The sequence below is a fragment of the Lysobacter fragariae genome, from assembly GCF_054779775.1.
The window spans coordinates 56433-284365 of the sequence record NZ_BAAGXP010000001.1; the positions used below are offsets into that span (position 1 = coordinate 56433).

Genomic DNA, 227933 nt, shown 5'->3' on the forward strand with positions numbered 1-227933 from the left:
GCCGCGGGATTACCCCGTCATCCGTTGCTGACCGCCAGTCGGCGGGTTGAAAACCCGCCCTACACGATCCCCTCTGCCGGCAGCGCCCGCAGGTTGTAGGTGTTGGCCATCGCCATGCCGTAGGCACCGGCGTCCGCGATCAGCAGCACATCGCCTTCGCCAGTGGCGACTGGCAACAGGCGATTGCGACCGAGCACGTCGCCGCTCTCACAGATCGGGCCCACCACGTCGAACGCGGTATTTTCCGCGTCCTCCAGCCGGCTCAGGTTGTGGATGCCGTGGTAGGCCTCGTACATCGCCGGACGCACCAGCGCGTTCATGCCCGCGTCGCAACCGATGCGGCGCACGCCGTCCTTCTCCACGACCTGGGTGACGCCCAACAGCAGCACGCCCGCTTCCGCGACCAGATAGCGACCGGGCTCGATCACCAGTCCGTAGCGCGGATACGCCGCCTTGATCTCTTCGAGGCCGTCGCGCCATCCCGCCAGGTCGAAATCCTGCGCGTCCGGCGTGTACGGAATCGGCAGGCCGCCACCAATATCAATCGTCTCGATCGTGCCGACGTTGTCGGCCAGCCCCGCGAGTTCGGCGTACACGCCGCGCCAGTGGCGTGGATCATCGATGCCGCTGCCCAGGTGCGCGTGCAGACCGCTGATACGGATGCCGAGCTTGCGCGCTTCGGCGAGGAAGGCGTCGAAGCGTGCGATCGGCAGGCCGAACTTCGCCGCCACGCCGCCCGTCTTCACCTTCTCGTGGTGGCCTTCGCCGTGACCGAGGTCGAGGCGCAGCCAGAGCGTGCGATTGCGGAACACCTCCGGCCAACGCTGCAACGCCTCGACGTTGTCCAGCGTCACCGTCACGTCGCGTGCGAATGCCGCTTCGTACTCGCGGCGCGGCGCGAAGCTGGGCGTGAACAGCACGCGCTGCGGCGCCAGGTTCGGCACGGTGGCGAAGACGTGGTCGAGTTCGGCCAGCGACACGCATTCCAGCCCGAAACCCTCGCTGACCAGCGTGCGCAGGATGTCCGCCTGGGGATTGGCCTTGATCGCATAGAAGCAGCGATCGATCGCGTCGACCGAAAGCAGTCCGCGCGCACGTTCGCGTACGGTTGCCAGGTCGTACACGTAACGCGGCGTGCCCGCCTGCGCGTGTTGCAGCAGCGTGCCGCGCGCGCCCGCCCACCATGCCGGCGTGCGCGCGACCTTGCCGTGCGCGATCTCGCGCCAGCTCGGGCCGAACACACTGGCATCCAGCACCGGCATCGCGCCACCGCGGATCAGCTCCGCGTGCAGCTGCGGCAGCATGCCGTCGGCGTCGGCTTCGTCGATGACGAAGGTGAGGTTGAGGTCGTTGGACGACTGCGAGATCAGGTGCACGCGCTCGCGACCGAACGTCGCCCACACGTCCGACAGCTTGTGCAGCAGCGAACGCATGCCGCGACCGACCAGCGTGATCGCCGCGCATGGCGCGATCACTTTCACCCGGCAGACCTCGGCGAGATCCGCGCTGAGCGCTTCCAGCACGTTGGAGTTCACCAGGTTCTCGCTCGGATCCAGCGACACGGTGACGTTGGTTTCCGACGAGCCGATCAGGTCGACCGAGAGGCCGTGACGCTTGAAGCGTTCGAACACGTCGGCAAGGAAGCCGACCTGCTGCCACATGCCGATGCTTTCCATCGACACCAGCACGATGCCGTTGCGGCGGCTGATCGCCTTCACGCCCGGCACGGTCGCCGCGCTGGCGTCGATGCGCGTGCCCGGCAGGTCGAAGCGTTCGGTGTCGAGGATCATCATCGGCACGCCCGCCTCACGGCACGGGCCGATCGAACGCGGGTGCAGTACCTTGGCGCCGGTGGTCGCGATTTCCTGCGCTTCGGCGTAATCCAGTCGCGTCAACAGGCGTGCATCGGGGACGTCGCGCGGATTGGTGGTGAACATGCCCGGCACGTCGGTCCAGATCTCCACGCGCTGCGCCTTCAGCAACGCACCGAAATACGCGGCGGACGTGTCGGAACCACCGCGACCGAGGATCGCCGTGCCGCCGTCGCCATGACGCGCGATGAAGCCCTGCGTGAGCAGCATCGGTGCGGCCTGCTGCGAAAAGCGTTCGATGAACCCCGCGTTGCTGTCATGCCGGCAGTTCACCGACAGACGCTGCGCCCACGCACTGGCGTTGGGAAGCGAGACGGCATCGAGCCATTGGCGCGCGTCGCACCAGCCGAAGTCGTGACCCTGCGTGCGCAGGTACGCTGCGCCGAGCGTCGACGAGAGCAGCTCGCCCTGCGCCAGCACTTCGGCTTGCCAGTCGAGCGCGCGCGTGGCGGCACGGGCATCGGTACCCAGCGCCTGCAGCGTCGACAGTCGCTCGCCCAGCACGGCGTCCGCGTCGAGATCGAGTTCAGCGCAGAAAGCACGATGCCGCTCGACCAGCGCCGCGATGCGGCCGGCGACATCGTCGCCATTGCTGATCGCCTGCAGCTCGTTGGTCACGCCCGACAACGCCGAGACGACTACCAGCACGCGCACGCCGTCTTCGGTCATGCGTTTGGAAGCCAGGCGCCCGATGGTGTCCCAACGATTCCGGCGCGACACCGAAGTGCCACCGAACTTGAGTACGATCCAACGTGCCGCTTGCCTGACCACTCGTGCCCTCTCAGGTTTTTGCCGTGAAACCGGCAATGGGAACATGCGCTGTGCCCGGTTCGCGAATAACCGATGCGCATGAGGCAGCGATTCTACCCGGCATGCCCTACCGGGATGCACTGGCGGTATGCCGTGCCGGGCCGTCCGGATGCCATGCCAGCCAGCCGTGCGCCCGGCCTTGGCAACTGCATCGTCCGACGCTCCCGGCGGCCGTGGCCGGTAGCCGGTGGCCGAGTCGCCAGCCACGGCTTCGAACCCCGCCGGATGCCAATGGCGAGGCAGGAATCGACGGCCGCGTGCAATGCGCCATCCACAGCCCCGTGGATTGGTAAGCTGCGCGCCCCCGTCGAACCCCACCACGATGAAGCGACGCTACCTGCAACTGGACGTATTTGCCGGCCACCCGGGTGATGGAAACCCGCTGGCCGTGGTGCTGGATGCCCAAGGTCTGGACGACACCGCGATGCAGGCCATCGCGAAGTGGACGCGGCTGCCGGAGACCACCTTCGTGTTCCCGCCCACCCAACCGGGCGCGAGCTACCGCATCCGCATGTTCAGTCCGCGCCGCGAGGTGCCCTTCGCCGGGCATCCCAGCGTCGGCACCGCGCATGCGGTGATGGAAGCCGGCCTGGCGACCCCGCGCGACGGCTTGCTGATGCAGGAAGGCATTGCCGGCGTGCTGCCGCTGCGCGTGGTCGGCGAGGGTCGCACCCGCACGATCGCCGTGCGCACGCCACGCGCGAAGGTGCTGGAAACCACGACGCCGCAGGATCCGCGCCTCGTCGAAGCCTTGCGCGGCCTGACCCTGGGCTCGCAGTCGCTGGCATTGATGGACGGTGGCCGTCGCTGGTGGCTGGCGGAAATCGCCGACGAAGCCAGCCTGCGCGCCGCGCAACCGAACTGGGACGCCATCGCGGCGCTGGCCCAGGAAACCGAGAGCATGGGCCTGTTCGCCTATGCCCGCAGCACGGACCCGGTCTACTACTACGCCGTGCGCGCCTTCGTCGGCGCTCCGGCCCGGTTCGAGGACGCCGCGTCCGGCGCCGCCAACGCGACCCTCGCCGCGTGGCTGGCATCCCGCAATGCGCTGCCCAGCGCCGATGGCCGTTATCGCATCAGCCAGGGACGCGAAGTCGGCCACGACGCGATCATCGACCTGCACGTGGATGCCGACGGCGAAGTCTGGTCCGGTGGTCGTGTCTGCGACGTGGTGACCGGCGAAATCGATTGGACCTCCTGAAGGAAGATCCGGGCAATCGCCGTCATCCCCGCGAATGCGGGGATCCAGCGGCTTCCAATCATTGAGAGCAAAGGCGCTGCATTCCCGCTTTCCAGGGAATGACGAGCCAAAGCCGGCTTGTTCAGTCCCTCCCCCAAAAGCGTGCAAATTGCGGCGCACTCGCGCGACGTACAGCCCGAATGCGACCCCGCAGCATTTCATCGCCGCCGCGCCTCCTGCAGATCGATCGCGGACCGATGCCTTGTGCCTTTGCGGCCGCCTGCAAATCCCCGCTACGCTCGCGATGACGGCATGGGGTGGGCAGCGCACGCAGGCACGCCGACGACCTGCCACGACGACCCCCCGCCGCAACCATCGGAGCGCGACATGACCGAGTTGGCCAACAAAGTCATCTGGATCACCGGCGCCTCCAGCGGCATAGGCGAGGCGCTGGCCCTGCTCGCAGCAAAACGCGGCGCGAAGCTGGTGATCTCCTCGCGCCGCGAAACCGAGCTGGAACGCGTGCGCCAGGCCTGCCCGCGCCCGGACGACGTCGCCGTGCTCCCGGTGGACCTGTCGCAACTGGCCGACGCCGAAGCGCTGGCCGCACAGGCCGCCGCGTTCTTCGGCCCCATCGACGTGCTGGTCAACAACGCCGGCATCTCGCAGCGCACGGCGATGCTCGACACCGGCATGCCGGCGTACCGGCAGTTGTTCGAGATCGACCTGTTCGCGCCGATCGCACTCACCAAGGCACTGGCGCCGGAATGGGTGGCGCGTGGCGACGGGCATGCGGTGGTGGTGAGTTCCGTCTTCGGCCACATCGCGCTGCCGCGCCGCACCGGTTACGCGGCAGCCAAGCACGCGCTGCACGGGTTCTTCGACTGCGCGCGGATCGAACTGGGTCAGCAAGGCGTGAAATTCACCCTCGCCTGCCCGGGCTTCGTGCGCACCAACATCTCGAAGAACGCACTCGGCCCCGGCGGCACGCCCTACGGCCGGTCGGACCACGACATCGACGCCGGCATGGATCCGCTGGTATGCGCGGAGAAGATCTGGCGTGCCGTGGAGGCCGACCGCTACCAGGTCACCATCGCCGGCATCGAACGTGTCGCGGTGTGGTTCAAGCGCTACCTGCCGCTGCGCTGGTACACGGCGTTGGCGCGCCGCTTGAAGATCAAGTGATGCGCGCGGATGGCGTAGGCAAGGCGTGTAATCCGTCCACCGCGCACCAGAACGCAGAAGGGGCCCGAAGGCCCCTCCTCGACAACCTGGACTGACGTTTACTCGGCCCGCACATCCACCCGGACGCGGATACGGTCGCCGGGGTGGTAATTAGTGCGGGTGGTGTACTGCTGGCCGGCGTATTCGTAGGTGACGTCGTAGGCGTTCACGTCGCGATCGCTGGAGTAGCGGTTGTTGGAGTAGCGGTCGCCGTAGCGGCCATTGACGGGTTCGGGATCGCACACGGTCACCGTGCCGACACGACCACGTTCGCGCTGTGACTGGTCGTAGATCTGGCGACCGGCCATGCCACCCACCATCGAACCGATCGCGGATGTGGCGTAGCGCGCACTACCGCCGCCGACCTGGCTGCCGATCGCGGCACCGACGATGCCACCGAGGACCGTCGCCACCGTCGCACCGGCCTGGGTGCCACCGGTGTTGCGGCGGTTGCCGTACTGGTCGTAGTAGCCGTCGTTGCTGCCGTAACCGCGGTCATAGTTGCCGCCGTTGTAGCTACCGCGGTAGCTGCCGCTGTAACCATCGCCGTAGTAGCCGTTGTTGCCGTAGCTGCCAGTACCACCGGCGCCCACGTAGGTCTGCTGCTGGCGACAGTTCTGGCCGCTGGTGGCGTAACCGGAGCCGGATGCGTAGCGCGAGTCGAACACCGGGTCGACGCGAATCACCCGCGCGTAGTCGTAGCGGGCACCATCCTGGTCATAGCCCGACTGCTGGTAGGACGAGTCGGAACGGTAACCCTGGGCGCTGGCGAGGCCGGTGGTCGCGGCGAGGCATACAGCCAGGGAGGAGACGAACAGGCGCTTCATGTGGGTGCTCCGGACGCCGGGATGGCGTGCGCGGATCGTGGGTCCGCTGCGGTCAACGTCGGCTGAATCGAACCGGGTCAACCGGCCAGGCGCCGCGCCCGTTCACCCCGCCGACAGCCACGCCGCAACCTGGGCAGCCACCGCCGGGCCCGAGCGCCCCAGCAGCGGACCGACGTGGCTGGGCGAAGGCGCTTCCAGCAGGCTCGCCTGCCACTCCGCCGCCAGCGCCCGTGTGAGCGCAGGCGGCACGTCCTCGTCCTGCGTCGACACGACGCACAGCACCGGGCACGCAGGTCGCGGCATCGCCAGTCCGCGATGCGCTTCCCGCAGCGCGGGGCCGGACTCATCGCGCCAGTGGCGGAACGCGAGCATCGCGGTGGCGTCGTCGGCATCGGGCAGGGCGCGACGGGTCGATTCGAGGCGGGCGTCCATCCACCAGCGCACGACATCAGGCCACTCGCGGGCGGGAAGCTGGTTCGCCCAGGGCGCAGGCGGCAGCGGATTGACCAGCACCAGCGCATCGGCGAGGTCCGCGCAGCCCATCGCGACCAGACCGCCCAGACTCGCACCGACCAGCGCCCGCGGCCGCGGCAGCCGCTGGATCGCCGCGCGCACCTGGTCGATGTAGTCGTGCAGCTGCGTCCCCGCCAATCCTGCAGGGGCTGGCTGCAGGTCCGGCGCAATGGCATCGATCCCGTGCCCGGCCAGGACCCCGCGCCAGGCGTTCCACTCCCAGCCACCGCCGCCCGCGCCGTGGATCAGCAAGGCATGCCGGACGGGGCCGCTCATCGGGATGGGCTCACGCCCGTTGTTCGAGCCGTAGGGGGCGTCGGAAGTCGCCCCCGCGGTGGCCGCGGATCTCTACCGAAGTCGCGAGCAGCCGCACTCAACCCTGCAACGTTGCCGTCAGCGTCACCGGGACCGCCAATGCACGCGAGATCACGCAACCGGCCTTGGCTGCCTGCGCGATCTGCTCGAACTGCTCGGCGCTGATGCCCGGCACCTTCGCGTTGACGATCAGGTGCACGCCGGTGATCGTCGGGCCAGGATCCATGCCCGGCTCCATGGTGGCTTCGGCACGGGTGTCGATCCGGTCCGGCGTGAAGCCCGACTTGCCCAGCACCGCCGACAGCGCCATCGAAAAACAGCCCGCGTGCGACGCCGCCAGCAGTTCCTCGGGATTGGTGCCCTTCTCATCCCCGAAGCGGGTCTTGAACGAATAGTTCTGCTCGGCGAACAGACCGCTCTGCGGCGTGCTCATGCTGCCCTTGCCGGCTTGCAGGTCGCCCTGCCATACCGCGTCTGCGTAGCGCTTGAAGGCCATGTCGATGCTCCTTGAAAAGGGCCGATAGCCTAGCGCCTTGGTTGTTAGGTTTGTGCACCGGACACGCCACATGACGACCACGTCTTCAATGCGTGGCTGTGGCTGTGGCTGTGGCTCTTGTCTTCCTCGCCCCCCCGCCGCTCCGCTACGGGGCCCGAAAAGAGGCACAGTCAAGAGCAAAAGCCGAAACACCTTGACCCGCCCCAGAATCCGCGGGAAGGTTTCCTTCCCGGCGACCCGCCGGTACCCGCCATGACAGCCCTCGCCGAGCGCCAGCTCGGAAGGCAGCGCTTCCGACGCGGACAGCCATGACGGCCTTTCTATTGGGCGAACCGCCCTACCCAACCATGGGAGAAACGGCCTCATGTCCTACTCGACCCCTGACATCCGCAACGTGGCCTTGGCAGGCCACCCCGCCGCCGGCAAGACCACGCTCTTCGAAGCCCTGCTGCAGGCCGGCGGCGCGATCCAGACAGCAGGCAGCGTCGAACGCGGCAGCACTGTCTCCGACTTCGACCCGATCGAAAAGCAGCGCGGCCATTCCCTCGACGTCGGCATCGCCTCCATCGACCACGGCGCGCCCGGCCAGCCCAGCATCCACGTCAACCTGATCGACACCCCCGGCTATCCCGACTTCCGCGGACCCGCGCTCTCGGCGCTGGCGGCGGTGGAAACCGTCGCGATAGTCGTCGATGCCGACAGCGGCATCGAATACGGCACGCGCCGGATGATGGAGTACGCCAAGGCGCGCAACCTTTGCCGCGTGCTGGTGGTGAACAAGATCGACCACGCCGATGCCAACAGCGCGCGCGTCCTGGACGACCTGCGCGACACCTTCGGCAGCGAATGCCTGCCGCTCAACCTGCCCGCCGACGGCGGCAAGGCGGTGATCGACTGCTTCGGCAACACGACCGGCGGCAGTGACCTGGGCACCGTGGCCGACTGGCACCAGAAGATCATCGACCAGGTGGTCGAGATCAACGAAACGGTGATGGAGCATTACCTCGACCTGGGCGAAGGCGGCCTGTCGGGGCAGGAACTGCACGACGCCTTCGAGCAATGCCTGCGCGAAGGCCACCTCGTGCCGGTGCTGTTCTGCTCCGCTCGCAGCGGCGTCGGCGTGAAGGAACTGCTGGACGTCGCCGAGAAGCTCTTCCCCAACCCGACCGAAGCCAACCCGCCGCCGTTCCACAAACTCAACGGCCACGGCATCGAACCTGTCGAAGCGGCACCCGATCCGTCGAAACACGTCATCGCCGACGTCTTCAAGGTCGTCAACGATCCCTTCGTCGGCAAGCTCGGCATCTTCCGCGTCTACCAGGGCACGGTGAAGAAGGACACGCAGCTGTTCGTCGACGACGGCAAGAAGCCGTTCAAGGTCGGCCACCTGTTCAAGGTGAAGGGCAAGGACCACGTCGAGATCGACCAGGCCATCCCCGGCGACATCGCGGCGGTGGCGAAGGTGGAGGAACTGCACTTCGACGCCGTGCTGCACGACAGCCACGACGAGGACCAGATCCACCTGGCGCCGCTCGATTTCCCCAAGCCGATGTTCGGCCTGGCGGTGGAGGCCGCGCACAAGGGCCAGGAACAGAAACTCTCGACCGCGCTGCACAAGCTCGCCGAAGAGGATCCGTGCTTCACCGTCGAACACGAGACCGAAACCAACGAAACCGTGATCCGCGGCCTCTCCGACCTGCACCTGCGCGTCAACCTGGAGCGGCTGAAAGACAAGCACGGCGTGGAAGTGAAGTCGCGCCCGCCGCGCATCGCCTACCGGGAAACCATCAGCGGCAAGGCTGAAGGTCACCATCGCCACAAGAAGCAGACCGGCGGCGCGGGCCAGTTCGGCGAAGTGTTCCTGCGCGTTGAACCCTTGCCGCGCGGCGGCGGGTTCGAATTCGTCGACGAGGTGAAGGGCGGCACGATCCCCGGCCAGTTCCTGCCGGCGGTGGAGAAAGGCGTGCGCCAGGTGCTGCATCACGGCGCGATCGCCGGCTACCCGATGCAGGACGTGCGCGTGATTGTCTACGACGGCAAGCACCACAGCGTGGACAGCAAGGAAGTCGCCTTCGTCGCCGCGGGCAAGAAGGCGTTCCTCGATGCGATCACCAAGGCACGGCCGCAGGTGCTGGAACCCATCGTCGAGCTGGAAGTGAATGCACCCGAACAGCACATGGGCGACATCAGCGGTGGCCTGGCCAGCAAGCGCGCGCGCATCAGCGGAACGGACTCGGCGCGCGGCAACGAGATAGTGGTGCGCGCCCAGGTGCCACTGTCGGAACTGGAAGGCTATGCGGCGGAGCTGAAATCGGTCACGGCCGGGCGCGGGCGCTATTCGCTGGACTTCAGCCACTACGAGCCGGTCCCGACACCGGTGCAGCAGAAGCTGATCGAGTCGTACAAGCCGCGAGTGGAAGAAGACTGAACAGCCATCAACGCGTCATTCCCGGGTCATGCCCGAGAGTGACGCGTTTTGCGCTTTGCTGGCCGTTGGCGGACGAACGGCAAGGGCGAATTCCGGGTTGTGACTTCAATCGCGGAAACGAAGCGTTTTCAGGCGTTTCATCCCTCCTGCAACAGGGGGATGACCATGAACGCTGGCAGACCGACCCGGATCACGAACCGGGGGGAACGATTGGCCCGGACCATGCTTGGCTTCGCATTGCTTGCAGCCGTCGCCTGGGCCTTGATGAACAACTCGCCGTCGCATTCGCTGCTGGGCGGGCTGCTGGGCTGACGCATCGCAGCGCGCGGTGTCAAACGCGCCGGACCGAAGCCTGCGGCATTGAGCGCGCGGCAGTAACAGCCACGCGACGTCTTTTTACCGCCCATCCAGCCCACGTTGCGGGCCGCGCCCCGTGCAACCTGATGAAAGCCCCATCCGGGTGCTTCCTCATCGCATTCGCCGGTGCGCTGCTCGGCAGCGCAGTCGCGCTAGGACTGTACGAACACTTCGTCGCGGCGCCGCGTCACGCGGGAATCGTCGCTGTCCTCGCCGCCACGGCGGCACCACAGCCCGCAGCTGCGCAGGTGGACCTCGACCGCGCCCGCAGCCAGGCCCAGCAGATCGCCAGCGAACTGGACGCGTCCGTCGAGCGCAGTGTGCGCAGCAGCCGCGACGCGCTTGACCAGCAGGCGCAGGACCAGGACAAGCGCCGCATCGCGGCCGAGGCCGCCAGCAGCGCCGCCATGTATCGCACCGCGATCACCGAGTACTACATGACCATGGGGAAGTGGCCTGTCTCGAATGCAGGGGCCGGGCTGCCTGCGGCAGCCGCAAGCCAGGGCCGGTACGTGCAGTCGATCGACGTCGGGGGCGAAGGGCGCGTCATCGTCCTGCTCAAGCCGCCGTTCGCCGCCGGCAGCCGGCTGAGCTTCACCCCGTCCGCACGGGAAGATGGACAGGTGCAATGGGACTGCCGCGCCGAAGGCGACCCGGACCTGCCGCGCTATCTGTCCGCCTGCAGGTAGGTCCGGACCATGCATCTGTTCGACACCCCGACCCTGCTCGCCTACCTCGCCACCGCCGCGGTGCTGGTGGTCATTCCCGGCCCCGGCACGGCGTGGATCGTGGCGCAGTCCGCCGCCGGTGGAACCGCGCGCGGCTTGCGTGCCGGCCTGGGACTGGAGACGGCAACGCTGATCCATGCGCTGGCCGCCGGGCTGGGCCTGTCCGCGGTGCTGGCGACCTCGGCGCTGGCCTTCGATGTCCTCAAGTTCGCCGGCGCCGCCTATCTGGTCTGGCTCGGCATCAAGGCATGGCGCAGTTCGCCGTCGGCTCCCGCCAGCGACAAGGGCGACCTGCTGGAAGCCAACATTGTCGATGGCAAGCTTGTCGAAGCCGACCTTTTCGAAACCAACCTGGTTGAAATCCCCGGCGACGTCCCCGGCAAGCCCGACCCGCAGCTGCGCGGCGTGTACTGGCGATCGGTGGCCACCGGCGTGCTCAACCCGAAGGTGGCGTTGTTCTTCCTCGCGTTCCTGCCGCAATTCGTCCACCCCGAGCGCGGGCTGGTGTGGCTGCAGTTCCTGGTGCTGGGCGCGCTGCTGTCGATGATCGGTTTCAGCAACAGCGCGGTGCTGAGCGTCGCGGTCGGGCACTTCGGCCGCCGCATGGGCGGCAACGCGCGGTTCGCGGCATGGCGCCAGCGGGTGCTGGGCACGTTCTTCATCGGCCTGGGCCTGCGCCTGGCGTTGCAGCAGCGCAGCTGAGCCCGCTGCGCGCGCGGAAGTCGGCCACTACGGACCGCCGCCTTCCGGCTTGGCGGGTTCATCCGGTTCGCCGCGTCGCCCAAGGGCGCGCTAGGATCGGCGCGTCGCCAGCCCCCACCTGCCGACTACCGTTCGTTCGAACCTGTCCGCAAACCAATCGGGGGACCCATGGACAAGCGTTTCTGGATTTCAGGCGTGGTGATGACCATCGCCACGATGCTGCTCGGCTTCGTCGTGCACGGCCTGCTGCTGGCCAACGACTACAACGCGCTGGTGGGGACGGTGATGCGTTCCCAGGAAGAAGCCAACGGCCTGATGCAGTGGATGATGATCGCCGACGTCTGCATCGGCTTCGCGATGACGTGGATCTATCGCCAGGGCATCACCGGCGGTCGTTCGACGCTGGCGCAGGGCGTGCGTTTCGGCATCGCGGTGGCGTTCCTCACCGTGATTCCGCAGTTCCTCATCTACTACGTCGTTTCGGCGATGCCGGCCGCGCTGGTGCACAAGCAGCTGATCTTCGACAGCCTGCGCATGGTGGTGCTGGGCGTGCTGGTCGCCTATCTGAACCCGCGTGCCTAAAACCCGCGCGCCTGACCTGACGCACCTGAAGTAAGGCGCACCTGGAACGATGCGCCTGGCGCACCGCATCCGGCACGCACCCGCGGCCGGATGCGGTTCATCCGTCGGGGGTATGGTGCAACCCAGTCCCCACAAGGCCCCCGCCATGAACCTGCGCCCGCGCCGCCATGTCCTGCAGATCGTCCTCCTGTGCATCGCAGCCGCCGCCGGTCTCGCGCTGGCCGGCTGCTCCACCCTCAACGCGGTGACCGCGTTGCTGGGCAACCAGGTGAATTTCACCCAACCGCAGCTGCAGCATTCGCTGGACCGCAATTTCCCCAAGCACTACGACAAGCTCGGCGGGCTGGTGTCGATGACACTGCTCAACCCGCGCCTGTCGATCCCGGAAGGCTCCAGCCGCCTGCGCCTGGACTTCGACCTGGGCATCGGCGCGCTCGGTGCCGACAGCAGCCAGCCCAGCGGCCATTTCGCCCTCACCAGCGCGCTGCGTTTTGATCCGGCCACCCACGGCCTGCACCTGCAAGACCCGACCATCGAGGACGTCGCCATGCCCGCCCTGGGCGGCGTGATGAACGGCACTACCCGCGGCCTGCTCAACAACTGGCTGCGCGAGTACGCGCGCGAGGAGCCGGTCTACCGCTTCGACAACAACCTGCTGGACAAGCTGGGCGCGCGCCGCATCGGCCGGACGGAAATCGAAGGTGGGCAAGTGGTGGTCCACCTGGGCGACAATTGAAGCCCCCAAGGGGTCACTGCATTTGCCTGTCATCCCGAGCGTAGCGAGGGATCAGCTGTTTCGCCGAAAAAACAGGTCCCTCGCTACGCTCGGGACGACATCCGACTTGTCCAGACCCGGCCTGCATGGTTCGGACCGATTGGTCCAGGCCGATTGGTCCAGGCCGATTTGGATCAGGCCGCTTTGAAATCAGGCCGGTCTGATCAAGCCGATCTGATTCAGGTGGAGTGATCCGTTTCGATTGATTCGCCTGATCTGGGATGTGTGATCTGCGATGTGTGTCCGCGTTGCCTGATCCGGTCCGTCTACCCTCCCACTCCGACTCCTGCTGCCAGAACCCGTCATGCGCTCCGTTGCAACGCTCCTTCTCCTGCTGACCCTCACTGCCTGCGGAAAGGATGCCGCCAACACCTCCGGCGCCACCGGCGACGCCGCCGACCAGCTGCCCGCGCCGGAGAAAACGCGCGCCGGCGTGACCGGCATGCCCAACCGCCCCGGCCCAGGCCACATCGGCGCGCCGGAACCGCAGGCAACGCAGGTGGCGGTGGATGGAAACGGCAATCCGCTGCCGCCCGACGGCGCTGCCGTCGATGGCACGACGCCCGGCCCCGACGTTACGCCGATCGCCCTGCCCGAACCCTCGACCGACGACGCCATCGTCGTCGTGCGCGACTACTACGCGGCCATCAACGCCGGCGATTTCGGTCGTGCCCAGTCGCAATGGGCCGATGGTGGCCGCGCCAGCCGGCAGTCGCCGGAACAGTTCGCGGGCGGATTCGCCGACACCACCGGCGTGTCGCTGGAAGTGATGGCGCCCGGCGATGTCGAGGGCGCCGCGGGTTCGCGCTACATCGAAGTTCCCGTCGCCATCACCGCCACGCGTCGCGACGGCAGCCAGCATCGCTTTGCCGGCACCTATGTCCTGCGCCGCTCCGTCGTCGACGGTGCCAGCGACGAACAACGCGCGTGGCGGATCAGTTCCGCACGCATCCACCCGGTGGTCGACACGGCCGCAAGCCCCGTGCAACCGCCGCAATGAGGTTCCTTTGCAGCAGTCGCGCGCTGGTGTTCGCCGTCGCCTGCGCGTGCGCCGCAAGCGCGTGCGCACCGGCACCGGAAGGAACAGCGACGGCTCCGGTGACGTCGACCCCGGCCGCGCCCGCTGCGCCGCCGGCACAGGGTTCGCAGCAGCCGGCACCTGTGCCTGCCACGCCGACGCCCGAACCCGCGCAAATCACCTGGACGCTGCCCGGCGACTTCGTGCGGAAAACGTCAAGGACGGCGAAGTCCCGGGCGCCGAAGGCGAAACCTTCCACGGGGTCATCCTGTTCCCCGACGACAGCACCCGCCGCGCCTACCTGTATTTCCAGGACGCGGAAAAACTCCGCGGCCTGTCGCTGGTGCGCGTATTCGAACGCGACTCGCGCTGGCAGCTGGACAACGGCATCGCCATGGGCATGACGCTGGCGGAACTGGTCCGTCGCAACGGCAAACCCATCCAGTTCACCGGACTGGGCTGGGATTACGGCGGCACCGTCATGGACCTGCACGGCGGCACGCTCGCCCCGCCCGCGGATGTCGCGATCCATCGCAACTGGCGGCTGGGAAGCGTTGAAGGCGAGTATCCCGCCCACGCCTATCCAATCGGCGATGCCACGTTCTCCAGCGACGATCCGAAGTACCCGCAGCAGGGCCGCCTGGTCGTCGTGGACGAGCTGTCGGTGTCGTTCCCCGGCGAAGACGATCTGTAGCCGCGCGCCGACGATGACCGACGCCCCGCCGCCCACTCCGTCCATTCCGCGCATCGTGCTCGACACGAACGTGTGCCTGGACCTTTTCGTCTTCGCCGATCCACGCGTCGCCACGCTGCACGCGGCCCTGCGTGAACGCCGTATCGAAGCCGTCACTGACGCCGCCTGCCGCGGGGAATGGCAGCGCGTGCTCGCCTATCCGCAATGGAAGCTGGACGACGACGCCCAGTCGGACCGGCTGGCGCGCTTCGACGCGCTGGTCGTGCTGTTGGGCGATGGTGGTGGTGAGGTCGGCAACGTCCTTGACACAACCGGTTCGACACCGGCCGACGCATCGGCGCCGCCGGCAAGCGACGTGCTGCCGCGTTGCCGCGATCCCGACGACCAGAAATTCCTCGAACTCGCCTTGCGCACTGGCGCGAATTGGCTGCTCAGCCGTGACCACCACCTGCTGTCGATGAACCGACGCTTGCAGCGCTCAGGTTTGTTCCCGGTGCTGACGCCGCAGCAATGGGAGCACTGGGAAGCGGCGCGCAATGCGCCTGCACCCGCAACAGCAGATCCCTCACTTCATTCGGGATGACAGCAATACGCAGTGGCTCGCTATCGCGCAGCCACCCGAGCCTTCCGGCATGCATTGCATCCCACCGCTGTAGTGCCGACTTCTGCTCGGCACACTCTGCCTACTCGAGTAGCGGCGCCAAGCAGAGCTCGGCACGACTGGGGCGTATCCGGTAGTCGGCCTACAGCTCGAACCGGTACGACAGCTTCACCAGCAACTGCTCGCTGTCGCGCAGGTCGAACGCATCCTGGAACTGGTCGCGCGCGCGATAGCCGCCCATCACGCCTTCCTCGAAGAACGAACCGCCGCGCACGTAGGCGACATACAGGTACGACAGCGGCGCCAGTTCGTAGCGGTAGCGCACCTGGAAGCCCAGGTTGCGCAGGCCGACATCCGCGATCGCCTCGTTCGATGCCAGCGGTTCGCCGGAGTCGGCGACGCGCCACGCCTTCCGCGCCTTCCCGTCCAGGCCGATCGCTTCCAACCGCACGCGCAGTTCCTGCCTGTCGTTGACCAGCCATACGGTGCCGGCATTGAGCAGCAGCATGTCCTCGTCATAGCTGCCGACCAGGTTGTCGCCGCGCCACAGCAGCCAGTCGGGATTGTGCTCGTAGTACCAACCGGTGAAGAAGCTCAGCCGGTCGTTGACGTGGAAAGTCGGCTCGAAATTGAGCTGGTACGCAACCTTGCCCGGCGTGTCCAGACCCTCCGAGGCCAGGCGCACGTTGCCGTAAAGACTCCAGTGGCCGTCGCCCTGCCGCGGGCGGTTCCGCTCGTAGAAAGCGAAGTACTTCGCCGGCATGTTGACGATGCCGTTGCCGCGCAGGATCAGGTCGTCGTGGCCAGCGGTCCACGTCGCGAGCTCCATGAAATCATTGCCGCCATCGCGCAACTGGCCACTTCTGTTTATCGCTGCGGCATCGGCGATGTGCACGCCGTTGTCATTGACCCGGCGCGACACCGCCCAGTGCCAGTCGGTCGCGCTGTATTGCGAGGTCTCGGGCAGGTTGGTGAAGCGTTTGCCCAAGTCATAGCGGCCGTAGTTGTAGTTGTTGCGCTCCAGGTACCCGAAGTCATTGAGCTGCAGGTCGCCGCCCAGGTGCAGCAGGTACAGCTGCTGGCGCCAGCCGTCGCCCATGTCCCAGTCGATGCGCGTCTGCACGCCGGTATCGCGCGTGGAACTGCCGCCCTGGTCGACATCGGATCCGACGATGGCCGTGCGGATCGACCACTGCGGATTGGGCGTCCAGCGATGGTCGACTTCGTACACGTTGGCCACGCGGTCCAGGAACGGCCGCTCCACCCGCGTCACCATCGCACCGATGCCCTGCTTGTCGCCGTCGTGGGTGGCGCGCACGGCGTAGAAATCGCGACCGACCTCGTCGGCTTCGGTCGCCGCGAACACGCCGTAATTCAGCGCACCGACGCTGCCGTTGACCTTCACCGCCGCGGTGACATCACCGGAACCGTTGTGGTCGTCCGTCGGTGCGCCCACGCGCCGGGTGTAGATCAGCTTGTTGCTGGAATTGAGCGAACCGAACGGGACGTCGAAATAGCTCTGGTTCTCGGTGAAGAACGGCCGCTTGTCGCTGAAGAAGGTTTCCGTCGCGCTGAAGTTGACCACCAGCTGGTCGCTCTCGACCTGGCCGAAATCCGGATTGAGCGTGGCGCTGAGCTGGAAGCGGCCATTGGGTTTCCAGAAGATGTCCGCGCCGCCGTCGAAGTCCGACTTGTGCGCGACGTTGTCGAACACCATCGACGCGTACGGCGTGATCGCCAGCAACGACTGGCTGTACGCCGGAACTTCCACCTTGTTGAACGCGCTCAGGTAGCGCGATTCCTGGTAGCTCACCGCGGGCCACGAGGCACGCTCGCCGGTGGCGCCGATCACGCGGTCCAGCTGGATGCCGAGCGTACGCGTGCCATTGGCGACGTCGCGCATGGTCGCGACGTGCCAGGGGATCAGCATTTCCGCCGACCAGCCGGCGTCGTCTTCGGTCACCGCGTGGCGCCAGTTGCCATCCCAGTCGGTGCTGAACTGGTTCTCGCTGGTGATGGTGCCGTCCTGGATGCTGTCGGACAGCAGCACGGTGAAGTTGTAGCCGATGCGGCCGTCGCCATCGAAGTCGACGTACAGGTTGACCCGGTCGACCTGCGCGCTCTGGTCGCGCTGCAGCTTCTGCCGCGTGCGGGGATATTGCGGCCCCTGCAGGTTGCGGAAGCCTATGGCCAGGCCTTCTTCAGTGGCCAGGATCCAGGCCTCGGTCGGCTGCGGCGCGGCGGCGCGCGACAGCGGCTGGGTCAGCAGGAAGTCGGTGACGTGCTGCGCGCCCTGCCATTCAGCGGGATCGATGCGCCCATCGACGGTGACGGCAGCGAAGGCGGAAGGCGCGGCAAGCGCGGCCAGGATGGCAGTAGTCAGTGTTGCGCGCATGCAGGGCCCGTCTGCAGGAATGGTCGTCGCCCGCATTCACGGGCGCCGCGTGCGACACCCGCACGAAGTGGCGGCAGCGTATTGCCGAACGCGGCATTTACCGAATGGCGGAAGTCATGCCAACCAATTGCCTATGTCGTGCATCGGGGCAGGCAGCGGCCTTCGGTTCAAGGCGTTGCGCCGGGCAGGCGTGCCCTGATTCATCCGCGGCGCCTCGGGAACACCAAGGTGTCAGGGGTTGCAGGGGCTTCGCGACGACATGCGTTTGTCGGCGCGAGGCGGGACATCTGCGACGTAATGCGGCCGGCACCCGCTCACCCTGAGCGTAGCGCCGCAGGCGCGAAGTCGAAGGGCGACGTGCACGGGGACCGACCGGCTCCGGGACATCCTTCGACTCCGCTTCGCCAGGCTCAGGATGAGCGGTGTGGGTTGGCGCCCTTCGAATTGAACGGGCGGGAATACTCAGTACGTCGCCAGGGGACGGGTGAGCCACCCGTGATTACGTGCGTGGCGTACAGCTCAGCCCACGCCGGCTTCCTTCGCCTTGCGTGCTTCCTTCACCTTCAACTTCTTGAGCTTTTCCTGCTTCTTTTTCTTCTTCTCGGACTTCGGCTGGAGCATCGTGCCGGTGCAGCCCGGCGAGCCACAGCGGCATTCCCAGACCTTCTTCAGCGCCGCGGTGTGCTTCTCTTCCAGGCGGATGCCGTAGTTGTAGGACAGCTCCTCGCCCGCGGCGATGGCGCGAATGGCCTCGATGAAGACCTTGTCCTTGCGGCGGTCGTCGCCGTCGTCCTCTTCCAGCACCGCCTCGCAATTGGGCATGCAGCTGTGGTTGATCCAGCGTGCCGCGTTGCCGTTGTGGTTGGCGTCGATCACGTACTCGTCGTTGAGCGTGAACAGGAAGGTGTGGCCCGAATCCACGTCGCCGGTGTCGCCCGCGTCCACTTCCGCATGGGTGCGGCGCTGGCCCTTGTACTCGATCAGCCGCTCGCCTTTCTTGATCGGCGCGATGGCAAACATGCCATTGCCGTGGATGGCGGAGCGACGGGTGGCGATCTTGCTGGGCATCTGCGTTTCCGGAATCGACAAAGGACCATTGTCGCCCGAAGCCCGCTGGAGCCGCCATGTCGGTGTCCGGTTGCCGCGCGGCACCCCGTAGTCACACACCACTACCCCGCGACGGACGAAGCCCCATGACCGCACCCCGCACGACGCTCCCCCTGCTCCTGCTCACCCTGGGCGCCTGTCAGCAGGCAGGCAATCCCCCGGCCCTCGCCGCGTCGGCGGCGGCTCCCGACCCGGCAATGAGTGGAAGCGGGGAAGCGGCCGACCTGATGGCTCAAGGCGAGTACCTGGTCCGGATCGGCGGATGCAACGACTGCCACACCCCCGGTTATGCCCAGGCCGCAGGCAACATTCCCAAAGAGCAATGGCTGGCAGGCAACCCGCTTGGCTGGAACGGCCCTTGGGGCACGACCTATGCCACCAATCTGCGGAACCGTGTGCAGGGCATGGACGAAGCGGCCTGGCTCAAGTTCAGCGGTGAACTGCACGCCCGTCCGCCGATGCCGGATTTCACGCTGCGGGCGATGAAGGAACGGGATCGCGTGGCGATCTACCGGTTCATCCGCTCGCTGGGCCCGGCCGACGGGGAAGCCCCCGCCTACCTGCCTCCTGGCCAGACCCCGCCATCCCCCTATGTCCAGTGGGTCCTGCCCTCCCCGCCTGCGAGCCAGCCGCCACCGGCTAGCAAGGGCTGATTTACCCGATTCATCGACCCGGACTTGGCCCGGGGACGCTCAATCCGTACAATTCCGGTACGGATTAAGAGCCACACCATGCTTCGCGTCGCCAAGCTCACCGATTACGCCACGGTCGTGATGACCGTCCTCGCCGCCCGCCACGCCAGTGCGCCGGACGCGGTGCTGAGTGCCTCGGAACTGGCCGAACGCGCGGGGCTGGAAACGCCAACCGTCGCCAAGGTGCTCAAGCCGCTGGCGCAGGCCGGACTGGTCGCCGCCGCCCGAGGCGCCAATGGCGGCTACCGGCTGGCGCGTGCGGCGGAGGCGATCGGGCTCATCGAGATCGTGGAAGCGCTCGAAGGCCCGCTGGGCATGACCGAATGCAGCGTCCACGCCGGCAATTGCGGTATCGAGCAGTCCTGCGGCGTGCGCGCCAACTGGAACCGCATCAACGATGTGGTGATCGACGCCCTGCGCGCCATCACCCTGGCCCAGATGCTGGCACCGCCGCCGCCGAAACCCACCACACCCACGGCGAAGCGCATCGACTTGCGCCTCGCCAACGCATGAGCAGTACAGGCAGCCCCATGGCCACCGAAATCACCGACACCGTAGAGACGAATCGCGAGATCCGCGAGCAGCTCGGCCGCAAGTACGAGGCCGGCTTCGTCACCGACATCGAATCCGAATCGCTGCCGCCCGGCCTGGATGAAGATGTCGTCCGCGCCATTTCCGCGCGCAAGAACGAGCCCGAGTGGATGACCGACTGGCGCCTGGCCGCCTACCGCCACTGGCTGACCATGACCGCGCCGCACTGGGCGAAGCTCGACATCGCGCCGATCGATTTCCAGGCCATCAGCTACTACTCCGCGCCGAAGGGCCCCAAGTACGCCTCGCTCGACGAGGTACCCAAGGAACTGCTCGACACCTACGAGAAGCTCGGCGTGCCGCTGCACGAGCGGGCGAAACTGGCTGGCGTCGCCGTGGATGCGGTGTTCGACTCGGTTTCCGTCGGCACCACCTTCCGCAAGGAACTGGCCGAGAAAGGCGTGATCTTCTGCTCGATGTCGGAAGCCATCCGCGAATACCCGGACCTGGTGAAGCAGTACCTCGGCAGCGTCGTCCCCACGCACGACAACTACTTCGCCGCGCTCAATTCGGCGGTGTTCTCCGACGGCTCCTTCGTCTTCATTCCGAAGGGCGTGCGCTGCCCGATGGAACTGAGCACCTACTTCCGCATCAACGCCAGCGAGACCGGCCAGTTCGAACGCACGCTGATCGTGTGCGAGGAAAAGGCCTACGTCTCGTACCTGGAAGGCTGCACCGCGCCGATGCGCGACGAGAACCAGCTGCACGCGGCGGTCGTCGAACTGGTCGCGCTGGAAGACGCGCAGATCAAGTACTCGACCGTGCAGAACTGGTATCCGGGCGACGAGAACGGTGTCGGCGGCATCTACAACTTCGTGACCAAGCGCGGCGAATGCCGCGGTGCGCGCAGCAAGATCAGCTGGACGCAGGTGGAGACCGGTTCGGCGATCACCTGGAAATATCCGTCCTGCGTGCTGCTGGGCGACGACTCGACCGGCGAGTTCTATTCGGTGGCGCTCACCCACCATCGCCAGCAGGCCGACACCGGCACCAAGATGATCCACATCGGCAAGCGCACCAAGTCGAAGATCGTCAGCAAGGGCATCAGCGCCGGTCGCGGCCAGAATTCCTACCGCGGTCTGGTCCGCGTGGAGAAGAACGCCGAAGGCGCGCGCAACCACACCCAATGCGATTCGCTGCTGATCGGCAAGAAGTGCGGCGCGCACACCTTCCCGTACATCGAGGTGAAACACCCCAGCGCAACCGTCGAGCATGAAGCGACGACCTCGAAGATCAGCGACGACCAGCTTTTCTACTGCCGCTCGCGCGGGATCAGCGAGGAAGACGCGGTGTCGATGATCGTCGACGGTTTCTGCAAGAGCGTGTTCCGCGAACTGCCGATGGAGTTCGCGGTGGAAGCCAAGAAGCTGCTGGAAGTCTCGCTGGAAGGCGCGGTGGGTTGATTTTTTCCTGTCATCCCGAGCGTAGCGAGGGATCTGATTCACGAACGAAAGACGAAGGCAGGTTCCTCACCTGCGGTTCGGAACGACAACGAGATTGAACATGCTGAAGATCGAAAACCTCCACGTCCGCGTCGCAGGCAAGGACATCCTCAAGGGCCTCTCGCTCGAAGTGCAGCCGGGCCAGGTGCACGCGATCATGGGCCCCAACGGCGCGGGCAAGTCCACGCTGGGCAATGTCATCGCGGGACGCGAGGGTTACGAAGTCGTCGAAGGCTCCGTGCACTTCGAAGGCCGCGACCTGCTGGCGCTGGAGCCGGAAGAACGCGCCGCCGCCGGTGTGTTCCTCGCCTTCCAGTACCCGGTCGAGATCCCGGGCGTGAACAACACCTACTTCCTGCGCGCCGCGCTCAACGCACAGCGCAAGGCGCGTGGCGAAGGCGAACTGGACTCGATGCAGTTCCTGAAGAAGGTGCGCGAGAAACTGGCGGTGCTGCACCTCAAGGACGACCTGCTGCAGCGTGCCGTCAACGAGGGTTTCAGCGGTGGCGAGAAGAAGCGCAACGAGATCTTCCAGCTCGCGCTGCTTGAACCCAAGCTCGCCATCCTCGATGAAACCGACAGCGGCCTGGACATCGACGCACTGAAGAACGTCGCCGAAGGCGTGAACGCATTGCGATCGCCTGACCGCGCCTTCCTCGTCGTCACCCACTACCAGCGCCTGCTCGATTACATCAAGCCGGACGTCGTGCACGTGCTGGCCGATGGACGCATCGTCGAGAGCGGCGGGCCGGAACTGGCGCTGCAGCTGGAAGCGCATGGCTATGCGTGGCTGAAGGATCGCATTGCGCCGGAGGCATCGGCGTGATGGTCGCTGTTGCCCTTGCTCGTCCTTCCCGCGAAGGCGGAAGCGCCTTTCAACGGCGCCAGCCGGTCAACCCAGCGACGTTGCCTTCTCCGGTGATCGGGCAACAACGGCGCTGGATCCCCGCCTTCGCGGGGATGACAGCTTTAGTTCCCGGACATCGCGGGGACCGCCCATGAGCGCCCTGCTCGACTCCTTCGCCTCCGCCTTTGACGCGCTGCCGAACCGCGATGCCGCGGGGCTTGGCGACGCGCGTCGCGACGCGCTGGCAGCCGCCCTGCGCGACGGCCTGCCCGGCACGCGCAGCGAACGCTGGAAATACACGCCGCTGCGGGCATTCGAACGCCGGACGTTCGGCACCGTTGTCGCGGAACCCGTCGTATTCGACGCCGCGCTGCTTACCGACATCCCGGCGCCGCGACTTGTGTTCGTCAACGGTCGCTTCGATGGGGCGCACAGCGACACCACCGGATTGCCCGCTGGCATTGCGCTGCAGCCGCTGTCGCAACTGCTGGCGCATGGCAGCGAGCGCGAGGTCAATTTCCTCGCCCGCCGCTTCGACCGTGCCGACGAGGTGTTCGCGCGACTGAATGCCGCACTGGCGGACGAGGGCGTGGTGTTGCGCGCGGAAGAAGGCGCGCGTTCGACACTGCCGATCCACCTGGTTTTTGTCGGCGCTTCCGCGGGAAGCGACATCGCCGCCCATGCACGCCATCTCATCGAACTGCGCGCTGACGCCGAGCTGACGGTGGTCGAACACCATCTTGCCGGCAGCGCGCACACCCACCTCGCCAACAGCCTCGCCCATGTGCACCTGGCTGCGCGTGCGCGCCTCACGCACGTCCGCGTGCAGGACGAATCCACCGGCGCGTCGCTGATCAACCGCACTGACGCCGTGCTGGCGCGGGATGCGCACTATCGCCGCCTCGACCTTGAACTTGGCGGCGCACTCTCGCGCCACGAACTCAACGTCGCATTGCAGGGCGAGAACGCGCAGGTATTCGCCAATGGGGTGCTGCTCGCCGATGGCAAGCGCCATCTCGACACGCGCCTGGGCATCGACCATGTCGCCCGCGACACGCGCTGCGACCTGCTATGGCGCGGACTCGGCGCCGGGCGCTCCAAGGCCGCATTCCACGGCGGCATCACCATCCGCGAAGGCGCCGATGGCAGCGCCGCGGAGTTGTCGAACAAGAACCTGCTGCTGTCAGTGGGCGCCGAAATGGACACCCAGCCGGTACTGGAGATCCACGCGGACGAAGTGCAGGCGGCACATGGCGCGGCCGTCGGCCAGCTGGATGCCACGTCGATGTTCTACTTGCGCAGCCGCGGCATTCCCGAAGCACAGGCACGGGCGTTGCTGACTGCAGCGTTCTGTCGCGAAACGCTAAACGTCGTCGAAGACGCGTCGCTGCGCGATTCGCTGGCGATCCGGCTTGATGCGGCGCTCGCACGACTGGAGCCGGCATGAATATCTCATCCCATCCCGGTCTTACTGCGCTCGCTGGGGACGCGATCGACTGGAGCCGCGTCCGCGCCGACTTTCCGCTGCTTACCCGCGAAGTCAACGGCAAGCCACTGGTCTATCTGGATTCGGCCAACACCGGACAGAAGCCGGCCAGCGTGATCGAGGCCGTGGACGACTTCTACCGTCGCCATAACGCCAACGTCAGCCGCGCCGTACACACGCTCGGCACCGAAGCGACCGACGCTTACGAAGGCGCGCGACGCAAGCTGGCCTCGTTCTTCAACGTGCGCGCCGACGAACTGGTGCTGTGCAGCGGCACGACGTTCGCGCTGAACCTCGTTGCGTACTCGTGGGCGCTGCCGCGCCTGCAGCCGGGCGACGCGATCGTACTCACGCGCATGGAGCACCACGCCAACATCGTGCCGTGGCAGCTCGTGGCGCAGCGCACTGGTGCGACGATCAAGGTCGCGGAGATCAACGCGGCTGGCGAACTCGACCTGGATGCGCTGTACGCACTGCTTACGCCGGAAGTGAAGATCCTCTCGCTCACGCACGTCTCCAACGTGCTGGGCACGGTGAATCCGGTGCGCGAGATCTGTCGCGAAGCCCGCAAGCGCGGCATCGTCACCGCCATCGACGGCTCACAGGCCGCGCCGCATCGCGCGGTCGACATCGCCGCGATCGGTTGCGACTTCTACGCCTTCACCGGCCACAAGATGTGCGGCCCGACCGGTACTGGCGCACTGTGGGCACGCCGCGAACACCTGGCCGCGATGCCGCCGTTCATCGGTGGCGGCGAGATGATCAAGGAAGTGCGCTTCGAGGGCACGGTCTACAACGACGCGCCACACAAATTCGAAGCGGGTACGCCCAACATCGCCGGCTTCGTCGGCCTGGGTGCTGCGGTCGATTACCTGTCGGCGCTCGGCATGGCGAACACCGACGAACGCGAGCAGCAACTGCTGCGACACGCGACCGAGGAGCTGGACAAGGTCGACGGGCTGCGTATCTTCGGCCGCGCGCGCGAGAAGGCGGCCGTCATCAGCTTCCTGGTCGAAGGCGCGCACGCGCACGACCTCGCCACGCTGCTGGACCTGGAGGGCGTCGCGATCCGTTCTGGCCACCACTGCGCGCATCCGCTGATGCACCACTTCGGTGTTCCGGCGACGTGCCGGGCGTCCTTCGCGTTCTACAACACGCACGAGGAAGTCGACGCCTTCGTCGCCGCATTGCGCAAAGTGCGCAGGCTGCTGGCGTAGGCGGATCCGTGCGGGCCCGGTATAAGATTTGCGGCATCGCGTGGATGGACCCTGAGGACGCATGAGCACCGATCATCCGAATTCCGAGGGTTCCGATCATTCCGAAACCGAAGTGGTTTCGCTGCTGCGGGAAATCCGCAACAACCAGCGCGCCGCGCTGGAGCTACAGCGCGAGCACATGGGGATGTACCAGAAGCAACTTGAACGCATCGAACGCATCAACGACCGCGCCGAGTCCATCCAGCGCCGGGCCGGCACCGCACTGCGGCTGATCCTGATGCTGGCGATCCCGGCCGTGCTGGTGCTGCTGGCACTCATGCTCTGGCCCTATTTCTCACGACTCCTCGGATAAGCATGGACATCCAGTTCCGCCCCGCCACTCATTCCGACATCCCTGCCCTGGTGCCGCTGGTGGAAGCCGCCTATCGCGGCGAAGGCGAGCACAAGGGCTGGACCACCGAGGCGGACATCCTCGGCGGACGCCGCACCGATGCCGACGAAGTGCGCGGCTGCATCGACAGCGCCGGCAGCGTGCTGCTGGTCTGCGAACGCGCGGCCGCGGACGGCTCGCTCGAACTGCTGGGTTGCGGGCACGTGGCGGTGGAGGACGGCGCTGGCTACTTCGGCATGTTCTCGGTGCGTCCGGAACTGCAGGGTGCGGGCATCGGCAAGGCCCTGCTCGGCGAAGCCGAACGCATCGTGCGCGACGAGTGGCACCTGCCCACGATGCGCATGACCGTGATCGACGTGCGCCAGGAGCTGATCGATTTCTACGAGCGTCGTGGCTATCGCCGCACCGGCACCAAGATTCCGTATGGCAAGGAAATGTTCGGCCTGCCCAAGCGCCAGGATCTGCAGTTCGAACTACTGGAAAAGACCCTCTGATCGGCGGCGTCTTCCCAGAGTCTCTTCAAACTCTGCCAAACGACATCGGGACCTGACCATGGGCGACTGGGTTTTCGTCTGCGCCTCTTCGCAGCTGCTTCCGGGTGAATCCACCGTCGCGTGGGACGGCGACACCCCCATCCTGGTCGTGAACTACGACGGCGATTTCTATGCGCTGGAGGACAAGTGCTCGCACGAGGACTTCGAGTTGTCCGCCGGCCAGTTCGATGGCGAGGAAGCCACGATCGAATGCGCGCTGCACGGCGCGAAGTTCGACGTGCGCGATGGGCGTCCGCTGTGCGCACCGGCCTATGAGCCGGTGGCGCGATTCCCGGTGAAGGTGGACGACGTCGGCGTCTGGACCCGCGACGATCGCGAATGAGCGACTTCGGCAAACGAGAATCGTTTGCATTTGAGAATTGTTCTCACTAAACTGTCTGCGCCGCGGCATCGCCGCAACGACATCCACGAGAACCATGATCAACAGGAAGCTTCCGGCGCTCGCCCCGCTGGCCGCCGCGCTCGTACTTGCACTTTCTGCCCCTGCCGCAGCCCGCGCCGACGAGATGGCCGCCACCGGCAGCTCGAACGCGACAGACCTCGACGCCGTCGAAGTGATCGGCAAGGTCGACTACGGCTACGTGCAGAAGCGCTCGACCAGCGCCACCAAGACGGACACCGACCTGCAGGACGTCCCCCAATCCGTCACCGTCATCACGAGCGATCTGATCAAGGACCAGGCCATGCAGAACCTGGCCGACATCGTGCGCTACGTGCCCGGCGCGGCAATGGCGCAGGGCGAAGGCAACCGCGACACGCCCGTGCTGCGCGGCAGTGCTTCGACTGCCGACATGTTCATCGACGGCATGCGCGACGATACCCAGTACTTCCGCGACCTCTACAACATCGAACGCGTCGAAGCGCTGAAGGGCCCGAACGCGATGATCTTCGGCCGCGGCGGCGCAGGTGGCGTACTCAACCGCGTGAGCAAGCAGGCCGACTGGAATACCGTGCGCGAACTGAGCCTGCAGGTGGGCTCCTGGAACAAGCGCCGCATCGCTGGCGATTTCGGCCAATCGATCAACGACGGCGCCGCATTCCGCGTTACCGGCATGTTCGAGGACTCGGAAAGCTACCGCGACGGATACCAGGCGCAGCGCTGGGGCATCAATCCAACGTTCGCGTTTACCGCGGGCGACAGCACCACCATCACCCTCGGCTACGAGCACTTCGAAGACGAGCGCGTCGCCGATCGCGGCGTGCCCTCCTCGCCCGTCGCGTTCAACGGCCGTCGCCTTCCCGTGGAAACCGATCCGTCGACGTTCTTCGGCGACCCCGCACGCAGCCCGACCTGGGCCGATGTCGACGCACTCAGCGGACTGGTCGAGCACGACTTCGGCAACGGCCTGGCGTTGCGCAACCGCACCCGCATTGCCGATTACGACAAGTTCTACCAGAACCTGTATGCGGGCGGCCCGATCTCTTTCGACACCTGGGGTGCACCGGCGGCCGAGATCCGCGCCTACAACAATGCGACCCAGCGTACGAACGCGTTCAACCAGACCGATTTCGTCTGGTCGATCGACGGCAGCATCAAGCAGACGCTGCTGTTCGGTGCCGAGCTGGGTCGACAGGAAACCGACAATTTCCGCATGACCGCATATTTCGGTTCCCCTGGCTCAACTGCCACCTCGGTATTCGTTCCGTTCGCGAACCCCCGCTACACCGGCCCGGTGGAATTCCGCCAGAGCGCTACCGACGCCGATAACCATACGACCACCACGATCGCAGCGCTGTACGTGCAGGACCAGATTGAATTCTCGCCGCAATGGCAGGCGATCCTTGGCCTGCGCTATGACCACTTCGACGTGGACTTCCGTAACGACCGCAACGGCACGACCATCGCAGCCACGGACAACCTCGTCTCCCCACGCGTCGGCCTGGTCTACAAACCGATCGATCCACTGTCGCTGTACGCCAGCTACAGCATGACCCACCTGCCGCGATCGGGCGACCAGATGAGTTCGCTCACGCCCACCAACCGCGCTTTCGATCCCGAGCAGTTCCGCAACTACGAGATCGGCGCCAAGTGGGAAGTTGCAGCTGGGCTGGCCCTTACCGCAGCCACGTACCGGCTTGACCGCACCAATTTCGCCGTTGCCAATCCGGCATTCCAAAGCGACCCGACCCAGCCCTCGATGATCCTCGTCGATGGACAGCGCATCGAGGGTGTCGAGATCGGCATCGCTGGCAACATCACCGAAGCATGGACCGTGATGGGCGGCTATGCATGGCAGGACGGCGAAATCCTGGCCGGACCGGACGAAGGCAAGCGCCCGGCACAACTGCCGGAACAGACCGCTTCGCTCTGGAACCGCTACGACTTCAATGAAACCTGGGGCGTCGGCCTCGGTGCGATCCATCGCGGCGCCATGTTTGCGTCCACCAGCAACGCAGTGGTCGTGAAGAGCTACACCCGCTATGACGCCGCGGTCTTCCTTGACCTGGGCGACAAAGTCGGCCTGCAGCTCAACCTCGAGAACATCTTCGGGAAGAAATACTTCGTGTCGGCGAACAACGACAACAACATCACTCCGGGTTCGCCGCGCGCGGCCTACCTGAGCGTGAATTTCAAGTTCTGAACGTCCCGCAGCAGCACAGGCAACGAGTCCGCACACATGCGGGCTCGTTGTCGTTTGAGGAAGCCCCGCAATGATTGAACACAACGCGAACACCAGCCGTACCCGCAGCAACGCCACCTACCGCTGGGTGCGCCAGCTGCACCTGTGGATCGGCGCATGGGGCGCGCTGGCGGCGATCATCTACGGCTTCACCGGGCTGGTGATGAACAACCGCTTCGGCGACAACGCATGGCCGCAGGGCGAAACCACCGACGCCGGTCGGGTGACGCTGCAGGTTCCGGTGGATGCGCGCGCGACCCCGGAGCAGTTGTCGCTGTGGCTGCGCCAGACCCAATCGCTGGATGCGCAGGTCATCAAGAAAGGCGGCAGGGATTCGAAGGCGCCGATGAAGTGGAACTTCAGCGGCGGCACCGCGAGCGATTCCTGGACGGTCGAATACACGCCGGGCAAGGAGTCGGCCGAGGTCAAGCGCTCCTCGCATTCCTTCCTCGCCGCGATCACCCGCCTGCACAAGGGCAGCGGTGGCGGCTGGCTGTGGAACCTGCTCGCCGACAGCTTCGCCCTGGGCATGCTGCTGCTGGGACTGTCCGGCATCTGGATGTGGGCCCGTGGGCGCACGCCACGACAGATGATCGCGAGCATCCTGGGGTTGTCGGCGCTGGTGCTGGCAGCGGTGCTGATTCCCGCGCTGGCCTGATTGGCATCGGTTGCAGCCAGGCGCTGCGCTACGCCTGCGCCCCGGCCATGTGCGCTACAGCATGAGCACTACAGGCTGCACGGATCACCCAGCGTTTCATTGAGCTCAATTGCAGCCTTCACCAGCGCCTTGGTGCGCACGGTGCTCACCTTGTCGCCGTCCAGCAGCGTGATGGTCGCCATCTCGTACTTGCCGCCGGGCTTGAGGCGCTCGTCCAGCTCGCGCAGCCTCCTGCCGCGCCAGAAACCAAAAAGCACCCGGTGTTCTTCAGCCCGGATGACCAGGACCGGGCCGTTGTGGAGATAGACCAGGTTTCCCCATTTGATCCGCTCTTCCAGCCCGCCAGCGGAAAGCGTCGCCTTGCGCAGCGCTTCGACGAGCGTCCGACGCCAGCCAGTGAGCGCCTGCACGTACGCGTCGGGTGATTCAGCAGGAGCCGACTTCTTCATGGGTGAAGGCCGGCGAGACGGCCCTCAGCCGCCCTGCCCGCCCTGTGCTGTTTCGAGATTGGCTACACGGACCAGCAGCAGCTCTCCACCACCTTCTATGACATGCCGGAGCTTCTCGTCGCCAGCCTGGAAGATCGCGGTGTCACCGGCGTGCAGTGCCGGCAATCCGGAGTCATCGGCAAATCGTGCGTGGCCAGCCAGCAGGTGCACCGCCCAGGTCGAACCGGGTTCCACGAAGATCACCATCGGCCCCACCAGCGGGCGATGCCAAAGGTCCGCATGGATGCGATCCCGACGCCACATCAGGTTGAAGTCGTGGGTGGGGCCGTCGACCAGCTCGCCAGTGACCCCGCGCTCGCCGGCAAAGCGGAGCTTGTCGTGCGGCGGCAGCAGCTCATGCACCTCGCCGTCATCGAAGCGAAGTCGCATCCCGCTGCCGGACAGCAGCACCAGTACGCGATCGACGCCGGGAAACGCGGAGAAGGCGGAATCGCGCTCGACCTCCGCGATGGATAGTCGCCAGTCCCAGTCATCGCCATCGGGCAGGCGGATGATCTCGCGGGTCCAGCCTTGCTGGTTGCGCCAGCGTTCGCGGCGATATTCGTTGGCGGGGATGATCCAGGAGTGACTGGTGCTCATGGCGCGAGTGTAGCGAGCCTCGATGCCATGGTGTCAGCTACGGGCACGCGGCGAGGCCGTTGTGTGGGAAGCCACAGCCGCGATGACCCATCCAGAACGCGGCGGCCATGCCGAGCATCCATGCCTCGACCAGCTGTGCTCCTGCCAGTCATGCTCCGATCCGCCCCGAAAAAACCGTCGCCCGGCCGCGACCTCCGCGCAACCGGGCGAACACACTTCGCAATCCTTTGCCAAAGTGGCCCCTGCCTCCGTGCACTCCCCGGAGGCGCCGGCAGTTCAGCGCTTGCCGGACGGGCGGGGAGCAACCGCCACGGTCTTGCGAGCGGGTGCGGGCGCGACACCACCGGCTACGACAATCCGGTCGCGATTCTTCTCGATCGTCTTCAGGCCGATGCCCTTGACCATTGCGAGCTGCTCGGGGCTCTTGAAGGCGCCGTTGGCCTTGCGGTAGGCGACGATGGCATCCGCCTTGGCCGGCCCCACGTTGAGCAGGACGCGATCGATGGTGGCGGCGTCGGCGGTGTTGATGTTGACCTTGTCGGCGGCAAACACGCTGCCCGCGAGCAGCAGCGAGGACAGGACCAGGGACTGCAGCACGGCGGCGAACTTGTTCATGGCATTGCTCCTTGAGATGGATGAAGCCGGTGGCTTCGTTGGACTTCCGTTCCGGCGGTGCGTCCGTCGGTGTGCACAGTCTGCTGACCCGGCCGGAGCGGGCGTATCGGCGGGTGCGCCGTCGCGGCGTAGGCCGGCACCCCGCCCGGGGCTAGGAAAAATCCGACCTGCGCTAGACTTCCTGTTTTAAGCCTTCCCGCTCCGGGAGGGCCGCCAGTCAGGAACCGGGATGGACAGTCGCAAGATCGAGCAGTTCGTGGGCGCCAAGTGGGATGCGGAGATCGTTCCGCAGCTTGTCGAATACATCCGCATCCCCAACAAGTCGCCGATGTTCGACGCCGACTGGGTCAAGAACGGATACATGGACGCGGCCGTCGCACTGATGGAGTCGTGGGCGCGCGCGCAGGACGTCCCGGGCATGGTGCTGGAAGTGGTTCGGCTGGAAGGCCGCACGCCGCTGATCTTCATCGAGATCCCCGCCGCCAATGGCGGCAGCGACGACGATTGCGTGATCCTCTACGGTCACCTCGACAAGCAGCCCGAGATGACCGGCTGGGACGAGGACCTCGGCCCATGGAAGCCGGTGATCAAGGGCGACCGCCTCTACGGCCGCGGCGGCGCTGACGACGGTTACGCGATCTTCGGTTCGCTCACCGCGATCATGGCCCTGCAGCAACAGGGCGTCCCGCATTCGCGCTGCGTCGTGCTGATCGAAGCCTGCGAGGAATCGGGCAGCTACGACCTGCCCGCCTACGTCGACCATCTCGCCGACCGCATCGGCAAGCCGTCGCTGGTGGTGTGCCTGGATTCGGGCTGCGGCAACTACGAGCAGCTGTGGTGCACGACGTCGCTGCGCGGCCTGGCCGGCGGCAACTTCACCGTGAAGGTACTGGAAGAAGGCGTGCACTCCGGCGATGCGTCCGGCATCGTGCCGTCGAGCTTCCGCCTGATCCGCCAGCTGCTGTCCCGCCTGGAAGATGAGAAGACCGGCCGCATCCTCGTCGAAGGCCTGCATGTCGAAGTCCCCGCCGAGCGCCTCGCGCAAGCACAGGAAGCCGCGCGCGTGCTGGACACGGCCGTGTTCGACAAGTTCCCCTTCCTGCCCGGCATGACGCCGATGTTCGACAAGGATGGCGCGGACGACCTGAAGGAACTCGTGCTCAACCGCACCTGGCGTCCCGCACTGTCGGTGACCGGTGTCGAGGGCATGCCGCCGCTTTCGTCGGCCGGCAACGTGCTGCGCCCGTACACGTCGGTAAAGCTGTCCCTGCGCCTGCCGCCGACGCTCGACGGCAAGCAGGCCGGCGAGCTGCTCAAGGAAGTGCTGCTGCGCGATCCGCCCAACGGCGCCAAGGTCACGCTGGAACTCGAGAAGGCCAGCACCGGCTGGAACGCGCCGGCGATGTCGTCGTGGCTGGAAAAGGCGATCGATGCGTCGAGCCGTGAGTTCTTCGGCCAGCCTGCGATGTACATGGGCGAAGGTGGCACGATTCCCTTCATGGGCATGCTCGGCGAGAAGTTCCCCGGTGCGCAGTTCATGATCACCGGCGTGCTGGGTCCGCACTCCAATGCGCACGGTCCGAACGAATTCCTGCACATCCCGATGGGCAAGCGCGTCACCTCCTGCGTCTCGCACGTGCTGGCCGCGCACCACAGCGCAAGCCAGCGAGGCGAAACGCGTGGCGTGGCGGCGGTGGCCGGCGGCGAACACCACGGCGACCACGGCTGCTGCTGACCGGTATACGACGTCGCGAAGGCCCGGCTCATGCCGGGCTTTTCGCTTTCTGGGCCCGTGCGCCAGTGATGCCGCTCGAACCAACCGGTCTGGCATGCGAAGCATCAAGGCCGTTCATGCCTTCGTTCCCTTCGCTGCACCGCAACGTGGCGAACCGGGCGCCGCTGCTAGGATGCCTTCGCCCCACCCAAACCAGCCAGGAGTTCACTCAATGTTCGACGGCATTATTGGTTACATCATCGGCGGCGCCGTGATCGGCATTCTTGCCCGTTTCTTCAAGCCCGGCGCCGACCCCCTGGGCTGGATCCTGACCATCCTCCTCGGCATTGCCGGTGCCTACGTCGGCAGCCAGCTCGCCGGGATGCTGGGGCTCGCCGGCAGCAGGATGATGGTCTGGGCCTGCGCCATAGTCGCTGCGATCGTCCTGCTGTTCGTCTACGAGGCCATCCGCAAGAAAACCGCGAAGTAGCGTTGAGCAGACACACATGCGCGCCATGACGACTTCATGGCCGAAATGACACCCCGGCTTGCCCGGGGTGTTCTTTTTGCGGACGAGCAGCTCACATCGTCGGGGCTGCCCGGGTCCTTGCGGCGCGGGAGCAGGCGGGAAGCGCAGTGCCTCCCGCCGCCCCAACGCTTCCCAGGGTGACTGGAAGTAAACAGGACGGCCCCGTCCCCCGCGGAAATGAGCGCAGGTAATGAACGCATAACCAGCCACCCTTTCCCCCGTTTCCCGCGCATCCCTAGCCTGCGGAGTACCGAAAACTCCGAGCGTCCCGATGTCCGCGATTCCCGCCCCTGCCCTCGACGGCGCTGCCTTCCAGGGCTTGTCCGCACCGCCGTCCCTGCTGACGCAGGAACAGGCCGGGCTGCTGGACCGGCTGACCGGCAGCCTGGACGGCTCGGGCCTGTGGTGGCTGTCGGGCTATGCGGCTGGACTGGCTCGCGCGCAGGTGCTGCCTTCGCAACGCCCTGTCGCCGTTCCCGCGGCCGAGGTGCAGGCGGCGCCGCAACTGACCATCGTCTACGGCAGCCAGACCGGCAACGCGAAGCGGCTCGCGGAAAAACTGGCGCAGCAGGTCGAAGCCGCCGGCATCGGCGCGCGCCTGCTCCGCGCGGACGCCTACCAGACCCGCGACCTGAAGAACGAGCGCCACCTCGCCATCGTCATCAGCACGCAGGGTGATGGTGATCCGCCGGACGATGCCCGCGGTTTCGTCGAATTCCTGCTGGGCAAGCGCGCGCCCAAGCTGCCGGGGCTACATTTCGCCGTCCTCGGGCTGGGTGACTCGAGCTACCCGCAGTTCTGCGCCATCGGCCGCAGGCTCGATGAGCGCCTGGTGGAGCTCGGCGCAACGCGGTGGCTCCCGCGCGGCGACGCCGACCTCGACATCGACAGCGTGGCCACGCCGTGGCTCGCCGATGCCGTTTCCATCGCGAAGGAATCGCTGAAGCCGCAGGCGCCGCTCGCCACGGTTACGCCGCTGCGCCCGCTCGCCGTCGCGACCAGCGCCTACACCCGCGACAACCCGTTCCACGCCGAAGTGCTGGTCAACCAGCGCATCACCGGCCGCGACAGCGCGAAAGACGTCCGTCACTTCGAGATTTCGCTGGAAGGCTCCGGGCTGAACTACGAAGCCGGCGATGCGCTCGGGGTATGGCCGGTGAATCCGCCGCAGCTGGTGGACGCCGTGCTCGCCGCATTGGAACTGGACGGCGATGCGCACGTGATCCACGCCGACAAGTCGTTGCCGCTGCGCGAATGGCTGTCCACCCAGCGCGAACTCACGCGTCTGTCGCGACCGTTCGTTGCCAGTCACGCCGCGCATGCGCGCAGCGAGTCGCTGGACGCCGCGCTGGCACCGGAAAACAGGGACGCCCTCGCTCAGCTGCTGGCGCAGAACCAGGTGATCGACCTGCTTCGCAGCCATCCGGCCGCCTGGACCGGCGAGGAACTGGTGGCCGCATTGCGTCCGCTGGTGCCGCGACTGTATTCCATCGCGTCGAGCCCGAAGGCCGTCGGCGAGGAAGTACACCTCACTGTCGCGCATGTCGAATACGACGTCGACGACGCATCCGGCGACGGTCGTCGCTGGGGCACCGCTTCGGATTTCCTCGCCCGCGCTGTCGAAGGCGCGAAGGTGCGGGTATTCATCGAACACAACGAGCGCTTCCGCCTGCCACGCGACGGATCGCGCGACGTGATCCTGATCGGACCCGGCACCGGTGTCGCGCCGTTCCGCGGGTTCGTGCAGGAGCGTGCAGCCACGCAGGCGACCGGCCGCAACTGGCTGTTCTTCGGCAATCCGCATTCGCGCAGCGACTTCCTCTACCAGGTGGAATGGCAGGACGCGCTCAAGCGGAGCGAACTGCATCGACTCGACCTCGCCTTCTCGCGCGACCAGGCCAGCAAGGTCTACGTGCAGCACCTGCTGCGTGAACGCGGCCGCGACCTGCTTTCCTGGCTTGACGCCGGCGCCCACGTCTACGTCTGTGGCGCCATCGCGATGGGCAAGGACGTGCACGCGGCGCTGATCGACGTGATCGCCGAACACGGCGGCAAGTCGACTGAAGAGGCCGGCGATTACCTCAACGACCTGCAATCGCAGGGCCGTTATGCAAGAGACGTTTACTGATGAGCACGCATTCCGTCGAGGACATCAAGCAAGCCAGCGGCCGCCTGCGCGGCACGCTGCTGGAGTCGCTCGCCAACCCGATCACCGGCGCACTGGCCGACGACGACCAGACGCTGATCAAGTACCACGGCAGCTACCAACAGGACGATCGCGACATCCGCGAGGAGCGCCGGCAGCAGAAGCTCGAACCGGCACACAGCTTCATGATCCGCACCCGCACGCCGGGCGGCGTGGTGTCACCGGAGCAGTGGTTGAAGCTGGACCGAATCGCGACCACCTACGCCGAGCGCGGCCTGCGCATCACCACGCGCCAGGCCTTCCAGTTCCACGGCGTGATCAAGCGCGAGCTGAAGGCCACGATGCAGGCGATCAATGCCGCGTTGATCGACACGCTCGCCGCGTGCGGCGACGTCAACCGCAATATCGCCGTGGCCGCAAATCCGCACCAATCGGCCGCACACGCCACCGTCCACGCGCAGGCCGCGGCACTGTCCACGCACCTGCTGCCCAACACCCGCGCCTACTACGAAATCTGGCTGGACGAGGAGCGCGTCGCCGGCAGTGGCGAGGAAGAGGAAGCGATCTACGGCGCGACCTACCTGCCGCGCAAGTTCAAGATCGGCTTCGCGATTCCGCCGTACAACGACGTCGACGTGTTCGCGCAGGATCTGGGCTTCATTGCCATTCTGGAAGGCGGCGAGCTGTTTGGCTACAACGTCACCGTCGGCGGTGGCATGGGCGCGACCCACGGCGACGCGGAGACCTACCCGCGCCTGGCCGACGTGATCGGTTTCGTCACGCCCGACCAGGTGATCCCTGTCGCCGAAGCCGTGATCACCACCCAGCGCGATTGGGGCAACCGCGTCGTGCGCAAGCGCGCGCGCCTGAAGTACACCATCGATGATCGCGGCCTGGACGTGTTCAAGCAGGAAGTCGAGCGTCGCGCCGGATTCACCCTGGCTGCTGCCAGACACTTCGACTTCGTCCACAACGGCGACCGTTTCGGCTGGGTCAAAAGCGACGACGGCGGCGAAAACGATCTGTGGCACCTGACGCTGCGCATCGTCGCCGGACGCATCTGGGATCGCGAGCAGCCGCACCTCACCGGTCTTCGCGAAATCGCGAAGGCGTTGCTGCAGATCGGCGGCGACGCGACCCGCGCACCCGAGTTCCGGATGACGCCAAACCAGAACCTGGTGATCGCCAATGTTCCGGCCGAGCAGCGTTGGCATGTGGACGCTCTGGTGAATGCGCACGGCCTCGGCGTCCACAACGTCGCAACGCCGGTGCATCTGAACGCGATCGCCTGCGTTGCACTGCCGACCTGCGGACTGGCGATGGCCGAAGCCGAGCGCTACCTGCCGGACTTCCTCACCCGCGTGGAATCGCTGCTGGAAAAGCACGGCCTGCGCGACGCGCCGATCAACATCCGCCTCAGTGGCTGCCCCAACGGTTGCTCGCGCCCGTACCTGGGCGAAATCGCGCTCGTCGGCAAGGCCCCGGGTCGCTACAACCTGATGCTGGGCGCATCGCACAAGGGCGAGCGGCTGAACACGCTGTACCGCGAGAACATCGACGAAGCGGAAATCCTCGTGTCGCTCGATCCGCTTTTCGCCGCGTGGGCCGCACAGCGCAACGAGAACGAATTCTTTGGCGACTTCCTGGTACGTACGGGCGTCGTCGTCAGCAAAACACTGAACCTGGAGCTGGTCGCATGAGCCCGCCCGATCCCATCACTGCCGCCGAAGCGCCGCGCGCGCTGGCTGAACTCAACCGCTGGCTGGGCAGCCTCACCGCCGAAGAGCGCGTGGCCTGGGGCTTGGCGAACCTGGCTGGCGGGCACGCGCTGTCGTCGAGCTTCGGCGCACAGGCGGCCGTGTCGCTGCACATGGTGACGCGACAGCAGCCGGACATCCCGGTGATCCTGGTCGACACCGGCTACCTGTTCCCGGAGACGTATCGCTTCGTCGACGAACTGACAGAGCGCCTGTCGCTCAACCTCAAGGTGTATCGCCCGCAGATCGGCACTGCCTGGATGGAAGCGCGCCTGGGCCGGTTGTGGGAACAGGGCACGGATGGCCTTGCCCGCTACAACCGGCTGAGCAAGGTCGAACCGATGCAGCGCGCGCTGCGCGAACTGGGTGCGTGCACCTGGATCTCCGGCATCCGCCGTTCGCAATCAAGCAGCCGCGCCAGCACCGACTTCCTGCAGCTGCACGACGGCCGCTGGAAACTGCACCCGCTCGCCGACTGGAACGACCGCGACATCTGGAACTACCTGCAGAAGCACGACCTCCCCTACCACCCACTGTGGCACGAAGGTTATGTCTCCATCGGCGACGTGCACACGACGCGCCGGCTCGAAGCCGGCATGAGCGAAGAGGAAACGCGGTTCTTCGGCCTCAAGCGCGAGTGCGGACTGCATGAGTCGTGGGACGAACTGCCCGGAAAAGCCGCCTGAGGATTCTCGCTGCGACCAGCATCGCCTTTCGCCTTCTCGGGGATGAAGGCAAGCACTTCGGGTTTAGAAGCGCCCTTCTACCGCCAGCCAGAACCGCAGTGGCTGGCTGTTGTTGTTGCCTTGATGGGGCCCCGTGGCGCAGCGGCGGGCGGTCCGGATCAGACCCGCAGGGCGTGCGGCATGGATGCCGCACGTTTTTCGACACGACAGGGATGTCGTGTCGAAAAATCCCGGACCGTCCGCGAACCCGGAGCGCAGCGTAGGGTGCGAAGCCCCGGGGTGCCCTTCTCTTTGGTTACTTTTGACCGAAGGGAATCCAGTCGGACTCTTGGGCAAGCAAGAGAAAGTGACCCGCCAAAGGCGGAAGCCTTTGCCTCGCATTCAGTGCTTCACATCGGAACGATCTGCCTAGTTATGAAGCACACTTCCAGTGGCGAACCAGGAAGCTCCTGGCCACTTCGTTACCGCTGGACAAAACCCGCAAAAAATCATCCCCGCCGAAGCGGGGATGAGTTCAACGCAGCTGCTGCACTACCTCAAACCGTAATCGCCTGACTCAACTCCACCCAACTCGGCGCCTTCGGCCAATCCGCGATCTGGTTCCCCGCCAACACCCGCTGCAGGTCACGCTGATCGATCTGCGGCGCAAGCGCGGAAATCAGGTCAATGGTGTAGTCACGCAACACGCGCTCGCGCGGCAGCACTGCCCAGGCGATGCACTCGGGAATCGCCTCGGGCGCCTGCAGCGCCACCAGGTCGCGATCCTCAGTCGCGCTGACGGCCATTTCCGCCAGCAACCCGACGCCCAGCCCGGCACGCACATAGGTCTTGATCAGATCGGCATCGCGCGCCGTCATCGCGATCTGCGGCTGCAGGTCAGCGGCCGTGAACGCCCGGCGCAACGACGAATCCGGACGCACCGAAGATTCGTAACTCACCAGCGGATGCGAAGCCAGCTGACCCAGCGTCGGCGCCGTGCCTTTCCTCGCCAGTGGGTGGTCACGCTGCACCAGCACGACGCGCTTCCAGCGGAACAGCGGTACCGCGATACCACCCGTCGGGGCATCGCCCGCGGTGGAAATCAGCGCGAAGTCGGCTTCGCCGCGTGCCAGCAGGTCGAGCACCTCGCCTTCCGAACTCGGATGCAGGTGCACGCTGATGCGCGGGAACGTCTGCTTCACCTGCGAGATCGCCGGCGGCAACACGAAGCGCGCCTGCGTGTGCGTGGTCGCGATCACCAGGCGACCGTGGCCGTCGCGGCGTTCGTTGGCGGCAAAGGAACGGATGTTGCTGGCTTCGGCCAGCAGGCGGCGCGTGTGCGCGAGCACCTGGGTACCGGCGGGCGTGATGCTGTCGAGGCTGCGACCCTTGCGCGAGAAAAGCAGGAAGCCCAGTTCGTCCTCAAGCTGCTTGAGCTGCTTGGACAGGCCCGGCTGCGTGGCGTGCACGCGCTCGGCGGCGAGGGTGATGTTGAAGCCGGAATCGGCGATGGCGGCGAAATAGCGGAGCTGTGTGAGTGTCATGGCGGCGGGGGCAAGGATGAGGGTGGTTGCGCGGCGGGACGGGAGGCGGCAGTCGGCATGGCAAAAGTTTTCACGTGGTGACACCAGGTAATAAGGCGGGTGGATTTCATTTAGCTATCTCTTTATGCGGATGAACGGATGGACCATAACCGGGTCAGGGGCGGGCTGTCCAGTGGGAGTCATGCCCACAAGGCATATGACCACAGCCGGCCCTCATTTCCGTGGCCTGCGTCGCAACGCTAGGTTGCCTGGACCGCCTCCACGCCCGTCCCGCAGGTTTTCCCGATGGCCCCGCCTCCGCCCTCCTCCCTGTTCCCCCTCTTCGCCAGCCTCCAGGGCCGGCGGGTGGTGGTTGTCGGCGGGGGGACGGTCGCCAGGCGCAAGGTTGCCCCGCTGCTGGCCGCTGGCGCCCGCGTGCGGGTCGGCGCGCTTGATCTCGACGCTGAACTCGCCCAACTGGCCGCCGAAGGCCGCATCGACCACGTCGCCGGCCGCTTCGCCCCGGAATGGCTCGACGACGCCTGGCTCGTCGTGGCCGCCACCGACGACCCGGCGGTCAACCAGGCGGTCGCCGCGGCCGCCGAGTCCCGCCGGATCTGGGCGAACGTGGTCGACGACGCCGAACTCTCCAGCGTCCATCTGCCCGCCCGGGTCGAGCGCGGCCCGGTGCAGGTCGCCATATCCAGCGGCGGCGGCGCACCGATGCTGGCCCGGCACCTGCGCGAGACGCTGGAAACCCAGCTCGACGAATCCCTCGGGCCGCTGGCCCAGCTGCTCACCCGCTTCCGCAGCCGCATCCGCCGGCGCGTCGACGACCTGCCCGCGCGACGCCGCTTCTTCGAGCAGCTCCTCGCCGGCCCGATCCCCGGCCTGCTGCGCCGGGGCGACATCGCCGCCGCGGAACGCGCACTGTCCGCGTCGCTCGCCGCCGCGAAGCCCGCCCTGCGCGGTCGCGTCGCCCTGGTCGGCGCCGGCCCCGGCGATCCCGGCCTGCTCACCCTGCGTGCGCTGCGCCTGCTCAACGAAGCCGACGTCATCCTCCACGACCGCCTCGTCAGCCTGGACGTACTCGGACTCGCGCGCCGCGACGCGCACCGCATCGAAGTCGGCAAGCAGGTCGGTGGCGACCACCACGCCACGCAGGAGCGCATCCACGCCCTGATGGTCGAACACGCCCGCGCCGGCAAGCGCGTGGTGCGGCTCAAGGGCGGCGATCCCTTCGTCTTCGGTCGCGGCGGCGAGGAACTGCAGGTCCTGCGCGAACACGACGTCGATTTCGAAGTCGTCCCCGGCATCACCGCCGCGATCGCCTGCGGCGCCTACGCCGGCATCCCGCTGACCCATCGCGACCACGCGCAATCGGTGCGCTTCGTCACCGCGCATACCAAGGATGAAGGCGACACGACCGACTGGGCCGCACTGGCGCAGGACCGGCAGACGCTCGCCTTCTACATGGGCGTGTCCGGCCTTGAACGCATCCGTGATCGCCTCATCGCCCATGGCCGTGCGCCCACCACGCCCTTCGCGATCATCGAGAACGGCACCCGGCCCGAACAGCGCGTGGTCCTGGGCACACTGGCCGATCTGCCCGAGCTTGCGCGTTCGCATGACGTGGGTGCACCGGCGTTGCTGGTGGTCGGCGAAGTCGCCGCGCTGGCCACCCAGCTGCACTGGTTCGGTAGCGAACCCTTAACGGGCGCACGGGCACGATGCGAATTCGCGCACGCGGCCTGAATGCCGTTGCCGTCATCCCCGCGAAGGCGGGGATCCATGGACCTGGTTCGTGATCGAGGCGAACGTCCCTGGATTCCCGCCTTCGCGGGAATGACCGGCAACCGATGTCCCCGGCTCCCTCATTTCCCAGCACACGGATTCCCCCATGACCATCTACAACAGCATCCTCGACACCATCGGCTCCACGCCCGTCGTCAAACTGCACCGCCTCGCGCCCAAACACGTGACGCTCTACGCGAAGAACGAGGCATTCAATCCCGGCGGTTCGGTGAAGGATCGCCTTGCATTGGCCATCGTGCTCGACGCCGAACAGAAAGGCGTGCTGAAGCCCGGCCAGACGATCGTGGAAGCGACCTCCGGCAACACCGGCGTCGCGCTGGCGATGGTCGCCGCCGCGCGCGGTTATCCCTTCGTCGCGGTGATGTCGGATTCATTCTCCATCGAACGCCGCAAACTCATGCGCGCGTACGGTGCCAAGGTCATCCTCTCGCCCGCCGCCGAGCGCGGCAGCGGCATGGTGCGCAGGGCCAAGGAACTGTCGGAGAAGCACGGCTGGTTCCTCGCGCGACAGTTCGAGAACGAAGCCAACCCCGCCTACCACCGCAACACCACCGGCCCGGAAATCCTGCGTGATTTCGCCGGCCAGCGGCTGGACTACTTCGTCAGCGGCTGGGGCACCGGCGGCACGATCACCGGCGCGGGCGAAGTGCTCAAGCTCGCGCGTCCCGGCCTCAAGGTGATTGCCAGCGAGCCCGCGGGTGCCGCGCTGCTCTCCGGCAAGGAATGGGCGCCGCACAAGATCCAGGGCTGGACGCCAGACTTCCTGCCCGCCGTGCTCAGCCGCACGATCGCCGACGAGATCCTGCCGATCGACGAAGTCGTCGCCCGCGACACCGCGCGCGACCTGGCGACGAAGGAAGGCATCTTCGTCGGCATCTCCGCCGGCGCGACCGTCGCCGCGGCGCTGCAGGTGGCGCGCGATGCGCCGGAAGGTTCGGTGCTGCTGGCGATGCTGCCCGACACCGGCGAGCGTTACCTGTCGACGTTCCTGTTCGAGGGCGTCAACGAGGGATCCGACGACGAGTGGCTCGCATCGCTGGAAGAAAAAGCCACCGCCTGACGTAGGGCGGGTTGACCGCCGTTGAAAGCCAGCCCGCCTTCACCGGCATCCGGAACGCTGGATAAGACTTCTCATCGGACCCTGCGGCGGGTTGGCTTCCAACAGCGAAGACGGTCAACGCGACCTCGGCGAGATCCCCCTGTCAGCTCAACGCAACCCGAGGTCCGGACCGTGAAAGCCGGCGTGAAGTACATCGTAGGCAAGCAGATTTCCGCCGTCGTCGTGGCGGCGAACGATCGCGACCCCAGAACCCAGTTGTTTCTCGTGTTCTCGGACGGCACGTACTTTGAAATCTGGGGCAACACATTCACGGGTGCGGGCGCCCTTGATCGCGGGGGCACGCCGGAGGTCCTTCAATACGTCACGACCTGCGGGGGCAGAGTCACCGCAACCTACCCCGAGCCCGGACTGACGCAACACTAGACCCAGGGATGGGGCGCGGGCGACGCAGCGGTTACTCTTCACGCCTGCCCGTTGCACTTGCGCCCCGATGACCGACACCGACCCCACCCTCCGCGAAACCGCCCGCCTCGCCTGGGCCCGCGCCGCCACCGGCGACGCCACGCTTGAACTCCACCGCGCCTCGATGGACGCCGGTTTCCGCAGCTACTGGCGCGGCATGACCGCCGGCGGCTCGCGGATCGTCATGGACTCGCCGCCGGACAAGGAAGACGTGAAGCCGTGGCTGCGCGTGCGCGCGCAGCTCGAAGCCGGCGGCGTGCGCGTCCCGCACGTGCTTGCGCAGGACGTCGAGGAAGGCTTCCTGCTGCTGGAAGACCTGGGCGCCGACACCTACCTGCACGTCATCGGCGAGCACAACGCCGATGCACTGTTCGACGCCGCCATCGACCAGCTGCTGAAGATCCAGGCCGTGCCGTGCCCGCCGGATTTCCCCGCCTACGACGAAGCGCTGCTGTCACGCGAGCTGCGGCTGTTCGACGACTGGTACCTGGGCCACCACCTGGGCCTGTCGCTGGATTGCGGCGACGTGGAAAAGCTCGAACTGGTGTATCGCCGCCTGATCGACACCGCGTTGGCGCAGCCGCGGGTCTTCGTGCATCGCGACTTCATGCCGCGCAACCTGATGCCCGCCGCCGACGGCCCGGCCGTGCTGGATTTCCAGGACGCGGTGCTCGGCCCCATTGCCTACGACGCGCTCAGCCTGTTCAAGGACGCCTTCCTCAGCTGGCCGGAAGCCCGCGTGGACGGCTGGCTCAACCGCTACCACGAGCGCGCGAAGGCCGCCGGCCTGCCGGTACCCGACCTCGCCCGCTTCCGTCGCGACGCCGACTGGATCGGCGTGCAACGCCACCTCAAGGTGATCGGCATCTTCGCGCGGCTGTGGCATCGCGACGGCAAGGCCAAGTACCTGGCCGACGTGCCGCGCTTCTTCGCCTATCTCGACGAAGTGCTGCCGCGCTACACCGAGTTCGCACCGCTGGTCGACATCATCGAAGAACGCGTCAAACCCGCGCTGGCCGAACAGGCCCGCGCGCACGAAGGCCTCGGCGGTTGAGCCGCGCCCGATGAAAGCGCTGATTTTTGCTGCTGGCCTGGGCGAACGCATGCGGCCGCTGACCAACCACACCGCCAAGCCGTTGTTGGTTGCCGGCGGCAAACCGCTGATCGCCTGGCACCTGGAAAAACTCGCCGCGATGGGCGTGCGTGATGTCGTCATCAACACCAGCTGGCTCGCCGAGCAGTTCCCGGCCACGCTGGGCGACGGCGAACGCTGGGGCCTGCGCCTGCACTATTCCTTTGAGGGCGCGACGCCGCTGGAGACCGGTGGCGGCATGTGGAACGCGCTGCCGCTGCTTTCGAACGAAGGCGCGAGCGGTGAAGTCGACGACACCTTCATCGCCGTCAACGGCGACATCTGGACCGACTACGACTTCGCCCGGCTGCCGCGCACGATCGACGGCGACGCGCACCTGGTGCTGGTCGACAACCCGCCGCAGCACCCCAACGGCGATTTCGCGCTGGGCGATGACGGACGCATCCATGGCGATGGCGCATCGCGCCTGACGTTCTCCGGCATCGGCCTCTATCGCGCATCGCTGTTCGCCCACTGGCGCGACGTGATCGGCGGCGCTCCCGGCGTCGAAGAAAACCCGCCGCGCTTCAAGCTCGCCCCGCTGCTGCGCCACGCGATGGCGAATGCACGCGTGACGGGCGAACACCACGCCGGTCGCTGGACCGACGTAGGCACGCCGGAACGCCTGGCGCGGCTGGACGGCGAGCTGACCTGACCACAATCCCATCGAAACAAGGACTGTTCGTGAAAACACTCGCCCTGCTCTTCTGCATCCTGTGGCCGTTTTCCGTCACGGCCCATGCCACAGCGTCCGACACGGATACACCACGCGTACAGATCAAAGCCGTGATCGAGGACTTCCGCACCGCGATCATCGACCACGACAGCGCGCGCTTCACCCGCTTGTTCCTGCATGAAACACCGATCTGGCAGCGTGTGCTGGGCGACGAAGGCCTCAAGCGCCTCCGGGCGAAGAACCCGGCAGCGACCAAGGTCGCGATCGATCCGGAAAAGACCTATCGCTCCTTCATCGAAGGCATCGTTGCCGACTCGCGACGGACCGAGGAAACGTTCGGGAACATCCGCATCGACACCGACGGCGACATCGCATCGGTCTATTTCGACTACAGCTTCAATGCCGATGGCCGCATGACCAACTACGGCAAGGAAGCCTGGCACCTGGTCAACACAGGCGACGGCTGGAAGATCGTCTCGGTGATCTGGTCGGTCAATCCCGTGTTCCCGAAGACGACGCCATGACTGCAGCATCCACAAGGGGTTCCGCATGCGCGCTTGCGCCGAAGGACAAGCGGCGCCAGCTCAAGGGCGTGGGCGACGACCTGGTCGGGCACTACGGAAAGCGGCGTTACTACACGATCCAGGAAGTGAAGGACGCCAACCGGCGCCAGGGCATCAGCCTCGACTTTGGCTGCTGGTCGCACTCGGCGTTCAATTCGCACGGCGACTTCGACGCCTACCACGCCTCGATCGGCGAGGCCTGCGACTACGTCGCGATGAAGACAGAAATGCTGTCGTCGATCAGCCAGTCGAACGAAACCTCGTGGCTGGATTTCGACTTCGACCTTTCGTGGCTCGAGTTCCCGGATATCGACTGGTCGATCTTCGATTTCCTCGACTGAGTCCGGCGTGTGCCTGGGCATCCCAAGCATCGGAAGCATTTTCAGGACGCTTTCCGTCCGATCGAAACGACCCCAGACCAGAGAAGTCGTTGCCGTTGCCGTTGCCGTGCATTTGCACTGGCTTGAGCGGGGCCCCGTAGCGCAGCGGCGGTCGGTTCGGACAAGACCCGCAGGGCGCGCGGCAGGACGCCGCGCGTTTTTCTACAGGACAGGGATGTCCTGTAGAAAAATCCCGAACCGGCCGCGGACCCGGAGCAAAGCTCCGGGCGCGGAGCTCCGGGGTGCCCTTCTCTTTGGTTACTTTCTCTTGGGCAAGCAAGAGAAAGTGACCCGCCAAGGGCGGAAGCCTTTGTTGTTGCTCCGGTGTTGTTGCTCCGGTGTTGCTGCGTCGCGCTAGACGCCAATCACCTTGCGCAGAAACGGCACCGTAACCCGCCTCTGCTCAGCCAACGACGCACGATCAAGCCGATCCAGCAACGCCGCCAGGCTGCCCAGGTCCCGACCGACGCGCTTGAGCAACCAGTCCAGCGCCGCGTCTTCCACCACCAACCCGCGACGATGCGCCCGCTGCTGCAGCACTTCACGACGCCCCTCATCATCCAACGCCGCCAGCGTGATCCGCGTGCACTGTCCCAGGCGCGATCGCAGGTCGGGCAGCGACAGCGGCAACACGGCAGGAATGTCACGCGCGGCGTAAACCAGCGCGACACCCGCGGCGCGCGCGCGATTGTGTGCGTCGAACAGCGCCACCTCGTCATCGCGGTTGCCGGCGATGACATCCAGCCCGTCGAGCGCGATCACATCGTTGCCTTCCAGCGCCTGCAGCGCGTCGTGAAGGCGACCCGCGGCGGCGATGAGCGGCAGGTAGGCGGCGCGACGACCGGCCGCATCGGCAGCGGCGCAGGTCGCCAGCAGCAGGTGGGTCTTGCCGACACCGGACATGCCGGCGATGTACAGCGCGTCGGGCTTCGCGGTCGGCGACGCCGCCTGCGTTGCCAGCGCGCGCAGTTGTTCCACCGCACCCACCGGAGCACCCACGAAGGTATCCAGCCGCTGGTCCGCGGGATAGCGCAAAGCAAGCGGCAACTGCGCCATGCCTTGCTGCGCGGTGTCTTTCGACGCGCCATCGTGCGGCGTGCGGTCGTGCGGTGTCTTGCCCTGTTGCGTCATGCCTGGTGGGTCCTGCTCACCCCTGCTCGCGCTCCACGGCCGCGGGCGGGACGCTTTCGCTCAGCGACGTGTCGATCAGGATCAGCGGCACGTGGTCGCCGGCATAGAGCTTGCTGTTGGTGTATCGCGCTTCGGCGTAGCGCAGCAGCACGTTGGCCACGGCCGCGACCGGCAGCGCCAGCAGCATGCCGAGGAAGCCGAACAGCTGCCCACCCGCCAGCACCGCGAAGATCACCGCCGCCGGATGCAATCCGATGCGATCGCCGACCAGCTTCGGCGTGAGGATGTAGCTCTCGATCACCTGGCCCACGGTGAACACCACCGCGACGCCGGCGATGTGCTGCCAGTCGCCGTACTGCACCAGTGCGGCGATGCTGCCCAGCACCACCACCGAGGCCGGCCCCAGGTACGGAACGAAGGTCAGCAGCCCGCCTACCAGGCCGATCAGGATCCCCAGGTCGAGTCCGATCGCCCACAAGCCGATGCCGTACAGCACGCCGAGGCTCACCATCACCAGGAACTGCCCGCGCAGGAACGCACCAAGCACTTCGCCGGATTCGCGCGCCAGCTTGCTCACGGTGTCCAGGTGATCGCGCGGCACCAGCGCCGCGACGCGGGCGACGAGCAGGTCCCAGTCGCGCAGGAAGAAGAACGTCAGTACCGGCATCAGGGCGATGTTCGCGACCAGGCCCAGCAGCGCGAAACCCGAACGCGAGAGGTAGCCCAGCAGCGTCGTCGCCACGCCACCGGCGCGCTCCCAGTTGCTGCGGACCAGTTCGACCAGGCGGTCGAAATCCAGGTAGGAGGTGATCTCCAGGTGCGTGCGCTTTTCCAGCCACGGGATCGCGACCTGGATGGCCCAGTCGCGATAACTGGGCATCGAATCGATCAGCGTCGCGACCTGGTGCTCGACCAGCGGCACCAGGATCACCAGCACGATCACCAGCACCGACACCATCGCCCCGAACACCAGCGACACCGCGGTATGGCGTGCGCGGCCCATGCGTTGCAGCTTGTCCACGATGGGATCGCCGAGCCAGCCCAGCAGCGCGGCGATCACGAACGGCGTCAGGATCGGCGCGAGCAGCCACAGCAGCCACAGCACGCCCATGGCCACCGCCGCCCATTGCAGGCGGCGCAGGAACCGGGCGATTTCTTCCTGGGAAACGTTCGACTCCATCAGCGCAGCCGGTAGACCGGGGCGTCGCCCTCGTCCGCGGCCAGCACGCCGTCGCGGTCGGCCATGCGGCGGAAGCCGGACAGGCCACTAACCAGTTCGAGCGTGAACGTCACGCCTTCGGGTGTCGCGCGGTTGGGGGTGATGCGGCGCACGATCGACAGCTTGTCGAGGTAGCCGGCCAGGCGCATGTAGTCGTCGCTGCTGTCGACGCCGGTGAAGGTGACGGCGTAGCTGCCGGCCGGACCGACGCCGGTGCCGCGTCGGGCATAGCGCTTGGTCAGGGCGTCGGCCGCGCCATCCGCGCCGGTGGCGATGATGCGGCGGGCATCCGGATCGGTGGTGCTCCAGGTCGACAGCACCTTGCCGCCATCGACGAAGCTCCAGTCGGCCTTCCAGCCGGTGCCGCTGCGGTAGACCTTGCCGATCAGCTGCATCGGCGGCGAGTAGCGCTGCGAGGCGCGAGCCACGGCGGCGGCGTCGCCGCGCCAGATCGCGCCGACCACCGCCTGCTCGGCGGCGTTGCCCGAGGGCAGGCCCAGCGCGTAGCCGCGCTCCTTGGCGCGATTGAGCGCGGTGCGCGCGGCGTTGGCCTTGTCCAGGCCGACCAGGCGCGGCCCCGAGCCGTCGTCGATGCCCAGCCACAACACCGGCTTGGGCCGCGGCATCGGCCAGACCGGCAGGCCGAGGGTCGCGATCAGCTCATCCACGGCGTCCTGGTCGAAACGGACGATCAGCGTGGTGTTGAAGGTGGGCGCGCCGGTCGAGCTGAGCCCCTCGTCCTGGCGGTAGTCGTAGCCCTTCACGAAATCCTTGGCGTGGCGCAGTTCCTCGCCCACGCCCGGCTGCCCGGCCACGCTGCGGTTGCCCGACAGCCGGCCCAGCACCTGCGACAGCCCGCGCGCGAAGCCGGCATTGCGCTCGGCCTCGCCCTGGCTGTTCACGACGACCTCGGTCTCGTAGGGCCCCTGTGCGCCGGCGCGATCGCCTTCGACACGCTGAGCGGCGGCGGGGAAACCCACCAGCAGCGCCGCAGCGAGCCAGAACCCTCGGAATGCACGAATCATTGCTGTCCCTGGTCGAGAAATACCCGGGAATGGTGCCGCAGGGAGGGTGACACGTCCATTCACGGCGGAGGGTGCGGTGCGCCGTCCCGGAATTGAGCCGGAGTATTGGCGGGGCGTGGGGTTTGGCGACGGTGCGTCGTTGGGACGATGGTGCGTCGATGGGGCGATGGCGGGTCAAGAATTCGTAGGGCGCAATAAGCGCAGCGCATTGCGCCAAAACGAAGAGCCAAGCCCCCGTTCAGACCAAAGCATGCCCCCCCGAACGCACCATCGCATTTTGAACGCTCGACGGGCGGATCCCGGCGCAATGCCCTTCGGTTGCGCCCGAAGGAAGGGATTGCGCCGAGGTCTACGCGATAACGCCCCGTTATCTACAGATCATGCGTCACCAAACCGCCGATTCAATGCGACCCGCCCACTCCAAAGGCAGATCGCCGCTACCCACATAGCGGTGAAACGTTGAGTACGGCCAATCCGCCACCCGCGACACCAGTCCATGCTTGAGAGGATTGATATGGACATAGTCCAGGTGACGCTGGAAATCGGCCTCGTCACGAATGAGATGCTCCCAGTACCGCCGCTGCCATATCCCCCGTTCGCCTCGCCTGAGCCGGACCGCCGAGCGCCGTTCCGATTTCGGTAAAGCCTTGGAGAACCCCATCTTGATCAATCGCCAGCGCGTTGCGAAATCCGCATCGCCCGGCGGCAGCTCGATGAGGCAATGCAGATGATCGGGCAACACGACCCAGCCATGCACGAAAAACGGATGCCGACGTCGAACTCTCGTCACCACGTCCCGGAGGACGTCGACATGCCGCGTCAGCAGATCATTCCCGCGACGCTGCAACAGCGTCACCGTGAAAAAGTAAGTGCCGCCAGCTCGCCAGGCGCGTCGATAGTCGGGCATACCGCCATCGTGCCCATCCCACCCCGGTCCCCGCAGTCAGCCAACACCCCAGCCACGCGTAGGAATTTGGTAGGGCGCAATAAGCGCAGCGCATTGCGCCAAAACGAAGCGAGGGAGCCGAAGCTCCCCCGATCCAGCCGAAGCATGTCGCTTCGGCGTGTGTTGCCGCGTTTGAGGTGACTCGACTCCGGGTGATCCGGCGCAATGCCCTTCGGTTATTGCGCCCTACGAGGTCTGCAACAGCGTCACCGTGAAAAAGTAAGTGCCGCCAGCTCGCCAGGCGCGTCGATAGTCAGGCATACCGCCATCGTGCCCATCCCACCCCGTCCCCGCAGTCAGCCAACACCCCAGCCACGCGTAGGAATTTGGTAGGGCGCAATAAGCGCAGCGCATTGCGCCGAAACGAAGCGAGGGAGCCGAAGCTCCCCCGATCCAGCCGAAGCATGTCGCTTCGGGTGTGTTGCCGTGTTTGAGGTGACTCGACTCCGGGTGATCCGGCGCAATGCCCTTCGGTTATTGCGCCCTACGAGGTCTGTCATTGCCGCGCTGTACGACGTGTTGTGCCACGCCGGCCATGTCCAACCTCGCCATCCTTGGCATTCGACTTCCCCATCCGCTCAGTGATGGAGATATTGGATATCCGACTTGCAATCAGCAGTCCGGCATTTCCGCATCAAGGAGTCAGAGAGTTCTTAAAAGGTACTCTGACCCCTGTTTTGTGGAGAGTTCTTAAAAGGTACTCTGACCCCTGTTTTGTGGACCCCTGTTTTGTGGACCCCTGTTTTGTGGACCCCGTTTTGGCCGGTAGGTGTAGCTGGTGATGCCGGTGTCCGGGCTGGTGAGCTGTAGCAGGTCGCCCAGGCCGTTGTAGGTGTACCTGGTGCTCAGGTTTTTCGGGTCGACGACCTCGGTCAGGTTGTCGCGCGCGTCGTACTTGAACTGGGTGGTGACGTTCAGGCCGCCGACGTTCTGGATGGTCTGCATCAACCGGTTGAGCGGGTCGTAGCTGTTGTCCGTCACCCGGCTGAGCGCATCGGTGACGGTGTCGGTGTTGCCCGCCGCATCAAAGGCGTAGGTGAGCCGCCAAATCGATCGCATGGGGTTTGTGATCCCGATTCCCGGCGTAGGGCGGGTCTTGACCCGCCGTCGTTTGCCCCGCCACCCGATTTCGCTCCCCATTGGGCAGCTTCCGCTGGCCGGGTGGCGGGTCGAGACCCACCCTACGCTCTGAGCCAACGTCCCTTCCAGATGAATCCTCAAGGCCTCTCTCACGGGGCGCGCACCCAGCCGACAACCTTCCCGCGCACTGGGTACCCAGCCGGTCAACGCGACTTTGCGATCCGCGGGACAAATAGCCCCCCCGCCTTGCGTGTATTCAGGGGCCGCAGGACCCCGAGCCCTTCCCGGAACCCTCGCAGTCGTTTCCGAAACGACTGCGAGGGTCAAAACAACGACTGCCAGGGTTTCGGAACCGACTGCGAGCGTCCCGGAATCGACTGCAGTCATTCCAGAAACGACCGCGAGGTATGCCCCGATACCTCACGAGGGTTTCGGAAACGACTGCGAGGGTCGGAAAGGCGACTGCGAGGGTCTCGGAATCGACTGCGCGGGGTTCGGAAAGGGACCCCGACAGGTAGATCGGTCGAAAGCAGCCGCAATAGGGCGGGCCCGGCCGCTACCGGTTACCCCGCCACTGACATCGGCTTGGCCTGCCGTCATGGCTTGGCGGCGGCCATCGGGCGAATCCAGCAACCCCAACGGCGGGCCTAGGCCCGCCCTACGGTAAAATCGCCGCCTTCCCGCAGCTCGGCCTCCCTTGTGACCAACCCCACCCCGCCTGCCCTTACCCCGATGACCTACCGTGACGCTGGCGTCGATATCGACGCGGGCAATGAGGTCGTCGAACGCATCAAGCCCGCGATCAAGCGCACCCTGCGCCCCGAAGTCCTCGGCGGCGGCATCGGCGGCTTCGGCGGCCTGTTCGACCTGACCGGCAAGTACAAGGAGCCGGTGATGGTCTCCGGCACGGACGGCGTGGGCACCAAGCTGATCCTCGCCAAGCAGTTGGGCCGCCACGACACCATCGGCCAGGACCTGGTCGCGATGTGCGTCAACGATGTGCTGGTGCAGGGCGCCGAGCCGCTGTTCTTCCTCGACTACTTCGCCACCGGCAAGCTTGATGTGGCTACCACCGTGGACGTGGTCGGCGGGATTGCGAAGGGCTGCGAGATCGCCGGCTGCGCGCTGATCGGCGGCGAGACCGCGGAAATGCCCGACATGTACCCGCCGGGCGAGTACGACCTGGCCGGCTTCACCGTCGGCGCGGTCGAGAAGGCCCGCCTGATCGATGGCAGCAAGGTGCGCGAAGGCGACGTGCTGATCGGCATCGCATCGAGCGGCCCGCATTCCAATGGCTATTCGCTGATCCGCAAGATCCTGGCGCGCGCCGGCAACCCACTCGACCTCGACATCGGCGGCGTGAAGCTGGCCGATGCGCTGATGGAGCCCACCCGCATCTACGTGAAGCCGGTGCTGGAACTGCTCGCCAGGCACGACATCCATGCGATGGCCCACGTCACCGGCGGCGCGCTGGTGGAGAAGATCATCCGCGTCGTGCCCAAGCCGCTGGGCCTGGACATCGACACCTCGTCGTGGCCGCTGCCGCCGGTGTTCGCGTGGCTGCAGCGCGAAGGCAACGTGCCGCGTGAGGAGATGTGGCGCACGTTCAACTGCGGCATCGGTTTCGTGCTGATGGTCGCCCCCAACGATGTCGCCGCGATCAATGCGGACCTCGACCGCCTCGGACTGGCGCATTGGCAGATCGGCCAGGTGACGGCTGGCGGTGGCGACGAACGCCTGCGCATCCGTTGAGGTTTGTCGTCCCGAGCATCGCGAGGGACCTGCTGTCGCACAAACCAACAGCAGATCCCTCACTCCGTTCGGGATGACAGTGCGGAATTCCATCGCAGCAAAGCCCTCACTCCGTTCGGGATGACAGTCCTGAATTCCAATCGCAGATCCCGATGACTACAGCCCTCCACGCGTCCGTCAAACCATGCTGATGCGCCTGGCTGTCCTCGCCTCTGGTCGCGGCAGCAACCTGCTGGCCATCCTCGATGCCATCGCGGACGGCCGGCTGGACGCGGACGTCGTCGGCGTCTTCTCCGACAAACCCGACGCGATGGCGCTGGACCATGCGCGTCGCGCGGGCATTCCCGCGCAGGCATTAACGCCCAAGGGCTTCGCCTCGCGCGCCGACTACGATGAACACCTGTTCAGCCTGGTCGATGCGGTTCAGCCCGATCTCATCGTCTGTGCCGGATATATGCGCCTCATCAGCGACGCGACCGTCGCCGCGCGCACCGGACGCATGATCAACATCCACCCTTCCCTGCTGCCCGCTTTCAAGGGGCTGCGAACCCACCAGCAGGCGCTCGATGCGGGCGCCACGACCCACGGGGCCAGCGTGCATTTCGTCACGGCGGAGCTCGATGGTGGACCGGTGATCGCGCAGGTGCGCGTGCCGGTGGAGACGGATGACGATGCACAGTCGCTCGGTGCGCGGGTGCTGGCGCGCGAGCATCCGTTGATGCTCGCGACGTTGCAGCTGCTGGCGACGCGGCGGGTGCAGCTGGGTGCGGATGGCCGGGTCAATTGCGACGGCCATGCGCTGGCAACACCGCTCGTGCTGGATGACGACAACCGACTCCATGGAATGAATGCATGAAATTGCAGCTTCAGATCAGCCCGGTTCAAATCGGCCCGCTTCAGATCACTGCCTTCCGCTTCAATGCCGCCCTGGCCTGCGCCGTCGCGCTGGCTGGCATGGCTGCGCCGGCGCTTGCCGCGGGTGCGCCAGCTGCTGATGCACCCGCCGCCGATGCGACCACGGTCGCGGCGCCGGCGGAGAAGCGCGGCCTTGAGCCTTTCATCGCCCAGTACCAGGTGTTCAAGGGCGGTGACGTGCTCGGCGACGCCACCATGCAGGTGGTGAAGAACGACGCCAGCCGCTGGCGCGTGGACCTCAACATCCACGGCACCAAGGGCCTGGTCGGCCTGGCGGGGATCAACGCCGAGCAGAGCACGGTGTTCGACATCGCCAACGGCTGGTATCGCCCGCTGGCGCAGAGCACGCTGCGCAAGAGCGTTTTCACGCGCAAGCAGACCGTCGGTGTCTACGATTGGCGCGCCAACCAGGCCCGCTGGACCGGCGACGTGAAGGAAAGCCATCGCGCGCCCGTTCCGCTGCAGTACGGCGACCAGAGCGGCCTGCTGATCAACCTGGCGGTAATGCGCGACGCGCAGCCCGGCGCGGCGCTGCAGTACCGCTTCGTCGACGACGGCCGCGTGCGCGACCACCGCTACACCGTGGCGGCGGAAACCGAGAACGTCACCGTTGCCGGGCTGAACTACAGTGCGATGCGCGTCACCCGCGCGCAGAGCGGCAACGAGGAAACCGTGATCTGGGTGGCCGACGGCGTGCCCACGCCGATCCGCATGCTCCAGCGTGAGAACGGCGAAGATACCTACGACCTGCGTCTGGTCGAGTACAAGGGAGTCAAGTAAGCGATGAAGCCTGCCCTAGTGAAGCCCGCTCCAGTGAAGCCCGCCCTGATGAAGTCCCTGCCCTTGCGAAGCCTGTCCGTGCGCGGGCTTGTCGCCACCGCGACGCTCGCCATCGCCGGCATCGCCTCGGCATCGGCCGGCGAGGTCAAGCCGTTCACGGCCGAGTACCAGGCCAGCTACATGGGCATGCAGGCGATCGGTCGCATGACCCTGGCCGCTGCCGGCGCCAACCGCTGGCGCTACAGCCTGGACATCGGCGGCTCGATGGCCAACCTCAACCAGACGACGGTGTTCGAGGATCGCGCGGGCCAGTGGCGCCCGCTGTCCAACAGCGACTCCTCCGCCGTGCTGATCAAGCACAAGCAGAAGAACGCCGTGTACGACTGGGGCAAGGGCGTGGCCAGCTGGACCGGCGACGTGAAGCCCGAGCGCGCCGGCCCGGTGAAGCTGCAGGCCGGCGACCTGGACGCGATGCTGGTCACCCTCTCCCTCGCGCGCGACGTCGCTGATGGCAAGGCGCTCAGCTACCACATGGTCGACGATGGCCGCGCCAAGCAGCTCAACTACGCCGTGGTCGGCCACGAGGCGATCACGGTGGGCGGCAAGTCGCGCCAGGCCACCAAGGTGGTGCGCACCGACGGCAACAAGGAGGAAGTGCTGTGGCTGGTGGATGACCTGCCCGTGCCGGCGCGGATCCTGCGCCGCAAGGACGGCGCCGACGAGATGGACCTGCGGTTGAAGTCGATGCGCTGAGCGACGACCTGGCAATACAAAAAAGCCCCGCGATGCGGGGCTTTTTCGTTATCGGCACAACGTTGCCGCGTCAGCTGATGCGGCGGATCCTCGCGCCCAGTCCCGACAGCTTCTCCTCGATGTTCTCGTAGCCGCGATCGAGGTGGTAAATGCGGTCGATCGTCGTTTCGCCCTCGGCGACGAGGCCCGCCAGGATCAGCGACGCCGACGCACGCAGGTCGGTCGCCATCACCGGCGCGCCGCTGAGCTTGGGCACGCCGCGCACCACGGCGGTGTGGCCGTCGACGCGGATGTCGGCGCCCAGTCGCAGCAGTTCGTTGACGTGCATGAAGCGGTTTTCGAAGATCGTCTCGTTGATCACGCCGACGCCTTCGGCGACGCAGTTCATCGCCATGAACTGCGCCTGCATGTCGGTCGGGAACGCCGGGTGCGGCGCGGTGGTGAGGTTCACCGCTTTCGGGCGACGCCCGCGCATGTCGAGGGTGATGCGGTCGCCGTCGACGGTGATCTCGGCGCCGGCTTCGGTGAGCTTGTCGAGCACCGCGTCGAGCGTGTCCGGACGGGTCTTGCGCGCGGTCACGCGGCCGCCGGTCATCGCGGCGGCGACCAGGAAGGTGCCGGTTTCGATGCGGTCGGCCACGACAGCGTGCTTGCCGCCGTGCAGGCGTTCGACGCCCTCCACCACGATCCGGCCGGTGCCCGCACCTTCGATCTTCGCGCCCATCGATTTCAGGCATTCGGCCAGGTCGACGATCTCAGGCTCCATCGCGGCGTTTTCCAGCACGCTGGTGCCTTGGGCCAGGGTCGCCGCCATCAGCACGTTCTCGGTCGCGCCGACGCTGACCATCTCGAACACGTGGCGCGCGCCCTTCAGCCGCTTCGCGCTGGCCTTGATGAAACCGTGGTCGACGCTGATGTCCGCACCCAGCGCCTGCAGGCCCTTGATGTGCAGGTCGACCGGACGCGAGCCGATCGCGCAGCCGCCGGGCAGCGACACTTCGGCATCGCCGTACTTGGCCAGCAGCGGGCCGAGCACCAGCACCGACGCACGCATGGTCTTGACCAGCTCGTAGGGCGCGACGTGGCTGTTGACGCTGCGCGGGTCGACGATGACGCCGCTCTCGCTGCCCTTGCCGATCGTGCCCTGGTCGATGGTGATGCCCGCGCCGAGCCCTGCAAGCAGCTTGGCCGTGGTCACCACGTCGTGCAGGTGCGGGACGTTGCTGATCTCGACCGGTTCGTCGGCCAGCAGGGTGGCGCACAGGATCGGCAGCACCGCGTTCTTGGCGCCGGAGATCTGGACTTCACCATTGAGCGGCTGGCCGCCTTCGACAACGATCTTTTGCATGGGTTTTCCCGGGGTGAACCATCCGTGGAGTACGTAGGGCGGGTCTCGACCCGCCATTTGGCCGCATGAGCCATCTGTCAGCAGTGGCCAAATGAACCATTTGGCCGAGTGAAGGATTTGCCGGCGTTAACAAAGCGCGGCGGGTCGAGACCCGCCCTACGCTTCCTCAGGAGTGACGGTCTTCAGCGCCAGCGCGTGGATCTCGCCGCCCATGCGGTCGCCCAGCGTGGCGTACACCAGCCGGTGGCGGGCCAGCGGCAGCTTGCCGCGGAAGGCTTCGGCCACGACGGTGGCTTCGAAATGCACGCCGTCGTCCCCGCGCACGTCCGCGCGAGCGCCCGGAAGGCCCTGTTCGATCAGTTGGCGGATGGTGTCGGCGTTCAAGTCGGTCTGTTCCGGAGGTGCGACGGCACCGTGCGGGCATCGCACGGCACTTTGCGCATAAAATGAATGGATTAGCCTAACGGAAAGGCCCCCGGCCTTAAATGGCAACCTCCGAAATGGCGACTTCGCCCCAGCCCCACCCTTTCGACGCCACCGCCCTGGCCGACAGCGGCCGCCGCGTGTTCGCCATCGAGGCCCAGGCCCTGGCCGCCGTGGCCGCGCGCCTGGACGGCGAGTTCTCCGCTGCCTGCCGGCTGATGCTGGAGGCCCGCGGCCGCGTGGTCTGCACCGGGATGGGCAAGTCCGGCCACATCGCGCGCAAGATCGCCGCGACGCTGGCCTCGACCGGCACCCCGGCCTTCTACGTCCACCCCGGCGAAGCCGCCCACGGCGACCTGGGCATGATCACCGACGCCGACGTCGTCCTGGCCCTGTCCTACTCGGGCGAAAGCGACGAGATCCTGCTGCTGCTGCCCGTGCTCAAGCGCCAGGGCAACAAGCTGATCACGATGACCGGCCGGCCCGGCTCCTCGATGGCGCGCGAGGCCGACGTCCACCTCGACGTCAGCGTGCCCGCCGAAGCCTGCCCGCTGGCGCTGGCCCCGACCTCCAGCACCACCGCCTCGCTGGCGATGGGCGATGCGCTGGCGGTGGCACTGCTGGACGCGCGCGGCTTCACCGCCGACGACTTCGCCCGTTCGCACCCGGCCGGTGCGCTCGGCCGGCGCCTGCTGCTGCACATCGCCGACGTCATGCACGCCGGCGACGACGTTCCCCGCGTGGGCGCGGACGCCACGGTCAGCGAAGCGCTGGTCGAGATGAGCCGCAAGCGGCTGGGAATGACCGCGATCGTCGACGGCGACGGCAAGCTGCTGGGCCTGTACACCGACGGCGACCTACGCCGCACGCTGGACGACGACCGCTTCGACCTGCGCGCCACCCGCATCGTCGAAGTAATGACGCGCACGCCCAAGACGATCGGTGCAGACGCCCTGGCGGTGGAGGCGGCGCAACTGATGGAAGCGCACAAGATCGGCGGATTGCTGGTCGTCGACAACGAGCACCGCGTGGTCGGCGCACTGAACATTCATGACCTGTTGCGGGCAAGAGTGGTCTAACGACACACCCTGTAGCGCTGGGCTCGCCCGGCACGCGTTCCCAACCGATGCGACGTGCCGAACAGCTCGTCGCTACAAACAAGACCCACATGCCCTACAGCCACCTCAACGACTACCCCGCCGACATCCGCGAACGCGCCCGCCGCATCAAGCTGGCGTGCTTCGATGTCGACGGCACGCTGACCGACGGCCGGCTGTACTTCGACAGCAATGGCGGGGAGATCAAGGCGTTCCACGTGCATGACGGCCAGGGCCTGGTGCTGCTGCGCAAGTCGGGCATCCATGTCGCCTTCGTCACCGCGCGCGCCAGCGCGATCGCCGAGCAGCGCGCGGGCGAACTCGGGCTGGAAGCGCATGTCGGCGTCAAGGACAAGCTCGCCTGCGTGCACGCGATCGCGACGCGGCTGGGCATCGGCCTGGACGAAGTCGCCTTCATGGGCGACGACCTGCCCGACCTGCGCGTGATGCTGCAGGTCGGCCTGTCGGTCGCCCCTACTAGCGCGCACCCGTGGGTACGCGAGCGCGTGCAGTGGCGCACGGCCGCGCACGCGGGGCACGGCGCGGCGCGCGAATTCTGCGATCTGCTGCTGGCAGCGCAGGGCCACGCCGAGGCACTGCTCGCGCAGATCACCGCAGTGGAAGGCGAACGCATCGAGGGCAAGGCATGAGCTGGCGTGGACTGGTCACGATCCTGCTGATGGTCGGCGCGGTCATCAGCGCCTGGTCGGTGTGGAAGGAGAACCGCAAGGAAGCCGTCGCCACGACCACGTCCGCGCGATCGGATTACGTACTGGTGGATTTCGAGCTGGTCTCGCTCAATCCGCAGGGCAAGGAATCTTTCACCCTGCGCGCACCGCACCTGGCCCGCGATCCGTCGAAGAAGACAATCGATGTTGCGACGCCGCTGTTCCTGATTCCGCCCGGCGCCGACAACAGCGATGCCTGGCAGGTCCGCTCCAAGTCGGCCTGGGTCAGCGAGGGAGGCGATGAAGTGCGCCTGCGCGGCAACGTCAAGGGCGTCAGCGAAGGCGCCGGCGTGCCCACCACGCTGGAGACGCAGGAGCTGAATGTTTTCCCCGAAGCCAAGCGCGCGGCCTCCCCGACCAAGGTCGTGATCACCCGACCCGGCTCTATACTGAGCGGCCGCGGCCTCAAGCTCAGCCTGGCCACGAAGAAATACTCGTTCAATTCCGAGGTCCACCACGTCTATGTCCCGAACCGCTAAGCGCACTGTCGCCAGCACTGCTGCCGTCATCGCCGCCGTGTCCCTGCTGGCCTGTGCAGGCGCGTGGGCCCGGTCCTCGGACCGTGGCCAGCAGATGGCCATCGACGCCGGCGCCACCGACGGCACGCTCGACGACCGCCAGCCGACCGTGCTGTCGCAGGGCGTGACGATCGACCAGGGTTCGCTGCATATCGAATCGGCCAGCGCCACCGTCAGCACCCGCGGTGGCGACCCGGTCCGCGCCGTTCTGACCGGCAGCCCGGTCAAGCTCAAGCAGCTGCTCGACGACGGCACGCCGATGAGCGCCACCGCGAGCCGCGTCGACTACGACCTCGTCAACGAGATCGTGATCTTCACCGGCGCGGTCAACATCGTGCAGCCGCGCGGTTCTTCGTCGGGCGAACGCTTCACCTACAACATGAAGACTGGCCAGGTCAGCGGTGGTGGCGACGGTGGTCGCGTCAAGATCCTGATCAACCCGCGCAACAAGGCGGCCGCACCTGCGAAGCCTGCCGCTACAAAGCCTGCTCCTGCCAAACCCACGCCGACCAAAAAGCCGGGAGCGAACTGATGCTGGTCGCCAAGGGCCTGCGCAAGGCCTACCGCTCGCGCGAAGTGGTCCGCGACTTCGCATTGACGCTCGACGCCGGTGAAGTCGTCGGATTGCTCGGCCCCAACGGTGCCGGCAAGACGACGTGCTTCTACATGATCGTCGGTCTGGTGCCGGCCGATCATGGCCAGATCGTCCTCGATGGCAAGGACATCACCGCCGAGCCGATGTACGCCCGCGCCAAGTACGGCGTGGGTTACCTGCCGCAGGAACCTTCGGTGTTCCGCAAGCTCAGCGTCGCCGACAACATCCGGTTGGTGCTCGAGCTGCGCAGCGACCTCAGTCGCGCGCAGGCCGAACGCGAACTGGCCAGCCTGATGGAAGAACTCCAGATCAGCCACGTCGCCGACCAGATCGGCGCGAGCCTGTCCGGCGGTGAACGCCGCCGCGTCGAAATCGCCCGCGCGCTGGCCGCCAAGCCGCGCCTGATGCTGCTGGACGAACCCTTCGCCGGCGTCGACCCGATTTCCGTCGGCGAGATCCAGCGCATCGTGCGCCATCTCAAGAACCGCGGCATCGGTGTGCTCATCACCGACCACAACGTGCGCGAGACGCTGGGCATCTGCGACCGCGCCTACATCCTCAACGAAGGTGCCGTGCTGGCACAGGGCGCACCCGACGCACTGCTGGCCAACCCGGATGTGCGTCGCGTCTACCTGGGCGACACATTCCGCCTGTGACATCGGTCCCGGAACCTGTCCGGGGCAAAAAATCCAGCATCGACGCACCGTGCAACGCGGTGCATGATGGCCGTGCCCTACCGGCCGTCGGTACCCCCGGACCACGTTCGAAACACTCATGAAGCCCCGCCTCCAGGCCTCGCTAGGACAGCAGCTGGTGATGACGCCGCAGTTGCGTCAGGCCATACGCCTGCTGCAGCTGTCCGCGGCCGAACTCGAAACCGAGATCGCTGAAGCGGTCGAGAGCAATCCGTTGCTGGACTGGACCGAAACCGGCGGCGCCGGCGATGGCCAAGACACGCCCGCTACGGGTGAACCGGTGGCCGAACCGTCGTTCGAGACCCTGCCCCCCGGCGAGACCGAGGCTGACTGGGGCCCTGGCGATGGCGAAGCCTGGTACGAACGCACCGGCCCTGCCGACATGGACGAGGACGTCCCCGGCGCCGACCAGGTCGCCGAAGACGAGACCCTGCACGACCACCTCCTGTGGCAGCTGCACCTCAGCCCGTTGTCGCCGCGCGATCGCATCATCGGCGTCACCCTGATCGAGGCCATCGAAGACGACGGTTACCTGCGCGAATCGCTGGAAAGCATCGCCGACACGCTCGGCCCGCAGGTCACCGCCGGCGTCGACGAGATCCTGACCGTGCTCCACCAGGTGCAGCGCTTTGATCCGGTCGGCACCGGTGCGCGCACGCTGGGCGAATGCCTGCGCCTGCAACTGGCGACGCTGCCCGACGACACCCCCGGCAAGGCCCTGGCGCACACGCTGGCGAACGGACCGCTGGAGCGCCTGCCACGCGTGGGTGCGGCGGGCCTTGCGGCGGAGATGAAGCTCGATGCCTGTGAGGTCGAAGTCGCCGTGCAGCTACTGCGTTCGCTCGACCCCAAACCCGGCCTGCAGGTGGGCGCGATCACCAATGACACCTACGTCGCGCCGGACGTGGTGATCTGGCGCCAGCACGGCCTCTGGCGCGTGGCGCTGGCCGACAGCATGCGTCCGCGCATCAGCATCCATCGCGGCTACGAAGGCATGATCCGCCATGCCAGCACCTCCGATGCCAACTACCTGCGCGGGCACCTGCAGGAGGCGCGCTGGCTGCTCAAGAGCCTGGAAGCCCGCGGCGAGACCCTGCTCAAGGTGATGCGTTGCCTGTTGCACCAGCAGGCGGCGTTCCTGGAGTTCGGCGACAGCGCGCTGCGCCCGCTGACCCTGCGCGAAGTCGCCGCGGAAATCGGCCTGCACGAATCCACTGTCTCGCGCGCCGTTTCGCGCAAGTACGCGCGTACACCGCGGGGCACCGTGCCGTTGCGCTCGTTCTTCGCGTCGGGGATCGATACCGGCGCCGGCGGCGAAGCCTCCAGCACCGCCATCCAGGCAATGATCCGCCAGCTGATCGACGCCGAAAATCCACGCAAACCGCTCTCCGACGCGCGCCTGGCCGAGTCCCTCAAGGCCACCGGCGTCCCCGTCGCCCGCCGCACCGTCGCAAAGTACCGCGAGGCGATGAGCATTCCGTCCTCACAGGACCGCATGCGGATATAGGGCGGGTCTCGACCCGCCATCAAGACACGCTGTGACGCGTCCCGCCGCGCCGCCGTGTTTGCCCATCGCGCGCAGTCCGTTACGCCCGCGAAAACGGGAGCAGGCGGGTCAAGACCCGCCCTACGCTGTCATATTGCAGGCCTGCGCCACCCGACGAACGGCACCGCCCCGCCAACGGTTGCGATCCATCGCCTCCGCCGCCTGCAACGCAACGGGATCGACTTCCGCCGGCCACGGTCCGACCGCCGATCCGTGCAGGCTGGCCGTTGCGCGGAAATGGCGACTTTTTCACCGCCTTGCTGGCCGGAAACGCAATTTTGCGTATCGTCCATTCAGTCGCCCATCCGCGCATTGCCACCCACAAAAAATAGGCGTTGAATGGGGTCACCCGTAACCAGTGATGTCAGGAGGTCAACGATGCGCATCGAAACCCACGGCCAGCAGATCGAAGTTACGGGCGCGCTGCGCGATTACGTCGAAAGCAAGCTGGCGCGACTCAAGCGCCATTTCGACCAGCCCTTCGATGTGCGCACCCAGCTGAGCCTGGACAAACCCGATCACAAGGCCGAGGCGACCATCACCATCTCCGGCCGCGTCCTCCACGCAGACGCCGCCGCCATCGACATGTACGCAGCGATCGACCTGCTCGCCGACAAGCTCGACCGCCTGCTGATGAAGCACAAGGAAAAGATCGTCGACCACCATCGCGGCGAGAGCCTCGCCCGTAGCGGCGAAGTCGGCTGAGGGCACCGCCCTCGCAAACCATGCCAGCACCAACGCCGCTCCGCAGCGCCCGTTTCCCGTCACCGGTATCCTTGGCAATCCGGTCACGACACGGGGCAGGCGGGGCGGCGGCATGAACCTGAGCATCAGCGCGGCACAACTGTTCGAACAACAACGCGAAAAGCTCGACCTGCGCTGGCTCGCGGGCGAGAAGGTCGGCACCCGGCGCATCCTGGAAGCCGTCGACACCGTGGCCCGGCGACCGTCGCTGGCGGGCTACCTCAACATCATCTATCCCAACAAGGTGCAGATCCTGGGCACCGAGGAACTGGCGTGGCTGGACGCGCTGGATCCGCGCCAGCGCTGGGACACCATCGTCAAGCTGATCGACTACCGCCCGCTGGCGCTGGTGATCAGCAAGGGCCAGTCCTGCCCCGACGACCTGCGCCGCCTCGCCGAGGAAAGCGAAACGCCGTTGTGGAGCTCGCCGCGCCGCGGCCATGAACTGCTGAACCACCTCCAGTACCACCTCGCGCGCAAGCTGGCGCCGCGGATCACGCTGCACGGCGTGTTCATGGAGATCTATTCGATCGGCGTGCTGATCACCGGCGAGTCCGGCGCCGGCAAGAGCGAACTGGCGCTGGAACTGGTCACGCGCGGCCATCGCCTGGTCGCCGACGATGCGCCGGAGTTCACCCAGATCGCGCCCGACGTGCTCGATGGCGCCTGCCCGGACCTGCTGCAGGACCTGCTGGAAGTGCGCGGACTGGGCGTACTGAACGTGCGCCAGATGTTCGGCGACACGTCGGTGAAGAAGAACAAGTACCTGCGGCTGATCGTGCACCTGACCAAGCCGGCGCTGGAACCACAGCCGGCCGGCATGGAGCGGTTGACCGGCGACCTGGGTTCGCGCCGCGTGCTGGACCTGGACGTACCGATGATCACCCTGCCCGTCATGCCCGGCCGCAACCTCGCGGTGCTGACCGAAGCCGCGGCGCGCACGCACATCCTGCGCGCGAAGGGCGTGGACCCGGCGGCGGCATTCATGGCGCGGCACAGCCATTTTCTCGAACGCGCCGAATAGCACGCCAACCCGCACCGCGCGACCAACGGACGATCGTCACGTGAACCATCCGGACACTCCCATCCTCGTGATCGTCAGCGGCATGTCCGGTTCGGGCAAGTCGGTGGCGCTGAACACCTTCGAAGACCTCGGCTACTACTGCGTCGACAACCTGCCGGCGCAACTGCTGCCCGGGTTCGTGCAGAGCGTGGCCGATGGCGACAGTCCTCCCGAGCGCCTGGCCGTCGGCATCGATGTGCGCGGCCGCAGCGACCTGTCAAACCTGCCGCAATGGCTGTCGGCGGTGGGCGCGCTGGGCCTGGATCCCAAGCTCCTGTACTTCGAGAGCAGCGAGGAAGTCCTGCTGCGTCGTTACGCCGACACGCGCCGCCGCCATCCGCTCAGCCACCTGGGACTGGTGCTGGCCGATGCGATCGCGCTGGAACGCCAGGCGTTGAAATCGCTGCGCCAGATCGCCGACGTCGTCATCGACACCAGCGCGATGAACGTGCACCAGCTGCGCCGGCAGGTCATCACCGATTTCGCCGCGGGCCTGGATTCGGCGCCGACGCTGCTGTTCGAATCGTTCGCGTACCGCAAGGGCGTGCCGGCGGATGCGGACTTCGTGCTCGACGCACGCGTGCTGCCCAATCCGCACTGGAACCCGGAACTTCGCCCGCTTTCCGGCCGCGACGCCGGCGTGCGTGAATTCCTGGACGCCCAGCCCGAAGTCGCCCAGTACGTGGAGCAGATCAGCCAGTTCCTCGACACCTGGCTGCCACGGCTGCGTTCGGACACCCGCAGCTACGTGACGGTCGCCTTCGGTTGCACCGGCGGACGGCATCGCTCGGTGTACCTCGCCGAGCGCCTGGCGCAGCACGCGCGGCAACAAGGCTGGGACGAAGTCGCGGTGCATCATCGCGAGCTGGACTGAGAGGCGGCCAGCCGCACCGCGCTTCGCGAACGCTTGAACTGCCGCCGGAACGCTGGCGGCTGAAGCCGCCAGCGAGGCGCGTATCGCGCCGTCGATCGCACAACCCGATCGCACATGCCCGCCCCTGCTTCCTGACCGTAACCCGGCTCTGTTAAGTTGCAAGGCATGACTGTCGGCGTCCTGCTCATCACCCACGAAGGCATCGGCACGGCCCTGCTGGCCGTGGCGACGCGGCTGCTGCGCAACCTGCCCCTGCCGACCGCGGTGCTGGAAGTTCCCTTCGACGGCGACCCCGATGCCCTGTTGCCGCAGGCCAGTGCCGCGCTGCGCAAGGTCGACCGTGGCGAGGGCGTGCTGGTGCTCACCGACCTGTACGGCGCCACGCCCAGCAACCTTGCGGCGAAAGTCGCGCGGCTGGGCACGCCGGTGCATCGGGTGTCCGCGCTCAGCCTGCCGATGCTGCTGCGGGTGATGAACTACCCCGAGCAGGACCTGGACGAGCTGCCTGCCGTCGCGGCGGCGGGCGCGCGCAATGGCGTGATCGTGGACGAAGCCTGAGGACTACCGGAAGAACGACGATGATCGAACGCGACCTCACCGTCACCAACCGCCTGGGCCTGCATGCGCGCGCCACCGCCAAGCTGGTGCAACTGCTGTCCGCCTATCGCAGCACCACGACGCTGACCGCGCGCGGCCGCGAAGTGAATGCCAAGAGCATCATGGGCGTGATGCTGCTCGCCGCCGGCCAGGGCAGCCAGGTGAAGCTGCGCGTGGAAGGCGAGGACGAAGCCGCCACCGCCGATGCGGTGTGTGCATTGTTCGAACGCCGCTTCGACGAGGACGCATGAGGAACGAGTTCCTCGGCCATGGCGCCTCGCGCGGCAGTGCGCTGGGGCGCGCCCGCGTTCGTTTGCCGCACCAGCTCGACGTCGCCGAGGAACACGTCAAGGAAAGCGAGGTCGAAGCCGAACGCGCCCGCCTGCAGCGCGCGATCGACACCGTCCGCGTTGAGATGCACGCACTGCGCCAGCGCCTGCACGGCGCGCTCGCGCAGGAAATCGGCGAGTTCCTCGACCTGCATGCGCTGCTGCTCGACGACCCGGAACTGCTGCACGGCCTGGACACCCTGATCCGCACCGGCCGCTACACCGCCGACTACGCCCTGCGCCTGCAGCGCGACCGCATCGCCGCGGTGTTCGCCGGCATGGACGATCCCTACCTGCGCAGCCGCATCGACGACATCGACCAGGTCGTCGGGCGCATCCACGCCGCACTGCACAGCCGCGACAACGGCACCGAAGGCGTCGCCGGCGAGATCCTCATCACCGACAACGTCGCCCCGGCGGAACTGGTGCAACTGCAGGCGCAGGGCGTCGTCGCCATCGTCACTGCCGGCGGCAGCATGCTGTCGCACAGCGCGATCCTCGCCCGCAGCCTGCACCTGCCGCTGGTGGTAGGCGTACCGAGCGCGCTGCAGAAGATCAACGACGGCGACGCGCTGATCGTCGATGGCGGCAGCGGTCGCGTGGTGATGGAACCCGGCCCCGCCGACCTGCGCGCGCATCGCACGCGCGAACGCGAGTACATCCGCGAGCGCAAGGAACTCCACCGCCTGCGCCGTGAACCCACGCGCACCGTCGACGGCATCGACATAAACCTGTACGCCAATGCCGAATCGCGCGAGGACGTCGCCGAGGCGCATGCGCTGGGCGCGACCGGCGTCGGCCTGTACCGCACCGAGTTCCTGTTCCTGCAACGCATGGAGCTGCCCGACGAGGAAGAACAGTTCCGCGCCTACCGCGACGTCGTCCTGGGCATGAGCGGGCGGCCGGTGACGATCCGCACGCTCGACCTGGGCGCGGACAAGGCCGACCGCACCGGCCTGGCCCTGCGCGACGAACCCAATCCCGCGCTGGGCCTGCGTGGCGTGCGCCTGTCGCTCGCGCGCGGGCACCTGCTGGAAACGCAGTTGCGCGCCCTGCTGCGCGCGTCGGGCTACGGTCCGCTGCGGATACTGGTGCCGATGGTCACCTCGCGCGAGGAAATCCGCGAAGTCCGCTCGCAGCTCAAGCGCGTTGCCCACGACCTGCGCGCGCAGGGCCACGAGATCGCCGATCAGGTGCCTCTGGGCGCGATGATCGAAGTCCCCGCCGCCGCGATCGCACTGCCCGGCTTCATCGGCAGCGTGGACTTCCTGTCGATCGGCACCAACGACCTGGTGCAGTACCTGCTGGCCGCCGACCGCAACAACGAGGCACTCGGCGATCTCTACACGCCGCTGCACCCGGCCGTGCTGCGGCTCCTGCGCGACGTGATCCGCCTGGCCCAGCGGCGCGGCAAGCCCATCGCCGTGTGCGGCGAAATGGCCGGCGACCCGCTGTACGCACCATTGCTGCTCGCACTGGGACTGACCGAGTTCAGCCTGCATCCCAACACCCTGCTGGAGCTGCGCCGCGTCATCCGCGAATGCAACCTCGCGCAGCTCCACAAGCGGCTGCCCGCGCTGCTGCGCGCACGCGACCGCGCTGGCATCGAAGCCTGGATCAAGGCATAGCCGCGCCTTTGGCGGGAACCGCAACGCGACCGGGCTCATCGCGGGGGATCTACAACAGAGAGCCACGACACAGCGCCACGACAGGACCGGTACGGGGTGGGCATCCGCGCCAGCGCAGGCGATAATGTCGGCACCGACGACCCGCTCTAACCAGCCGCTCTGACCAACCAGCCCAGACCAGCATCCGTCGCGCCCTCGTGGCCCGACTCGCCATTGGAAGTACCGCATGGCCGAAGCCGTCCGCCACGACAAGACCGCGCGTCAGCTGCGCCTGCTCTCGGACGCGCTCGATTCCGGTCGCCTCGGCCCCGTGCGCCGGCTGGTCAACACGCTCTCCCCCGCCGAGATCGGCAACCTCCTCGAATCCCTGCCGCCCGCCAAGCGCACGGTGGTGTGGGGCCTGGTCGACGCCGAGGACGACGGCGAGGTGCTGGTCCACGTCGGCGACGATGTCCGCGAAAGCCTGCTGGCGGAGATGGACCCGGACGAAATCGTCGCGGCGGTCGAGGACCTCGACATCGACGACCTTGCCGATCTCGTCGAAGACCTGCCCGACACCGTCATCGACGAAATCCTCAAGTCGATGGATCGCGAGAACCGCGAGCGCCTCGAACAGGTGCTGTCCTACGACGAGGACACCGCCGGCCGCCTGATGAACCCCGACGTGGTGACGGTGCGTACCGACACCACCGTCGACGTCGTGCTGCGCTACCTGCGCCTGCGCGGCGAGCTGCCCGAACACACCGACCACCTGTACGTCGTCAGCCGTCGCCACCAGTACCTCGGCCGCATCGCGCTGCAGGCGTTGCTGACGCATGAGCCCAGTACGCCGATCAACCAGCTGATCGACGACGAACAGCCAGCCATCGACGTGGACGAATCCGCGGACGAAGTCGCGCGCCAGTTCTCCGACCATGACTGGATTTCCGCGCCGGTCGTCGACGACAACAACATCCTGCTCGGCCGCATCACCATCGATGACGTCGTCGACATCATCCGTGGCCAGGCCGAACACCAGGCCCTGGGCGCGGCGGGCCTGAACGAGGACGAGGACCTGTTCTCGCCGGTCAAGCGAGCGACCCGACGCCGCATGCTTTGGCTCACCATCAACCTCGGCACTGCCTTCCTTGCTGCTTCCGTGGTGAGTGCATTCCAAGGAACCATTGCCCATATCGTGGCTCTGGCGGTACTCATGCCAATTGTTGCCGGCATGGGTGGCAACGCCGGAACTCAGGTCCTTGCGCTGGTAGTGCGAGGTCTCGCGCTTGGCCAAGTCGGCACTGCCAACGTCCGTGTGCTGATCTGGAAGGAGGTCCGCGTAGCCCTGCTCAATGGCCTGTCGCTGGGATTGATGCTTGGCGTAACGGTCTGGGCCTGGTTTGGCGAATGGCCGCTTGCGTTGGTGATCGCCAGCGCGTTGACCATCAACCTGCTGCTCGCTGCGCTTGCAGGGGTTCTTGTGCCAATGACACTAAAGCGCATGGGCTTCGATCCCGCATTGGCCGGCGGCGTGATCCTCACCACGGTAACCGACACAATGGGTTTCCTGTCGTTCCTGGGTCTAGCCACGTTGATCCTGCTGCGCTGATACCCAGAGATCGTCGGAAGCACAGGGGAAAATACGCGGATGCAGTGCGTGAGGCTCGTCGCGCGCCGGGATCCATGTCCTGAGGGCTGAGCCCAAAAGCTGAAACCTCGTCGCGCTTGCCAACTAGGGGCATGACCACCCTGTTCCGCGCCTCGTTTTCATCTACTACGACATTGACATCATATCAATCGAAAAATCCGCAAGCACTGTCGTGCTTGCGGTCAAACGAGAAGATCTCAGTTTCCGGCTGGGTAGCAATGCCCGGCGCAACAAAGATAGCTTGCCCCCTTTATCTTGGTGTAATAACACGCAATTGCATCGGAACCCGCTTCGATTCGATGCTTTCCTGCGTGGGGTGTATTCGCTGACGTTGCAGTCGCTCCCAATAGGGCGAGAACCAGGGCGATACCAGCAACTTTCACTTTATAGAATCCTTCTATTTTGCTTCCAATGTGGACACGGCACCATGGGAGTTCCATCGTGCTGTCGAAATTCTATTGAAACTGCCCGGCTGCGCCTAGAGTCGAGCGAACGGTCTCTAGGCAGGAGTAACAGGCCCGCAGGACTCTCATGGCCGTGCGAGCCATCAATCCAGCAGCGAATCAATCGGCATCGGCCGTCCGTAGTGGTACCCCTGCGCCCAGTCCACGCCCAGTTCGCGCAGGGCTTCGGCGGTCATCGCGTCCTCGACGAACTCGGCAACGGTCGCGGCCCCGAACGCCCGTGCCGCGCGGACGGATGCCTCGACCAGCGCGTAGTCGTGCGCCGAATGCACCATCCGACTGACGAAACTGCCGTCGATCTTCACCACCGTGGCCGGCAGCTGCTTCAACCGTTCGAATGACTGGTAGCCCACGCCGAAATCGTCCAGCGCGATGCCGCAACCGCGTTCGCGCAACTGCATCAGCAGTCGCATCGAATCGGGAATGTGGGTGATCGCCGCGGTTTCGGTGATCTCGATGCACAGCATCCGCAGCGGGATGGCGAAGTTGTCGAGGGCCGCCAGCAGCTTCTGCGCGAACTCGCGCGACGCCAGCGACTGGCCCGCGACGTTCACGCTGATCCGGCAGCGTTTTGGCAGGCGCTCGCGATGGGCTGCCAGCCAGCGGTCGAGTTCGCTGATCACGGCCAGGTCGAGTTCGGCCATGCGCCTGTCGGCTTGCAGTTCGGCGATGAATTCGCCCGGATACAGCAGCAGTCCGCGGTCGTCGCGCAGCCTGCACAGCACTTCGCCGGCGAGCAGCTCACCTTCCACTTGCGCTGCCAGCGGCACGACGTGCTGGAAATGCAGTTCGATGCGGCCCGCGCGGATCAGCGACAGCACGGTCGAAGACAGCTGCAACGCGCCTTGGTGCGAAGGCGCGCTGCCCATGTCCGCGTGCATCGTCTGCGGATCGTGCTGGCGCAGTTCGCCGCGCTGCTGCGCGTCGTAAGCGGCATTGGCGGCATGGCGCAGGCGCGCATCCAGCCTGTCGCTGCCGGTCTCCGGACCCGTGATGCCCAGATAGGGAAGTACGCGCACGCGCTGCCCGCTCCAGCTGAATTCAAAGGCGTGCAGTCGCGCCAACACGGCGTCCCATTGCCGATCGAGGTTTCGGCCCGCGTCCCCTTCCAGAGTCAGCGCGAGGCGCCCGGTACCGGCGTGGTACGCGTGCGCCAGGCCATGCAGCTGTCGCGCCACCGCCCGCATGAGCTTGGCTTCCGCACGCAGGCCCAGTGCCGCGGTCAGGCGCTCGGTGCGATCCAGCAGCAGGAAACCCAGCGACGGCAATGGTGTTTCCGCGCGCTTGCGCAAGGCTGCCAGGTTGGGCAGCCCGGTCAGGGGTTCGAGCAGGCTGTCGCGCTCGTGCTGTGCAGCGGCGGCATCGCGCTCACGGCTGTGCAGGAACAGCACCACCACCAGCGCCTCCAGCATCAGGCACTCGGCGGCGATGCGGAACATGTCCGCCACGTCGGGCAAGCGCGTGGAGCCGCTGACGTGGTGCGCCAGCGCGGTGGCGAACAGCAGCTGCACGGCCACCAGCAGCGGCATGCTGTGGCGCGGATCCAGGTACAGCACCGCCAGCACCAATGCGACTGCCAGCAGCAGGCGATAGTCGAGCAGGGCCGACAGCCAGGCATCCACGTCCAACCCCACCCACCCCAGCGCCCACACCAGTACCGTCGGCAGCAGCACGCCGACGACGATGAGTCGCCAGGGCACCGGCGTGCGCCAGGCCGGGACGCGCAGCCGCGAGGCATGCCCGGCCAGGATTACCGTCGGCAAGGTCAGGATGGTGATGCCGAAGAACTTGGCGAAGAACACCTGCAACTGCAGGTTGCCCATGCTGGACGATGTCTCCAGGAGCAGCTCGGTGAGGGTGTTCAGCAGCATCCACACCGTGGGCAGCAACACCGCGCCAAAGGCAAGGAATCGCCCCAGGTCGGCCGCCCGGAACGGTTGCGCCAGCGCATTGCGCGGCCAACCCATGCGATGGGTGGTCCAACGCATCACCGGATAGACGCACAGGTACAGCAGCGGACCTTCCAGCGCCTGCGGCCAGGCCAGCCTTCCCCCGAGCCAGGTCTTCCCGCACCACATCATCATGAGGGCGATGAAGCACCCGCGCAGCGCCCAGGGGTCGCGGGCGAGCATCGCGACCGCGAGCAGCAGGCCTACGTGCAGGTGCGCGAGCGAGGCATTGGCGGTGACGCCGAAAAAGCTCGCCCGATAGGGAATATCGATCCAGAACAGGCACGCGCAAGCCGCCGCCAGCAGTGCGTTGCGCTCCCACCGATGCCTGTTGCCGCCCAACCAGTCCATGCGTTCCGCCTGCTCCCTACGGCGGGCGGGTCTCTCCACCGCCTGTCGCCACAGGGTGCGTGACCAGGCTTCGCTCGGCAAGCCTCGTGGTGGGGACTGCGGGCCGCGGGCGGATTCGTTCCTGGTTCGTCAGCGGCCCAGCAGCATCTCGAGCACAGCCGTGCGCGCGGCAACACCATTGGACACCTGGCGCAGGATCAGCGACTGCGGGCCGTCGGCCACGTCATCGGTGATCTCGACACCACGGTTCATCGGTCCCGGATGCATCACCACCGCATCGGTGGCGGCGCGGCGCAGGCGCGCGGCGGTCAGCCCGTAGTCGCGGTGATAGTCCTCGAGGGAGGAGATCAATCCGTCTTCCATGCGCTCACGCTGGATGCGCAGCATCATCACGGCGTCCACGCCATCGAGTGCGGCGTCGAAGTCCTGGGTGACGTTGCAGCCAGACAACGTGCCGTCATCGGGCAGCAGCGACGCCGGTCCGCACACGCGGATTTCAATCGACCTGCCCTCGCCCGCACCGAGCGTGCGCAACGCCTGCAGGTCCGAGCGTGCGACGCGGGAGTGCTTCACGTCGCCGACGATCAGCACCTTCAGCTTCGAGAAATCGCGACCCTTCGCCTGGCGCAGCGTCAGCATGTCGAGCAGGCCCTGCGTTGGGTGCGAGCTGCGACCGTCGCCCGCATTGATCAGGGCAACGCCGGGCTTGGCCGCGGCAGCCAGCGCCGCCACCGCGCCGTCGGCCTTGTGGCGCACGATGAAGCCGCGCACGCCCATCGCCTCGATGTTGCGGAAGGTGTCCAGGTCGGTTTCACCCTTCGTCGTCGAAGACGTCGAAGCATCGAAGCCCAGCACGTCCGCACCCAGGCGCTGCGCGGCCAGCTGGAAGCTCAGGCGGGTGCGCGTGGACGGTTCGAAGAACAGCGTGCACACACCGACACCGGCCAGCGCGCCGCGCGCGTCGGCGCCTTCGGCGAATTGCTGGGCGCGATCGAGCAGCGCTTCCAGTTGCACGCGAGGCAGGTTGTCCAGTGTGAGCAGGTGCTTGATGCGATCGGTCATTCCGGGCGGCTCGGTGGTGTCGGTCGTTCCCTCCGCTACGGAAGGGTGCGCTTTTGGTGAATGCTTGTGGTGCGGATGCTTGTGACGCGAATGCTCGTGATGCGCTGCTTGGAAGCGCGATGAAGTCAGCTGACCGGCGTTGCGTCATCGGGCGCAGCCAGCCATCGCTCGACAATGACCGCCGCCGCGACGGCATCCAGCGCTTCGGCATCGCGCCGTCGCTTGCGGCCCTCGGCGCGGTCGCTGGCAAAACGCTGTGCGGCTTCTATCGAACTCTGGCGTTCGTCCACCAGTACGACCGGCAGCTTGTAGCGCGTGGCCAGCTCGCGTGCGAACGCATGCGCACGCACTCGCGCCGGTTGGTCGCCGCCTTCCAGCGTCATCGGATCGCCAACGATCATGCCGTCCGGCCGCCATTCCTTCTGCAGGCGGTCGATCGACGTCCAGTCCGGACCGTGGCCATGCACGTCGATCACGGCCAGCGCGCGTGCACTGGAACCGAACGCACTGCCCACGGCCACGCCGATCCGGCGTGCACCGACGTCGAAGCCGAGCACGGTGCCGTCGCGTCGGATGCTCATGCGTGCCCGGCGTAGTCGGCGAGGTGCGCGAAGTCCACCCCGATGCGACCTGCGGCGGCGGTCCAGCGCGATTCCAGCGGCAGGTCGAACAGCAACTCGGCGTCGGCCGGTGCGGTCAGCCAGTCGTTCTCGGTCAGCTCCTGCTCCAGCTGGCCCGAACCCCAGCCGGCGCAACCCAACGCGACGATCACGTTCTGCGGGCCTTCGCCGCGCGCCATGTCTTCCAGGATGTCGCGCGAGGTGGTGAGGAACAGCGACTCGGTGATCGCGAGCGTGGAATCCCAGCGCGGGCCACCATCGTGCAGGACGAAGCCGCGTTCCGGATGCACCGGTCCGCCGGCCAGCACCGGCTGCGCGCGCATCACGTCGCTACCGCCTTCCACACCCATCTGCCCCAGCACTTCGCCAAGCGTGTACTCGGACGGGCGGTTCACCACGATCCCCATCGCGCCATCGTCGTCGTGCTGGCAGATCAGCGCGACGCTGCGCGAGAAATTGGTTTCCGCCAGCGCCGGCAACGCGATCAGCAGCTGGTTGGTCAGGGGTACGGGCATCACGGACATGGGCAGCATTCTAGCGCGCAAGGCACTTCCCGCCAGATTGGGCCTGTTAACGCTGGTGACACATGTCGCGCCGGGCCTGAGGGCGTGCGGAGCAAGGAAGAGCGAGGGAGCGTATGTCGATACGCGACCGAGCGATGACGCCGCGCCGCGCGTCCTCAGGCCCAGCCCTACGGGTTGCGACATGTGTCACCAGCGTTAACAGGCCCAGGGCCTGGGCGTAGGATTGCGGCTTCGCCCCGGAAAAAGCGCCTTCGCCATGTCCGCACCCTCGCTCCGCGCCCTCTCCCTCGCCTGCCTGGCCGCACTTGCGCTGGGTGCCTGCAAGCCGACGTCCCAGCCGGCAGACACGCAGGCGAATGCGCAGGCCCCCAAGGCCGAACCCACCTACGCCGAACTCCACGCCGGCGACTACGCCGTGGTGCCGCTGAAGGCGGACCTGTCGCGCTTCGACGACAACACGCGCCACATGATCGCCAAGCTCGTGCAGGCCGCGGACATCATGAACGAGCTCGCCTGGAAGCAGAGCTGGGACGGCGACCGCGCCGCGCTGCTCGCCCAGGCACCGGACGACGCCACGCGCCAGCTGGTGGACATCAACTTCGGCCCGTGGGATCGCCTCAACGAGGACACCCCGTTCATCAAGGGCATCAAGCCGCGCCCGCCGGGCGGACCGTTCTATCCGGTCGACATGACCAAGGAAGAGTTCGAAGCGGCCGACTTGGCCGACAAGAAATCCAACTACACCCTGCTGCGCCGCGACGACGCCGGCAAGCTGACCGTCGTCCCCTACCACGTCGCCTACAAGGCTGAACTGGAACGCACCGCTGCGCTGCTGCGAGATGCCGCAACACTGAGCGGCGACAAGAGCTTCGCCGACTACCTCAAGATGCGCGCCGACGCGTTGCTCAGCGATGACTTCCGCCCCAGCGACATGGCATGGATGTCGATGAAGTCCAATCCGGTCGACATCGTGATCGGCCCGATCGAAACCTACGAGGACCAGCTGTTCGGCTACAAGGCCGCGTACGAAGGACTGGTACTGGTGAAGGATGTCGAGTGGAGCGGCAAGCTCGCCCGCTTCGCCGCATTCCTGCCGGAATTGCAGAAAGGCCTGCCGGTGGAGGCGAAGTACAAGGCGGAAACGCCGGGCTCCGACGCCGACCTCAACGCGTACGAAGCGGTGTACTACGCCGGCGACGCGAATGTCGGCGCCAAGACCATCGCCATCAACCTGCCCAACGACGAGGAAGTCCAGCTCGCCAAGGGCACGCGTCGCCTGCAGCTGGAAAACGTGATGCAGGCGAAGTTCGACGCCATCCTGATGCCGATCGCGAAGCAGCTGATCGCGCAGGACCAGCTGAAGAACGTGACCTTCGATGCGTTCTTCGAGGACACGATGTTCCATGAGGTCGCGCATGGCCTGGGCATCAAGAAGACGCTTGATGGCAAGGGCACGGTGGACGAGGCGCTGAAGGAATACTCGTCCAGCTTCGAGGAAGGCAAGGCCGACATCCTCGGCCTGTACATGATCGACGCGCTCAGCCAGAAGGGCGAACTGGACAAGACGAAGATCATGGACAGCTACGTGACGTTCCTCGCGGGCATCCTGCGCTCGGTACGTTTCGGCGCTTCCGATGCGCATGGCAAGGCCAACATGCTGCGCTTCAACTACTTCGCCGATGCCGGTGCATTCTCGCGCGATGCCGACGGCCGCTACCGCGTGGACTTCGACAAGATGCGCGCGGCGATGAATTCGCTCAGCGCCAAGCTGCTCACCGTCCAGGGCGACGGCGACTATGCGCAGGCCAAGCAGCTCACCGACACGATGGGCGTGATCAAGCCGGAGCTCGCCGCCGACCTGGCGAAGCTGAAGGACGCGAAGATTCCCGTCGACATCCGCTTCGAGCAGGGACTGGACGTGCTGGGGTTGTCGCAGTACGCAGCGCCGGCAGCGAAGTAAACCAACGGCCGGGGCCGGCGGCAAAGCGCATGGCCCCGGCTCCCGGCTGGATCAGATCTTCGGCGTGATCCGCAGATCCGAGCGTGGACGCGGCGCGTCGGGAGTGACCGAATTGCCGCTTGGGCCAGTGCTCACCGCTCCGGCGATACCACGCAGGGCGTCGAGTATCCGATTCGCCAGCGCGGCCTGTGCGTTGCTGTATTTGTCGCCCACGCGCAGTTCTTCGACCAGCTCGTCCCATTGCGGGTCACCCAGCGACTTGCGGCAGGCCATTTCCTCCACAAGCGACAGGAACGTACGCAGGCGGACTTCCCGATGCTGCTTCCAGCCGTCGGCCTTCGGACCCTCGCCGGGCGGCGGGTCGAAGCGCGCGATCAGCCGTTCGGCGGCGCAATGCCCGGCATCGCCAAGGGTCTCGATCACCTTGGCCGGCATGTTGAGGTTGAGCCCGCCCTCGTCATCGAGCTGGCTGATCTGCACGATGCGGTCACGGTAGGCCGGATACGGGAACTGGATCTCGTCGCGCCAGTTCCGCATCGTCTCCACCAGGCTGCACACGAACTGCAGCAAACCGGCACCCATCGACTCCGCGGGCGCCTTCCAGTAGCGCAGTGCCCCTGAACTCGGCCGCGTCGGCAGGTACACACGGTTGCCTTCCTGCTCGCACGCCTTCACGCCCGGCTTGATGGGATAGCGCGGATGTGGCGACTTCAGGTTGATGGCGAAGGTCGGCCGGGTCGGCAGCGGTGCATCGAAGAAATGCAGCGGCATGTTGCTGGAGAGACCGCCGTCGGAGAACCACACGCGCTTGGCCTCGTGCTCGGCGCCACCGTCGCTGTAGTCGCAGGCGTACAGCGGCACCGCCGACAGCAGTATCGGAAAGCTCAGGCTCATGCGCACCGCGACCACCACGGGCAGATCGCGATCGGGCGGCAGCCGTTTGAGCAACGTGCTGCCGAAGTGGACTTCGGCATGGCCCTCCCATGCGCGCGCGGAAGCCGCATCGAGCCAACCCATCACGTGCGGCGGGAACAACCGCGCCCATTCGGCCGGGTCGTAGTAGAACGGGATCGCGTCGTCGCGGAATGGAATCGAGTAGCACATCTGCTGCGACGCGGCCGTCGTCATTACCTGCAGGTCCACTACGCGATCGACTGCCCCCGAATCGGCATGGGGACCTTCACCCGCCGCGCCTTCACCGCGCCTGCCTTTCCACAAGTCCCCGAAGGTCAGCGGCGCATCGGTCTGGCCCAGTCCAGCCAGGCCATTGAGATAGCCATCGAACCAATCGGTGAGACCCGGGCCCGCACTGCCACGCTCAGTGCGACCGCGGCACATCCCCCAGAAGTTTCCGTGCAGGCCGTGCATGAACGTCAACGTGGAGAACATCACGCACAGCGCGATTGCCAGGGCCAGGCCGCACGGAACGAGCACCGCGCTTGCCAACGCCACCCGGAATGCCGCCGATGACGGCGCGTGCAGCAGAAAATGCAGCAGGACGAAGGTTGTGGCGATTCCCGCAAGCCATGGCAATGCCAGCAGCCAGAGGTTGACGTGCCTGGTCTTGCGCACGTACCTGCGCTGCGCGATCCACGCGACCGCAGCGAACAGCAGCCATGTTCCCAGCATCCCTGCCGTGGCCGACCAGGGGGACCCGACCACTGCATGCAACCCCGGCGCCAGCACGATACCCATGAGCATCAGCGCGAACAGCATCAGCGCCCAGTAGTGCTGGATGATCTCCGTGAGTACTGCCAACAGGCGTTCCATGGTCGTCTTGCGGTTGAGCGCACGGACCAGGACACGGAAGTGCCCGGACAGGGCGGGCGTGGGCTGGAAGAGGCTCAGCAGCATCGACGCATCGCCCACCTTGCCACCGAGCAGGGTCGGCAGCTGTGCGAGATCAGCGAACGGATTACGCGCTCCTCCCGATTGCCGTCCGAATTCCGCAGCTGCGCAGGCCGCGGCCGCGATGGCACCGGCGGATGTGCCACCGATGCTCCTGAACCGGTAACGCCGCGACAGCCGTTCGATCAAGCTCGGGTAGATCACGCCGCTGGTGATCCCGCCCTTCATCACCAGGTCGCACTGGAGCAGTTCGGGCGCGGGTTGCTGCTCCGGGATGGAACGTTCCTGAGGGTCCGACTGCTCCATGGACATGGCTGCGTCTCCTTCACTGCCGGTTCCTGCGCGCCCGTCCTGGCTTCGCGCCGTCATTCCAGCCAACGCCCAACCCGCCCGGCGCCGGCCATGGTTGGCCCGCGCCGTATCATTGAGATCCCTTACCCCCGGCACTACCGTGAGCACCACTGTCACGTTGTCCACCGCTTCCCGGCGCCAGGCCGGCTTCCTGCTGGCTGCCACCGGTGCCGTGCTGTTCTCGGCCAAGGCGATCCTGGCGAAATACCAGTTCGGTTACGGTCTCGATGCGCTGGATGTGATGGCGCTGCGGATGGGCTTCTCCCTGCCGTTGTTCGCAACGCTGGCCGTGCGCGAAGCCAGACGCGCGAGCGTCGCGCTTTCACGGCGCGAGCTGGGCACGATCATCGTGCTGGGCGTGCTGGGCTACTACCTGTCCAGCCTGCTGGATTTCATGGGCCTGCAGTACGTGCCGGTGTCGCTGGAACGCCTGATCCTGTTCCTCAATCCCACCTTCGTGTTGCTGCTTGGCATGTTCGCGTTCCAGCGCAAGGTGGTTCGGCGCGAATGGATCGCGCTGGCGGTGAGTTACGCCGGCGTGGCCCTGGTGTTCCTGGAAAACCTGCGCATGGATGGCGAACACCTGCTATTGGGCGGTAGCTGCGTGCTACTGGCGGCGTTTGCCTACGCGCTCTACCTGGCCATGTCCGGGCAGCTGATCCAGCGCGTGGGGTCGTTGCGCCTGGTCGCCTACGCGATGCTGACGTCGACCGCGGCGACGATGATCCACTACCTCCTTGTGCGCGAGCCCGCACACCTGCTGCAGCTGCCCCCACCCGCGTACGCGTACGCGCTGGCCAACGCCGTGCTGTGCACCTTCGCCCCGGTGACGATGACCATGGCGGCCGTGGCGCGGATCGGATCGTGCAACGTCGCGCAACTGTCCGCACTGGGGCCGGTGTCGCTATTGTTCCTCGGCGGTTGGCTGCTCGGCGAAGCGGTGACGCCATTACAGATCGTCGGCACTGCAGTGGTGCTGGGCGGCGTGTTCCTGCTGGCGCGGCCCGCGGCGAACTCGGTGCCGCTGGCGAGTGCTACTGGCGATAGTCGCGGTTAGCAGTGGAGCGCAATGAAAAAAGCCGGGCATTGCCCGGCTTTTTTCGGTGACGCAACGATGGCGGGTCAGCGCACTTCCGCCACTTCCACGCCATCCAGCCCCTGCGACAGCGTCTTCGCGTCGCCGCCCTGGGCGAGCTTGATGCGCAGGCGCACCTCGTTCTGCGAGTCGGCGTAGCGCAACGCGTCTTCGTACGAGATCTCGCCGGCCTGGTACAGCTCGAACAGGCTCTGGTCGAAGGTCTTCATGCCCAGCTGTACGGATTCCTTCATCACTTCCTTCAGCTTGTGGACCTCACCGTCGCGGATGTAGTCCTGCACCAGCGGCGTGCCGAGCAGGATTTCCATGGCGACGCGGCGACCCTTGCCGTCCGGCGTCGGGATCAGCTGCTGCGCGACCACGCCCTTGAGGTTCAGCGAAAGATCCATCAGCAGCTGGTTGCGACGGTCTTCGGGGAAGAAGTTGATGATGCGGTCCATCGCCTGGTTGGCGTTGTTGGCGTGCAGCGTGCACAGCACCAGGTGACCGGTTTCGGCGAAGGCGATCGCATGGTCCATGCCCTCGCGGGTGCGCACTTCGCCGATCATGATCACGTCGGGTGCCTGGCGCAGGGTGTTCTTCAGTGCGTTGTCCCAGCTGTCGGTATCGATGCCGACTTCGCGCTGGGTGATGATGCAACCCTCGTGCTTGTGCACGAATTCGATCGGGTCCTCGATCGTGATGATGTGGCCGGTCGAATTCATGTTGCGATAGCCGATCATCGCCGCCAGCGACGTCGACTTACCGGTGCCGGTCGCACCGACGAAGATGATGATGCCGCGCTTGGTCATCGCCAGCGTCTTGATGACCGGTGGCAGGCTCAGCTCCTCGACGGTCGGGATCTTGGTTTCGATCCGGCGCAGGACCATGCCGACCTGGTTGCGCTGGTAGAAACACGACACACGGAAGCGACCGACGCCGGTAACGCCGATGGCAAAGTTGCACTCGTGGGTCTTTTCGAACTCCTCGCGCTGGCTCGGCGTCATCACGTTGAGGACGAGGTCGCGGCTCTGCTGGGGCGTGAGCGGGTTCTGGGTGATGGGTGAAATCTTGCCGTGGACCTTCATCGACGGCGGCATGCCGGCGGTGATGAACAGGTCCGACGCCTTCTGGTGCGCCATCAGCTTGAGGAAGGAGGTGAAGTCGATGGTGCTCATACCGTTTGCCTCCCTGAGGCGTTGGTGCTCAATCCGATTGGGGGCGCAGCCGCACTGGAATCCCTGCCCCCATCCCGACCTTCCGACGCAGCGCGGCGGAAGGAGTCAATCTCAGTCGAACAACCGCTTGTCCTTCGCATACATGCGGGCCTGTGGCTTGAGGATCAGGCCACGCTTGACCAGGTCCTGCAGGTGCTGGTCGAGGGTCATCATTCCGTACTGCTGGCCGGTCTGGATGGACGAGTACATCTGCGCGACCTTGTCCTCGCGGATCAGGTTACGGATGGCCGGGATGCCGACCATGATTTCCCACGCCGCGGTACGACCACCGCCGACCTTCTTCAGCAGCGCCTGCGAGATCACCGCGCGCAGCGATTCGGACAGCATCGAGCGGACCATCGGCTTCTCGCCGGCGGGGAACACGTCGATGATGCGGTCGATGGTCTTGGCGGCCGAGGAGGTATGCACGGTCGCGAACACCAGGTGGCCGGTTTCCGCGGCGGTCAGCGCCAGGCGGATGGTTTCCAGGTCACGCAACTCGCCGACCAGGATGTAGTCGGGGTCTTCGCGCAGGGCTGAACGCAGGGCCTCGTTGAAGCCGTGCGTGTCGCGGTGCACTTCGCGCTGGTTGATCAGGCACTTCTGCGAGGTGTGGACGAATTCGATCGGGTCCTCGACCGAGAGGATGTGCGCGTATTCGTTCTTGTTGATGTGGTCGAGCATCGCCGCCAGCGTGGTCGACTTTCCCGAACCGGTCGGGCCCGTCACCAGGATCAGGCCCTGTGGCTGGTCGATCAGTTCCTTGAAGATGCGCGGGCAGCCCAGGTCGTCCAGGGTCAGCACTTCCGACGGAATCGTACGGAACACCGCACCGGCGCCGCGGTTCTGGTTGAACGCGTTGACGCGGAAGCGGGCCAGGCCGGGGATCTCGAAGGAGAAGTCGACTTCGAGGAACTCTTCGTAGTCGCGCCGCTGCTTGTCCGACATGATGTCGTAGACAAGCGCGTGGACCTGCTTGTGGTCGAGCGCCGGGATGTTGATGCGGCGGACATCGCCGTCGACGCGGATCATGGGCGGGAGGCCGGCCGACAGGTGCAGGTCGGATGCCTTGTTCTTGACCGAAAACGCCAACAGTTCGGCGATATCCATGCGTGCTCCCCTGCACTGCCAACGGAACGGGTTGTACTCGAATCCTGCGTGTATCCGACCTGCAACAGACCGGCTCACTGACGCGAATCTGGATCAGGACTACCCCTGCGAGGCAGTATAGCCCTGAGACCCCGCCATCAAACCAGCCCCAATTGCGGGCCAAGCGAGAACTGCGAACGTGCTCACGCACGCCCTCCACAGCACCCTACTCCGATTAGAAAACGCGGCAAGCCTCCGCGGACGGCCAGTGCCGGTGTTGTTGGCGGTCAGCAAGACCCGGCCAGCGGCTGCACTGGTGGACCTGATCGCCCAAGGACAACGCGCCTTCGGTGAAAACTATGTGCAGGAGGCCATCGCCAAGCAGGCCGAGTTGCTACATCTTGGGCTCGAGTGGCACCTGATCGGCCACCTGCAGTCGAACAAGGCGAAGGACGCCGCGATGTGTTTCGACTGGGTGCAGACGGTGGACCGGGAAAGTCTCGTCACCGCGCTCGACAGGCATCGGCCTGCTGAACGGGCGCCGCTGAACGTGCTCATCCAGGTGAACATCGATGACGAAGCAAGCAAGCACGGTTGCCATCCCGACGATGCCGGACGCCTGGCGAACCTGATCGCCGAACATCCGCGCCTGCGCCTGCGTGGGCTGATGGTGATCCCCACCCCGCACGCGGATGTCGAGGCGCGCCGCCCTGCCTTCCGCCAGACCCGGCAACTGTTCGACGCGCTGGCCCGGGCGCACCCGGGCATGGACACCTTGTCGATGGGGATGAGCGACGACCTGGACGTCGCCATCGACGAAGGCGCGACCATGGTGCGGGTCGGCACCGCGCTGTTCGGCGCCCGCGAACTCAAGCGCTGAACGCAACCGCGCAGCCCACGTGCGGCAAACGCTTAGACTTGGTCGCATGAGCCCGAACAACACCCCGAACCCGAACACCATCGCCTTCATCGGCGGCGGCAACATGGCCCACAGCCTGATTGGCGGACTGGTCGCCCGCGGCACGCCCTCCGGCGCCATCCGCGTCGCCGAGCCGGTTGCCGAGCTGCGCGAGTCCCTGGCGCGTGACTTCCACGTGCCCACCTTCGCCGACAACGCACTGGCCGTTACCGGCACCGCGACGTGGGTGCTGGCGGTCAAGCCGCAGGTGCTGCGCGCGGTATGCGAATCGCTGGCCGCCACCGCACAGGCGACGCGACCACTGGTGGTATCGATCGCCGCGGGCATCACGTCCGCGCAACTGGATCGCTGGCTCGGCGGCAACATCGCCGTGGTGCGCACCATGCCCAACACGCCCGCCCTGCTGGGTGCAGGCGTGACCGGACTGTTCGCCAACGCCGGCGTGGATGACGCACAGCGCGCGCGGGCCGACGCCCTGCTCGAGGCCGCTGGCAAGACCGTCTGGATCGACGACGAAGCCCGCATGGACGCCGTCACCGCCGTTTCCGGCAGCGGCCCGGCGTATGTCTTCCTGCTCGCCGAAGCGATGCAGGCCGCCGGCGAAGCCCAGGGCCTGCCATCGGAAGCCGCGCGCGCCCTGGCGCTGCAGACCATCCTCGGCGCGGCGCGCATGTTGACCGAAGGCAGCGAGGAACCGGCCGAGCTGCGGCGCCGCGTGACCTCGCCCAACGGCACGACGCAGGCGGCGATCGAGACTTTCGAGGCCGGGGGCTTCCGCGAACTGGTCGCGAGCGCGATTGGCGCCGCGACCGAGCGCGGGCGGCAGCTGTCCGCGGCGAATGACTGAGGTTGCTTGTTGTCGCTGAAGTTGATGTGGGTGCCGGCGGGGCTCCGGCACGGCACCGGCGTCGAACTTGCCCGACACGCTCTTGCTGAGGTTGCCTGCCTGATGCCCGGTGCCGGGCGCGCTCGGCACTACAAAGCCGGGGCTCCAGTCGCACCACTCTCGTAGTGTGGCGCTCGGCACGCTTCGTCCATGCCGTCGGGTTAATCCGGCGACCCACGCCCAACCAGGCTGTTGAGGAAAGTCACATGAAATCGCTCACCGCCACGGCAATGCTCGCCACCGCCCTGCTGCTGGCCGGGTGCAATGGGGCGCAGGCACCGGCACCCCAACCGGCAACCCAGGCCACCGCTTCGCAGCAGGAAGCCGTCAGCCGCATCGGCGACGTCACCATCCGCGCCAGCGTGCTGCCCACCGCCAGCCTGGCCGCCGAAATCGCCGACCAGTACGGCATCACCCGCGACGAAGGCACCGTGATGCTGCTGGTGGGCGTGCGCCAGGGGCCAGACATGCAGGAATCCGCCCTGCCCGCGCAGATCACCGCCACCGCAACCGACCTGCGCGGCCGACGCCAGGACATCGTCATGCGCGAACTGCGCAGCGGCGACGCTTCGACTGGCTCAGCCCTGCTGGATTACGTCGGCACGGTTGAGGTGTCGATGCCGGACACGCTGCGCTTCGACGTGGTGATCGTGCGCGAAGGCGGCGCGAGTTCGACGATGCAGTTCACACGCGAGTTCTACCCGCACTGAATCCCAGCCGTCGGTTTCCGGATCTCCGCCATCGCCAAAGTGAGGCCTGCCTTCACGGCGTGTCGCAATTCGCGAATGAGAATCCGAGCAACCGGCAAAGTAGACGTAGCTGCTGAACGAACGACATGGCGCCGCTCGGCACCTTGTCGCATCGGTTTTCATCTAGGAAAAAACCGGAAAATCAGTCCCTTGCAGCCCATCTGCGGATGATCGCAGCGATCTCCGCCACGCCCTCGGTCAGGGCGGCGGGGCCAGGCTGCAGGATGATGGGGGACTTGATTTCGTGCAGTTCGCCGTCGCGGACCGCCGGGATCGCATCCCAGCCGGGGCGCGCGGCGACGCGTTCCGGGCGGAACTTCTTGCCGCACCACGAGCCCAGGATGATGTCGGGTGCACGCTGCACCACTTCGTCGCCGTTTTCCAGGATGCGATGCTTGGCCAGCGACTGCGCGGCGTGTTCGGGGAAGACGTCGTCGCCGCCGGCAATCCGGACCAGCTCGGCGACCCAGCGGATGCCGGTGATCAGCGGCTCGTCCCATTCCTCGAAGTAGACCTTCGGCCGGCGCGGCAGCGTGGCCGCTTCGCGCTCGATCACGTCGAGGCCACGCCGGAGCTCGTCCGCGTAGGCATTCGCCTTGTCGCCGGCGCCAACCAGCGCACCAAGGCGACGGACGTAGTCGACGATCCCGTCGACGCTGCGGTGGTTGCTGATCCACACCTCGATGCCGTTGCGGATCAGTTCGGCGGCGATGTCGGCCTGGATGTCGGAAAACCCGACCACGAAATCCGGTTGCAGCTTCAGGATCTCGCCGATCTTGGCCGAGGTGAAAGCGCTGACCTTCGGCTTCTCCTTGCGCGCGATGGCTGGGCGCACGGTGAAGCCGCTGATGCCGACGATGCGATGCTGCTCACCGAGCGCGTACAGCACTTCGGTGGGTTCCTCGGTGAGGCAGACGATGCGCTGCGGGCCCGTCATGGCGGCAGATGTCACGGGTACAGCATCCGCTTGCCCCACTCGCCCGCACGGTCGCGCTCGTACAGCCAGCGTTCGTGCAGGCGGAAATCCGCGCCGAACCAGAATTCGATCTTCGCCGGCTTCACCCGCAGGCCGCTCCAGCGCGGTGGACGCGGGACATCGCGGCCATCGAACTGGCGTTCGGCCTGCGCCATGCGCTGCTCGAACGTCTCGCGCGAATCGAGCGTCTCGGACTGCTTCGACGCCCACGCGCCCAGTTGGCTGCCGCGCGGCCGACCGGCGAAGTAGGCATCGGCTTCCGCGTCGGCAACGACTTCCACCGCGCCTTCGATGCGCACCTGCACGCCGTTGCGCACGCGCGGCCAGTGGAACAGCAGCGCGGCCTGCGGATTGGCCTGCAGTTCCAGGCCCTTGCGACCGTCGAGGTGGGTGTAGAACACGAAGCCGCGCGCGTCGTGCGCCTTCAGCAGCACGATCCGCGCCGATGGCCGCGCGTCGAGCGTCGCGGTGGCGACGGTCATCGCGGTGCGATCGGGTTCGCCGGCGCTGGCGGCTTCGTCGAAGAGGCGGTCGAAGGTCGCCAGGGCTTCGGCGTAGGCGGGGGAAGGTGTCATGCACCCATTGTCGCGGCGCCACCCGCAGCTGTCATCCGGCGAAGCGGCATCCTGGGCGGGCTGCCGTCGCGGGCATGCAGCTTCCGGATAGAGCTTGGAGGCATGCGGCCCGGATGCATGCCGGCCCGGACGTATGCAGACACGTAGACGTGCCTTCCGGGATGGCGAGGGACTGCGTGCAGTTCCCCCGCGCCCGTCATGACGAAACGTCATTGCACGACGAAGGACACCTTCAGGTTGACCCGCCACTCGGTGACAGCGCCGTTGTCGTCGGTGACGACCTTGATCTCGTTGACCCACGCGCCCTTGATGCCTTTCACCGATTCGGAGCACTTCTTCAGCCCGACCTTGACGGCGTCTTCCATGCTCGTCTTGGAGGCCGCGTTGAGCTCGATGATCTTGGCTACCGACATGACTCATCTCCTGGGTTGACCGGCACGACACCGGGATGCAAACGAAGAACCCCCGACGCTACGCCGCGATTTGTTAAGGCGATGGCTACAATCCACGCATGAACCCTTCCCCCAACCTCGTCCTGGTCGGCCCGATGGGCGCCGGCAAGACCAGCGTCGGCCAGCGCCTCGCGGAACGGTTCGGACTGCAGCTGCTCGATGCCGACCGCGCGATCGAACGCGACACCGGCGCCAGCGTTTCAGCGTTGTTCGAGCGCGAGGGCGAAGCCGGTTTCCGTGCGCGCGAGCGGGCGATGCTCGCGCAGCTGCTGGCGCGCGAAGGCATCGTGCTGTCGACCGGCGGCGGCGCAGTGCTCGATGCCGACAACCGGGCGCTGCTGCGCGCGCGCGGCTTCGTCGTCCATCTCAAGGTCGGCGTCGACCAGCAGCTGCAGCGACTGGCACGCGATACGACGCGCCCGCTGCTGGCACGCCCGGATCGCGAACAGGTCCTGCGCGACCTCGCCGCCGTGCGCGCGCCGCTGTACGCGCAGGTGGCGGACCTGGAATTCGACACCGATCCACTCACCGACGAAGCCGCCGCCGCCCTGCTCGGCGACCTGCTTCACACCCACTGGCAACGCCACGGAGCCACCGCTTGAACACCCTGCGCCACGTCGACGTTGCGGGCGACGCGCCCTACCGCATCCTGATCGGGCCCGGCCTGCTGGACGACGGCGCCGCGATCGCGCACGCGCTGCGCGGCCGCCACGTACTGCTGGCCAGCGACAGCAATGTCGCGCCGCTGTACGCGGACAAGGTGGAAGCCGCCCTGCGCGCCGCCAACCCGAAGCTGGCCATCGCCCGCTGGGTGATGCCCGCGGGCGAGCAGGAGAAGACGCTCGCCCGCTTCGGCGAGTGCCTCGACGCGTTGGCGACGCTGGGCGCCACCCGCGATGCCGCCGTGGTCGCATTGGGCGGCGGCGTGGTCGGCGACCTGGCTGGCTTTGCTGCGGCGTGCTGGATGCGCGGCATCGACTGCGTGCAACTGCCGACGACACTTCTCGCCATGGTGGACTCCTCCGTCGGCGGCAAGACCGCGGTGGACCTGCCGCAGGGCAAGAACCTGGTCGGCGCGTTCCACCCGCCGCGGCTGGTGGCCGCCGACACCATCGCGCTGCGCACCCTGCCCGACCGCGAACTGCGCGCCGGCCTGGCCGAGGTGGTGAAGTACGGCGCGATCTTCGACGCCGGCTTCCTTGACTGGCTGGACCACCACGCCCAAGCCCTGCTGGCCCGCGACGACGTCGCGCTGGCCGAGGCCATCGCGCGCTCGTGCGAGTTCAAGGCCGACGTGGTCGCCCGCGACCCCTTCGAGCGAGGGCACCGCGCCCTGCTCAACTTCGGCCATACCTTCGGTCACGCCATCGAGGCCGAACAGGGCTACGCCGGCGCCGGTCGCGACGCGCTCAACCACGGCGAAGGCGTGGCGGTCGGCATGGTGCTGGCGGCCGAACTGTCGACGGTGCTGGGCCTCGCCCATGCCGCCGACGCGCAGCGACTGGAACAGCTGCTGCTCCGGTTCGGCCTGCCCACGCGGTTGCCGCCCGGGCTCGACCCGCATGCGCTGGTCGCACGGATGCGCCTGGACAAGAAGGCCGACGCACACGGCCTGCGCTTCGTGCTGTGGGACGGCGCTGGCCAGGGACGCGTGGTCGCCGGCGTGGCCGAGGACACCGTGCTGGCGGTGCTGCGCGCGGGCTGAGGACAGCGCCGGGCGGATCGTCCCACCTTGGGCGAGCGAAGCGGCTTCGCGTTGGATGAACTATCAGCGCGCGTACTTGAACCCGACGCGCCCCGCCGCTGGAACTACACGGGCGCCTATTGGCGAGGTCGTACGGGATGAGAGGCTCGACACCCGTAACGGGTCGACAAAAAGTCGCTCGCGAGGGGAGCGCGAGCCCCGACCGAGGAACAAAAAGTCCCGCCCGAGGGGCGGTGAGCCCCGACCGGGCCCGATAAAGTCTCGTCCGGGCGGCAGGTGAGCCCGACCGAGGGACAATAAGTCTCTCGCGAGAGGGTAGTGAGCCCCACCCGAGGCACAAAAAGTCTCGCTTGAGGGACAAAAGATCTGACTGATGAGGCAGAAGAGTCCCGGCCGACAGGCATTGAGACTCCAAGCTGCTTGATCAGATCACCAGCGCCCTGACCCGCCGTCGGAGCCGCTTGCACCGCATGTTCCGCGCACCGCACGAAGCGACTGCGGTGAACCTTCGTCCGCACGGGCCGGTGGCGGGTCAAGACCCGCCCTACGAACCGCCGCTGGATGCCGGCCCGGTACAATGCGCCCCCATGCGCCTGCTCCTGCAACAACGGCCCGAAGGCCGCGAAGCCCCGCGCTTCGTTCAGCTGATGCTGCAACCGGATCTCTTCGGCGGCTGGGAACTGCTGCGCGAAACCGGCCAGATCGGTGGGCGCAGCAGCGTGCGGCGCGAAGTCTTCCCCGATCAGTCCGCCGCGCTTGCCGCGCTGGAACATGCACGCGACCAGCAGCTCAAGCGCGGCTTCCAGCTGATGTTCGCGCAGGGCGTGGAAGCGCCGAAATGACCACCGGCAGTGTGATGCCGGGCTGAGCCTTCCCATGCTCCGCTCGTCCTGAGCGTAGGTGCGAGCACCGGAGTCGAAGGACCGCTCGCCCCTCAGGACAGCCGGTTTTCAGAGATACACAGATCAACCTTTCCAAGGAACCAACTTGTCCTCGCCCCTGAAAAACGACCGCTTCCTCCGCGCACTGCGCCGCGAACCCGTGGACTGCACGCCCGTCTGGCTGATGCGCCAGGCCGGCCGCTATTTGCCGGAGTACCGCGCCACCCGCGCCGCGGCCGGCAGCTTCCTGGCAATGGCGAAGAACCCGGAACTGGCCTGCGAAGTCACGCTGCAGCCGCTGCGCCGCTTCCCGCTGGACGCGGCGATCCTGTTCTCGGACATCCTCACCGTGCCGGACGCGATGGGCCTGGGCCTGTATTTCGCCGACGGCGAAGGCCCGAAGTTCGAACGTCCGATCCGCAGCGCCGCCGATATCGACCGGCTGGGCGTGCCGGACATGGAAACCGAGCTGCGCTACGTGATGGACGCGGTCCGCCTGATCCGCCGCGAACTGGACGGCTCCGTGCCGCTGATCGGCTTCTCCGGCAGCCCGTGGACGCTCGCCTGCTACATGATCGAAGGCGGCGGCAGCGACAACTATTCGAAAGTGAAGTCGCTCGCGCTCAACGATCCGAAGGCGATGCACAAGCTGCTCGACGTCGTCACCGACGCGGTGATCGCCTACCTGTCCGCGCAGCACCTGGCCGGCGCGCAGGCGCTGCAGGTGTTCGACACCTGGGGCGGCGTGCTGTCGCCGTCCATGTACCGCGAGTTCTCGCTGCGTTACCTGCAGCGCATCGCCGCGGAACTGCCGCGCGACATTGGCAGCGAACGCACCCCGCTGATCCTGTTCGGCAAGGGCAACGGCGCCTATGTCGAGGAACTCGCCGCCAGCGGCACTGAGGCCGTCGGCGTCGATTGGACCATCGACCTGGGCGATGCCGTGCGCCGCAGCGGCAGCAAGGTCGCGATCCAGGGCAACCTCGATCCGGTCACGCTGTACGCCGATCCCGATGCCATCCGTCGCGAAGCCGGCCGTGCGCTCGACAGCTACCGCGATGGCAACGGCGGTTCGCGCGAAGGCCACGTCTTCAACCTCGGCCATGGCATGTCGCCGGACATGAAGCCCGAGCATGTCGCAGTGCTGGTCGACGCGGTGCACGAGCTCAGCGCGCGCTGACCTTCAACTGCACCGCATCCGCGCCGGGAAGCTGCACGCTACCCGGCGCAATACCGCGGCAACTGCCACGATCGAACAGGCCGGAATCCGAACGGATTCCACGCCAGCCGGCATCGGGCGGAACGGCGACGCACCCGGTGTCGCCAACTTCAGGCTGCTGAATCCGCCATCCCTTCGTCCGTCACGGCAACGGCGGGGCTGATCGTTTCCAGCAGCGTGGCCAGCATCTTCAGCGTCATCGGCTTGCGGATGAAGTGGTCGAAGCCAGCGGCCATCGCGTCGGGCTCGGCACCCGCGTCGGCGCGCGCCGTGACTGCTACAAGCGGCCGCACGAATCCCTGCGTGCGCAGCTGTCGCGCCAGCGCCAGGCCGTCCATGCCGGGCAGGTCGAGGTCCAGCAGCGCGGCGTCGAACGGTGTCGCCATCACCGCCGACATCGCCGCCAGCCCGTGCGGCACGTGCACGACGTGGTGACCCTGCAGCCGCAGCAGGCCGGTGAGGACATCGGCCACGGTGGGATCGTCTTCCACCAGCAGCAGCGACAGGCTGCACTGGGTTTCGCCGTTGGGTTCGCCTGCACCGTCTTCGCGCGCGGCGGTCAACGCGGCCGATGCCAGCGGCAGGCGCACGCTGAAACGGGTGCCGCTACCCGGGGCGCTGTCGACTTCAATCACGCCCGTCATCGCCACCGCGAGCTCCTGGCTGATCGCCAGTCCGAGCCCGCTACCGCCATAGCGCGCGCTGGTACGCGCGCCGTCGGCCTGTTCGAAGCGACGGAACAATCGCGATTTCTGCTCGGCATTGAGTCCGGGGCCGGTGTCGGCCACTTCGAAACACACACCCTGCGGTTCGATCGCCGAGACCCACAGCGAAACACTGCCGCGCTCGGTGAACTTCACCGCGTTGCCCAACAGATTGAGCAGGATCTGTCGCACCCGTGCCGCGTCGCCACGCAGCGCACGCGGCGCGTCGTCGTCGATGCTCAACTGGAAGGCGAGGCCGCGCTGCTTCGCCAGCGGTCCGATCAACGCGCCCAACTCCTCCGCGAGTCCGCGCAGGTCGAACGGTTCGTCGGCCAGCTCGAGCTTTCCCGATTCGATGCGCGCCAGATCCAGCGCATCGTTGACCAGGCGCAGCAGGTGTTCGCCTGCGCCGCGGATGGTGCCGACATAACCGCGTTGTTGTGCGTTGAGTGGCGTGCGCAGCAGCAGTTCGCTCATGCCCAGCACGCCGGTCATCGGCGTACGTACTTCATGGCCCAGCGTGGCCAGGAAGCGGGTTTTGGCCTGCGAGGCCTGTTCGGCCAGGTCGTGCTGCTGCGTGGCCAATTGCAGCGCGTGGCGACGACGCAGGCGGTCGCGGTAGGCGCGCGCACTTGCCAGCACCGCCAGCGCGAACACGCCCGCGAACGCCGCCAGCGCCCACCACGTCGACCACCACGGTGGCTGCACCGTGAAGCTCACTACTTTCACCTGCGACCACGCGCCATCGGCCGAGCGCGCCTGCACTTCCAGTCGATAGCGTCCGGGTCGCAGCTGCGAGAACGTGCGCTCGCCGGACGCACCCGTCTCCACCCAGCCGGGGTCGAAGCCGGACAGCCGGAACCGGTAGACATGGCTGCGTGCATCGCCGAAGGACAACAGGCGCGCGACGACACGCAGATCGCGATCGTCATGGTCGATGGCGAAGGCGGCACCGGGTGCGTGAGTTACGCGGCCCTCGCCGTGACGCACGTCCACCGATTCCACGATCAGCCGCGGCACAGGCCCGGATCGACTGACCATGTCCGGATCGAACACCACCAGTCCTTCCGTACTACCGGCGAGGATGCGGCCATCGCCAGGGCGCAGCACCGGGAAATCCTCGAATTCCTGCCCCGGCAGGCCGTCCTGCACGCCATAGGCATGCACGGACAGGTCGTCGGGATCGACGCGCACCAGCCCGCGCACGCTGGTCAGCCAGACGCGACCGGCAGCGTCCACCGCCAGGCCACTGGGTTCCAGTCCGGGAAAGCCGTTGCGGGTGTCGATGCCCTTTTCCAGGCTCAACGCCGCGCCATCCCAGCGATACGCGTCGAGCGCGCCGAACCTCGCCACCCAGATGCGACCTTTCGCGCCGATCGCGAAGCCGTTGACATGTTTCGTCGGCGCGCCCGGCACCGGTTCGAACTGCCCGCGGCCCTCGTTCCACATCAGCAGGCCACGCGTGCCGGCAAGCCACGGCGTGCCATCGGGCGCGAGGCCGATCTGTTCGATCTGGAGATCGCGCGGCAAACCTTTCTCGCCGATGGGGATCGTCGACCGGACGTGGCCTGTCCCATCGCGCAACTGCACGCCACCGCGCTCGGTTGCGCTCCACAGCGTGCCGTCGCCTGCCTGGACGAATGTCGCGGCGCCCGGCAACGCGGCGTCTGTTTCGTCATCGCTGCGCCAGCGGACCACGCTGCCATCGGCGGGATCGATGCGCGCCACGCCATTGGTGTACCCGACCCAGACCTGGCCCGCGCGATCCTGCAATACGCCACTGGGCACGGCGCCCTCGCCGACGTCGGCCAGGACGTGTTCGACCTTGCCGGTTTCGGGATCGAAGCGGTCCAGCACGCCGCCGGTACCCACCAACCACATGTTCCCATCCGTCGCCGGCGCGATGCCGCGCACGTGGGCGTTGCCGATCGATTCCGGATCGTCCGCGCGCCGCGACAGCACCGGAAAACGCCGCCACTCTGCGGGCAGGTACCACAGCCCCTTGTTGAGGGCGACCAGCCAGAGCCCGCCTTCGCGATCCTCATGCGCCGCCACCCACGACGGCCTGACCAGTCCGTGCGCGGCGTTGCTGTACAGCGGCACGTTCTGGATGGCGGCATCGCCATCGCCATGGCGACCCAGCCCATCGGCGATGTCGAGCCAGTACTGGCCGCCGCGATCGCGCTGCAGTACGTGCAGGATTTTTCCGCCGATGCCCAGGTCCGCCCACGGCGACCTGGACAGGCTGCCGTTGGAACGACGCACGCTCACGCCGCCGGGCGTGCCGATCCACAACGTGCCGTCGGCTTCGACCGTGAGCCCGTTTACTACGGGCGAGTTGAGCGCGTCGGCAGGCAGGCGTTCGAAGCCGCGCGCCGTCCATCGCGCGACGCCGCCCTTCGTCCCGATCCACAAGGTGTCGTCCGGCGCGACGACCAGTTGACCGACGCTGGCATCGGGCAGGCTGCGTGGATTGCCGGCGTGCGGCATGAAGCGCACGACCTGGCCCGCTTTCGATCGGTAGCTGTTCGACAAGCGATACAAGCCACCGTCGGCGCTGCCAAACCACACCGACCCGTCGCGCGTTGCCGCCACCGACCAGATGTCCTGGCTGGCGGCCATGACGGGCGTGTTGGTTCGATCGAAATGGCGGAAAGCGCGGCGATCGGCATCCAGCATCGCCAGCCCGGCTTCTCGCGTGCCGATCCACAGGCGATCGTGCGCGTCGACCGCGAGGCTCCAGATGAAGTTGTCGTGCAGGCCCTGCTCGACCCGCCAGACGCGGAATTCGACACCGTCGTAACGGACCAGTCCGTCGCTGGTCGCCAGCCACAGGTAGCCCGCGTGGTCTTCGACGATCGCGTTCACGCGATTGGACGGCAGGCCGTCGCCCACGGTGAGCTGGCGCGGGCGCGGGGTCTCCGGGAGACCGGCGCGAACCGGCGACGCGATTGCAACAACCAGCATGAACGCCACGGCCCACATGCGCCGCGCGACCTGCCCGTCCCAAGGCTTCCCCATCGTTCCGCCCCTCACGATCCCCCGGGGCCTAGGCTGGTGCAAAGACGGTCGGATACGCAAGTCTCGCTTCAGGAAGCGCCCGCTACTACATTGCAGGGGATGCGCCGGCCTGCCCGGCGCGAGCCATCGGGAGACCGGTTCAGGCAGCTTTGCCTGGACGGCTTGCCCGAACGGACGGAACGCCTTGCCTGCAACTGCCCTGCCTCAGGTGAACACCATGCACTCGAGCGCCAAGCCCCCACGCCCCCTGCCTTCGAACGCACTGTCTTCGAGCGTTCTGCTGCTACGGCGCGGCCGCCAGTCAGTCTTCCTCGTCGCGCTTGCGCTCTCAGTGAGCCTGCCGTCGGCCGCATCCGAACCGGAAACCTACGCAATCGACCCTGTACACACCCGCGTGCTGTTCGCGGTCAGCCACGCCGGCTTTTCCAAGGCAATGGGCACCGTATCGGGCAATACCGGCACGCTCCGTTTCGATCCTGACGACTGGCGCACGGCACGGCTCGACGTTACGGTGCCTGTCGCGCAGATGGACCTGGGTGATGCGAAATGGAACAAGGCGGTACTGGCGGGCAACCTGCTGGATGGGAAGCGCCATCCGCAGGCGCACTTCGTCTCCACGACGGTAGAGCCTGGCGAGTCGAACCACGCGCGGGTCTGCGGCGATCTCACCCTGCGTGGCGTCACCCGACCGCTGTGCCTGGACGTGACGCTCAATGCGCTCAAACGCCATCCGTTGCCGCCGTTCCACCGCACCGCGGGGTTCTCGGCGACGGCCACGTTGAGCCGGAAGGCGTTCGGCATCACCGCGTGGCCGGGAGTGATCGGCGACGAGGTCGCCCTGACGATCGAAGCAGAGGCCGTCCGAAGCAGCCACATGGAATCCTCTGCCACAGCCACCGTTCAAGAGACGTCGAAACCCGAGCCGCCCGCCACCACCGACGAACCGCCGACCGACCCGCCACCGCAGCCGGGGAATCCTGACTGCATCTGCAACGGCCGCGAATCCAATCCGCCCCTACCCGCCTCTACTGATTCGACACCGGACCGTTCGCAGGACTGAACCAACCACTACCCGGACTCCGGGCTTCAATTTCAGGTTCAGCACGCGCCACCGACCATTCCCATTGGCGCCAGACTTCGCGTAACTGCCGCCCGACCATCATCCACCTGCCCTCGAACCTCACAGCCACCGGAGCCATCGATGACCCTCAAGAACACCGACGACCGCTGGGGTTCCGTGAGCCAGCTGCTGCACTGGCTCATCGTGCTGATGATCCTGGGCATGGGCACGGTCGGATTGGTGATGACCGGGATGAAGAACAGCCCGGACAAGATCCAGCTCTACGTGCTGCATAAATCCTTCGGCATCACGGTGCTTGCGCTGGTCGCGCTGCGCCTGGCGTGGCGGCTGTACGCGGGTTCGCCCAAGCCGGTGGCGGGCACGCCGCATTGGCAGGAGCGCATCGCTTCGCTGACCCACTGGGCGCTGTACGCACTGCTCTTCGCGATACCGATCAGCGGCTGGGTGCTCAATTCCGCATCGGGTTTCCCGCTGCGCTGGTTCGGGCTCTTCAACCTCCCGGCGATCGCCGGCAAGAGCCGCGAACTGCACGAACTGGCCGTCGAAGTGCACGAACTGTTGTTCTGGACGCTGATCGCGCTGGCCGTCGTCCATGCCGGCGCGGCGTTCTACCACCACCTGTTCCAGCGCGACGCCACGCTTGCGCGCATGCTGCCGCGTGGCTGGCTCGACTCTTCCCCCAACGAGGAACCCCGTGATGTCGCTTAAGTCCACCCTTCTCGCCGCGACGCTGCTGCTCGGCGCGACACCTGCCTTCGCCGCCGACTACGTGCAGGCGCCGGGCTCGGCGCTGACCTTCGCCGGCACCTACCAGGGCGAGGTATTCACCGGCCGCTTCCCCGGCTTCGTCACCAAATTCTCCTTTGATCCGGCGCAGCTGGCCTCGGCCAGCCTCGACGTCACCATTCCGCTGATGACCGCCAGCACCGGCAACAGCGACTACGATGGCGAGATGCGCGGAACCTCGTTCTTCAATGCCGCCAAGTTTCCGCAGGCGCACTACACGGCTACCAAGTTCCGCGCCCTGGGCGGCAACAAGTTCGCCGCCGACGGCACGCTCAGCCTGCGCGGCGCGAGCAAGCCGGTCACGCTGAGCTTCACCTGGACGCCGGGTGCCAAGCCGGTGCTCGCCGGCAAGGCGACGGTGAAGCGGTTGGACTTCGGCGTGGGCACGGGCGACTGGGCCGATACCGACCTGATCCCGAACGACATCGCGGTCGGCACCAAGGTGATCTTCATTCCCGCCCACCACTAAAACTCACCCCTAGCCAGGAACGAGGCCGCGCGGGCGGCCTGCAATGGCGAACAGCGGTTGTTTGACTCGCCTTCTCCAGTGGGTGACCGCTTCGGACCGGTAATTGGCGCAGCAGAGCTTCGCTCTACAACGACGATTACCGCACCCGGCAGCGCCGAGCCCCGCTCGGCTCCGCACTTACTCAGATAAAGCCGAGCTGTGCTCGGCTCCGCACCCATCACGTCGGCGCGGGCTACGCGACAGACCCCAACCACGCCCGCACGCCATCCACATCGAACGGCCAATCCAGCTCCACCCCGCGCGTCTCATCGCGCAGTACCGGCACGCGGATGCCGTAGCGATCCTCCAGCGTGTCGTCGCCGTCGATGAACACACTTTCGAACTCGGGCGCACGCGCCTGCGCCAGCACGTCGAGCGCGAGGTCGCACAGGTGGCAGTCATCGCGCTGGAACAGGGTCAAGGTCGGCGGCGGCGCGATCATCGGGGTGGCGTCATGAGCAAGTCGAATATCCGGCAGCGTATGGGGCAGGAAGGCTGTGGGCGGCGCGTAGAATAGCGGTCTCCCCCAAGTCTGGCCGACCCGTTCGGCGGAGTCCTGCACACGTGGCTGTCAGCAGTTTCGACCTGTTCAAGATCGGCGTCGGGCCGAGTTCCTCCCACACCGTCGGCCCGATGCGTGCCGCTGCCCGCTTCGTGCAGGCATGGCTGGTCGACCACGGCGACCTGGCGCGCACGGCACGCGTTCGCGCGGAAGTGTTCGGCTCGCTCGCCCTGACCGGGCGCGGCCACGGCACCGACAAGGCTGTACTGATGGGCCTGGAAGGCCACCTGCCCAACGGAATCGATCCGGACCTGATCCCCGCCACGCTCGAGCGCATCCGCGCCAACAAGCGCATCCGCCTGCACGGCGAGCACGAGATCGGTTTCGACGAGAAGCACGACCTCATCATGAACAAGCGGCAGAAGCTGCCGTACCACACCAACGGCATGCGCTTCACCGCGTACGACGCCGCGGGCAACGTGATTGCGACGCGTGATTACTACTCAGTCGGTGGTGGCTTCGTGGTCAACCAGGACGAAGCCGCGGAAGACCGCATCGTCGCCGATACCACCGAACTGCCGTATCCGTTCAACAGCGGCGCCGACCTGCTGGCGCACAGCGAACGCACCGGCCTGCCCATCGCCAATCTCATGTACGCCAATGAGGAAGTCTGGCGCACGCGCGCGGAGATCGATGCCGGGCTGGACGAAATCTGGGCAGCGATGCAGGCCTGCGTCGCTCGCGGCATCCGCGAGAGCGGCACGCTGCCGGGTGGCCTGCATGTCGCGCGCCGCGCACCGGCGCTGTTTGCGGAACTGTCCGTGCGCCCGGAAGCGGCGATGCGCGACCCGCTGACCGTGCTGGACTGGGTGAACCTCTACGCATTGGCGGTCAACGAGGAAAACGCCGCCGGTGGCCGCGTCGTCACCGCGCCCACCAACGGCGCGGCTGGCATCATCCCGTCGGTGCTGCACTACTACGACCGTTTCATCCCCGGCGCCAACCTGCAGGGCGTGCGCGATTTCCTCCTCACCGCCGCAGCCGTGGGCATCCTCTACAAGGAAAACGCCTCGATCAGCGGCGCCGAAGTCGGTTGCCAGGGCGAAGTCGGCGTCGCCTGCTCGATGGCGGCCGCCGGGCTCACCGCGGCGCTGGGCGGCAGCTCGGGGCAGATCGAGAACGCCGCGGAAATCGGCATGGAACACAACCTCGGCCTGACCTGCGATCCGATCGGTGGGCTCGTGCAGATCCCGTGCATCGAGCGCAACGCGATGGGTGCGGTCAAGGCGATCAACGCCTCGCGCATGGCCATGCGCGGCGACGGCAAGCACAAGGTGTCGCTCGACAAGGTCATCAAGACCATGCGCGACACCGGTCGTGACATGCAGGACAAGTACAAGGAAACCTCGCGCGGCGGCCTGGCCGTCAACGTGATCGAGTGCTGATGGCGGAAGTCGCCCTCGCAGGCCAGCACGTCACCGGCCGCAACTGCGGATTGCGGCCGGCGGACAGGCCATCCCGAGCGCACCGAACCGCCGTGCGGTTCCATCCGGGGTGCATCCGGTCCGCGCACCAGCCGAATTTGCGCCTGGCACGGTAGACTCCAGCCATGCCCGGTTTTGCCGCTGATTCAAAACGATTCCTGCTCTGGACCGCGCTGTACTTCGGGTGCGCGGTGCTGGCGTCCTACTTCCTGCGCAACGCGGACGGGGTGACGCTGTTCTGGCCGAGCGCGGGCATCGGCTACGTCTACACCGTGCGCTACGGCCTGCGGCGTGGTGCGGCGATGGTCTTCACCGGCGCCCTGCTCTACCACGCGCTCGTGGCCCATTCGAACCCGTCGTTCATGGTGTACACCGTGGTCGGCAAGACGCTGGCGACGGTAGCCGCCACCTGGTACGTGGTTCGTGGCGGACGCGCCCTGCACATCCGCACCGAGGACGGCATGCGCCTGCTGGGCGGCGGCGTCATCCTCAGCATCGTCAGCGCCGGCATCAGCACGTTCGGCCTTCAGCAGGCCGGCCTTCTTCAGGAACACGGCCTGACCAATGCCTTCTCACGCTGGGTGCTCGGCGACGTGCTGGGTATCGCCGCGATTGCGCCAGGCTTGCTGCTGATGACGACGTCGCGCCTCGCGCGCCATCGCCTGTCGCCCTTCCACGATTCCTCCACCCGCCGCGAACGTGCGTTCTGGCTCGCGCTGCTGGCGACCAGTTTCGTCGCGATCCACAGCCTGGGCGGACGCGGCAACCTGTACATCCTCGGCCTGGTTGCGCTGCCGCAGGTGTTGCTGCTGTGGTCGGCGCTGCGCTTTTCGCCGGTCTGGACGGCAAGCGCCTCCGGCGTGACCGTCATTTACCTGGCCGTGATCACCGGAATGGGCCTGGGGGGATTCCAGGCGCCATCCAGCCTGCTCGACACCACCGTGCTGCTGCTGTTGCTCTGCCTGGTTGCGATCATCCCGGTGATGATGGCGCTCACCGGCCTGGAGCAGCGCACCACCGCCTACGCGCTCTACCAGCGCGCCACGCGCGACACGCTCACCGGCCTGCTCAACCGCACCGCGTTCGAGGAAGAAGCGCGTCGCCGCCTGGCCGCGGACGACACCCCGGCGACGCTGCTCTACATCGACCTGGACAACCTCAAGCTGATCAACGACAGCACCAGCCACGTGGCCGGTGACGACGTGATCCATGCCATCGCCGGCGCGGTCGACGCGACGGTGGGCGACGATGCGGTCCTCGCGCGCACCGGTGGCGACGAATTCGCGATCCTGCTGCCGCGCGGCGAAGCCGGCGCGATAGTCGAAGCGCGCCGCCTGCTCACCGAGATCGAAGCCATCCGCGTCCCCTGGGGCGACCAGGTGCTGACGACCACCGCAAGCATCGGTCTGGTCGCCGCCACGCGCGAGGAACGCGACTACGACGTGTTGTTCTCGCACGCCGACGCCGCGTGTTTTGCGGCAAAGGAACTCGGCGGCAACCGCTACAACGTCTCCTACCCGAGCAGCGACGAGGCCCAGGCGCACAACGCGGTGATGCGTTCGGCGCTGCGCATCCGCGAAGTGCTGGAACGCGAGCAGTTCATCCTCTACTGCCAGCCGATCGTGCCGCTGCACGACACCGGCACGCGCGACATCCGCTTCGAGGTCCTGCTGCGCTGGCGCGAACCCAACGGCACCATCCACGTCCCCGCCGAGTTCATCTCCGCGGCCGAGCGCTTCCGCATGGGCCCGCGCATCGACCGCTACGTCATCGACACGATGCTGCGCTGGCTGGAACGCAACCCGCAGGCGGCCAAGGACGTGACCAGCTGCGGCATCAACCTCAGCGGCGCAACCCTGACCGACGAGCACTTCGCCGACTACCTGGCGACGCGCCTGCGTCGCAGCAGTTTCCCGGCGCAGAACCTGTGCCTGGAGATCACCGAGACGAGCGTCGTGCGCGACCGCAAGCGCGCCCAGCGCTTCATCGCGCAGATGCGCGACCTGGGCTGCCGGTTCGCGCTGGACGATTTCGGCACGGGGTTCTGCTCGTTCGGCTACCTCAACGACCTGGACGTCGATTACCTGAAGATCGACGGCAGTTTCATCCGCGGCGTGGAGAAGTCCGACCTGTCGCAGGCGGTGGTGCGCTCGATCGCCGACATTGCCCACGTGCTGGGCAAGACCACCATCGCCGAGCAGGTGGAAACCGATTCCGAGCGCGTGCGCCTGCAGACGATGAATGTCGATTTCGCCCAGGGCTACCTGTTCGGGCGGCCGCAGGCGATCGAATCGTTCTTCGCGGCGTCCGCGACGACGGCGGCGGCATCGGCGCTGTAGGGCGGGTCTCGACCCGCCGCCGGAGGCCCGCGTCGCCGTCCATCGCAGTTCGCATCCGGGTGCGTGGTTCCAATCCGTCAACCACTTCGCACGCGATGCTGGCGGCGGTTATGGCCCGCCCGGCTGCATGACGAATCCGGCGTGAGGTGAATAGATCGCCCTATCAGCCGTGGCGCAGGCGTCGCCGGTGGCCAGAACGGCGGGTCGAGACCCGCCCTACGCGTTCGCAATGCGCAACGCGTCGTCCAGCAATCCCGCCGCGGTCACTTCCGCGCCCGCGCCGGGTCCCTGGATCACCAGCGGCTGGCTGTTGTAGCGATCCGACCAGATTGCGACGCGATTGTCGGTACCTCCGCCGCCGGCCAGCGGGTGATCGGACGGCAATTTTTCCAGCCCGACGCGCGCCTTGCCTTCGCCGTTCTCGCCTCGCTCCAGCCGGGCGATGAAGCGCAGCCGTTCGCCATTCTTGTACGCGGCCGCGAAGCGCTCGCGCAGCGGCATGTCCAGCGCGGGCAATGCCGCGTCGACCGCATCCGGCGAGAGGATCGCGAGATGGCGCGGCACCAGCGAGGTGACATCGACCGCCTGCGATTCCAGTTCGAAACCAGCAGCGCGGGCAAGGATCACGATCTTGCGACGTACGTCCTCGCCGGACAGGTCGTCGCGGGGGTCGGGTTCGGTGTAGCCGGCTTCGCGCGCCTGTCGCACCAGCGTGGAGAACGGGCGCATGCCGTCGTAGTGGTTGAACAGCCACGCCAGCGAACCGGACAGCACGCCAGCAATGGCATGGATGCGATCGCCGCCCGCCTGCAGCTCGCGCAGGCTGCGCAGCAACGGCAGCCCGGCGCCGACGGTGGCGCTGTCGCCGTAGCGGGTCGCGCCCTGCGCGCAGGCGTCGCGGATTGCACGCCAGCGCGACAGTTCGGTGCCCTGCCCCAGCTTGCAGGCGGTGACGACATGGATGCCGCCCGCAAGCCACTGCGCGTGCCGTTCGGCGACGGCTTCGCTCGCGGTGGCGTCGATGACGATGCGCTTGCCGGTCTCGCCCAGAGACGCCGCGACGTCGTCCAGATCCGAAGGTCGCGGCGAGAGGCTCACCGAATCCGATCGTGCCGCCGAGCGCACGGCGGCATGCACGCATCCCAGCCCGAGTACGCCGCTGGCCTGGCCCGGACACACTCCGGAGTCATCGGCGAGCGCCACGCGCGAATTGGCGATATGGATCAGTTCCAGCCGTGCTCCAAACCGGGTGCCCTGCCAAGCGGCCAAGCGGGCCAATACGGCGCGCCCAACGGTGCCGGTTCCCAACAACGCGATTCTCGCGGGCGCGTTCGGATGTTCGAGACGCGCCGCGCCACGGACCAGCGGCTCATTGGCAGCCGATGCCAGCGATGCGCCCGCCGGCGCCACGGACACCGCGCTCATGTCGCCACGCGTTTGATGTCGCCTTCCACCTGCAGCGCGCGCTCCAGCGCGGCAGCAATGTCGGCCACCAGGTCGTCCGCCAGCTCGATGCCCACCGACAGGCGCAGCAGGCCGTCGCCGATGCCGGCAGCGGCGCGGGCTTCCGGAGACATCGCCGCGTGGGTCATCGTTGCCGGATGCGCGATCAGGCTTTCCACGCCGCCGAGCGACTCGGCGAGGGTGAAGTTCTCCAGCCCGTCGAGGAAGGCACGCACCGCATCGGTACCGCCTTCGAGTTCGACACTCAGCATCGCGCCGAATCCGTCCTGCTGCTTGGCGGCGACGGAATGGCCGGGGTGGCTCTCCAGTCCCGGGTAATGCAGCGTGCGTACGGCCGGATGATCCTTGAGCAGGTCGACCAGCGCCTGCGTGTTCTCCTGGTGCACGCGCAGGCGCGCGTCGAGCGTGCGCAGGCCGCGCAGCGTGAGGAAGCTGTCGAACGGCGAGCCGGTCAACCCGAGCGCGTTCGCCCACCAGGTCAGCTGGTCGTGCTGTGCGCGATCCTTCGACACCACCGCACCGCCGACGACGTCGCTGTGGCCGTTGATGTACTTGGTCGTGGAATGGATGACGAAATCCGCGCCAAAGGCGATCGGCTGCTGCAGTGCGGGCGAAAGGAAGGTGTTGTCGACCACGACCAGCGCACCGGCCTTGTGCGCGGCTTCGATCACGAAGCGCAGGTCGGTGATGCGCAGCAGCGGGTTGGATGGCGTTTCGATCCACACCACTTTCGGCGACTGCGCCAACGCCTGGGTGAGCGCGCGCGGATCGGTGAGGTCGGCCGTGGTCAGTTCGAACGCGCCCTTCTTCGCCAACGCGTTGAACAGGCGCCAGCTGCCGCCGTAACAGTCGTGCGGCACCACCAGGCGCTCGCCCGGCTGCAGCAGCCCGTGCAGCAGCAGCGTGATCGCGCCCATGCCGGTGGCGGTTATCACGCCGCCGGCGCCGCCTTCCAGCTCGGCGAGCGCGTCGCCGAGCAGGTCACGCGTCGGATTGCCGCTGCGGGTGTAGTCGTACTGCCGCTTCTGTTCGAAGCCGGCAAAGCTGAAGTTGGAGGACAGCACGATAGGAGGAGTCACCGCACCGAAAGCGGTGTCGCGGTCGATGCCGGCACGGACCGCGGCGGTACAGCGGCTGGGTGCGTTGGTGCGATTGACGGTCATGCGGCGGCCTCGATCTGGGTCTGGATCTGGATTTGGATGGGGTTGTGCGCCGCCGCAGGCACGGTTGGGTGCAATGCGTCGACGAGGAGGTGATGGACGTCTTCGACCGCCTTCAGGAAGGCGTCGTGGCCGTAGATCGATTCAAGGCGATACAGGCGCGAAGGCGCGCCGAGGCGACGGGCCAGCTCGACCGAGTCCTCCACGGGCACCAGCCGATCCTGTTCAACGCCGACGACGATGACGGGCACCGTGATGTCTTCGGGTTCCAGCGCCTGCAGGTCGATGGATTCGGAAAGGCGCGCATAGGCAACCGGCGAAACCCGCGACGCGTACAACGTGCCGCAATGGTCCAGGTAGTCCTCGGCCGCCACGCGCACCTGTCCATCGACGACACGCGTCGCGCCGAAGCGCTCGGCGAATTCTTCCGGCGTGCGATAGCTCAGGATCGCCAGCTGCCGGGCGAGCGCCAGGCCGGCGCCCAGTGCGACGGCGCGGCGCTGCAGCGCACGCCACGCACTGGAGAAGGGGTGGGCGCGATGCGTACCGCTGATCGCCACCACCTGGCCGACGCGATGGGCGTGGCGCAGGGCGAACTGCAGGCCGACCATCGCGCCGTAGGACGCACCGATGAAGGCTTCGATCCTGTCGATCGACAGCGCATCGAGCACGACGGCGACCGCGTCGGCCTGGTCGGCCGGATCGATCACCGTATCCAGGTCGCCCGCGCAGCCCAACCAGTCGAACGCGACCAGGCAGTGGCGGGTCGGGTCCAGCGCGCGGCCTTCGCCGACTTGTTCCTGCCACCACCCCGCTTCCGGAAACGCCGCACTGGCCGCCAGATGGCGATGCGCGGAGATGCCGCCGGCGATGAACACCGCTGGCAGCGATGCATCGCCCAGGACTTCAAACCGGAGGGTCACCTGGTGCGTGCCGCCGTGGCGCAACGGGAGCGTCGTCTGGACTTCGCCGCGACGCGCCGGGAAGGCGGGCGACCAGGTCGATGCGGGTTCGGCACGTGTAGAAGAGATCGTGTTGGCGTCGAGGCTCATGGCGATGGCTGCGTCCTTGGGGCGTTCTTGGACCGACCATCGAGCCGACAGCTGCACGCGCGCACCGTCAAAGGCGCACGTTGCAACCATCTTTCGGCACCGCAATGCGGCGCCGCAGGAGTTGGCACCTTCCTGCTCCAGTAAAGGAGTCGGAGGTTGCCCCGGCGTCTAAGGGCCTGTCCCTCAGCCGGTCTCGATGGATTGGCGGCCAGTCTGCCGACCCTTCTGCACGCATGTCAATCTCTCCATGCCGATAGAGAGATAAAGTTATAAGCGATCACGGTCCGGGCATAAGGGGCGGCGGCCGGAGGACCTGACCGCGCCTACGCGGCAAACCTGCCGACGCCCTCCCAAAGTCGGCGTCACCGATGCGACCGGACCCGTCGCATCGGCCATACCGGTCCGCATACACTTCGGCCATGAGCCCACGTTTCCTGACGGCGGCCGCGCTGGCCGCCCTTCTGACTGCCTGCGCCACCGCCCCTCGCCCCACCACCCCGCCGCCGGTCGCCCCGGCGCCGCAACTGCGTACCGTGGTGGAGAGCTACGTCTCGGCGGAAACGCCGGCTGAAGAACTCGATTCGCTGGCCACCTGGCCGACGCCGGACGGCAAGACGTGGCTGATCGCTACCGGCAAGTCCAGCCACCGCCTGGTGGTGTTCGACGCCGATACGGGCGAGCAGCTGCGCACCGTCGGCGGCGAGGGCAAGGAGCCGGGCCAGTTCAAGCGCCCCAACGGCATCGCCGTGCAGGGGGACCTGCTGTTCGTGGTCGAGCGCGACAACCATCGCGTGCAGGTGCTGCACCTGCCTGACTTCGCGCCACTCGCCACGTTTGGCGAAACCGAGCTGCGCAGCCCGTACGGCATCTGGATGACCGAGAAGGAGCCGGGCGAGTACGAGATCTACGTCACCGACAGCTTCATGTACGGCCAGAAGTTCGACATCGTCCCGCCGTTCGACGAGCTCAACCAGCGCGTGCGCCGTTACCGCGTTTCCTTCGACCAGGACGGCGGCATGCGCGCGCAGTACGCCGGTTCCTTCGGCGACACGCATGAGGACAGCGCGCTGCGCATGGTCGAATCCATCGCCGGCGACCCCGAGAACGACCGCATGCTGGTTGCCGACGAGGACCGCCGCCACCTGTCCACGCTGCGCGAATACACCTTCAGCGGCCGCTACACCGGGCGCAGCCTGCCGCAGGACGCCTTCGGTGCCGAAGCCGAGGGCGTCGCGCTGTGGTCCTGCCCGGATGGCAGCGGTTACTGGATCGCCGTGGACCAGCTGGCGCCGCTGACGATCTTCCATCTGTTCGACCGCGTCACCCTGCAACCGGCCGGCAGTTTCCAGGGCGCGACCACCGCGCGCACCGACGGCGTCGCACTGCATGCGGCGGCGAGTGCCGGCTTCCCCGGTGGCGCGCTTTTTGCCGTGCATGACGACAAATCCGTCACTGCTTTCGACCTGCGCGATGTGGCACGATCGCTGGGACTGAAACAAAGCTGCACGCAGTGAGGGGAAGCGTCGTGTCCGCGGGATCTGCGCGCCTGGTCGTCGCATCGTGCATCGCCGTGCTGCTGGTCGGCGCGGCCTTCGGTGCGCACGCATCAAAGATCTACAAATGGACCGACAAGAACGGCGTGACCCACTACGGGGACAACGCGCCGGACAGCGCCAGCCCGGCGGTGAAATCGGGATCGGTCAAGATCATTCCCGTCACCGCCGAACCACGCGCCGTCGCCCGCCTGCGCCTTGAGCCCAAGGGGTCGCGCTATCTCGCCTTTGCCGACAACAACCTGGCCGGCCCCATCGAAGTGATGCTGCAGGCACGTGGTGGCGCCGTCGATGCCGACCCGCCGTTGCCCGCGCGCGCGACCGTCCCGGCGAACGGCACCACGCTCGTCGCGGTGCTGGATGGCTCGCGCGGCGGCGAGGTACTGATGGACAGCCTGCCGGGCGATCCGACCGCTCGACCGCGCGACGTCGAATACCGCCTGCCGTTGCAGCAGAACTACTTCCGCATCGACCAGGGCTTCGGCGGCGGCTTCAGCCACAACGACCTGCAGAACCGTTACGCCGTCGACTTCGCGGCCGACATCGGTACGCCGGTGCTCGCCGCACGCGAAGGCGTGGTGATGCAGGTTGAGAACGACTTCGAGAAGGCCGGCCTGAACCGCGAGAAGTACGGCGGCCGTGCCAACTTCATCCGCATCCTCCACGACGACGGGACGATGGCGCTGTACGCCCACCTGCGCGAGGAAGGCGCCCTGGTCCGCGTAGGCCAACGCGTGCGCGCCGGGCAGCAGATCGGGCTGTCGGGCAACACCGGCTTCACCACGGGGCCGCATCTGCATTTCGTGATCCAGGTGAATCGCGGGATGAAGCTGGAATCGCTGCCATTCCGCATGAGCGGGCCGAACGGGCCGCTGCGGATCGCCGGCGGCCTGGGGAACTGACGTCCGGCCGGCCGGCCACGACAGGACAAGGCCGTCCACTCCATATGCGCCGCGCCTGCGGCCGACAATGGCAAACCACGAGCGCCTGCTTCACCACCGCCCCGCCGCCGCCGCGCCCCGAAACGCATCCAACCCGGTCCCACCAACGCTTTCGCCTATAATCCCGCCCTTCCCCGCTCCACGACGCGCCTGCCCGGCGCGCCGCCGCCATGTCCGACGTTTCCACCGAAGCCCAGCGCCGCCGCACGTTCGCGATCATCTCGCACCCCGACGCCGGCAAGACCACGCTCACCGAGAAGCTGCTGCTGTTCGGCGGTGCGATCCAGATGGCCGGCTCGGTCAAGGGCCGCAAGGCCGCACGCCACGCGACGTCCGACTGGATGGCGCTGGAAAAGGAACGCGGCATCTCGGTGACCTCGTCGGTGATGCAGTTCCCGTACGAAGGCCGCATCGTCAACCTGCTCGACACACCCGGCCACGCCGACTTCGGCGAGGACACCTATCGCGTGCTCACCGCGGTCGACTCCGCGCTGATGGTCATCGACGTGGCAAAAGGCGTCGAAGAACGCACGATCAAGCTGATGGAGGTGTGCCGCCTGCGCGACACGCCGATCATGACCTTCATCAACAAGCTCGACCGCGAAGGCAAGAATCCGATCGACCTGCTGGATGAAGTCGAGAGCGTGCTGGGCATCCAGTGCGCGCCGATCACCTGGCCGATCGGCATGGGCCAGCGCCTCAAGGGCACGGTGCACCTCATCACCGGCGAAGTGCACCTGTTTGAGCCGGGTCGCAACTTCACCCGCCAGGATTCGACGATCTTCGCATCGCTCGACGACCCGGGCCTGGAAGCGCGCATCGGCGCGGCCATGCTGCAGGAGCTGCGCGACGAACTGGAACTCGTGCAGGGCGCCTCGCACCCGTTCGATCCTGCCGCGTATCTCGCAGGAAAGCAGACGCCGGTGTTCTTCGGTTCGGCGGTCAACAACTTCGGCGTGCAGCTGCTGCTCGACTTCTTCGTCGACCACGCGCCCTCGCCCCGACCGCGCGCCACCACCGGCCGCGAAGTCGCGCCGTACGAACAGCCTCTGTCCGGCTTCGTGTTCAAGATCCAGGCGAACATGGATCCGCAGCACCGCGACCGTGTCGCGTTCATGCGCATCTGTTCGGGCAAGTTCAGCGCCGGCATGAAGGCGTTCCATCCGCGCACCGGCAAGGAAGTGAAGCTGGCGAACGCGCTGACCTTCATGGCCAGCGATCGCGAGATCGCCGAGACCGCGTGGCCGGGCGACGTGATCGGCATCCACAACCACGGCACGATCTCGATCGGCGACACCTTCAGCGAAGGCGAGAAGATCAGCTTCACCGGCATCCCCAACTTCGCCCCGGAACTGTTCCGCCGTGCGCGCCTGCGCGATCCGCTCAAGCTCAAGCAGCTGCAGAAGGGCCTGGCGCAGTTGTCGGAAGAAGGCGCGACGCAGTTCTTCCGCCCGCTGATGTCGAACGACCTGATCCTCGGCGCGGTCGGCATGCTGCAGTTCGACGTCGTCGCTTATCGCCTGAAGGACGAGTACGGCGTGGACGCGAGCTTCGAGGCAGTCAATGTCGCCACCGCCCGCTGGATCAAATGCGGCGACGCGAAGAAGCTCGAGGAATTCCGCGACAAGAACGCGATGAACCTGAGCCTGGACGCGGCGGGCCAGCTGGTCTACCTCGCACCGACCCGGGTCAACCTGCAACTGGCGCAGGAGCGCGCCGCCGGCGTCGAGTTCCTGGCCACGCGCGAGCACGCCCACGCGGTGTCCATCGACTGATGGCGAAAGGCTGACGGCGATGGGAGAAATCCGCGACCGCCTGGCGCAATGGTGGCGCTACCTCGCGGGCAAGCGCAGCGAGTTGGCCGCGCTCGACCACAAGGACGCCTACATGGCGAAGGTCGTGCTCGACATCCACCGCCTGCGCAGCCACAAGCAGCAGGCGATGGTGCCGCTGTCGGCGCTGCAGCCGATCCACCGGATCGACCGCGAGGCGGCGCGTGCGCAGACCCACGCCCGCGCGCGGGCACTTTCGGCACGCCGCGGAGAACTGCTGGCGCTCGGACGCCTGGACCTGGCCACGCTGGGCGAAATCATCCCATCGGTCTCGCAGATCAAGGTCGTCCGCGATGGCGATTGCTGGCTGGCTTACGAAGGCAACGGTCGGCTCTACGCGATGCACGAGGCATTCGGTGGGGACGCTACCCTGCTGGTGGAGGTCGAGGAGTACCACTTCCCTTCGCCGCGCAAGGTGATCCGGCGCCTGCGTCGGGTGCGGCGCCTGAACGGATTGGAGTGACGCCAACACCGCGAGCGGAGGGCGCATACCCGCCGTTGAGCAAATGCTCCAGACTGCCGGGCGACTCTGGGCCCATGGATAGTCAGGACATGATCGCCACTCGCCACGGACCGCAAGCGAACGTGCAGGCGCCCATCACGGGACACGACGCTGCGGAAGAAATGGCCAACGCATGGACCCACGGCCTGGGCGCAGCCGCGGCATTGGCCGGCGGCGCGGTGCTCATCGTGCTGGCGGCGCTGCGCGGCGATGGCTGGCAACTCACCGGCGCGGTCGTATTCGGCCTCTGTCTGCTATTGCTGTATGTCGCCTCGACCCTGTACCACGCGATCCAGCATCCGACCGCAAAGGCACGCCTCAAGGTCTTCGATCATTGCGCGATCTACCTGCTGATCGCGGGCACCTACACGCCGTACACGCTGATTGGACTGCGTGGCCCGGTGGGCTGGTGGCTGCTCGGTGCGATCTGGACGCTCGCCATCGCCGGCGTCGTGTTCAAACTGTTCTTCACCGGCCGCTTCAAGCTGCTGTCCACCGCCATCTACGTCGCGATGGGCTGGCTGGTGCTGTTGGCCATCGTGCCGGTATTCCGCGCGCTGGATGCCTGGACCTTCGGCTGGCTGCTCGCCGGCGGCGTCTGCTACACGCTTGGCACGGTGTTCTACCACCGGCCGTCGCTACGCTATTCCCACGCGGTCTGGCACATGTTCGTGATCGCAGGCAGCGTGTGCCACTACGTCTCGGTCTTCGAACAGGTCGCGCCCAGCCGCTGATCCTCGCGGTCCACGCTTCCGCACGCCTCAGACCTGCGCACGGCCCAGGCCTCCACACAGCCCACGCCGGACCAGTTGCTCAACTGGCGATATACCGCTGCAGCTGGTCGAGTTCCACCTGCTGGTCCTCGATCACGGCCTTGACCAGGTCGCCGATCGACACGACGCCGAGCACTTCGCCGTGGTGCACTACCGGCAAATGGCGGATGCGCTGCTGGGTGACGATCTGCATGCAGTGTTCGGCATGGTCGTCCAGGCTGACCGTGATGACGTCGGAGGTCATGATGTCGTGCACGGGCGTGTCTGCGGAGGATCGGCCCTGCAGCACGATCTTGCGTGCGTAGTCTCGCTCGGAAAGGATGCCCACCAGCCGCGTCCCCTGCATCACCAGCACCGCGCCGATGCGTTTTTCCGCCATCAGGCGGATGGCGTCGATGACCGCTGCGTCGGGATCGATCGCGTAGATCTCAGACGCTTTCGCTTCGAGCAGTTGGCGCACGGTACGCATGGCTCTCTCCTTCGATGGCGGCTGCCTGTGAGGATACTCCTGCAGACGGCTGCCAGGCGTCCACCAGGTAGAGCGGACGCTGCTTGGTTTCCTCGTAGAGGCGACCGAGGTATTCGCCGATCAATCCGAGCGCGATCAGCTGCACGCCACCCAGGCCCAGGATCACCGCCATCATGGTGGGCCAGCCCGCCACCGGGTCGCCCCACAGCAGCGCCTTGAGCACGACCCACAGCGCGTAGAGGAATGCCACGGCCGCGGTCAGCAGTCCCAGGTAGGTCGCCAGCCGCAGTGGCGCTGTGGAGAAGCTGGTGATGCCTTCGAGGGCGAAATTCCACAGGCGCCAGAAGTTGAATTTGCTTTCGCCGGCGCTGCGGGCGTCGCGGCGATAGGGAATGGCGACACTGTTGAAGCCGATCCAGCCGAATAGCCCCTTCATGAAACGGTGGCGTTCGCGCAGTTGCCGCAGCGCGGCCAACGAACGCGGCGACAGCAGGCGGAAGTCGCCAGTGTCAGCAGGCACGGGCGTACGCGAGAGCCGGCCGATCACGCGATAGAACGCATGCGCGGTGCCGCGCTTGAGCCAGCCCTCGCCTTCGCGCTCGACACGGGTGCCGTGGACGTCGTCGTAGCCTTCTCGCCATTTGGCGACGAACTGCGGGATCAGCTCGGGGGGATCCTGCCCGTCCGCGTCCAGGATCAGCGCGGCGCCCCCGTCGACGTGGTCCAGACCGGCCGTCAGCGCCGCTTCCTTGCCGAAGTTGCGCGACAGCCGGATCAGGCCGACGCGCCGGTCGCCCGCGGCTATTTGCTGCAGCACGGACCAGGTCGCGTCGCGGCTGCCGTCGTCGATATACAGCACGCGACCATCGACATCGGCCATGCCATCCAGCACCGCGGCGAGGCGCGGATGCAGCAACGGGAGGGCGTCGGCCTCGTTGAAGGCGGCGATGACGAGGGTCAGGCGGTCGCGGGTCATGGGCACATGGTAGCGGCGATTGTGCGTTTGCCTCGTGGGGCGGAGAAGGGACCCGATACCTGCAGTGCCCGACGCGCTTTCACTTGGAGACGTAGGCAATCTCGCAGCGCTCCGCTTGACACAATTCGATATTTCCGGAAATATCGAATCATGGATACCAATCTTGCCCTTGAAGCCCTTCGCGCCCTCGGCCAGGCACACCGCCTGGCGGCTTTCCGCGCACTAGTAGAAGCGGGCCCGAACGGGCTGGCCGTCGGCGAACTGCGCGAGCGCCTCGACCTGCCGGCCGCGACCCTCACTGCCCACCTCAACACGCTGCGCGCCGCAGGACTGGCGGTGGACGAACGCGAAGGCCGCGTGATCCGGGTCCGCGCCGATTTCGAACGGATGAACGCGCTGATCGCCTACCTCACGGAGAACTGTTGCGGCGGCGCGCCCTGCGTACCCGCATCCCCCACTGATTGCCGGAGCTGCTGACATGAGCCAACGCTTCCATGTACACGTCCACGTTGCCGACCTGGATCAGAACATCCACTTCTACTCGCAACTGTTCGGCGCGCAGCCAACCGTGACCAAAGTCGACTACGCCAAATGGATGCTCGAGGACCCGCGCATCAACTTCGCCATCTCCACCGGCAAATCGGATGAACTTGGTATCGCCCATCTGGGCCTGCAGGCGGACACCCCCGATGCGCTGCGCGCAATCGGCGAACGGTTGCAGGCCGCGGACGCGGTGACACTGGCGGAAGCGGGCACCACGTGCTGCTACGCGCGCTCGGACAAATTCTGGGCCGAAGATCCGCAGGGCGTGCGCTGGGAAACCTTCCACACGCACGGAGAAGCCACGACCTACTTCGCCGATCCCGCAGGCGTCGCCGTGGAGCGCGACACCTGCTGTGGCCCGACCGCGTCATCGCCATCGCTCGGCAACACATGCGCGCCGGTGTGCGGCGTGCCCGCGGCCAAGCAGGTCGTGCCTGCGGGCGGTAGTGCCTGCTGCTCCTAGGCAACCCTGCTGCTCCCAACGGGACGCCCTGTACCGCGTACCCACACTTTCGATCCATCCCGAGAACCAGACGTGCCGCGCAAGCGGCACCCAACAAAGACACATCCGCCATGACCGAACCTGCTTTCAACGTCCTGTTCCTGTGCACCGGCAACTCCGCACGCAGCGTGATGGCCGAAGCCCTGCTCGCCGTGCTCGGCAAGGGACGCTTCAACAGTTACAGCGCCGGCAGTCATCCCAGTGGCCGCGTGCAACCAATGGCAGCCGATCTCGCCGCGAAGATCGGCTTCGACACCGCCAACCTGCGCAGCAAGAACTGGGACGAATTCTCCACGCCCGACGCGCCACGGATGGACCTGATCATTACCGTCTGCGACAACGCCGCCGGCGAAAGCTGTCCGTTCTGGCCAGGCCATCCGGCAACCGCACACTGGGGCGTTGCCGATCCCGCGGCGCTCGAAGGCGATGAAGCCACCCGTCGACATGCCTATCTCGAAGCGTTCTCCGTGCTGCGCAGGCGCGTCGAACTGCTGGTGGCGCTGCCGATGGAAAAACTCGATCAACTCGCATTGCAGGGCAAAGCGCGCGAGATCGGCGAGCAGGGCATCGAGGGCGAGGCGACCTCCGCATGAGTTCGGGCCGCATCTTCGCTGCTGAACTGCTTGGCACGTTGTTGTTGCTGGCGATCGTGGTCGGCAGCGGCATCATGGGCGAACGCCTGGCCGACGGAAACGTCGCCATCGCGCTGCTGGCCAACGCCGCCGCGACTGCCGGCGGCCTGTACGTGCTGATCGTGTTGCTGGGCCCCGTATCCGGCGCGCACTTCAATCCGGCGGTAACCCTCTCAATGCGCCTGCATGGGAAGCCGCTGCCCACCGCCACCTGGGTCTACCTCGTCGCGCAGGTCACAGGCGCAGTGCTGGGCGTGTGCCTGGCGCACGCGATGTTCGACCTGCCGTTATGGCAACCCGGCACGCACGAGCGAAGCGGCTTGGCGCAGGGCCTGAGCGAAACCGTCGCGACGTTCGGCCTGCTGCTGACCATCCTGCTCGGTGTCCGCTTCCGGGAACGCGCTGTGCCGGCGCTGGTCGCCAGCTACATTTTCGCCGCGTACTGGTTCACCGCGAGCACGTCGTTCGCGAATCCGGCGGTGACGTTGGCGCGTTCGCTCACACGGACATTCGCCGGCATCCGCCCGATGGACGCACCACTGTTCATCGTGGCGCAACTGGTGGGCGCGGCGCTGGCCGTGCTGTTCGCGCGGTGGTTGCTGGCTGCTCCAGGCAATGCCGAAGCGGCCATCGATCAGTCGAACTGTTCGAGGAACCCAACGCCGCCCATGTAGCGCATCTGCCGCTGGATCTGGTTGCTGCGGCGCTCCACGAACGGGCCCGGACGCGCCACGCTGTAGCGTCGCGGCGCAGGCAACACCGCGGCCAGGCGCGCGGCCTCGGCAGCGCTGATGTGCTTCGCGTCCTTGCGGTAGTACGTACGCGAAGCAGCCTGCACGCCATACACGCCGTCACCGAGCTCAACCGTGTTGACGTACACCTCGATGATGCGGCTCTTGGGCCAGAGTGTCTCGATCAGCATCGTGTACCAGACCTCCAGGCCCTTGCGCGCCCAACGCGTGATGCCCTGCCCACGCCACAGGAACAGATTCTTCGCGGTCTGCTGGCTGATCGTGCTCGCGCCGCGCAGGCGTTGCACCGGCTTGTTGCGCTTGCGCGCGCGTTCTTCGGCACGCTCGTTGTGCGCGCGCGCCTTCTCGATCGCCTTGAAGTCGAAGCCGTGGTGCGTGGGGAAGTTCTGGTCTTCCGCCGCGATCATCGCGAGCGGCGCGTTGCTGGAGATGTCCTCGCGATCGCGCCAGTCGTAGGCGATGCGGAAACCGAAGTCGCCACTGCCCCAGGCTTCCAGCTGGCGCGCCACCATGAAAGCGGAAAACGGCGGGTCGACGAACCGCAGCACCACCACCTGCAACACCGTGAACGCCATCACCAGCAGCGGAATGCGCCACCACCAACGGCGCACGCGGGCACCCCATTTCGAGGCCGGAGGCGTGGCGCCCGGCGCGGTTTCATCGGTCATACTCTTGAGGGCGCCCCGGCGCTGACTGCTTCCTCCTATTGTTCACGGTTGATCCGCCCGATGCCAAGCCAGCCCTCGCCTTCCACCGCGCTCGACGCCCTGCTGGCGCGCGCGCGCGAAGCATCGAGCCGGAACGACGCCGCCCTCGCCGACCAGGCCTGGCGGCAGGTGCTTGCAATGGCGCCAGCCCATCCGGAAGCCTGGTACCAGCTCGGCTGGCAGGCAATGTCGGATGGACGCCTGGCGCAGGCGCGCGACTACCTGGAGCGGGCTGTCGCCGGCGCCCCGGAGGTCGCCGTCCTGCACACCACGCTGGCGCGGGTGCACAAGCTCGCCGGCCAGCCCGAGCTCGCCGTGGCCCATCTCGAACGCGCGATCGTGCTGGACCCGTCGGCCTGGGGCGCCCGGTTCGAACTGGGTGAGGTACTGGCATCTATGGGCCGCAACCGCGCGGCTTCGATGACATGGCAGGTCGCCTTGTCCCTCGTTCCCGTCGCGCACATGCAACTGCCGGAAGTCAACGCGATGGTGACCCGCGCCCAGGACTTCGTCGCGCGCGAACGTGGCGTCCTGGGCGAGCAGCTGCGTGCGAGCATCCAAGGCAGCTATGCACAGGCCAGCCCATTCGAGCGCCGCCGCATCGACGCCTGCATCGCGATCCTCGAAGGCAGGCGCAGCTTCGCCACGCAGCAACCTGCGACGCTGCCGTATCCACGGCTGCCCGCGATTCCATTCTTCGAGCGCGACGAGTTCGACTGGGCACCGCAGGTGGAAGCCGCGTTTCCGCAGATCCTGGACGAACTGCAGGGCGTGCTCGCCGGGCACGCGGAAGGCTTCGAGCCGTACGTGCAGTCCACGCCGGGGCTGCCGGCGCAGCAGTTCGCGGAACTGGACAACAAGCTCGACTGGGGTGCGTACTTCCTTTGGAAACATGGCAGTCGCATCGATGCCAATTGCGCACGTTGCCCGAAGACCGAAGCCGCCCTCACCGCCGCGCCGCAGGTACGGATCCGGCATCGCGCGCCGGTGACGTTCTTCTCCGCGCTCAAGGCGCGCACGCACATCCCACCGCACTACGGCGCGACCAACACCCGCCTCACCGTGCACCTGCCGCTGATCGTTCCTGACGACTGCGCCATCCGCGTCGGCGGCGAAACCCGGCAGTGGAAGCCGGGCGAGCTGCTGTTGTTCGACGACACATTCGAGCACGAAGCCTGGAACCGCAGCGACGAACTGCGCGTGGTGCTGATCTTCGACGTCTGGAACCCGCTGCTGACCCCTCTTGAACGTGAACTGGTGAACGGAACCATCCAGGGCATGCTTGATTTTTACCGCGGCGAGTCCGATCTGGGTGAGCTATGACCAGCGATCGCGACCAACTCACCCGATTCCTCATCCAGGCTGCCGGTGTGCGCGGCGTGCTCGTCCACCTGCAGGACACCTGGCAGCAGATCCAGGCACGCTCGGATTACCCGGCCGCCGCCGCTGAACTGCTCGGCGAAGCCGCTGCCGCGGCAGCACTGTTCACCGGCCACGCCAAGGTCGACGGCCGCCTCTCGGTGCAGTTGCGCGGACAGGGCGCACTGCGCACGCTGTTCGCCGAATGCACCGCGGCCGGCACCTTGCGTGGAATCGCCCAGATAGCCGAGGACGAAGGCGAAGTCTCGCGCGACCTGGGCCAGCTCGGCGCAGACGCCATGCTGGCGATCACCATCGAGAACCCGCCGCGCGGTGATCGCGACCCGATCCGCTACCAGGGCCTGGTCGCGCTGGAGTCGGATTCGCTTGCGGGCGCCTTCGAGGACTATTTCCGCCGCTCCGAGCAGCTGCCGACCCGACTGCTGCTGGCCGCCGACGGCGACACGGCAGCCGGCCTGATGCTGCAGAAGCTCCCCGGCGACACCGGCGACGACGACGGCTGGGTACGCGCAGGCGCCCTGTTCGACACCCTCCAGCCGCGCGAGCTGCTCGAATTGCCCGGCGAGACCCTGCTGCACCGCCTGTTCCACGAGGATGGTGTCGACGTCCTGGGCGGGCGGCCGCTGTCCTTCGCCTGCTCCTGTTCACGGGAGCGGGTGGAAGCGATGCTGGTGTCCCTCGGTTCCGAAGAGGCCCACGCGGCGCTGGCCGATGGCGAGGCCCGCGTGCGTTGTGAATTCTGCGGACAGACCTATCGATTCGACGGGGAACAGATGGATCAGTTGTTCGCGCCCACCGGGGTGGAACAGCCGGCTCCGGAGAGGTTGCAATAGCCGGAGTTGTGACCGACCCGGCAGATTGTTAAATATCCATAAAGCGACTATAGTTCCGGACCCATAGACGGGGAACTCCTGCGACCTTTCGAGGTCGTAACGACGCCATGAAAGCGCGGCTGCTCCAACTGTCGTTATCCCTGATGCTCGCCTTTGGCGGGACGTCGGGCGCGCATGCGCAGTCGGCCAGCAAGCCTTCAGACTCGACCTTCCTGCCGGTCTGGAATACCAACGGCAAGCTGGAAGCGGTCCTGCAGCTGCAGCCGACCACTTCGCCCGTCGCTGGCGCCCGCTGGCGCATGGGCCAGACCTCGCTGGACGCGGCCTTCGGGCTGGACGCCGGCGACACGCTTGGCCTGGTCTGCAACAGCGGCCTGGCGGCGGCGATTGGCAACCTGGCCAATCACTGCATGCTCGCATCGCTGGACAACGACAGCGGCGACCACCAGTTCGGCGCCGGCGCCAGCCTGGGCCGCGGTGGCAACCGTGTCGGCCTGCTGCTGGGCACCGTCCGCGACACTTTGCCGGCCTGGCTGAGCCCGAACACCAGGACCAGCAAGCTCGACCAGAACAGCCTGACCGTGTATGGCCAGAAAAGCCTCGGCCGCGAAGCCACCGTCTCGATCGGCGGCACCTGGGCCCGGGCACGCCTGATTCCGGCCGGGGACGTTCCCTCCGAAGTCACCGATCGCTGGACCAGCAAGAGCATCACGGTCGGCGCCGGCGTGGGCAATTTCGGCGCCAACATCATTGGCCGGGTGATCCAGACCCCGGGCATTCCGGGCCAATGGGAAGGGCTCGGCCTAGGCCTGACCTGGCGCACACCCTGGAGCGGCCAGCTCACGGTCGGCGCGGAAAACGTCGTCACCCGTGGCAAGAATCCGTTCGCCCCCGGCAACGACAAGGACGAAGGCACCGTGCCCTACGTCCGGTATGAGCAGGACCTCTAGGTCCCCTGCCTGACGCGCCCGGGCCCCGTTGGCGCCTTCACAAGATCTTCACAAATCGTGACGCCCATCCCGGGCCGCGAAATTCATGCCTGTCTGCCGGCCTGATCTGCATTGGCGACGACGCCTGATGGCCTGACTGCGCTGACCTGCGTTTTCATGAAAAGGCCTATTTCCCCGGGATTTCCTGCGAACGCCGGGGTCGCCCAGGCCATCCGTCGGCGTTTGTTAACGACACTTTAATTTTTCCGGAGACGGGTCTACTATCGGGCCCGACCTTACCGGCTTAGGTGTCGTTCTTGACTCCACCGGGAGGGTTCCCATGGGAAACCAACCAAGATCCACTTGGAGAGAGAGATCATGCAATTCAAGCGAACCAAGCTGCGCGACGCGATTTCCTTCGCGCTCGTCGTCGGCACCACCGGCTTCGCCGGCTCTGCCCTCGCGCAGGAAGCCCAGCCGGAACAGAAGACCGAGCAGGCCACCGATATCGACGCCATCGTCGTCACCGGCAGCCGCATTTCGATTCCCGGCCTGACCACCAACAGCCCGGTCATGACCGTTGAGCGCTCGGAAATCGACCGCGCCCAGCCGGCTACGGCCGAAGACTTCCTGAAGCAGGTTCCTGCTGCAGTGCCGGCCATCGGCCCGGGCACCAACAACGGCTCCAACGGTGGCGCCACCATCAACCTGCGCGGTCTGGGCAGCAACCGTACCGTCGTCCTGATGGATGGCCGTCGCGTTGTTCCGTTCAACCTCAACGGCGTCGTCGACACCAACGTCATCCCGGTCGCCCTGATCCAGAGCGTCGACCTGGTGACCGGCGGTGCGTCCGCCGTGTACGGTGCCGACGCCGTGGCCGGTGTCGTCAACTTCGTGCTGCGTCGTGACTTCGAAGGCATCGAGATCAGCTCGAGCTACGGCCAGTCCTCGCGCGGCGACGCCGATCGCTTCCGCACCGACGTCACCGTCGGCGCCAACTTCGACGACGGCCGCGGCAACGTGGTCCTGAGCCTGGGCAAGACGGACAATGATCCGCTGCTGCAGGGCGATCGCGACTTCTCGCGCTTCAACTTCGACTCCAGCGACGGCTCTGCCGGCGGTTCGGGTACCACCACCCCGACGCGCGTCGGTGGCATTGGCCAGTTCAACCCGACGACCCAGACCCTGACCAACCCGATCGTCCGGTTCAACTTCAACCCGTACAACTTCAACCAGACGGCCCTCGACCGCTGGCAGGCCAATGCTCTCGGCCGCTACGAGATCACGGACAAGGCTGAAGCCTACGCCCAGATGCTCTACACGCGCTCCAACGTGTTCTCGCAGATCGCTCCGGGCGGCTTGTTCGGTACGACCTTCGATATCGGCATCGGCAACCCGTCCATGCCGGACGGTGTCCGCAACCAGCTCTGCACGTTCCACAACGCCCGCGTCGCCGCCAACCCGGCCGCTGGCACCGCGATCACCAACTGTGCCCCGGGCAGCGCCGAAACCGCCCGCGTCGCCCTCTTCCGTCGCACGACGGAGTACGGCCCGCGCTTCACGGACTTCCAGAACAAGGTGTTCCAGGCCACCGTCGGCCTGCGTGGCGACCTGACCGACCATTGGCGTTACGACACGTACTGGTCGCACGGTGAAGCCGACCAGCTGGTCAACCAGGGCGGCTTCCTGTCGTTCTCGCGCACCCAGCAGGCCCTGCTGTCGACCGACGGCGTGAACTGCGTCGATCCGAGCGGCGGCTGCCGCCCGCTGAACCTGTGGGTTGGCAACGGCCAGCTCGATCCGTCGCTGGGGAGCTTCCTCTCGGTCACCACGTTCGCCAAGCAGCGCGTTACCCAGGACCTGTTCTCCGCGTCGGTTTCCGGCGATCTGGGCGACAACGTCAAGAGCCCGTGGGCCGATTACCCGATCGGTCTGGCGTTCGGTGTCGAGTCGCGCAAGGTCTCGGCGCTCAACATCGCCGACGCCGCTTCGCGTGACCCGCTTGAAGTCATGGGTTCGGGCGGCGCAAACCCGGACATCAGCGGCCACCTGAAGCTGAACGAAGCCTACACCGAAATGCTGCTGCCGATCGTCAGCGGTCACACCGGTGCCTACGCGCTGAACCTGGAAGCCGGCTACCGCCGCAGCCAGTTCGACGCCGGCCAGGGCAGCACCTCGTACGGCAGCTACAAGTACGGCCTGGAATGGGCTCCGATCGAAAGCCTGCGCTTCCGTGCGATGTTCCAGCGCGCCACCCGCGCCCCGAACGTCAACGAACTGTTCTTCCCGCAGACCACTGCGCTGGACAACCGTGCAGTCGATCCCTGCCAGTTGGCTCTGATCAACACGACCGACTTCAACACGCCCGGCACCCTGTCCAACCTGTGCCGCCAGACTGGCGTGCCCAATGGCACGGCAGGTACCGTACCGGAGCCGTCGGCCGCCCAGCTCAACGTGTTCACCGGCGGCAACCCGGGGCTGAGCCCGGAAAAGGCTGACACCACGACCATCGGCCTGGTGTGGCAGCCGGTCACCGACCTGGCGATCACGCTGGATTACTGGAAGATCGACATCAAGGACACGATCTCGTCCTTCACCATCGACGACATCCTGGACGGTTGCTACAGCCCGACGCTGAACCCGGGCTACACGATGAACTCGTTCTGCCAGCTGGTGGTTGGCGGTCGCGATCCGCTCGACGGCTCGTTCAACGGCAACGCTCGCGGTCCGATCCAGATCCTCGACAACCTCGGTGCCACCCAGACCGACGGTTGGGACCTGGGCGTCCGCTACGGCTTCGACGTTGGCTCCATGGGTCGCATCGACCTGGCCCTGGACCTGACCAAGACCCAGTCGTATGACAACCAGCCGACCGCGCTTTCCCCGGTCCGCGATTGCGTTGGCTTCTACAGCGTGTCGTGCAACAACATCGCCGGCATCATCTACGACTACAAGTGGAACCAGCGCACCACCTGGACGATCAACGATTTCTCGGTCGGCCTGAACTGGCGTCACCTGAGCGCGATCGACGTGGAACCGACCGCGACGAGCGCGACCGATTGGTACAAGCCGTACCAGTCTGTCGACTCGTACGACTACTTCGACCTGTCGTTCCAGTACAACCTGCCGTGGAATGCCCGTATCAACTTCACGGTCAACAACGTGGCTGACAAGGATCCGCCGATTGTCGGCAGCACCATCGGCAGCACTTCGGTGAACAGCGGCAACACGTTCCCGCAGTTCTACGACACGATCGGTCGTTACTACACCCTCGGCCTGACGATGAAGTTCTGATCGTCCAAGCTACGGTTGTAATTGAGAGGCGGGCTTCGGCCCGCCTCTTTTTTTGTGCCTGACTTTGATCAAGCACGCGAGGAGCGTCGCTTCCGGCTTCCGCGCCCATCGGGTTGATGAGCAGGAACGACAGGCGCGAAGGCCCATTGTCGACACCGACAATCGAAGGAGCGGGATCTGGCTTGAGCGAAGGAGCAGGCTGCCATCAGTCGGCATTCGACCGAGTCACGTCACTCGGAGCGACACTCCGGCCGGCCTCCAGATGACGGGGGGTTCCCATCTCCCAATCGCCTACCGCTGCATCTCACACATGTGCAGTTGCATCACGGCAGCTACCAGCATCAACGCATGGCGGGCCCGGCAGGGCCGGCACGCGCCTGCCCCTCTTGCCGACAAAAAGAAAGCGGGTGCGCCTGACGCGCACCCGCCGCTTCATTTCCGGGATCGGCGTCGGATGAGCCGACGCCGACAGCACGTCGTCAGCCCAGCACGCTCGCGATGCGCTGCTGCTCGTCCTTCAGGGCCTGCGGCATGCGCGGACCGTATTCATCCAGGTATTCGCCGATGCTGGCGAATTCAGCCTTCCAGCCGGCCTGGTCGAAGCCGAACAGCTTGGCCTCGCCTTCCTCGCTCAGGCTCACGCCATCGAGGTTGAGTGCACCCTGCGCCGGCAGTGCGCCGATCGGGGTTTCCACCGCGCCGGCTTCGCCCTTCACGCGACCGATCATCCACTCCAGCACACGCAGGTTGTCGCCGAAGCCCGGCCACAGGAACTTGCCGTCGTCGCCCTTGCGGAACCAGTTGACGTGGAAGATCTTCGGCAGCTTCGCGCCGTCGGTATCGAACGAGAGCCAGTGGCCGAAATAGTCGGCGAAGTTGTAGCCGCAGAACGGCTTCATTGCCATCGGATCGCGACGCATCACGCCGACCGCGCCGGTAGCGGCGGCGGTGGTTTCCGAGCCCATCGCGGCGCCAACCAGCACGCCGTGGGTCCAGTCGCGAGCTTCGAACACCAGCGGCACCAGCGACGCACGGCGGCCACCGAAAACAATCGCGCTGATCGGCACGCCCTGCGCATCCTCGGCCTTGGCCGAGTACGACGGGCACTGCTTCGCGCTCACGGTGAAGCGGGAATTGGGGTGCGCAGCCGGGCCCTTGTTGGAATCCTTGTTGAAATCGTAGTCATTTCCGCGCCAGTCAATGGCGGGCTCGCCGACACCAAGACCCTCCCACCACGGCTGGTTGTCGGCCGTGACGCCCACGTTGGTGAAGATGGTGTTCTTCTTGATGCTGGCCAGCGCGTTCGGGTTGGACTTGTCGCTGGTGCCCGGAGCGACGCCGAAGAAACCGGCTTCCGGATTGATCGCGTACAGGCGGCCGTCGGCACCGGGGCGCATCCAGCAGATGTCGTCGCCGATCGTCCAGACCTTCCAGCCGGCGTTGCGATAGCCCTCCGGCGGGATGAGCATTGCCAGGTTGGTCTTGCCGCACGCCGACGGGAAAGCGGCGGCGATGTAATGGGTTTCGCCCTGCGGATTCTCGATGCCCAGGATCAGCATGTGCTCGGCCAGCCAGCCTTCCGAGCGCGCCTGGTGCGAGGCGATGCGCAGCGCGTGGCACTTCTTGCCCAGCAGCGCGTTGCCGCCGTAGCCGGAGCCGAACGACTTGATCGTCAGTTCTTCCGGGAAATGCATGATGAAGCGGCGATCGGGGTTCAGTTCGCCGATCGAGTGCAGGCCCTTCACAAAGGAACCTTCGCGCTCGATGCGCGCCAGCGCCGGTGCGCCCATGCGCGTCATGATGCGCATGTTGGCGACGACGTACGGCGAATCGGTGATCTCCACGCCGCAACGCGACAGCGGCGAATCGATCGGGCCCATGCAGTACGGGATCACGTGCATGGTGCGGCCGGTCATGCAGCCGTCAAACAGCGCGTCCATCTTGGCGTGGCCGTCCGCGGGCGACATCCAGTGGTTGTTCGGACCAGCATCGTCCGGCACGGGCGTGCATACGAAGGTCAGGTGCTCGACGCGGGCGACGTCGTCCGGGTGCGAGCGGTGCAGGTAGCTGTTGGGATGCGTCTGCTCGTTGAGCTTGATCAGCGTGCCGTCGGCTTGCATCTTCGCGACGAGCGCGTCGTTCTCCGCATCGCTGCCATCGCACCAGTGGATGGCATCGGGCTTCGTCAGTGCGGCGACCTGCGCCACCCAATCGTTCAGGGCGGCAAGTTTGCTACCACCGGCGACGGGCGCCGGAGCGGTCTGCGACAGGTTGTTCATCAGGAAAAACGTCCTACGGATTGGGAATCAGCGTGGCGGCCATGTGCTCGACATAGGCCTCGAATTCTTCGTGCTGCATGCGCGTCTGGTGCAGCTGCAGGTTGAGCTGCAGGAAGCCGACGTAAGCCGAATACAGCAGCTGCGCACGATGGCGTGCGTCGGTGCGAGCCAGGCCAGCCTGTCGGAACGACGCGGTCAGGTAATCCAGGCGGCGTTCGGAGACGCGACCGATCACCGGCTGCACGGCCGGGTGGTCCATCGCCTTGATCAGTTCGGAATAGACGACGTGCGACTTGTATTCGTGCGCGACGAGCGTGAACAGCGCACGCAGGCGTGCGCGCGGATCGGCGATGGGTTCGAGTTCGCCGAAGAGCATGTCCTGCTCCATCTTCTCCCAACGCTCCAGTGCGGCGACCAGCAAGGCTTCGCGCGACGGGAAGTGCCAGTAGAAGCTGCCCTTGGTCACCCCGAGCCGGCGCGCGAGTGGTTCGACCGCAACAGCGGAGACCCCCTGCTCGGCGATCAGGTCAAGGGCGGCGGAAGCCCAGTCGTCGGCGCTGAGGCGCCCGGTGCGCTCCTTGGCGGAGTCTTGCTTGGCGGCGGTGGTCGTCATGGGCGTAGTGTAACCATACGGTAGCGACTGCGGCAGTACGCAGTCGGCCGGATGTCGTCCGGCGGTTGACAGGGCTCCGGATGGAGAACCATACTCGGCCGTATGTTAAGCGTTTCATGCCGGCGTTTGAATCCCCATCGCCGACAGGGGCGCCTGACGTGAACCCTACTCACTGCCCGTCAACGCCACGTCGCGTCGGAGCCTTTCGATGAGCATCGCCCTTCCCTTCCTCGCCCTGCTGCTGGTCGGCGCCTTCAGTGCCTACCATCGCCTGCGCATGCCCGTATGGGTCGCCGCCAGCATGAGCGCCCTCGTGCTGTGCCTGATCGCGGGGGCCAACATCACCGCCACGATCATCGCCACCGTCTTCGCGGCGCTGGTCTCGGTGCCCCTGCTGGTGCCGCAGATCCGCCTGCCCTACATCACCGCGCCGCTGCTCAAGTTCTATACGAAGATCCTGCCGCCGCTGTCGGAAACCGAGCGCGTGGCGCTGGAAGCCGGCACGGTCGGTTGGGAAGGCCAACTGTTCTCCGGCAAGCCCGACTGGCAGGTGCTGTTCGACCAGCCCAGGCCCGAGCTGCGCGCTGACGAGCAGGCCTTCATCGACGGCCCGGTCGAAGAGTTGTGCCGCATGACCAACGATTGGGAAATCACCCACGTCAACGCCGACCTGACGCCGGAAATCTGGGATTACATCAAGCGCAACAAGTTCTTCGGCATGATCGTGCCGAAGGAATACGGCGGACTGGGCTTCACTGCGCTGGGCAACCACAAGGTGATCCAGAAGCTGGCGACGGTCTCCACCGTGCTCAGCTCCACCGTCGGCGTGCCCAACTCGCTCGGCCCGGCCGAGTTGCTGATGCACTACGGCACCAAGGAACAGAAGGACTATTACCTGCCGCGCCTGGCAGACGGCCGCGAAGTGCCGTGCTTCGGCCTGACCGGCCCGTGGGCGGGTTCGGATGCAACATCGATTCCGGACTACGGCATCGTCGCGATGGGCGACTGGAACGGTGCGCGCGTGGTCGGCGTGAAGCTGACCTTCGACAAGCGCTACATCACGCTGGCGCCGGTCGCGACGCTGATCGGCCTCGCGTTCCGCATGTACGACCCGGACGGACTGCTCGGCGACAAGCGTGACATCGGCATCACCCTGGGCCTGCTGCCGCGCGACACCGCCGGCGTGGAGATCGGCCGTCGCCACTTCGCGCTCAACTCGCCGTTCCAGAATGGTCCGATCCACGGCAAGGAAGTCTTCATCCCGCTCAGCCAGCTGATCGGTGGCGAAGCCTACGCCGGCAAGGGTTGGCAGATGCTGGTCGAGTGCCTGTCGATCGGTCGTTCGATCACCCTGCCCTCCACCGCCAGCGGCGGCGCGAAGATGGCGGCGATCGTGACGGGCGCCTATGCCCGCATCCGCAAGCAGTTCGGGCTGTCGGTCGGTCGCTTCGAAGGCGTGGAAGAGGCCCTCGCGCGGATCGCCGGCAATGCCTACGCCACCAGCGCGCTCGCCGAGGCCTCCGCCGCTGCCGTCTCGCGCGGCGAACTGCCCGCGGTGCCGTCCACCATCTCCAAGTACCACTGCACCGAAATGGGCCGCCAGGCCGCGATGGATGCCATGGACATCCACGGCGGCAAGGGGATCATCCTTGGCCCGAAGAATTATCTCGGCCGCGGCTGGCAGGCGTCGCCCATCGCGATCACGGTGGAAGGCGCGAACATCATGACGCGCTCGCTGATGATCTTCGGCCAGGGCGCGATCCTGTGCCATCCGTGGGTATTGAAGGAAATGAAGGCCGCCAGCCTGCCCGACGCCAACGAGCGCCTGACCGAGTTCGACAGGAACCTGTTCGGCCACATCGGCTTCGCCTTCTCCAACGCGGTGCGCAGCTGGTGGTACGGCCTCACCTTCGCGAAGATCGGCAGCGCGCCGGGCGACGCCTACACGCGCCGCTTCTACCGCAAGCTCAACCGCTACTCCGCGGCGCTGGCGCTGATGGCCGACACCTCCATGCTGCTGCTCGGCGGCAAGTTGAAGTTCAAGGAATCGCTGTCGGGGCGCCTGGGCGACGTGCTCAGCCAGCTCTACATCACCAGCGCGATGCTCAAGCGCTACCAGGACCAGGGCTGCCCCGCGTCCGACCAGCCGCTGCTGGCCTACGCCTTCCACGACGCGATCAACAAGATCGAGACCGCGTTCTCCGGCGCGCTGCGCAATTTCCCGATCCGTCCGATCGGCTGGCTGCTGTGGCTGCTGGTGTTCCCGCTGGGCCGCCGTGCGCAGCCACCGAGCGATCGCCTGGGCCACAAGGTCGCATCGCTGCTCATGTCGCCCAACGAAGCGCGCGACCGTCTCGCCGTCGGCACCTTCATCACGCCGTGCGCCAACAACCCGGCGGGCCGCATCAACAGCTACCTGCCGAAGGTCATCCTCGCCGAGCCGGTGGAGCGCAAGTTCCTCAAGGCGCTGAAGAACAGCGACATCGAAGCGCTGGATTTCGCTTCGCAGCTGGACGAAGGCGTGCGCGAAGGCTGGATCACCGCCGACGAGCGCAAGCAGCTGGAAGAGCTGCGCGAGATGACCATCGACGCGATCAGCGTCGACGACTTCGATACCGAAGAGCTGCGCTCGGCGGGTTATCGACGCGAAAGCATCGGCAACCGCGCTGCGGCCTGATCGCATCTCGATGACAACGACGGCGGGCTGGACCCGCCGTCTTCATTTCCGGAGTCCGCGCATGGCCGCTTCCGTGCTTTCGCTGTACCGACGCTTCACCCGCTGGCCCGGTGGCCGCTGGCTGTTCGCGCGTGCGGTGTGTTTCCGGGCACCCTACTTCGCCACCATCGCGCCGCGTTTCAGCGCGCTGGAGCCCGGTCGTTGCGAAGTCGAGATCAAGGACCGCCGTCGTGTCCACAACCACATCGGCACGGTGCACGCGATCGCACTGTGCAACCTGGCCGAAATCAGCGCGGGCGTGATGACCGAAGCATCACTGCCATCGTCGATGCGCTGGATACCCAAGGGCATGACCGTCGAGTACCTGAAGAAAGCGCGCGGCACCATGCACGCGGTAGCGACACCGGATATCCCCATCGTCGAATCGACCACGGGCTACGACCTGCCCGTCACCGTCTCCGTACGCGATCGCCAGGGCGACGAGGTCTTCCGCGCCCGCATCGCGATGTGGCTGTCGCCGAAGGGCGCGCGCGGATAGTTCGTTCGTGCGCGCATGGCGCCGATGATTCGGGGGGCGTTGCGACCATCCACGGCGCCGGCGCCGATGACACTCGCCATCGCACTCAATGCGCGCGATGGCGATGCGGCAGCAGCGCCCAGCGAGGGTCCTCGTTCTGCACGCCAGCCTCCAGCCAGGCCCGCGTGGCCGCCTCCGCACGATGGATCAGTGCCTGCGTTTGCGAGAAGTCGTAAGTGTGGGTGGTCAGCGGACACAGCGGCGGTACGACAATCAACTCGCAGCGCGCGGAGAATCGATCGACGTCCGCAAGCAACTGGCGCATCGCCAGCAGGTTCAGCTCATGCAGCGCGATGGCCACCGCGCCGCGCGGCGGCTCCCCAAGGGCGCAGGGCAGTCCGGTCGGCAGCACGATCACCCGCGTTGCGCCGAGGGAAAACGCCGCCGAGATCGGCGTATTGCTGGCGATGCCGCCGTCCATCAGCGGCCGGTCCGCGATCGCCACCGACGGAAAGACCGCCGGAATGGCCGCGCTGGCCAGCAACGCCAGTACGACGTCCCCCGAAGACAGCGTGACTTCCGTGCCATCGAGCACGTCGGTCGCGATGACATGACAGGGCACGCGCGCCTCCTCCAGCCGGCGGTACGGAAGTTCCGACTCGATGAGCGCGCGCAACTGGCGGGGAAGCGCAAGGTGATCACGCCTGCCGAGCAGGCACAGCGCCGTACCGAGCATCGAGAACGGGAAGATGTCCGCGCTGCGCAATCCCAGCCAGATGCGTTCAAGCCGCGCGAGGCCGTCTTCGTCGGGCGCGGCCGCGTAGTAGGCGCCATTGATGGCGCCCACCGAGGCCCCGACGACCAGGTCCGGCGTGATGCCCTGCCGCGACAATGCCTTGAGCATGCCGACCTGCACGGCGCCAAGACTGCCACCACCGGCCAGAACGAACGCGGTTTTCCCGCAGGAAGGCTGGTTCATGGCAGGCAATGCCGACTCACGCGCACGCGCGCGCTGTCAGCCCCTGCAACTCGGCCTCGATGGCCAGGTTTTCCAGATCACGCCCGACGGATGTCGCGGCGACGAGTTTCCCGGCGCGGAAATACCGGGCGGTGAAGTCACGTTGCGGCAGCGCGCCGTCGATGCGGATTTCGTCCCAGTTGTTTGCGATGCCGGTGCAGCGCACGTCGAGGCCGTGGTGGTGGGTCCAGAAGAACGGCACGTCGGAGAACGGCTCCTCGCCACCGAGCATATTCATCGCCGCGGTCTGGCCTTGTCGTTGTGCGTGCACCCAGTGTTCGACCCGGACCAGGTCCGCGCCATGTCGATAGCGCGCGACATCACCGGCGGCGTAGATGCCGGCGACCGACGTCTGCAGCTGCGCATCGACCAGGATGCCGTCGTCCACGGCCAGTCCTGCAGCAACCGCCAGCTGCGTTCGTGGCGAAACACCGGCCCCCACGACCACCAGATCGGCCGGCACCCTGGCGCCGCCCTCCAATGTGAGCACGCGTCCGTCGAAGTCTTTCGCGACCGAGCGGAGGTGGAACACCACGCCCTGCGCCTTGTGCAGGCCGGTGATGAAGCTGCCAACGTCGCGTCCGAGCGCGCGCTCCATCGGCACTTCCTCGGGCGCCACCACATGCACGTCAAGGCCTCGCGTGCGCAGGGCGCCGGCGGCTTCCAAGCCGATGAAGCCGGCGCCGATGAAGGCGACCGACTTCGCGCCGGTGCACGCCGCGATGATCGCGCGCGCATCCGCCAGCGAGCGCAGCGTGAACACGTTGGGCAGATCGAATCCCGGGACGGGCAATCGGCGCGGCTCCGCGCCGGTGGCGATGAGCAGGGCGTCATACGCGAAGCGCTCGCCGGAACCGGTGAGCACCTGTCGTGCGCCGGCATCTATCGCGGTGACCTCGAAATCCAGCCGCAGGTCGATGTCGCGCTCCGCATAGAACTCCGCGCCTTGCAGCGGAATCCAGTCTTCCGGCGCGGTGCCAGCCAGGTAGTCCTTGGACAGGTTGGGCCGATCGCAGGGCGCTGCGCTGTCGGCGCTCAGCATCGACAACGCGCCGGTGAATCCCATCCCACGCAATCGTTCCGCCGCCGCGAATCCAGCGGCGCCGCCGCCGATGATCACGATGCGTTCTGGCCGGATGCGCGGATGCGGTGGCGACAACTGCGTGGCCGCGTCCTGCGTGCGTACGAACACGAGATCGCCGACGATCTCGGTACGCCACGTCGGCAGCGACGCGAATGCAGGCGCGCGCAGCGCGGCGCCCGTGCGAAGACTGAAACACGCGTGATGCCACGGGCAGCGGATTTCTCCATCCGCTACCAGACCATCGGCCAGCGGCGCGCCGTAGTGGGTGCAGGCGCCGCCGACCGCATGAATACCGTCCTCCAGTCGCGCCAGCAGGACCGGCGCGCCATCGACGTGGCCGGCGAGCACGCCGTCGAGCGGGATGCTGGCCAACGGCACGCCTTTGGCAAGGTCGAGACCTGCAGGTGTGGTGTCGTCGTGTGCCATGGCGCGTCTCCTTCGACTGGACTTCCGCGTGCGACCGGATTTTCGCGTGCCACAGGATCACTGCACGCACGGATTGGATGCGGCAGGCGTTGGCGGGTTCCCGCGCGAACCGGATGGCGCGCGGGAACCTCGCGCGTGCTGCTGCATCTGCATGGGTATCTCCCTCCTTGAGGTCACGCCATGCTCGACGCCCGCCTGCCCACCGGCGAAATCACACCGTCCGCGCCAGATACCGCGACCGACAGTGTGCGCCCCACCCGCCTGGAAGCCGAGGCCGCCGTACGCACGCTGATCCGATGGGCCGGCGACCGGCCGGCACGCGAGGGGCTGGCGGACACGCCGGCGCGCGTGGTGCGCGCGTATGAAGAATGGTTTGGCGGGTACGCGCTCGATCCGGAGCAGATCCTCGGTCGCACGTTCGACCGCGCCGGTTACGACGATGTCGTGGTGCTCCGCGACATTCCCGTGCGTTCGGTGTGCGAGCACCACATGGCCGCGATCCGCGGCGTCGCGCATGTCGCCTATCTTCCCGGCGAGCGCGTCGTCGGCATCTCCAAGCTCGCGCGCCTGGTGGACGCCTATGCGCGGCGCCTGCAGATCCAGGAACGCCTGACCGCCGAAATCGCCGACACGCTGCATCGCGTCCTGCGACCGCGCGGTGTCGCGGTGGTCATCCAGGCCACGCACGAATGTATTTCGTCACGCGGGATCGGCATGCACGGTGTCGCAATGGTGACCCGGCGCATGCTGGGGCAGTTTGAACAGGACCCCTGGCGCGGCGACATCCTCGCGGCGTTGTCGGCCTGACGTTGTCCGCCGGTCTGATCCGGCAACATCAGCAACCGCTCACCCCAGACCAATCACCGCACCAATCGCCAGCAACGCCGGCACCGCCTGCACGAAGAAAATCCGCTTGTTGACCGTCGCCGCGCCATACGCGCCGGCGACTACGACACAGTCGAGGAAGAACAGCGCAAACTCGCGCGAGCCGGTGGCAACGCCATACAGCAGGCCCGCGGCAAGGAAGCCGTTGTAGAGACCCTGGTTGGCGGCGAGCGCCTTCGACTGCTCGGCCTTTTCGGCGGATTGGCGGAACACCTTCAATCCCATGGGCCGGGTCCACAGGAACATCTCGAGCACGAGGAAATAGAAGTGCAGCAGGGCAACCACGACGATCAGAAAAATGGCAGCGATGGACATGCGGTTCTCCGTGGAGTTGAATCAGTTGCGACGCGTTGAGTGGAGCGTGCGCATTCCAGCCATCGCACCACCGGTAAGTCGTGCACCGTCCATATCTCACTGGCGCACGATGCCGATGCCAAGCGTCATGAAGCCGACCTTGGAGCACATGCGCGGCGGCAAAGCGGTCCGCGCAGCTTGCTGAATCCTGCTCACACGCTTCCCACCTGGTAATCGGGCATGGCGTAGTCGTCGCGGGCACGGCGCGACAGCCGCCAGCCGACCACGCTGGCGACGGCGCCCGAACAGGCCGCCATCAGGGCAAAGCCGGATACGCCGGCGCCCATCGCGCGCAAGCCGTCCATGATCGAGGACACCGACAGGTCGCCGAAACGCCATACCGCCGTATCGACGGCGTTCTTGCCCTTGTAACGCAGGCTGCGCGGCACCAGCGAGAACAGGCTCTCCCGCGCCGGCCCCATCAGTCCGTAGGCCATCGCGCGGCTGACCACCAATGCCAGCGCGACCCACGGCATCACCAGTACCAGTTCGGTCATCGACCGCGCCAGGTCCGCGAGCCATCCGCTGCCGTGGATGCCACCCACGAGTTGCGCGACCCGCGCCGCCGGCACACCGCTGATGGCCGCGTGCGGATCGGCGACGAAAGCCGCAAGCCCCAGCACCACCATCACGCCGGCGCCCCAGGTCGCGATCAGCGCGCCGGCGCCGTAGCGCGGCAGCAGCCAGCGGGTGAGCGTGAGTTGCAACGCCACCTGCAACAGGTTGGTGGCCATGTCCAGGCCACCGAAGAAGCGGGTGCGTGCTATGGCATCGACGTAGGCGTCGCGTGCGTAGTCGGCGACCAGTGCGTAGTTGACGGTACCGATGCCGTCGCCCAGCAGGAGCAGCAACGACATGCTGCGCACGAAGGGATTGGCGAAGACCTGCTTGAGTCCCTCCCACATGCTGCCGCCCACTGCCGATTCGTGCCCGACCTCGAAGCGGCGCGCCCCATGGACGCGGGCCCAGCGCCCCAGCAGCACCGCGCAGGATGCCGCCACCACCAGCAGCGTCGCCGAAACAACCAGCAACGACGCCACCCCGATCCGGGACACCAGCACCTGGGTGATCGCCGGGCCTGCCACTGCGCCGGCGGTTCCACCCAGCGCGATGATCGGGAACAGTCGCCGCGCCTGGGCTTCGTCCCAGATGTCCACCATGAAGCTCCAGAACACCGCGACCACGAACAGGTTGAATACGCTGACCCAGACGAAGAAAACCACCCCGAGCACGTACGGCGCGATCAACCCCTGGAAAGTGAAGAACGGTATGAACGCGAACAGGCAGGCGATGAAGAACACGTACACCAATGGCACGACGATGCGTCGCGGATAGCGCGCCGCCAGTGCCGCGAACAACGGTGTCAGCACCAGCGTCGTCGCGAATACCGTCGCGTAGAACCAGGTCTGGTGGGTGGACCCGCCGACCGCCGAGAACAGCTGCTCCCGCACCGGACGCAGGATGTAGTAGGCGGCCAGCACGCAGAAGAAGTAGACGAAGGAGATGGCGACGGCGCGCTTCTCGCTCGAATGGATGGCGGCTTCACTCGGGTAATCCGGCACGGTGTCCACGGGGCGGGTCATCCGCGGTTCCTGCGGGTTGGGATCTGCGCACGGTAGCCCAAGGCGACCGGCGCCGCGACCGGCGCAGCACCGCGAGTGGCTGCCGGATCGCTGGACGAGCATTTGCTCTAGTCTTGGGGCATAGCTTCGCAGCGTCAGGAAACCGGGGCAGTACGTTGTTCGACTTCATCATCATCGGCGCCGGTTCGGCCGGCTGCGTGCTGGCCAACCGCCTGAGCGAAGACCCGGACTGCAAGGTCCTCCTGCTGGAAGCCGGTCCGCGTGACTGGCATCCCTTCATTCACATGCCCGCGGGCCTGGCCAAGCTCGGCAGCAACATGGCGATCAACTGGGACTACAGCACCGTCCCCGAGCCCCAGCTCAACAACCGGGTGCTGTGGTGGCCGCGCGGCAAGGTGCTGGGCGGGTCCAGCTCGATCAACGCGATGTGTTACATCCGCGGCGTCGCCGGCGACTACAACGACTGGGCGGCGCAGGGCGCGACCGGCTGGGACTGGAAGGGCGTGCTGCCCTATTTCCGTCGCAGCGAGCGCAATGAACGCGGCGGCGACACGCTGCACGGCGACCAGGGGCCGCTGTACGTCTCCAACCTTCGCCACGTCAACCCGCTCACCCACGCCTTCATCGAGGCCGGGCAGCAGGCCGGTTATGTACGAAACGACGACTTCAACGGCCCGAGCCAGGTTGGCTTTGGCCAGTACCAGGTGACGCAGAAGAACGGCGCCCGCTGCTCCTCCGCCGTCGCCTACCTCGACCCGGTAAAGGCGCGACACAACCTCACCGTGATCACCGGCGCCAAAGCGAACCGCATCACGATCGAGAACGGACGCGCCACGGGCGTGACCTATACCGTCGGTGGCAAGGCGTTCCATCAGGCCGCCTCGCGCGAAGTGCTGCTGTCGGGTGGCGCGATCAACTCACCGCAGCTGCTGATGCTGTCCGGCATCGGCCCGGCTGACCAGCTGCGTCGGCATGGCATCGACGTCGTGGCCGACCTGCCACAGGTTGGCGAGAACCTGCAGGACCACCTCGATACGAGCACCCTGCTGCACTGTTCGCAACGCGTCAGCTACGACCGCGTGAGCGAGGTGAAGACTGCGTTCGATTTCTTCCTGCGCGGCCATATCGGTCCCGGCACCAGCAACATCGCCGAGGGTGGCGCCTTCCTGCGCTCGCAGTTCGCCCCGGACGAGCGCGCCGACATCCAGCTGCACTTCATCCCGGCGATGATCGACAACCACGGCCGCAATCGCCCGCCCGGCGATGGCTACACGATGCATGCATGCTTCCTGCGACCGCACAGCCGCGGACGCATCAGCCTGGCCAGCGGCAGCGCCGGCGACAAGCCCCGCATCGAGGCGAACTACTTCAGCGACGCCGACGGTTTCGACCTGAAGATGACATTGGAATGCGCCAAGCTCTCGCGCGAGATCCTGGCGCAGAAGGCGTTCGACTCCTATCGCGGCGCGCCGATCTTCCCTGCGCGCAATGACCTGAGCGATGCCGAGCTGGTCGAGTTCATCCGCGCCAAGGCCGAAACCGTGTACCACCCGGTGGGCACTTGCCGCATGGGCAGCGACGATGCCGCCGTAGTGGATCCGCAGCTGCGCGTACGCGGCGTGGACGGCCTGCGCGTCATCGATGCATCGGTGATGCCGACGCTGGTCAGTGGCAACACCAACGCGCCGACGATCATGATCGCGGAGCGGGCATCGGATCTGATCCGCTCGGCTTGATCGTCCGGTTGATTCGTTCGGCTCGGTTTGATCCGTACGGCTGGATGCGTTCGGCTTGATCTGTTCAATCTGAAGCGCTATCGCGATCCGTCCTTCGACTCCGCCTCGCTCAGGATGAGCGGAGTCGGCATAGAAGAGTGCCCAGACTGATCGAGTTACCGGACAACCCAACCGCTCATCCTGAGCGTAGCGCACAGCGCGAAGTCGAAGGATCCACACCACTGCCCACCCTGGGTGCAGCCCGCTACGCCTTGCCCAGCATCGGCGGCAGCGGGCAGTGCAGTACGCCGCAGATCGTGCGCAGCAGCTCCGCCTCGGCCACGTCGACGCGACCGTCGAAACCGATCGTCGCCGTGATCGCCTCGACCAGCGACTGCTTCGCCAGCGGCTCCAGCGCATCCAGCGGCACCCATGCGTCGTCGAGTGCCAGCACGCCATTGCCGCGCAGCTGGTACGGCAGTGCGTCGTTCGGCAGCACGCGCTGCACACCCGCAAGGTAGGCGCGCCGGGCCATTTCAGGATCGGCGTTGCCGCTTTGCGCGACCACCGCGAGCAGCGTCGAAATCTCGCCGCGGACGTCGCCCAGGTGCCGGCGACCGAAACGCGCATAGCGCGACGGATCCAACGATTCGCGCACCTGCAGCGTCAGCAGTCGTGCCAGGCAATACTCGAACAGCGACACCTGGCCATCGGCGAAGACCACCGCATTGACCGCATCCAGGAACACGTCGAGCTCCGGGCGCGGGCGCAGGCGCAGCACCGGGAATGCCAGCGACGCCAACGGCAGTCGCAGCATCGGATGCAGCGTCGCGATGTGCTGCTGGTGCAGGCGACGCACTTCCACCGCAACGACCTTGCCAAGACGCGCAGCGATTTCCTCGCCCTGCCGGTCGGCGATCTCGGCACGCTCGTCCAGCAGCAGCGCCAGCAGCAGCGGCATCACGGCTTCGCGGCGTGCGCACAGCGCGCGCACGTCGTCGGGCATGTTGGCGACGATCACATCGGCGCGGCGGTAGTCGTCGGAACCGGGATGCGCCACCTGCGCCGTCACCATCGGCGGCGTCACGGCCTGCTGGATGTCCGTCGCGGGCAACGGCGGCGGGCCGCTCCGCGTGATCAGTCCCAGCTGCACGTCCTCGTCCAGCCCGTCCGGCGGCGCGTTCAGCCATTGCGCCTTCAGCCGCTCGAGCTGATCGCTGCGGAATTGCGGTTCCAGCGCCTGGATGCGCTCCAGCAACGGCGGATGCGTGGCGAACATGGCGCTGAAGCCGACGCCATCGCCGAACAGCATGTGGCTGACTTCCTCGGCGTCACCCTTGCGCGCCAGCAGGCTGCCTTCATGCACGCCACCGATCTTCTTCAGCGCGCCGGCCAGCCCCGTGGTCTGGCGCGTGAACTGCACCGCGGAGGCGTCGGCGAGCCGTTCGCGCGAGCGGCTGACGCCGGCCTTGATCAACCGGCCGAAGAACAGGCCGACGAAACCAATCACCATCGCCACCAGCGCCGCGGCGAAAACCGCCAGCGCGCCCTTGCTGTCGCTGTCGCTGAAACTCCCGTACTGCAGGATCTTCTTGCCGATCAGCGCGATCATCAGGATGCCGAACAGCACGCCGATCAGGCGGATGTTCAGGCGCATGTCGCCGTTGAGGATGTGGCTGAACTCATGCGCGATCACGCCCTGCAGCTCGTCGCGATTGAGCCGTTCCAATGCGCCGCGCGTCACCGCGACCACCGCATCGGATGTCGAGAACCCCGCGGCGAAGGCATTGATCGCCGCCTCGTGTTCCAGCACGTAGAGCTTGGGCATCGGCACGCCGGAAGCGATCGCGATTTCCTCGACCACGTTGCGCAGGCGGCGCAGGTTGAAATCGTTGGTGGCTTCCGGGACCGGCACGCCACCCAGTTGTAGCGCGATGGCTTCACCGCCCCCGCGCAGCGTGGCGATGCGGTACAGCGAGCCCAGCCCGATGACGGCCAGCATCGCCACGGTGAAGAACGCGAGCACCCCACCCGCATGCGTGGCGCCTTCGCGCAGGGCACCGGTGGCGAGGAGTGCCGCCAGGTCCACCGAGAGCACGATGCCGGCGACCGCCAGCGCGAACAGCATGATCAGGCGCGTGGAATTGCGCCGCGCGGCGGCTTGGTGTTCGAAGAAATTCATGGCGTGATGGGGAACCCGAAGCAGGGAACGAAGAACAGGAAGCAAGGTGCGTCGATCGCGTTGCCTGACCTCATCGGTGACCCGGCAGAGATGGCCCGGCAACCGACGGTGGAACCGCGGACGCAACCGCGCCGCGGTTCCCTATTCCCGATTCCCGCTTAGAACTGCACCTTGGGTGCGGCGCGGACCTGTGCCTGCTGGTCGGCCGGAATCTCCAGCAGCGCCGCCGGGGTGAAATTGAACATGCCGGCGATCACGCTGGACGGGAACACCTCGCGCTTGTTGTTGTAGCCCATCACGCTGTCGTTGAAGGCCTGGCGCGCGAAGGCGACCTTGTTCTCGGTCGAGGTCAGCTCCTCGGTGAGCTGCATCATGTTCTGGTTGGCCTTGAGGTCCGGGTAGGCCTCGGCCACGGCGAGCAGGCGGCCCAGCGCACCGTTGAGCACGCCCTGCGAGGCGGACAGTTCGGCCATCGCGGCCGGATCCCCCGGGCTGGCCTTGGCGGCCGACAGGCCCGACATGGCGGCGCTGCGGGCGGCGATCACCGCTTCAAGGGTCTCGCGCTCGTGCTTGAGGTAGCCCTTGGCGGTTTCCACCAGGTTCGGGATCAGGTCGAATCGGCGCTGCAGCTGCACGTCGATCTGGGCAAAGGCATTCTTGAAGGCGTTCCTGGCGGTGATCAGGCCGTTGTAGATACCCATGGCCCAGAACGCCAACACGATCACCAAACCCAACAAAATCAGAAGGCTGAACATGGTTTCTTCCCCACTCCCTTGAAATTGCGCGCTATGATCAGGCGCGTTTTACCAGCATACGCAGGCACTGCGAGCGATGAAAGACAACACCCGCCGCCGGTCCCGCAGGATGTGGCAAACCGGACTGATCATGTCCTGCCTGATGACCCAGGCACTTGGGGCGCAGACGCCGCTGCGCTGGGAAGGCGCAACCCCGCAGAGCGCCGTTTCCCGCTCGGGCTCCATCGACCGCAGCTACGCCGGCGCGGAAAACGTCCTGCCGCTCGGCTCCAATTTCGACGTCGCCCAGTTCGAGGCGATGGCACAGCAGCTGGTGTCCAGCGGCAAGGTGCCGGGGATGGCACTGGCCATCGTCCACAACGGCCGGATCCTCACGGCGCGCGGTTTCGGCATCACCGACACCTCCGCGCCCACGCCGGTGGACTCGCATACGGTCTTCCGCCTCGCCTCGCTGTCCAAGGCCTTCGCGGGCACCCTGACCGGCATGCTGGTCAACGACGGCACGCTGCGCTGGGACACCAAAGTCAGCCAGTACCGCCCGGACTTCCGCCTGGCCGATCCCAACGCGGCCCAGATGCTCACCGTCGCCGACGTGCTCAGTCACCGCGTGGGCCTCAGGCACAACGCCTACGACCGCGACCTGGAAGCCAACGTCGATTACCGCACGCTGACGCAGAAGCTGGCGTACGCGCCGATGGAATGCGCGCCGGGCACCTGCTACGGCTACCAGAACATCGCCTTCAGCCTGATCGGCGACGTGATCCAGGGCGCCACGGGCATGGACTACGGGCAGGAAGTGCAGTCGCGCATCTTCCGTCCGCTGGGCATGAACGACGCCAGCGTCGGCCTGGCCGGCATCGCCGCGAGCGCGAGCTGGGCGCGCCCGCACGTGCGTTCGCGCAACGGCTGGCTGTCCCTGTATCCCAAGCCCAGCTACTACCAGGTCTCGCCGGCCGCCGGCGTCAACGCCAGCGCCAGCGACATGGCGCAGTGGCTGCTCGCGCACACGGGCCACCGCACCGACGTGCTGTCGGCACCGCTGCTGGCGACGCTGCACCAGCCGCTCGTCGATACGCCCAGCGAAATCCGTGGTTCGTCGTGGCGTCGTGAGCGCCTGTATTCGGCGGGCTATGCACTGGGCTGGCGCGTGTACGACTACGCCGGCCATCGCCTGGTCTTCCACGGTGGCGCCGTGCAGGGCTATCGCGGCGTGGTCGCGATGCTGCCCGAACAGGACCTCGGCATCGCCCTGCTGTGGAACAGCGACGGCTCGGCGCCTTCGGGCATGCTGCCAACGATGCTCGACCGCGCGATCGGGCTGAGCGACCGTACCTGGATCGATACCGAATTCGAGGAACCCTCGCTGTTCGTCAAGGGCCAGGATCCGAATCCGAACGACGCCGGCACGACCACGACCCGGGCGACGTCAGCGCCGCGCTGAGTTCGCTGCGTGGGACCGCGCCGTCCAGATCGGGGGGCGCAGCACCAGCGACACACGGACCGGGCGACAAACACATCGATGCCATCAATCACGAGGGCGGGCCGGAAGGCTCGCCCTTTTTGTTGCCCGCCGTTGCGAAGCTTCGCGACGCCAACGACGCGCAATTGCTCCGGGAATGCTCTACTCGTCCTTGTTGCCATCCTCGGCAACGAAATCCAGCGCTGCCGAGTTGATGCAGTAGCGCAGGCCGGTCGGTCGCGGTCCGTCGGGAAATACATGCCCCAGGTGCGAAGCACAGCGGGCGCATTTCACTTCCACCCGCCGCATGCCGTGGGTTTCGTCGACGTGTTCGCTCACCGCCTGTGCGTCCAGCGGCTGCCAGTAGCTTGGCCAGCCACTGCCCGAGTCGTACTTCGCGTTGGATGCGAACAGATGGGCTCCGCACGCCACGCAGGTGTAGGTGCCGACCGCCTTGTGGTTCCAGAACCTTCCGGTGAACGCGCGCTCGGTGGCCGAACACCGGCACACCGCGTACTGCTCGGGACTGAGCTGTTCACGCCACTGTTCATCGGTCTGTTCGATCGTGCACGACGGCGCCGACGGCGGAGTGGAGGGCAGGTTCGACATGGCGGTTCCTCCCGCAACTGCTGAAGATGAATGCAGATGCCGGCAAGATGGGCTCTGCATTGCCCGTATGCAAGGGATGCGGCAAGCTAGCGGCCGTTTGCTATCCACCAACGGATGCCCCGTGCGCCAAAGCCTCCGACTGCTCCCGTTGTCGCTGTGCATCGCCCTCGCCCTGCCGGCCCACGCCCGGGATGACGACGAAAACTGGGGGCTGTGTCCGATCAACGACGCCATCCCGACCTTCACCGACGCGCCGGCGCCGGAAGGTTCGGCGGAGGCGCGCGTCGGCCAGCCCACACAGATCCAGGGCGACCAGTTGGAAGACAAGGAAAACGACAAGACCATCGTCCAGGGCAACGTCGCCCTGAGTCGCGGCGACCAGTTCCTGGGCACCGACAAGCTCACCTTCAATCGTGAGAGCGGCGACTACACCGCCGAAGGCAATGTCCGCTACCAGGATTCGGGCATGCGCGTGGTCGCACATCGCGCGTCGGGCAATCAGGACAAGGACACCCACCGCATCGAAGACCTGCAGTACCAACTGACCCGTCGCCGCGGCAACGGTGGCGCGAAGGCCATCGACATGCACGGGGCGGAGGGCTCGCTGACAGGCTCCACCTATTCGACGTGCGATCCCGACCATCGCGCCTGGGAACTGCGCGCGCGTCGCATCGACATCGATACCGAGAAAGGCATGGGCGTGGCCCACAACGCGACGCTGCGCATCGGCAAGGTGCCCGTGTTGCACGTGCCGTGGTTCATGTTCCCGATCGACGACCGTCGCCGCACCGGCCTGCTCTATCCGGCGATCTCGATGTCGGGTCGTAACGGCTTCGACTACCGCCAGCCGATCTACCTCAACCTGGCGCCCAATTACGACGCCACCCTCAACCCACGCATCATGTCCAAGCGCGGCGCGATGCTGGGCGGCGAATTCCGCTGGCTGTACGAGAACGGCAGCGGTGAGCTGTCGGGCAACTACATGCCGCACGACAACCTGCCGGGCGACGAACCCGACCGCTATCTGTCCTACCCCAACGGCAGCCTGCCTGAGAAGGATCGCGGCATGCTGCGGCTGAAGGCGTTCCATGCCCTCAATCCGACCTGGTACGCCCGCGCCAACCTGGGTTGGATCAGCGACACGCATTACATGGAGGACTTCAGCAACAGCCTCTATGGCATCTCCGCTTTCGCCATCCGCAGCAGCGTCGGCCTGTATGGCCGCGGCCGCTGGTGGAATGCGGGGCTGGTCGCCGACCACCAGCAACTGGCCGACTACACGCTCACCGAGGGCAACCTGCAGTACGACCACATGCCGCGCGCCTACTTCAGCTGGGACCAGCCGTTCGGCAAGTGGTTCGAGGCCGGACTGGATGCAGAGGCTTCGCGTTTCCGGCACGCCGACATCCGCCAGGCGGGGCCCGATATCAATGTCCCGGCCGGCAGCCGTTTCGACTTCAAGCCCTACATCGGCATGAACCTGGAAGGCGCCGCATGGTTCCTGCGTCCGCGCCTTGCGTGGCGCTATACCGGCTACCAGCTGGACGGCAGCCCCACGGACCGTGCCAACGACTATGTCCGGCGTTACGGCGGCACGGTGACGCCCGAATTGCTGACGCAGCTGAGCGACGCCAGCCCCAGCCGCAGCCTGCCGATCACCAGCGTCGACATGGGCCTGTACTTCGACCGCGAGGCCACCATCCGCGGCGACCGCTACCTGCAGACGCTCGAACCACGCCTGTATTACCTGAATGTGCCGTTCCGCAACCAGGACGGCCTGCCGGTGTTCGACACCAACCCGCTGACCTTCACTTGGGGCCAGTTGTTCCGCGACAACCGCTACACCGGCGCCGATCGCCAGAGCGATGCCAACCAGCTCACCGCGGCCATCACCACCCGCTTCATCGGCCAGGAAGACGGCCGCGAGCGGCTGTCGGTGAGCCTGGGGCAGATCAAGTATTTCGAAGATAGCCGCGTCGTGTTGCCCAACGAATTGCAGGTAGAGCGTGGCAAGTCGGCCTGGGTGGCCGAAGCCTCCGTATCGCCGAGCGACCGCTGGAACATCGCCGCCGCCTACCAGTGGGACCCCAAGTATCACGGTACGGACCTTGCGAGCCTGCGCGCGCGCTACCTGATCGGAGATGCCGGCGTGGTCAACCTGGGCTACCGCTACCGCCGCAACACCCTGGACCGGACCGACCTGCTCAAGCAGGCCGACCTGTCCTTCCTGTATCCGGTCAGCGCCAACTGGAGCGTCGTCGGCCGCTACTACTACTCGCTGCTCGACCATAAGCCGCTGGAACAACTGGCCGGCGTGCAATGGGAAAGCTGCTGCCTGGCCGTGCGCGTGCTGGCCCGCCGCTACCTGCGCAACCGCAGCGGCGACCTGAACAATTCCCTCCAGGTCGAGTTCGAGCTGAAGGGTCTGGGCTCCGCCGGCCAGGACACGAGGCGCGTAATGCGCCGTGCTATCCTCGGCTACGACCGCGACGACCTCTATCTCGTCCCGCCCTCCTCGGTCTCCCAGACCGACAGCGACCTCTCTTCCGACCCCACGACTCCATGAAGAATCTGTTCGCGTGCCTCCTGCTGGCCGCCAGCCTCACCGGCGCCCCGGCCTTCGCCCAGCTGCAACCCGTCGACCGCATCGCGGCGATCGTGGACGAGGACGTGGTCCTGCGCAGCGAGCTCGACCGCGCCGTCCACAACATCCGCGCCCAGTACGTCGGCAAGGAAAACCAGCTACCGCCGCCTGACGTGCTGGAACGGCAGGTCATGGAGCGACTGGTCCTGCAGAGGCTGCAGATGGCCCGCGCCGAACAGACCGGCGTTCACGTGACCGACCAGGAAGTCGACCAGGCCATCGGCGGCATCGCCCAGCAGAACCACGTCAGCCTCGACCAGCTACGACAGCAGGTCACGCAGAGCGGCACCAGCTTCCCCGAGTTCCGCGACTCCATCCGTGAGGAACTGACGATCCAGCGCATGCGCCAGCGCTTCGCCCAGAGCCGCATCCAGGTCACCGAGGCCGAGGTCGATGCCGCGATGGAAGCCCAGAAGAATGTCGGCGCGCAGTACCACCTGGCCCACATCCTGGTCGCCCTGCCCGAAGGCGCGACGCCTGAGCAGATCACCACCGCACAACGCAAGATCGAAGGCGTTCAGGGCCTGCTGGAACGTGGCGAGATGGATTTCAATGCCGCCGCGGTCCGCTACTCCGACAGCCCCAACGCGCTGGAAGGCGGCGATCTGGGATGGCGCGCAATCGATGAGATTCCGGGCGCCTTCGCCACCTTGATCCGGGAAATGAAGCCGGGCCAGGTCAGCCAACCCCTGCGCGGCTCAAGCGGCTTCCAGCTGGTCAAGCTGGTGGAAGTGCGCGACAGCAGCCAGGGCGGCAGCGGCCAGATGATCACCGAAGTCCACGCCCGCCACATCCTGATCCGTACCGCCGATGCCGTGTCCGACGCCGCCGCCAAGGCGAAGATCGACACCATCGCTGCGCGCCTCGCTGGCGGCGCCGATTTCGCCGAACTCGCCAAGGCCGAATCGCAGGACATCAATTCGCAGGCCAAGGGTGGCGATCTGGGCTGGTTCGAGCCGTCGGTCTACGGTCTGCAGTTCGGTGGCCAGGTCAGCGCGCTGAGCGACGGCCAGGTTTCCGCACCGTTCAACTCCGATGCCGGCTGGCACATCGTCCAACGCCTGGCCAGCCGCCAGGTCGACTCCGGCGAGAAGAACCGCCGCGCCCAGGTGAGCGACACGATCGGTCGCCGCAAGCTTGAGGAAGAGTGGAACCGCTACCTGCGCGAGATCCGTGGCGAAGCCTACGTCCTCGACATGCGCAACGGCATTCCGACGGACGAGAAGCCCGCCGAAGCACCGGCACAGGCCCCGGCCCCCACGACACCGCCGAACGGCTGACCGCATGAGCGACATCCGGCTTGCGCTGGTCCCGGGCGAACCGGCCGGCGTCGGGCCGGAGCTGTGCGTGCGGCTCGCCCAGCAGCCGCGCGACTACACCCTTACCGCATTCGCAGACCCGCATAGCCTGCAGGCCGCCGCCGACGCGCTCGGCTTGCCGCTGTCGCTGGTCGAAGGCGACACCACGCAGGCGGGCCAACTGGCCTGCGTCCCGATCCCGAACGCGATCCAGCCGACCTTCGGCGCACCCGACCCGCGCAATGCCGCCGCCGTGATCGCGGCGCTGACACAGGCCGCGCAGGGCTGCATCGACGGCCGCTTCGACGGCGTGGTCACCGGCCCCGTGCACAAGGCCGCGATCAACGAAGGCGGTATCGCCTACACCGGAACCACCGAGTTGCTCGCCCGGCACGCCGGACGCGACGTGGTGATGATGCTCGCCAACGACATCGTCCGCGTCGCACTGGTCACCACGCACCTGCCGCTGCGCGATGTCGCCGCCGCGATCACGCCGCAGGCAGTCGCGCTTACGTTGCGCATCACCCACGCCGCGCTGCGCCGCGATTTCGGCATCGCCGATCCGGCCATCGCCGTGCTCGGCCTGAACCCGCATGCGGGCGAAGCCGGCCACCTGGGCCGCGAGGAAATCGACGTCATCGAACCGGTGCTCGCCACGCTTCGCGGCGAAGGCATGCAGCTCTTCGGCCCGCTGCCGGCCGACACCGCTTTCCTGCCGGCCAAGCTGCGCGGCTTCGACGCCGTGGTCGCGATGTACCACGACCAGGGCCTGCCGGTACTCAAGTACAGCGGCTTCGAGCACGCGGTGAACCTCACCCTCGGCCTGCCCTACCCGCGTGTCGCCGTCGACCACGGCACCGCACTGGACCTCGCCGGCCGGGGCATCGCCGATGCCTCCAGCCTGATTGCCGCCGCCACGACCTGCGCACGCATGGCGCGCCTTGCCCGCACAATGCGCGCATGAGCAAATCCACGCCCCGCTTCACCGAATCGGCTAGATCATCCTCCAAGGGCTTTTCCGCCGAGGCGAAAAAGCACCTCGGCCAGCACTTCCTGCATGACCGCGGGATCATCGACATGATCGTGCACGCGGTGGATCCGCAACCCGGCGAACGGCTGGTCGAGATCGGCCCGGGACAGGGTGCGATCACCTTCCCGCTGCTCGACCGCCATCGCGAACTCACCGTCATCGAGTTCGATCGCGACCTGATCTTTCCGCTCACCGAAGCCGCACGTGCGCACGGCACGCTGGAAATCATCCATCGCGACGTGCTTTCCGTCGATTTCGGCGCGCTCGCCCACAATGGCGGTGAGAACGCGCGCCTGCGACTGGTCGGCAACCTGCCCTACAACCTGTCCTCGCCGATTCTGTTCCACGCGCTCGACCATGCTGCCGCGATCATCGACATGCACTTCATGCTGCAGAAGGAAGTCGTCGATCGCATGGCCGCCGGCCCCGGCAGCAAGGTCTACGGCCGCCTGGGCGTGATGCTGCAGGCGTATTGCGAAGTGACGGCGCTGTTCGACGTGCCGCCCGGCGCATTCAGGCCGCCGCCGAAGGTGGATTCGGCGGTGGTGCGACTGGTGCCGCGCGATCCGGCATCGATCGGGATCGTCGATCCGGTCCGCTTCGCCTCCGTGGTGCGCGATGCGTTCGGGCAGCGTCGCAAGACCCTGCGCAACGCGCTGTCGCAGCTGTGCGATGCCGCCGCGATCGAGGCCGCCGGCATCCGTCCGGACGCACGCGCCGAGCAGATCGAAGTCGCCGATTTCATTCGCCTGGCCAATTCGCTGGGGGCGGCCCACGACAACCCGTGAACACGAGGTTGTCGAGGCCGCGCCCGCGGCGCATGAACGTCGGACTCGAACGCTTTGTCGCCCGGGACCAGACAACAGGTTCCTCGCTACGCCCGGGATGACGCCAAATCCGCTTCGCGATCACGCCGCCGCGCACTAAACTGCAAGCCATGCAAAGCACTTATGCCATCGACGTGGACGTCGCCACCCGCTATCTGGACGACCAGTCCGAGCCGGAGCAGGACCGCTACGTCTTCGCCTACACCATCCGCATCCACAACAGCGGCAGCGTTCCGGCGCGCCTGTTGACGCGCCACTGGACCATCACCGACGCCAACGGCAAGACCGAGGAAGTCGATGGCGAAGGCGTCGTCGGCAAGCAGCCGTACCTGCGCCCGGGCGAGGGATTCGAGTACACCTCAGGCGCCGTGCTCGAGACCGACCTGGGCACCATGTTCGGCCGCTACTCGATGCTCGCCGACGACGGCACCCAGTTCGACGCGCCGATCCCCGCCTTCACCCTGACCGTGCCGCGGACCCTGCACTGATGACGGTCTGGGCCATCGGCGACCTGCAAGGCTGCTACGACGCGACCCGGCGACTGCTGGACAAGATCGCCTTCGACCCGTCCCGCGACCGTTTGTGGTTCTGCGGCGACCTGGTCAATCGCGGCGGCCAGTCGATCGAGACGCTGCGACTGGTGCATTCGCTGCGCGCGAACAGCGTCGTCGTGCTCGGCAACCACGACCTGTCGCTGCTGGCGATCGCGGAACGTCGCGAGGAAGAACAGCGCAAGGTCAATCCGGACCTGCAGGGCGTGCTGTTCGCGCATGACCGCGACGAACTGATCAGCTGGCTGCGCTCGTGCAACCTGGTCCATGTCGACCGCGAGCTGGGCTGGATGATGGTGCACGCCGGCATCGCGCCGAAGTGGACGACGTCGATGGCGCAGCGCCACGCGCGCGAAGTCGAAGAACGCCTGCATAGCGACCAGTACGCGCGCCTGCTGAAGAACATGTACGGCGACAAGCCCGCATGGCATCCCAAGCTCGCCGGCGTGGACCGCCATCGCGCGATCATCAACATCTTCACCCGCCTGCGTTACTGCACGCCGCGCGGCCGCATCTCGTTCGAGGACAAGGGCGCGCCAGGCACGCAGCCGCCGGGGTTCTATCCCTGGTACGCCGTGCCGGGCCGCGTCGAACGCGACCTGAAAGTGGTGTGCGGGCATTGGTCGACGCTGGGCCTGTTCATCGGCCACGGCGTGCATGCAATCGACACCGGCGCTGTGTGGGGCGGCAAGCTGACCGCGTTGCAGCTGGACACCGACGAGCTGCGCCTCGTGCAGGTCCCCGGTCGCGACGTGCCGGCAAATCCGCCGCGGCCGCGACCGCCACGGCCGCCGCATCATCGACCGGCTTCGGCGCCGTAGTTCGCGCCAGCGGGCGTCACTGCAGGCGTTCGTAATCGACGAATTCGAAATCGAAATCGTGCTTCGCGTCCGCGGGATGCGCGTCACGCGCGGTGACGCGCCACTGCCCCGCATCGAAATGAGGAAAGAACGCATCCGCGCCTTCCACCACGGTATCGACGTGGGTCAGGTGCATGTGCGTCGCCAGCGGCAGGCACAGGGTGTAAACCTCACCACCGCCGATCACGCACAAGGTGTCTGTCCCCGCCGCTGCAGCAAGTGCCAAAGCGTTGTCCAGCGAATCGACTGACTGCATACCCGCGTACGGCACCTCGCCCGAACGCGTGAGCACCAGGTTCAACCGACCCGGCAGCGCTCGCCCCAACGACTGCGCGGTCTTGCGTCCCATCAGCACCGGCTTGCCCAGCGTGAGCGCCTTGAAGCGCTTGAGGTCGTCCGGCAAGCGCCACGGCAGCTCGTTGTCGCGCCCAATCGCGTTGTTGCGATCGAGCGCGGCGATCAGGACGAGTTGGACAGGAGTCGGCTCCACGCGAATCAAACCGCCACCGGAACACGGCCCACTACGTTCTCGATGAATGCGTCAGCGGCCATTTTCGTAGTGTCAACTATTCCAGCGCACATAGCCAAGGGCGGGATGGAGCAAAACCAGATGAGGCAGTGCGCCCAGAATACCTGCAGTCGCCCGGGTTCGGCGCAGGCTACCTAGACTTCCGTACGACCGGGATGCCCGATCCCGCAACTCCCTGACAGGTGCCGTTGCCTACGCCATCCCTATCCGCGATCTGCAATCGCCACGTACCCACGATCTTCCGGACCAATGTAGTTCGCGCTCGGGCGGATGATCTTGCCGTCCTCGCGCTGCTCGATCACGTGCGCGCTCCAGCCGGTGGTGCGCGCGATAACGAACAGCGGCGTGAACATCGGGGTCGGGATACCCATCATGTGATAGGCCGACGCCGAGTACCAGTCGAGGTTGGGGAACATCTTCTTGGTGTCCATCATCAGGTTCTCGATGCGCTCGGACACGTCGAACAGCACCTGGTTGCCGCCGTCCTTGCACAGCTTGCGCGACAGCTCCTTGATGATGGGATTGCGCGGATCGCCGATGGTATACACCGGGTGGCCAAAGCCGATGATGATTTCCTTCTTCTCCATGCGCGCACGGATGTCGGCTTCGGCTTCGTCGGCCGAGTTGTAGCGGCTGATGATGTCCATCGCGACTTCGTTGGCGCCACCGTGCTTCGGACCGCGCAGCGCGCCGATCGCACCGGTAATGCACGAATGCAGATCCGAGCCGGTACCGGCGATCACGCGCGCAGTGAAGGTCGACGCATTGAACTCGTGTTCGGCGTACAGGATCAGCGACTTGTCGAGCGAGTCGGCATGCAGCTGCGACGGCGCCTCGCCGTGCAGGAGGTGCAGGAAGTGCGCAGCGACGCTGTCGTCGTCCGTCTCGACGTCGATGCGACGGCCGTTGCGGGTGAAGTGCCACCAGTACAGCAGCATCGAACCGAAGCTGGCGATCAGCTTGTCGGCGATGTCGCGCGCTTCGGCGGCCGGGTGGCCTTCGCGCTCCGGCAACAGCGTGCCCAGCACCGAGCAGCCGGTGCGCAACACGTCCATCGGGTGCGCATTGGCCGGCACGAGCTCCAGCGCTTCCTGCACGATCGCCGGCAGGCCACGCAGGCGCTTGAGCTTGGTCCGGTAGGCGTTGAGCTGCGACTGCGTCGGCAGCACGCCATGGACCAGCAGGTGCGCGACTTCCTCGAAGGTCGACTTCGTGGCGAGGTCGTGGATGTCGTAGCCACGGTAATGCAGGTCGTTGCCGCTGCGGCCGACGGTGCACAGCGCGGTGTTGCCTGCGGCGGTGCCGCTCAGCGCGACCGACTTCTTGGGCTTGGGCAGGGATCCCTGCGCGGACGTGCCATCGCTCATCTTCAATTCCTCTATGTTTCTGGGCCAGGCAGTTCCTGGCTTTCCAATATCTCAGTTGCGGCGATCCCAGCGTCGCGCTATCGCGTCACCGGCGCAGCCCGTGCACGAGACGCGGAGCGCCATCGACATGGCGCACCCGCACCATCGACACAGTCAGCGCCGCGGACGCAGGAGAAAGTGCGACAACGCGGGAATCAGCACGAGCGCGCCGATCATGTTCCACAGGAACATGAAGGTGAGCAGGATGCCCATGTCGGCCTGGAACTTGATCGGCGACCACACCCAGGTCACCACGCCCGCGGCCAGCGTGGCGCCGACCAGCGCGACCACCTTGCCAGTGAAGCCGAGCGCGCTGCGATACGCCTGCTGCAGGTCGTCGCCCGCACGCAGCCGCGCCAGCATCACGCTCACCAGGTACAGCGCGTAGTCGACACCGATGCCAACACCCAGCGCGATCACCGGCAGCGTCGCGACCTTCACGCCGATGCCCAGCGCCACCATCAGCGCCTCACACAGGATCGAGGTGATCACCAGCGGCACCACCGCAACCACGGTCGCGCGCCAGCTGCGGAACGTCACCAGGCACAGCAGGATCACCGCCGCATACACGTACAGCAGCATGCGGTGCTGGCCCGCATACACCACTTCGTTGGTCGCGGTCTCGATGCCGGCATTGCCGGCGGCGAGCATGAATTGCATGTCCTTCGTCGAGTACTTCGTGGCGAAGTCCTGCGACGCTGCCGCCACGCGCGCCAGCGTGTCCGCCTTGTGGTCGGCAAGGTAGACGATCAGCGGGATCACCGAACAATCGCTGTTGAACAGATCCGGCGTGCTTGCCGACGCCATCTGCGCCGACATGTTGATCGCGTCCTGGTTGTTCGGGATCGTCAGCCACTTCAGGTTGCCTTCGTACGATCCCGCGGTGAACAGGCGCACCGCATCGCCGAGCGAGGTGGTCGCCTGCACGCCGGGCAGCTGCTGCAGCGTCCACCCGAGGCGATCGGTGGCATCCAGCGTGGCGTACTTCAGGCAGCCCTCGGCAGGCGTCTTCACGATCACCGCGAACTGGTCGCTCGACAGCGAGTAATGCGAGGTGATGTAGGCGTTGTCGCGGTTGTAGCGCGAGTTCGCGCGCAATTCGGGCGCGCCGGGATCGAGGTCGCCGATCTTGAGGTCGCGGCTCACCAGATAACCGCCTGTGGCGGCCAACACGGTAGCGATGACGACGGCAGTCGCCCAGCGCCGCTCGGTGAGGTGGCCCAGCACGTCCCAAAGGCGGCGCATGCCGGTGTTCCCACCCTGCGTCTCCGCGGCAAGGCTGCGCTGTGCTGCACGCGCCGACACCCCGGTGTACGACAACAGCACCGGCAACAGCAGCAGGTTGGTGAAGACCAGCACCGCGACGCCGACGCTCGCGCACACGGCGAGGTCGTGGATCACCGGGATGTCGATCACCATCAGCACCGCGAAGCCGACCGCATCGGCCAGCAGCGCCGTCAACCCCGCAAGGAACAGCCGGCGGAACGTGTAGCGCGCGGCGACCAGGCGCTGCGTGCCGCGGCCGATGTCCTGCATGATGCCGTTCATCTTCTGCGCGCCGTGAGACACGCCGATCGCGGCTACGAGGAACGGCACCAGCACCGAGTACGGATCCAGCTTGAAACCCAGCATCGAGATGATGCCGAGCTGCCACACCACCGCGACCGCCGAGCACAGCAACACCAGCAGCGTCGAACGCCAGCAGCGCGTATAGGCGAAGATGATGCCGGCGGCGATCAGCGCGGCGATCAGGAAATACATCGCGACCTGCACCAGGCCGTCGAGCAGGTCGCCGATCAGCTTGGCGAAACCGACGACATGGATCTTCACCTTCCCGTCGGCCTGGTACTTGTCGCGGATGTCTTTTTCGATGGCGTGCGCGAGCGCGCCGAAGTCAGGTTCCTTGCCGGTCGCGGGATCGCGGTCGAGCAGCGGCACCACGATCAGGCTCGACTTGAAGTCGTTGGACACGAGGCTGCCGACGATGCCGGCGCGCATGACGTTCATCTGCACCTGCGCGACCGAGGCAGGCGATGCATCGTAATCCGTCGGAATCACCTCGCCACCATCGAAGCCCTGCTCGGTGACTTCCGACCAGCGCACCACCGGCGTCCACAGCGATTTCATCCACGCGCGGTCGACGCCGGGCAGCAGGAACACATCGTCGTTGATCTTCCGCAACGTCTCGAGGTAGCCGGCGTCGAAGATCGTCGCGCCATCCGTGCGCCCCACCACGATGCGCACGCTGTTGCCAAGGCCGCGCAGTTCGCCGCGATTGGCCAGGTAGTTGCGGATATAGGCGTGCCCCTGCGGGAACGTGCGCTCGAAGCTCGCGCTGAATTGCAGCTTGTCCGCCGCCGCCCAGCCCATCGCGACGGTCACGATCAGGCACAGCGCCACCAGGATGGCGCGATGGTTGAACACCAGCCGTTCGAGCCAGCTGCCCGAACCGCGGTCGAATTCATCGAGGCTGCGCACGACTTCCATCGAGTCGGCCTGGCCGGATACTGCGCCCATATGCTTATTTTCCAGAGGTTTTGCCGGGCGCACCAAAATTCAGCACGGCAGCGCCGCGCAAGCCGGACAGCGCGAGCTTGCCATCGCCGCCGTCTGCAACGCCTGTGTAGGGAATGCCGGGGGGAATCGGCGCGGGCGCGAACGTCTGTCCGCTGTCGCCGGAAACGAGCACCATCCCGGCCATGTTGACCAGCACCCACTTGCCATCGGCGAGCACGCTGCTGCCGGTCAGCGAGACTTCCGGCCCCGCCGGAACGCGCTGCCAGCTCGCACCACCATCGGTGCTGCGCCAGGCGTTGCCGCGCAGGCCGTAGGCCAGCACTGCGTTGCGATCACCGACGATGCCGAAGTACGTGCCTTCATACGGCGTCTTGCGGGCGACGAAACGACCGCTCGCGCGATCGAGCTTGAGCACCAGCCCCTGTTCGCCGGCGATATAGACATCGGCGATGCCGTTCTTGTCGGGGATGTTGCGGATCGAGTACAGATGCAGCCCGTTCGGATTTTCGGTGTCGGCGAACATGGGTTGCCAGTTCGCGCCGCCGTCGTCTGTGCGATAGATCAGGTTGAAGCCGCCGACTGCATAGCCGACGCGATCGCTGACGAAGCCGACATCCATGAACGACTGCGCCGACGCGTCGTCGGTGAGGCGCTGGATCTCCTCGAGCAGTGCTGCATCGGTTTTCTTGCTGGCCAGTTGCGCGGAATATTGCTTCAGGCTCTGGGCGAGCCTGCGTGCGTCGAACTGCCGCTGCCAGTGCAGGCCGCCATCGCGGGTTGCAAGGATCACCGCGTCATGGCCGACCGCCCAGCCCAGCGTGGGCGTGGCGAAGGTGATCGCAGTGAGGTCGGAACTGACTGGTGCCTCCGCCTGCTGCCATCCCAGGCCGCCATTGTTCGAGTAGACGATGATCCCGCGGCGACCCACCGCCACCAGCCGCTTGCCCGCGCGGGTGATGCCGTTCAAGGGTTGCACCGCCGCGAGGCGGCTGCGCATCGCCGGCGTATCCAGCACGCTCGGCAGCGACTGCGCACTCGCCGGCGCGAACACGCCAACGCAGCAGGTCATCAACAGGGCCCAGGTTGCGGCTTTGAGCATGGGCCCGCGTGCAACGTTCGGATGTGCCACTTTTGAATCCGCCCCCATGTCCGGAACCGGCCCCCTTGCGGGAAGGGGGCCGCTGCGCTGGATGTTTTCCACGGAAGTTCCGATCGTTCTCAGCGCACGCCGCTGCCTGCAAGCGAGCCCGGCGTGAACAGATCCTTCGGCAACTTCCTGTTGTACCAGATGCCTTCCTTGGGCCCGACCATCAGGTTGCTGATGGAGTAGCTGCCGGCGATCAGGTCGTAGTGCACGTAGACGTCGCCATACAGCAGGGGCACGTCGGAGTTCTGGACCGGGAAGGTGAAGCCGACGCGGTACAGCTGGCCGCGCGAATCGTATTCGTCCGACGCCAGCGCGACCCAGGAGTCTTCATCGATGTAGAACGTGCGCTTGGAGTAGACGTGGCGCTTGCCCGGCTTCAGCGTCGCTTCCACCACCCACACGCGGTGCAGTTCCCAGCGCACGCTGTCGGGATTGATGAACTTCGGCTTGAGCGAAGTCGCGGTCGGGGTGTAGTAGGCCAGCTGGTTGTCGTTGTACGGAACATACATCTCCGTCTTGCCGACCAGCTTCATGTTGTAGCGTTCCATCGAACCGCTGAACAGGTAGGTGTCGTCGATCGTGCTGGTGCCGTTGGTGGTCGAGTTCGGCGCGTCGAAGGCGATGTCCGGCGCCATGCGCACGCGGCGCTGGCCCGGCAGGTACGACCAGCTCTGGCGACGGTCGCGGTACTGGTTGACGAATTCGTGCACCAGGATCTTCTCGCCGTCGTGGCGTGCCGGCGCGAGCAGGTTGACCAGCAACTGCTGGCCCAGCTTGGCGTTCACGCCCGGCGACTCATCGTGGTAGACGCCATAAACCTTGGCATTGGCCGTCGCGGACAGGCTCGCGCGGCCTGCACTGTTGACGTTCCAGTTGGACACCAGTGCTTCCACGCTTGCGCCGCGGTAGTGGGTGGCATGGTTCCACATCACCTCATAACCGTTCTCCGGGAGCGGGAACGGCACGCAGTTGCGCTGCGGGGAGTCCAGGCCCAGGCCGCCATCCGTCGTCTTGGCCACGGTGGCGCACTTCTTGGTGTTGTCGTACCAGACCTGCGGGAACGCGGCCGTCCGGTGGGTCGGATATACGTCGATGCGGAAGTCCGGGTACTTCTTCAGCAGGGCCTGCGCACCAACCGACAGCTTGACGGCGTACTTGCCGACGTTGTCGCCCTTGATCGAGAACAGCGGTTTCTCGTCCGGGAACGGATTGGCGCGCTTGCCGTTCTGCGCCGCGCGCCCGGACAGACCGCCGTCGTAGGCCGGAATGCTGCCATCGGCATTGCCTTCCTTCTGGGCGCCAACCGGCGTGAGCGTGGTGCCCAGCGCGTTTGCATTCTGCGCAACCGCAGTTGAGGCGATGCTGGCTGCAGCCAACGCTGCGCACGTCGCGGTGATGTGGATCAACTTCATTGAATGGCCCTCTTCAATCTGGACGCCGTGGGGATATCAGAACTTGGTCTTGAAGGTCAGGGCGACGAAGCCGCGATCCTTGAGCGTGGTGTTGGTTCCCGCTGCGGTCAGCGCGCCGATTGGCGAAACCTCACCGCGGCCGAAGAAGTCCACGTACTGCAGCGACAACGTGTATTTCTGCAGGATATCCGCGCTCACGCCGTAGCTGTACGTGCCGCCGCCCTTCGCGCTGCCTAGGAAGATCGGCGAATTGCCCGACAGGCCGTAGGTCACCGAAACCGGAGCGGACAACGCCACGCCCGGGAACACTTCGTACCAGGTCGGCGATGCGAGCACGGTCATGCCGACCGCGGTCTTGCTGACCTTGTCGATGCCGGTGCGGCCGGGGCGGCCCTGGAACCATTGCATGCCCTGCGTGACCTTGGCCCAGCGATCGATGTTGAGTTCGCCCACGAGGGTCAACTGGTCCCACAAGGCGTTGCCAGCGAGCACGTCCACCGCATTGAACACGCCATGCCAGGTGTTGCCGCGCGCGCCGGGGCTTTCGCCACGTTCGAGGGTGGCACCGGTGATCATCCGGGCACCATCGGGCAGTTCCGGCACGAGCCCCGGGGGCAACACCATGTCCACGGGCTGGTTCGTCAGCACCAGGACCGGATCGCTGTTGAGCGGCATGTTCTTGCGGTAGGACAGTTCCGCACCGATGCTGACGCCGCCGATGGTCGTGCCGTAGCTGAGGCCGTACAGCTTGATGTCGTCCGCGTAGGCGAAGTGGTACTTGTCCGGCAGGGTCGCCGTCACCGGCACCGGCACATACATCACCGACCCGTCCGGCAACTGCACCGGATACTGGATGGTGAACGTCTTAGGCACCATGGAAATGTAGAGCTGGGGCAGCTTGTCCGCGAATTCGCGGTAGTAGACGCCGAACGTGCCGTCCGCCCATTCCGGCGTCCAGCGCGCGGCGACACCGTATTCGCCGCTGTTCTTCGGACGCGAATCCTCGCCATGCGGCAGCGCCGACAGCGGACCGCCGATCCCGTAGGCGGCGAGCGGGTTCGGAATCAGCAGCGAGGTCTGCACGCTGTTGAGGTATGGATCACCGTTGCCGAGGTAAGTGCCGCCCTCAGGGAAGAAGAACGGCTTCCACTCGGTGTAGTACTGCCCCATCAGCGACAGCGTCGGCGACACCTGCCAGGTGAACGATGCATGCGTCAGCGGACGATACAGTTCCTTTGCCTCGACGCCCGGCATCGCAGCGGCGCGACCGAGGTCGAGCGGCTGCTGCGAATACGCGATGCTGTCGTAGGTGCCCGCGGGGAACAGGCTCTCGCCCCAGTATTCGCTGTGGCGTCCCAGCTTGACATCCATCGGCCTGTCGCCAAACGGAATGCGCGCGAAGAAGAACGCGTCCAGGATCTCGCCCGACGTGCGGTGGAAATAGCGATCGGCGAAGTTCGCCAGGCCGAGCTGCTGCTGGCCGTTCGCACCGATGTGGTTGTAGGTAGACGTCGACTTCGTATCCAGGTTGTCGTAGGCGAAGTCGCGCCACGCCTGCCCGCTTGCGCGGAAGCCGTAGTAATCCTTGTAGACGATGTCGAATTCGGACAGCAGGTCGATGCGGTTGGTGACGATGCTGCCCTTGTCGAAGTTTCCGTCGCCGTCGTTGGCGTTGGGCTGCGCCATGATCGTGTCGTCCTGCCCTTCGACGCGAACGCCGAGCGTGTAGCGGACGGTGTTGTCGAAACTGATCTTGAGGTCGGGGTTGCTGGTCTCAATCTCGACGGCATGGGCCGGTGCGGTGACGCTCCCCAGCGCAGCCGCCACGGCGATCGCCATCACGCAACGCTGCAATCCGTCGGATTTGAAGCTTGAAATCTTCCTCACAAGTCCCCCTCGCCCTCTAACAGTGATGTTCATGCCGCGAGCAGAATGCGCGCGGCGGCAAGCTTGCGTATGCCTTGCGGCCGTATGGGAAATCTAGGGAAGTCGCACCGACAACGTATCGTCGGAACAGACTATATTTCGAGGCATCACGTGATGCGGCGCAGCATGTTGTTGTGGCATCACGCGGCACGTGCGTTGCCCGCTCGCGCGGAGCATCGAACTTCCCATTCATCGGCGACATTTCTGGTGTCGCTTTCTGTCCTGCATTCCCGGCCAGGCAAGCCCGGCCGGGAACCTTGAAACAATGCGCAACGTGACTTACAGCGCGGCGTACGGTTTGAATTCCATGTATGCCTTGCCGGTGACCTGCCTGCCGTTGACGATGCCGGTGACCTTCGCCGCGCCTTCCCAATAACTGGGATTGGGAACGCCGAACACCGCGGTGACCGGCGCGAGCGGCGCAAGGTTGGGGCCCAGCAGCGTCATCTCCTGGTCCTTCACCAGACCGGTCAGCGTCAACTGGCCGCCTGGCACGCGCACGGTCGATCCCGTCGGGTAGCTCACGCCGGTGCGGGGGCTGGTCCACAGCGGAAGCGTCGCGCTGTCGTCGAGTTCCACCGGGTTGATCTGGCTGTAGGAACCGTCGGCCTTGATGTAGGTGCCGTAGGTCAGCGTGGTCTGGTCCAGCGCATTCTTGAGTACCGAGACGTTGTACTTGGCGCCATCGTCCAGCTCGATGCCGTACCAGTGCCAGCCCACCGGCGTCGAGCCGGGCGTGCCGTACTCGTGATCGAACCAGCCCGTGCCGGTGACGGCGATGGGCAGGCCGTGGTCGATGATCGTGCCGGCCGCCTGCACGTTCACGAACGAGTAGTAGTTCAGCGCGCCGGTGGCATTGGGCGGCATGATGCCGCCGTCGCCATTGAGGATGACCGGCGTGGTCGCCTGCATGTTGAGCGCCAGCGAGTAGTCCAGGCTGAGGAACCCACCATTCCACGAGCCGGTGCCATTGCGCGCCTGCATGTTCCAGTCCTGGAGCTGGATGTTGTAGCCGCCGCCGGGCAGCAGCACGTCCGGCTGCACGCTCAGGCGACTGTCGTTGGTATGCGTGCCGCGGGTGAGGTCGGTGATCGCCATGTTGCCGATGTAGATCGACGCCAGCGGGAAGGTGCCCTGCTGCCCGATGCGGAAATACGTCACCTGGTAGCCGTAGTTGTGCATCTTTCCGAAGATGTCCCGGCCCGACAGGAACCCGGTGTAGTACCACCATTCCAGCGTGACGTCATGCGGCGCTTCATCGCGCGGGATGACGACCGGCACCGAATCGGCGCGCACGTCGCCGCTGGCCAGGCCCGCGACTACCGTGGCACTGACCAGGCAGACCTGCATTGCGATTGCGGCGGCCCAACTGCGTAGCCGCGAATGCCTTGATTGATCGTTCTGAACGCTTTTCATCATGTCCCTCCCGGGGTTGATGTGGATGAAGCCCATGTACGTCGGATGTCGCACGCTCACCAAGGCCTGGGCCGCACGATGGGCTTGAGCACGCTGCCGTCCTGCACGGCCGCGATCGCCTTGTTGATATCGGCCAGGTCGTAGAAACGGACGAGCCGGTCGAACGGGAAGCGGTTCTGCCGCCACAGGTCGATCAGCTCCGGAATGAAGAGATCCGGGATCGAGTCGCCCTCGAGCACGCCGCGCACGCTGCGCCCCGCCAACAGGAAGTTCATCGGCACGCTGACTTCCGCCTGCGAGGGCGCCGTGGCCACGCTCACGCACTCACCGGTGGTGCGCAGCGACAGGACAGCCTCGCGCAATACCGCGGGCTCGCCGACGCACGTCACCGAGTACTGCACGCCGCCGTCGGAAATGCCGCGGATTTCGGCCGAGCAACCGCCCTCGCGGTTGTCGATGGTGTGGGTTGCGCCAAGCTCCTCGGCAAGCTTCAGGCGCGCCGGATTGATGTCGACAGCAATGATCGTGCCGCAGCCGAGCGCACGCGCCGCCATCAGCGCCGCCATCCCGACCGCACCGACGCCAAAGATCGCGATGCTGCTGCCCGGCTTGGGCTTGAGCACGTTGATCACCGCTCCGGCCCCCGTCTGGATCCCGCAGCCCAACGGCCCCATCAGCTCGACCGGCACGTCGCTGGGGATACGCACCACGCTGCGCTCGGGCGCCAATGCGTGGCTCGCGAAAGAGGATTGTCCGAAGAACGCACCCGACACGGTTTCCCCGTTGCGCGTGCGGTGCATGTGGCTGCCGTCGACCGCGCGTACGCCGCTGCGGTTGAGCGTCGCGGCACTCTGGCAGTACGTGTAGCGGGCGCGCTGGCAATTCGGGCACGAACCGCAACTGGCAAACGTCAATACCACGGCATCGCCGGCCTGCACCTTGGTGACACCGGGCCCTACCGCCTGGACGATGCCCGCGCCTTCGTGGCCCAGCACCGCAGGCAGCGGGAAACGCAACTGCTGGTCGCGCGCGGTGATGTCGTTGTGGCAGATGCCGGTGCCGACGATGCGCACCAGCACTTCACCGGCGCGCGGTTCGTCCATGTCCAGCGCCTCGATCTCGAAGCGTCCGGACTTCTCCCGCACGACAGCGGCAGTTACAGCGACCTTTCCCATGCCTTGGGTTCCCATCCGCAAGCCGGTACGGCTCCTGAGCCGCAGGCAGCGTAGGCAATGCAGGGGAGGCGATCATCGTCGGTTCCGACGATATCGCCGTTATCGCGGTGCAACACGCACGGCGACGCAACGCGCTACGGCGTCAGGCCCAGGCGCCGCCCGATCGCCACGGCCTGCGTGCGGTTCTGCGCATTGAGTTTCACGTTGATGCTGCGCAGATGGGTACGAACCGTGGCCTCGGAAATGAACAGGCGCTCGGCAATGACCAGGTTGGAAAGCCCTTCCGCGAGTTGCTGCAGCACCTTGAGTTCGGCGGGGGTGAGCGCCTCGACCGGCATGGCGTGCTCGGCCGATCTGGGACCGCGCTCTACGGGTCCACTGCCACGGCACGCATTCAATAGGCGATCCAGGTAATCGTGGTCAATCGACTGCGAGCGCACCGCGCCACGCGCGGGATGCGCGGCAACGTATTCGGCGATCAGCTCCGCCATGCGCTGGCCTTCGTCGGCATAGATCCTGATGAACCCTTCGCTGGCGCTGCGCCGGATGGCCTCTTCAAGCACCTCCAGCGCCTTGCGAGACTCATTCGACCCGCGCAACCCCAGCGCCAGGAGTATGCGCAGCTTGAGCGCTCGCCGCAGCCGCCCCGTGCGCTCGCTCTGCGCAAGCTCGTGGCGCAGCAGGGGCACGGCTGCCTGCGCGGAACCGGCATGGATCATCCAGCGCAGGCGGCCGATGGTGGGCGTCTCGAAATCGTTGACGATCGTGCACCACTGCGTCATCTGGTGGCCGTACCCCATGCCGCCGGCCTGCTGGAGTTCCACGTTCGCGGCGGCGACGTCGCCACGCAGCAGTGCCATGCGCGCGCGTTCGAGCTTCGCCGTGGCAACGGCGCGCGGCAGGTTGGCGGCGTGCCCGTGCTGCTCCAGTTCGCCCAGCAGCTGCAATGCGCCCACGGAATCGCCGCGCAGCGCGAGGATGCGCGCAAGCGTGACGTGGCCGCTCATCATGTGGTCCGGCAACTGGATTTCGCGGGTTAGCGGCAGGTACACCTGCAGCATGCGCTCGGCCTGGTCGCGATCATCGACTTCGTACAACGTCTCGGCCATCGGAACGCCGATGATCAGGGTGCCGCTGCTGCCCGCTCCCTCGCTCTGCACGCCGAGACGGAAACGCGCCATGGCCTGCCGCAACCGCCCCTGCAACAGGTCGATGTCGCCTTCGACCGCTTCCGAGAACGCCAGGTGCAATTTGCGCCGGTCGTCCCGCCCCTGCGCCCGGCGCGAAGCCTCGAGGTAGGCACGCGCCTGGTCGAACTGCCCGAGCGTGAACGACAGGTGCGCCATCGTGTTGGCCAGCATGATGTAGGCGAACGCGTGCTGCGGATCCAGGTGTTCGAAGTTCTTCTGGCCGACCGCATGCGCGTCCTCGACGCGATCGAGCTGGGTCAACAACACCGGTCGCAACGCGAGCAGGTGCGCGCGCAGCGCCGGGTCGTCCAACCCGGACGTCTCCAGTCGCTCGAGCGTCGCCAGCGCGCCCTCCATGCTGTGGGAGAACGCCGTCGCCCACAGATGCACCGCGCGCAGGCGCGGCCTGGCCTGCAGCATGTCCGGCGACGCGCGATCCAGCCAGCGCATGAGTACGCGGGTCCTGCCCTCGCCCAGCAACCGCTCGGCATGTTCGTCCAGCAATGCGGCGGCATAGTCGTCGTCGCCGGTGGCGAATGCGTGGTCGATCGCGGCGATCGGCTTTCCTGCAGCGCGCTGCCATTCCGCGGCGGCGCGACGTATGCGGGGCAATTCGCCGGGCATCTGCCGGCGCAACTGTTCCTGCAGGAACTGCGCAAACAGCTTGTGGTAGCGGAAATGCTGGCGATCGTCGTCCAACGGCTGCAAAAACAGGTTGGCGCGCGACAGCCGGTCGAGCAGCACCTGGCTCCCTTCGCGTCCGCACACCGCGTCACAAACGGGTGCGCTCAGCGTCTCCAGGATGCTGGTGCGCAGCAGGAAATCGCGCTCCTCCTCGCCCAGGCGTGCCAACACGTCTTCTGCCAGGTAGGCCGCGATCGCGTTGCTGGTACCGGAGAAACCGGCAATGAAGTCGGCCGGGCGCGCCTGGTTCTCCAGCGCAACCGATGCCAGCCACAACGCCGCAACCCAACCTTCGGTGCGGTCATGCAGGCGCGCGATCACCGCCGGATCCAGCCTCAGTCCGCGTCGATCGCGCAGGAATGTCGTGGTGTCTTCCAGGTTGAAGCGCAGGTGCTCGGCACCCAGCTCGCGCAATTGGCCGGTGGCGCGCAGGCGTCCCAGGCCCAGCTCGGGCAATTGCCGCGAGCCGATCACGACGCGTCCCTTCTCCGGAAGGTGCCGCACCAGCTCATGCAGCAGGTCGCTGACCGCCGTCGACTGGATGGTTTCGAAGTCGTCGAGGAACAGGGCGAACGGTTGGTCGAACAGCGCCAGCCGCTTGAAGAATTCCAGCGCCAGGCTTCCCAGCGAACGCGTGCCGGCGAACAGGCTCGTGCGTTCTCCGCTGCGCACATCGTCGCAGGCGCGCTCGAATGCTGCGGCGAGGAACATGAGGAAGCGCGCGGGGTCGTTGTCGGCGTCGTCCAGCGAAATCCACGCGCAACGCACACCCTGTTCCTCCAGGCGCATGCGCGCCTGCAGCATGAGCGTGGTCTTGCCGAAACCGGCGGGCGCATTGATCAGCACCAGTCGGGTCTGCTCGTTGTCGCCCATCAGGTCGCACAACGCGCTTCGCGTGACCTGTGCAGGCGAGCCCTTGGGGAAATTGAGCTTGTGAGAGACGACGGCGCCGAACTGTTCCTGCGCCGGCCCGTTGCGGACGCTCTTCATAGCGCGCTCCGGCTGCGCCCGGACCTTGCCGGACTCGAGTGTTCCCGTTGATCGGGTTGAACCGCGCGCATGTCCGTTGGCGATCACGTTGATGCTACCGCTGATCTGCGCAGCTTCCGCCCCGGTCGCGATACGGCCAGTGGGACCTCGGAACGCGGACGCACCTGCGTGCCCATGAAGAGGGCCCAAGCATCCAGCCGGTCGCGTATTTCCTTCGCGTCGGTACCGGAATGGAACTCCGCCGCCAACCCGAGCAGCACGCTGCGGGTGAGGAAGAACAGCATGTGCGGGCCCATCTGGCCGCCAGGTACCGGTTCCAGGGCCAGGGTCATGGCCGGGTCGAAGATCTCTTCGGTACGCGCGGTGAGATCGCCCACGGCCTTGGCCAGTGCCTTGTCGCGCTGCGCCGCCACCATGATCTCCAGGATCGCCTTCATCTCGGCCTTCGAGTGGAAGTTCGCCCACAGCGCTCTCACCAGCGACGTGAACAGGTCCCCTTCCGCATCCATCACACCGGCGAGCCCGCCCACCGCGTGGAAGGTGCGATTGGCCAGGTCTTCCGCGGCCGCGAGGATCAGGTCGGCCTTGCTGGGAAAGTGATGGCCCGTGGCGCCGTGCGACACCTTGGCGCGGGACACGATCTTGCTGATCGTCGTCCCCGCGTAGCCCTCCTTGGCAAGGCATTCGAGGGTGGCGTCGATCAGGCGCTGGCGCATCGCCTGGCTGCGCTCAGCCTGGGTCTTGCGAGGCTTGGGCGCGCCTGCGGCACGCCGCGACGGACCACGATCCGGCGACGCAATGTTGGTCTTGCGTTTGACGACGCGCTTCTTCATTGCACCCGTTCGCCCCTACTTGACATCCGTGACGCCCATGCGGTCATAGTTAGATGTTGGACATCCATCATGTAAATGTCATGTTGCGGTGCGACATGGCGCTTTTCTTCAAATCCAAGCAAGGCAATCCGGATGAACACCCTCGCCGCACACCCCGAGTCGGATACCCCCTCCAACTCCGCGATATCGGCCGTCGATGAAGAACTCCACGCGACAGGCGAAGGCCTGCATTGGCAGGAAAGCTTCTACTTCAACTGGTACGACACGAAGACCGCCGCGTCAGGCCTGACACGGATCGGTTTCCGCGCACACCAGGGCCTGGCCGACGCGGTGCTGCTGACCGAGCGCGACGGCAAGCTGCAAACGGTCTACGGCAACACCGAGATCAAGTATTCGGATGCGCCCGCGGCGGAAAATCTCGCGGCCGGGCGCCTCACCTACCAGATGATCAAGCCGCTGTCGCAGTGGCGCCTGATGCTGGCGCCGAGCGCCGAGGACGACACCACGGTCGACCTGACCTGGACGGCCTACACCCCGCCGTTCGATTTCCACGGCGAGACCGCGTTCGATTACGCGCCGACCAGCGTCGCCGCCGCGCATTTCGAGCAGGCCGGCACCGTGACCGGACGCATCCGCGCGAACGGTACGGAGTACACGATCGATGGCTGCGGCCATCGCGACAAATCCTGGGGCGTGCGTGATTGGGCCAGGATCGAAGGCTGGGACTGGATTTCCGCGCAGTTCGGCCCCGAACTCGCGATCAACGCCACCCAGGTACTCACTGACGGCAAGCATTCGCCGAGTGGATTCGTCTGGCATGGCGGCAGCAATCACGCGATCAAGGCGCTCGAGGTCAAGCACGAGTTCGGCGCCTCGCACGTCACGCGCCGCACCGTGGTGCGCGCGACCTGCGCCGATGGCCTGCAGGTCGAACTCATCGCCACGCCGCACACGCAGTTTCCGCTGTACCGCAAGGGCTTGATGATCCAGGAATCGCCCAGCCATTTCACCGCGCAAGTAGCGGGCAAGTCATACAGCGGACTCGGCATCGTCGAACACACCTGGCACGCATCCCGATGGCAGCTGCTGCGCAAGCTGCCGGGTCTGCTCGCCGTCAAACGGAAGGCACGCTCGTGATCATCGAACTCACTGCAAGCACGAACGCGCCGATCGAACAGGTCGGCGGCAAGGCCCAGGGTCTCGTGCGCCTGATCGCCGCGGGACTCCCGGTGCCGCAGGCGTGGGCGATTCCCGCGTCCGTATCGACCGATGCCGTGCAACGCGCGAGCTTGCTCGACGCCGAACTGTCGGCGTGGTGGCAGAGCCGCACAGCGCAATTTCCGAACGGACTATGGGCAGTGCGCAGCTCGGCCGTTGCCGAGGACCTGGCCGACGCCTCGTTCGCCGGCGTGTACCAGACGATCCTCGGTGTCGATTCGTTCGACGCGCTCAAGGCCGCCGTGACCCAATGCTGGGACGCGCTGCAGGATGCGCGCGCCGTCGCGTACCGCGACAAGACCGGCATCTCCGAACAAGGCGGCATCGCGCTCGTGCTGCAGCGCATGCTGCAACCGCAGGCGGCGGGCGTGATGTTGACCGCGAATCCGCAGCGACCGTTCGCCGGCGAGATCGTGATCGATGCAGCATGGGGCCTGGGCGAAGCCGTGGTGTCCGGGCACACCCAGCCCGACCACATCGTGCTCAAGCGCAACACCGGCGAGCTGATCGAGGAACACATCGGCGACAAGACCGTCGAAACGGTGTGGGATAGCGCCTGCATCACCCGGGAAGTGGAGCCGGAACGACGCGCGATGCGTTCGCTGGATGATGACGGCCTGCGTTCCTTGCACGGCATCGCCGTCGAAGTCGGCAAGCGCATCGGTCCGCGCCGCGACCTCGAATGGGCGATCGAATCCGGTCGTGTCTACGTGCTGCAGGACCGACCGATCACCGGCTTGCCGAGCAACAAGCCCGGCAACATCTGGAGCCGCGGTTACGGCGATGAATACCTCGCCGAGTACTCACTGCCGCTGCCTACCGACCTGTGCCTGCACTGGATCAGCGACGCCTTTGCCGAGCAGACCGTGATGCAGGGTCGCCCCGACGTAGCGAAGATGCAGAGCACGTGCATCCACAACGGCTACTCCTACATCTCCGGCAACTACCTGCGTGAACTGGTGCGCGGCGTGCCCGCGTCGGCGCGCGAGCAGGTGCTTCGCTGGTTCCCGGGCGACTTCCAGCGGCAGCTCGCATCGGTGCCGTTCGAGTCGAAACTGGTGCTGAAGGGCCTCGGTGCTCCGGCCAAGGACAAGGGGCGCGGCAAGATCGGCGAGAACATCGGCGCGCTCGCGCGGCATTGCGCCGAGGTCGAGCAGATCGTATTGCCGTGGCTCGCGCAGGATTACACCGCCCTGTCGGCGGACGCGCTGCGGCACCAGTGCGCGGAGATCGAGCGGCTCGGCGTGCAGCATTTCCGCGTGATCCGCTGGGGCATGGGCACGTACAACCCGATCCTGCATTCGCTGCTGTCGAAACTGCTGGGCAAGTGGTGCAAGGACGAATCCCTGTATGGCGCCATCATCAGCGGACTGCCGGGAACGCACACCGCAATGATCAATCGCGAGGTCTGGCAGCTCGGCGTGCTGGCCCGTGCGGACGCGTCGCTCGCGGCGCGGTTCCGTGCCAGCGATGACTTCATCTCGTTGCGCGATGCGCTTCCGCAGGCGCCGTTCTGGACGGCGTTCGACACGTTCATCGCGACCCATGGCCATCGCGCGGCCACCCGCGACATTTCGCAGCCGCGCTGGCGCGAAACGCCGGAAGCGATCCTCGCGCTGATTGCGGCGCAGGTACGCGCGCCCCAGGTAGGCGAGAACCCGGCGGAAGTCGAGCATCGCGCCACCGCGCGCCGGCTCGAGGCCGAAGCGACCGCGCTGAAGTCCGTCGGCCCGCTGCGACGCGCTGCCCTGCGCAAGCTGATCAAGCTCACCCAGGACTACACCGTCTACCGCGAGAACCAGCGCTACCACCTCGACTACATCGCCTTCCACCTGCGCCGACTGATGCTCGAATACGGTCGCAGGCTAGCCGAGGGCGGTGTCGTGGCCGATGCGTGGGACGTGTTCCTGCTGCATGGCCCGGAGTTCTGGCCGCTGACCGAAGGCGCGACGCCACCAGCCGACCTGCGCGCGCGCATCGACGCGCGCCGTGCGCACTGGCTGCGCTACCGCGACCGCCGCACCGCGATGTGGCTGTTCGACGACGTCGAGATCGATGAGGACGCGCTCGCCGACGGCCCGGTGCAGGTGGCCAACGGGGGCGATCTGCGCGGTCTCGGTGCGGCACGCGGTGTTGCCAGTGGAAGGACTCGCGTCGTGCATTCGCTCGCCGACCTCGCGCAGGTTTCGCGCGGCGACATCCTCGTCGCCGGCAACATCGATCCGGGCTGGACCAGCGTGTTCCCGCTGATCCACGGCCTGATCACCGAGACCGGCGGCATCCTCAGCCATGGCGCGATCCTGGCGCGCGAGTACGGCATCCCCACCGTCACCGGCGTCAAGAACGTGACGACGCTGCTGCCGACGGGCACGCAGGTGGAGATCGATGGCAGTGCAGGCACGATTGCACTGACCGCTACCGCGGAAAGCGAAGAGGCCCGCGCGGCTGCCTGATCAGGCGTGACGAGCAACGGTCCGCCAGGCGCGGGCCGTTGCTCATGCACGGCGCCAGCCGAGACCTGCCAAAGCGCGTAACCAGCGGGCGATCACCGCAGCATCCGGCCCAGCTCATCCACTGTCGCAAAGAATTCCTCGGGTCCCAACGCGCGCAGGACATCCGGATGGGCATAGCCCCACCCCACCGCGCCGAACGCTACCCCGGCGCGACGTGCCGCCTCGCCGTCGCCGGTCTGGTCGCCCACGTAGATGGCCTGCGAACGGGAAACGCACGCACGCGCAAGCATGCGCGAGATGCGGCGGTGCTTTCCCAGGATGTGCGCGCCGCCATCCAACAGTTCAATCGTGCCCATGAGTCCGTCGCCAAGCACGCGGGGCACGTTGTCCGCGGAATTGGATGTCAGTATCGCCAAGCGCACGCCATTTCCATGCAGGAGCGTCAACGCATCGGCGATGCCGGGGAACACCGGCACGGGTGGTGCGTTGCGCATGGTGCGGATGAAGTCCGCCGCGACGATCGGCAGCCTGCGCGCGGAAACACCGAGCTCCCGCACCAGCTCGCGGGTGCCCATCATGCGCAACGCTTCCACGCGCTCCCCGACCGCAGGCGCAAACCCGTGACGCTGCGCCAGTTCCTGTTGCACCTGGAGGAATAACGGGAAGGAATCGGCCAGCGTTCCGTCGAAGTCGAATATGACCAGCGGATACTTCATCGCCAACACGATCCCATGAACACAAGCGTGGCGCATGCGATGCGGGGCACCCTCCCCCGATCACCGCCAACCGTGTTCTCGCGGCTCACCTGCGCGCGGACTGCGGGTCTGCGAGTGCCAACCACGCGACCATCGGCGTGACGATCGCGGCCAGACCACCCGCGTAGATCGACTTGAAGGCAAGGAAAGGAGAGAGCGCGAGCGACTGCATGCCGGAGACCGCCAGCAGTGCGACTGTCGCACCGCCGACCACCAGCGTCGCCGCAATGCCCAGCAACAACGCGCGCAGCAGCAGCGGGTGACTGAAGATGCGCAGCCAACCCGGCAGCCCGCCATTGGCCATCGGCGCCTTGCCCTGCGTTGCCTGCGCGCGGATCAACGGCGTCACCAGCAAGCAGATGATGAGCGGCAGCAGGAAGCTGGTGACCAGCGTGTCGCCACTGATGCTCCTGTCGCCCCACAACGGCAGCGCGGCCAGCCCGCGATACACCGCCCAGGCGATGGCGCCATTGACCAGTGCATTGATGGCGAACGGGGCAATGGTCTGCCCGACGAGGAGAAAGCGCTGCAGTTCCCGATTCATCCGCATGTCCACGTCCCTGGCTGTCGATGGATGCCGCATCGCAACATCAACCACTTGCGGCGGTGCACCAAGCCTAGGCCTTTCGTGCCGGCCGGAAATCGTCGGAAGCGACGATGTTCCGCGCTGTGCGCATTCCTAGACTGCCGCAGCTTCATCGGGTCGTCTGGGCCGCCGCTTGACCCGAACGGGCTACTGCAACCGACGTCCGCCGCGGGTCGATCACCCGCTCGCCACCCATTGCGCACGCTCCCGGATCGCAGGACATGAGCATCGCAGTCGGCCCGGCCACTTGAGGAGGGAGCACATGAGAACTTGCAAGTCGATGATCATGGCCATGATGGCCACGCTGGTTTTCTCGATCGGCCTGGTCGTGCCGCAATCCGCGCAGGCGGTTACGCCGGCGCTGTCCATTCCTGCCGACGAAGGTCCGCACAATTCCGACCTGGAATGGTGGTACTTCACCGGCCAGATCAAGGGCACGGACTCCACCGGTCGTGTCCGCGAGTACGGTTATGAGCTGACCTTCTTCAAGCCGCAGGTCGTCAAGACCTTCCCGCTCGCGCAGAACCACGTCGCCCATTTCGCGATCACCGATATCACCCGGGGTACCCACCCGTTCGAACAACGCGTCGTCATCCAGACCTCCAACATCGTGCCCGGTGGCGGCTTCGACATCGATGTCGCCGGCTTCCACATGGATGGCAAGAACGGCTTCAACAACATGCGCGCCACCAGTGCGAATGGCGACTATTCGCTGGACCTCAAACTGGATTCACCGATCGCGGCCACCCTGCATGGCGGTGACGGCGTCATCCCCTACGGCCCGGCCGGCTCGTCGTACTACTACTCCTGGCCCAACCTGCTCACCAGCGGCACGATCCGCGATCACGGCGAGACGATCCAGATTACCGGCAGTTCCTGGTTCGACCACCAGTGGTTCGAGTACACCGATGGCCAGTCGATGGGCTGGGACTGGTACGCCATCAAGCTCGACGATGGCAGCCAGGTGATGCTGTATTTCCTCCGCGACTGGACTGGCGGCGTGGTGAAGAAGGTCGGCACGCTGGTGAAGCCGGACGGCACCGCGGTCGAAATTCCCGAGTCGTCCATCTCGAACCAGGCCACCGGCTCGTGGTTCAGCTGGCGCACGCTGCGCAACTACGCCAGCGGCTGGAAAATCAACTTGCCCAATGGCCAGCTGACCGTCACCCCACGCGTGAAGGACCAGGAGCTGTACCTGCCGCCGCTGCCGACCTACTGGGAAGGCGCCTGCAACGTGACCGGCACGTGGAATGGCGCGCCGATCACCGGCAAGGCCTACACCGAGCTGACGCCGCCGCAGGTCTGGCTGTAACGCGCACTGCAGTGGATGCATAAGGCCGGGGCACATCCCCGGCCTTTTCGTTTGGGTGATCGTGATGCGTCGGATGGAAGCGCGCCGACGGCGCTGAGCTCGATTCGGACGGCTCCGCGATGCGGTCTTGATTCGACAACCGTCCGATTCGACGGTGTCGCCGGTTGATGTCATTTACAGGCCGCGGAAACCCGCGAACTCCTCCAGCGGCATGCGTTCGGCGCGGAAGCCATTGATCGGAGCGGCATGATCGCCGTAGCCGATCGCCATGCCGCAGAACAGCATCCACTCCGCTGGCGGCATCGCGATCCCGCCCACCACGCGGTGGTAGCTCGACCACGCTTCCTGCGGGCACGAATCCAGGCCGTGCTCGCACAGCAACAGCATCACGCTCTGCAGGTACATGCCCAGGTCCGCCCATTGCGCCGCGCCCATCGCGCGGTCGACGTAGCAGAACAGGCCGACCGGCGCACCGAACAGCTGGTAGTTATTCGCGAACTGCGCAAGCCGCGCGGCGCGATCATCGCGCGGGATGCCGAGTGCTTCATACAGCATCTCGCCGACGCGGAAACGATGCGTGCGATACGGCTCGACCAGGTTCGGCGGATACACCGGATAGTCGGGCGGATCGGGATCGGGTTGCACTTGCAGGCGCTGCGCCATCGCCGCTTTCAGTCGTGCGAGTTCGTCGCCGCCCAGCACCACGATGCGCCACGGTTGCAGGTTGCCACCCGACGGCGCCCGCGCGGCCTGCGCGAGGATCCGCCGCAGCAATCCGGCATCGACGGGGCGATCGAGGAAGGCACGGACGCTGCGCCGCTTTTCCAGCGCGGCGCCGACCGACAGAGGTGCATCGCTCATGCGATCCCCCATCGCAGTCAGAACGGCTTGCGCACGGACGGATCGCCCTTGCCGGCGAACAGGCGCAGCGTCAGTCGCTGCACGAATCCGCCATAGGGCGGATGGAACAGTTGGGTCGGAAACCAGCGGCTGCGCTGGAACACCGGCCGCGCCTGCGACAGCTCGCGGAAGCCTTCCTCGCCGTGGTACGAACCCATGCCCGAGTTTCCGCTGCCGCCGAACGGCACGTCGTGGTTCATGACGTGCCAACCCCAATCGTTGATCGTGACGCCGCCCGAATGTGTGTTGCGCAGGACATTCCCGCGCTCGGCCACGTCGTGGCTGAAGAGGTACATCGCCAAGGGGCGCGGGCGTTCCTGCACGAAGCGGATCGCGTCCTCGTGGGTGTCGTAGGCGACCACCGGCAGGATCGGCCCGAAGATCTCCTCGCGCATCACCGTCATCTCCGGCGTCGCATCGAGCACCAGGTGCACCGGCATCTGCCGTCCCTGCCCCGCATCGCCACAAACGATGACGGTGGCGCCATTTGCACGCGCCTCGTCGAGCATGCCCTGCAGTCGTGCGTGGTGGTGGTCGTTCACGATGGCGGTGCAGTCGGCGTTGCCGGCAATGCGTCCGCCGTAGAGCTTGTTTACCGCGCCGCGCGCAGCCTCGACGAATTCACCGATGCGCTCACGCGGCACCAGCGCATAGTCGGGTGCGACGCAGATCTGCCCGCTGTTGGCGCCCTTGCCATGGACGATGCGGCGCGCGGCATCACCGATGTCGTAATCGCGCAGCACGATCGCCGGCGACTTGCCGCCGAGCTCCAGCGTGACCGGCGTGAGGTTCTTCGCCGCGTGGCCCATCACGATCTTCCCCACCTGCGGCGATCCGGTGAACACGATGTGGTTGAACGGCAGCGACGAGAATTCGTTGGGGTCGCGCAGTTCCTGGCCGAACACGGCGACGTGGTCCTCAGCGAACACTTCCCCCAGCATCGCCCGCAGCGTCGCGGTGGTGCGCGGCATGTTCGCCGGCATCTTGATCATCACGCGGTTGCCCGCCGCCAACGCCGCCGCGAGCGGGCCGATCGACACGTACACGGGGAAATTCCAGGTGGCGATCACGCCGACCACGCCCTTGGGCTGGTAGGTCAGCCGCAGGCGATTGCCCTTGAACAGCAGCTCGGTGCTGCGCCGTCGCGGACGCATCCAGCGGCGCACGTGGCCGATGGCATGGTCGATCTCCAGCGCGCTGGACATGACGTCGAGCATCTTGCTCTCGGTCGCGGAACGGCCGCCGAAATCCTGGTCCAACGCTTCGACCAGCACGTCCTGGTATCGCAACAACTGGGTGCGTAGCGCCGTCAGCTGCGCCCTGCGCTCCGCGACTAGGGGATACGGATGCTTGCGGAACGCGACCTGCTGCGCGTCGAAGGTGCGATGCAGGCGCAGCAGTTCCGGATCGGTAATAGCGGGTGCATTCATGGCGCTGGGTTCCAACATGCAGGCATGGCGGCGATGCGAATCCGGAGGTGATCAGGCGCGCGATTGACGACCCAGCGCGAGCCCGGTCCAGGCCGCGCCCACCAGGTCCACCGCACCGAGGAGGATCACCTGCCATGGCGCCGCCGCCAGCAGCACCAGGCCCACGCAACCCGCGAAGAACAGGCAACGGCCAAACACCGTGGCGACGAAGAACGAGCGGGTGAGGGTCACCGCACCGGCCCAGTAATAGAAGCCCAGAACGACCGCGACCAGCCCAAGCACGTGCACCCAGATGTCTCCCGGCGGTGGCAGTCCAAGCAGTGCCAGCACCAGGCCCGGAACGAACAGCAGACCCAGCCCCGTGGCGACGACATAAACACTCCAGACTTTCAGCGTAAGCACGGGTGAATTCACGGGAACTCCTGGTTGAGCGGGTGGCGGGAACGACCGTCGCGGTCGTGGTGCCCGTGGCCGTCTCCCGGGCGTCGTTCCACGCGTGGCACGTGGTGCAAGCGTGCGCCCTCGCCCGCGGCCGGCCAATCGTCGGAAGCGACGATGTCGGGCAACCGGGCGCTTCCTAGACTGGGGTCAATTCCACGATCCGGGCGGCCTTCGGCTTCCATGACCACGCGCGCCTTCCAAGCCAATGACGCGACAAGGCACGTTCGCCATGGCTAGCGCGTCGACGTGGCCGGAAGACCGCGCCGGGGCGGTGACGCTGCCCGACGGTGCCACGACCTCGTGGGTGACATCGCAGGATGGCACGCGCATCCGCACGCTTGCCTTCGGGCCGGCCCACGCGCCCAAGGTCGTGCTTGCACACGGCTTTGCCCTCGCGGCGCGCGCGTGGGCCTACCAGGTGCGGGACCTGCGCCACACCCACCGCGTCATCGCGTATGACGCGCGCGGCCACGGGGAAAGCGACCGTCCCTTGCCGTCGCACTACACGGTGGAGGCGCTCGGCCACGACCTGCAGGCCGTGCTTGCCGGCTGCCTGCCGGAAAACGAACGCGCCGTGGTCGTGGGGCATTCGATGGGCGGCATCGGCGTGATGGCGTGGGCGAAGCTATATCCGGCGGAGGTCGAACGCCGCGTCGGCGCCGCCGTGCTGATCAGCGCGTCGGCGCAGCTGCGGATGGGAGCGGCGCTGCAGCAGGTGCTGCGATGGATCATCGGCAGTCGCGTGCGCTTTCCGTTGCGGGCGGTCTTCGGCGCTCGCGCCGCGCAGGAACACATGGATGCGCTGACGCAGATGCTCGCGGCGACGCCGGCTCCGGTAATCAACGAACTGTCGCGGGCACTGGCCCGCCTCGAACTGCTCAATGCATTGCCACGCTTGACCGTGCCCACATGGGTAGTCGCCGGCGGCAAGGACCGGGCCAGCCCGTCGGATCAGGCACACCGCATCGCGCGCCACGTACCGACCCTCAAGGAACACATCCTCCTCCCCCACTGCGGCCACATGGCGCCGTGGGAGGAACGCACGTGCATCTCGGACCTGATCGCCAGCGCCGTCTCGTCCGCGTCGCTCTTGTCCCACGCCTCATCGCGGCTCCACCAATTCAGTGAGACCCCTGCACCATGACCCTGCCCGTCCTGCATACCGTCGACGATCTCAGCCGCGAATGGCTGGGCAGCGCCCTCGGCAAGCCTGTTCGCGATTTCAGCGCGGCGCCGGTGGGCACCGGTCAGTCCGCCGGCACGTATCGCGTCTCGCTCGACTGGGATGGCGACGTGGCCAGCGTGATGCTCAAGCTCGCCGACACCGATCCCGCGGTGCGCCAGACCGGACGCATGACCGGTCACTACGAGCGCGAGGTGCAGTTCTACAACAGCATCGCCAAACGCCTGCCGGTGGCCACGCTCGCGCAGTGCCACGTCGCACTGTACGACGCGAACGAAGGCTGGTTCACCCTGTTGCTGGAAGACCTGTCTCCGGCGCGCACGGGCGACCAGATCGCCGGCTGCTCGCTGCAGGAAGCCCAACGGATCGTGCGCGAGCTGGCGCGCATCGTGGCGCCCCTGGTGGGCGACGCGGCCATCGCCGCGTGGATGGACAAGCCGTTGCCGGCCAACCGGATGCTGCTGGAGATGCTGCTTCCGGAATACTTCGCGCGCTTCGGCAATCGCATCAGTGCCGAACATCGCGCAGTAGTCGAACGCTACATCGCCTGCTTCGACACCTGGGCCGCGGACCGGACCGAACCGCGCAGCCTCATGCACGGCGATTACCGCCTCGACAACATCCTGTTCGGCGAAGCCGGATCGCCGCGGTCGCTGTCGATCGTCGACTGGCAGACGCTGAAGTGGGGTTCGATCGCCAGCGACCTCGCGTTCTTCATCGGCGGCAACCTGCGCACCGAAGACCGTCGCGCCCATGAACGCGAACTCGTACGGATCTACCACGACGAACTCGTCGCTTCCGGCGTTACCGGCATTGCCGATTTCGGCTTCGAACAATGCTGGCGCGGCTACTGCTTCATGGCCTTCACCGGCGTGCTGATGGCCGTGGCTGCACCGATGCTGGTGGCGCAGACCGAACGCGGCGACCAGATGTTCATGACCATGCTGGCGCGGCACTGCCAGCAGGCGATCGACCTGGATTCGCTCACCCTGCTCGATGAGGCGCACGCCCGTGCGCTCACCGTGGCCGCGCATGACGAAGGCCGCCACGTTCCCGGCGAGGAGCGCCACTGGAACGAGAGCTGGTACTTCGACGCGATCAGCGCGGACGGAAAGATCGGCGCCTACGTCCGCGTCGGCCTCGTGCCCAACCTCAATCGCGTGGTGTTCACCGCGTACATCGTCGGCGAAGGCCGGCCTTCGGTGGCGATCCTCGATTACGAGGCGCCATTGCCGGCAGACGGCCTGCGCGTGGACAACGGCCGCTTCGTGTCCGAGCTCATCATCGAGGAAGCGCTGAAGCGCTTTCGCGTCACCGTGCACGGGCGTGGCGAGTCCCACGTCGATCCGGCCGCGCCTTTGCGCGGCGAAAGCGGCACGCCGGTCGACGTCGCGCTCGACCTGGTGTGGGAAACCGAAGGCACGCCGTACATGTACCAGGTCACTTCGCGCTACGAGTTGCCGTGCCGCGTGCGTGGAACCCTGAAGATCGGCGATGAAGTGCTCACGCTCGACGGTCCCGGCCAGCGCGACCACTCCTGGGGCGACCGCAACTGGTGGGCGATCGACTGGACGTGGGTGTCCGCGCACCTCGACGACGGCACCCGCCTGCAGGGCATCGAGATCCGCGTGCCCGGCCTGCCGGTGGTGGCGGTCGGTTACGAACAGGACCGGCGCTGCCTCACCGAGATCAAGGGCATGGACGCCGCCTACGCGATCCCGCCCGGGCGCCTGCCCGGCCGCACCCGGGCGACGCTCGCGCCCAGCGGCACCATCGTCGATTGGGAGCCGATCGCGTACGGCTCGATCCGGCTGGTCGCGCCGGACGGCCGCGTCTGCGAATTCCCGCGTGCGATGGCGCGCGTGCGCACCGCCGACGGCCGCACCGGACTGGGCTGGCTGGAATGGGGCCACAACGTCGGCGCTCCGGCGAAGGTCGGCTGGCTGCGCAGCGCGGCGATACGCACGACGTCGGGCCTCGAACGCATGGGCAAGGCGCTGGCCGCACGCGTGCCGCAGGCGCTGTACGAAGCGCTGATGAAATCACCGCTCGGCGGGCCGGTGGTGGCCGCGTTGTTCCATGCGCTGCCGGGCAAGATCGACCCGGCCCGCGCCGGCGAGACCAACGCCACCGTCCGCTACAACGTCACCGATGCCGGCAGCAACGGGCGCGTGGAAACCTACGACCTCGTGCTGCAGGTCGACCGACCGCCCCGCGTCGAACGCCAGTTGCCCGGCCGCATCGGCGGCCAGGAACCCCGCGTCACCCTGACCCTGAGCGGCGCCGATCTGCTCGCGCTCGGCACCGGCCGGCTCGACCCGATGAAGGCCACGCTGCAGCGCCGGATCCTGTTCGAAGGCGACGTCGGCTTCCTGTCGACGATGGCCACCTTGCTGGCCGAGGGCCCGTTCCCGCCGCCAAGGCCACTGGCCGAACCCGCCTGAATCGGGACGTCGCTCTCAGTATGTAAATAGGAATACCTATTTACATACTATCGAATCCGATGTTGAATGCCCCATGAGCCCATCGACCGCCCAGCTACCCGCCCGCCCCACCCCGCGCCAGGACCGCAGCCGCCGCACCGAGCAGGCCCTGCTCGACGCGGCGCTGGAACTGTTCCGCGAACGCGGCGTCGACGCGGTGACCGTCAGCGACATCGCCGCCGCCGCGGGCGTCGCCCCGGCCACCATCTATCGCCGCTTCGGCGACAAGGACGGCCTGTTGAAGGAAGCCTTCGCCAGCTTCACCGGCATGGCGATGCAGGTGCTGGACATGGTGCCGCTGCGCGCCGAGCAGGACGCGGTCGAGCTGCTGGCCGACATCACCACGGTCGTGATGCATTTCTCGCATGGCAACCAGCGCCTGCTGCAGTCGAGCTACGCCAAGGCCCTCGTCGACGAGTTCTACGAAGCGCAGATGATCGCGTTGCGCCGCCACACCATCGCCACGCTGAAGCGCCACTTCCAGAGCAAGGCGGGCGAAATCGCGCACCCACACGCGGACATCGCCATCGACTTCGCGCTGCGGCAAGCAGTGGCGATGCTCTCCGCGCGACTGGTGACGGGAAAGCTCGAGACCGGCAGCGACGAGATGAGCGACGCCGTGTTCCTGCGCGAACTGATGCGCTCACTGCTGGGCTACCTGCAAATCCCCTACACCACCGATGCCATCGACCGCGCGTTGTCCGGCCGCGGCCTGTAACGCACACCACTGCACCAGACCGGACGAGCACCCGCCATCGTGAACCTGCAAGCGCCAGCCATGAATACCGAAACAGAAAGCGCCGCTTCGAACGCCACGCAGGACGTGCCACACCTGCCGATCGCGATCATCGGCGCGGGCTTCGGTGGCCTGGGCCTGGCAATCAAGTTGCGCGAGGCGGGGATCGAGGACTTCACCATCCTCGAACGCGCCGACAGCGTCGGAGGCACCTGGTACTACAACAACTACCCGGGCTGCGCCTGCGACGTGCCGTCGGCGTTGTATTCGTATTCGTTCGCGCAGAACCCCGACTGGAGCCGCAAGTACGGCGAGCAGCCGGAAATCCTCGCCTACATCCGCGGCGTCGCCGCGAAGTACGGCATCGAGCGCTTCGTCCGCTTCAACCACGCGCTGGAAAAGGCGACGTGGGATGAGGCGAAGCAACGCTGGGCGATCTCGACCAGTCGCGGCGACTTCACCGCCGATGTCCTGGTGAGCGCAACCGGCCCCTTCAGCGATCCGCAGATCCCGAAGCTGCCGGGGCTGGAAAATTTCAAGGGCGCATCGTTCCACACCGCGCGCTGGGATCACGCGCAGGACCTCGACGGCAAGCGCGTCGCGATCATCGGCACCGGCGCCACCGCCATCCAGGTGGTGCCGGCGATCCAGCCGCGCGTCGGCAAGCTCTCCGTGCTCCAGCGCACGCCGACCTGGATCGTGCCGCGCTGGGATCATCCGCGCTCCGCGTTCGCGCGTGCGCTGTTCAAGCATGTGCCGTTCACGCAGAAGCTCGTGCGCGGTTTCTGGTACTGGGGCATCGAGAGCATCGGCCTGTCGCTGTTCGTGAACCGCAAGTTCGTGTGGCCGTTCGAGGCGCTCGGCCGCTACCAGTTGCGCCGCCAGGTGCGCGATCCGGCCTTGCGCGCAAAACTCACGCCGAACTTCACCCTGGGCTGCAAGCGCGCGGTCTTCGCCGATGCGTTCTACCCGGCGCTGCAGCAACCGAATGTCGAACTCGTGACCGAAGGCATCCGCGAAGTCCGCGAACACGGCATCGTCACCAGCGATGGCGTCGAGCACGCGGCGGACGTAATCATCTTCGGCACCGGCTTTTACGTGCCGGGCAAGATCGCCGAACGCATTGTCGGCCGCGATGGCCGCACGGTGGCGCAGATGTACGGTGACGAGCCCAATGCCTATCTCGGCACGTCCTTCAGCGGCTATCCGAACCTGTTCATGCTGCTCGGTCCGTTCTCCGCAGCCGGCAACCAGTCCGCGATCTACACGCTGGAAAACCAGATGCGCTACGTGGTCGATGCGGTCCGCACCATGCGCGCTCGCGGCATCGCGGCGGTCGAGCCCGGCAGAGGCGTGCAGTCGGCATTCCACGAGGAAATGAAGCAGCGCAGCCGCAAGACCACCTGGGTCACCGGCGGCTGCAAGAGCTACTACCAGAACGCCATCGGCGGCAACTCGGGCCTGTGGCCGAGCTGGAGCTTCGCCTACAAGCGACGCACGCAACGCTTCGACGTCGAGAACTACGCAGTGCAGGACAAGCACGAGGTGGCGACGCGATGAACGCCCAGCTCGCCAGCGCCGCTGCAACGGCACCCGGCTTCCATCGGCTCACGATCAAACACGTCGAGCACCTCTGTGCCGGCACGGTCGTGCTGGTGGAGTTCGACGTGCCGGCGTCCCTGCAGGCGGCCTATGCCTACACCGCCGGCCAGTACGTCGATGTTCGCGCGACTTGCTACGGGGCGCTCCTCCATCGCAGCTATTCGCTGTGCGACGAGCCCGGCATGGGGCGTTGGCGCATCGCCATCAGGCACCATGCCGGCGGTGCGTTCTCGAGCCACGCGCTGGCGCATTTCGCGCCTGGCAGCACGGTCGAAGTCTCCGAACCCACCGGCCGCTTCACGCCAGCGCTCGATCCATCGAACGCGCGCAGCTATGTCGCGCTGGCCGCCGGCAGCGGCATCACGCCGATCCTGCCGATCATCGCGGCCACGCTCGCGGCCGAACCCCACAGCCGCTTCCGCCTGCATTACGGCAATCGCAGTGCAGGCAGCATCCTGTTCCGCGAGGAACTCGAAGCGTTGGCGCGGCGTTTTGGCGAGCGGCTGGAGATCGTCCACTACCTGTCGCGCGAAACCGTCGATGCACCCGGCTTCCACAGCGGCCGCATCGACCCGACCACGCTGCCGATCGACGCGGACGAATGGTTCGTGTGCGGCCCGAAGCCGCTGATCCTCAGCACCGTCGGCCACCTGCGGGCGCACGGCATCAAGGCGGCGCAGGTGCGGGTCGAACTGTTCAAGTCACCCGCGCCAGCTGTGCGCGCGGGTGAAGCAGCACCGTCCCCATCAATGGAACCCGCATGAGCGACTTCGACATCCGCGGCAAGACCGTCTTCATCACCGGCGCGGCGCGTGGCATCGGCGCGGAGGCGGCGCGGCGCCTGCATGCAGGTGGCGCGAACGTCGCGCTGGTCGGCCTGGAACCGGAGCTGCTGAGCGCACTGGCCACCGAACTCGGTAGGGGGGCCGCGTACTTCGAAGCCGACGTCACCGACCTCGATGCACTCAAGCGCGCCGTCGCCGGCACAGTGGAGAAGTTCGGGGGCATCGACGTGGTGATCGCCAATGCTGGCATCCTGCACGTCGGCAGTATCGCCGACTCGTTGCCGCACCACTTCGAGCGCACCCTCACGGTAAACCTGATGGGCGTGTGGCGCACCCTGCATGCAACGCTTCCGCAGGTGATCGCGCGCAAGGGCTACATCCTCAACGTCGCCTCGCTCGCCGCGCTCGGCCACGGTCCGCTGATGGGCGCCTACGCGGCATCGAAAGCCGCGGTGGATGCGCTCACCGACAGCCTGCGCATCGAACTCGCCCCGATCGGTGCGCGCGCGGGCTGCGCCTACTTCGGCGCGGTCGACACCGACCTGGTGCAGGGCTCGCGCCAGCATCCGGCGATGGCCGCACTGGAAAAGATCTCGCCGCGTTTCATCGGCGCGGAGATCCCGCTGGCCCAGGCCATTGACGTGATCGAAGACGGCATCCGCCGCCGCGCCGCACGCATCTGGGCGCCGCGCTGGGTGGGCCTCTTCATCGCCTTGCGCGGCGTGATCCAGCCGCTGCTCGAACGGAAGGTGTCGCGCAGCCCTGCCCTGGTTGAGGCCCTGCGCCTCGCACGCGCCAGCAACGATGGCCGCGACGCGCACCAGGACGATGTGCTTGGAACTGCCGCCAACGTCGCCCCGCGACCCTCCCCTTCCGCCGCCATGCCGCAGGCATGACGCCACGACCCGCATGCACCCGCAAAGGAACAACGCCATGAGCCATGCCACCCCTGCCCGCCCCGACAACGTCTCCATCACGCCGCGCCGCCTCGGCATCGATTACGGCGCGAAGCAGGACATCCGCGCGGACAACTGGTTCAACAACAACACCGTGCTCACCGCGTTCTGGACCGCCTTCGCCGGCCAGTTCCCGCGCGGCGAACGTTTCCTGATCGATTCGGTGCGCCTGTTCCGCGACCAGGTGACGGACAAGGGCCTGCAGAAGGACATCGGCGGCTTCATCGGCCAGGAAGCGCACCACGCGCAAGAGCACGCCGCGCTCAACGACTTCCTCGAACAGCACGGCATACCGACCGCGCGCATCGACCGCCAGGTGGATTGGGTGATGAAGAAATTGCAGCGCTACCAGTCCAAGAAGCAGCAGATCGCGGCGACCGCCGGTCTCGAACACTTCACTTCGATGTTCGGCGACATGACCCTGTCGAACCCGGAAATCCTCGACTGCCTGCCCGACACCATCAGGCCGATGTTCCTGTGGCATTCGATCGAGGAAACCGAACACAAAGCCGTCGCCTTCGATGTGTACCAGGCCGTGGACGGCAGCTACCCGCGCCTGATCGCCATCTACCTGTTCAACACGGCGCTGCTGATCGCAACGACGCTGTTCTTCACCACCAGCGTGATGATCAGCAACCGTAGCCTGTTCAATCTGCGCGACTGGGTTGGCGCATTGCATTGGATGTTCGGCTTCGGTCCGAGAGCGGGTTATTTCCGCAAGATGCTGCCGGAGTATTTCGAATTCTTCCGCCGCGACTTCCACCCGTGGCAGCGCGACAACAGCGCCCAGATCGCGCAGTGGAAGCCGGTGCTGGAGGAGATGCTGGCGCAGTCGAAGTTCCGCGAAAAGGCCGCTGCCTGACGAAGGCAACATCCACGCAAGCAGGCAACACCGCCAAACAAAACGCCCGCATCATGCGGGCGTTTTGCCGTCCGGCGATCGAGGGTTCCGGTCAGAACGGCTTGCCACTCGCGGCCTGTTGCAGCAGCCGCTCCGGCGGGGTGAAGCGCTCACCGTAACGCTCGGCGAGATAGCGCGCGCGATCGACGAACTTCTGCAGCCCGTAGTAGTTGATGAACTGCAGCGGCCCACCCGTCCACGCCGGATAGCCGATCCCGAAGATGCCGCCGATATTGCCGTCGGCGACCGAGTTCAGCACGCCTTCCTCCAACGTACGCACGGTCTCGATCGCCTGCACGAACAGCATGCGGTCGCGAATGTCGGCATTCGGGATATCACCGCCATTGGCGAACGCCGCCTTCAGGCCGGGCCACAGGAACTTCTTGCCGTCCTTCGGGTATTCGTAGAAGCCGCCACCCGCGAGGCGCCCCGGACGCTTGATCTCGTCGACCATGCGGTCCTGGACGTCCAGCCCGAGGTGCTGCGGTACCGGCTTGCCTTCCTTGATGAGGTCGGCGATGGTCTGCTTGCGGATCTTCTGCGCCAAGGTCATCGACACTTCGTCGATCACCGCGAGCGGGCCGACCGGCTGCCCCGCCTGCACCGCGAGGTTCTCGATCAACGCCGGGTTCACGCCTTCACCGACCATCGCCATGCCTTCGTTGACGAAGGTGCCGAACACGCGCGAGGTGTAGAACGCGCGGAAGTCGTTCACCACGATCGGGATCTTGCGGATCTGCAGCACGTAGTCGAAGGCGCGCGCGAGCGTGGCTTCGTCGGTCTTCTTGCCGCAGATGATCTCGACCAGCTGCATCTTGTCGACCGGCGAGAAGAAATGCAGACCGATGAAGCGGTTCTGCTGTTCGATCGCCTCGGCCAGGCCGGTGATCGGCAAGGTCGAGGTGTTCGACGCGATCACCGCGTCCGGCAGCGCCGCATCGTGCGCGGCCTTGGTCACCTTCGCCTTCAGCGCGCGGTCCTCGAATACCGCTTCGATGATCAGGTCGCAACCGGCGAAGTCGGCGTCGTTGTCGGTGGCCAGGATGCGCGCCAGGATCGCGTCGCGCTTCTCCTGCGTGGTCTGCCCGCGCGCGAGCTTCTTGTCGAGCAGGCCGGCGGAGTACGCCTTGCCCTTCTCCGCCGCTTCCTTCGACACATCCTTGAGCACCACGTCGATGCCGGCGACCGCGCTGACGTAGGCGATGCCCGCACCCATCATGCCTGCACCGAGAATGCCGACTTTCTTCACCGCCGACCTTGGCGGGTCCTTCGGCCGCGAGCTGCCGGCCTTGATCGCGTTGAGCTGGAACCAGAAGGTACTGATCAGGTTCTTGGCGACCGGATCGATCACCAGCCCGGTGAAATAGCGCTCCTCGATCTTCAATGCGGTGTCGAAATCCACCTGCGCGCCTTCCACGGCGGCGCAGAGGATCGCTTCCGGCGCCGGCAGGTTGCCCTGCGATTTCGCGCGCACCACCGACGGCGCGATCGGCAGCGTCATCGCCACCTTGGGCGTCGACGGCGTGCCGCCCGGTAGTTTGTATTCCTTGGTGTCCCAGGGCTGCACGGCGATCGGATTCGCGCGGATGTACGCACGCGCCTGCTCCAGAAGTGCGTTCGCATCGGGCGCAAGTTCAAGCAGGCCGAGCGCTGCTGCGTCCTTCGGCTTCAGCTGCTTACCTTCGAGCAGCAGCGGCAGACCCTTTTCCAGGCCGAGCATGCGCACCGTGCGGACCACGCCGCCGCCGCCCGGCAACAGGCCGAGCGTCACTTCCGGAAGGCCGATCTGGATCTTGTCGTCATCCACCGCAATGCGATGATGGCAGGCCAGCGCGATTTCCCAGCCGCCGCCCTGCGCGGCACCGTTGATGCAGGCGACCACGGGCTTGCCAAGCGTCTCGATATCGCGCAGCTGCTGCTTGATCTCGCGCAGCACGCCCAGAAACTGTGGCAGCGTGTCGCGCTCGACCTTGATCAGCTCGTTGAGGTCACCGCCGGCGAAGAAGGTCTTCTTCGCGGAGGTCAGGATCACGCCCTTCAGCGCGTCGCCCTCGGCCTTGAGCTTCTGCACCACAGCGCCCATCGCGGCGCGGTAATTGCCGTTCATGGTGTTGGCAGACTGGCCCGGGTCGTCCATGGTCAGGGTGACGATGCCGTCGGCATCTTTTTCGTAGCGGATTGCGTCGGTGGTCATGTGTTGTCCTTGTGTCGCGCGCGAAGTCGCGCTGCGGTCTGCGAAATGGTCAGAGACGTTCGATGATCGTGGCGATTCCCATGCCGCCGCCCACGCACAGCGTGGCGAGGCCGTAGCGCTGCTGGCGCGCTTCCAGCTCATCGATCAGGGTGCCGAGGATCATGCAACCGGTCGCGCCGAGCGGATGGCCCATCGCGATCGAGCCGCCGTTGACGTTGATCTTTTCCCACGGCACGTTGAGGTCCTTCTGGAACTTCATCACCACCGCGGCAAAGGCCTCGTTGACTTCGAACAGGTCGATCTGGTCGATGGTCATCCCCGCTTTCGCCAACGCCTTGCGCGTCGCCGGCGCAGGGCCGGTCAACATGATGGTTGGATCGGTGCCGGTGATTGCAGTCGACACGATGCGCGCACGCGCGGTGAGGCCGAGCGCCTTGCCCTTGGCCGGTGAGCCGATCAGCATCGCGGCGGCGCCATCGACGATGCCCGACGAATTGCCCGGGGTGTGCACGTGCTGGATGCGCTCGACCTGCGGATAAACGCGGATGGCAGTCGCATCGAAGCCGTAATCGCCCATTTGCTGGAAGCTCGGCTTCAGCGCGCCAAGACCTTCCTTCGAGGCATCGGCGCGGATGAATTCGTCGTGATCGAGCAGCGTTACGCCGTTGCTGTCCAACACCGGCAGCAGCGACTTCCTGAACTTGCCCGCGGCACTCGCGGCCGCAGCCTTCTTCTGCGAATCGAGCGCGAATGCATCGACGTCGTCACGCGAAAAGCCTTCGAGCGTCGCGATCAGATCGGCACCGACGCCCTGTGGCACGAAGTTGGTGTGCAAGTTGGTCTGCGGGTCCAGCGCCCAAGCGGCGCCGTCGGAACCCATCGGCACGCGCGACATCGACTCGACGCCGCCGGCGACGACGAGATCTTCCATGCCGCCGCGAATCTTCGCCGCGCACAGATTCACCGCTTCCAAACCCGAGGCGCAGAAGCGATTCAGCTGCACACCGGCGACTTGCACATCCCAATCGGCCGCAAGCGCGGCGATCTTGGCGATGTCGCCGCCCTGGTCGCCGATCGGCGACACCACGCCGAGCACGATGTCGTCGACTTCGCGCGTATCGAAGCCATTGCGCGCCTGCAGGCCGCGCAGCGTATCGGCCATCAAGGTGATCGGCTTGACGCTGTGCAGCGCGCCGTCCTTCTTGCCCTTGCCGCGCGGGGTGCGCACGGCGTCGTAGATGTAGGCTTCGGTCATGGGAGTTTCTCTGGCGCCTGGGTATTGGGGAGGGAGGAAAGAATTTCAGCGTTGTGCGCACCGACCGCCACGCCGGCAAACTTCGGCGGCTCGATCGGATTCCCGAACTTGATCGCGCAGCCCGGCTGGCGCAGCGTCCGGCCATCCGGCCCGGGCACGTCGATCACCATTTCGCGTGCGAACAGTTGCGGGTGGGCGGCGGCTTCCTGCAGTGACAGCACCGGCTCCACGCAGGCATCGATCGGCGCGAAGACCTGCAACCACTCGGCGTAATCGCGTTGCGCGAAGGCATCGGCGATAAGCGGCTTCACTACCTGCGCGGCGGCCAGGTCGAGTGGCGGCGGCGTCAGTGCCGGATCGAGCCCGAGCGCCTGCAGCAGCGCGCGCGCGAACGGCGCTTCCAGCGAACCGACCGCGAACCAGCGATCGTCGCGCGTGCGATAGAAGCCGTAGAAACCGCCGCCGTTGAGGTCGGTACCCTGCACCGGCGGCGCGGGCGCTCCCTGCAGCACGCCGGGATTGAACAGCGCGTTCAACGTGTACGTCGCATCGGTCATGCTCACGTCGACGTGCTCGCCCTCGCCGGTTTGAAGGCGATGGATCACCGCGGCCAGCAGGCCGGCGACCGCATACATCGAGCCGGCCAGGTCGGCGACCTGTACGCCCGGCAGTGCGGGGCCGCGTTCGCCATCGCCGCTGTAGCCGGCCGCGCCGGACAGCGCGAGATAGTTGATGTCGTGTCCGCCGCGCCCGCGCAACGGACCGGTCTGTCCATAACCGCTGAGCGAGCAATAGATCAGGCGCGGGTTGATCGCCTTCAACGACGCGTAATCGAGGCCGAAGCGCTGCATCACGCCGGGCCGGAACGATTCCAGCACGATGTCGTATTCACCGATCAGTCGCCTGATGGTGGCAATGGATTCGGGCTGCTTGAGGTCGAGCGCCAGCGAACGCTTGCCGCGGTTGATCGTGGCATGTGCCAGCGAACCCTTGCGCGGATCGTTGTCAACGTACGGAGGCAGCATCCGCAGCAGGTCGGGACGCTCTGGCGCTTCCACGCGCACCACGTCGGCGCCGAGGTCGCTGAGCACGTGGGTGGCGAACGGGCCCGGCAACAGTGCCGAGAAATCCAGCACCTTCAACCCGGCCAGCGGTGAAATCGTTGCGGTCACTTGCGCTCCCACACGACTGCGCCGGCTTGCGCGTTCGCCTCCACCAGCGGCGCGTAGTGTTTCTCGATCAGGTTGCGACGCAGCTTCAGTGTTGGCGTGAGCAGTTCGTTGTCCGGCGTCCAGTCCTGGTCCACCACCACGACGCGGTCGATGCGCTCGTGTGTCGGCAGGGTCGGGTTGAGCGCGGCGAGGAATGCCTGCAGATCACGCTCCACATCAGCGCGTGGCTGCGCCTTGGCCGCGGGCGTCAGCGTGGCCAGCGCGACCGGCTGCTTCATGCCGGCGCCCATCACGCAGACCTGGCCGAGCAGCCCACTGCGCGTCAGCTCCGCTTCCAGCGGATACGGCGCGATGTATTCGCCCTTCGCTGTCTTGAAGATTTCCTTGGTGCGGCCGGTGACCTTGAGTCGCCCGTTCGCATCGAATTCGCCAACGTCACCGGTATGCAGCCAGCCGTCACGCAACACTTCGGCGGTGGCTTCAGGGTTCTTGTAGTAACCCTTGAACAGCGCCGGACCCGCGAGCAGGATTTCACCGCCTTCGCCGATGCACACCTGCGCCGTCGGCAACGGCTTGCCGACCGTGCCGAAACCTTTTTTCCCGTCGAGCTGTATCGTGCCGTGGCCGAAGCTCTCGCTCATCGCGTAGACGTCGGCGTGCTGCATGCCCAGGCTGGCCCAGAAGTGCATCGCCGGCAGCGGCGCCGCGGCGGAGCCAATCCCGGTGAAGCGCACGCGATCCATGCCGAGCTGCTTGCGTATTTTCCTGCGCACCAGCGTTCCGACCAGCGGCAGGCGCAGCAGGCGCTGCAACTTCGCCGAGGGCACCTTTGCCTCGATGCCCTGCTGCATCACCACCCACAGGCGCGGCACGGTACCGAAGATCGTGGGGCGCACCGTGCGCAGGTCTTCGGCGAAGGTCTCGACCCTCTCATTGAACGCCATCGCCATGCCGCTGTACAGCGACACCATCTCGCCCATCACGCGCTCGGCCACGTGCGCCAGCGGCAGGTGCGACAGCCAGCTGTCGCCCGGCCTGGCCCCTTCCGCCCGTGCGATCTCGGTGCCCATCACCGCGGCGGCGCGATAGTGCTGCACCACGCCCTTGGGCTGGCCGGTGGTGCCGGACGTGAATACGATGGTGAAGGTTTCATCGAGGTCGGGTCGGCGATCGCTGCGATCGGGCGCGATGTCGATGAAGTCCTGCCAGCGCGTCTGCGCAGGCGCAGTCGGATACGGGAACGCGACCGTTTCGATGCTGTCCGGCAAGGCCGCTGGCACGCGCGCGGCATCGTCGAACTTGCCGAGGAAGATCAGCTTGGCCTCGGTGAGCTCGAGCACATAACGCGCGCTCGCGGTCGACTGGGTCGCGTACAGCGGCACGCTGACGTGTCCCGCCATCATGATGCCGAGATCGGTGACGACCCATTCGGCGCAGTTCTTCGACCAGATCGCGATGTTGCTGCCGGGCGGATAACCGCGTGCCTTCAAGGCCGCCGCCACGCGCCGCGCCTGCTCGCCGACTTCCCGCCAGGTGTAGTCGCGCCACACGCGATTCACCGGTTGGCGCAGGTACACCGCGTCGGGCCGCGTGCGCTCCCAGTGGTAGAGCATCTCCAACGGGCTTCGCAATGTGTTGGCAGTCGCTTGAGTCATGGATATGCCCTTGTGAATTCAGCTCGATGTTGCATTGGTGGCGGCGAACGCCCTGGCAAGCGTATCGCCCACCACCGCGCTGCCGGACAGCGACCAGCCACCGTCGACGGGGATCACCGCGCCGGTCACGTAGGACGCCGCAGGCGATGCCAGCCACAGGCAGGCGTCGGCGATTTCCTGCACGCGGCCATAGCGCTGCAACGGCACGCTCTGGGCGACCTGGCGCGACAGTTGCGGAGTGGGCGCGAGTCGCTGCATGCCTTCCGTGCCTTCGATCGGACCCGGGGCGATGGAATTCACGCGCACGCCCAGCGGGCCCCACTCCAACGCCGCCACGCGCGTGACCATGTCGACGCCGGCTTTCGCGGCGCAGGCATGGACCTGCAGCGGCATGGGTTGGGACGCCTGCGGCGCGGAGATATTGATCACCACCGCACCCGGCTTGCGCAGGAAGGCGAAAGCCGCATGCAGCACGTGGAAGGTGCCGAGCAGGTCGATGTCGACCACGCTCTTGAAGCCGTTGGGCGACAGGCCCGCAGCTGGCGCCGGGAAATTCCCCGCCGCGCCCGACACCAGCACGTCGATGGCGCCATGGCGCCCGTGCGCGTCGCGCAACGCGGCCTCGATCGCCACGTGGTCGCGCACGTCGGCGGCGTAGCCGGCCGCTTCAGCGCCGAGTGCTCGCAGGGAGGCGACCGCTGCATCCACCTTGTCCTGCGAGCGCGACAGCACGCTCACGCGGGCGCCCGCACTGGCAAACGCCTGGGCGATGCCGAGGTTGATGCCACTGGTGCCGCCCGCGACAAAGACATGGGCGTCGGCGAATGAATGCGGAATGCTCATGCGATCGTTGCGGCTCATGTGCCGAAATCCGGCTTACGCTTCTGCATGGCGGCGGCAATGACTTCGTCCAGGTCGCTGGACAGCAACATCCCCGCATTCCACGTCGCCACGTAATTCAGGCCCTCGGCGACGCTGTGGTCGCGCGCATGCACCAGCATCTCCTTGCTGCCACGCACCGCCAGCGGCGATTTCGCCGCGATGATACGTGCCATCTGCTGCACGCCCTCGAAAAGCTCGTCGGACGAGTCGTAGCAACGATTGACCAGGCCCAGCGCCTGCGCCTCGCGGCCGTCGACCACCCGCGCGGTGTACGCCAGCTCACGCGCGATGCCGTCGCCGACGATCTTCGGCAGCCGCTGCAGGGTACCCAGGTCGGCGGTCACCGCGAGGTCGACTTCCTTCACCGAGAACTTCGCATCGGCGCTGCAATAACGGATGTCGCAAGCACAGGCGATGTCGATGCCGCCACCGATGCAGGCGCCGTGGATCGCGGCCAGCACCGGCACGCGGCAGCGCTCGATCGTCGACACCACGTCCTGCAGGTCGAGCAGGTCGCGACGCAGGTTTTCACGGGTGCGGCCGGCGCAGCCGTGCGGATCGATCGCCTCTTGCTGCAGGTCCAGCAGCATCGACAGGTCGATGCCGGCGGTGAAATTCGCGCCGTTGCCGCGCAATACGGCCACGCGCACGTCGCGGTGGGCATCGATCTCGACAAATGCCGCGCGCAGTTCGTTCCACAGCGCCCGGTGCAGCGCGTTCGCCTTGTGCGGACGATCAAAGGCGACGATGGCGATGCCATCCTCGATGTGCAGCTGGAGTGACTGGTACGTCATCGCAGGGTCCGGTGGCTGGGTCGATTCATCACCGCGGATCAGCGCCCGCTGAAGCGCGGCGAACGCTTCTCCATGAACGCGCTCACGCCTTCGAGGAAGTCGGCGGTGCGGCCGAGTTCGCGCTGGTAGTCGCGCTCCAGCGCCAGCTGGTCGGTGAGCGTGTTGGCAGTCGCAGCATGGATGGCTTTCTTGGTCCGCAGCGCCGCCTGGGGCGGTGCGAGCGCGAGCCGCTGCAGCAGCGCTTCGGTGGCGTCGGCGAACTGGTCGTCGTCCACGCAACGCCAGATCATGCCCCACTGCTCGGCCTGTTCGGCGCTGATCGGTTCGGCAAGCAAAGACAGCGCCATCGCGCGCGCCGGTCCGATCAGGTGCGGCAGGAACCACGTGCCGCCCATGTCCGGCAGCAGGCCCACCTTGGCGAACGCCTGCAGGAAGCTCGCTGAGCGCGTGGCGATCACCACGTCGCAGGCCAGCGCGAAATTCGCACCGGCACCGGCCGCAACGCCGTTGACGGCGCACAGCACCGGCACGTGAAGGCCTCGCAGCGTTTCGACGATGGGGTTGTAATGGTCTTCGAGCACCTCGCCCAGGTCGGGCACGGCGCCATCGGACGACAGGCTGGTGAGGTTCGCGCCCGCGCAGAAGCCGCGCCCGCTGCCGGTGATCAGCAGAACGCGCACATCGGGATCGTTCGCCACGTGCGCCAGCGCGGCGATGATCTCCAGGCTCATGTTGGTGTCGAGGCTGTTGAGGCGCTTGGGCTGGTTTAGGGTCAACCGGGCGATGCCGCCGGTGCTGTCGAACTGGATGGATTCGTAGGCGTTCACGCGTGCGGGTGTCTCGTTGTGTGGGCTGGGACGTGCGGCGGCACGGTTGGACACGGAATCCACGTCAGTCCGCCAGCAGCTTGCGGCTGATGATTTCCTTCATGACTTCCGAAGTCCCGGCGAAGATGCGCTGGATGCGCACGTCGGCATAGATCCGGCAGATCGGGTACTCCAGCATGTAGCCGTAGCCGCCGTGCAGCTGCAGGCATTCGTCGGCCACGCGGCCGACCATCTCGGTGGTGATCAGCTTGATGCCCGCGGCGGTCTCGGCATCCAGCTTGCGATCGTTGTGCAGGCGCACGCAGTGGTCGACGAAGGCCTGCGACGCGTCGATCTGCGCGCGCAGCTCGGCCAGCTTGAAGCGGGTGTTCTGGAAGTCGGCGATGCGCTGGCCGAAGGCCTTGCGGCCCTTCACGTAATCGATCGTTGTCTGCAATGCGGACTCGGCCGCGGCCACCGCACCGATCGCGCAGGTCAGGCGCTCCTGCGCCAGCCCGTGCATCATGTACTTGAAGCCCTTGACCGGATCGCCCAGCACGTTGGCGGCCGGCACGCGCACATCGTTGAAGAACAGCTCGGACGTGTCCTGGCTGTGCATGCCGAGTTTCTCGAGCTTGCGCCCACGCTCGAAGCCCGGCATGCCGCGCTCGACCAGGAACAGGCCGATCGCATGCGGCTGGTCCGGCACGGTGCGCGCGGCGACGATCACCAGGTCGGCGTTGATGCCGTTGGAGATGAAGGTCTTGGCGCCGTTGAGGATCCAGTCGTCGCCATCGCGCACCGCGGTGGCGCGCATGCCTGCGAGGTCGGAACCGGTGCCGGGCTCGGTCATCGCCAACGCGAGGATGCACTCGCCGCTGGCGGCCTTGGGCAGGAAGCGCTGCTTCTGTTCGTCGTTGCCGAAGTGGGCGAGGTACGGCGCGACCACGGTCGAATGCAGGCCGGTGAACAGCCCGGTCTCGTTGATCCGCCCGATCTCCTCGAGTACGACCTGCTCGTAGCGGAAGTCCTGCAGCCCCGAACCGCCCAGCGACTCGTCCAGCCAGGTCAGCAGGAAACCCTGCTCGCCCAGCCCTTGCCAGGCCTCGCGCGGGACGATGCCGTCCTCCAGCCATTTCTGCTGGTGCGGTACGACTTCCTTATCGAGATAGCGGCGCACGGCGTCGCGGAAGGCTTCGTGTTCGGAGTCGAAATGCTGGCGGTCCAATGGATGCTCTGTCGCGGCTGCGATGGTGCACGCAGGCTAGGAGCGTCACGCAACGCGGACAATGGCACGGCCGCTCAACTATCGTGGCCGATCCGCTCAATCGTGCACGACACCCCGGTGGGCACGCGAGCGCGCTTGGAGGCTCTGGAATACGTGGTCATAGTGGCCAAGCCGCCCGGCGTGCGGGAGTTACAGCGATGAAGCCTCAGGCGGTCTGCCGGCCATCCCGATAGGCACTGGGAGCAAGGCCGGTCCACTTCCTGAAGGCACGGTGGAAGGTACTGGGCTCGGAAAATCCGGTCCGGCGCGCGATCTCTGCGATCGACAGCGTGGTCTCGGCGAGCAGGCCGACGGCAAGGTCGCGACGCCAATGGTCCTTGAGTGACTGGAAGCTGTTGCCTTCCTGCTGCAGGTGGCGCCGAAGACTTTGGGGGCTCATCGCCAGGCGTGCGGCAGCAGCGTCCAGGTCAACCGCCGGCCCGTCATCGCTGTCGCTGAACATGCGTCGCACGCGGGCGCTCAGGTGATGACCGTGCTCCCGTCTCGACAGCAAATCGTAGGGGGAGCGCTGCAGGAACACGCGCAGGCTGGCTTCATCCTGCAGCAACGGCATATCGAGGTGCCGCGAATGGAACACGATTGCCGTCGCGCCCTCGTCAAAGCGCAGCGGCGCTCCGAAGATGAGGTCGTACTCATGGCGGTGTGCGGGCGACGGATAGGCAAAGCTCGCCTCGATCAGCGGAATGCGCTGGCCGACCAGCCAGCTGCTGAGGCGGTGCCAGATCACCAGCAGGGTTTCGGCGAAGAAATGATCCGGATCGTCGAAATCGCTCAGGTCGAGAACGATGCTGGCGCGTTCGCCATCGCGCCGAAGCTGGACGTGGCCATGATCCTGGAGCAGCGCATAGAAGCGCACGCTGCGGCGTAGCGCCGCCTCGAGCGAGCGGCAATGGATGATCGCGTTGCACATCATCGCGAAGCTGCCGTAGCGGACAGCCCTGCGACCGAAACCCAGCGACTCGTCGTCCATCCCGCGCCAGGTCACCTGGATCAGGCGCGCGAACTGCTCGAAACTGATGCGCGCGCGTGACTCGTGCAGGACGTCGGGGGAAATGCCGGCTTCGCCGAGCAACCACGAAATGTCCACGCCACGACGCCGCGCGCCATGCAGGCAGGCGCGCACGAAATGACTACTGATGGTGCGTTGGACGGGTGGCGGCATGGAATCGGGCGCGTGCCTGACCGGGTGCTGGGTGCCGGGATACAGCATCGCCGGGTTTACGGCGGCCGCCCATCGTCGGAAGCGACGATTGCGGCCGTCGGCTGGGCGTCAGACCGCCACCGGCGCCTTGATCGCCGGAAGCGGGTCGTAGCCTTCGATGGCGATGTCGTCGAAGGTAAAACCGAAGATGTCGGAGACGTCAGGATTCAGCTTCAGCTGCGGCAGCGCGCGCGGCGTGCGCGACAGCTGTTCGCGCGCCTGATCGAAGTGGTTCGAGTACAGGTGCGCGTCGCCCAGCGTATGCACGAAGTCGCCCACGCCCAGACCGCACACCTGCGCGACCATGTGCGTGAGCAGCGCATAGCTGGCGATGTTGAACGGCACGCCCAGGAAGATGTCGCCGCTGCGCTGGTACAGCTGGCAGCTGAGCTTCCCGTCGGCGACGTAGAACTGGAACATGGTGTGGCACGGCATCAGCGCCATGCGCGGGAGGTCGGCGACGTTCCACGCAGAGACGATCAGGCGACGTGAATCGGGATTGCGCTTGATTTCATCAACCACCCACCTGATCTGGTCGATCTCGCTGCCGTCGGAACCGGTCCAGCGACGCCACTGCTTGCCGTAGACCGGGCCGAGTTCGCCGTTCGCGTCGGCCCACTCGTCCCAGATCGAGACCTTGTTGTCCTTCAGGTAGGCGATATTCGTTTCGCCCTGCAGGAACCACAGCAGCTCGTGGACGATCGAGCGCAGGTGCAGTTTCTTGGTGGTGACCAGCGGAAAGCCTTCGGCCAGGTCGAAGCGCAACTGCCAGCCGAACACGCTGCGCGTGCCGGTGCCGGTGCGGTCGGACTTTTCCGTGCCGTGTTCGAGGACGTGCCGCAGGAGGTCGAGGTATTGCTTCATCGCTTCGCTCTTCTTGTCGCTGCTCTAATTTCGTTGCGTCGCGTCGTCACGCTGGCTGCAGCGTCGGCTGGGTGCGCGAACGCCACAACCAGAACAGTCCCAGCGCGATCAGCGGCAGGCTGAGCACCTGACCCATCGTGAGCCAGCCGAAGGCGATGTAACCGATCTGCGCGTCGGGCACGCGGACGAATTCGACGATGAATCGGAACAGGCCGTAGAGCACCGCGAACACACCCGACACCGCATAGCGCGGGCGCGGACAGCGCGAGTACCACCACAGCACCACGAACATCACCAGTCCCTCCAACCCCGCCTGGTACAGCTGCGAGGGATGGCGCGCGTACTCGTTGAGCAATCCGGCATCGAACTGCGAGCGCAGCATCTCGTTGCTCATCACGCTCATCCGCTCCGGCAGCCCGGTAGGGAACACCACGCCCCAGTCGGCGTTGGTGAACTTGCCCCACAGCTCGCCGTTTATGTAGTTGCCCAGGCGGCCAAAGCCGAGCCCCGGCGGCACCAGCGGCGCGACGAAATCGACCGTATCGAACAGGTGCAGCTGGTGCCGGCGCGACCACCACCATGCGGCGGCCACCACGCCCAGCAGGCCGCCGTGGAAGCTCATGCCGCCCTGCCAGATCTTGAACACCTGCAGCGGGTGTTCGATGTACGCCGGCAGGTCGTAGAACAGGATGTAGCCAAGGCGCCCGCCGAGGACGACGCCGATCATCGCGTAGAACATCAGGTCGCCGAAGGCCTGTTCGTCCACACCGGGCAGTCGTCCGGCGCGCACGCGGCTGCGCCCCAGCCACCAGGCCATGGCGAAACCGAGCAGGTACATCAGGCCGTACCAGTGGATCTGCGGGTGGATGCTGCCCACTGCGGGCAGGTTCCAGGTGCCAAGGTCGAGGGCGATCGGGTCGATCTGGTGCAGTACGGTCATGCCGGGCTCCGCGGGGGTGCCCGTATTGTGCCTTCCGGAGGTCGTCGAGGGGTGTGCGACGGGCTGCACGCGACCATGGAATCGGGCTACGAAGCCCCGACACCCAATCGGCGTTGAGGCTGGACCTGCCCACCCGGACGGTAGGCCTCGCGCCACCAACGGTTGGCCGGCTCGCGCAGGAGTGCGGCGAAGGCCTGCTCCTTCCCCTCGCGGGCCTGCGTCGCCCAGTGACGCAGGGTTTCGACCGAGCGCTCCACCGGGCTGCCGGGCTTGCGCGCGGTGAACGTCCGCACCTCCATGGCGGCTTCCTGCCCCGGCTGGCGGATGCAACGCAGCACGCCGTTCGCGGTCGGGATGGGCAACTGCTGCAAGGTCGCACCTCGCGGGCTGAGCGTGGCCGAGCAGTACAGCATCGTGACCCACCATAATGCGCCGCGCAGTTCCTCCACCACCTGGGCATGGGAGTTCGTGCGCAATCGCTGGTACATGCGTTCGATCGCGTGATGGCTGAAAACGCCGCAGACCCGCGCGTCCACGCTGATCTTGCCCGCATGCACGTTCAGCAGGAAGGTATATGCCGCCAGGACTGGTTCGACGCCGTCCGTGCGCATGACCCCTTGCGGCATCAGCAGCACGGCACAGGTCGTCCGGCCGGAAGCTTCCGTGCGCTGCTCGTTGATGTGCGCGTTGCAGCGAATCAGCGTCTCCCGTAGTTTCAGGTAGGCGACCTTGCGGTCACGGAACGCGCTATAGGGCCATTGCGACGCCCTGAGCCGCGCCGGCAGCACGCGCAGGTGAGGCGTCAGTTGCGCATCCAGCCAGCGGAACAGGTCACGGCGCAGGCCACGTGCGTGGGCCTCGGAAACATCGCGGAGGCTTATGGTCGGGATGGGGGTGTTGCCGAGCATCTGACGTCCTGTCTTCGGAAGCGGCATCCATTGCCGCAGGAGCCGCAAGCCTAGCCCGAACGCGTGCGCCATGCCATCGCAATGGTGCGCGCGCCCTTACCAGCCGATGTGGGGCGCGTCCGGAAGTTCATTGCGATCGGCTTGCCCTTCCACGCGCGGAAAGTGCGGCTCGATCAGTGCCGACAGTGCTTCGACACCCCGCACGACGGCGGCCTCAGGTTCGCCTGCCTTCAGGCGCTCCTCGATCAGCAGGCAGGCGCCGCGCCATTGCTCGGCGCTGACCAGCGCGTCGAAGCCACGGTCGGCGACTATCTCGATGCGATGGTCCGCCAGCAGCAGGTAGAGCAGCACGCCGTTGTTCGCTTGCGTGTCCCACACCCGCAGCTGCGCGAACACTTCGCGGGCGCGATCGCGCGCCTGCATGCCGGCCAGCACCGCGCGCGGATGCAGCGCGCTTTCGACGGCAAAACGGATCTCACCGGTGTGGCGGGATTCGCTGGCGGCGATGGCCTGTGCGATGTGCTGCAGGCTCTCGCCCGGAAACAGCGTCCGCGCCGACGTCGCGAACAGGTGGGTGAGGAAGCGCTTCACCAGCTGCCTCCCGCACCACCGCCGCCGGTCATGCCGCCGCCACCGGACCAGCCCCCGCCGCCCGAACTGCCGCCGCCAAACCCGCCACCGCCCCAACCGCCACCGCCAAACCCACCCCAGCCGCCGTGGTTGGCGTAGCGCCCGCTGGGCAGGTTGAACATTCCCAGCAGCAGGCCGATCAGCGCGCCCAGCCCGGCAATCGGCACCAGCGCCGTGACCAGCCATGCGGTCGCGCCGGCCGCGCCTGCGCCGGCCACGCCGCGCAGCAACCTCGGCGCCCATCCCAGCAGCCCGCGCACGACCTGCGCCACCACGAAGGCAGCGAACAATCCGAACAGCGCGGCGCCAAACGGATCTTCGGCACCTTCAGTGCCGGCCTCTCTCACCATCGGTGCCGGCAGCGTTTCGCCATCGATCAGCTTCACCAGCTGCGCCGATGCGTCGAGGACACCACCGTTGAAGTCGCCGGCACGGAACTTCGGCACCAGGTATTCCTGGATGATGCGGAACGCGGTGGCGTCTGGGATCGCGCCTTCCAGCCCGTAACCGGTGGCGATCCATGCGCGCCGGTCATCCTTGGCAACCAGCAGCAGCGCGCCATCACTGGTGCCCTTGCGACCCAGCTGGTACTGGTCGTACGCACGCACCGCGTATTGCGAAATCTCTTCCGGCTGCGTGGTCGGCACGACCAGCACCTGCAGCTGGCTGCCCTTGCGCTGCTGCAGCGCGAGGGCCTGTGCTTCGAGTTGCTGCTTCGTCGCGGCATCCAGCGTCATCGTAGTGTCGATGACCGGGCCGGTTAACGGTGGAATCGGCGCCAGCTGTTGTGCGGACGCACTACCGATACCGACCAGCGCCAGCCACAACAGCAGCAGCAGCGCGGCGATGTGCCACGGCTTCAACGCGTGCACGGCCATGTCCGAGCGTCGCCCGGAACCATCGAGATCAACCGCCCGACGGTGCCGGCTGCTGGCTGAAGTCGACCTTCGGCGGCTCCTGGATCTGCTGCTCGTTCTCGACGGTGAAGTTCGGCTTGACCTTGTAGCCGAACATCATCGCGGTGAGGTTCTGCGGGAACGAACGGATGAAGGTGTTGTAGTCCTGCACCGACGTGATGTAGCGCTGGCGCTCGACGGCGATGCGGTTTTCCGTGCCTTCCAGCTGCGCCTGCAGCTGCACGAAACTCTGGTCCGCCTTGAGGTCCGGGTAGTTTTCCGTCACCACGAGCAGGCGACCGATGGCGCTCTTGAGCTCGGTCTGCGCCTGCTGGTACTGCTGCAGCGACGCTGGATCGTCCGCATTGACGTTGATGCTGCCGACCTTCGACCGCGCCTCAGTGACCTGGGTGAGCACCGTCTGCTCGTGACTGGCATAACCGCGCACGGTCGCCACCAGGTTGGGCACCAGGTCGGCGCGGCGCTTGTACACGTTGAGCACCTGCGACCAGGCGGCCTTCACCGCTTCGTCCTTCTGCTGGATGCCGTTGTAGCCGCAGCCGCTGAGCAGGCTGGCCATTGCCACGACAGCCAACGCCATGAAGACCTTGCGCATGTCCATTCCCCGGTGGGTGAAGGTGAATGGGCGCATTGCAGCATTCGGGAATTAAGGCAGCGTGATGATGCGCGCCACGAACGCGTGCTCGGGTGGTCGAAACACACTCATCGTCATTGCTGTCGTGGTGTCCGGAGTCGATGCAGCGTCAGCTGCCTTGGCAACCTTGGAGCCGCAACGGCTGCAAACCGGCGATCGGAAGCGATGCGCCGGCCCTGCGTGACCTTCAGTCCGCCATCACCCGCTGCTGCGCCCTGCGCTTCGCCCACAGGTTCAGGCACTCCACCAGCGCCGAGAAACCCATCGCGCCGTAGATGTAACCCTTCGGGATGTGGAGCCCGAAGCCCTCGGCGATCAGGTACACGCCCACCAGCACGATGAAGGCGAGCGCCAGCATCTTGATCGTCGGGTTGCGTTCGATGAAATGACCCAGCGGCGTGGCGGCCAGCAGCATCACGCCCACGGCCAGCAGGATCGCCGCGACCATCACCGGTTTCTGGTTGGCCATGCCGACCGCGGCGATCACCGAGTCAAGCGAGAACACGATGTCGATCACCGCGATCTGCGCGATCACGCCCATGAACGACACCGCCGGCCGGGTATGGATGTCCTCGGATTCCCCCTCGCCGATGATCAGGTCCTTGATCTCGGAGGTGCCCTTCACCAGCAGGAACACGCCGCCCAGGATCAGCACCAGGTCGCGGACGGAGATGCCCTGGCCGAACAGGCGGAACAGGTCCTGAGTCAGGCCGGCCAGCCACGCCAGCGTCAGCAGCAAGCCGATTCGCGTGAGGCACGCGACCGCGATGCCGAACTTGCGCGCCTTCTCGCGCTGCACCAGCGGCAGCTTGCTCACGGCGATGGAGATGAAGACCAGGTTGTCGATGCCCAGCACGATCTCGATCGCGCTCAGGGTAATCAGGGTGATCCAGGTCTGGGGGTCGGTCAGCAGTTCGATCACTTGCGAATTCTCGTTGGGCGGGTCTGGACCCGCCGTCAGGCTTGTTGGGAAGCAGGCGCGTTGGAAAGCCGGCGGGTCAAGACCCGCCCTACAGAACGCGCGGCAGCAGGATCGCGCCCCACACCAGCAGTACGTTCATCATCAGCACGAACACCGCGGCCGAGCCCATGTCCTTGGCGCGACCGGCCAGTTCGTGGAATTCCGGGCCGTAGCGTTCGATCACGGCCTCGATGGCCGAATTCAGCAGTTCGATGCTCATCACCAGCAGCATCGATCCGATCAGCAGCACGCGTTCCACCGGCGTCTGCCCGAGCCACCAACCCACCGGCGCCAGGAGGACGAACAGGTAGACCTCGAGCCGGAAGGAGGATTCATGCAGCCACGCCGCATACAGGCCCTGCATCGACCATTTGCCCGCCTTGAGGATGCGGCCCGGACCGCGCGGCAGGTGACCCTTCTCGTCAGCCACGGTGGAGCTCCTGCGGCGCACGCGCGGCGGCGGAACGGAAGGCTTGGGAACTGGGCATGTCGCGGTTTCCGGTGTGGCCACGCAAGGGCCGGGCGAATGCGTCCGCAGGTTGCGCGGCCGGCCCCGGATTTTGCCACAAGCCCCCCGTTGCCGCCCCGGCCGCCGAGACGGCGACAGGAACGGCAAGGCCATCCGACAGGCTGCCTGGTACGAAGCTGGCGGGAATGCGCGAGATCGCTCATCGAACCGGCGGTTTGTGGGCAATATCCGCCAGCAAAGTCCGCCGACCGAATCCGTTCGCAGCGTGACTGGGCAATTCCGCTGCGGCCAACACAAAACCGCTCCAAGCGTCATTGCTCCATAACGGCCACGAGCGCAGTGTCGCAGGCCCGCCCCCAAGGAGCATCACCATGGCCGCAAATCCAATTCCCGAGGGTTACCACAGCGTCAATGCCTACCTGATCGTCGAGGATGCCGCCCGCGCGATCGACTTCTACCAGCGTGCCTTCGACGCCCAGGAGCTGTATCGGCTGCCGATGAAGGACAACGATGGCAAGGAAAAGGTGGGCCACGCGGAAATCCGCATCGGCGACACCCAGCTGATGCTGTCGGACGAGTGGCCGGAAATGCAGGCACTGGGCCCTAACAAACGCGGCGGCGCGACGGCCAGCTTCGTGATCTATGGCCCCGATGCCGACGCCGCGTGGAAGCGCGCGGTGGATGCCGGCGCCAAGCCGGAGCGCCCGGTGAAAGAAGAATTCTGGGGCGATCGCATGGGCACCGTGATCGATCCGTTCGGCCACAAATGGTCGCTGGGCACGCACGTGCGCGACGTGAGCCCGGACGAGATGAAGAAGGCCATGGAGGAATGGAGCGCGCAGAACAAGACGGCGAATGCCTGAGTGGTATTCCGCACCCGAAGTCGAAGGAAGTCCAGGAACGTCCTTCGACTTCGCCGCGTTGCGGTTACGCTCAGGATGAGCGGAAATCATTCGTGGGGGATTCGCGCCCGAGGATCGCGCTCAATGCACTCGGTTATCGGTTCCCAGTTCTCGGCTCCCGGTCCGAAGTCCGAAGTCCGAAGATGCTCTGCGCCCCGGATGTACAGACACCCCGGGACCCGCTCATCCTGAGCGTAGGCCGCAGGCCGAAGTCGAAGGACCCGCTACTTCTCGTCGCGGAAAATCGCGGTACCGCGCGAACCGTCCGGCCTGATCCACGCGCGGTACATGCCTGTCGTGTTGAACGGCATCGCGATGTTGCCGTCGCGATCCAGCGCGATCGCCCCACCATCGCCACCAGCAGCCGGCACGATCCTGTCGACCACCTCTTCCGCGGCCGTCGCCAGCGTATCGCCGCGATAAGCCACACGCGCGCAGATGTCGTGCGCGACCGCATTGCGGATGTAGAACTCACCCCAACCCGTGCCCGACACGCCGCAACGTTCGTCCGCCCAGGTGCCCGCTCCGATCACCGGCGAATCGCCGACGCGACCCCACTTCTTGTTGGTCATGCCGCCGGTACTGGTCGCCGCAGCGATGTGGCCCTGCGCATCGAGTGCGACCGCACCGACGGTCCCGAAATACTTGCCCTTCTCCACCAGCGCCGCGCCCGATTTTTCCTTCGCCTGCGCTTCTTCCAGCTGCTTGCGGCGACGCTCGGTGTCGAACCAGCTGTTCGGCACCCGCTCGATCTGGTCCTGCGAATCGGCGAACTTCTCCGCGCCCAGTCCGGCAAGCATCACGTGCGGGCTGTGTTCCATTACCGCGCGCGCCAGCCGGATCGGGTTGCGCACGGTGGTGACGCCGGCGACAGCACCCGCACGGCGGGTGTGGCCTTCCATGATCGACGCATCCAGCTCGTGCCCACCCTCGGCGTTGAACACCGCGCCCTTGCCGGCGTTGAACTGCGGCGCTTCCTCCATGACGACGATCGCCGCCTCCACCGCGTCGAGCGCGCTGCCGCCCTTCGCGAGTACGGCATTGCCTGCGTCCAGCGCGCGATTGAGCGCGGCACGGACGTCGCGTTCCTCCTGCTCGGTCATCGCACTGCGCTCGATCACGCCGGCGCCGCCGTGGATCACCAGCGCGGTCGTCGGCTTGTCGGCGGCCTGGACGCTCATTGCGGCAAAAGCGAGGAGGAGTGCGGAAATCTGGCGCATGGCGGGTCCTGGAAGATCATGACCGGGCAAGCATAATCCGCCTCGCGTGAGGCTTTCCGTGCAGACCTTGCCGTGATTGCGTGGAGGGGGCGCCGGACCGTCGCCGCGAAATCACGCTCGTGATGACAACCGATCCAGCCACTATGTCAGGGTCAGGCAAAGCGGATCACCGCGGTGGTGCCGACGCCCGGGGCGCTATTGAGCGCCACCGGCCAGCCGAAGCGCTCGCCCAGGCGACGCACGATCGACAGGCCCATGCCACGACCCTCCTCGCGCATCGGATCGGCGCGGTAGAACGGATCGAAGGCCTTCGCCAGCGCTTCGGGCGTCATGCCGATGCCGGTGTCGTGCACTTCGATCCGGTCCGGCAGGAGATGCAGCTGGATGTGGCCCGCGTCGGTGAAGCGCACCGCATTGCCCAGCAGGTTGCCCACCATCACCGCCAGCACGTGGGGCGGCGCGAACAGGTGCGGCACGCCTTCGTCGATCACGTCGAGCTCGATCGGCCGTCCGGCCAACAGCGGCTGCACGCGCGCGACTTCGTGCGCCACGATTTCGCGCACGTCGAATTCCTCGCTGAGCGGCTCCACTTCCGCCTCGCGCGCGAGGATCAGGAAGGCGTCGATCACCGCTTCCATGTCGCGACCGGCGCGATGCACGCGTTGCAGCGAGCGCAGCTGGCGCGAGCTGGCTTCCGGGTCGGCCAGCATCAGGTCGGTGGCGACGCGGATGACGGTGAGTGGCGTACGCAGCTCGTGGCTGGCGTCGCGGGTGAAGTCGCGTTCGCGCTGCACGAATTGCGCGACGCGATCAGCCAGTCCGGTCAATGCACCGGTGAGCTGAAGCACCTCGGGGCCGGAGTCCAGCGGCAGGTGGGGCGATCGGATCACGCTGGTGTCGGGCGCGCGCGGATCCCAGCGCAGGACGACGTCGGCCAGCCAGCTGACCGGCGCCACCAGTCGCTTGGAAGTGCGGTAGGTCCAGAAGGAGAGTGAAAGGCCGGTCAGCAATGCGAGCAGCAGCAGGCCGAACGCGGTCCACAGGATCACCGTATCCAGCAGGCTGGTGTTGTAGACCAGCACGAAGCGGCCCGCCGGCTTCTCGTCCACATACGCCGTGCGGCCAAGCAGTTCCGGCACGTGGTGCAGGCCGGGAGGCAGGTTCCGCAGCGACGGCGGCAGCGCCTCGATGTCGCCCTGGGCGGGAACGAAGTAGCTGCTCATCGTCGTGCTGCGTGGCAGCGACGTCTCGCCATCATGCAGCGCGGCCCAGAACGCGGCGGTTTCGCGCTTGACCGCCTGTTCCACCGCGAAGTGGCGCACCAGCAGGCTGCCCGCCAGGGTGAGCAGGCAGATGACGACACCGGCAATCACGCCCTGCGTGACGAACGCCAGTCTGATCCTGCGCGGCAAGCCGTGCTGCATCGGGAGCCCTTGTCAGTCGGGCGAATGCGAGATGTCGGCGACGCGGTAGCCCGCGCTCTGCACGGTATGCAGCAGCTGCTTCCCGAAAGGTTTGTCGATGGTCTTGCGCAGGTTGTAGAGGTGGCTGCGCAGGGTGTCCGAGTCCGGCAGCCCGTTGCCCCATATCTCGCGCTCGATCTCCTGGCGGCTGACCACGCGTGGCGATTCGCGCATCAGGATGGTCAGCAGGCGCAGTCCGATCGGCGAGAGCTGCAGTTCGGCGCCGTCGCGGGTGACGCGCAGCGAGGCAGGATCAAGCACGAGGTCAGCCACCTTCAGCACCTCGCCGCCCACCTGCCGGCGCTCGCGGCGGATCAGCGCGCGCAGCCGGGCTTCCAGTTCCTGGATGGCGAAGGGCTTGGTCAGGTAGTCGTCGGCGCCGACCGACAGGCCGTTGAGCTTCTCATCCAGCGTGTCGCGGGCGGTCAGCATCAGCACCGGGGTGGATTTGCGCGCTTCCTCGCGCAGTTTCTTGCAGACCTCGATGCCGTCCAGGCGCGGGAGCATCAGGTCCAGCACGATCACGTCGTAATTGTTCTCGGTGGCCAGGCGATAGCCGTCGAGACCATCGGCGGCGTAGTCGACCTCGAAACCACGGCCTTCCAGATACTCGCCGACCATTTCCGAGATGTTGCGGTTGTCCTCGACGATGAGGACGAGGCCGCCCTCCCGAACTGACTGCATGAGGGACTCTCCGTTCAACTTCAGGTTTGTGAAGATGCAACGAAAAGAGTTGATTTGTCGTGAAGGCGATGCGCTAGGCTCGGCTCCCGTTCATCAAACTCCGGCGCCCCATGCCTACCCGCCTGTACCCCATCCTGCTCCTGCTGGGTTCCAACGTGTTCATGACCTTCGCCTGGTACGGGCACCTGAAGTACCGCTCGGCGCCGTTGACGGCGGCGATCCTGGCCAGCTGGGGAATAGCGTTCTTCGAGTACTGCCTGATGGTTCCGGCCAACCGGATCGGTGCCGGGATGTACTCCGCGCCGCAGCTCAAGGGCATGCAGGAAGTGATCACGCTGCTGGTCTTCGCCGGCTTTTCGGCGTGGTACCTGGGCCAGCCGTTGAAATGGAACCACTGGGCCGGGTTCGCGCTGATCGTCGTGGCGGCGTGGCTGATCTTCCTTGATTGAAGGCGACTGCGGCGGGGTACCGGCGGCCCCAGCGCCGCCGCCGTGAACCAGGCACGTGGATGCGGCGGGCTGCGACCAGGCAACGCCGGCTAGAACGCGCCGCCTAGAACCGGATCCGGCCGATCAGGATGTCCTTGAACATCACCCAGTCACCCGCGAACGAATACAGCGGGTGCTTGAACGTCGCGGGGCGGTTCTTCTCGAAGAAGAAATGCCCCACCCATGCGAATCCGTACCCGCACAGCAGCGCGCCCAGCACCCACCATGCGTTGAACGTGATGGCAGCCGTCGCCAGCAGCGCCAGCGAACCGCAACTGCCCACGAAATGCAGGCGCCGGCAGGTGCGATTGGTGTGCTCACCGAGGTAGAACGGATAGAACTCGTGGAAGCTGGGGTACTGGCCCATGGGTTCGATCAGCCCTTCTCGGCCGCCTTGGCGCGGTCCCAGTAACGATCCTGCGCTTCCAGCGACAGCCCGGCAAGCGACTGCCCCTCGGCCTGCGCCAGCGCTTCCATCGCGCGGAAACGGCGTTCGAACTTGAGGTTGGCGCGACGCATCGCCGCACCCACGTCGACCTTGCCGTGCCGTGCGACGTTGGCGGCGACGAACAGCAGGTCGCCAATCTCCTCCTCCAACCGATCGCGCGCCTGCACATCGTCTGGAGCCGTGGCAATCGCGACGAATTCGGCGCGGACTTCCTCGATTTCCTCGTGCAGTTTGGCCAGCACGGGCGTGATGTCGGGCCAGTCGAATCCGACAGTCGCCGCGCGTTTCTGCAGCTTCATCGCACGCTGCCATTCCGGCAGGCCGCGGGCGATGCCCGCCAGCACCGAAGTGTCTTCGTGGCCGACGGATTCGCGCTCGCGCTTCTTCTGTTCTTCCCACGCGACGGTCTGCGCATCGGCATCCTCGACCGTGGCATCGGCGAAGACGTGCGGATGGCGGCGGATCATCTTGTCGCTGATCGCGGCGACGACATCACCGAACGCGAACGCGCCTTCTTCCTGCGCCATCCGCGCATGGAAGACCACTTGCAGCAACAGGTCGCCGAGCTCGTCCTTCAGCGCATGCATGTCATTTCGATCGATCGCGTCGGCGACTTCGTAGGCTTCCTCGATCGTGTACGGCGCGATCGAGGCGAAGTCCTGTTCGATGTCCCACGGGCACCCACCCTGCGGATCGCGCAGGCGGGCCATGATCGCGAGCAGCGTGCGGATGTCACCTTGGTCGTAATCGCGATGGTCGTGCGGAAGGTCGTTCATGTCTGCTCTTTGGTACCGGCGTGCCGTCATGCGGGTGCCGAGCTCGCTCGGCGCGCTCTCATTCGAGAAAACCAATCAACAGCGTGCCGGGCAAATTCGGCACTACGCTCCGAGCCAATCCCGCCATGGCAGCGTGGTGTCGCCCAGTGCGATGAAGTCGCCATTGAGAATGGTGTCGCGCTGGTTGTAGCGGAACGGTCGACCCTGCGGGTCCAGCACCGCGCCGCCGGCACCTTCCAGCACGCATTGCGCCGCAGCCGTGTCCCACTCGCTGGTCGGGCCGAAGCGCGGATACACGTCGATGCCGCCTTCGGCGATGCGACAGAACTTGAGCGAGGACCCCAGGCCGATCGGCTCGACCTCGCCCATGCGCTCGATGAACGCCTGCGTGCGTTCGTCGCGATGCGAACGGCTCGCGGCCACGCGCAACGGCGCGGTCGCGGGCGCGCGCACGTGCAGCGGCGCCTGGTTGCCGTCGACGCGGCGGAACGCGCCCAGTTGCGCGCCACCGTGCCAGCACACGCCGGTCACCGGCGCCTGCACGACACCGAAGACGGCGACGCCGTCCTCGACCAGCGCGATGTTGACGGTGAACTCGCCGTTGCGCTTGATGAATTCGCGCGTGCCGTCGAGCGGATCCACGATCCACATCCGACGCCAGCCGCGGCGCTGCACGGTGTCGACCTCGGACGCCGATTCCTCCGACAGCACCGGGATGTCCGGCGTCAGGCGCGCCAGTCCTTCGATGATGCAGCGATGCGAGGTCAGGTCCGCCGCAGTCAATGGCGACTTGTCGTCCTTGTGCTCGATGGCGAAATCGCTGTCGTAGATGCCAAGGATCGCCGCCGCAGCGTCCTGCGCCAGGGAAATCACGTTCTCGCGCAATGCTGTTTCGATCATCGGTTCAACCTCAGCCACTCACGGGCGATGAAAAGCGCCGCGATGGTGCGGCCTTCGGAAAAATCCTCCTGCAGGATGAGTTCGTGCAGGGAATCGAGCTTCCACGGGATGACTTCGAGCTCCTCGGGTTCGTCGCCCGGAAGCCGTTCGGGATACAGGTCGCGCGCGAGTACCAGTTGCGCGGTATGGGTCATGTACGCGGGCGACAGGGTCAATTCGCGCAGCAGCGTGAGCGAGCGGGCGCCGTAACCGGCTTCTTCCTTCAACTCGCGATCGGCGGCCTGTAGCGGCGTTTCGCCTTCGTCGATACGCCCCTTCACCACACCCAGCTCGTAGCGATGCACGCCGGCGGCGTATTCGCGCACCAGCAATACGGTTTCGTCGTCCAGCATCGGGACGACGAAGACGGCACCGTGCCCACGCGCGTGCAGGCGCTGGTAGTTGCGGCGCTCGCCGTTGGCGAACTCCAGCTCCATCCGCTCCATGCGGTAGGGGCCGGCGTCGTGCTCGGTGATGCGGTGGATGGTGGGAAGGCGGCGCGGCATCGGTGCGAGGGTCTGGATCCGGCGGGTGTGGGCGCAGCGGGGTGCAGCGGGGGTGCTGCGGGAAAAACGGTAGGCAGGCCCTAACCCCTCGGCCCCGACTCCCGGATAATGCCGGCATGCAAGGCGAAAGCAGCCACAAGACCATGATATCCGACGCCGACGCGTGGCGGTCCCGCGACCTGGCCGTGCTCTGGCATCCGTGCACGCAGATGCGCGAACACTTCGATGGCGCCGCGGCGGACGGCCGCGGCGGCGACACCCTGCCACTGGTGCCGATCGAGCGCGGCGAAGGCGCGTGGCTGGTGGGTCGCGACGGTCGGCGCTACCTGGATGCGGTCAGCAGCTGGTGGACCAACCTGTTCGGCCATGCCGAACCGCGCATCGCGGCCGCCATCGCGCGGCAAGCCTCGACGCTGGAGCACGTGATCCTCGCCGGCTTTTCGCACGCCCCCGCCGTGGAGCTGGCCGAGCGCCTGCTCGCCATCGCGCCGCGCCAGGCCGGCCGCGAACCGCTGACCAAGGTGTTCTACGCCGACAACGGTTCGGCTGGCGTGGAAGTCGCGCTGAAGATGGCCTTCCATTGGTTCCGCAATCGCGGCGAGCTGCGCCGCACGAAATTCGTCGCGCTGCAGAACGGCTACCACGGCGAAACCATCGGTGCGCTGTCCGTCGGCGACATCCCGTTGTATCGCCGCGTGTACGCACCGCTGCTGGCGCAGGCGCTGTTCGCACCGTCGCCGGACGCCTACCTGTGCGAGCCGGGCGAATCTCCCGCCGATCGCGCACGACGCGCAGCCGACGCACTGCGCCAGTTGCTGCAGGAGCACGAAGGCGAGGTATGTGCGCTGATCCTGGAACCGCTGCTGCAGTGCGCCGGCGGCATGCGCATGCACGACCCGCTGTACCTGACGCTGGCGCGGCAGGTGTGCGACGAACACGGCGTGTTCCTGATCGCCGACGAGATCGCCGTGGGCTTCGGCCGCACCGGAACGATGTTCGCCTGCGAACAGGCGCCGGATGAAGGTGACGCCACGCCAGGTATCCAGCCTGACCTGCTGTGCCTGTCGAAAGGACTGACCGGCGGCGCGTTGCCGCTGGCAGCCGTGCTGGCCACGCAATCCATCTATGACGGGTTCCTGGACGACTCGCGCGAGCGTGCCTTCCTGCATTCGCACAGCTACACCGGCAATCCGCTGGCGTGCGCAGCCGCGTTGGCGTCGCTGGACATCTTCGCCACCGACGACGTGCTGGCGCGCAATCGCGCGACCGCGGCGCGCATGGCCGAATTGTCCGCACCGATGCGCGAACTTCCCCACGTCGCGGATGTGCGCCAGACCGGGATGGTGGTGGCGTTCGAACTGACCCGCGACGGTGGCAGGACTACCGCGTTCGATTCGTCGCTGCGCGTGGGCCTGCGCGCCTATCGCGCGGCGTTGGCGCGCGGTGTCGTGCTGCGCCCGTTGGCCGACACGCTGTACTGGATGCCGCCGTACTGCGTGGACGAGGAAGCGCTGCAACTGCTGGCGCGCGTCACCCGCGCCGCGATAGAGGAAGCCACCCAATGCGCGTGACCCGCGTCCACGTCGACCAGCCGCTGCGCGTGGGCAGCGAGGTCGCGCTGCCCGATGGCCCGGCCACCCATCTTTCCCGCGTCCTGCGCCTGGTCGTCGGCGACGCCTGCGTGTTGTTCAACGGCGACGGCTGCGACTACGCCGCGCGCATCGTCGCCCTCGGCAAGCGCGAACTGCGCGTGGCGATCGAATCGGCGCACGTCGTCGCAAACGAGTCGCCACTGCGGATCACGCTGCTGCAGGGCGTGGCACGCGGCGAGAAGATGGACCTGATCCTGCAGAAGGCGACCGAGCTGGGCGTCGCCGCATTCATTCCGGTCTGGTCGCAGCGCAGCGAAGTGAAGCTGGACGAAGCTCGCGCGGCGAAACGTCTTGCGCATTGGCGCGGCGTCGTAGTCGCCGCCTGCGAGCAGAGCGGGCGCGCCTGCGTGCCCGAGGTGGTGGCACCGGTTTCGCTGGCGATGGCGTCAGCAGCGTTGCCGGCAGGCGGCACGCGACTGATCCTCGATCCACAGGGCGACTGTTCGCTGGCGACCGTGGACGCTGACGTCGCTGAAGGCATCGCTATCGCAGTCGGTCCGGAAGGCGGCTGGTCGCCGCTCGACTCCGAGCAGCTCGTCGCTGCCGGATTCCGTGGAATGAAGCTGGGACCGCGGATCCTGCGCACGGAGACTGCGGGCCTGGCCGCGATCGCGGCTTTGCAGGCGCGCTTCGGCGACCTGGCTTAACACCGTTCCAATGTTTCGCTCGACGCGTAGCTGGTGGCGTCGACGCCTGAATCAACCAGAGACAGTGGGCACGCAGACGCGACCTGGTAAGAATCGCGCAGGCTGAGATACGTTCGAGCAGCGTTTCCGCTGTTCAGGCCGCCTGCGTCAGCGCGCCGCCGATCATCGCCTCGATCGCTTCGAGATCGGGGATGTAGGCTTCGTCTTCGTTGAGCCAGACGTGTTTGCGCACGCCGGTAGGCAGGTTGTCGTCGGGCTCGCTCACCATGCGATCGCGCGACACGGTGACCAGGCGCGGGAATCCCTGGGTCAGGATGGCGAAGTACGGCGACTTGGAATCGCCTCCCATCGCCTTGAGCACGACGACCTTGCTGCCCAGTCCGCCCTGCTCGGCGGCGATCCCGGCCATGCGCGAGAACGCGATCAACGGCAACTGCCAGCCGCGCCAGCGCATGCGGCCGAGCAGCCAGTCGGGAGCGTTCTCGATCTGCGCCGGTGGTGCAAAGGACAGCACTTCGGCAATCGTCGCGTTGGGCAACAGCAGGCGCGCGCCGGTGACGGCGATCAGCACGCCTCGGATGTCTTGTTGCGGGGTGGTGGTCATCGGCGCGATCTCGGTTTTCCTGGGCCTGCGTGGATCACGCGGGCGACGATTTCATGTCAGTGCCAGCGTTCGGCGAGGCGGCGGGCGAGTTCCTGCGGCTTGCCGGCCTGGCCGCCGCGCGACACCAGCGCCGAAGGCGCCGCGATGTCATAGCAACCGTCCAGCGCCTGCCCGGCGACCAGCGCCCCGCCAGCGGCCAGCTTCATCACCGCGTCGACCTGCGTCGGGTCGCTGCCGCTTAGCATCAGCACCGCGCTGTCATTGGCGGGCAACGCGACCAGCAGGTCGACCGGCGAATCGGTGAACACAAGGCCCTGCCCGCTCTCCTGCACGCCCAGTGTCGGCGGCAGGATGTAGACCGTGGCCGCCTGCAGGGCGTCGCCCACGATCGCAAGTGTCACCGGGGAGGTGGTCGCGCGCTGCATCTGCGCGACCAGCTTGTCGTAATGACCACCGTCCAGGCGCTGCTGCACCAGCACGGCACGCGGGAAGTTCTCCGGGAGCGCGCCGAGCAACTGGCGCACGGCGTCGGGACCGCCAATGCCGGCCAGGATCAACACGGCACCGCGCACGCCGGCAGACGGTCGATCGTCCGAAAGCTCCATCGAGGCGATGCGGGTATGCAGGTCGGCCAGGTCGTTGTGGAAGCGGTCAGCCTCGGCGGGGTGGTCGGTTTCCAGCCCCATGCCCTCGAGCTTGATCTCGGTAGGCGTCTCGTCCACCAGCTCCAGTTCGAACTTGGCCACCAGCGGCGACGCGGGTTCGTCCTGGTGTTCGTCGGAATAATGCGCGGACTGGTCACCCAGTTCGGTGGAGACCAGCTCCATGTTGGCGTGGACGTCGAGCGGCGCAACCTCGTCCACCGGTTCCAGTTCGAAACTGGCGAAGGGCGAAGTCGCCTGCGGCCGTGCCGCGTTGGCATTGGGAGCTGCTTCGGTGAAATCCGCGGTCACCAGTTCGAGATTGGCGTGCACGTCGACCCGCTCGACGGCGTCGTCCGTCATCCCGGCGCCGTTGGCCGGCTCGATGTCCTGTATCTGCATCGGCATCACGGTGGCAACGCCCAATCCCGGCGGCGCTGCCGGCGCATCGCGACCCGGCGGCAATACATCCTGCGAGTGACGCAGCTTCGCAGCCAGGTGGCGGACCCAGCGCGCCGCGTCCCAACCTACGCGACCGACGGCGAGCTCGGCTTCCTCGAAGAACACCTCAATGTTCGGATTGGCCAGCAGGTCGTCAAAGCGGTCCAGCGCTTCGTCGGTGGCGGCATCCAGCACGATCAGGGCGACTTCCGGCTGCGCGGCAAGCACGGAGGCCTGGTCCGTCGTGGTCGGATCGGCGACCAGCGCGATGTTCGCGCCAGCCTGGTCCAGCGCCTCGCGCATGCGGTCGCACGCCACGCCTGGGCGGGCCAGCAGGACTACGCGGCGGGCATTTCCATCACTCATTGGGGCGTGCAATCCCTAGCAGGTCAAACACATTGCGGAGCAGTTCCGGCTCCTGATACGGCTTGCCGAGGTAACGGTTGACGCCGATGTCGAAGGCACGCTGGCGATGCTTCTCGCCGCTGCGCGAGGTGATCATGATGATCGGCACGTTGCGCAGGCGCGGATCGGCCTTCATCGCGGTGGCGAGCTCGTAACCGTCCATGCGCGGCATTTCGATGTCGAGCAGCATCAGGTCGGGGACGTGCTCGACCATCTTCTCGAGCGCGTCCAGGCCATCCTTCGCGGTCAGCACTTCGAAGTTGCTGCGTTCCAGCACGCGGCCGGTGACCTTGCGCATGGTGACCGAGTCGTCGACCACCATGACCATCGGAACGCGGCGCGTTTCGACAACCGGCGCAATCGGCAACAGCTCCGGCGCGAGCACCGCCTGGCGGCGCACCAGCGGTGCGACGTCGAGGATCACCACGACGCTGCCGTCGCCCATGATCGTCGCGCCGAAGATGCCGGGGATCGAAGAGATCTGCGGACCACCTGGCTTCACCACGATTTCGCGGTTGCCGATGACCTGGTCGACGCAGACTGCGGCGCGCAGGTCGCCGGCGCGGACCAGCAGCAACGGCATCTGCAACTGGCCTTCGGCCTTGGCGGGTGCGTGGCCGACCAGGTTGCCCAGGTCGTGGACCGGATAGTCCTCACCGCCGTACTGGTAGTTGGTGTCGACGCCGCCGAGCTGGTTGCGGGCGATGCGGCCCACGCCGCGGACCGAAGCGATCGGCACGGCGAAACTGGTTTCGCCGATGCGCACGAACACGGCCTGTGTGACTGCCAGCGTCTGCGGCAGGCGCAGGATGAAGCGCGCGCCCTTGCCCGGCGTGGATACGATGTCGATGGTGCCGCCGAGCTGGCGGACTTCCGACGCCACCACGTCCATGCCGACGCCGCGACCCGAGAGGCGACTGACTTCGTCCGCCGTGGAGAAGCCCGGCTCGAAGATCAGCATGTCCAGGTCGGTATCGCTGATCACCGCGCCCTGGCGGACCAGGCCACGTTCCTCGCCACGCTTGCGGATGGCGTCGCGATTGAGGCCGGCGCCGTCGTCGGAAACGTCGAGGACGACTTCCGAACCTTCGCGGCGAATACCAATCGTGATCGTGCCTTCTTCGCCCTTGCCCGCCTTCTTGCGCTTGTCCGGCGTTTCCAGCCCGTGCGCGATCGAGTTGCGGAGCATGTGCTCCAGCGGCGCGGTCATGCGCTCCAGGACGTTGCGGTCCAGTTCGCCCTGTGCGTTGCTGAGCTTGAGCTGTGCGTTCTTGCCGGTTTCGCCGGACGCCTGTCGCACCACGCGACGCAGGCGCGGCAGCAGCGAATCGAACGGCACCATGCGCGTGCGCATGAGGCCTTCCTGCAGTTCCGAACTCACGCGCGACTGCTGCAGCAGCAGGGTTTCGTACTGGCGGGTCAGGTCGTCCAGAGTGACCTGCAGGCTGCCCTGGTCAGTGGCCGACTCGACCAGTGCGCGCGAGAGCTGCTGCAGGGTGGAGAAGCGGTCGAGCTCGAGCGGATCGAACGTGCTGTCGCTGGTGTCGTGCTCGCGCTGGAAGCGCGCGATGATCTGCGCTTCGGTTTCGATCTCCAGGCGACGCAGCTGGTCGCGCATACGCAGGTTGGTCTGGTCCATTTCCGCGATGGCGACGCGGAAGGCACCCAGCTGCTGTTCCAGTCGTGCGCGGTAGATCGCGACTTCGCCGGCGTAGTTGACGAGGCGGTCGAGCAGGTCGGCACGGATGCGTACCTGTTCCTGCGGTGCGCGGGCGGCAACATCGTCGTCCTCGCCCGGCACGACATCCGCCATCGGCGCGGACAGCTTGCGGTCGAGTGCGGTGGGCGCGGGTGCGGGCCGCTCGGCCGGAGCTGCGACTTCGGCGGTTTCGGTGACATCGATTGTTGCCGGCTCGAGCGGGGCCAGTATCTCGCCGCGGGCACGGGCATCGAACTGCGCGATGAGGTTATCCGGCATCGCGATCGCGCGACGGTCACCAACGCGGGTGACCATGGCGTGCAGGCGATCGAAGCCGCGCTCGAGCAACGGCAATCCGTCGGAGCCCAGTTCGACGCGGTGTTCGACCACCGATTCCAGCAGCGATTCCATCGAGTGGCCGAGTTCACCCACGGCCATGATGCCGGCCATGCGCGCACCGCCCTTGAGGGTGTGCAGGTTGCGCTGGAGGTTGACCATCGGTTCGCGCGCATCCGGGGTTGCGCGCAGTTCGGCCAACAGGCCGTCGGAATGGTCGAGCAGGTCGGAACCTTCCTCGACGAAGATGTCGACGAGTTCCGAGTCCAGACCGGTCAGGTCCAGCGCTTCATCCGGATCTTCGGAGGCGGCAGGAGCCGGTTGCAACGCCGTGGCGACCTGCGACGGCAGCGAGGACGCTGCAGCTGCGGCGGCGAGGGCTGCTGCTGCCTGCTCGGCTGCGGCCTGCTCGGCTGCGGCCTGCTCGGCTGCGGCCTGCTCGGCTGCGGCCTGCTCGGCTGCAGCTTGCTCGGCTGCAGCTTGCTCGGCTGCAGCTTGCTCGGCTGCAGCTTGCTCGGCTGCAGCTTGCTCGGCTGCGGCCTGCTCGGCTGCAGCTTGCTCGACTGCGGCCTGCTCGGCTGCGGCCTGCTCGGCTGCAGCTTGCTCGACTGCGGCTTGCTCGGCTGCGGCCTGCTCGGCTGCAGCTTGCTCCTGGGTGAGTCTGTCGGCAGCAGCAGGCTCGACCGTGGCACGCTCGGCCTCGGCAGCCTTTTGCTGTGCTTCCGCCGCGTACTCGGCTTCCAGTGCCGCGTATTCGGCCTCCTCAGCGGCAAGGCGTTCTGCTTCGAGACGCTCTGCTTCGAGACGCTCTGCTTCGAGACGCTCGGCTTCGGCACGTTCGGCTTCGGCACGCTCGGCTTCGGCACGTTCGGCTTCGACGCGTTCGGCTTCGACGCGTTCGGCTTCGGCGCGTTCGGCTTCGGCGCGTTCGGCTTCGACGCGTTCGGCTTCGGCGCGTTCGGCTTCGGCACGTTCGGCTTCGGCACGTTCGGCTTCGGCACGTTCGGCTTCGGCACGTTCGGCTTCGACGCGTTCGGCTTCGGCACGCTCGGCTTCGACGCTGGCGGTTCCAGCATCGCCCATCTCAAAGCCGCTATGCGCGGGCGGCTCGTGGCCGACCGGCTCGCTGATGGTCAGGCCATCGGCGGTGATGTCGCCTGCCAGGTTGGTGAAGTCGCTGAGGTCGACCGTCGGGATGTCGTCGATTTCGACCGGCAGCGGTGCGCGTGCGTCGGGCAGGCTGTCGCGCAGGGCCTGCATGCGCGCGGTCAGGCCGGGGAAGCGCGGGACGTGCGGGACGTGCGACTGGAGGCCGACCACGGTGGCGCGGATGGCATCGGCGACCGCGTCCACGGCGGCAACACCTTCGGCTGTCGGTACGCCGCCAGAAGCGAGCAATCGCTTGATGTAGATCTCGGTCGGGCCAGTGATCTCGGTAATGACCGGGACTTCGGTCATCGCGAACGCGCCGTTGAGCGTGTGCACGGCACGTTGCAGCGTGTCGGTCGCCGGGTGCGGCGCTGCCTTCACGCTATCCAGCCAGGCGTCGATCGTGCCCAGGTGGCCGGCGACTTCACCGCTGAGGATCTCAAGCAGCAGCGGATCGACCGAAGCCGGCACGCCGTCGACGATCGCAGGGGCGGCTGCAACCGGTGCCATCGCCTCGATCGGCGCCACCGGCTCGACGAGCTCTTCGCCGACGATGGAAACCGCAGAGGTCAGGTCCGGGATCGCGGCTTCCGGTTCGGCTTCGACCACGGCCGGTTCCGGCGCGGCCGCTGCAACCGGCGCGGTGTAAGCGACTTCCTCACCGGCAGCCAGGCGCTCGGCGATGGCTTCTATTCCGGAAAGGTCGGCCGTGATCGCGCTTTCGCCGCGCAGTGCCGCATGAAGTTGCGGCAGGGCGTCGTACGCATGGCCGACGAGCGCAACCACGGCCGGGCTGGCCGGGCGCGAGCCGTCGAGCACGCGGTTGAGCATGTTCTCGACCTTCCAGCTGAACTCGCCCAGGGTCCTGGCGCCGACAAGGCGGCCGCTGCCCTTGAGCGTGTGGAAGACGCGACGGATCGGACGCAGGCGTTCGCCGTCGTCCGGCGCGTCCTGCCACGGCGGCAACATGCCGCCGAGGTTGGCGATTTCTTCCTGCAGTTCTTCCAGGAAGACTTCGCGGATTTCGTCGTCGATGTCGTCGCTGCGTTCGAAGCCGCCGGCGGCGACTGCGGCGGCATTGCCGGCAATCGGGGCCGGTGCCTGCACGGGAGCGGGCGGCGGCGAGGCGGTCGCTGGCGCCTGCGGTGCAATCGGCGACGTTGCGTCGAAGAATTCGAGGCTGGCCGGGACGGCCGGGGCGCTCGGTTGCTGGGGGTGTGCGACGCCCGGGAATTTTTCGATCTTGTCGAAACTCAGCGCATTGGCAAGCTCGGTGTCCGGCACATCGATGCCATGCCCCTCGAAACCATGCCCCGTCGCGGCTGCTTCCATCGCCGGCAACGGCCAGTAACGCAGGCGTTCCAGGGCGTGGCGGGCAATCTCGAGGATCTCGTCGCGGGCCGGACGCTGGTCGCGCAGCGCCTCAAGGAAGTACTCGAGGCTGGCCAACGCATCGGCCATCGTGTCGAGTTGCTGGCTGTTGGGAACGCGCTGGCGAGCGATCAGCTCGACTTCGACATAACGCTTGACCGCGTTGAGGTAATCGGCGGGCTGGGTCTGTTCGAGGATACGCAGCGCGCCGCCGACTTCCTCGAGCAGGCGCGGCACTTCGGCCAGTTCGGCGTGTTCCCAACCCGTTTCGACGAATGCAACGAACGACTGGCGGGCATCGCCGAAGTTGGCGATGGCCTCGCGCACCACGAATTCGATGACCTTGCGACGTTCGCCTGCCGCCAGGTCGGTCTCCACACCGCCGTCGGGCAGGCCAAGTCGGGCGACCTGGTCGTCGAGCGACGCGTCGACGTAAAGCAGGGCGCCGGCAACATCGAGCAGCGCGCCTTCATCGGCGGGGCGCGCCCCGGACACGATGTCGCGCATCGCATCGCGCTGCTGCAGCACGACGTTGCGCGCGACACCCAGGCCCATCATGCCCAGGGTATCGCTGACGCGCGTCAGCCCCTCGACCTGCGGGCCGAGTTCGGTGACGTCGGTGCGCTTGGTGCGCAGGTGCAGATCGAGCGCGTCCTTGACGCGCAGGAGGTCTTCCTTGATCGCAGCCGACACGGTGTCAAGCAGCGCACGGTTGCGCCCGCTGAGGCTGCCGCGGGCGTGGGCGAGTTCGTCCTCGCTCGGCATCTGCGCGGCGAGATCGAAGGTCTCGCGCAGGCTGTCCAGCGCCGGGTGACGGCCGCTGCTGTGGGCAACGTGGTAGAGCAGCTGGCGGGTGGGCTCGGCGACGGCATCCTCGCGCGGGGCACCGAAGGCGAAGCTGTCTTCGGCCAGCATCTGCCGGGTTTCACGTTCCACGCCGGCGAAGGCCTGGCGCAGTCCGCGACTGGATTCCAGCGCGCCGTCGCGCAACGCGCCGGCGACGGACGAAGCCACCCAGAGCATTCGCCGCAGGGGTTCGGTACCGGCATCCGCCAGCAGGCCATCGACGACCTTGGCGAGGTGCCCGGCATCTGCAGGGGCACCGTCTTCCGGCCAGGCGGCCAGCGCATCGCGCAGGGCCCCGAGTTGCGGCGTCAGGGCATCACGGCCGGGCTTGGCTTCGGCAGCGGGCGCCGGGATGTCCTGCGGCAGCGGGCGGTCCAGGTCCGGCGAGAACAGCACGCTCTCGCTGAGGCCGGTTTCACCGCGGCGCGCACGCAATTCATTGAGCAGTGGCAGTAGGACGATCGGAATATCGCGATGGCCGCCCTGCAGGCGTTCCAGGTAATCGGGCAGCTGCACGACGCCACGCATCAGCGCAGCGCAGGCTTCGTCCCGCTCGGCGACTTCACCGCGCAGCAGCGCCAGCGACAGGCGTTCCATTTCCTCGGCGACCATCGCCGGGGCGTACAGCTCGATCATGCGCAGCGTGCCGTGCACCTGGTGCATGTGCGCGGCACACGCCTTCATGTGCGAGGACTGCGACGGGGTCTCGGCAAAGGCTTCGATCTCGTCGCGCGCCAGCTTCATGGTCGCGTCGAGTTCGGGCTTGACCCAACCCAGCGTGGTGGTATCGATCGCGTCGCGCAACACGGTCATCGATGGTCTCCGCGTGCGGTGGCGACGACGGTGTGCAGGAAATCAGTAGTCATGACGACGCGCTTGCCCATGCTTTCAGGCGGCCGTGCGGCCAGCCCATTTCCTGCCACGGCACGCCCACCGCCGCCCGGCGCGCCGCTGGCGCGCGCGGTGGGTTGGTGCACTGTGCCCATGCAGGCCATCGTTCCGTCGTCCTGGCGTCAGGCCGGCAGCTTGAAGTCGGCCACCGAGCGGCGCAGGTCGGCTGCGAGCTGCGCCAGGTTTCCGATCGATTGCGCCGTCTGGCTGGCACCCTGCGAGGTCTGCGCGGTGATCGACTGGATGGTGTTCATCGTCGCGGTGATGTTCGATGCGGCGCTGGACTGCTGCTTCGCCGCGGTCGAGATGCCCTGAATGAGGCCCGACAAGTCGGACGACACCTTTTCGATCTCGCCCAGCGCGGTACCGGCGTCTTCGGCGAGGCGTGCACCCGCGACCACTTCCGAGGTCGTCTGTTCCATCGAGGACACCGCTTCGTTGGTGTCGGACTGAATCGTCTGCACCAGCGTCTCGATTCGCTTGGTCGCGTTGGACGCGCGTTCTGCGAGTCGTTGCACTTCGTCGGCCACCACCGCGAACCCGCGGCCTGCTTCACCGGCCGAGGCCGCCTGAATTGCGGCGTTCAGCGCCAGGATGTTGGTCTGTTCCGAGATGTCGTTGATCAGTTCCACGATCGAGCCGATTTCCTGCGACGACTCACCCAGTCGCTTGATTCGCTTCGAGGTTTCCTGGATCTGGTCGCGAATCGAGTCCATGCCGGCGATCGTCTGGCGTACCACGCCCGCACCCTTGGTCGCGATCTGCACGGAGCGTTGCGCCACGTCCGCGGATTCGGCGGAGTTCTTCGAGACCTGGTCGATGCTCGCCGCGATTTCACTGATGCGGTCGGAGGCGGAGCTGATCTCGTGCGCCTGGTGCTGTGCGGCTTCGGCCAGGTGCATGGCGGTGGCCTGCGTTTCCTGTGCGCTCGATGCCACCTGCACGGAGGTGTCGGTAATGGTCTGTACCAGGCTGCGCAGCTGTTCGACGGCGAAGTTGATCGAGTCCGCGATCGCGCCGGTCATGTCCTCGGTCACGGTCGCCTTCACGGTGAGGTCGCCTTCTGCGAGCGAACCCATTTCGTCCAGCAGGCGCATGATCGCCTCCTGGTTCCGGTCGTTCAGTTCCTTCGTGGTCTGGTAGCGCTTCTGCTGTGCGCGGTTCAAGGAGAACAGCAGGCCGCCGATGGCGACGAGGGCGATCAGGCCGGTGATGATGCTGATCAGGATGTGGCCCAGCGGGTTCTTGCTGCGCACCGAGCCGAACGCGGTCAGCGCGCGGAACAGCGACTCGCTCTGGCCGAGCATGGCGTTGGATTCGCTGGTGATCGTGGCCGCCGCAGCCTGTGCGGTGAACAGAGACTTGGAGCCGCCGGCGATCGCGTCGACATCCTTCTTCATGTCGGTCCACAGCGTTTCGGCCTGGCCGAGTGCGGCGAGCGCGCCGCCGTTGGACAGCGGGGTCACGCCGACCGCGGCGTCGCCCTTGCGCAGGCCCGACAGCACGCTGCCGAACACCGCGGCGGTACGGGAGAGCTGGTCGCCGGCCACCGAGGCACCGGCACCGCCGGCGCGCATGGAGGTGATGTTCTTGTCCATCTGGCCGGCCAGCACGTTCTGGCGCAGGGCGAGATAGACCTGCGAGGCGGGCGAACCGCTGGAGGACATCGCGCGCACCAGCTCGTCCAGGCGCGCCTGCAGCTGCGGCACCTTGCCCGCGAAGCTGTCGGCTCGCGCGGCCACGCCAGTCACCGCGGCTTCCGAGGCGATCACCTGGTCGGCGTTCTTGCCCAGCAGGTCCCAAGTGCCCGCTACCTTCTGCACGTCACCGGAAACGCCCAGCTCGTTGCCGAAGCGGCCGCTGATCAGGCCGATGTCGCTGTCCATCTGCGCCTTGGTGGCCTTGAAGGCCGCGTAGGCCTCCTTGTCACCGGACACCGCCTCGGAGCCCTGCACGGCCAGTCGCTGCGAGTTCACCTGCAGCGCCGAAGCCGAGGAGCTGGCGCCGCCGAGTCGCGCGCCCTTGTAGGTCGCGTAGCCGGCGTTGAGGCCGAACAGCGCCACCGAGACGCCGAGGATGGTCAACCAGGTATTTACGCCGAGACCGCGGCCTTGGGGATTCATCACAGTGCTCATGGTTCAACCTCGTTGACGATCTGTCTGCGGGCGGCTCAGGCCGCGGCTTGGCGGAATTCGGGCGTGCGGGCCAGCCGGTCCAGGCTGAAGATCCCCCACGACTGCTCGTCGACGCGATAGGCGCGCTCGACGAAATTGGCGTAATGGCCTTGCGAGATGTCGGCCTGTTCCAACTGCTCGGGGGCCATCAGCTGAGGCTCGTTGAAGCTGCGCTGTCCATACAGCTCGTCGATCAGCACGGCGACGTCACCGCCCGGCTGGCGCACCAGCAGGACGCGCTGGGACTCGTGCATCACCGTGCGCTCGCCTTCCAGGAACTGCTTGAGGTCGACGATCGGCAGCAGGCTGCCGCGCACGTTGGCGACGCCAAGCATCCACGGCTGCGCACCCGGCACCGCGGTGATCTGCGGCAGCGGCAGGATTTCGCGCACCTGGTCGAAGCCCGACGCCAGCCGGCGGTTGCCCACCCGATAACCGACGCCGCGCCACAGCCCCGGCGCGTCGAGCTGCTCAGGCAGGCCGACGACGTGTTCAAGGCTGCGGTGCTCGTAATCGGCCAGCAGGTCGAACGGCGCGAGCGATTGCATGCTCAGTGCCCCAGTACGGCGTTGATGCGGGCGATCAGGTCGGCTTCGCGCGGCGGCTTGACGATGTAGTCCTTGGCGCCCTGGCGCATGCCCCAGGCCTTGTCCACGTCCATGTCCTTGGTGCTGAGGATCAGCACGGGGATGGCGCTGGTGGCGGCATCCTTGGACAGGGCACGCGTGGCCTGGAAGCCGTTCATGCCGGGCAGCACTACGTCCATGACCACGAGGTCAGGGAGTTCGCGCTTGGCCGCGGCAAGGCCATCCTCGGCGCTGCCCGAAGCCAGCACCTGGTGACCGTTGCGCTCAAGCATCTGGGTCAGAACCGCCGTGTCGGTCGGCGAGTCCTCGATAAGCAGGATTCTTGCCATGTCTGCCCTACCCCCCGGTCAGGCGTTTCGTGCATTGTCGTGCACGTGATTGCGGATCGCGTCGAGGAGTTCCTCGCGCGTGAATGGCTTGGTCAGGTACTGCTCCGAACCCACGATACGGCCGCGGGCCTTGTCGAACAATCCATCCTTGGACGACAACATGATCACCGGCGTGTTCTTGAACAGATGGTTGTTCTTGATCAACGCGCAGGTCTGGTAGCCATCCAGCCTCGGCATCATGATGTCCACGAAAATGATCTGGGGTTGCTGGTCGGCGATCTTGGCGAGGGCTTCGAAGCCATCGGTCGCGGTCACCACTTCGCAGCCCTCGCGTTTGAGCAAGGTTTCTGCGGTACGGCGAATGGTCTTGGAATCGTCGATCACCATGACCTTCAGACCGTCGAGGTTGCCGTTACCCTCTTGCATGCTCTCACCATCCCCTTGTGCGAAGCGCGGCGCATCCCCCGCGCGTCGCGAAGTGTCTTTATTTCAAGCCCCGCGCAGGCTGTCAAGCGCGAGCTTGTCGCGCATCGTCCCTGAATGTGCCGGTTGGCACCGTAGTGAAGGCCGTCTCGTTCGCGCCATCGCAACGCGGAGTTCCGCGGTGCGCGTCGAACTGCCTGCTACCATCCTCGCATCGTTTCAGCCGCCGCGACCATGCCATCGGACCCGGGTATCGACATCGTCGTAGTGATGGATCCGATCGGGTCCATCAAGATCGCCAAGGACTCTACCTTCGCCATGTTGCTGGAGGGCCAGCGCCGTGGTCACAGGCTATGGTACGTCCGTCCGGGCGGCTTGGCTGTAGTCGCCGGCAAGGCCCAAGCGACAGTGGCGCCGCTGGTGGTGAAAGACGACCCCGCCGGCTGGTACGAACTGGGCGACTGGACCCCGCTGGTGTTCGGTCCGGGGCAGGTCGTGCTGATGCGCAAGGACCCGCCGGTCGACCCGGACTTCGTCAACGACACCCAGATCTTGGGGTTGGCGCAGCGCGCAGGCGCCTGGGTAGTGAATGATCCGCAGGGGCTTCGTGACTTGAACGAGAAGCTGGCGGCCCTGGAATTCCCCCAATGCGTGCCCCCGACCGTGGTCAGCCGCGAGGCCTCCGTGCTCAAGGCTTTCGTCGCCGAACAGGGCGATGCCGTGCTCAAGCCGCTGGACGGCATGGGCGGGCGCTCGATTTTCCGGGTCCGCGCCGGCGACCCCAACACCAACGTGATCCTGGAAACGCTGACCAATGGCGGCCACCACCTGGCCATGGCCCAGCGCTACCTGCCGGAGATCAGCGAAGGCGACAAACGCATCCTCCTCATCGACGGCGTGCCGGTGGACTATTGCCTGGCCCGGATCCCGCAGGGTGACGAGTTCCGCGGCAACCTGGCTGCAGGCGGCAAGGGTCGGGGGCAACCGCTGAGCGATCGCGACCGCTGGATCGCTGCCCAGGTCGGGCCTGAGATGAAGCGTCGCGGCATGGTCTTCGTCGGCCTGGACGTCATCGGCGACTACCTGACCGAGGTCAACGTCACCAGCCCGACCTGCATCCGCGAGCTGGACGCGCAGTTCGGACTGAACATCGCCGGCCTGCTGTTCGACGCCATCGAAACCAGGCTGGCCGGCAGCCGTAGCGCGGCATGAGCACCGTCGCGGCACAGATCCCGCCCCACCCGGGCGAGTACGCCATCGGCGAGGACCGGCGCATCAGTGCGACCATGGTGCTGTCGGTGCTGATCCACGCCATCCTCCTGCTCGGCGTGGGCTGGGCGGTGGAAAGCGCCGCGCCGATCATCCCGACGCTGGACGTCATCCTTACCGAAACCACATCGCCGCTGACGAAGAAGCAGGCGGATTTCCTCGCCCAGGCGACCAACCAGGGCGGCGGCGAGCACGAGAAGACCACCCGCCCGCGCGAAACCCAGTCCGGTCCCGTCCCGCAGCCCGAACCCGGGATCGCCCCGCGTCCGCTGCAGGCCCAGTCGCCGGCGCCGCAGCCGGCGCCACAGGATCGGGTGGTCAGCAGCCTGCGCGGCGAAGAAAGCGTCGCCCGGGCCCAGGCCACCCCACCGCCCGACGAGAACATGCTGCCGCGCGGGCGCGAAAAGATCGCCCGCGACATGGCGATGGCACGGCTGGCCGCCGAGATCCAGCTGAACTCCGAGCAGTACGCCAAGCGTCCCAAGCGCAAGTTCGTATCGGCCAGCACCACCGAATATGCCTGGGCGACCTATCTGGCGGAGTGGGTCAAGCGGGTGGAACGCGTGGGCAACCTCAACTATCCGGACGAGGCCCGCCGCCGCCGTCTGGCCGGCGAGGTGGTGATCACGATCGCGATACGGCGCAACGGCACGGTGGAGAAGGCGCAGATCGTCCGGTCCAGCGGCGTTCCGCTCCTGGATTCGTCCGCCCTGCGCATCGTCAGGCTCGCCGAGCCTTATGCGCCGCTGCCCAGCACGGAAGAGAACCCGGACATCCTCCATGTGGTCCGCACCTGGCGTTTCCTGCCGGGCGGCGAATTGATCGACTACTAACCACGGAAGGCGGAAGCCCGCACTCCGAACGGCGCCGCTCATCCCCGTGCGCGAAATCCCGATTCCGTTCCGCTCATCTCCAGCGTAGGGCTGCAGTCCCGAAGTCGATGGACTGCTTCGGACTCAACGCGAGTCGCGCAACGCCTGCTGCTCGGCGATGGTGAGCGCGACGTTGTTGCGCAGGTACGCCGGTTCCACACGCTCGGGCGCGACGGCCTCCCCGCGTGCGAATGCGAGCACGGCCAGTCGCGCGATGTCGGCGGCATGCGGCAGCGCCTGTGCATCGGTCGAGACCAGGCGTCTTCCCAGCCGCTGTGCCAGCAGTCCTCCGGCAGCACCAAAGCCGGTACCCACCGCGTGCCAGTCGTCCCGGTCGTCCGGAAGGTCGACCGCATCAGGCGCAGCGACACGCTCGCCGGTCAACGCAATGGCGTCGCCTTCGCGCAATTCGAATGCCGCGGTGTAAACCTCGCCCATGCGCGCATCGATCGCCGCGAGCACGCGCGGGCCGGCGGCCTGCATCGCCAGTGCGGCCAGCGTGGACACCGGCACGATCGGCCGGTCCAGTGCGAGCGCGATGCCCTGCCCGATCGCGATGGCCAGCCGCACGCCGGTGAACGCGCCGGGGCCGCGACCGATGGCGATGGCATCGAGTTGCGACTTCTTCACGCCTGCCTCGGCGAGCAGTTGCTCCGCCCACGGCAAGGACAGCTCGGCGTGGCGGCGCGGCGCGAGCTCGAAGCGTTCGCGGATTTCGCTGTCCAGCCACAAGGCGACGGAACAGGCTTCGGTGGCGGTTTCGAAGGCGAGGAGTTTCATGCGAGGCGATTATCAGGTGTCCGCGCCGGTCAATGACAGGAAACCGGCAAGATCGGGCGGATCCGGGCGCCCGGTGCGCCCTGAAGGTGCTTCGGGCGCTTGCCGTCAGCCGTCGCGGTGATCCGGCTGGAACTGCGGGATCGATGATTCCAGATCGACTTCGGGAAGATGTCCGTCTTCAGCGTAGGACCCCGCAACTTCGCGCACCGTCGAATCCGGTGCGAAGAACTCGGCGACGTCTTCGATCCGGCGCGTCCGCGGCAACGGCGGCAACGAGTCGAGGAACACCTTGCCGTAGCTCTTGCCCACCAGGCGCGGATCGCACAGCACCAGCACGCCGCGATCGCTTTCGCTGCGGATCAGCCGGCCCGCGCCCTGCTTGAGCGCGATCACCGCCTGCGGCAGCTGTTCGTCGCGGAAGGGATTCCCGCCGTTGCGGCGGATCGCTTCCAGGCGCGCCTCGAACACCGGATCGTCCGGCGCGGCAAACGGCAGCTTGTCGATGATCACGACGCTGAGTGCTTCGCCGGCGACATCGACGCCCTCGCGGAAACTCGCGGCGCCCAACAACACGCCGTTGCCGGAAGCGCGGAAGCGTTCCAGCAACACCGGACGTGGCGCCTCGCCCTGCACGAACAGCGGCCACGGGCCTCCGCGCAACAACTCGGCGGCTTCGCGCAACGCGCGGTGCGAGGCGAACAGGATGAAGGCGCGACCGGAAGACGCTTCCAGCACCGGTCGCAACCGTTCGACCAGCATCTCGTTGTAGTTGCGCACGGTTGGATCCGGCAGGCCCGGCGGCAGGTAGCACAGCGCCTGTCGCGGCCAGTCGAACGGACTGGGCGCCAGCAGCGTGCGTGGTTCGATCAAGCCGAGCTTGTCGGCGTAGTGATCGAAACGCCCGCCAACCGCAAGCGTCGCCGAAGTGAACACCCACGATGCGTTCGAGCGCTCGCGATGCTGCGCGAGTGGGCCCGCAACATCCAGCGGTGTGCGGCTGAAGCGGAAGCCGCGCGCGGTGAGTTCGTACCAGTGCACGCCGGTTTCGCGGCGATCGAAGGTGGGCTGGTCGTTTTCTTCTTCCGCGGCTGCGGAGAAAGAGGAAACAAAGGGGTCAGAGTCATTTTCCCGCGGCGATATCGGGCTTCGCGACACGACTTCGTCGGAAAATGACCCTGACCCCTTTATTTCCCTCGCCCCCACGAACCCGTCATCGCGCCATCGCGCCAAACGGGCAACGAAATCCCGCGCCCGTGCCGCACAACTGTCGAAACCCGGCGATGTCTCGCGCAGCGCCTCCAACACCTGCTGCATCTGTCGCAGCACCGCCTCCAACGCATCCAGCGCCTCTTCCGCCGCCGGCAATTCCGCCGCGCGACGCCGGGTGCCACGCACCGGCAATTCATCCATCGCCGAACGCAACGCACGCACGGCCTGTTCCAGCTCCCGCGACGGCGCCTGCACGGTGGCCAGTGAGCCCGGCACATCCTTGCATTCGGCCAGCGAATCGCGGGCGAGCTCCACCAGCGGTCGCGCACTGAGCGCTTCACCGAAGAACTGCGCGGCCAGGTCCGGGAGCTGGTGCGCTTCGTCGACGACGAAGGCCTGCGCGCCTGGCAGGATTTCGCCGAAGCCTTCCTGCTTGAGCGCAAGGTCGGCGAGCAGCAGGTGATGATTGACCACGACGACGTCCGCCGCCTGCGCGCGCTGTCGCGCCTGCACGACGAAGCAGTCGGCGTAGAACGGGCATTCGCTGCCCAGGCAGTTGTCGGTGGTCGACGTCACCATCGGCAGCAGCGGCGAATCCTCCGGCAGCGCTTCCAGTTCGGCCAGATCGCCCATCTTGGTGCGACCGCCCCAGGTGACGATGCGCTGGAACTGCGCGATCTGTTCGCGGTTGGCGAACTTCGGCTCGCCCTTGGCGTGGTTCAACCGGTACAGGCACAGGTAGTTGGCGCGCCCTTTCAGCAACGCGGTCTTCATGCCGCGTCCCAGCGCATCGCGCACGCGTGGCAGGTCGCGATGGTAAAGCTGGTCCTGCAGCGCGCGGGTGCCGGTGGAGATGATGGTCTTCATCCCCGACAGCAGCGCCGGCACGAGGTAGGCGAAGGTCTTGCCGGTGCCGGTGCCGGCTTCGGCGATCAGCGTGTCGCGCGACTCGAAGGCATCGGCGATCGCCGCGGACAGGTCCTGCTGCGCGGGACGCGGGGCGAACGCATCGATGCGTGCGGCGAGATCGCCGCCTTCGCTCAATGCGGCGCGGCTGGCTTCAGCTAAGCGACCCATGGAAGCCGGCTAGTAGCGATTCGGCGCGGCTACGGTGCAGGCGTCGCGCTGCTGCCGCGCGTTGCGCACTTCCGCGGCGGCATCGTTGACGCGCTGGATCGCCTGCGCTTCGGATTCGTGGCGGCGAACCAGCGTGTCGTTGGCGCGCACCAGCGCCATCTGCAGCAGGGTTTCCCAGTGGCGGCGGCACAGCGGGCCGGTGGTGGAGCCCAGCGCGATTGCGCGCTTCGCGAACTGTTCCGCGTCGGGAGCATTGCGCAGCAGCAGGGCGAGTTCGGCGCGATCCTGCATCAGCGCGGGGTCTTCGGCATGCAGCGCGATCGCCTTGTCCAGCAGGTCTGCGGCGCCGCGGTACATGTGCATGGCCTCCAGCTGTGCGGCCTGCTGACGCAGGTCCTCGACCTGCGGATCGCGCAGCGGCTGCACTTCCAGTTCGCCCGTACTCGCCTTGCCGGCGGCGCGAACGACCTGTGCCAGCGCGGCACCGTCGAAGGCCGGCTTGTCCTGCGCCGGTGGCTGCGACACGCAGGCCGCCAGGGCGGCACATGCCATCGTCAGTCCAATCGTTCTCTTCATCGAATCCATCACTTCTGCAACGATCACGGCGGGGCGGTTAGGGACGATCACTGTGGGGGCGGCGGAACCTGCTCCGCTGGTTCCTTCTCGTCATCGCTTGGCACCTTGTCCCGCCCCAGTCCGAACCAGTCGCGCCAGCTGCCGCCTTCGTCGTCTTCGGGTTCCGGCGCAGCCATCGGGCACGGCGTGTAGTCGGGTGCGAACCCGGCCACGAACGGGAACTGGCGTGCGCCGGCGCAGGCGGCATCGGTGGTGTTGCTGTTGACCACCCACTGCCAGTCGATGCCCTTGTCGCCCACGTCCAGCGGTGCGGTGGGAAGGCGCGAGAAGATCGCCGACCACACGCGCATCGCGCCAGTGGCGCCGTACAGGCCGGTTTCCTGGTTCTGGTCGTTGCCAACCCAGATCACGGCGAGGTGGTCGCCGGTCCAGCCGGCGAACCAGCTGTCGCGGCCGTCGTTGCTGGTGCCGGTCTTGCCGGCAGGATTGAGTCGACCCAGGCCGTCGCGCACCAGCTGCGACGCGGTGCCGCTAGTGACGGTCTGCTGACCGGCGATGGTGATCAGGCGCGCGGCGATCGCGTCGCCTTCCTGCGCCGGAGGCGGGTCGGAGTCGTAACGCTTGACCGCGCGTCCGCTGGCATCGAGCACGCCGCGCACCGCGTGCAGCGGCTGGATTTCGCCACCACTGGCGAGGAACTGGTAGAGCTGCGCCATCGCGTACGGACTCTGGTCGACCGCGCCCAGGATCAATGAAGGCCGCGGCTCGGCCTGGATGCCGGCGAGGGTCTTGATCAGGTCGGCGACGCGCTCCGGCGCCACCTGCATGCCCACGCGCACCGTGGCCTGGTTGTAGGAGTGCGCCAGCGCATCGACCAGCCGCACCGAGCCATGGCTACGACCATCGGAATTGCCGGGACTCCAGCGCTTGCCGTGATCCAGCTGCACCGTCACCGGCGAATCGTCGACGTAGCTGGCCAGCGAATAGCGTTCCGGTGTCGCCAGCGCCAACAGGTAGACGAACGGCTTGAGCAGCGAACCCACCGGGCGCTGCGCTTCCACCGCGCGGTTGAAACCGTGCTCGCTGTACACGCGGCTGCCGACGACGGCGACGACTTCGCCGTTGTGCACGTCGGTCACGACCAGGCCCGTCTGCAGCGGCGGGCGGCGCTTGCTGTCTAGGCTCTTGAGCGTGCGCAGCGCGGCGCCTTCGGCCTGGGCCTGCGCGGACGGCGACATGCCGCTCATCACGCTCAAGCCGGCACCGACCAGCGCGTCGGCCGGGTAGTCGCGCGCGAGCTGGCGGCGAACCAGATCCACATAGGCCGGGAAGCGGTTGGGCGCGAGGTTGCCGGCGACGTCGGTGACGCCCAGCGGCGCCTGCTTCGCGCGTTCGTATTCCTTCTTGTCGATCAGCTTGGTCTCCAGCATCTCGCCGAGGACGAAGTTGCGCCGGTCCAGCGCTGCGGCCGGATGCCGGCGCGGATCGTAGGCCGAGGGGCCCTTCACCTCACCGATCAGGAGCGCGATCTGTTCGGTGCTCAGGTCGCGCAGGTCGCGGCCGAACCAGAACTCCGCACCCGCGGCGACGCCGTGGATCGCCTGCGCACCGCGCTGGCCCAGGTAGACCTGGTTGAGGTAGGCCTCCAGGATGTCGCGCTTCTCGTAGCGCGCATCGATGATCAGCGCGTAGAGGATTTCGTTGAACTTGCGGCTGAACGTGCGTTCCTTGCCGATGCCGAGCAGGCCGCTGCGCGCGAGCTGCTGGGTCAGCGTGCTCGCACCCTGGCGCCGGCCGCCGGTTGCGTTCTTGAACGCCGCGCGCAGCATGCCGGTGAAATCGATGCCGATGTGATGGTTGAAGTCGCGGTCCTCGACGGCCTGCAGGCCGGTGACCAGCAGTTCGGGGACTTCCTCGATCCGGACCAGGCGGCGCTCTTCCTGCTTCTGGCCGTAGAGCGAGGCAATGCGGGCCGGATCCAGTCGCGCGGACTTGAGCGTGCCCTTGCTGGCGACATCGCGCACGGAGGCCACCCGGCCACCGGAGAGGACGACCTCGACCCGGCGCGCCGGCACCTTGCCGTCGACGTCGTTGAATCCACGGCTGGAGATCTTCCAGCGACCACCCGACTGCGCGTAGCTGCCTTCGCGGCTGCCGTCGCCTTCGTGATAGCTCGCCGCGTCCAGCTCGGTCTTGAGCGTGCGCGAATCCATCGCCAGACCGGTGCGCAGCTCCAGCGGGCGCGCATAGACGCGGGTGGGAACCTGCCACTGCAGGCGACCGAAACGCTCGGACACCTGGTGGTTGAGGTACAGCATGTAGGGGATCAGGAACCCCAGTCCCAGGCCTATCGCCGCCAGCGTCCAGGTGACCAGGCGTCGCTTCCATTCACCTTCGGGCTGGCCCTCTTCCTGTTCGTCCTGCTCGTCTTCGTCGTAATCGATCGCCACGTGATGCCAGAATAGACCGGAGGTGAGGGAGTCTAGCGCAGCCAACCTGTGCGTCCGTGGGCCGTTGATCCCGGTTCACGCCACATTCCGCGGGTTGGGCGCGGGGCGTTGCTCCGACCGATGGCCCAGGCGTGGTCGGGCACCTCAACGAAGCAATCCAGAAGCAAAGCACTCCAGAGGCAAGGCAGGACCTGATGCAAGCGCAGTTTTCGACATCGGCGGGATTCGGGGTGGTTGCACCCGCATGACCTGGGCCGACCTGCGCTTCCTCATCAATCGGGGCACCGGCCTGCTGCGCCGTGGCTGGTCGAGCTTGCATACGCGTGGCCTGGGGCCCACGTGGCATCGCGTACTCAGGCAGTTCCGCCGCCCGCCGGCCGCGCTGCGCCCGATATTGTTTCTGCCGGGGACCGAGGCGTTCGCGCCCTTCGCCGTACCGACGGGCGATGCGCCGGCGGCGAGCATCGTGATCCCGGTCTTCAACCAGTTCACGCATACGCTGGCCTGCCTGCGCGCACTGGCGGCGCATCCGCCCGCCGCCGCGATGGAAATAATCGTCGTCGACGACGGTTCGAGCGATCAGACGCAGGACTGCCTGCAACAGATCGCCGGGCTGCGTTACCACCGCCGCGCCGCGAATGGCGGCTTCATCGCCGCCTGCAACGACGGCGCGGCGCTGGCCCGCGGCGAATACATCGTCTTCCTCAACAACGACACCGTTCCGCAACCGGGTTGGCTGGACGCGCTGTTGCGCACCTTCGACGAACACCCCGGCACGGGACTGGTCGGCGCACAGCTGCTCTACCCGGATGGCCGGCTGCAGGAAGCCGGCGGAATCGTCTTCCGCGACGGCAGCGCATGGAACTATGGCCGCTTCGATTCGTCGACCGATCCGCGCTACGGCTGCGTGCGCGATGCCGATTACTGTTCCGGCGCGGCGATCGCGATCCCGCGTGCGTTGTTCGCGCAGCTTGGCGGCTTCGACGCACGCTATGCGCCGGCCTATTACGAGGACACGGACCTCGCCTTCGCCGTGCGCGCGGCGGGCCTGCGCGTGCTGTACCAGCCCGACGCGCGCGTGGTGCATGACGAAGGCACGACCTCGGGCACCGATACGGGCTCGGGCACCAAGGCCTACCAGGTAAGGAACCGCGACATTTTCGCGCGCAAATGGCAGGGCGCGCTGGCCCACCACGCGCCAGCCGGCACCGAAGCGGATGCAGTCGCGCGCGGCCATGCACGCGCGCCCCGGGTGCTGGTCATCGATGCGCAGACGCCGCAACCGGACCGCGACGCCGGATCATTGCGGATGCTCAACCTGATGCGGCTGATGCGCGAAGAAGGCGCGCAGGTGTCATTCCTTCCGGCCAACCTTGCCAGCGACGGCCGCTACACGCAGGCGCTGCAGCAGTTGGGCGTGGAAACCTGGCACTCGCCGTTCGCGCGGCGCCCGCCGACCTGGCTGCGCGAACACGGACACCGCTTCGACACGATCGTGGTATGCCGCCATTACATCGCCAGCGAGTTCCTGCCGCTGCTCCGCGAGCATGCCCCGCAGGCACGGATCGTGTTCGATACGGTCGACCTGCACTACCTGCGCGAAAGTCGTGGCGCACAGCTGACCGGGGACCCTGCCCTAGCCCGCACCGCGCAGCACACCCGCGCCCTGGAACTGGACGTCATCGCCCGCAGCGACGTGACCCTGGTGGTGAGCGAGGTGGAACGCGCACTGCTGGCGAACGATGCGCCTCAGGCGCGCGTGGAAGTGCTGTCGACCCTGCACCACGTATCCGGCCCGGGCCGATCGTTTGCCCATCGCGCGGACCTGGTGTTCGTTGGCGGTTTCCGTCATCCGCCGAACGTGGACGCCGTGTGCTGGTTCGTCGACGAGGTGTTCGCGAAGATCCGTGCACGCTTGCCGCAGGT

Annotated in this window: 199 protein-coding genes, 4 pseudogenes and 1 riboswitch (1 of these 204 only partly in view); of the genes and pseudogenes, 107 read left to right on the forward strand and 96 right to left on the reverse strand. The window is 66.6% G+C overall.

Annotated features, from left to right (window positions below; all coding sequences use genetic code 11):
* Positions 1–59: 59 nt before the first annotated feature.
* Positions 60–2642, reverse strand: a complete 2583-nt coding sequence (locus ACYVD7_RS00270; RefSeq protein WP_460757951.1) for a bifunctional aspartate kinase/diaminopimelate decarboxylase — start codon at positions 2640–2642, stop codon at positions 60–62.
* Positions 2643–3003: 361 nt separating this feature from the next.
* Between ACYVD7_RS00270 and ACYVD7_RS00275 the strand changes: the two genes are divergently transcribed.
* Both ACYVD7_RS00275 and ACYVD7_RS00280 read left to right on the forward strand, forming a co-directional pair.
* Positions 3004–3882 carry a PhzF family phenazine biosynthesis protein gene (locus ACYVD7_RS00275; RefSeq protein WP_460757953.1) on the forward strand — a complete coding sequence of 293 codons (879 nt, stop codon included), beginning with the start codon at positions 3004–3006 and terminating at the stop codon, positions 3880–3882.
* 366 nt (positions 3883–4248) lie between these two features.
* Positions 4249–5046, forward strand: a complete 798-nt coding sequence (locus ACYVD7_RS00280) for an SDR family oxidoreductase (RefSeq protein ID WP_460757954.1) — start codon at positions 4249–4251, stop codon at positions 5044–5046.
* A gap of 98 nt (positions 5047–5144) precedes the next feature.
* Here the strand turns inward: ACYVD7_RS00280 and ACYVD7_RS00285 are convergent, their stop codons facing one another.
* The 3 genes from ACYVD7_RS00285 to ACYVD7_RS00295 all read right to left on the reverse strand — a co-directional run bounded on the left by ACYVD7_RS00285 (position 5145) and on the right by ACYVD7_RS00295 (position 7236).
* A complete protein-coding gene (locus tag ACYVD7_RS00285; RefSeq protein WP_460757956.1) occupies positions 5145–5912 on the reverse strand; it encodes a glycine zipper 2TM domain-containing protein in 768 nt (255 codons plus the stop codon).
* Positions 5913–6014: 102 nt separating this feature from the next.
* Positions 6015–6701 carry an alpha/beta hydrolase gene (locus ACYVD7_RS00290; RefSeq protein WP_460757957.1) on the reverse strand — a complete coding sequence of 229 codons (687 nt, stop codon included), beginning with the start codon at positions 6699–6701 and terminating at the stop codon, positions 6015–6017.
* A 97-nt stretch (positions 6702–6798) separates the two neighbouring features.
* Positions 6799–7236 carry an OsmC family protein gene (locus ACYVD7_RS00295; protein WP_460757959.1) on the reverse strand — a complete coding sequence of 146 codons (438 nt, stop codon included), beginning with the start codon at positions 7234–7236 and terminating at the stop codon, positions 6799–6801.
* Between the two features lie 364 nt (positions 7237–7600).
* Here ACYVD7_RS00295 and fusA point away from each other — a divergent pair, with 364 nt between their 5' ends.
* The 9 genes from fusA to ACYVD7_RS00340 all read left to right on the forward strand — a co-directional run bounded on the left by fusA (position 7601) and on the right by ACYVD7_RS00340 (position 15103).
* On the forward strand, positions 7601–9664 hold the full coding sequence (gene fusA, locus ACYVD7_RS00300) for an elongation factor G (protein ID WP_460757962.1): 2064 nt from the start codon (positions 7601–7603) through the stop codon (positions 9662–9664).
* A gap of 159 nt (positions 9665–9823) precedes the next feature.
* A complete protein-coding gene (locus ACYVD7_RS00305; RefSeq protein WP_460757963.1) occupies positions 9824–9976 on the forward strand; it encodes a hypothetical protein in 153 nt (50 codons plus the stop codon).
* Positions 9977–10107: 131 nt separating this feature from the next.
* Complete coding sequence (locus ACYVD7_RS00310; protein ID WP_460757966.1) at positions 10108–10710, forward strand: pilin; 603 nt, start codon at positions 10108–10110, stop codon at positions 10708–10710.
* A gap of 9 nt (positions 10711–10719) precedes the next feature.
* Complete coding sequence (locus ACYVD7_RS00315) at positions 10720–11451, forward strand: LysE family translocator (protein WP_460757969.1); 732 nt, start codon at positions 10720–10722, stop codon at positions 11449–11451.
* A 168-nt stretch (positions 11452–11619) separates the two neighbouring features.
* Positions 11620–12033, forward strand: coding sequence for a hypothetical protein (locus ACYVD7_RS00320; RefSeq protein ID WP_460757970.1), 414 nt, complete (start codon positions 11620–11622; stop codon positions 12031–12033).
* A gap of 145 nt (positions 12034–12178) precedes the next feature.
* A complete protein-coding gene (locus ACYVD7_RS00325) occupies positions 12179–12769 on the forward strand; it encodes a DUF1439 domain-containing protein (protein WP_460757972.1) in 591 nt (196 codons plus the stop codon).
* A 343-nt stretch (positions 12770–13112) separates the two neighbouring features.
* Positions 13113–13808, forward strand: a complete 696-nt coding sequence (locus ACYVD7_RS00330) for a hypothetical protein (protein WP_460757973.1) — start codon at positions 13113–13115, stop codon at positions 13806–13808.
* A 7-nt stretch (positions 13809–13815) separates the two neighbouring features.
* A complete protein-coding gene (locus tag ACYVD7_RS00335) occupies positions 13816–14520 on the forward strand; it encodes a hypothetical protein (RefSeq protein WP_460757975.1) in 705 nt (234 codons plus the stop codon).
* A 13-nt stretch (positions 14521–14533) separates the two neighbouring features.
* Complete coding sequence (locus ACYVD7_RS00340) at positions 14534–15103, forward strand: PIN domain-containing protein (protein ID WP_460757976.1); 570 nt, start codon at positions 14534–14536, stop codon at positions 15101–15103.
* A 160-nt stretch (positions 15104–15263) separates the two neighbouring features.
* Here the strand turns inward: ACYVD7_RS00340 and ACYVD7_RS00345 are convergent, their stop codons facing one another.
* Together ACYVD7_RS00345 and ACYVD7_RS00350 are read right to left on the reverse strand one after the other, a co-directional pair.
* Complete coding sequence (locus tag ACYVD7_RS00345; RefSeq protein ID WP_460757980.1) at positions 15264–17516, reverse strand: DUF5916 domain-containing protein; 2253 nt, start codon at positions 17514–17516, stop codon at positions 15264–15266.
* Between the two features lie 606 nt (positions 17517–18122).
* Positions 18123–18584: pseudogene (locus ACYVD7_RS00350) on the reverse strand (SET domain-containing protein); the annotation flags it as partial.
* Between the two features lie 125 nt (positions 18585–18709).
* Here ACYVD7_RS00350 and ACYVD7_RS00355 point away from each other — a divergent pair.
* The 11 genes from ACYVD7_RS00355 to ACYVD7_RS00405 all read left to right on the forward strand — a co-directional run bounded on the left by ACYVD7_RS00355 (position 18710) and on the right by ACYVD7_RS00405 (position 29122).
* Complete coding sequence (locus tag ACYVD7_RS00355) at positions 18710–19276, forward strand: cytochrome C (protein ID WP_460757982.1); 567 nt, start codon at positions 18710–18712, stop codon at positions 19274–19276.
* A gap of 78 nt (positions 19277–19354) precedes the next feature.
* Positions 19355–19828, forward strand: a complete 474-nt coding sequence (locus ACYVD7_RS00360; protein WP_460757984.1) for an SUF system Fe-S cluster assembly regulator — start codon at positions 19355–19357, stop codon at positions 19826–19828.
* Positions 19829–19845: 17 nt separating this feature from the next.
* Positions 19846–21309: a Fe-S cluster assembly protein SufB gene (sufB, locus tag ACYVD7_RS00365; protein WP_460757987.1), complete on the forward strand. Its 1464-nt coding sequence runs from the start codon at positions 19846–19848 to the stop codon at positions 21307–21309.
* Between the two features lie 100 nt (positions 21310–21409).
* The gene (gene sufC, locus ACYVD7_RS00370) at positions 21410–22174 is read left to right on the forward strand and encodes a Fe-S cluster assembly ATPase SufC (RefSeq protein WP_460757989.1); all 765 of its coding nucleotides are present in this window, start codon (positions 21410–21412) and stop codon (positions 22172–22174) included.
* Between the two features lie 172 nt (positions 22175–22346).
* Positions 22347–23642, forward strand: a complete 1296-nt coding sequence (gene sufD / locus ACYVD7_RS00375; RefSeq protein WP_460757990.1) for a Fe-S cluster assembly protein SufD — start codon at positions 22347–22349, stop codon at positions 23640–23642.
* Positions 23639–24898, forward strand: coding sequence for a cysteine desulfurase (locus ACYVD7_RS00380; RefSeq protein WP_460757992.1), 1260 nt, complete (start codon positions 23639–23641; stop codon positions 24896–24898). The genes sufD and ACYVD7_RS00380 overlap by 4 nt, the downstream gene beginning before the upstream one ends.
* Positions 24899–24959: 61 nt before the next feature.
* Entirely contained in the window at positions 24960–25250 is a 291-nt protein-coding gene (locus tag ACYVD7_RS00385; protein ID WP_460757993.1) for a hypothetical protein, read from the forward strand.
* 2 nt (positions 25251–25252) lie between these two features.
* Entirely contained in the window at positions 25253–25783 is a 531-nt protein-coding gene (locus tag ACYVD7_RS00390) for a GNAT family N-acetyltransferase (protein ID WP_460757996.1), read from the forward strand.
* A 58-nt stretch (positions 25784–25841) separates the two neighbouring features.
* Positions 25842–26165: a Rieske (2Fe-2S) protein gene (locus ACYVD7_RS00395; RefSeq protein WP_460757998.1), complete on the forward strand. Its 324-nt coding sequence runs from the start codon at positions 25842–25844 to the stop codon at positions 26163–26165.
* 94 nt (positions 26166–26259) lie between these two features.
* A complete protein-coding gene (locus tag ACYVD7_RS00400) occupies positions 26260–28425 on the forward strand; it encodes a TonB-dependent receptor (RefSeq protein ID WP_460758001.1) in 2166 nt (721 codons plus the stop codon).
* A gap of 70 nt (positions 28426–28495) precedes the next feature.
* The gene (locus ACYVD7_RS00405) at positions 28496–29122 is read left to right on the forward strand and encodes a PepSY-associated TM helix domain-containing protein (protein WP_460758002.1); all 627 of its coding nucleotides are present in this window, start codon (positions 28496–28498) and stop codon (positions 29120–29122) included.
* A gap of 68 nt (positions 29123–29190) precedes the next feature.
* On the opposite strand, the gene ACYVD7_RS00410 is transcribed toward ACYVD7_RS00405, so the two are convergent.
* The 3 genes from ACYVD7_RS00410 to ACYVD7_RS00420 form a co-directional block, all read right to left on the reverse strand.
* Positions 29191–29571, reverse strand: coding sequence for a DUF1801 domain-containing protein (locus tag ACYVD7_RS00410; protein WP_460758004.1), 381 nt, complete (start codon positions 29569–29571; stop codon positions 29191–29193).
* Between the two features lie 24 nt (positions 29572–29595).
* Positions 29596–30210, reverse strand: coding sequence for a HutD/Ves family protein (locus ACYVD7_RS00415; RefSeq protein WP_460758006.1), 615 nt, complete (start codon positions 30208–30210; stop codon positions 29596–29598).
* A gap of 276 nt (positions 30211–30486) precedes the next feature.
* Complete coding sequence (locus ACYVD7_RS00420; protein WP_460758008.1) at positions 30487–30825, reverse strand: ComEA family DNA-binding protein; 339 nt, start codon at positions 30823–30825, stop codon at positions 30487–30489.
* Between the two features lie 229 nt (positions 30826–31054).
* On the opposite strand from ACYVD7_RS00420, the gene ACYVD7_RS00425 reads away from it, so the two are divergent.
* The 5 genes from ACYVD7_RS00425 (at position 31055) to ACYVD7_RS00445 (ending at position 37657) form a co-directional block, all read left to right on the forward strand.
* On the forward strand, positions 31055–32560 hold the full coding sequence (locus tag ACYVD7_RS00425; protein ID WP_460758010.1) for a M20 family metallopeptidase: 1506 nt from the start codon (positions 31055–31057) through the stop codon (positions 32558–32560).
* A 211-nt stretch (positions 32561–32771) separates the two neighbouring features.
* Positions 32772–33029, forward strand: coding sequence for a GlsB/YeaQ/YmgE family stress response membrane protein (locus ACYVD7_RS00430; protein WP_460758012.1), 258 nt, complete (start codon positions 32772–32774; stop codon positions 33027–33029).
* A gap of 310 nt (positions 33030–33339) precedes the next feature.
* Positions 33340–35196, forward strand: a complete 1857-nt coding sequence (locus ACYVD7_RS00435) for an assimilatory sulfite reductase (NADPH) flavoprotein subunit (protein WP_460758014.1) — start codon at positions 33340–33342, stop codon at positions 35194–35196.
* Complete coding sequence (gene cysI / locus ACYVD7_RS00440) at positions 35196–36914, forward strand: assimilatory sulfite reductase (NADPH) hemoprotein subunit (protein ID WP_460758016.1); 1719 nt, start codon at positions 35196–35198, stop codon at positions 36912–36914. Before ACYVD7_RS00435 ends, cysI begins: the two co-directional genes overlap by 1 nt.
* Entirely contained in the window at positions 36911–37657 is a 747-nt protein-coding gene (locus ACYVD7_RS00445) for a phosphoadenylyl-sulfate reductase (RefSeq protein WP_460758017.1), read from the forward strand. The genes cysI and ACYVD7_RS00445 overlap by 4 nt, the downstream gene beginning before the upstream one ends.
* Positions 37658–38193: 536 nt before the next feature.
* Here the strand turns inward: ACYVD7_RS00445 and ACYVD7_RS00450 are convergent.
* Positions 38194–39180, reverse strand: coding sequence for a LysR family transcriptional regulator (locus ACYVD7_RS00450; protein ID WP_460758020.1), 987 nt, complete (start codon positions 39178–39180; stop codon positions 38194–38196).
* A gap of 285 nt (positions 39181–39465) precedes the next feature.
* Between ACYVD7_RS00450 and cysG the strand changes: the two genes are divergently transcribed.
* The 7 genes from cysG (at position 39466) to ACYVD7_RS00485 (ending at position 45208) form a co-directional block, all read left to right on the forward strand.
* Positions 39466–40914 carry a siroheme synthase CysG gene (cysG, locus tag ACYVD7_RS00455; protein ID WP_460758022.1) on the forward strand — a complete coding sequence of 483 codons (1449 nt, stop codon included), beginning with the start codon at positions 39466–39468 and terminating at the stop codon, positions 40912–40914.
* 145 nt (positions 40915–41059) lie between these two features.
* Positions 41060–42034, forward strand: coding sequence for a cysteine synthase A (gene cysK, locus ACYVD7_RS00460; RefSeq protein WP_460758023.1), 975 nt, complete (start codon positions 41060–41062; stop codon positions 42032–42034).
* 183 nt (positions 42035–42217) lie between these two features.
* On the forward strand, positions 42218–42457 hold the full coding sequence (locus ACYVD7_RS00465) for a hypothetical protein (protein ID WP_460758025.1): 240 nt from the start codon (positions 42218–42220) through the stop codon (positions 42455–42457).
* A 67-nt stretch (positions 42458–42524) separates the two neighbouring features.
* Positions 42525–43550, forward strand: a complete 1026-nt coding sequence (locus ACYVD7_RS00470; RefSeq protein WP_460758027.1) for an aminoglycoside phosphotransferase family protein — start codon at positions 42525–42527, stop codon at positions 43548–43550.
* Positions 43551–43560: 10 nt separating this feature from the next.
* Positions 43561–44283 carry an N-acetylmuramate alpha-1-phosphate uridylyltransferase MurU gene (gene murU / locus ACYVD7_RS00475; RefSeq protein ID WP_460758030.1) on the forward strand — a complete coding sequence of 241 codons (723 nt, stop codon included), beginning with the start codon at positions 43561–43563 and terminating at the stop codon, positions 44281–44283.
* A gap of 29 nt (positions 44284–44312) precedes the next feature.
* The gene (locus ACYVD7_RS00480) at positions 44313–44828 is read left to right on the forward strand and encodes a Cif family virulence factor (protein ID WP_460758033.1); all 516 of its coding nucleotides are present in this window, start codon (positions 44313–44315) and stop codon (positions 44826–44828) included.
* On the forward strand, positions 44825–45208 hold the full coding sequence (locus ACYVD7_RS00485; protein ID WP_460758036.1) for a hypothetical protein: 384 nt from the start codon (positions 44825–44827) through the stop codon (positions 45206–45208). Before ACYVD7_RS00480 ends, ACYVD7_RS00485 begins: the two co-directional genes overlap by 4 nt.
* Before the next feature lie 393 nt (positions 45209–45601).
* On the opposite strand, the gene hda is transcribed toward ACYVD7_RS00485, so the two are convergent.
* The 5 genes and pseudogenes from hda to ACYVD7_RS00510 all read right to left on the reverse strand — a co-directional run.
* Complete coding sequence (gene hda / locus ACYVD7_RS00490; RefSeq protein ID WP_460758717.1) at positions 45602–46303, reverse strand: DnaA regulatory inactivator Hda; 702 nt, start codon at positions 46301–46303, stop codon at positions 45602–45604.
* Positions 46304–46394: 91 nt separating this feature from the next.
* Positions 46395–47558: an AI-2E family transporter gene (locus ACYVD7_RS00495; protein ID WP_460758039.1), complete on the reverse strand. Its 1164-nt coding sequence runs from the start codon at positions 47556–47558 to the stop codon at positions 46395–46397.
* A complete protein-coding gene (locus ACYVD7_RS00500) occupies positions 47558–48622 on the reverse strand; it encodes a DUF2066 domain-containing protein (protein ID WP_460758041.1) in 1065 nt (354 codons plus the stop codon). The genes ACYVD7_RS00495 and ACYVD7_RS00500 overlap by 1 nt, the downstream gene beginning before the upstream one ends.
* 385 nt (positions 48623–49007) lie before the next feature.
* Entirely contained in the window at positions 49008–49529 is a 522-nt protein-coding gene (locus tag ACYVD7_RS00505) for an REP-associated tyrosine transposase (protein ID WP_460758043.1), read from the reverse strand.
* Between the two features lie 804 nt (positions 49530–50333).
* Positions 50334–50603 (reverse strand): annotated as a pseudogene (locus tag ACYVD7_RS00510) (type IV secretion protein Rhs); the annotation flags it as partial.
* A 777-nt stretch (positions 50604–51380) separates the two neighbouring features.
* Here ACYVD7_RS00510 and purM point away from each other — a divergent pair.
* From purM to ACYVD7_RS00530, 4 genes are all read left to right on the forward strand, one after another.
* The gene (gene purM / locus ACYVD7_RS00515) at positions 51381–52400 is read left to right on the forward strand and encodes a phosphoribosylformylglycinamidine cyclo-ligase (RefSeq protein ID WP_460758045.1); all 1020 of its coding nucleotides are present in this window, start codon (positions 51381–51383) and stop codon (positions 52398–52400) included.
* Positions 52401–52584: 184 nt separating this feature from the next.
* The gene (purN, locus tag ACYVD7_RS00520) at positions 52585–53256 is read left to right on the forward strand and encodes a phosphoribosylglycinamide formyltransferase (RefSeq protein WP_460758048.1); all 672 of its coding nucleotides are present in this window, start codon (positions 52585–52587) and stop codon (positions 53254–53256) included.
* Between the two features lie 98 nt (positions 53257–53354).
* Positions 53355–54095 (forward strand): DUF3108 domain-containing protein, encoded by a 741-nt coding sequence (locus tag ACYVD7_RS00525; RefSeq protein ID WP_460758718.1) that lies wholly within the window; start codon positions 53355–53357, stop codon positions 54093–54095.
* Between the two features lie 48 nt (positions 54096–54143).
* Positions 54144–54848 (forward strand): DUF3108 domain-containing protein, encoded by a 705-nt coding sequence (locus tag ACYVD7_RS00530; protein ID WP_460758720.1) that lies wholly within the window; start codon positions 54144–54146, stop codon positions 54846–54848.
* Positions 54849–54918: 70 nt separating this feature from the next.
* On the opposite strand, the gene murA is transcribed toward ACYVD7_RS00530, so the two are convergent.
* Both murA and ACYVD7_RS00540 read right to left on the reverse strand, forming a co-directional pair.
* Complete coding sequence (gene murA / locus ACYVD7_RS00535; protein ID WP_460758049.1) at positions 54919–56196, reverse strand: UDP-N-acetylglucosamine 1-carboxyvinyltransferase; 1278 nt, start codon at positions 56194–56196, stop codon at positions 54919–54921.
* Positions 56197–56352: 156 nt separating this feature from the next.
* Positions 56353–56580: a BolA family protein gene (locus ACYVD7_RS00540; RefSeq protein ID WP_460758051.1), complete on the reverse strand. Its 228-nt coding sequence runs from the start codon at positions 56578–56580 to the stop codon at positions 56353–56355.
* 116 nt (positions 56581–56696) lie between these two features.
* Between ACYVD7_RS00540 and ACYVD7_RS00545 the strand changes: the two genes are divergently transcribed.
* The 13 genes from ACYVD7_RS00545 to mgtE all read left to right on the forward strand — a co-directional run bounded on the left by ACYVD7_RS00545 (position 56697) and on the right by mgtE (position 68621).
* A complete protein-coding gene (locus ACYVD7_RS00545) occupies positions 56697–57698 on the forward strand; it encodes a KpsF/GutQ family sugar-phosphate isomerase (RefSeq protein WP_460758054.1) in 1002 nt (333 codons plus the stop codon).
* Positions 57699–57787: 89 nt separating this feature from the next.
* Complete coding sequence (locus ACYVD7_RS00550; protein WP_460758056.1) at positions 57788–58366, forward strand: KdsC family phosphatase; 579 nt, start codon at positions 57788–57790, stop codon at positions 58364–58366.
* Positions 58363–58923 carry an LPS export ABC transporter periplasmic protein LptC gene (gene lptC / locus ACYVD7_RS00555; RefSeq protein ID WP_460758058.1) on the forward strand — a complete coding sequence of 187 codons (561 nt, stop codon included), beginning with the start codon at positions 58363–58365 and terminating at the stop codon, positions 58921–58923. The genes ACYVD7_RS00550 and lptC overlap by 4 nt, the downstream gene beginning before the upstream one ends.
* Complete coding sequence (gene lptA, locus ACYVD7_RS00560; protein ID WP_460758060.1) at positions 58907–59494, forward strand: lipopolysaccharide transport periplasmic protein LptA; 588 nt, start codon at positions 58907–58909, stop codon at positions 59492–59494. The genes lptC and lptA overlap by 17 nt, the downstream gene beginning before the upstream one ends.
* Positions 59494–60213, forward strand: a complete 720-nt coding sequence (gene lptB, locus ACYVD7_RS00565) for an LPS export ABC transporter ATP-binding protein (protein ID WP_460758062.1) — start codon at positions 59494–59496, stop codon at positions 60211–60213. The genes lptA and lptB overlap by 1 nt, the downstream gene beginning before the upstream one ends.
* Before the next feature lie 118 nt (positions 60214–60331).
* Complete coding sequence (locus tag ACYVD7_RS00570) at positions 60332–61759, forward strand: RNA polymerase factor sigma-54 (RefSeq protein WP_460758063.1); 1428 nt, start codon at positions 60332–60334, stop codon at positions 61757–61759.
* Positions 61760–62176: 417 nt separating this feature from the next.
* Positions 62177–62503 (forward strand): ribosome hibernation-promoting factor, HPF/YfiA family, encoded by a 327-nt coding sequence (gene hpf / locus ACYVD7_RS00575; protein WP_460758065.1) that lies wholly within the window; start codon positions 62177–62179, stop codon positions 62501–62503.
* A 112-nt stretch (positions 62504–62615) separates the two neighbouring features.
* On the forward strand, positions 62616–63566 hold the full coding sequence (gene hprK, locus ACYVD7_RS00580) for an HPr(Ser) kinase/phosphatase (RefSeq protein WP_460758066.1): 951 nt from the start codon (positions 62616–62618) through the stop codon (positions 63564–63566).
* Between the two features lie 67 nt (positions 63567–63633).
* Positions 63634–64479 carry an RNase adapter RapZ gene (rapZ, locus tag ACYVD7_RS00585; RefSeq protein WP_460758721.1) on the forward strand — a complete coding sequence of 282 codons (846 nt, stop codon included), beginning with the start codon at positions 63634–63636 and terminating at the stop codon, positions 64477–64479.
* A 165-nt stretch (positions 64480–64644) separates the two neighbouring features.
* Positions 64645–65037 carry a PTS sugar transporter subunit IIA gene (locus ACYVD7_RS00590; RefSeq protein ID WP_460758067.1) on the forward strand — a complete coding sequence of 131 codons (393 nt, stop codon included), beginning with the start codon at positions 64645–64647 and terminating at the stop codon, positions 65035–65037.
* A gap of 20 nt (positions 65038–65057) precedes the next feature.
* On the forward strand, positions 65058–65327 hold the full coding sequence (locus tag ACYVD7_RS00595; RefSeq protein WP_460758070.1) for an HPr family phosphocarrier protein: 270 nt from the start codon (positions 65058–65060) through the stop codon (positions 65325–65327).
* Complete coding sequence (ptsP, locus tag ACYVD7_RS00600; protein ID WP_460758072.1) at positions 65324–67033, forward strand: phosphoenolpyruvate--protein phosphotransferase; 1710 nt, start codon at positions 65324–65326, stop codon at positions 67031–67033. The genes ACYVD7_RS00595 and ptsP overlap by 4 nt, the downstream gene beginning before the upstream one ends.
* 226 nt (positions 67034–67259) lie before the next feature.
* Positions 67260–68621, forward strand: coding sequence for a magnesium transporter (gene mgtE, locus ACYVD7_RS00605; protein WP_460758074.1), 1362 nt, complete (start codon positions 67260–67262; stop codon positions 68619–68621).
* A 586-nt stretch (positions 68622–69207) separates the two neighbouring features.
* On the opposite strand, the gene ACYVD7_RS00610 is transcribed toward mgtE, so the two are convergent.
* The 4 genes from ACYVD7_RS00610 to ACYVD7_RS00625 all read right to left on the reverse strand — a co-directional run bounded on the left by ACYVD7_RS00610 (position 69208) and on the right by ACYVD7_RS00625 (position 73630).
* Positions 69208–71424, reverse strand: coding sequence for an EAL domain-containing protein (locus tag ACYVD7_RS00610; protein ID WP_460758075.1), 2217 nt, complete (start codon positions 71422–71424; stop codon positions 69208–69210).
* A 129-nt stretch (positions 71425–71553) separates the two neighbouring features.
* Positions 71554–72486 carry an aspartate carbamoyltransferase catalytic subunit gene (locus ACYVD7_RS00615; RefSeq protein ID WP_460758077.1) on the reverse strand — a complete coding sequence of 311 codons (933 nt, stop codon included), beginning with the start codon at positions 72484–72486 and terminating at the stop codon, positions 71554–71556.
* Between the two features lie 125 nt (positions 72487–72611).
* Positions 72612–73067, reverse strand: a complete 456-nt coding sequence (gene ruvX, locus ACYVD7_RS00620) for a Holliday junction resolvase RuvX (protein ID WP_460758079.1) — start codon at positions 73065–73067, stop codon at positions 72612–72614.
* Positions 73064–73630, reverse strand: coding sequence for a YqgE/AlgH family protein (locus ACYVD7_RS00625; protein WP_460758081.1), 567 nt, complete (start codon positions 73628–73630; stop codon positions 73064–73066). Before ACYVD7_RS00625 ends, ruvX begins: the two co-directional genes overlap by 4 nt.
* A gap of 256 nt (positions 73631–73886) precedes the next feature.
* On the opposite strand from ACYVD7_RS00625, the gene ACYVD7_RS00630 reads away from it, so the two are divergent.
* On the forward strand, positions 73887–75590 hold the full coding sequence (locus ACYVD7_RS00630; protein WP_460758084.1) for a dipeptidyl-peptidase 3 family protein: 1704 nt from the start codon (positions 73887–73889) through the stop codon (positions 75588–75590).
* A 1938-nt stretch (positions 75591–77528) separates the two neighbouring features.
* Here the strand turns inward: ACYVD7_RS00630 and ACYVD7_RS00635 are convergent.
* A pseudogene (locus ACYVD7_RS00635) lies at positions 77529–77666 on the reverse strand (patatin-like phospholipase family protein); the annotation flags it as partial.
* 223 nt (positions 77667–77889) lie between these two features.
* Here ACYVD7_RS00635 and ACYVD7_RS00640 point away from each other — a divergent pair.
* Positions 77890–78846, forward strand: a complete 957-nt coding sequence (locus ACYVD7_RS00640) for a DMT family transporter (RefSeq protein WP_460758086.1) — start codon at positions 77890–77892, stop codon at positions 78844–78846.
* A 65-nt stretch (positions 78847–78911) separates the two neighbouring features.
* Here the strand turns inward: ACYVD7_RS00640 and ACYVD7_RS00645 are convergent, their stop codons facing one another.
* Complete coding sequence (locus tag ACYVD7_RS00645; RefSeq protein ID WP_460758088.1) at positions 78912–80042, reverse strand: PilT/PilU family type 4a pilus ATPase; 1131 nt, start codon at positions 80040–80042, stop codon at positions 78912–78914.
* 111 nt (positions 80043–80153) lie between these two features.
* On the reverse strand, positions 80154–81191 hold the full coding sequence (locus tag ACYVD7_RS00650) for a type IV pilus twitching motility protein PilT (RefSeq protein ID WP_460758090.1): 1038 nt from the start codon (positions 81189–81191) through the stop codon (positions 80154–80156).
* 178 nt (positions 81192–81369) lie between these two features.
* On the opposite strand from ACYVD7_RS00650, the gene ACYVD7_RS00655 reads away from it, so the two are divergent.
* The 3 genes from ACYVD7_RS00655 (at position 81370) to ACYVD7_RS00665 (ending at position 83685) form a co-directional block, all read left to right on the forward strand.
* Positions 81370–82050 carry a YggS family pyridoxal phosphate-dependent enzyme gene (locus tag ACYVD7_RS00655; RefSeq protein ID WP_460758091.1) on the forward strand — a complete coding sequence of 227 codons (681 nt, stop codon included), beginning with the start codon at positions 81370–81372 and terminating at the stop codon, positions 82048–82050.
* 46 nt (positions 82051–82096) lie between these two features.
* A complete protein-coding gene (gene proC / locus ACYVD7_RS00660) occupies positions 82097–82936 on the forward strand; it encodes a pyrroline-5-carboxylate reductase (RefSeq protein ID WP_460758093.1) in 840 nt (279 codons plus the stop codon).
* Between the two features lie 245 nt (positions 82937–83181).
* Positions 83182–83685, forward strand: coding sequence for a DUF4426 domain-containing protein (locus ACYVD7_RS00665; RefSeq protein WP_460758096.1), 504 nt, complete (start codon positions 83182–83184; stop codon positions 83683–83685).
* A gap of 181 nt (positions 83686–83866) precedes the next feature.
* On the opposite strand, the gene ACYVD7_RS00670 is transcribed toward ACYVD7_RS00665, so the two are convergent.
* From ACYVD7_RS00670 to ACYVD7_RS00680, 3 genes are all read right to left on the reverse strand, one after another.
* Positions 83867–84661: a cobalamin-binding protein gene (locus ACYVD7_RS00670; RefSeq protein ID WP_460758098.1), complete on the reverse strand. Its 795-nt coding sequence runs from the start codon at positions 84659–84661 to the stop codon at positions 83867–83869.
* Between the two features lie 11 nt (positions 84662–84672).
* Positions 84673–85275, reverse strand: coding sequence for a pyridoxamine 5'-phosphate oxidase (gene pdxH / locus ACYVD7_RS00675; RefSeq protein WP_460758099.1), 603 nt, complete (start codon positions 85273–85275; stop codon positions 84673–84675).
* Between the two features lie 209 nt (positions 85276–85484).
* Positions 85485–85688, reverse strand: coding sequence for a dodecin family protein (locus ACYVD7_RS00680; RefSeq protein WP_460758101.1), 204 nt, complete (start codon positions 85686–85688; stop codon positions 85485–85487).
* A 98-nt stretch (positions 85689–85786) separates the two neighbouring features.
* On the opposite strand from ACYVD7_RS00680, the gene ACYVD7_RS00685 reads away from it, so the two are divergent.
* The 4 genes from ACYVD7_RS00685 to hemE all read left to right on the forward strand — a co-directional run bounded on the left by ACYVD7_RS00685 (position 85787) and on the right by hemE (position 89493).
* Positions 85787–86329, forward strand: coding sequence for a shikimate kinase (locus ACYVD7_RS00685; RefSeq protein WP_460758102.1), 543 nt, complete (start codon positions 85787–85789; stop codon positions 86327–86329).
* The gene (gene aroB / locus ACYVD7_RS00690) at positions 86326–87432 is read left to right on the forward strand and encodes a 3-dehydroquinate synthase (protein ID WP_460758104.1); all 1107 of its coding nucleotides are present in this window, start codon (positions 86326–86328) and stop codon (positions 87430–87432) included. The genes ACYVD7_RS00685 and aroB overlap by 4 nt, the downstream gene beginning before the upstream one ends.
* 587 nt (positions 87433–88019) lie before the next feature.
* Positions 88020–88274: a WGR domain-containing protein gene (locus tag ACYVD7_RS00695; protein ID WP_460758105.1), complete on the forward strand. Its 255-nt coding sequence runs from the start codon at positions 88020–88022 to the stop codon at positions 88272–88274.
* A 145-nt stretch (positions 88275–88419) separates the two neighbouring features.
* Positions 88420–89493 (forward strand): uroporphyrinogen decarboxylase, encoded by a 1074-nt coding sequence (gene hemE, locus ACYVD7_RS00700; protein WP_460758106.1) that lies wholly within the window; start codon positions 88420–88422, stop codon positions 89491–89493.
* A gap of 149 nt (positions 89494–89642) precedes the next feature.
* Here the strand turns inward: hemE and ACYVD7_RS00705 are convergent, their stop codons facing one another.
* A complete protein-coding gene (locus tag ACYVD7_RS00705) occupies positions 89643–93257 on the reverse strand; it encodes a two-component regulator propeller domain-containing protein (protein ID WP_460758108.1) in 3615 nt (1204 codons plus the stop codon).
* A 217-nt stretch (positions 93258–93474) separates the two neighbouring features.
* Between ACYVD7_RS00705 and ACYVD7_RS00710 the strand changes: the two genes are divergently transcribed.
* From ACYVD7_RS00710 to ACYVD7_RS00720, 3 genes are all read left to right on the forward strand, one after another.
* Positions 93475–94317: a YceI family protein gene (locus tag ACYVD7_RS00710; RefSeq protein WP_460758111.1), complete on the forward strand. Its 843-nt coding sequence runs from the start codon at positions 93475–93477 to the stop codon at positions 94315–94317.
* 141 nt (positions 94318–94458) lie between these two features.
* Entirely contained in the window at positions 94459–95046 is a 588-nt protein-coding gene (locus ACYVD7_RS00715) for a cytochrome b (RefSeq protein ID WP_460758112.1), read from the forward strand.
* A complete protein-coding gene (locus ACYVD7_RS00720) occupies positions 95036–95593 on the forward strand; it encodes a YceI family protein (protein ID WP_460758113.1) in 558 nt (185 codons plus the stop codon). Before ACYVD7_RS00715 ends, ACYVD7_RS00720 begins: the two co-directional genes overlap by 11 nt.
* 232 nt (positions 95594–95825) lie before the next feature.
* Here ACYVD7_RS00720 and ACYVD7_RS00725 read toward each other — a convergent pair whose 3' ends face one another.
* Positions 95826–96074, reverse strand: a complete 249-nt coding sequence (locus tag ACYVD7_RS00725) for a glutaredoxin family protein (RefSeq protein WP_460758116.1) — start codon at positions 96072–96074, stop codon at positions 95826–95828.
* Positions 96075–96196: 122 nt separating this feature from the next.
* On the opposite strand from ACYVD7_RS00725, the gene ACYVD7_RS00730 reads away from it, so the two are divergent.
* Entirely contained in the window at positions 96197–97579 is a 1383-nt protein-coding gene (locus tag ACYVD7_RS00730) for an L-serine ammonia-lyase (RefSeq protein ID WP_460758117.1), read from the forward strand.
* A gap of 164 nt (positions 97580–97743) precedes the next feature.
* The gene (locus ACYVD7_RS00735) at positions 97744–99957 is read left to right on the forward strand and encodes a putative bifunctional diguanylate cyclase/phosphodiesterase (RefSeq protein ID WP_460758120.1); all 2214 of its coding nucleotides are present in this window, start codon (positions 97744–97746) and stop codon (positions 99955–99957) included.
* A 216-nt stretch (positions 99958–100173) separates the two neighbouring features.
* On the opposite strand, the gene ACYVD7_RS00740 is transcribed toward ACYVD7_RS00735, so the two are convergent.
* The 3 genes from ACYVD7_RS00740 to metX are packed head-to-tail and all read right to left on the reverse strand — an operon-like array spanning position 100174 to position 103633.
* A complete protein-coding gene (locus tag ACYVD7_RS00740) occupies positions 100174–101382 on the reverse strand; it encodes a homoserine dehydrogenase family protein (RefSeq protein WP_460758122.1) in 1209 nt (402 codons plus the stop codon).
* Positions 101379–102584 carry an O-succinylhomoserine (thiol)-lyase gene (locus ACYVD7_RS00745; RefSeq protein WP_460758124.1) on the reverse strand — a complete coding sequence of 402 codons (1206 nt, stop codon included), beginning with the start codon at positions 102582–102584 and terminating at the stop codon, positions 101379–101381. The genes ACYVD7_RS00740 and ACYVD7_RS00745 overlap by 4 nt, the downstream gene beginning before the upstream one ends.
* Positions 102581–103633, reverse strand: a complete 1053-nt coding sequence (metX, locus tag ACYVD7_RS00750) for a homoserine O-succinyltransferase MetX (protein ID WP_460758125.1) — start codon at positions 103631–103633, stop codon at positions 102581–102583. The genes ACYVD7_RS00745 and metX overlap by 4 nt, the downstream gene beginning before the upstream one ends.
* An 83-nt stretch (positions 103634–103716) precedes the next feature.
* Positions 103717–103836, reverse strand: a riboswitch (SAM riboswitch).
* Positions 103837–104052: 216 nt separating this feature from the next.
* On the opposite strand from metX, the gene ACYVD7_RS00755 reads away from it, so the two are divergent.
* The 5 genes from ACYVD7_RS00755 (at position 104053) to trhA (ending at position 109195) form a co-directional block, all read left to right on the forward strand.
* Positions 104053–105147, forward strand: coding sequence for an NHL repeat-containing protein (locus tag ACYVD7_RS00755; RefSeq protein ID WP_460758128.1), 1095 nt, complete (start codon positions 104053–104055; stop codon positions 105145–105147).
* Between the two features lie 11 nt (positions 105148–105158).
* Positions 105159–106088 (forward strand): peptidoglycan DD-metalloendopeptidase family protein, encoded by a 930-nt coding sequence (locus tag ACYVD7_RS00760; protein ID WP_460758130.1) that lies wholly within the window; start codon positions 105159–105161, stop codon positions 106086–106088.
* A gap of 209 nt (positions 106089–106297) precedes the next feature.
* Positions 106298–107902, forward strand: coding sequence for a peptide chain release factor 3 (locus tag ACYVD7_RS00765; protein ID WP_460758131.1), 1605 nt, complete (start codon positions 106298–106300; stop codon positions 107900–107902).
* A gap of 19 nt (positions 107903–107921) precedes the next feature.
* A complete protein-coding gene (locus ACYVD7_RS00770) occupies positions 107922–108422 on the forward strand; it encodes a hypothetical protein (RefSeq protein WP_460758133.1) in 501 nt (166 codons plus the stop codon).
* Between the two features lie 89 nt (positions 108423–108511).
* Complete coding sequence (gene trhA / locus ACYVD7_RS00775) at positions 108512–109195, forward strand: PAQR family membrane homeostasis protein TrhA (RefSeq protein ID WP_460758136.1); 684 nt, start codon at positions 108512–108514, stop codon at positions 109193–109195.
* Between the two features lie 79 nt (positions 109196–109274).
* Here trhA and ACYVD7_RS00780 read toward each other — a convergent pair whose 3' ends face one another.
* Complete coding sequence (locus ACYVD7_RS00780; RefSeq protein ID WP_460758138.1) at positions 109275–109703, reverse strand: CBS domain-containing protein; 429 nt, start codon at positions 109701–109703, stop codon at positions 109275–109277.
* Positions 109663–110679, reverse strand: a complete 1017-nt coding sequence (locus tag ACYVD7_RS00785; protein ID WP_460758141.1) for a glycosyltransferase family 2 protein — start codon at positions 110677–110679, stop codon at positions 109663–109665. The genes ACYVD7_RS00780 and ACYVD7_RS00785 overlap by 41 nt, the downstream gene beginning before the upstream one ends.
* A gap of 150 nt (positions 110680–110829) precedes the next feature.
* Between ACYVD7_RS00785 and ACYVD7_RS00790 the strand changes: the two genes are divergently transcribed.
* The 4 genes from ACYVD7_RS00790 (at position 110830) to ACYVD7_RS00805 (ending at position 113030) form a co-directional block, all read left to right on the forward strand.
* Positions 110830–111156, forward strand: a complete 327-nt coding sequence (locus tag ACYVD7_RS00790) for an ArsR/SmtB family transcription factor (RefSeq protein ID WP_460758143.1) — start codon at positions 110830–110832, stop codon at positions 111154–111156.
* A 1-nt stretch (position 111157) separates the two neighbouring features.
* On the forward strand, positions 111158–111685 hold the full coding sequence (locus tag ACYVD7_RS00795) for an ArsI/CadI family heavy metal resistance metalloenzyme (RefSeq protein ID WP_460758145.1): 528 nt from the start codon (positions 111158–111160) through the stop codon (positions 111683–111685).
* 110 nt (positions 111686–111795) lie between these two features.
* Entirely contained in the window at positions 111796–112317 is a 522-nt protein-coding gene (locus ACYVD7_RS00800) for an arsenate reductase ArsC (RefSeq protein WP_460758147.1), read from the forward strand.
* Positions 112314–113030 carry an aquaporin gene (locus ACYVD7_RS00805; RefSeq protein WP_460758149.1) on the forward strand — a complete coding sequence of 239 codons (717 nt, stop codon included), beginning with the start codon at positions 112314–112316 and terminating at the stop codon, positions 113028–113030. The genes ACYVD7_RS00800 and ACYVD7_RS00805 overlap by 4 nt, the downstream gene beginning before the upstream one ends.
* Here ACYVD7_RS00805 and mtgA read toward each other — a convergent pair.
* Positions 112991–113776: a monofunctional biosynthetic peptidoglycan transglycosylase gene (gene mtgA, locus ACYVD7_RS00810; protein ID WP_460758151.1), complete on the reverse strand. Its 786-nt coding sequence runs from the start codon at positions 113774–113776 to the stop codon at positions 112991–112993. The genes ACYVD7_RS00805 and mtgA overlap by 40 nt on opposite strands.
* Positions 113777–113836: 60 nt before the next feature.
* Here mtgA and ACYVD7_RS00815 point away from each other — a divergent pair, with 60 nt between their 5' ends.
* From ACYVD7_RS00815 to ACYVD7_RS00830, 4 genes are all read left to right on the forward strand, one after another.
* Complete coding sequence (locus tag ACYVD7_RS00815; RefSeq protein ID WP_460758152.1) at positions 113837–115138, forward strand: aspartyl/asparaginyl beta-hydroxylase domain-containing protein; 1302 nt, start codon at positions 113837–113839, stop codon at positions 115136–115138.
* Positions 115135–116028 (forward strand): Hsp33 family molecular chaperone HslO, encoded by an 894-nt coding sequence (gene hslO, locus ACYVD7_RS00820; RefSeq protein ID WP_460758154.1) that lies wholly within the window; start codon positions 115135–115137, stop codon positions 116026–116028. Before ACYVD7_RS00815 ends, hslO begins: the two co-directional genes overlap by 4 nt.
* Positions 116029–116171: 143 nt before the next feature.
* The gene (locus tag ACYVD7_RS00825) at positions 116172–116978 is read left to right on the forward strand and encodes an XOO1806 family protein (protein WP_460758722.1); all 807 of its coding nucleotides are present in this window, start codon (positions 116172–116174) and stop codon (positions 116976–116978) included.
* A gap of 357 nt (positions 116979–117335) precedes the next feature.
* The gene (locus tag ACYVD7_RS00830) at positions 117336–120251 is read left to right on the forward strand and encodes a TonB-dependent receptor domain-containing protein (RefSeq protein WP_460758156.1); all 2916 of its coding nucleotides are present in this window, start codon (positions 117336–117338) and stop codon (positions 120249–120251) included.
* Positions 120252–120730: 479 nt separating this feature from the next.
* Here ACYVD7_RS00830 and ACYVD7_RS00835 read toward each other — a convergent pair whose 3' ends face one another.
* Together ACYVD7_RS00835 and ACYVD7_RS00840 are read right to left on the reverse strand one after the other, a co-directional pair.
* The gene (locus ACYVD7_RS00835) at positions 120731–122530 is read right to left on the reverse strand and encodes a phosphoenolpyruvate carboxykinase (GTP) (RefSeq protein WP_460758157.1); all 1800 of its coding nucleotides are present in this window, start codon (positions 122528–122530) and stop codon (positions 120731–120733) included.
* A gap of 13 nt (positions 122531–122543) precedes the next feature.
* Positions 122544–123143, reverse strand: a complete 600-nt coding sequence (locus ACYVD7_RS00840; protein WP_460758159.1) for a TetR/AcrR family transcriptional regulator — start codon at positions 123141–123143, stop codon at positions 122544–122546.
* 208 nt (positions 123144–123351) lie between these two features.
* Between ACYVD7_RS00840 and ACYVD7_RS00845 the strand changes: the two genes are divergently transcribed.
* Both ACYVD7_RS00845 and ACYVD7_RS00850 read left to right on the forward strand, forming a co-directional pair.
* The gene (locus ACYVD7_RS00845) at positions 123352–125820 is read left to right on the forward strand and encodes an acyl-CoA dehydrogenase (protein WP_460758161.1); all 2469 of its coding nucleotides are present in this window, start codon (positions 123352–123354) and stop codon (positions 125818–125820) included.
* A gap of 61 nt (positions 125821–125881) precedes the next feature.
* The gene (locus ACYVD7_RS00850; RefSeq protein ID WP_460758162.1) at positions 125882–126358 is read left to right on the forward strand and encodes a hotdog fold domain-containing protein; all 477 of its coding nucleotides are present in this window, start codon (positions 125882–125884) and stop codon (positions 126356–126358) included.
* A gap of 85 nt (positions 126359–126443) precedes the next feature.
* Here ACYVD7_RS00850 and ACYVD7_RS00855 read toward each other — a convergent pair whose 3' ends face one another.
* Complete coding sequence (locus ACYVD7_RS00855; RefSeq protein WP_460758724.1) at positions 126444–127316, reverse strand: patatin-like phospholipase family protein; 873 nt, start codon at positions 127314–127316, stop codon at positions 126444–126446.
* Positions 127317–127332: 16 nt separating this feature from the next.
* Positions 127333–128865: an FAD-dependent oxidoreductase gene (locus ACYVD7_RS00860; RefSeq protein ID WP_460758164.1), complete on the reverse strand. Its 1533-nt coding sequence runs from the start codon at positions 128863–128865 to the stop codon at positions 127333–127335.
* A gap of 180 nt (positions 128866–129045) precedes the next feature.
* On the opposite strand from ACYVD7_RS00860, the gene folE reads away from it, so the two are divergent.
* Positions 129046–129672, forward strand: coding sequence for a GTP cyclohydrolase I (gene folE / locus ACYVD7_RS00865; protein ID WP_460758165.1), 627 nt, complete (start codon positions 129046–129048; stop codon positions 129670–129672).
* Between the two features lie 39 nt (positions 129673–129711).
* On the opposite strand, the gene ACYVD7_RS00870 is transcribed toward folE, so the two are convergent.
* Positions 129712–130065 carry a DUF1304 domain-containing protein gene (locus ACYVD7_RS00870; RefSeq protein WP_460758168.1) on the reverse strand — a complete coding sequence of 118 codons (354 nt, stop codon included), beginning with the start codon at positions 130063–130065 and terminating at the stop codon, positions 129712–129714.
* 191 nt (positions 130066–130256) lie between these two features.
* A complete protein-coding gene (locus tag ACYVD7_RS00875; RefSeq protein ID WP_460758169.1) occupies positions 130257–131687 on the reverse strand; it encodes an NTP/NDP exchange transporter in 1431 nt (476 codons plus the stop codon).
* Positions 131688–131842: 155 nt separating this feature from the next.
* Between ACYVD7_RS00875 and ACYVD7_RS00880 the strand changes: the two genes are divergently transcribed.
* On the forward strand, positions 131843–133423 hold the full coding sequence (locus ACYVD7_RS00880; RefSeq protein WP_460758171.1) for a GMC family oxidoreductase: 1581 nt from the start codon (positions 131843–131845) through the stop codon (positions 133421–133423).
* 244 nt (positions 133424–133667) lie between these two features.
* On the opposite strand, the gene ACYVD7_RS00885 is transcribed toward ACYVD7_RS00880, so the two are convergent.
* Positions 133668–135584: a M48 family metallopeptidase gene (locus tag ACYVD7_RS00885; protein ID WP_460758172.1), complete on the reverse strand. Its 1917-nt coding sequence runs from the start codon at positions 135582–135584 to the stop codon at positions 133668–133670.
* A 158-nt stretch (positions 135585–135742) separates the two neighbouring features.
* Entirely contained in the window at positions 135743–136339 is a 597-nt protein-coding gene (locus tag ACYVD7_RS00890; protein ID WP_460758174.1) for a LemA family protein, read from the reverse strand.
* Positions 136340–136448: 109 nt separating this feature from the next.
* Here ACYVD7_RS00890 and ACYVD7_RS00895 point away from each other — a divergent pair, with 109 nt between their 5' ends.
* Positions 136449–137780: a serine hydrolase domain-containing protein gene (locus tag ACYVD7_RS00895; protein WP_460758725.1), complete on the forward strand. Its 1332-nt coding sequence runs from the start codon at positions 136449–136451 to the stop codon at positions 137778–137780.
* Positions 137781–137960: 180 nt separating this feature from the next.
* On the opposite strand, the gene msrB is transcribed toward ACYVD7_RS00895, so the two are convergent.
* A complete protein-coding gene (gene msrB / locus ACYVD7_RS00900; protein WP_460758175.1) occupies positions 137961–138407 on the reverse strand; it encodes a peptide-methionine (R)-S-oxide reductase MsrB in 447 nt (148 codons plus the stop codon).
* A gap of 121 nt (positions 138408–138528) precedes the next feature.
* Here msrB and lptD point away from each other — a divergent pair, with 121 nt between their 5' ends.
* The 6 genes from lptD to ACYVD7_RS00930 all read left to right on the forward strand — a co-directional run bounded on the left by lptD (position 138529) and on the right by ACYVD7_RS00930 (position 145578).
* Positions 138529–140973 (forward strand): LPS-assembly protein LptD, encoded by a 2445-nt coding sequence (lptD, locus tag ACYVD7_RS00905; protein WP_460758177.1) that lies wholly within the window; start codon positions 138529–138531, stop codon positions 140971–140973.
* The gene (locus tag ACYVD7_RS00910; RefSeq protein ID WP_460758178.1) at positions 140970–142331 is read left to right on the forward strand and encodes a peptidylprolyl isomerase; all 1362 of its coding nucleotides are present in this window, start codon (positions 140970–140972) and stop codon (positions 142329–142331) included. The genes lptD and ACYVD7_RS00910 overlap by 4 nt, the downstream gene beginning before the upstream one ends.
* A gap of 4 nt (positions 142332–142335) precedes the next feature.
* On the forward strand, positions 142336–143313 hold the full coding sequence (gene pdxA, locus ACYVD7_RS00915) for a 4-hydroxythreonine-4-phosphate dehydrogenase PdxA (protein ID WP_460758180.1): 978 nt from the start codon (positions 142336–142338) through the stop codon (positions 143311–143313).
* Positions 143310–144167: a 16S rRNA (adenine(1518)-N(6)/adenine(1519)-N(6))-dimethyltransferase RsmA gene (rsmA, locus tag ACYVD7_RS00920; protein WP_460758181.1), complete on the forward strand. Its 858-nt coding sequence runs from the start codon at positions 143310–143312 to the stop codon at positions 144165–144167. The genes pdxA and rsmA overlap by 4 nt, the downstream gene beginning before the upstream one ends.
* A 149-nt stretch (positions 144168–144316) precedes the next feature.
* Positions 144317–144694, forward strand: a complete 378-nt coding sequence (gene apaG / locus ACYVD7_RS00925) for a Co2+/Mg2+ efflux protein ApaG (RefSeq protein WP_460758183.1) — start codon at positions 144317–144319, stop codon at positions 144692–144694.
* Positions 144694–145578 (forward strand): symmetrical bis(5'-nucleosyl)-tetraphosphatase, encoded by an 885-nt coding sequence (locus ACYVD7_RS00930; RefSeq protein ID WP_460758185.1) that lies wholly within the window; start codon positions 144694–144696, stop codon positions 145576–145578. Before apaG ends, ACYVD7_RS00930 begins: the two co-directional genes overlap by 1 nt.
* A gap of 16 nt (positions 145579–145594) precedes the next feature.
* Here ACYVD7_RS00930 and ACYVD7_RS00935 read toward each other — a convergent pair whose 3' ends face one another.
* From ACYVD7_RS00935 to ACYVD7_RS00980, 10 genes are all read right to left on the reverse strand, one after another.
* Positions 145595–146107: a dihydrofolate reductase gene (locus ACYVD7_RS00935; RefSeq protein ID WP_460758187.1), complete on the reverse strand. Its 513-nt coding sequence runs from the start codon at positions 146105–146107 to the stop codon at positions 145595–145597.
* A 242-nt stretch (positions 146108–146349) separates the two neighbouring features.
* Positions 146350–147513, reverse strand: coding sequence for a bifunctional 2-methylcitrate synthase/citrate synthase (gene prpC / locus ACYVD7_RS00940; protein WP_460758188.1), 1164 nt, complete (start codon positions 147511–147513; stop codon positions 146350–146352).
* 153 nt (positions 147514–147666) lie between these two features.
* Positions 147667–150069 carry an efflux RND transporter permease subunit gene (locus ACYVD7_RS00945; protein ID WP_460758190.1) on the reverse strand — a complete coding sequence of 801 codons (2403 nt, stop codon included), beginning with the start codon at positions 150067–150069 and terminating at the stop codon, positions 147667–147669.
* A 4-nt stretch (positions 150070–150073) separates the two neighbouring features.
* Positions 150074–151168: a WD40/YVTN/BNR-like repeat-containing protein gene (locus tag ACYVD7_RS00950; protein ID WP_460758192.1), complete on the reverse strand. Its 1095-nt coding sequence runs from the start codon at positions 151166–151168 to the stop codon at positions 150074–150076.
* Between the two features lie 119 nt (positions 151169–151287).
* On the reverse strand, positions 151288–152628 hold the full coding sequence (locus ACYVD7_RS00955) for a DUF1329 domain-containing protein (RefSeq protein WP_460758194.1): 1341 nt from the start codon (positions 152626–152628) through the stop codon (positions 151288–151290).
* A gap of 36 nt (positions 152629–152664) precedes the next feature.
* Positions 152665–154515: a DUF1302 domain-containing protein gene (locus ACYVD7_RS00960; protein WP_460758195.1), complete on the reverse strand. Its 1851-nt coding sequence runs from the start codon at positions 154513–154515 to the stop codon at positions 152665–152667.
* Positions 154516–154833: 318 nt separating this feature from the next.
* Positions 154834–155904, reverse strand: a complete 1071-nt coding sequence (locus ACYVD7_RS00965) for a lipocalin-like domain-containing protein (protein ID WP_460758197.1) — start codon at positions 155902–155904, stop codon at positions 154834–154836.
* A 122-nt stretch (positions 155905–156026) separates the two neighbouring features.
* Complete coding sequence (locus tag ACYVD7_RS00970) at positions 156027–157145, reverse strand: NAD(P)-dependent alcohol dehydrogenase (RefSeq protein WP_460758198.1); 1119 nt, start codon at positions 157143–157145, stop codon at positions 156027–156029.
* Between the two features lie 134 nt (positions 157146–157279).
* Complete coding sequence (locus ACYVD7_RS00975; RefSeq protein ID WP_460758200.1) at positions 157280–160009, reverse strand: LuxR C-terminal-related transcriptional regulator; 2730 nt, start codon at positions 160007–160009, stop codon at positions 157280–157282.
* 83 nt (positions 160010–160092) lie between these two features.
* Positions 160093–160842, reverse strand: a complete 750-nt coding sequence (locus tag ACYVD7_RS00980) for a TetR/AcrR family transcriptional regulator (RefSeq protein WP_460758201.1) — start codon at positions 160840–160842, stop codon at positions 160093–160095.
* A 132-nt stretch (positions 160843–160974) separates the two neighbouring features.
* On the opposite strand from ACYVD7_RS00980, the gene ACYVD7_RS00985 reads away from it, so the two are divergent.
* Positions 160975–161979: a DUF7065 domain-containing protein gene (locus tag ACYVD7_RS00985; RefSeq protein WP_460758204.1), complete on the forward strand. Its 1005-nt coding sequence runs from the start codon at positions 160975–160977 to the stop codon at positions 161977–161979.
* Positions 161976–164513: a PEP/pyruvate-binding domain-containing protein gene (locus ACYVD7_RS00990; protein WP_460758205.1), complete on the forward strand. Its 2538-nt coding sequence runs from the start codon at positions 161976–161978 to the stop codon at positions 164511–164513. Before ACYVD7_RS00985 ends, ACYVD7_RS00990 begins: the two co-directional genes overlap by 4 nt.
* 92 nt (positions 164514–164605) lie before the next feature.
* Here ACYVD7_RS00990 and ACYVD7_RS00995 read toward each other — a convergent pair whose 3' ends face one another.
* Both ACYVD7_RS00995 and ACYVD7_RS01000 read right to left on the reverse strand, forming a co-directional pair.
* Positions 164606–165229, reverse strand: coding sequence for an HAD hydrolase-like protein (locus ACYVD7_RS00995; protein WP_460758207.1), 624 nt, complete (start codon positions 165227–165229; stop codon positions 164606–164608).
* An 85-nt stretch (positions 165230–165314) separates the two neighbouring features.
* Positions 165315–165818, reverse strand: coding sequence for a hypothetical protein (locus ACYVD7_RS01000; protein WP_460758209.1), 504 nt, complete (start codon positions 165816–165818; stop codon positions 165315–165317).
* Positions 165819–166116: 298 nt separating this feature from the next.
* Between ACYVD7_RS01000 and ACYVD7_RS01005 the strand changes: the two genes are divergently transcribed.
* Positions 166117–167166, forward strand: coding sequence for a lipocalin-like domain-containing protein (locus ACYVD7_RS01005; protein WP_460758211.1), 1050 nt, complete (start codon positions 166117–166119; stop codon positions 167164–167166).
* A gap of 174 nt (positions 167167–167340) precedes the next feature.
* Here ACYVD7_RS01005 and ACYVD7_RS01010 read toward each other — a convergent pair whose 3' ends face one another.
* From ACYVD7_RS01010 to ACYVD7_RS01020, 3 genes are read right to left on the reverse strand one after another with little or no spacing between them, the layout of a single operon-like run.
* On the reverse strand, positions 167341–168027 hold the full coding sequence (locus tag ACYVD7_RS01010) for a nitroreductase (protein ID WP_460758212.1): 687 nt from the start codon (positions 168025–168027) through the stop codon (positions 167341–167343).
* Between the two features lie 17 nt (positions 168028–168044).
* On the reverse strand, positions 168045–169496 hold the full coding sequence (locus tag ACYVD7_RS01015) for an aldehyde dehydrogenase family protein (RefSeq protein ID WP_460758214.1): 1452 nt from the start codon (positions 169494–169496) through the stop codon (positions 168045–168047).
* A 51-nt stretch (positions 169497–169547) separates the two neighbouring features.
* Entirely contained in the window at positions 169548–169910 is a 363-nt protein-coding gene (locus ACYVD7_RS01020) for a hypothetical protein (protein WP_460758216.1), read from the reverse strand.
* A gap of 256 nt (positions 169911–170166) precedes the next feature.
* On the opposite strand from ACYVD7_RS01020, the gene ACYVD7_RS01025 reads away from it, so the two are divergent.
* The 7 genes from ACYVD7_RS01025 (at position 170167) to ACYVD7_RS01055 (ending at position 178544) form a co-directional block, all read left to right on the forward strand.
* Positions 170167–171081 carry an alpha/beta fold hydrolase gene (locus ACYVD7_RS01025; RefSeq protein ID WP_460758217.1) on the forward strand — a complete coding sequence of 305 codons (915 nt, stop codon included), beginning with the start codon at positions 170167–170169 and terminating at the stop codon, positions 171079–171081.
* Positions 171078–173564, forward strand: a complete 2487-nt coding sequence (locus ACYVD7_RS01030) for a DUF7064 domain-containing protein (RefSeq protein ID WP_460758219.1) — start codon at positions 171078–171080, stop codon at positions 173562–173564. The genes ACYVD7_RS01025 and ACYVD7_RS01030 overlap by 4 nt, the downstream gene beginning before the upstream one ends.
* A 73-nt stretch (positions 173565–173637) precedes the next feature.
* Positions 173638–174321 (forward strand): TetR/AcrR family transcriptional regulator, encoded by a 684-nt coding sequence (locus ACYVD7_RS01035; protein WP_460758221.1) that lies wholly within the window; start codon positions 173638–173640, stop codon positions 174319–174321.
* 60 nt (positions 174322–174381) lie between these two features.
* Entirely contained in the window at positions 174382–175899 is a 1518-nt protein-coding gene (locus tag ACYVD7_RS01040) for a flavin-containing monooxygenase (protein ID WP_460758222.1), read from the forward strand.
* Positions 175896–176705, forward strand: a complete 810-nt coding sequence (locus ACYVD7_RS01045; RefSeq protein WP_460758224.1) for an FAD-binding oxidoreductase — start codon at positions 175896–175898, stop codon at positions 176703–176705. The genes ACYVD7_RS01040 and ACYVD7_RS01045 overlap by 4 nt, the downstream gene beginning before the upstream one ends.
* Positions 176702–177622 carry a short-chain dehydrogenase/reductase gene (locus tag ACYVD7_RS01050; RefSeq protein ID WP_460758225.1) on the forward strand — a complete coding sequence of 307 codons (921 nt, stop codon included), beginning with the start codon at positions 176702–176704 and terminating at the stop codon, positions 177620–177622. Before ACYVD7_RS01045 ends, ACYVD7_RS01050 begins: the two co-directional genes overlap by 4 nt.
* Positions 177623–177659: 37 nt before the next feature.
* Positions 177660–178544 (forward strand): metal-dependent hydrolase, encoded by an 885-nt coding sequence (locus tag ACYVD7_RS01055; RefSeq protein ID WP_460758227.1) that lies wholly within the window; start codon positions 177660–177662, stop codon positions 178542–178544.
* A 91-nt stretch (positions 178545–178635) separates the two neighbouring features.
* Here ACYVD7_RS01055 and ACYVD7_RS01060 read toward each other — a convergent pair whose 3' ends face one another.
* The 17 genes from ACYVD7_RS01060 to ACYVD7_RS01140 all read right to left on the reverse strand — a co-directional run bounded on the left by ACYVD7_RS01060 (position 178636) and on the right by ACYVD7_RS01140 (position 196114).
* A complete protein-coding gene (locus ACYVD7_RS01060; RefSeq protein ID WP_460758228.1) occupies positions 178636–180777 on the reverse strand; it encodes a 3-hydroxyacyl-CoA dehydrogenase NAD-binding domain-containing protein in 2142 nt (713 codons plus the stop codon).
* A gap of 49 nt (positions 180778–180826) precedes the next feature.
* Entirely contained in the window at positions 180827–182032 is a 1206-nt protein-coding gene (locus ACYVD7_RS01065) for an acetyl-CoA C-acetyltransferase (RefSeq protein WP_460758229.1), read from the reverse strand.
* Positions 182029–183204, reverse strand: a complete 1176-nt coding sequence (locus ACYVD7_RS01070) for a CaiB/BaiF CoA transferase family protein (protein WP_460758232.1) — start codon at positions 183202–183204, stop codon at positions 182029–182031. The genes ACYVD7_RS01065 and ACYVD7_RS01070 overlap by 4 nt, the downstream gene beginning before the upstream one ends.
* Entirely contained in the window at positions 183201–184859 is a 1659-nt protein-coding gene (locus ACYVD7_RS01075) for an AMP-binding protein (RefSeq protein ID WP_460758233.1), read from the reverse strand. Before ACYVD7_RS01075 ends, ACYVD7_RS01070 begins: the two co-directional genes overlap by 4 nt.
* An 18-nt stretch (positions 184860–184877) precedes the next feature.
* Positions 184878–185720 (reverse strand): SDR family oxidoreductase, encoded by an 843-nt coding sequence (locus tag ACYVD7_RS01080; protein WP_460758235.1) that lies wholly within the window; start codon positions 185718–185720, stop codon positions 184878–184880.
* Positions 185717–186535, reverse strand: coding sequence for a crotonase/enoyl-CoA hydratase family protein (locus ACYVD7_RS01085; RefSeq protein ID WP_460758237.1), 819 nt, complete (start codon positions 186533–186535; stop codon positions 185717–185719). Before ACYVD7_RS01085 ends, ACYVD7_RS01080 begins: the two co-directional genes overlap by 4 nt.
* A 38-nt stretch (positions 186536–186573) precedes the next feature.
* Positions 186574–187416: an enoyl-CoA hydratase gene (locus ACYVD7_RS01090; RefSeq protein ID WP_460758239.1), complete on the reverse strand. Its 843-nt coding sequence runs from the start codon at positions 187414–187416 to the stop codon at positions 186574–186576.
* 10 nt (positions 187417–187426) lie between these two features.
* Positions 187427–188569, reverse strand: coding sequence for an acyl-CoA dehydrogenase family protein (locus ACYVD7_RS01095; protein WP_460758241.1), 1143 nt, complete (start codon positions 188567–188569; stop codon positions 187427–187429).
* Positions 188570–188774: 205 nt separating this feature from the next.
* Entirely contained in the window at positions 188775–189839 is a 1065-nt protein-coding gene (locus ACYVD7_RS01100; RefSeq protein ID WP_460758243.1) for an AraC family transcriptional regulator, read from the reverse strand.
* A gap of 60 nt (positions 189840–189899) precedes the next feature.
* Positions 189900–190694 carry a thymidylate synthase gene (locus ACYVD7_RS01105; protein ID WP_460758245.1) on the reverse strand — a complete coding sequence of 265 codons (795 nt, stop codon included), beginning with the start codon at positions 190692–190694 and terminating at the stop codon, positions 189900–189902.
* A gap of 46 nt (positions 190695–190740) precedes the next feature.
* On the reverse strand, positions 190741–191634 hold the full coding sequence (lgt, locus tag ACYVD7_RS01110; RefSeq protein WP_460758247.1) for a prolipoprotein diacylglyceryl transferase: 894 nt from the start codon (positions 191632–191634) through the stop codon (positions 190741–190743).
* An 86-nt stretch (positions 191635–191720) separates the two neighbouring features.
* Entirely contained in the window at positions 191721–192542 is an 822-nt protein-coding gene (locus ACYVD7_RS01115; RefSeq protein ID WP_460758249.1) for a hypothetical protein, read from the reverse strand.
* Positions 192543–192638: 96 nt separating this feature from the next.
* Entirely contained in the window at positions 192639–193133 is a 495-nt protein-coding gene (locus ACYVD7_RS01120) for a TPM domain-containing protein (protein WP_460758251.1), read from the reverse strand.
* Positions 193130–194050 carry a TPM domain-containing protein gene (locus ACYVD7_RS01125; protein ID WP_460758252.1) on the reverse strand — a complete coding sequence of 307 codons (921 nt, stop codon included), beginning with the start codon at positions 194048–194050 and terminating at the stop codon, positions 193130–193132. The genes ACYVD7_RS01120 and ACYVD7_RS01125 overlap by 4 nt, the downstream gene beginning before the upstream one ends.
* A 28-nt stretch (positions 194051–194078) precedes the next feature.
* A complete protein-coding gene (locus tag ACYVD7_RS01130; protein WP_460758727.1) occupies positions 194079–194684 on the reverse strand; it encodes a LemA family protein in 606 nt (201 codons plus the stop codon).
* A gap of 226 nt (positions 194685–194910) precedes the next feature.
* On the reverse strand, positions 194911–195645 hold the full coding sequence (locus ACYVD7_RS01135) for a TerC family protein (RefSeq protein WP_460758255.1): 735 nt from the start codon (positions 195643–195645) through the stop codon (positions 194911–194913).
* A gap of 88 nt (positions 195646–195733) precedes the next feature.
* Positions 195734–196114 (reverse strand): diacylglycerol kinase, encoded by a 381-nt coding sequence (locus tag ACYVD7_RS01140; RefSeq protein WP_460758256.1) that lies wholly within the window; start codon positions 196112–196114, stop codon positions 195734–195736.
* Positions 196115–196524: 410 nt separating this feature from the next.
* On the opposite strand from ACYVD7_RS01140, the gene ACYVD7_RS01145 reads away from it, so the two are divergent.
* Positions 196525–197016 (forward strand): VOC family protein, encoded by a 492-nt coding sequence (locus ACYVD7_RS01145; RefSeq protein WP_460758259.1) that lies wholly within the window; start codon positions 196525–196527, stop codon positions 197014–197016.
* A gap of 263 nt (positions 197017–197279) precedes the next feature.
* Here ACYVD7_RS01145 and ACYVD7_RS01150 read toward each other — a convergent pair whose 3' ends face one another.
* The 3 genes from ACYVD7_RS01150 to ACYVD7_RS01160 form a co-directional block, all read right to left on the reverse strand.
* Positions 197280–198275 (reverse strand): isoaspartyl peptidase/L-asparaginase family protein, encoded by a 996-nt coding sequence (locus tag ACYVD7_RS01150; protein ID WP_460758262.1) that lies wholly within the window; start codon positions 198273–198275, stop codon positions 197280–197282.
* A 152-nt stretch (positions 198276–198427) separates the two neighbouring features.
* Positions 198428–199699, reverse strand: a complete 1272-nt coding sequence (locus tag ACYVD7_RS01155) for a sensor histidine kinase (RefSeq protein WP_460758263.1) — start codon at positions 199697–199699, stop codon at positions 198428–198430.
* A gap of 12 nt (positions 199700–199711) precedes the next feature.
* Positions 199712–200422, reverse strand: coding sequence for a response regulator transcription factor (locus ACYVD7_RS01160; protein WP_460758265.1), 711 nt, complete (start codon positions 200420–200422; stop codon positions 199712–199714).
* Positions 200423–200532: 110 nt separating this feature from the next.
* Between ACYVD7_RS01160 and ACYVD7_RS01165 the strand changes: the two genes are divergently transcribed.
* Positions 200533–200871, forward strand: coding sequence for a DMT family protein (locus ACYVD7_RS01165; protein ID WP_460758267.1), 339 nt, complete (start codon positions 200533–200535; stop codon positions 200869–200871).
* Positions 200872–200974: 103 nt separating this feature from the next.
* On the opposite strand, the gene ACYVD7_RS01170 is transcribed toward ACYVD7_RS01165, so the two are convergent.
* The 4 genes from ACYVD7_RS01170 to nudE form a co-directional block, all read right to left on the reverse strand.
* Positions 200975–201277 carry an Mpo1-like protein gene (locus ACYVD7_RS01170; RefSeq protein ID WP_460758269.1) on the reverse strand — a complete coding sequence of 101 codons (303 nt, stop codon included), beginning with the start codon at positions 201275–201277 and terminating at the stop codon, positions 200975–200977.
* 8 nt (positions 201278–201285) lie between these two features.
* Complete coding sequence (gene mazG / locus ACYVD7_RS01175; protein ID WP_460758271.1) at positions 201286–202134, reverse strand: nucleoside triphosphate pyrophosphohydrolase; 849 nt, start codon at positions 202132–202134, stop codon at positions 201286–201288.
* Between the two features lie 102 nt (positions 202135–202236).
* On the reverse strand, positions 202237–203034 hold the full coding sequence (gene cysQ / locus ACYVD7_RS01180; RefSeq protein WP_460758273.1) for a 3'(2'),5'-bisphosphate nucleotidase CysQ: 798 nt from the start codon (positions 203032–203034) through the stop codon (positions 202237–202239).
* The gene (nudE, locus tag ACYVD7_RS01185) at positions 203031–203579 is read right to left on the reverse strand and encodes an ADP compounds hydrolase NudE (RefSeq protein WP_460758275.1); all 549 of its coding nucleotides are present in this window, start codon (positions 203577–203579) and stop codon (positions 203031–203033) included. Before nudE ends, cysQ begins: the two co-directional genes overlap by 4 nt.
* Before the next feature lie 116 nt (positions 203580–203695).
* Here nudE and bioA point away from each other — a divergent pair, with 116 nt between their 5' ends.
* Positions 203696–205150 (forward strand): adenosylmethionine--8-amino-7-oxononanoate transaminase, encoded by a 1455-nt coding sequence (gene bioA / locus ACYVD7_RS01190; protein ID WP_460758276.1) that lies wholly within the window; start codon positions 203696–203698, stop codon positions 205148–205150.
* Positions 205141–205878, forward strand: a complete 738-nt coding sequence (locus ACYVD7_RS01195; protein WP_460758279.1) for a 16S rRNA (uracil(1498)-N(3))-methyltransferase — start codon at positions 205141–205143, stop codon at positions 205876–205878. Before bioA ends, ACYVD7_RS01195 begins: the two co-directional genes overlap by 10 nt.
* 133 nt (positions 205879–206011) lie before the next feature.
* On the opposite strand, the gene ACYVD7_RS01200 is transcribed toward ACYVD7_RS01195, so the two are convergent.
* The 3 genes from ACYVD7_RS01200 to ACYVD7_RS01210 are packed head-to-tail and all read right to left on the reverse strand — an operon-like array spanning position 206012 to position 210331.
* Positions 206012–206482: a chemotaxis protein CheW gene (locus tag ACYVD7_RS01200; protein ID WP_460758281.1), complete on the reverse strand. Its 471-nt coding sequence runs from the start codon at positions 206480–206482 to the stop codon at positions 206012–206014.
* Between the two features lie 56 nt (positions 206483–206538).
* Positions 206539–207930, reverse strand: coding sequence for a chemotaxis protein CheB (locus tag ACYVD7_RS01205; protein WP_460758283.1), 1392 nt, complete (start codon positions 207928–207930; stop codon positions 206539–206541).
* On the reverse strand, positions 207923–210331 hold the full coding sequence (locus ACYVD7_RS01210) for a response regulator (RefSeq protein WP_460758728.1): 2409 nt from the start codon (positions 210329–210331) through the stop codon (positions 207923–207925). Before ACYVD7_RS01210 ends, ACYVD7_RS01205 begins: the two co-directional genes overlap by 8 nt.
* Positions 210332–210747: 416 nt before the next feature.
* Here ACYVD7_RS01210 and ACYVD7_RS01215 point away from each other — a divergent pair, with 416 nt between their 5' ends.
* Entirely contained in the window at positions 210748–211134 is a 387-nt protein-coding gene (locus ACYVD7_RS01215) for a pentapeptide repeat-containing protein (RefSeq protein ID WP_460758730.1), read from the forward strand.
* An 829-nt stretch (positions 211135–211963) separates the two neighbouring features.
* Here the strand turns inward: ACYVD7_RS01215 and ACYVD7_RS01220 are convergent.
* The 6 genes and pseudogenes from ACYVD7_RS01220 to ACYVD7_RS01245 all read right to left on the reverse strand — a co-directional run.
* A pseudogene (locus ACYVD7_RS01220) lies at positions 211964–214183 on the reverse strand (Hpt domain-containing protein); the annotation flags it as partial.
* Positions 214180–214356: a hypothetical protein gene (locus ACYVD7_RS01225; RefSeq protein ID WP_460758285.1), complete on the reverse strand. Its 177-nt coding sequence runs from the start codon at positions 214354–214356 to the stop codon at positions 214180–214182. The pseudogene ACYVD7_RS01220 and the gene ACYVD7_RS01225, both read right to left, overlap by 4 nt.
* 27 nt (positions 214357–214383) lie before the next feature.
* Complete coding sequence (locus ACYVD7_RS01230) at positions 214384–216396, reverse strand: methyl-accepting chemotaxis protein (protein WP_460758287.1); 2013 nt, start codon at positions 216394–216396, stop codon at positions 214384–214386.
* 35 nt (positions 216397–216431) lie between these two features.
* Positions 216432–216983: a chemotaxis protein CheW gene (locus tag ACYVD7_RS01235; protein ID WP_460758289.1), complete on the reverse strand. Its 552-nt coding sequence runs from the start codon at positions 216981–216983 to the stop codon at positions 216432–216434.
* Positions 216984–216985: 2 nt separating this feature from the next.
* Positions 216986–217351: a response regulator transcription factor gene (locus ACYVD7_RS01240; RefSeq protein WP_460758290.1), complete on the reverse strand. Its 366-nt coding sequence runs from the start codon at positions 217349–217351 to the stop codon at positions 216986–216988.
* An 18-nt stretch (positions 217352–217369) separates the two neighbouring features.
* Complete coding sequence (locus ACYVD7_RS01245) at positions 217370–217777, reverse strand: response regulator (RefSeq protein ID WP_460758292.1); 408 nt, start codon at positions 217775–217777, stop codon at positions 217370–217372.
* Positions 217778–218008: 231 nt separating this feature from the next.
* On the opposite strand from ACYVD7_RS01245, the gene gshB reads away from it, so the two are divergent.
* Together gshB and ACYVD7_RS01255 are read left to right on the forward strand one after the other, a co-directional pair.
* A complete protein-coding gene (gene gshB, locus ACYVD7_RS01250; protein WP_460758293.1) occupies positions 218009–218986 on the forward strand; it encodes a glutathione synthase in 978 nt (325 codons plus the stop codon).
* Positions 218983–219876, forward strand: coding sequence for an energy transducer TonB (locus ACYVD7_RS01255; RefSeq protein WP_460758295.1), 894 nt, complete (start codon positions 218983–218985; stop codon positions 219874–219876). The genes gshB and ACYVD7_RS01255 overlap by 4 nt, the downstream gene beginning before the upstream one ends.
* Before the next feature lie 123 nt (positions 219877–219999).
* Here ACYVD7_RS01255 and tsaB read toward each other — a convergent pair whose 3' ends face one another.
* The 4 genes from tsaB to mrcB form a co-directional block, all read right to left on the reverse strand.
* Positions 220000–220695, reverse strand: a complete 696-nt coding sequence (gene tsaB / locus ACYVD7_RS01260) for a tRNA (adenosine(37)-N6)-threonylcarbamoyltransferase complex dimerization subunit type 1 TsaB (protein ID WP_460758297.1) — start codon at positions 220693–220695, stop codon at positions 220000–220002.
* Positions 220696–220800: 105 nt separating this feature from the next.
* Positions 220801–222981 carry an ATP-dependent DNA helicase gene (locus tag ACYVD7_RS01265; RefSeq protein WP_460758299.1) on the reverse strand — a complete coding sequence of 727 codons (2181 nt, stop codon included), beginning with the start codon at positions 222979–222981 and terminating at the stop codon, positions 220801–220803.
* A gap of 9 nt (positions 222982–222990) precedes the next feature.
* Positions 222991–223557, reverse strand: coding sequence for a hypothetical protein (locus tag ACYVD7_RS01270; RefSeq protein WP_460758301.1), 567 nt, complete (start codon positions 223555–223557; stop codon positions 222991–222993).
* A 47-nt stretch (positions 223558–223604) separates the two neighbouring features.
* Entirely contained in the window at positions 223605–226007 is a 2403-nt protein-coding gene (gene mrcB, locus ACYVD7_RS01275) for a penicillin-binding protein 1B (protein ID WP_460758303.1), read from the reverse strand.
* Between the two features lie 244 nt (positions 226008–226251).
* Here mrcB and ACYVD7_RS01280 point away from each other — a divergent pair, with 244 nt between their 5' ends.
* Positions 226252–227933, forward strand: partial view of a glycosyltransferase gene (locus ACYVD7_RS01280; RefSeq protein ID WP_460758304.1) — the 5' portion only. 424 nt of this gene lie beyond the right edge of the window; 1682 of the gene's 2106 nt are visible here — the first part of the coding sequence; the start codon lies at positions 226252–226254; its stop codon lies off the right edge, out of view.

What these genes read in the sequence shown, in the direction of transcription:
- purN (WP_460758048.1), top strand. Translation starts at nt 52,585, where the DNA reads ATGCTGATGCGCCTGGCTGTCCTCGCCTCTGGTCGCGGCAGCAACCTG.
- ACYVD7_RS00930 (WP_460758185.1), top strand. Translation starts at nt 144,694, where the DNA reads ATGACGGTCTGGGCCATCGGCGACCTGCAAGGCTGCTACGACGCGACC.
- ACYVD7_RS01235 (WP_460758289.1), bottom strand. Translation starts at nt 216,983, where the DNA reads ATGCAATCGCTCGCGCCGTTCGACCTGCTGGCCGATTACGAGCACCGC.
- hprK (WP_460758066.1), top strand. Translation starts at nt 62,616, where the DNA reads ATGAACCTGAGCATCAGCGCGGCACAACTGTTCGAACAACAACGCGAA.
- lptC (WP_460758058.1), top strand. Translation starts at nt 58,363, where the DNA reads ATGAGCTGGCGTGGACTGGTCACGATCCTGCTGATGGTCGGCGCGGTC.
- ACYVD7_RS01150 (WP_460758262.1), bottom strand. Translation starts at nt 198,275, where the DNA reads ATGCGCCAGATTTCCGCACTCCTCCTCGCTTTTGCCGCAATGAGCGTC.
- ACYVD7_RS00595 (WP_460758070.1), top strand. Translation starts at nt 65,058, where the DNA reads ATGATCGAACGCGACCTCACCGTCACCAACCGCCTGGGCCTGCATGCG.
- ACYVD7_RS01075 (WP_460758233.1), bottom strand. Translation starts at nt 184,859, where the DNA reads ATGACTCAAGCGACTGCCAACACATTGCGAAGCCCGTTGGAGATGCTC.
- ACYVD7_RS00695 (WP_460758105.1), top strand. Translation starts at nt 88,020, where the DNA reads ATGCGCCTGCTCCTGCAACAACGGCCCGAAGGCCGCGAAGCCCCGCGC.
- ACYVD7_RS00680 (WP_460758101.1), bottom strand. Translation starts at nt 85,688, where the DNA reads ATGTCGGTAGCCAAGATCATCGAGCTCAACGCGGCCTCCAAGACGAGC.
- lptB (WP_460758062.1), top strand. Translation starts at nt 59,494, where the DNA reads ATGCTGGTCGCCAAGGGCCTGCGCAAGGCCTACCGCTCGCGCGAAGTG.
- ACYVD7_RS01045 (WP_460758224.1), top strand. Translation starts at nt 175,896, where the DNA reads ATGAACGCCCAGCTCGCCAGCGCCGCTGCAACGGCACCCGGCTTCCAT.
- prpC (WP_460758188.1), bottom strand. Translation starts at nt 147,513, where the DNA reads ATGAGCGATGGCACGTCCGCGCAGGGATCCCTGCCCAAGCCCAAGAAG.
- ACYVD7_RS00385 (WP_460757993.1), top strand. Translation starts at nt 24,960, where the DNA reads ATGAGCACCGATCATCCGAATTCCGAGGGTTCCGATCATTCCGAAACC.
- ACYVD7_RS00285 (WP_460757956.1), bottom strand. Translation starts at nt 5,912, where the DNA reads ATGAAGCGCCTGTTCGTCTCCTCCCTGGCTGTATGCCTCGCCGCGACC.
- ACYVD7_RS00740 (WP_460758122.1), bottom strand. Translation starts at nt 101,382, where the DNA reads ATGAGCGCGGTGTCCGTGGCGCCGGCGGGCGCATCGCTGGCATCGGCT.
- hpf (WP_460758065.1), top strand. Translation starts at nt 62,177, where the DNA reads ATGCGCATCGAAACCCACGGCCAGCAGATCGAAGTTACGGGCGCGCTG.
- msrB (WP_460758175.1), bottom strand. Translation starts at nt 138,407, where the DNA reads ATGTCGAACCTGCCCTCCACTCCGCCGTCGGCGCCGTCGTGCACGATC.
- ACYVD7_RS00295 (WP_460757959.1), bottom strand. Translation starts at nt 7,236, where the DNA reads ATGGCCTTCAAGCGCTACGCAGACGCGGTATGGCAGGGCGACCTGCAA.
- ACYVD7_RS00530 (WP_460758720.1), top strand. Translation starts at nt 54,144, where the DNA reads ATGAAGTCCCTGCCCTTGCGAAGCCTGTCCGTGCGCGGGCTTGTCGCC.
- ACYVD7_RS00400 (WP_460758001.1), top strand. Translation starts at nt 26,260, where the DNA reads ATGATCAACAGGAAGCTTCCGGCGCTCGCCCCGCTGGCCGCCGCGCTC.
- ACYVD7_RS00665 (WP_460758096.1), top strand. Translation starts at nt 83,182, where the DNA reads ATGAAATCGCTCACCGCCACGGCAATGCTCGCCACCGCCCTGCTGCTG.
- ACYVD7_RS00950 (WP_460758192.1), bottom strand. Translation starts at nt 151,168, where the DNA reads ATGCTCAAAGCCGCAACCTGGGCCCTGTTGATGACCTGCTGCGTTGGC.
- ACYVD7_RS00305 (WP_460757963.1), top strand. Translation starts at nt 9,824, where the DNA reads ATGACCATGAACGCTGGCAGACCGACCCGGATCACGAACCGGGGGGAA.
- nudE (WP_460758275.1), bottom strand. Translation starts at nt 203,579, where the DNA reads ATGCCGCGCCGCCTTCCCACCATCCACCGCATCACCGAGCACGACGCC.
- ACYVD7_RS00710 (WP_460758111.1), top strand. Translation starts at nt 93,475, where the DNA reads ATGCACTCGAGCGCCAAGCCCCCACGCCCCCTGCCTTCGAACGCACTG.
- mazG (WP_460758271.1), bottom strand. Translation starts at nt 202,134, where the DNA reads ATGAACGACCTTCCGCACGACCATCGCGATTACGACCAAGGTGACATC.
- ACYVD7_RS00815 (WP_460758152.1), top strand. Translation starts at nt 113,837, where the DNA reads ATGCCAAGCCAGCCCTCGCCTTCCACCGCGCTCGACGCCCTGCTGGCG.
- ACYVD7_RS01200 (WP_460758281.1), bottom strand. Translation starts at nt 206,482, where the DNA reads ATGACCACCACCCCGCAACAAGACATCCGAGGCGTGCTGATCGCCGTC.
- purM (WP_460758045.1), top strand. Translation starts at nt 51,381, where the DNA reads ATGACCTACCGTGACGCTGGCGTCGATATCGACGCGGGCAATGAGGTC.
- ACYVD7_RS00425 (WP_460758010.1), top strand. Translation starts at nt 31,055, where the DNA reads ATGGACAGTCGCAAGATCGAGCAGTTCGTGGGCGCCAAGTGGGATGCG.
- ACYVD7_RS00785 (WP_460758141.1), bottom strand. Translation starts at nt 110,679, where the DNA reads ATGACCCGCGACCGCCTGACCCTCGTCATCGCCGCCTTCAACGAGGCC.
- ACYVD7_RS01145 (WP_460758259.1), top strand. Translation starts at nt 196,525, where the DNA reads ATGGCCGCAAATCCAATTCCCGAGGGTTACCACAGCGTCAATGCCTAC.
- ACYVD7_RS00645 (WP_460758088.1), bottom strand. Translation starts at nt 80,042, where the DNA reads ATGAGCACCATCGACTTCACCTCCTTCCTCAAGCTGATGGCGCACCAG.
- proC (WP_460758093.1), top strand. Translation starts at nt 82,097, where the DNA reads ATGAGCCCGAACAACACCCCGAACCCGAACACCATCGCCTTCATCGGC.
- ACYVD7_RS00610 (WP_460758075.1), bottom strand. Translation starts at nt 71,424, where the DNA reads ATGGACTGGTTGGGCGGCAACAGGCATCGGTGGGAGCGCAACGCACTG.
- ACYVD7_RS00505 (WP_460758043.1), bottom strand. Translation starts at nt 49,529, where the DNA reads ATGCCCGACTATCGACGCGCCTGGCGAGCTGGCGGCACTTACTTTTTC.
- ACYVD7_RS00670 (WP_460758098.1), bottom strand. Translation starts at nt 84,661, where the DNA reads ATGACGGGCCCGCAGCGCATCGTCTGCCTCACCGAGGAACCCACCGAA.
- ACYVD7_RS00355 (WP_460757982.1), top strand. Translation starts at nt 18,710, where the DNA reads ATGACCGCACCCCGCACGACGCTCCCCCTGCTCCTGCTCACCCTGGGC.
- ACYVD7_RS00445 (WP_460758017.1), top strand. Translation starts at nt 36,911, where the DNA reads ATGAGCCCGCCCGATCCCATCACTGCCGCCGAAGCGCCGCGCGCGCTG.
- ACYVD7_RS00380 (WP_460757992.1), top strand. Translation starts at nt 23,639, where the DNA reads ATGAATATCTCATCCCATCCCGGTCTTACTGCGCTCGCTGGGGACGCG.
- ACYVD7_RS00500 (WP_460758041.1), bottom strand. Translation starts at nt 48,622, where the DNA reads ATGATTCGTGCATTCCGAGGGTTCTGGCTCGCTGCGGCGCTGCTGGTG.
- pdxA (WP_460758180.1), top strand. Translation starts at nt 142,336, where the DNA reads ATGAGCGACATCCGGCTTGCGCTGGTCCCGGGCGAACCGGCCGGCGTC.
- ACYVD7_RS00415 (WP_460758006.1), bottom strand. Translation starts at nt 30,210, where the DNA reads ATGAGCACCAGTCACTCCTGGATCATCCCCGCCAACGAATATCGCCGC.
- ACYVD7_RS00330 (WP_460757973.1), top strand. Translation starts at nt 13,113, where the DNA reads ATGCGCTCCGTTGCAACGCTCCTTCTCCTGCTGACCCTCACTGCCTGC.
- ACYVD7_RS00805 (WP_460758149.1), top strand. Translation starts at nt 112,314, where the DNA reads ATGAGTTCGGGCCGCATCTTCGCTGCTGAACTGCTTGGCACGTTGTTG.
- ACYVD7_RS01100 (WP_460758243.1), bottom strand. Translation starts at nt 189,839, where the DNA reads ATGCTGTATCCCGGCACCCAGCACCCGGTCAGGCACGCGCCCGATTCC.
- ACYVD7_RS00840 (WP_460758159.1), bottom strand. Translation starts at nt 123,143, where the DNA reads ATGACGACCACCGCCGCCAAGCAAGACTCCGCCAAGGAGCGCACCGGG.
- ACYVD7_RS00855 (WP_460758724.1), bottom strand. Translation starts at nt 127,316, where the DNA reads ATGAACCAGCCTTCCTGCGGGAAAACCGCGTTCGTTCTGGCCGGTGGT.
- ACYVD7_RS00725 (WP_460758116.1), bottom strand. Translation starts at nt 96,074, where the DNA reads ATGATCGCGCCGCCGCCGACCTTGACCCTGTTCCAGCGCGATGACTGC.
- ACYVD7_RS00735 (WP_460758120.1), top strand. Translation starts at nt 97,744, where the DNA reads ATGCCCGGTTTTGCCGCTGATTCAAAACGATTCCTGCTCTGGACCGCG.
- ACYVD7_RS00860 (WP_460758164.1), bottom strand. Translation starts at nt 128,865, where the DNA reads ATGGCACACGACGACACCACACCTGCAGGTCTCGACCTTGCCAAAGGC.
- ACYVD7_RS00870 (WP_460758168.1), bottom strand. Translation starts at nt 130,065, where the DNA reads ATGTCCATCGCTGCCATTTTTCTGATCGTCGTGGTTGCCCTGCTGCAC.
- ACYVD7_RS00310 (WP_460757966.1), top strand. Translation starts at nt 10,108, where the DNA reads ATGAAAGCCCCATCCGGGTGCTTCCTCATCGCATTCGCCGGTGCGCTG.
- cysG (WP_460758022.1), top strand. Translation starts at nt 39,466, where the DNA reads ATGGCCCCGCCTCCGCCCTCCTCCCTGTTCCCCCTCTTCGCCAGCCTC.
- ACYVD7_RS00705 (WP_460758108.1), bottom strand. Translation starts at nt 93,257, where the DNA reads ATGGGGAAGCCTTGGGACGGGCAGGTCGCGCGGCGCATGTGGGCCGTG.
- ACYVD7_RS01130 (WP_460758727.1), bottom strand. Translation starts at nt 194,684, where the DNA reads ATGCGCAAGGTCTTCATGGCGTTGGCTGTCGTGGCAATGGCCAGCCTG.
- ruvX (WP_460758079.1), bottom strand. Translation starts at nt 73,067, where the DNA reads ATGAGCATCCGACGCGACGGCACCGTGCTCGGCTTCGACGTCGGTGCA.
- ACYVD7_RS00980 (WP_460758201.1), bottom strand. Translation starts at nt 160,842, where the DNA reads ATGAAGAAGCGCGTCGTCAAACGCAAGACCAACATTGCGTCGCCGGAT.
- ACYVD7_RS01155 (WP_460758263.1), bottom strand. Translation starts at nt 199,699, where the DNA reads ATGCAGCACGGCTTGCCGCGCAGGATCAGACTGGCGTTCGTCACGCAG.
- cysK (WP_460758023.1), top strand. Translation starts at nt 41,060, where the DNA reads ATGACCATCTACAACAGCATCCTCGACACCATCGGCTCCACGCCCGTC.
- ACYVD7_RS00420 (WP_460758008.1), bottom strand. Translation starts at nt 30,825, where the DNA reads ATGAACAAGTTCGCCGCCGTGCTGCAGTCCCTGGTCCTGTCCTCGCTG.
- ACYVD7_RS00765 (WP_460758131.1), top strand. Translation starts at nt 106,298, where the DNA reads ATGTCCGACGTTTCCACCGAAGCCCAGCGCCGCCGCACGTTCGCGATC.
- ACYVD7_RS01205 (WP_460758283.1), bottom strand. Translation starts at nt 207,930, where the DNA reads ATGAGTGATGGAAATGCCCGCCGCGTAGTCCTGCTGGCCCGCCCAGGC.
- ACYVD7_RS01240 (WP_460758290.1), bottom strand. Translation starts at nt 217,351, where the DNA reads ATGGCAAGAATCCTGCTTATCGAGGACTCGCCGACCGACACGGCGGTT.
- ACYVD7_RS01080 (WP_460758235.1), bottom strand. Translation starts at nt 185,720, where the DNA reads ATGAGCCGCAACGATCGCATGAGCATTCCGCATTCATTCGCCGACGCC.
- ACYVD7_RS00590 (WP_460758067.1), top strand. Translation starts at nt 64,645, where the DNA reads ATGACTGTCGGCGTCCTGCTCATCACCCACGAAGGCATCGGCACGGCC.
- ACYVD7_RS00745 (WP_460758124.1), bottom strand. Translation starts at nt 102,584, where the DNA reads ATGACCGTCAATCGCACCAACGCACCCAGCCGCTGTACCGCCGCGGTC.
- ACYVD7_RS00435 (WP_460758014.1), top strand. Translation starts at nt 33,340, where the DNA reads ATGTCCGCGATTCCCGCCCCTGCCCTCGACGGCGCTGCCTTCCAGGGC.
- apaG (WP_460758183.1), top strand. Translation starts at nt 144,317, where the DNA reads ATGCAAAGCACTTATGCCATCGACGTGGACGTCGCCACCCGCTATCTG.
- ACYVD7_RS00970 (WP_460758198.1), bottom strand. Translation starts at nt 157,145, where the DNA reads ATGGGAAAGGTCGCTGTAACTGCCGCTGTCGTGCGGGAGAAGTCCGGA.
- ACYVD7_RS00800 (WP_460758147.1), top strand. Translation starts at nt 111,796, where the DNA reads ATGACCGAACCTGCTTTCAACGTCCTGTTCCTGTGCACCGGCAACTCC.
- ACYVD7_RS01115 (WP_460758249.1), bottom strand. Translation starts at nt 192,542, where the DNA reads ATGCTCGGCAACACCCCCATCCCGACCATAAGCCTCCGCGATGTTTCC.
- ACYVD7_RS00985 (WP_460758204.1), top strand. Translation starts at nt 160,975, where the DNA reads ATGAACACCCTCGCCGCACACCCCGAGTCGGATACCCCCTCCAACTCC.
- ACYVD7_RS01060 (WP_460758228.1), bottom strand. Translation starts at nt 180,777, where the DNA reads ATGACCACCGACGCAATCCGCTACGAAAAAGATGCCGACGGCATCGTC.
- ACYVD7_RS00570 (WP_460758063.1), top strand. Translation starts at nt 60,332, where the DNA reads ATGAAGCCCCGCCTCCAGGCCTCGCTAGGACAGCAGCTGGTGATGACG.
- ACYVD7_RS00780 (WP_460758138.1), bottom strand. Translation starts at nt 109,703, where the DNA reads ATGCGTACCGTGCGCCAACTGCTCGAAGCGAAAGCGTCTGAGATCTAC.
- cysQ (WP_460758273.1), bottom strand. Translation starts at nt 203,034, where the DNA reads ATGATCGAAACAGCATTGCGCGAGAACGTGATTTCCCTGGCGCAGGAC.
- ACYVD7_RS00955 (WP_460758194.1), bottom strand. Translation starts at nt 152,628, where the DNA reads ATGAAGTTGATCCACATCACCGCGACGTGCGCAGCGTTGGCTGCAGCC.
- ACYVD7_RS00715 (WP_460758112.1), top strand. Translation starts at nt 94,459, where the DNA reads ATGACCCTCAAGAACACCGACGACCGCTGGGGTTCCGTGAGCCAGCTG.
- ACYVD7_RS00345 (WP_460757980.1), bottom strand. Translation starts at nt 17,516, where the DNA reads ATGCGCGCAACACTGACTACTGCCATCCTGGCCGCGCTTGCCGCGCCT.
- sufC (WP_460757989.1), top strand. Translation starts at nt 21,410, where the DNA reads ATGCTGAAGATCGAAAACCTCCACGTCCGCGTCGCAGGCAAGGACATC.
- ACYVD7_RS00650 (WP_460758090.1), bottom strand. Translation starts at nt 81,191, where the DNA reads ATGGATATCGCCGAACTGTTGGCGTTTTCGGTCAAGAACAAGGCATCC.
- ACYVD7_RS01170 (WP_460758269.1), bottom strand. Translation starts at nt 201,277, where the DNA reads ATGGGCCAGTACCCCAGCTTCCACGAGTTCTATCCGTTCTACCTCGGT.
- ACYVD7_RS00825 (WP_460758722.1), top strand. Translation starts at nt 116,172, where the DNA reads ATGCTCGCCTTTGGCGGGACGTCGGGCGCGCATGCGCAGTCGGCCAGC.
- folE (WP_460758165.1), top strand. Translation starts at nt 129,046, where the DNA reads ATGCTCGACGCCCGCCTGCCCACCGGCGAAATCACACCGTCCGCGCCA.
- lptA (WP_460758060.1), top strand. Translation starts at nt 58,907, where the DNA reads ATGTCCCGAACCGCTAAGCGCACTGTCGCCAGCACTGCTGCCGTCATC.
- trhA (WP_460758136.1), top strand. Translation starts at nt 108,512, where the DNA reads ATGATCGCCACTCGCCACGGACCGCAAGCGAACGTGCAGGCGCCCATC.
- ACYVD7_RS00450 (WP_460758020.1), bottom strand. Translation starts at nt 39,180, where the DNA reads ATGACACTCACACAGCTCCGCTATTTCGCCGCCATCGCCGATTCCGGC.
- ACYVD7_RS01005 (WP_460758211.1), top strand. Translation starts at nt 166,117, where the DNA reads ATGAGAACTTGCAAGTCGATGATCATGGCCATGATGGCCACGCTGGTT.
- ACYVD7_RS00625 (WP_460758081.1), bottom strand. Translation starts at nt 73,630, where the DNA reads ATGTCCGTGATGCCCGTACCCCTGACCAACCAGCTGCTGATCGCGTTG.
- ACYVD7_RS00495 (WP_460758039.1), bottom strand. Translation starts at nt 47,558, where the DNA reads ATGGAGTCGAACGTTTCCCAGGAAGAAATCGCCCGGTTCCTGCGCCGC.
- ACYVD7_RS00795 (WP_460758145.1), top strand. Translation starts at nt 111,158, where the DNA reads ATGAGCCAACGCTTCCATGTACACGTCCACGTTGCCGACCTGGATCAG.
- ACYVD7_RS01105 (WP_460758245.1), bottom strand. Translation starts at nt 190,694, where the DNA reads ATGAAGCAATACCTCGACCTCCTGCGGCACGTCCTCGAACACGGCACG.
- ACYVD7_RS01125 (WP_460758252.1), bottom strand. Translation starts at nt 194,050, where the DNA reads ATGGCCGTGCACGCGTTGAAGCCGTGGCACATCGCCGCGCTGCTGCTG.
- ACYVD7_RS01265 (WP_460758299.1), bottom strand. Translation starts at nt 222,981, where the DNA reads ATGGGTCGCTTAGCTGAAGCCAGCCGCGCCGCATTGAGCGAAGGCGGC.
- ACYVD7_RS01085 (WP_460758237.1), bottom strand. Translation starts at nt 186,535, where the DNA reads ATGACGTACCAGTCACTCCAGCTGCACATCGAGGATGGCATCGCCATC.
- ACYVD7_RS01030 (WP_460758219.1), top strand. Translation starts at nt 171,078, where the DNA reads ATGACCCTGCCCGTCCTGCATACCGTCGACGATCTCAGCCGCGAATGG.
- ACYVD7_RS00770 (WP_460758133.1), top strand. Translation starts at nt 107,922, where the DNA reads ATGGGAGAAATCCGCGACCGCCTGGCGCAATGGTGGCGCTACCTCGCG.
- ACYVD7_RS00360 (WP_460757984.1), top strand. Translation starts at nt 19,355, where the DNA reads ATGCTTCGCGTCGCCAAGCTCACCGATTACGCCACGGTCGTGATGACC.
- ACYVD7_RS00280 (WP_460757954.1), top strand. Translation starts at nt 4,249, where the DNA reads ATGACCGAGTTGGCCAACAAAGTCATCTGGATCACCGGCGCCTCCAGC.
- ACYVD7_RS00405 (WP_460758002.1), top strand. Translation starts at nt 28,496, where the DNA reads ATGATTGAACACAACGCGAACACCAGCCGTACCCGCAGCAACGCCACC.
- ACYVD7_RS00340 (WP_460757976.1), top strand. Translation starts at nt 14,534, where the DNA reads ATGACCGACGCCCCGCCGCCCACTCCGTCCATTCCGCGCATCGTGCTC.
- ACYVD7_RS01245 (WP_460758292.1), bottom strand. Translation starts at nt 217,777, where the DNA reads ATGCAAGAGGGTAACGGCAACCTCGACGGTCTGAAGGTCATGGTGATC.
- ACYVD7_RS00275 (WP_460757953.1), top strand. Translation starts at nt 3,004, where the DNA reads ATGAAGCGACGCTACCTGCAACTGGACGTATTTGCCGGCCACCCGGGT.
- ACYVD7_RS00895 (WP_460758725.1), top strand. Translation starts at nt 136,449, where the DNA reads ATGTGGCAAACCGGACTGATCATGTCCTGCCTGATGACCCAGGCACTT.
- lgt (WP_460758247.1), bottom strand. Translation starts at nt 191,634, where the DNA reads ATGACCGTACTGCACCAGATCGACCCGATCGCCCTCGACCTTGGCACC.
- sufB (WP_460757987.1), top strand. Translation starts at nt 19,846, where the DNA reads ATGGCCACCGAAATCACCGACACCGTAGAGACGAATCGCGAGATCCGC.
- sufD (WP_460757990.1), top strand. Translation starts at nt 22,347, where the DNA reads ATGAGCGCCCTGCTCGACTCCTTCGCCTCCGCCTTTGACGCGCTGCCG.
- ACYVD7_RS01255 (WP_460758295.1), top strand. Translation starts at nt 218,983, where the DNA reads ATGAGCACCGTCGCGGCACAGATCCCGCCCCACCCGGGCGAGTACGCC.
- ACYVD7_RS00830 (WP_460758156.1), top strand. Translation starts at nt 117,336, where the DNA reads ATGCAATTCAAGCGAACCAAGCTGCGCGACGCGATTTCCTTCGCGCTC.
- ACYVD7_RS00685 (WP_460758102.1), top strand. Translation starts at nt 85,787, where the DNA reads ATGAACCCTTCCCCCAACCTCGTCCTGGTCGGCCCGATGGGCGCCGGC.
- murA (WP_460758049.1), bottom strand. Translation starts at nt 56,196, where the DNA reads ATGCAAAAGATCGTTGTCGAAGGCGGCCAGCCGCTCAATGGTGAAGTC.
- ACYVD7_RS01025 (WP_460758217.1), top strand. Translation starts at nt 170,167, where the DNA reads ATGGCTAGCGCGTCGACGTGGCCGGAAGACCGCGCCGGGGCGGTGACG.
- ACYVD7_RS01010 (WP_460758212.1), bottom strand. Translation starts at nt 168,027, where the DNA reads ATGAGCGATGCACCTCTGTCGGTCGGCGCCGCGCTGGAAAAGCGGCGC.
- ACYVD7_RS01165 (WP_460758267.1), top strand. Translation starts at nt 200,533, where the DNA reads ATGCCTACCCGCCTGTACCCCATCCTGCTCCTGCTGGGTTCCAACGTG.
- mtgA (WP_460758151.1), bottom strand. Translation starts at nt 113,776, where the DNA reads ATGACCGATGAAACCGCGCCGGGCGCCACGCCTCCGGCCTCGAAATGG.
- ACYVD7_RS00885 (WP_460758172.1), bottom strand. Translation starts at nt 135,584, where the DNA reads ATGAATTTCTTCGAACACCAAGCCGCCGCGCGGCGCAATTCCACGCGC.
- ACYVD7_RS00315 (WP_460757969.1), top strand. Translation starts at nt 10,720, where the DNA reads ATGCATCTGTTCGACACCCCGACCCTGCTCGCCTACCTCGCCACCGCC.
- mgtE (WP_460758074.1), top strand. Translation starts at nt 67,260, where the DNA reads ATGGCCGAAGCCGTCCGCCACGACAAGACCGCGCGTCAGCTGCGCCTG.
- tsaB (WP_460758297.1), bottom strand. Translation starts at nt 220,695, where the DNA reads ATGAAACTCCTCGCCTTCGAAACCGCCACCGAAGCCTGTTCCGTCGCC.
- gshB (WP_460758293.1), top strand. Translation starts at nt 218,009, where the DNA reads ATGCCATCGGACCCGGGTATCGACATCGTCGTAGTGATGGATCCGATC.
- ACYVD7_RS01050 (WP_460758225.1), top strand. Translation starts at nt 176,702, where the DNA reads ATGAGCGACTTCGACATCCGCGGCAAGACCGTCTTCATCACCGGCGCG.
- ACYVD7_RS00965 (WP_460758197.1), bottom strand. Translation starts at nt 155,904, where the DNA reads ATGCAGGTCTGCCTGGTCAGTGCCACGGTAGTCGCGGGCCTGGCCAGC.
- ACYVD7_RS00890 (WP_460758174.1), bottom strand. Translation starts at nt 136,339, where the DNA reads ATGTTCAGCCTTCTGATTTTGTTGGGTTTGGTGATCGTGTTGGCGTTC.
- hslO (WP_460758154.1), top strand. Translation starts at nt 115,135, where the DNA reads ATGACCAGCGATCGCGACCAACTCACCCGATTCCTCATCCAGGCTGCC.
- ACYVD7_RS00945 (WP_460758190.1), bottom strand. Translation starts at nt 150,069, where the DNA reads ATGGGCGCAGTATCCGGCCAGGCCGACTCGATGGAAGTCGTGCGCAGC.
- ACYVD7_RS01230 (WP_460758287.1), bottom strand. Translation starts at nt 216,396, where the DNA reads ATGAGCACTGTGATGAATCCCCAAGGCCGCGGTCTCGGCGTAAATACC.
- rsmA (WP_460758181.1), top strand. Translation starts at nt 143,310, where the DNA reads ATGAGCAAATCCACGCCCCGCTTCACCGAATCGGCTAGATCATCCTCC.
- ACYVD7_RS01065 (WP_460758229.1), bottom strand. Translation starts at nt 182,032, where the DNA reads ATGACCGAAGCCTACATCTACGACGCCGTGCGCACCCCGCGCGGCAAG.
- ACYVD7_RS00910 (WP_460758178.1), top strand. Translation starts at nt 140,970, where the DNA reads ATGAAGAATCTGTTCGCGTGCCTCCTGCTGGCCGCCAGCCTCACCGGC.
- ACYVD7_RS00290 (WP_460757957.1), bottom strand. Translation starts at nt 6,701, where the DNA reads ATGAGCGGCCCCGTCCGGCATGCCTTGCTGATCCACGGCGCGGGCGGC.
- ACYVD7_RS00525 (WP_460758718.1), top strand. Translation starts at nt 53,355, where the DNA reads ATGGCTGCGCCGGCGCTTGCCGCGGGTGCGCCAGCTGCTGATGCACCC.
- ACYVD7_RS00550 (WP_460758056.1), top strand. Translation starts at nt 57,788, where the DNA reads ATGCCCTACAGCCACCTCAACGACTACCCCGCCGACATCCGCGAACGC.
- ACYVD7_RS00875 (WP_460758169.1), bottom strand. Translation starts at nt 131,687, where the DNA reads ATGACCCGCCCCGTGGACACCGTGCCGGATTACCCGAGTGAAGCCGCC.
- ACYVD7_RS01270 (WP_460758301.1), bottom strand. Translation starts at nt 223,557, where the DNA reads ATGAAGAGAACGATTGGACTGACGATGGCATGTGCCGCCCTGGCGGCC.
- hda (WP_460758717.1), bottom strand. Translation starts at nt 46,303, where the DNA reads ATGGCGCAGTTGCCGCTTGCTTTGCGCTATCCCGCGGACCAGCGGCTG.
- ACYVD7_RS01160 (WP_460758265.1), bottom strand. Translation starts at nt 200,422, where the DNA reads ATGCAGTCAGTTCGGGAGGGCGGCCTCGTCCTCATCGTCGAGGACAAC.
- metX (WP_460758125.1), bottom strand. Translation starts at nt 103,633, where the DNA reads ATGAGCCTCGACGCCAACACGATCTCTTCTACACGTGCCGAACCCGCA.
- ACYVD7_RS00390 (WP_460757996.1), top strand. Translation starts at nt 25,253, where the DNA reads ATGGACATCCAGTTCCGCCCCGCCACTCATTCCGACATCCCTGCCCTG.
- cysI (WP_460758016.1), top strand. Translation starts at nt 35,196, where the DNA reads ATGAGCACGCATTCCGTCGAGGACATCAAGCAAGCCAGCGGCCGCCTG.
- murU (WP_460758030.1), top strand. Translation starts at nt 43,561, where the DNA reads ATGAAAGCGCTGATTTTTGCTGCTGGCCTGGGCGAACGCATGCGGCCG.
- ACYVD7_RS00395 (WP_460757998.1), top strand. Translation starts at nt 25,842, where the DNA reads ATGGGCGACTGGGTTTTCGTCTGCGCCTCTTCGCAGCTGCTTCCGGGT.
- ACYVD7_RS01040 (WP_460758222.1), top strand. Translation starts at nt 174,382, where the DNA reads ATGAATACCGAAACAGAAAGCGCCGCTTCGAACGCCACGCAGGACGTG.
- ACYVD7_RS01195 (WP_460758279.1), top strand. Translation starts at nt 205,141, where the DNA reads ATGCGCGTGACCCGCGTCCACGTCGACCAGCCGCTGCGCGTGGGCAGC.
- bioA (WP_460758276.1), top strand. Translation starts at nt 203,696, where the DNA reads ATGCAAGGCGAAAGCAGCCACAAGACCATGATATCCGACGCCGACGCG.
- ACYVD7_RS00850 (WP_460758162.1), top strand. Translation starts at nt 125,882, where the DNA reads ATGGCCGCTTCCGTGCTTTCGCTGTACCGACGCTTCACCCGCTGGCCC.
- ACYVD7_RS00995 (WP_460758207.1), bottom strand. Translation starts at nt 165,229, where the DNA reads ATGAAGTATCCGCTGGTCATATTCGACTTCGACGGAACGCTGGCCGAT.
- ACYVD7_RS00790 (WP_460758143.1), top strand. Translation starts at nt 110,830, where the DNA reads ATGGATACCAATCTTGCCCTTGAAGCCCTTCGCGCCCTCGGCCAGGCA.
- pdxH (WP_460758099.1), bottom strand. Translation starts at nt 85,275, where the DNA reads ATGACACCTTCCCCCGCCTACGCCGAAGCCCTGGCGACCTTCGACCGC.
- ACYVD7_RS00835 (WP_460758157.1), bottom strand. Translation starts at nt 122,530, where the DNA reads ATGAACAACCTGTCGCAGACCGCTCCGGCGCCCGTCGCCGGTGGTAGC.
- ACYVD7_RS01035 (WP_460758221.1), top strand. Translation starts at nt 173,638, where the DNA reads ATGAGCCCATCGACCGCCCAGCTACCCGCCCGCCCCACCCCGCGCCAG.
- ACYVD7_RS01000 (WP_460758209.1), bottom strand. Translation starts at nt 165,818, where the DNA reads ATGCGGATGAATCGGGAACTGCAGCGCTTTCTCCTCGTCGGGCAGACC.
- ACYVD7_RS00430 (WP_460758012.1), top strand. Translation starts at nt 32,772, where the DNA reads ATGTTCGACGGCATTATTGGTTACATCATCGGCGGCGCCGTGATCGGC.
- ACYVD7_RS00755 (WP_460758128.1), top strand. Translation starts at nt 104,053, where the DNA reads ATGAGCCCACGTTTCCTGACGGCGGCCGCGCTGGCCGCCCTTCTGACT.
- ACYVD7_RS00975 (WP_460758200.1), bottom strand. Translation starts at nt 160,009, where the DNA reads ATGAAGAGCGTCCGCAACGGGCCGGCGCAGGAACAGTTCGGCGCCGTC.
- ACYVD7_RS01015 (WP_460758214.1), bottom strand. Translation starts at nt 169,496, where the DNA reads ATGAATGCACCCGCTATTACCGATCCGGAACTGCTGCGCCTGCATCGC.
- ptsP (WP_460758072.1), top strand. Translation starts at nt 65,324, where the DNA reads ATGAGGAACGAGTTCCTCGGCCATGGCGCCTCGCGCGGCAGTGCGCTG.
- ACYVD7_RS00845 (WP_460758161.1), top strand. Translation starts at nt 123,352, where the DNA reads ATGAGCATCGCCCTTCCCTTCCTCGCCCTGCTGCTGGTCGGCGCCTTC.
- ACYVD7_RS00720 (WP_460758113.1), top strand. Translation starts at nt 95,036, where the DNA reads ATGTCGCTTAAGTCCACCCTTCTCGCCGCGACGCTGCTGCTCGGCGCG.
- ACYVD7_RS00630 (WP_460758084.1), top strand. Translation starts at nt 73,887, where the DNA reads ATGTCCGCACCCTCGCTCCGCGCCCTCTCCCTCGCCTGCCTGGCCGCA.
- ACYVD7_RS00485 (WP_460758036.1), top strand. Translation starts at nt 44,825, where the DNA reads ATGACTGCAGCATCCACAAGGGGTTCCGCATGCGCGCTTGCGCCGAAG.
- ACYVD7_RS00470 (WP_460758027.1), top strand. Translation starts at nt 42,525, where the DNA reads ATGACCGACACCGACCCCACCCTCCGCGAAACCGCCCGCCTCGCCTGG.
- ACYVD7_RS00615 (WP_460758077.1), bottom strand. Translation starts at nt 72,486, where the DNA reads ATGACCGATCGCATCAAGCACCTGCTCACACTGGACAACCTGCCTCGC.
- ACYVD7_RS00410 (WP_460758004.1), bottom strand. Translation starts at nt 29,571, where the DNA reads ATGAAGAAGTCGGCTCCTGCTGAATCACCCGACGCGTACGTGCAGGCG.
- fusA (WP_460757962.1), top strand. Translation starts at nt 7,601, where the DNA reads ATGTCCTACTCGACCCCTGACATCCGCAACGTGGCCTTGGCAGGCCAC.
- ACYVD7_RS00325 (WP_460757972.1), top strand. Translation starts at nt 12,179, where the DNA reads ATGAACCTGCGCCCGCGCCGCCATGTCCTGCAGATCGTCCTCCTGTGC.
- ACYVD7_RS01055 (WP_460758227.1), top strand. Translation starts at nt 177,660, where the DNA reads ATGAGCCATGCCACCCCTGCCCGCCCCGACAACGTCTCCATCACGCCG.
- ACYVD7_RS01225 (WP_460758285.1), bottom strand. Translation starts at nt 214,356, where the DNA reads ATGGGCACAGTGCACCAACCCACCGCGCGCGCCAGCGGCGCGCCGGGC.
- ACYVD7_RS00320 (WP_460757970.1), top strand. Translation starts at nt 11,620, where the DNA reads ATGGACAAGCGTTTCTGGATTTCAGGCGTGGTGATGACCATCGCCACG.
- ACYVD7_RS00545 (WP_460758054.1), top strand. Translation starts at nt 56,697, where the DNA reads ATGGCGACTTCGCCCCAGCCCCACCCTTTCGACGCCACCGCCCTGGCC.